The organism is Bradyrhizobium sp. T-1 (assembly GCF_053592855.1).
Genome location: NZ_CM132115.1, coordinates 787324 through 1008828, shown reverse-complemented (window position 1 = coordinate 1008828; position 221505 = coordinate 787324). Strand labels below are relative to the sequence as shown.

222 protein-coding genes, 3 tRNA genes, 1 other RNA gene and 2 pseudogenes (2 of these 228 cut by a window edge) are annotated in these 221505 nt (G+C 64.2%); 108 read left to right on the top strand and 120 right to left on the bottom strand.

Annotated features, from left to right (window positions below; genetic code table 11):
* Positions 1–1068, bottom strand: partial view of an oleate hydratase gene (locus ACWAT4_RS04865; RefSeq protein ID WP_449729947.1) — the 5' portion only. 492 nt of this gene lie to the left of the window's left edge; only the first 1068 of its 1560 coding nucleotides appear in the window; the start codon lies at positions 1066–1068; the stop codon falls past the left edge of the window.
* Between the two features lie 136 nt (positions 1069–1204).
* Entirely contained in the window at positions 1205–3037 is a 1833-nt protein-coding gene (locus ACWAT4_RS04860) for an AMP-dependent synthetase/ligase (RefSeq protein WP_449729946.1), read from the bottom strand.
* Positions 3038–3148: 111 nt separating this feature from the next.
* Here ACWAT4_RS04860 and ACWAT4_RS04855 point away from each other — a divergent pair, with 111 nt between their 5' ends.
* From ACWAT4_RS04855 to ACWAT4_RS04845, 3 genes are all read left to right on the top strand, one after another.
* Positions 3149–3496 (top strand): DUF3088 domain-containing protein, encoded by a 348-nt coding sequence (locus ACWAT4_RS04855; RefSeq protein WP_212298505.1) that lies wholly within the window; start codon positions 3149–3151, stop codon positions 3494–3496.
* An 88-nt stretch (positions 3497–3584) separates the two neighbouring features.
* Positions 3585–4160 (top strand): cysteine hydrolase family protein, encoded by a 576-nt coding sequence (locus ACWAT4_RS04850; protein WP_212426374.1) that lies wholly within the window; start codon positions 3585–3587, stop codon positions 4158–4160.
* Between the two features lie 111 nt (positions 4161–4271).
* Positions 4272–4589 (top strand): hypothetical protein, encoded by a 318-nt coding sequence (locus ACWAT4_RS04845; protein ID WP_212298507.1) that lies wholly within the window; start codon positions 4272–4274, stop codon positions 4587–4589.
* Positions 4590–4623: 34 nt separating this feature from the next.
* Here ACWAT4_RS04845 and ACWAT4_RS04840 read toward each other — a convergent pair whose 3' ends face one another.
* The 3 genes from ACWAT4_RS04840 to ACWAT4_RS04830 are packed head-to-tail and all read right to left on the bottom strand — an operon-like array spanning position 4624 to position 7313.
* Positions 4624–5895 (bottom strand): flavin monoamine oxidase family protein, encoded by a 1272-nt coding sequence (locus ACWAT4_RS04840; protein WP_449729945.1) that lies wholly within the window; start codon positions 5893–5895, stop codon positions 4624–4626.
* A 4-nt stretch (positions 5896–5899) separates the two neighbouring features.
* Entirely contained in the window at positions 5900–6616 is a 717-nt protein-coding gene (locus ACWAT4_RS04835; protein WP_212426376.1) for a RibD family protein, read from the bottom strand.
* A 22-nt stretch (positions 6617–6638) separates the two neighbouring features.
* A complete protein-coding gene (locus ACWAT4_RS04830; protein WP_212426377.1) occupies positions 6639–7313 on the bottom strand; it encodes an FABP family protein in 675 nt (224 codons plus the stop codon).
* Positions 7314–7516: 203 nt separating this feature from the next.
* On the opposite strand from ACWAT4_RS04830, the gene ACWAT4_RS04825 reads away from it, so the two are divergent.
* The 4 genes from ACWAT4_RS04825 to ACWAT4_RS04810 all read left to right on the top strand — a co-directional run bounded on the left by ACWAT4_RS04825 (position 7517) and on the right by ACWAT4_RS04810 (position 13825).
* Positions 7517–9577: a hybrid sensor histidine kinase/response regulator gene (locus ACWAT4_RS04825; protein ID WP_449731164.1), complete on the top strand. Its 2061-nt coding sequence runs from the start codon at positions 7517–7519 to the stop codon at positions 9575–9577.
* A gap of 341 nt (positions 9578–9918) precedes the next feature.
* Positions 9919–11148: a pepsin-like aspartic protease gene (locus ACWAT4_RS04820; RefSeq protein ID WP_449729944.1), complete on the top strand. Its 1230-nt coding sequence runs from the start codon at positions 9919–9921 to the stop codon at positions 11146–11148.
* A gap of 367 nt (positions 11149–11515) precedes the next feature.
* A complete protein-coding gene (locus ACWAT4_RS04815) occupies positions 11516–12661 on the top strand; it encodes a helix-turn-helix transcriptional regulator (protein WP_449729943.1) in 1146 nt (381 codons plus the stop codon).
* A 21-nt stretch (positions 12662–12682) separates the two neighbouring features.
* Positions 12683–13825, top strand: a complete 1143-nt coding sequence (locus tag ACWAT4_RS04810) for a helix-turn-helix transcriptional regulator (RefSeq protein WP_449729942.1) — start codon at positions 12683–12685, stop codon at positions 13823–13825.
* Positions 13826–13848: 23 nt separating this feature from the next.
* Here ACWAT4_RS04810 and ACWAT4_RS04805 read toward each other — a convergent pair whose 3' ends face one another.
* Genes ACWAT4_RS04805 through madL form a run of 3 tightly spaced genes read right to left on the bottom strand, consistent with a single transcriptional unit; the run spans position 13849 to position 15761 of the window.
* Positions 13849–14565, bottom strand: a complete 717-nt coding sequence (locus ACWAT4_RS04805) for a GntR family transcriptional regulator (RefSeq protein ID WP_212298515.1) — start codon at positions 14563–14565, stop codon at positions 13849–13851.
* A complete protein-coding gene (gene madM / locus ACWAT4_RS04800) occupies positions 14566–15330 on the bottom strand; it encodes a malonate transporter subunit MadM (protein WP_212298516.1) in 765 nt (254 codons plus the stop codon). It lies immediately after the preceding gene.
* A complete protein-coding gene (madL, locus tag ACWAT4_RS04795; protein WP_212298517.1) occupies positions 15327–15761 on the bottom strand; it encodes a malonate transporter subunit MadL in 435 nt (144 codons plus the stop codon). Before madL ends, madM begins: the two co-directional genes overlap by 4 nt.
* A gap of 194 nt (positions 15762–15955) precedes the next feature.
* Here madL and mdcA point away from each other — a divergent pair, with 194 nt between their 5' ends.
* Genes mdcA through ACWAT4_RS04755 form a run of 8 tightly spaced genes read left to right on the top strand, consistent with a single transcriptional unit; the run spans position 15956 to position 22507 of the window.
* Complete coding sequence (gene mdcA, locus ACWAT4_RS04790) at positions 15956–17602, top strand: malonate decarboxylase subunit alpha (protein WP_449729941.1); 1647 nt, start codon at positions 15956–15958, stop codon at positions 17600–17602.
* A gap of 11 nt (positions 17603–17613) precedes the next feature.
* Complete coding sequence (gene mdcC, locus ACWAT4_RS04785; RefSeq protein WP_449729940.1) at positions 17614–17931, top strand: malonate decarboxylase acyl carrier protein; 318 nt, start codon at positions 17614–17616, stop codon at positions 17929–17931.
* Complete coding sequence (locus tag ACWAT4_RS04780) at positions 17928–18842, top strand: biotin-independent malonate decarboxylase subunit beta (protein WP_449729939.1); 915 nt, start codon at positions 17928–17930, stop codon at positions 18840–18842. Before mdcC ends, ACWAT4_RS04780 begins: the two co-directional genes overlap by 4 nt.
* Complete coding sequence (gene mdcE / locus ACWAT4_RS04775; protein ID WP_449729938.1) at positions 18829–19569, top strand: biotin-independent malonate decarboxylase subunit gamma; 741 nt, start codon at positions 18829–18831, stop codon at positions 19567–19569. Before ACWAT4_RS04780 ends, mdcE begins: the two co-directional genes overlap by 14 nt.
* Complete coding sequence (gene mdcG / locus ACWAT4_RS04770) at positions 19562–20209, top strand: malonate decarboxylase holo-[acyl-carrier-protein] synthase (protein WP_449729937.1); 648 nt, start codon at positions 19562–19564, stop codon at positions 20207–20209. Before mdcE ends, mdcG begins: the two co-directional genes overlap by 8 nt.
* Positions 20206–21060: a triphosphoribosyl-dephospho-CoA synthase MdcB gene (mdcB, locus tag ACWAT4_RS04765; protein WP_449729936.1), complete on the top strand. Its 855-nt coding sequence runs from the start codon at positions 20206–20208 to the stop codon at positions 21058–21060. The genes mdcG and mdcB overlap by 4 nt, the downstream gene beginning before the upstream one ends.
* Positions 21054–21974 (top strand): acyltransferase domain-containing protein, encoded by a 921-nt coding sequence (locus ACWAT4_RS04760; RefSeq protein WP_212426389.1) that lies wholly within the window; start codon positions 21054–21056, stop codon positions 21972–21974. The genes mdcB and ACWAT4_RS04760 overlap by 7 nt, the downstream gene beginning before the upstream one ends.
* Before the next feature lie 59 nt (positions 21975–22033).
* Entirely contained in the window at positions 22034–22507 is a 474-nt protein-coding gene (locus tag ACWAT4_RS04755; protein ID WP_212426390.1) for a hypothetical protein, read from the top strand.
* On the opposite strand, the gene ACWAT4_RS04750 is transcribed toward ACWAT4_RS04755, so the two are convergent.
* From ACWAT4_RS04750 to ACWAT4_RS04740, 3 genes are read right to left on the bottom strand one after another with little or no spacing between them, the layout of a single operon-like run.
* Positions 22504–23343: a bifunctional allantoicase/(S)-ureidoglycine aminohydrolase gene (locus ACWAT4_RS04750; RefSeq protein ID WP_449729935.1), complete on the bottom strand. Its 840-nt coding sequence runs from the start codon at positions 23341–23343 to the stop codon at positions 22504–22506. The genes ACWAT4_RS04755 and ACWAT4_RS04750 overlap by 4 nt on opposite strands.
* Before the next feature lie 51 nt (positions 23344–23394).
* Entirely contained in the window at positions 23395–23904 is a 510-nt protein-coding gene (locus tag ACWAT4_RS04745) for an ureidoglycolate lyase (RefSeq protein WP_449729934.1), read from the bottom strand.
* A 24-nt stretch (positions 23905–23928) separates the two neighbouring features.
* The gene (locus ACWAT4_RS04740; RefSeq protein ID WP_212298528.1) at positions 23929–25263 is read right to left on the bottom strand and encodes a C4-dicarboxylate transporter DctA; all 1335 of its coding nucleotides are present in this window, start codon (positions 25261–25263) and stop codon (positions 23929–23931) included.
* A gap of 242 nt (positions 25264–25505) precedes the next feature.
* On the opposite strand from ACWAT4_RS04740, the gene ACWAT4_RS04735 reads away from it, so the two are divergent.
* Complete coding sequence (locus ACWAT4_RS04735; protein ID WP_449729933.1) at positions 25506–26369, top strand: LysR family transcriptional regulator; 864 nt, start codon at positions 25506–25508, stop codon at positions 26367–26369.
* Between the two features lie 22 nt (positions 26370–26391).
* Here the strand turns inward: ACWAT4_RS04735 and ACWAT4_RS04730 are convergent, their stop codons facing one another.
* From ACWAT4_RS04730 to ACWAT4_RS04705, 6 genes are all read right to left on the bottom strand, one after another.
* A complete protein-coding gene (locus ACWAT4_RS04730; RefSeq protein ID WP_449729932.1) occupies positions 26392–28191 on the bottom strand; it encodes a hypothetical protein in 1800 nt (599 codons plus the stop codon).
* Positions 28192–28491: 300 nt separating this feature from the next.
* Positions 28492–29679, bottom strand: a complete 1188-nt coding sequence (locus tag ACWAT4_RS04725; RefSeq protein WP_449729931.1) for an ABC transporter permease — start codon at positions 29677–29679, stop codon at positions 28492–28494.
* Positions 29680–29683: 4 nt separating this feature from the next.
* Positions 29684–30844, bottom strand: a complete 1161-nt coding sequence (locus tag ACWAT4_RS04720) for an ABC transporter permease (RefSeq protein ID WP_449729930.1) — start codon at positions 30842–30844, stop codon at positions 29684–29686.
* Positions 30841–31542 (bottom strand): ABC transporter ATP-binding protein, encoded by a 702-nt coding sequence (locus ACWAT4_RS04715; RefSeq protein ID WP_212298533.1) that lies wholly within the window; start codon positions 31540–31542, stop codon positions 30841–30843. Before ACWAT4_RS04715 ends, ACWAT4_RS04720 begins: the two co-directional genes overlap by 4 nt.
* 19 nt (positions 31543–31561) lie before the next feature.
* Positions 31562–32629: an efflux RND transporter periplasmic adaptor subunit gene (locus ACWAT4_RS04710; protein ID WP_449729929.1), complete on the bottom strand. Its 1068-nt coding sequence runs from the start codon at positions 32627–32629 to the stop codon at positions 31562–31564.
* A gap of 64 nt (positions 32630–32693) precedes the next feature.
* Positions 32694–33830, bottom strand: coding sequence for a helix-turn-helix domain-containing protein (locus tag ACWAT4_RS04705; protein ID WP_212298535.1), 1137 nt, complete (start codon positions 33828–33830; stop codon positions 32694–32696).
* Between the two features lie 421 nt (positions 33831–34251).
* On the opposite strand from ACWAT4_RS04705, the gene ACWAT4_RS04700 reads away from it, so the two are divergent.
* The 3 genes from ACWAT4_RS04700 (at position 34252) to ACWAT4_RS04690 (ending at position 39343) form a co-directional block, all read left to right on the top strand.
* A complete protein-coding gene (locus tag ACWAT4_RS04700) occupies positions 34252–34698 on the top strand; it encodes a hypothetical protein (RefSeq protein ID WP_212298536.1) in 447 nt (148 codons plus the stop codon).
* Between the two features lie 5 nt (positions 34699–34703).
* On the top strand, positions 34704–35795 hold the full coding sequence (locus tag ACWAT4_RS04695) for a hypothetical protein (protein ID WP_449729928.1): 1092 nt from the start codon (positions 34704–34706) through the stop codon (positions 35793–35795).
* Positions 35796–35869: 74 nt separating this feature from the next.
* A complete protein-coding gene (locus ACWAT4_RS04690) occupies positions 35870–39343 on the top strand; it encodes a DUF4132 domain-containing protein (protein WP_449729927.1) in 3474 nt (1157 codons plus the stop codon).
* Positions 39344–39568: 225 nt separating this feature from the next.
* Here the strand turns inward: ACWAT4_RS04690 and ACWAT4_RS04685 are convergent, their stop codons facing one another.
* The 12 genes from ACWAT4_RS04685 to ACWAT4_RS04630 form a co-directional block, all read right to left on the bottom strand.
* The gene (locus ACWAT4_RS04685) at positions 39569–40603 is read right to left on the bottom strand and encodes a Gfo/Idh/MocA family protein (RefSeq protein ID WP_449729926.1); all 1035 of its coding nucleotides are present in this window, start codon (positions 40601–40603) and stop codon (positions 39569–39571) included.
* A 6-nt stretch (positions 40604–40609) separates the two neighbouring features.
* Positions 40610–41059 (bottom strand): type II 3-dehydroquinate dehydratase, encoded by a 450-nt coding sequence (gene aroQ / locus ACWAT4_RS04680; RefSeq protein WP_449729925.1) that lies wholly within the window; start codon positions 41057–41059, stop codon positions 40610–40612.
* Between the two features lie 13 nt (positions 41060–41072).
* Entirely contained in the window at positions 41073–41819 is a 747-nt protein-coding gene (locus tag ACWAT4_RS04675) for an amino acid ABC transporter ATP-binding protein (RefSeq protein WP_449729924.1), read from the bottom strand.
* A gap of 61 nt (positions 41820–41880) precedes the next feature.
* Complete coding sequence (locus ACWAT4_RS04670; protein ID WP_212298542.1) at positions 41881–42708, bottom strand: transporter substrate-binding domain-containing protein; 828 nt, start codon at positions 42706–42708, stop codon at positions 41881–41883.
* A gap of 51 nt (positions 42709–42759) precedes the next feature.
* Positions 42760–43416, bottom strand: coding sequence for an amino acid ABC transporter permease (locus ACWAT4_RS04665; RefSeq protein WP_011089129.1), 657 nt, complete (start codon positions 43414–43416; stop codon positions 42760–42762).
* 9 nt (positions 43417–43425) lie between these two features.
* Positions 43426–44094 (bottom strand): amino acid ABC transporter permease, encoded by a 669-nt coding sequence (locus ACWAT4_RS04660; RefSeq protein WP_038958362.1) that lies wholly within the window; start codon positions 44092–44094, stop codon positions 43426–43428.
* Between the two features lie 51 nt (positions 44095–44145).
* Positions 44146–45000, bottom strand: a complete 855-nt coding sequence (locus ACWAT4_RS04655) for a shikimate dehydrogenase (RefSeq protein WP_433995240.1) — start codon at positions 44998–45000, stop codon at positions 44146–44148.
* Positions 45001–45015: 15 nt separating this feature from the next.
* Complete coding sequence (aroE, locus tag ACWAT4_RS04650; protein ID WP_449729923.1) at positions 45016–45843, bottom strand: shikimate dehydrogenase; 828 nt, start codon at positions 45841–45843, stop codon at positions 45016–45018.
* A 3-nt stretch (positions 45844–45846) separates the two neighbouring features.
* On the bottom strand, positions 45847–47088 hold the full coding sequence (locus ACWAT4_RS04645) for a CaiB/BaiF CoA transferase family protein (protein WP_449729922.1): 1242 nt from the start codon (positions 47086–47088) through the stop codon (positions 45847–45849).
* Positions 47085–47555 (bottom strand): MaoC family dehydratase, encoded by a 471-nt coding sequence (locus ACWAT4_RS04640; RefSeq protein WP_449729921.1) that lies wholly within the window; start codon positions 47553–47555, stop codon positions 47085–47087. Before ACWAT4_RS04640 ends, ACWAT4_RS04645 begins: the two co-directional genes overlap by 4 nt.
* A gap of 12 nt (positions 47556–47567) precedes the next feature.
* Positions 47568–47954 (bottom strand): VOC family protein, encoded by a 387-nt coding sequence (locus ACWAT4_RS04635; RefSeq protein WP_449729920.1) that lies wholly within the window; start codon positions 47952–47954, stop codon positions 47568–47570.
* 4 nt (positions 47955–47958) lie between these two features.
* Complete coding sequence (locus ACWAT4_RS04630) at positions 47959–48903, bottom strand: ketopantoate reductase family protein (protein ID WP_449729919.1); 945 nt, start codon at positions 48901–48903, stop codon at positions 47959–47961.
* A 102-nt stretch (positions 48904–49005) separates the two neighbouring features.
* Between ACWAT4_RS04630 and ACWAT4_RS04625 the strand changes: the two genes are divergently transcribed.
* Entirely contained in the window at positions 49006–49986 is a 981-nt protein-coding gene (locus tag ACWAT4_RS04625; RefSeq protein WP_212298549.1) for a LysR family transcriptional regulator, read from the top strand.
* A gap of 141 nt (positions 49987–50127) precedes the next feature.
* On the opposite strand, the gene ACWAT4_RS04620 is transcribed toward ACWAT4_RS04625, so the two are convergent.
* The 9 genes from ACWAT4_RS04620 to ACWAT4_RS04580 form a co-directional block, all read right to left on the bottom strand.
* Positions 50128–50203 (bottom strand) — tRNA-Phe (locus tag ACWAT4_RS04620).
* Positions 50204–50388: 185 nt separating this feature from the next.
* Positions 50389–50571 carry a DNA gyrase inhibitor YacG gene (gene yacG / locus ACWAT4_RS04615; protein ID WP_212298550.1) on the bottom strand — a complete coding sequence of 61 codons (183 nt, stop codon included), beginning with the start codon at positions 50569–50571 and terminating at the stop codon, positions 50389–50391.
* Between the two features lie 136 nt (positions 50572–50707).
* Positions 50708–51337 carry a Maf-like protein gene (locus ACWAT4_RS04610; protein WP_188098821.1) on the bottom strand — a complete coding sequence of 210 codons (630 nt, stop codon included), beginning with the start codon at positions 51335–51337 and terminating at the stop codon, positions 50708–50710.
* 158 nt (positions 51338–51495) lie between these two features.
* Positions 51496–51963 (bottom strand): arsenate-mycothiol transferase ArsC, encoded by a 468-nt coding sequence (locus ACWAT4_RS04605; RefSeq protein WP_212298551.1) that lies wholly within the window; start codon positions 51961–51963, stop codon positions 51496–51498.
* Positions 51964–51969: 6 nt separating this feature from the next.
* A complete protein-coding gene (locus ACWAT4_RS04600; protein WP_212298552.1) occupies positions 51970–52467 on the bottom strand; it encodes a UPF0262 family protein in 498 nt (165 codons plus the stop codon).
* Positions 52464–53759, bottom strand: coding sequence for a histidinol dehydrogenase (gene hisD, locus ACWAT4_RS04595; protein ID WP_212426407.1), 1296 nt, complete (start codon positions 53757–53759; stop codon positions 52464–52466). The genes ACWAT4_RS04600 and hisD overlap by 4 nt, the downstream gene beginning before the upstream one ends.
* A 145-nt stretch (positions 53760–53904) precedes the next feature.
* Entirely contained in the window at positions 53905–54354 is a 450-nt protein-coding gene (locus tag ACWAT4_RS04590; protein ID WP_212298554.1) for a DUF2948 family protein, read from the bottom strand.
* Positions 54355–54443: 89 nt separating this feature from the next.
* Positions 54444–55103 (bottom strand): NAD-dependent epimerase/dehydratase family protein, encoded by a 660-nt coding sequence (locus ACWAT4_RS04585; protein WP_212426408.1) that lies wholly within the window; start codon positions 55101–55103, stop codon positions 54444–54446.
* Positions 55104–55129: 26 nt separating this feature from the next.
* Entirely contained in the window at positions 55130–56068 is a 939-nt protein-coding gene (locus ACWAT4_RS04580) for an SDR family oxidoreductase (protein ID WP_449729918.1), read from the bottom strand.
* An 83-nt stretch (positions 56069–56151) separates the two neighbouring features.
* Here ACWAT4_RS04580 and ACWAT4_RS04575 point away from each other — a divergent pair, with 83 nt between their 5' ends.
* The gene (locus ACWAT4_RS04575) at positions 56152–56805 is read left to right on the top strand and encodes a TetR/AcrR family transcriptional regulator (RefSeq protein WP_449729917.1); all 654 of its coding nucleotides are present in this window, start codon (positions 56152–56154) and stop codon (positions 56803–56805) included.
* 9 nt (positions 56806–56814) lie between these two features.
* Here ACWAT4_RS04575 and ACWAT4_RS04570 read toward each other — a convergent pair whose 3' ends face one another.
* The 5 genes from ACWAT4_RS04570 to ACWAT4_RS04550 all read right to left on the bottom strand — a co-directional run bounded on the left by ACWAT4_RS04570 (position 56815) and on the right by ACWAT4_RS04550 (position 60935).
* Positions 56815–57639, bottom strand: coding sequence for an alpha/beta fold hydrolase (locus ACWAT4_RS04570; protein ID WP_449729916.1), 825 nt, complete (start codon positions 57637–57639; stop codon positions 56815–56817).
* A gap of 147 nt (positions 57640–57786) precedes the next feature.
* Complete coding sequence (locus ACWAT4_RS04565; RefSeq protein WP_449729915.1) at positions 57787–58296, bottom strand: hypothetical protein; 510 nt, start codon at positions 58294–58296, stop codon at positions 57787–57789.
* Between the two features lie 197 nt (positions 58297–58493).
* Positions 58494–58802: an EthD family reductase gene (locus tag ACWAT4_RS04560; protein ID WP_063200138.1), complete on the bottom strand. Its 309-nt coding sequence runs from the start codon at positions 58800–58802 to the stop codon at positions 58494–58496.
* A gap of 212 nt (positions 58803–59014) precedes the next feature.
* Positions 59015–60721, bottom strand: coding sequence for an FAD-dependent oxidoreductase (locus ACWAT4_RS04555; protein ID WP_449731163.1), 1707 nt, complete (start codon positions 60719–60721; stop codon positions 59015–59017).
* 28 nt (positions 60722–60749) lie between these two features.
* The gene (locus ACWAT4_RS04550; RefSeq protein ID WP_212298560.1) at positions 60750–60935 is read right to left on the bottom strand and encodes a hypothetical protein; all 186 of its coding nucleotides are present in this window, start codon (positions 60933–60935) and stop codon (positions 60750–60752) included.
* A 314-nt stretch (positions 60936–61249) separates the two neighbouring features.
* On the opposite strand from ACWAT4_RS04550, the gene ACWAT4_RS04545 reads away from it, so the two are divergent.
* Positions 61250–61324: transfer RNA gene (locus ACWAT4_RS04545), tRNA-Thr, on the top strand.
* A gap of 1330 nt (positions 61325–62654) precedes the next feature.
* Here the strand turns inward: ACWAT4_RS04545 and ACWAT4_RS04540 are convergent.
* Complete coding sequence (locus ACWAT4_RS04540) at positions 62655–63002, bottom strand: hypothetical protein (RefSeq protein WP_449729914.1); 348 nt, start codon at positions 63000–63002, stop codon at positions 62655–62657.
* A gap of 330 nt (positions 63003–63332) precedes the next feature.
* Between ACWAT4_RS04540 and ACWAT4_RS04535 the strand changes: the two genes are divergently transcribed.
* Positions 63333–63590, top strand: a complete 258-nt coding sequence (locus tag ACWAT4_RS04535) for a hypothetical protein (RefSeq protein ID WP_449729913.1) — start codon at positions 63333–63335, stop codon at positions 63588–63590.
* Between the two features lie 82 nt (positions 63591–63672).
* Positions 63673–64128, top strand: coding sequence for a DUF3551 domain-containing protein (locus tag ACWAT4_RS04530; RefSeq protein WP_449729912.1), 456 nt, complete (start codon positions 63673–63675; stop codon positions 64126–64128).
* A gap of 83 nt (positions 64129–64211) precedes the next feature.
* On the opposite strand, the gene ACWAT4_RS04525 is transcribed toward ACWAT4_RS04530, so the two are convergent.
* From ACWAT4_RS04525 to ACWAT4_RS04510, 4 genes are all read right to left on the bottom strand, one after another.
* Positions 64212–64862, bottom strand: coding sequence for an HAD family hydrolase (locus ACWAT4_RS04525; RefSeq protein ID WP_212426413.1), 651 nt, complete (start codon positions 64860–64862; stop codon positions 64212–64214).
* Positions 64859–65347 (bottom strand): Crp/Fnr family transcriptional regulator, encoded by a 489-nt coding sequence (locus tag ACWAT4_RS04520; protein ID WP_212426414.1) that lies wholly within the window; start codon positions 65345–65347, stop codon positions 64859–64861. Before ACWAT4_RS04520 ends, ACWAT4_RS04525 begins: the two co-directional genes overlap by 4 nt.
* Before the next feature lie 94 nt (positions 65348–65441).
* Positions 65442–66047 carry a ferric reductase-like transmembrane domain-containing protein gene (locus tag ACWAT4_RS04515; protein WP_449729911.1) on the bottom strand — a complete coding sequence of 202 codons (606 nt, stop codon included), beginning with the start codon at positions 66045–66047 and terminating at the stop codon, positions 65442–65444.
* A gap of 35 nt (positions 66048–66082) precedes the next feature.
* Positions 66083–66586: a peptidase associated/transthyretin-like domain-containing protein gene (locus ACWAT4_RS04510; protein ID WP_449729910.1), complete on the bottom strand. Its 504-nt coding sequence runs from the start codon at positions 66584–66586 to the stop codon at positions 66083–66085.
* A 183-nt stretch (positions 66587–66769) separates the two neighbouring features.
* On the opposite strand from ACWAT4_RS04510, the gene ACWAT4_RS04505 reads away from it, so the two are divergent.
* Complete coding sequence (locus ACWAT4_RS04505) at positions 66770–67777, top strand: LLM class flavin-dependent oxidoreductase (protein WP_449729909.1); 1008 nt, start codon at positions 66770–66772, stop codon at positions 67775–67777.
* 52 nt (positions 67778–67829) lie between these two features.
* Here ACWAT4_RS04505 and ACWAT4_RS04500 read toward each other — a convergent pair whose 3' ends face one another.
* Genes ACWAT4_RS04500 through ACWAT4_RS04475 form a run of 6 tightly spaced genes read right to left on the bottom strand, consistent with a single transcriptional unit; the run spans position 67830 to position 72443 of the window.
* Complete coding sequence (locus tag ACWAT4_RS04500; RefSeq protein WP_212298567.1) at positions 67830–68705, bottom strand: amidohydrolase family protein; 876 nt, start codon at positions 68703–68705, stop codon at positions 67830–67832.
* 12 nt (positions 68706–68717) lie between these two features.
* Positions 68718–69110 carry a RidA family protein gene (locus ACWAT4_RS04495; protein WP_449729908.1) on the bottom strand — a complete coding sequence of 131 codons (393 nt, stop codon included), beginning with the start codon at positions 69108–69110 and terminating at the stop codon, positions 68718–68720.
* 24 nt (positions 69111–69134) lie between these two features.
* On the bottom strand, positions 69135–69938 hold the full coding sequence (hpaH, locus tag ACWAT4_RS04490; RefSeq protein ID WP_449729907.1) for a 2-oxo-hept-4-ene-1,7-dioate hydratase: 804 nt from the start codon (positions 69936–69938) through the stop codon (positions 69135–69137).
* 2 nt (positions 69939–69940) lie between these two features.
* Positions 69941–70801: a fumarylacetoacetate hydrolase family protein gene (locus ACWAT4_RS04485; protein WP_212446143.1), complete on the bottom strand. Its 861-nt coding sequence runs from the start codon at positions 70799–70801 to the stop codon at positions 69941–69943.
* Between the two features lie 55 nt (positions 70802–70856).
* Positions 70857–71474 carry a flavin reductase family protein gene (locus ACWAT4_RS04480; RefSeq protein ID WP_212298571.1) on the bottom strand — a complete coding sequence of 206 codons (618 nt, stop codon included), beginning with the start codon at positions 71472–71474 and terminating at the stop codon, positions 70857–70859.
* A gap of 3 nt (positions 71475–71477) precedes the next feature.
* Complete coding sequence (locus ACWAT4_RS04475; RefSeq protein WP_449729906.1) at positions 71478–72443, bottom strand: Bug family tripartite tricarboxylate transporter substrate binding protein; 966 nt, start codon at positions 72441–72443, stop codon at positions 71478–71480.
* A 129-nt stretch (positions 72444–72572) separates the two neighbouring features.
* On the opposite strand from ACWAT4_RS04475, the gene ACWAT4_RS04470 reads away from it, so the two are divergent.
* The 3 genes from ACWAT4_RS04470 (at position 72573) to ACWAT4_RS04460 (ending at position 75704) form a co-directional block, all read left to right on the top strand.
* On the top strand, positions 72573–73373 hold the full coding sequence (locus ACWAT4_RS04470) for an IclR family transcriptional regulator (RefSeq protein WP_449729905.1): 801 nt from the start codon (positions 72573–72575) through the stop codon (positions 73371–73373).
* 248 nt (positions 73374–73621) lie between these two features.
* Positions 73622–74917 carry an O-acetylhomoserine aminocarboxypropyltransferase gene (locus tag ACWAT4_RS04465; RefSeq protein WP_449729904.1) on the top strand — a complete coding sequence of 432 codons (1296 nt, stop codon included), beginning with the start codon at positions 73622–73624 and terminating at the stop codon, positions 74915–74917.
* Positions 74918–74921: 4 nt separating this feature from the next.
* The gene (locus ACWAT4_RS04460; RefSeq protein WP_212298575.1) at positions 74922–75704 is read left to right on the top strand and encodes an alpha/beta fold hydrolase; all 783 of its coding nucleotides are present in this window, start codon (positions 74922–74924) and stop codon (positions 75702–75704) included.
* Positions 75705–75710: 6 nt separating this feature from the next.
* Here the strand turns inward: ACWAT4_RS04460 and ACWAT4_RS04455 are convergent, their stop codons facing one another.
* The 11 genes from ACWAT4_RS04455 to phnG all read right to left on the bottom strand — a co-directional run bounded on the left by ACWAT4_RS04455 (position 75711) and on the right by phnG (position 84259).
* Positions 75711–76664, bottom strand: a complete 954-nt coding sequence (locus tag ACWAT4_RS04455; RefSeq protein WP_212298576.1) for an aliphatic sulfonate ABC transporter substrate-binding protein — start codon at positions 76662–76664, stop codon at positions 75711–75713.
* Entirely contained in the window at positions 76661–76897 is a 237-nt protein-coding gene (locus ACWAT4_RS04450) for a hypothetical protein (RefSeq protein ID WP_212298577.1), read from the bottom strand. The genes ACWAT4_RS04455 and ACWAT4_RS04450 overlap by 4 nt, the downstream gene beginning before the upstream one ends.
* Before the next feature lie 373 nt (positions 76898–77270).
* Positions 77271–77882: a pyridoxamine 5'-phosphate oxidase family protein gene (locus ACWAT4_RS04445; RefSeq protein ID WP_212298578.1), complete on the bottom strand. Its 612-nt coding sequence runs from the start codon at positions 77880–77882 to the stop codon at positions 77271–77273.
* Between the two features lie 26 nt (positions 77883–77908).
* Complete coding sequence (gene phnN, locus ACWAT4_RS04440) at positions 77909–78505, bottom strand: phosphonate metabolism protein/1,5-bisphosphokinase (PRPP-forming) PhnN (RefSeq protein WP_449729903.1); 597 nt, start codon at positions 78503–78505, stop codon at positions 77909–77911.
* Positions 78502–79659, bottom strand: a complete 1158-nt coding sequence (locus ACWAT4_RS04435; RefSeq protein ID WP_449729902.1) for an alpha-D-ribose 1-methylphosphonate 5-triphosphate diphosphatase — start codon at positions 79657–79659, stop codon at positions 78502–78504. The genes phnN and ACWAT4_RS04435 overlap by 4 nt, the downstream gene beginning before the upstream one ends.
* 12 nt (positions 79660–79671) lie before the next feature.
* Positions 79672–80370, bottom strand: a complete 699-nt coding sequence (phnL, locus tag ACWAT4_RS04430; RefSeq protein WP_449731162.1) for a phosphonate C-P lyase system protein PhnL — start codon at positions 80368–80370, stop codon at positions 79672–79674.
* A gap of 8 nt (positions 80371–80378) precedes the next feature.
* Positions 80379–81176, bottom strand: a complete 798-nt coding sequence (gene phnK, locus ACWAT4_RS04425) for a phosphonate C-P lyase system protein PhnK (protein ID WP_212298581.1) — start codon at positions 81174–81176, stop codon at positions 80379–80381.
* A complete protein-coding gene (locus ACWAT4_RS04420) occupies positions 81169–82065 on the bottom strand; it encodes an alpha-D-ribose 1-methylphosphonate 5-phosphate C-P-lyase PhnJ (protein ID WP_449729901.1) in 897 nt (298 codons plus the stop codon). The genes phnK and ACWAT4_RS04420 overlap by 8 nt, the downstream gene beginning before the upstream one ends.
* Entirely contained in the window at positions 82062–83177 is a 1116-nt protein-coding gene (locus tag ACWAT4_RS04415; protein WP_449729900.1) for a carbon-phosphorus lyase complex subunit, read from the bottom strand. Before ACWAT4_RS04415 ends, ACWAT4_RS04420 begins: the two co-directional genes overlap by 4 nt.
* Positions 83178–83181: 4 nt before the next feature.
* A complete protein-coding gene (gene phnH / locus ACWAT4_RS04410; protein ID WP_449729899.1) occupies positions 83182–83790 on the bottom strand; it encodes a phosphonate C-P lyase system protein PhnH in 609 nt (202 codons plus the stop codon).
* A gap of 4 nt (positions 83791–83794) precedes the next feature.
* Positions 83795–84259 (bottom strand): phosphonate C-P lyase system protein PhnG, encoded by a 465-nt coding sequence (gene phnG, locus ACWAT4_RS04405; RefSeq protein ID WP_212298585.1) that lies wholly within the window; start codon positions 84257–84259, stop codon positions 83795–83797.
* A gap of 119 nt (positions 84260–84378) precedes the next feature.
* Between phnG and phnF the strand changes: the two genes are divergently transcribed.
* Entirely contained in the window at positions 84379–85107 is a 729-nt protein-coding gene (gene phnF, locus ACWAT4_RS04400; protein ID WP_212298586.1) for a phosphonate metabolism transcriptional regulator PhnF, read from the top strand.
* Positions 85108–85146: 39 nt separating this feature from the next.
* Here phnF and phnE (ACWAT4_RS04395) read toward each other — a convergent pair whose 3' ends face one another.
* The 4 genes from phnE (ACWAT4_RS04395) to phnC all read right to left on the bottom strand — a co-directional run bounded on the left by phnE (ACWAT4_RS04395) (position 85147) and on the right by phnC (position 88762).
* Positions 85147–85992 carry a phosphonate ABC transporter, permease protein PhnE gene (gene phnE, locus ACWAT4_RS04395; protein ID WP_212426432.1) on the bottom strand — a complete coding sequence of 282 codons (846 nt, stop codon included), beginning with the start codon at positions 85990–85992 and terminating at the stop codon, positions 85147–85149.
* Positions 85989–86873 carry a phosphonate ABC transporter, permease protein PhnE gene (gene phnE, locus ACWAT4_RS04390; protein WP_449729898.1) on the bottom strand — a complete coding sequence of 295 codons (885 nt, stop codon included), beginning with the start codon at positions 86871–86873 and terminating at the stop codon, positions 85989–85991. Before phnE (ACWAT4_RS04390) ends, phnE (ACWAT4_RS04395) begins: the two co-directional genes overlap by 4 nt.
* A gap of 90 nt (positions 86874–86963) precedes the next feature.
* Positions 86964–87893, bottom strand: a complete 930-nt coding sequence (gene phnD / locus ACWAT4_RS04385) for a phosphonate ABC transporter substrate-binding protein (RefSeq protein ID WP_449729897.1) — start codon at positions 87891–87893, stop codon at positions 86964–86966.
* 59 nt (positions 87894–87952) lie between these two features.
* Positions 87953–88762: a phosphonate ABC transporter ATP-binding protein gene (gene phnC, locus ACWAT4_RS04380; protein ID WP_449729896.1), complete on the bottom strand. Its 810-nt coding sequence runs from the start codon at positions 88760–88762 to the stop codon at positions 87953–87955.
* Between the two features lie 174 nt (positions 88763–88936).
* Between phnC and ACWAT4_RS04375 the strand changes: the two genes are divergently transcribed.
* The 3 genes from ACWAT4_RS04375 to ACWAT4_RS04365 are packed head-to-tail and all read left to right on the top strand — an operon-like array spanning position 88937 to position 91500.
* Positions 88937–89593: an LbetaH domain-containing protein gene (locus ACWAT4_RS04375; protein ID WP_449729895.1), complete on the top strand. Its 657-nt coding sequence runs from the start codon at positions 88937–88939 to the stop codon at positions 89591–89593.
* Entirely contained in the window at positions 89590–90783 is a 1194-nt protein-coding gene (locus tag ACWAT4_RS04370) for an alpha-D-ribose 1-methylphosphonate 5-triphosphate diphosphatase (RefSeq protein WP_449729894.1), read from the top strand. The genes ACWAT4_RS04375 and ACWAT4_RS04370 overlap by 4 nt, the downstream gene beginning before the upstream one ends.
* 18 nt (positions 90784–90801) lie before the next feature.
* Complete coding sequence (locus ACWAT4_RS04365) at positions 90802–91500, top strand: DUF1045 domain-containing protein (RefSeq protein WP_449729893.1); 699 nt, start codon at positions 90802–90804, stop codon at positions 91498–91500.
* A gap of 78 nt (positions 91501–91578) precedes the next feature.
* On the opposite strand, the gene ACWAT4_RS04360 is transcribed toward ACWAT4_RS04365, so the two are convergent.
* The 5 genes from ACWAT4_RS04360 to ACWAT4_RS04340 form a co-directional block, all read right to left on the bottom strand.
* Positions 91579–92517 (bottom strand): dihydrodipicolinate synthase family protein, encoded by a 939-nt coding sequence (locus ACWAT4_RS04360; protein ID WP_449729892.1) that lies wholly within the window; start codon positions 92515–92517, stop codon positions 91579–91581.
* Between the two features lie 127 nt (positions 92518–92644).
* The gene (locus ACWAT4_RS04355) at positions 92645–94726 is read right to left on the bottom strand and encodes a methyl-accepting chemotaxis protein (RefSeq protein ID WP_449729891.1); all 2082 of its coding nucleotides are present in this window, start codon (positions 94724–94726) and stop codon (positions 92645–92647) included.
* 120 nt (positions 94727–94846) lie between these two features.
* A complete protein-coding gene (locus ACWAT4_RS04350; protein ID WP_212298596.1) occupies positions 94847–95617 on the bottom strand; it encodes an enoyl-CoA hydratase in 771 nt (256 codons plus the stop codon).
* A gap of 12 nt (positions 95618–95629) precedes the next feature.
* Complete coding sequence (locus ACWAT4_RS04345; protein WP_449729890.1) at positions 95630–96091, bottom strand: MarR family winged helix-turn-helix transcriptional regulator; 462 nt, start codon at positions 96089–96091, stop codon at positions 95630–95632.
* A gap of 42 nt (positions 96092–96133) precedes the next feature.
* The gene (locus ACWAT4_RS04340) at positions 96134–96793 is read right to left on the bottom strand and encodes a TetR/AcrR family transcriptional regulator (protein WP_449729889.1); all 660 of its coding nucleotides are present in this window, start codon (positions 96791–96793) and stop codon (positions 96134–96136) included.
* 91 nt (positions 96794–96884) lie between these two features.
* Between ACWAT4_RS04340 and ACWAT4_RS04335 the strand changes: the two genes are divergently transcribed.
* From ACWAT4_RS04335 to ACWAT4_RS04325, 3 genes are all read left to right on the top strand, one after another.
* Complete coding sequence (locus ACWAT4_RS04335; RefSeq protein WP_212298599.1) at positions 96885–98132, top strand: HlyD family secretion protein; 1248 nt, start codon at positions 96885–96887, stop codon at positions 98130–98132.
* The gene (locus ACWAT4_RS04330; RefSeq protein WP_449729888.1) at positions 98080–99690 is read left to right on the top strand and encodes an MDR family MFS transporter; all 1611 of its coding nucleotides are present in this window, start codon (positions 98080–98082) and stop codon (positions 99688–99690) included. Before ACWAT4_RS04335 ends, ACWAT4_RS04330 begins: the two co-directional genes overlap by 53 nt.
* 108 nt (positions 99691–99798) lie before the next feature.
* Positions 99799–101526, top strand: coding sequence for an ATP-dependent Clp protease adaptor ClpS (locus ACWAT4_RS04325; protein ID WP_212426494.1), 1728 nt, complete (start codon positions 99799–99801; stop codon positions 101524–101526).
* A gap of 36 nt (positions 101527–101562) precedes the next feature.
* Here ACWAT4_RS04325 and ACWAT4_RS04320 read toward each other — a convergent pair whose 3' ends face one another.
* Both ACWAT4_RS04320 and serA read right to left on the bottom strand, forming a co-directional pair.
* Positions 101563–103233, bottom strand: a complete 1671-nt coding sequence (locus ACWAT4_RS04320; RefSeq protein ID WP_449729887.1) for a tannase/feruloyl esterase family alpha/beta hydrolase — start codon at positions 103231–103233, stop codon at positions 101563–101565.
* A gap of 77 nt (positions 103234–103310) precedes the next feature.
* Positions 103311–104555 carry a phosphoglycerate dehydrogenase gene (gene serA, locus ACWAT4_RS04315; protein WP_212298603.1) on the bottom strand — a complete coding sequence of 415 codons (1245 nt, stop codon included), beginning with the start codon at positions 104553–104555 and terminating at the stop codon, positions 103311–103313.
* Positions 104556–104693: 138 nt separating this feature from the next.
* On the opposite strand from serA, the gene ACWAT4_RS04310 reads away from it, so the two are divergent.
* From ACWAT4_RS04310 to ACWAT4_RS04300, 3 genes are all read left to right on the top strand, one after another.
* Positions 104694–105281, top strand: a complete 588-nt coding sequence (locus ACWAT4_RS04310; protein ID WP_449729886.1) for a D-glycero-alpha-D-manno-heptose-1,7-bisphosphate 7-phosphatase — start codon at positions 104694–104696, stop codon at positions 105279–105281.
* 95 nt (positions 105282–105376) lie between these two features.
* Positions 105377–106528, top strand: coding sequence for an FAD-dependent oxidoreductase (locus ACWAT4_RS04305; protein ID WP_449729885.1), 1152 nt, complete (start codon positions 105377–105379; stop codon positions 106526–106528).
* Positions 106529–107737 (top strand): methyltransferase domain-containing protein, encoded by a 1209-nt coding sequence (locus ACWAT4_RS04300; protein ID WP_449729884.1) that lies wholly within the window; start codon positions 106529–106531, stop codon positions 107735–107737.
* Between the two features lie 6 nt (positions 107738–107743).
* Here ACWAT4_RS04300 and ACWAT4_RS04295 read toward each other — a convergent pair whose 3' ends face one another.
* Entirely contained in the window at positions 107744–108526 is a 783-nt protein-coding gene (locus ACWAT4_RS04295) for a TylF/MycF/NovP-related O-methyltransferase (protein WP_449729883.1), read from the bottom strand.
* Between the two features lie 278 nt (positions 108527–108804).
* Here ACWAT4_RS04295 and ACWAT4_RS04290 point away from each other — a divergent pair, with 278 nt between their 5' ends.
* The 11 genes from ACWAT4_RS04290 to ACWAT4_RS04240 all read left to right on the top strand — a co-directional run bounded on the left by ACWAT4_RS04290 (position 108805) and on the right by ACWAT4_RS04240 (position 119500).
* On the top strand, positions 108805–109488 hold the full coding sequence (locus tag ACWAT4_RS04290; protein WP_349629518.1) for an SIS domain-containing protein: 684 nt from the start codon (positions 108805–108807) through the stop codon (positions 109486–109488).
* 162 nt (positions 109489–109650) lie between these two features.
* Positions 109651–110421, top strand: coding sequence for a transaldolase (locus ACWAT4_RS04285; RefSeq protein WP_449729882.1), 771 nt, complete (start codon positions 109651–109653; stop codon positions 110419–110421).
* A 15-nt stretch (positions 110422–110436) separates the two neighbouring features.
* Positions 110437–111429: an NAD-dependent epimerase/dehydratase family protein gene (locus tag ACWAT4_RS04280; protein WP_449729881.1), complete on the top strand. Its 993-nt coding sequence runs from the start codon at positions 110437–110439 to the stop codon at positions 111427–111429.
* Positions 111426–112436 carry an NAD-dependent epimerase/dehydratase family protein gene (locus ACWAT4_RS04275; RefSeq protein ID WP_449729880.1) on the top strand — a complete coding sequence of 337 codons (1011 nt, stop codon included), beginning with the start codon at positions 111426–111428 and terminating at the stop codon, positions 112434–112436. The genes ACWAT4_RS04280 and ACWAT4_RS04275 overlap by 4 nt, the downstream gene beginning before the upstream one ends.
* Entirely contained in the window at positions 112433–113992 is a 1560-nt protein-coding gene (locus ACWAT4_RS04270) for a PfkB family carbohydrate kinase (RefSeq protein WP_449729879.1), read from the top strand. The genes ACWAT4_RS04275 and ACWAT4_RS04270 overlap by 4 nt, the downstream gene beginning before the upstream one ends.
* A gap of 7 nt (positions 113993–113999) precedes the next feature.
* Entirely contained in the window at positions 114000–114929 is a 930-nt protein-coding gene (locus tag ACWAT4_RS04265) for a Gfo/Idh/MocA family protein (RefSeq protein ID WP_212446179.1), read from the top strand.
* Complete coding sequence (locus tag ACWAT4_RS04260; protein ID WP_449729878.1) at positions 114926–116200, top strand: nucleotide sugar dehydrogenase; 1275 nt, start codon at positions 114926–114928, stop codon at positions 116198–116200. Before ACWAT4_RS04265 ends, ACWAT4_RS04260 begins: the two co-directional genes overlap by 4 nt.
* Before the next feature lie 20 nt (positions 116201–116220).
* A complete protein-coding gene (locus tag ACWAT4_RS04255) occupies positions 116221–116877 on the top strand; it encodes a class I SAM-dependent methyltransferase (protein ID WP_212446181.1) in 657 nt (218 codons plus the stop codon).
* A 15-nt stretch (positions 116878–116892) separates the two neighbouring features.
* Entirely contained in the window at positions 116893–117708 is an 816-nt protein-coding gene (locus ACWAT4_RS04250; protein WP_449729877.1) for a transketolase, read from the top strand.
* A complete protein-coding gene (locus ACWAT4_RS04245) occupies positions 117705–118616 on the top strand; it encodes a transketolase family protein (protein WP_449729876.1) in 912 nt (303 codons plus the stop codon). Before ACWAT4_RS04250 ends, ACWAT4_RS04245 begins: the two co-directional genes overlap by 4 nt.
* Positions 118617–118624: 8 nt before the next feature.
* Positions 118625–119500 (top strand): NAD-dependent epimerase/dehydratase family protein, encoded by an 876-nt coding sequence (locus tag ACWAT4_RS04240; protein WP_449729875.1) that lies wholly within the window; start codon positions 118625–118627, stop codon positions 119498–119500.
* On the opposite strand, the gene ACWAT4_RS04235 is transcribed toward ACWAT4_RS04240, so the two are convergent.
* The 5 genes from ACWAT4_RS04235 to ACWAT4_RS04215 all read right to left on the bottom strand — a co-directional run bounded on the left by ACWAT4_RS04235 (position 119497) and on the right by ACWAT4_RS04215 (position 126779).
* Positions 119497–120654, bottom strand: a complete 1158-nt coding sequence (locus ACWAT4_RS04235) for a radical SAM protein (protein ID WP_449729874.1) — start codon at positions 120652–120654, stop codon at positions 119497–119499. The genes ACWAT4_RS04240 and ACWAT4_RS04235 overlap by 4 nt on opposite strands.
* A 148-nt stretch (positions 120655–120802) precedes the next feature.
* Positions 120803–122038 (bottom strand): rhodanese-like domain-containing protein, encoded by a 1236-nt coding sequence (locus tag ACWAT4_RS04230; RefSeq protein WP_449729873.1) that lies wholly within the window; start codon positions 122036–122038, stop codon positions 120803–120805.
* 74 nt (positions 122039–122112) lie between these two features.
* Positions 122113–123288 (bottom strand): PepSY-associated TM helix domain-containing protein, encoded by a 1176-nt coding sequence (locus ACWAT4_RS04225; RefSeq protein WP_449729872.1) that lies wholly within the window; start codon positions 123286–123288, stop codon positions 122113–122115.
* Between the two features lie 63 nt (positions 123289–123351).
* The gene (locus ACWAT4_RS04220; protein ID WP_449729871.1) at positions 123352–125685 is read right to left on the bottom strand and encodes a TonB-dependent siderophore receptor; all 2334 of its coding nucleotides are present in this window, start codon (positions 125683–125685) and stop codon (positions 123352–123354) included.
* A gap of 209 nt (positions 125686–125894) precedes the next feature.
* A complete protein-coding gene (locus ACWAT4_RS04215; RefSeq protein ID WP_449729870.1) occupies positions 125895–126779 on the bottom strand; it encodes a dihydrodipicolinate synthase family protein in 885 nt (294 codons plus the stop codon).
* Positions 126780–126956: 177 nt separating this feature from the next.
* Here ACWAT4_RS04215 and ACWAT4_RS04210 point away from each other — a divergent pair, with 177 nt between their 5' ends.
* Positions 126957–128369: an FAD-binding oxidoreductase gene (locus tag ACWAT4_RS04210; protein WP_212426463.1), complete on the top strand. Its 1413-nt coding sequence runs from the start codon at positions 126957–126959 to the stop codon at positions 128367–128369.
* An 8-nt stretch (positions 128370–128377) separates the two neighbouring features.
* Positions 128378–129043, top strand: a complete 666-nt coding sequence (locus tag ACWAT4_RS04205) for a GntR family transcriptional regulator (protein ID WP_212298610.1) — start codon at positions 128378–128380, stop codon at positions 129041–129043.
* A 6-nt stretch (positions 129044–129049) separates the two neighbouring features.
* On the opposite strand, the gene ACWAT4_RS04200 is transcribed toward ACWAT4_RS04205, so the two are convergent.
* Both ACWAT4_RS04200 and ACWAT4_RS04195 read right to left on the bottom strand, forming a co-directional pair.
* Positions 129050–129214 (bottom strand): hypothetical protein, encoded by a 165-nt coding sequence (locus ACWAT4_RS04200; RefSeq protein WP_212298611.1) that lies wholly within the window; start codon positions 129212–129214, stop codon positions 129050–129052.
* A 176-nt stretch (positions 129215–129390) separates the two neighbouring features.
* Complete coding sequence (locus tag ACWAT4_RS04195; protein WP_212298612.1) at positions 129391–129657, bottom strand: hypothetical protein; 267 nt, start codon at positions 129655–129657, stop codon at positions 129391–129393.
* Positions 129658–129840: 183 nt separating this feature from the next.
* On the opposite strand from ACWAT4_RS04195, the gene ACWAT4_RS04190 reads away from it, so the two are divergent.
* From ACWAT4_RS04190 to ACWAT4_RS04155, 8 genes are all read left to right on the top strand, one after another.
* Positions 129841–131862: a YgiQ family radical SAM protein gene (locus tag ACWAT4_RS04190; protein ID WP_449729869.1), complete on the top strand. Its 2022-nt coding sequence runs from the start codon at positions 129841–129843 to the stop codon at positions 131860–131862.
* A 306-nt stretch (positions 131863–132168) separates the two neighbouring features.
* Entirely contained in the window at positions 132169–133191 is a 1023-nt protein-coding gene (locus tag ACWAT4_RS04185; protein ID WP_449729868.1) for an LLM class flavin-dependent oxidoreductase, read from the top strand.
* 24 nt (positions 133192–133215) lie between these two features.
* The gene (locus tag ACWAT4_RS04180; protein ID WP_449729867.1) at positions 133216–133662 is read left to right on the top strand and encodes a carboxymuconolactone decarboxylase family protein; all 447 of its coding nucleotides are present in this window, start codon (positions 133216–133218) and stop codon (positions 133660–133662) included.
* 91 nt (positions 133663–133753) lie between these two features.
* Complete coding sequence (locus tag ACWAT4_RS04175) at positions 133754–134551, top strand: ricin-type beta-trefoil lectin domain protein (protein ID WP_449729866.1); 798 nt, start codon at positions 133754–133756, stop codon at positions 134549–134551.
* Positions 134552–135182: 631 nt separating this feature from the next.
* A complete protein-coding gene (locus ACWAT4_RS04170) occupies positions 135183–135407 on the top strand; it encodes an RNA-binding protein (protein WP_212298617.1) in 225 nt (74 codons plus the stop codon).
* 283 nt (positions 135408–135690) lie between these two features.
* The gene (locus tag ACWAT4_RS04165) at positions 135691–136125 is read left to right on the top strand and encodes a hypothetical protein (protein ID WP_212298618.1); all 435 of its coding nucleotides are present in this window, start codon (positions 135691–135693) and stop codon (positions 136123–136125) included.
* Complete coding sequence (locus ACWAT4_RS04160) at positions 136112–137302, top strand: ImmA/IrrE family metallo-endopeptidase (RefSeq protein ID WP_449729865.1); 1191 nt, start codon at positions 136112–136114, stop codon at positions 137300–137302. The genes ACWAT4_RS04165 and ACWAT4_RS04160 overlap by 14 nt, the downstream gene beginning before the upstream one ends.
* Before the next feature lie 135 nt (positions 137303–137437).
* Positions 137438–137560, top strand: a complete 123-nt coding sequence (locus ACWAT4_RS04155) for a VOC family protein (protein ID WP_433995242.1) — start codon at positions 137438–137440, stop codon at positions 137558–137560.
* Positions 137561–137760: 200 nt separating this feature from the next.
* On the opposite strand, the gene ACWAT4_RS04150 is transcribed toward ACWAT4_RS04155, so the two are convergent.
* Both ACWAT4_RS04150 and ACWAT4_RS04145 read right to left on the bottom strand, forming a co-directional pair.
* The gene (locus ACWAT4_RS04150; RefSeq protein WP_449729864.1) at positions 137761–139080 is read right to left on the bottom strand and encodes an aminotransferase class V-fold PLP-dependent enzyme; all 1320 of its coding nucleotides are present in this window, start codon (positions 139078–139080) and stop codon (positions 137761–137763) included.
* 94 nt (positions 139081–139174) lie between these two features.
* Positions 139175–139354: a hypothetical protein gene (locus ACWAT4_RS04145; RefSeq protein ID WP_449729863.1), complete on the bottom strand. Its 180-nt coding sequence runs from the start codon at positions 139352–139354 to the stop codon at positions 139175–139177.
* A gap of 85 nt (positions 139355–139439) precedes the next feature.
* On the opposite strand from ACWAT4_RS04145, the gene ACWAT4_RS04140 reads away from it, so the two are divergent.
* Positions 139440–140537, top strand: a complete 1098-nt coding sequence (locus ACWAT4_RS04140) for a glycoside hydrolase family 3 N-terminal domain-containing protein (RefSeq protein ID WP_449729862.1) — start codon at positions 139440–139442, stop codon at positions 140535–140537.
* Positions 140538–140557: 20 nt separating this feature from the next.
* Here ACWAT4_RS04140 and ACWAT4_RS04135 read toward each other — a convergent pair whose 3' ends face one another.
* Both ACWAT4_RS04135 and ACWAT4_RS04130 read right to left on the bottom strand, forming a co-directional pair.
* On the bottom strand, positions 140558–141151 hold the full coding sequence (locus tag ACWAT4_RS04135; protein ID WP_449729861.1) for a DUF2478 domain-containing protein: 594 nt from the start codon (positions 141149–141151) through the stop codon (positions 140558–140560).
* A 20-nt stretch (positions 141152–141171) separates the two neighbouring features.
* Entirely contained in the window at positions 141172–142035 is an 864-nt protein-coding gene (locus ACWAT4_RS04130) for a copper chaperone PCu(A)C (protein ID WP_449729860.1), read from the bottom strand.
* 333 nt (positions 142036–142368) lie between these two features.
* Here ACWAT4_RS04130 and ACWAT4_RS04125 point away from each other — a divergent pair, with 333 nt between their 5' ends.
* Complete coding sequence (locus ACWAT4_RS04125; RefSeq protein ID WP_212426472.1) at positions 142369–142608, top strand: hypothetical protein; 240 nt, start codon at positions 142369–142371, stop codon at positions 142606–142608.
* Positions 142609–142741: 133 nt separating this feature from the next.
* On the opposite strand, the gene ACWAT4_RS04120 is transcribed toward ACWAT4_RS04125, so the two are convergent.
* Together ACWAT4_RS04120 and ACWAT4_RS04115 are read right to left on the bottom strand one after the other, a co-directional pair.
* Entirely contained in the window at positions 142742–143206 is a 465-nt protein-coding gene (locus tag ACWAT4_RS04120; protein WP_449729859.1) for a hypothetical protein, read from the bottom strand.
* 286 nt (positions 143207–143492) lie between these two features.
* Positions 143493–144395 (bottom strand): hypothetical protein, encoded by a 903-nt coding sequence (locus ACWAT4_RS04115; RefSeq protein WP_449729858.1) that lies wholly within the window; start codon positions 144393–144395, stop codon positions 143493–143495.
* A gap of 173 nt (positions 144396–144568) precedes the next feature.
* Between ACWAT4_RS04115 and ACWAT4_RS04110 the strand changes: the two genes are divergently transcribed.
* Both ACWAT4_RS04110 and ACWAT4_RS04105 read left to right on the top strand, forming a co-directional pair.
* Entirely contained in the window at positions 144569–145078 is a 510-nt protein-coding gene (locus ACWAT4_RS04110; protein WP_212298626.1) for a DUF2867 domain-containing protein, read from the top strand.
* Between the two features lie 280 nt (positions 145079–145358).
* Positions 145359–146300, top strand: coding sequence for a diguanylate cyclase domain-containing protein (locus tag ACWAT4_RS04105; RefSeq protein WP_449729857.1), 942 nt, complete (start codon positions 145359–145361; stop codon positions 146298–146300).
* 94 nt (positions 146301–146394) lie between these two features.
* On the opposite strand, the gene ACWAT4_RS04100 is transcribed toward ACWAT4_RS04105, so the two are convergent.
* Positions 146395–146471, bottom strand: a tRNA-Arg gene (locus ACWAT4_RS04100).
* 263 nt (positions 146472–146734) lie between these two features.
* Entirely contained in the window at positions 146735–148276 is a 1542-nt protein-coding gene (locus ACWAT4_RS04095; RefSeq protein WP_212446202.1) for a sensor histidine kinase, read from the bottom strand.
* Between the two features lie 361 nt (positions 148277–148637).
* On the opposite strand from ACWAT4_RS04095, the gene rpmH reads away from it, so the two are divergent.
* From rpmH to dapE, 11 genes are all read left to right on the top strand, one after another.
* The gene (gene rpmH / locus ACWAT4_RS04090) at positions 148638–148772 is read left to right on the top strand and encodes a 50S ribosomal protein L34 (protein ID WP_008542748.1); all 135 of its coding nucleotides are present in this window, start codon (positions 148638–148640) and stop codon (positions 148770–148772) included.
* A 28-nt stretch (positions 148773–148800) separates the two neighbouring features.
* A complete protein-coding gene (rnpA, locus tag ACWAT4_RS04085) occupies positions 148801–149184 on the top strand; it encodes a ribonuclease P protein component (RefSeq protein WP_449729856.1) in 384 nt (127 codons plus the stop codon).
* A 16-nt stretch (positions 149185–149200) separates the two neighbouring features.
* On the top strand, positions 149201–151072 hold the full coding sequence (gene yidC / locus ACWAT4_RS04080) for a membrane protein insertase YidC (RefSeq protein WP_449729855.1): 1872 nt from the start codon (positions 149201–149203) through the stop codon (positions 151070–151072).
* Positions 151073–151213: 141 nt separating this feature from the next.
* On the top strand, positions 151214–151876 hold the full coding sequence (gene yihA, locus ACWAT4_RS04075) for a ribosome biogenesis GTP-binding protein YihA/YsxC (RefSeq protein WP_449729854.1): 663 nt from the start codon (positions 151214–151216) through the stop codon (positions 151874–151876).
* Positions 151876–152235 (top strand): DUF423 domain-containing protein, encoded by a 360-nt coding sequence (locus tag ACWAT4_RS04070; RefSeq protein ID WP_449731161.1) that lies wholly within the window; start codon positions 151876–151878, stop codon positions 152233–152235. The genes yihA and ACWAT4_RS04070 overlap by 1 nt, the downstream gene beginning before the upstream one ends.
* 93 nt (positions 152236–152328) lie before the next feature.
* Positions 152329–153216 carry an acetylglutamate kinase gene (gene argB / locus ACWAT4_RS04065; RefSeq protein WP_449729853.1) on the top strand — a complete coding sequence of 296 codons (888 nt, stop codon included), beginning with the start codon at positions 152329–152331 and terminating at the stop codon, positions 153214–153216.
* An 80-nt stretch (positions 153217–153296) separates the two neighbouring features.
* Positions 153297–154283 carry a DUF1036 domain-containing protein gene (locus ACWAT4_RS04060; protein WP_212426496.1) on the top strand — a complete coding sequence of 329 codons (987 nt, stop codon included), beginning with the start codon at positions 153297–153299 and terminating at the stop codon, positions 154281–154283.
* A gap of 168 nt (positions 154284–154451) precedes the next feature.
* Entirely contained in the window at positions 154452–155144 is a 693-nt protein-coding gene (locus ACWAT4_RS04055) for a pyrimidine 5'-nucleotidase (RefSeq protein WP_212298633.1), read from the top strand.
* 126 nt (positions 155145–155270) lie between these two features.
* The gene (gene dapD / locus ACWAT4_RS04050) at positions 155271–156116 is read left to right on the top strand and encodes a 2,3,4,5-tetrahydropyridine-2,6-dicarboxylate N-succinyltransferase (protein ID WP_212446205.1); all 846 of its coding nucleotides are present in this window, start codon (positions 155271–155273) and stop codon (positions 156114–156116) included.
* 257 nt (positions 156117–156373) lie between these two features.
* Positions 156374–157024, top strand: coding sequence for a DUF805 domain-containing protein (locus tag ACWAT4_RS04045; RefSeq protein ID WP_212426479.1), 651 nt, complete (start codon positions 156374–156376; stop codon positions 157022–157024).
* Complete coding sequence (gene dapE, locus ACWAT4_RS04040; protein ID WP_449729852.1) at positions 157021–158199, top strand: succinyl-diaminopimelate desuccinylase; 1179 nt, start codon at positions 157021–157023, stop codon at positions 158197–158199. Before ACWAT4_RS04045 ends, dapE begins: the two co-directional genes overlap by 4 nt.
* A gap of 45 nt (positions 158200–158244) precedes the next feature.
* Here dapE and truA read toward each other — a convergent pair whose 3' ends face one another.
* The 3 genes from truA to def are packed head-to-tail and all read right to left on the bottom strand — an operon-like array spanning position 158245 to position 160454.
* Positions 158245–158982, bottom strand: coding sequence for a tRNA pseudouridine(38-40) synthase TruA (gene truA / locus ACWAT4_RS04035; protein ID WP_449729851.1), 738 nt, complete (start codon positions 158980–158982; stop codon positions 158245–158247).
* On the bottom strand, positions 158982–159917 hold the full coding sequence (gene fmt / locus ACWAT4_RS04030; RefSeq protein WP_449729850.1) for a methionyl-tRNA formyltransferase: 936 nt from the start codon (positions 159915–159917) through the stop codon (positions 158982–158984). Before fmt ends, truA begins: the two co-directional genes overlap by 1 nt.
* A gap of 12 nt (positions 159918–159929) precedes the next feature.
* On the bottom strand, positions 159930–160454 hold the full coding sequence (gene def / locus ACWAT4_RS04025) for a peptide deformylase (RefSeq protein WP_212303940.1): 525 nt from the start codon (positions 160452–160454) through the stop codon (positions 159930–159932).
* Positions 160455–160625: 171 nt separating this feature from the next.
* Here def and ACWAT4_RS04020 point away from each other — a divergent pair, with 171 nt between their 5' ends.
* The 3 genes from ACWAT4_RS04020 (at position 160626) to ACWAT4_RS04010 (ending at position 164861) form a co-directional block, all read left to right on the top strand.
* The gene (locus tag ACWAT4_RS04020; RefSeq protein ID WP_449729849.1) at positions 160626–161822 is read left to right on the top strand and encodes a DNA recombination protein RmuC; all 1197 of its coding nucleotides are present in this window, start codon (positions 160626–160628) and stop codon (positions 161820–161822) included.
* Positions 161823–162148: 326 nt separating this feature from the next.
* Entirely contained in the window at positions 162149–163438 is a 1290-nt protein-coding gene (locus tag ACWAT4_RS04015; RefSeq protein ID WP_449729792.1) for an IS4 family transposase, read from the top strand.
* Positions 163439–163496: 58 nt separating this feature from the next.
* Entirely contained in the window at positions 163497–164861 is a 1365-nt protein-coding gene (locus ACWAT4_RS04010) for an AmpG family muropeptide MFS transporter (protein WP_212303942.1), read from the top strand.
* Between the two features lie 75 nt (positions 164862–164936).
* On the opposite strand, the gene ACWAT4_RS04005 is transcribed toward ACWAT4_RS04010, so the two are convergent.
* From ACWAT4_RS04005 to ffs, 5 genes are all read right to left on the bottom strand, one after another.
* Positions 164937–165374, bottom strand: coding sequence for a hypothetical protein (locus tag ACWAT4_RS04005; RefSeq protein ID WP_212303943.1), 438 nt, complete (start codon positions 165372–165374; stop codon positions 164937–164939).
* Positions 165375–165402: 28 nt separating this feature from the next.
* Positions 165403–166005, bottom strand: a complete 603-nt coding sequence (gene recR / locus ACWAT4_RS04000; RefSeq protein ID WP_212303944.1) for a recombination mediator RecR — start codon at positions 166003–166005, stop codon at positions 165403–165405.
* A 1-nt stretch (position 166006) separates the two neighbouring features.
* Complete coding sequence (locus ACWAT4_RS03995) at positions 166007–166327, bottom strand: YbaB/EbfC family nucleoid-associated protein (RefSeq protein ID WP_212303945.1); 321 nt, start codon at positions 166325–166327, stop codon at positions 166007–166009.
* A gap of 27 nt (positions 166328–166354) precedes the next feature.
* Positions 166355–168196 carry a DNA polymerase III subunit gamma/tau gene (locus ACWAT4_RS03990; RefSeq protein ID WP_212446214.1) on the bottom strand — a complete coding sequence of 614 codons (1842 nt, stop codon included), beginning with the start codon at positions 168194–168196 and terminating at the stop codon, positions 166355–166357.
* Between the two features lie 94 nt (positions 168197–168290).
* An RNA gene (ffs, locus tag ACWAT4_RS03985) (signal recognition particle sRNA small type) lies at positions 168291–168387 on the bottom strand.
* Positions 168388–168570: 183 nt separating this feature from the next.
* On the opposite strand from ffs, the gene ACWAT4_RS03980 reads away from it, so the two are divergent.
* The 9 genes from ACWAT4_RS03980 to ACWAT4_RS03940 all read left to right on the top strand — a co-directional run bounded on the left by ACWAT4_RS03980 (position 168571) and on the right by ACWAT4_RS03940 (position 176114).
* Positions 168571–169419, top strand: coding sequence for a transporter substrate-binding domain-containing protein (locus tag ACWAT4_RS03980; protein ID WP_212303947.1), 849 nt, complete (start codon positions 168571–168573; stop codon positions 169417–169419).
* A 192-nt stretch (positions 169420–169611) separates the two neighbouring features.
* Positions 169612–170274: an amino acid ABC transporter permease gene (locus ACWAT4_RS03975; protein ID WP_212446215.1), complete on the top strand. Its 663-nt coding sequence runs from the start codon at positions 169612–169614 to the stop codon at positions 170272–170274.
* On the top strand, positions 170271–171065 hold the full coding sequence (locus ACWAT4_RS03970) for an amino acid ABC transporter ATP-binding protein (protein WP_449729848.1): 795 nt from the start codon (positions 170271–170273) through the stop codon (positions 171063–171065). The genes ACWAT4_RS03975 and ACWAT4_RS03970 overlap by 4 nt, the downstream gene beginning before the upstream one ends.
* Complete coding sequence (locus ACWAT4_RS03965) at positions 171065–171820, top strand: SDR family NAD(P)-dependent oxidoreductase (protein WP_212426486.1); 756 nt, start codon at positions 171065–171067, stop codon at positions 171818–171820. Before ACWAT4_RS03970 ends, ACWAT4_RS03965 begins: the two co-directional genes overlap by 1 nt.
* On the top strand, positions 171817–172944 hold the full coding sequence (locus ACWAT4_RS03960; RefSeq protein ID WP_212303951.1) for a muconate cycloisomerase family protein: 1128 nt from the start codon (positions 171817–171819) through the stop codon (positions 172942–172944). The genes ACWAT4_RS03965 and ACWAT4_RS03960 overlap by 4 nt, the downstream gene beginning before the upstream one ends.
* A gap of 262 nt (positions 172945–173206) precedes the next feature.
* Complete coding sequence (locus ACWAT4_RS03955; RefSeq protein ID WP_212303952.1) at positions 173207–173626, top strand: HIT domain-containing protein; 420 nt, start codon at positions 173207–173209, stop codon at positions 173624–173626.
* An 11-nt stretch (positions 173627–173637) separates the two neighbouring features.
* The gene (nudC, locus tag ACWAT4_RS03950; RefSeq protein ID WP_212303953.1) at positions 173638–174576 is read left to right on the top strand and encodes an NAD(+) diphosphatase; all 939 of its coding nucleotides are present in this window, start codon (positions 173638–173640) and stop codon (positions 174574–174576) included.
* A gap of 7 nt (positions 174577–174583) precedes the next feature.
* Entirely contained in the window at positions 174584–175537 is a 954-nt protein-coding gene (locus tag ACWAT4_RS03945; protein WP_449729847.1) for a sugar kinase, read from the top strand.
* Between the two features lie 67 nt (positions 175538–175604).
* Positions 175605–176114, top strand: coding sequence for an Lrp/AsnC family transcriptional regulator (locus ACWAT4_RS03940; RefSeq protein WP_212303955.1), 510 nt, complete (start codon positions 175605–175607; stop codon positions 176112–176114).
* A gap of 110 nt (positions 176115–176224) precedes the next feature.
* On the opposite strand, the gene ACWAT4_RS03935 is transcribed toward ACWAT4_RS03940, so the two are convergent.
* From ACWAT4_RS03935 to ACWAT4_RS03920, 4 genes are all read right to left on the bottom strand, one after another.
* Positions 176225–177724 carry a phosphomannomutase/phosphoglucomutase gene (locus ACWAT4_RS03935; RefSeq protein ID WP_212303956.1) on the bottom strand — a complete coding sequence of 500 codons (1500 nt, stop codon included), beginning with the start codon at positions 177722–177724 and terminating at the stop codon, positions 176225–176227.
* A 181-nt stretch (positions 177725–177905) separates the two neighbouring features.
* On the bottom strand, positions 177906–178418 hold the full coding sequence (locus ACWAT4_RS03930; RefSeq protein WP_212446220.1) for a TIGR02281 family clan AA aspartic protease: 513 nt from the start codon (positions 178416–178418) through the stop codon (positions 177906–177908).
* Positions 178419–178544: 126 nt separating this feature from the next.
* Positions 178545–181019, bottom strand: coding sequence for an ATP-dependent helicase HrpB (gene hrpB, locus ACWAT4_RS03925; RefSeq protein ID WP_449729846.1), 2475 nt, complete (start codon positions 181017–181019; stop codon positions 178545–178547).
* A gap of 128 nt (positions 181020–181147) precedes the next feature.
* Positions 181148–182464: a UDP-glucose dehydrogenase family protein gene (locus ACWAT4_RS03920; RefSeq protein ID WP_449729845.1), complete on the bottom strand. Its 1317-nt coding sequence runs from the start codon at positions 182462–182464 to the stop codon at positions 181148–181150.
* A gap of 196 nt (positions 182465–182660) precedes the next feature.
* Between ACWAT4_RS03920 and ACWAT4_RS03915 the strand changes: the two genes are divergently transcribed.
* Positions 182661–183731 carry an acyltransferase family protein gene (locus ACWAT4_RS03915; RefSeq protein WP_449729844.1) on the top strand — a complete coding sequence of 357 codons (1071 nt, stop codon included), beginning with the start codon at positions 182661–182663 and terminating at the stop codon, positions 183729–183731.
* Between the two features lie 5 nt (positions 183732–183736).
* Here ACWAT4_RS03915 and ACWAT4_RS03910 read toward each other — a convergent pair whose 3' ends face one another.
* Entirely contained in the window at positions 183737–184708 is a 972-nt protein-coding gene (locus tag ACWAT4_RS03910; protein WP_449729843.1) for a quinone oxidoreductase family protein, read from the bottom strand.
* 98 nt (positions 184709–184806) lie between these two features.
* Here ACWAT4_RS03910 and ACWAT4_RS03905 point away from each other — a divergent pair, with 98 nt between their 5' ends.
* From ACWAT4_RS03905 to ACWAT4_RS03890, 4 genes are all read left to right on the top strand, one after another.
* Complete coding sequence (locus tag ACWAT4_RS03905; protein WP_449729842.1) at positions 184807–185649, top strand: LysR family transcriptional regulator; 843 nt, start codon at positions 184807–184809, stop codon at positions 185647–185649.
* Between the two features lie 102 nt (positions 185650–185751).
* Positions 185752–188790 carry a DNA polymerase I gene (gene polA, locus ACWAT4_RS03900; protein ID WP_449729841.1) on the top strand — a complete coding sequence of 1013 codons (3039 nt, stop codon included), beginning with the start codon at positions 185752–185754 and terminating at the stop codon, positions 188788–188790.
* Between the two features lie 11 nt (positions 188791–188801).
* A complete protein-coding gene (locus ACWAT4_RS03895) occupies positions 188802–189341 on the top strand; it encodes an NADPH-dependent FMN reductase (RefSeq protein ID WP_449729840.1) in 540 nt (179 codons plus the stop codon).
* A 91-nt stretch (positions 189342–189432) separates the two neighbouring features.
* Positions 189433–190068, top strand: coding sequence for a LysE family translocator (locus ACWAT4_RS03890; protein WP_212445783.1), 636 nt, complete (start codon positions 189433–189435; stop codon positions 190066–190068).
* A gap of 214 nt (positions 190069–190282) precedes the next feature.
* Here the strand turns inward: ACWAT4_RS03890 and ACWAT4_RS03885 are convergent, their stop codons facing one another.
* Complete coding sequence (locus ACWAT4_RS03885) at positions 190283–190909, bottom strand: glutathione S-transferase family protein (protein ID WP_449729839.1); 627 nt, start codon at positions 190907–190909, stop codon at positions 190283–190285.
* A gap of 172 nt (positions 190910–191081) precedes the next feature.
* Here ACWAT4_RS03885 and pyrE point away from each other — a divergent pair, with 172 nt between their 5' ends.
* Both pyrE and ACWAT4_RS03875 read left to right on the top strand, forming a co-directional pair.
* Entirely contained in the window at positions 191082–191645 is a 564-nt protein-coding gene (gene pyrE / locus ACWAT4_RS03880; RefSeq protein ID WP_212427928.1) for an orotate phosphoribosyltransferase, read from the top strand.
* 292 nt (positions 191646–191937) lie between these two features.
* Complete coding sequence (locus ACWAT4_RS03875) at positions 191938–192717, top strand: DUF2865 domain-containing protein (protein WP_449731333.1); 780 nt, start codon at positions 191938–191940, stop codon at positions 192715–192717.
* 90 nt (positions 192718–192807) lie between these two features.
* Here the strand turns inward: ACWAT4_RS03875 and ACWAT4_RS03870 are convergent, their stop codons facing one another.
* A complete protein-coding gene (locus ACWAT4_RS03870) occupies positions 192808–193239 on the bottom strand; it encodes a hypothetical protein (RefSeq protein WP_212303426.1) in 432 nt (143 codons plus the stop codon).
* A gap of 194 nt (positions 193240–193433) precedes the next feature.
* Here ACWAT4_RS03870 and ACWAT4_RS03865 point away from each other — a divergent pair.
* Positions 193434–193721: pseudogene (locus tag ACWAT4_RS03865) on the top strand (GIY-YIG nuclease family protein); the annotation flags it as partial.
* Positions 193722–193786: 65 nt separating this feature from the next.
* Here the strand turns inward: ACWAT4_RS03865 and ACWAT4_RS03860 are convergent.
* A complete protein-coding gene (locus ACWAT4_RS03860; protein ID WP_449729838.1) occupies positions 193787–194011 on the bottom strand; it encodes a hypothetical protein in 225 nt (74 codons plus the stop codon).
* 207 nt (positions 194012–194218) lie between these two features.
* Here ACWAT4_RS03860 and ACWAT4_RS03855 point away from each other — a divergent pair, with 207 nt between their 5' ends.
* Together ACWAT4_RS03855 and ACWAT4_RS03850 are read left to right on the top strand one after the other, a co-directional pair.
* Positions 194219–196744, top strand: coding sequence for a glycogen/starch/alpha-glucan phosphorylase (locus ACWAT4_RS03855; RefSeq protein WP_449729837.1), 2526 nt, complete (start codon positions 194219–194221; stop codon positions 196742–196744).
* 95 nt (positions 196745–196839) lie between these two features.
* Complete coding sequence (locus ACWAT4_RS03850) at positions 196840–197655, top strand: acyl-CoA thioesterase (RefSeq protein ID WP_212445787.1); 816 nt, start codon at positions 196840–196842, stop codon at positions 197653–197655.
* Between the two features lie 256 nt (positions 197656–197911).
* Here ACWAT4_RS03850 and ACWAT4_RS03845 read toward each other — a convergent pair whose 3' ends face one another.
* The 3 genes from ACWAT4_RS03845 to ACWAT4_RS03835 form a co-directional block, all read right to left on the bottom strand.
* A complete protein-coding gene (locus tag ACWAT4_RS03845; protein WP_212303431.1) occupies positions 197912–199528 on the bottom strand; it encodes a phosphoenolpyruvate carboxykinase in 1617 nt (538 codons plus the stop codon).
* A 282-nt stretch (positions 199529–199810) separates the two neighbouring features.
* Complete coding sequence (locus ACWAT4_RS03840) at positions 199811–202417, bottom strand: CHAT domain-containing tetratricopeptide repeat protein (protein WP_449729836.1); 2607 nt, start codon at positions 202415–202417, stop codon at positions 199811–199813.
* 67 nt (positions 202418–202484) lie between these two features.
* Positions 202485–203231: a HugZ family pyridoxamine 5'-phosphate oxidase gene (locus tag ACWAT4_RS03835; RefSeq protein ID WP_449729835.1), complete on the bottom strand. Its 747-nt coding sequence runs from the start codon at positions 203229–203231 to the stop codon at positions 202485–202487.
* A 240-nt stretch (positions 203232–203471) separates the two neighbouring features.
* Here ACWAT4_RS03835 and ACWAT4_RS03830 point away from each other — a divergent pair, with 240 nt between their 5' ends.
* The 5 genes and pseudogenes from ACWAT4_RS03830 (at position 203472) to ACWAT4_RS03810 (ending at position 207529) form a co-directional block, all read left to right on the top strand.
* On the top strand, positions 203472–204173 hold the full coding sequence (locus ACWAT4_RS03830) for a response regulator transcription factor (RefSeq protein ID WP_027535781.1): 702 nt from the start codon (positions 203472–203474) through the stop codon (positions 204171–204173).
* Between the two features lie 196 nt (positions 204174–204369).
* A complete protein-coding gene (locus tag ACWAT4_RS03825) occupies positions 204370–206160 on the top strand; it encodes a sensor histidine kinase (RefSeq protein ID WP_212427923.1) in 1791 nt (596 codons plus the stop codon).
* Positions 206157–206681 (top strand): annotated as a pseudogene (locus tag ACWAT4_RS03820) (HPr kinase/phosphorylase). The gene ACWAT4_RS03825 and the pseudogene ACWAT4_RS03820 overlap by 4 nt, the downstream one beginning before the upstream one ends.
* 132 nt (positions 206682–206813) lie before the next feature.
* Positions 206814–207215, top strand: a complete 402-nt coding sequence (locus ACWAT4_RS03815; RefSeq protein WP_007597752.1) for a PTS sugar transporter subunit IIA — start codon at positions 206814–206816, stop codon at positions 207213–207215.
* Complete coding sequence (locus ACWAT4_RS03810; protein WP_212303437.1) at positions 207212–207529, top strand: HPr family phosphocarrier protein; 318 nt, start codon at positions 207212–207214, stop codon at positions 207527–207529. Before ACWAT4_RS03815 ends, ACWAT4_RS03810 begins: the two co-directional genes overlap by 4 nt.
* Positions 207530–207646: 117 nt before the next feature.
* Here the strand turns inward: ACWAT4_RS03810 and ACWAT4_RS03805 are convergent, their stop codons facing one another.
* Positions 207647–209272: a glycosyltransferase family 39 protein gene (locus tag ACWAT4_RS03805; RefSeq protein WP_449729834.1), complete on the bottom strand. Its 1626-nt coding sequence runs from the start codon at positions 209270–209272 to the stop codon at positions 207647–207649.
* 113 nt (positions 209273–209385) lie between these two features.
* On the opposite strand from ACWAT4_RS03805, the gene lepA reads away from it, so the two are divergent.
* On the top strand, positions 209386–211197 hold the full coding sequence (gene lepA / locus ACWAT4_RS03800; protein WP_212445792.1) for a translation elongation factor 4: 1812 nt from the start codon (positions 209386–209388) through the stop codon (positions 211195–211197).
* Between the two features lie 460 nt (positions 211198–211657).
* Complete coding sequence (locus ACWAT4_RS03795; RefSeq protein ID WP_449729833.1) at positions 211658–212695, top strand: alpha/beta hydrolase; 1038 nt, start codon at positions 211658–211660, stop codon at positions 212693–212695.
* Between the two features lie 26 nt (positions 212696–212721).
* Here the strand turns inward: ACWAT4_RS03795 and ACWAT4_RS03790 are convergent, their stop codons facing one another.
* Together ACWAT4_RS03790 and ACWAT4_RS03785 are read right to left on the bottom strand one after the other, a co-directional pair.
* Entirely contained in the window at positions 212722–212925 is a 204-nt protein-coding gene (locus ACWAT4_RS03790) for a hypothetical protein (RefSeq protein WP_449729832.1), read from the bottom strand.
* A 131-nt stretch (positions 212926–213056) separates the two neighbouring features.
* Positions 213057–214052 (bottom strand): helix-turn-helix transcriptional regulator, encoded by a 996-nt coding sequence (locus ACWAT4_RS03785; protein WP_449729831.1) that lies wholly within the window; start codon positions 214050–214052, stop codon positions 213057–213059.
* Positions 214053–214055: 3 nt separating this feature from the next.
* Between ACWAT4_RS03785 and ACWAT4_RS03780 the strand changes: the two genes are divergently transcribed.
* Entirely contained in the window at positions 214056–214226 is a 171-nt protein-coding gene (locus ACWAT4_RS03780; RefSeq protein WP_449729830.1) for a hypothetical protein, read from the top strand.
* 344 nt (positions 214227–214570) lie between these two features.
* Here the strand turns inward: ACWAT4_RS03780 and ACWAT4_RS03775 are convergent, their stop codons facing one another.
* Together ACWAT4_RS03775 and ACWAT4_RS03770 are read right to left on the bottom strand one after the other, a co-directional pair.
* Positions 214571–215872 (bottom strand): serine hydrolase domain-containing protein, encoded by a 1302-nt coding sequence (locus tag ACWAT4_RS03775; RefSeq protein ID WP_449729829.1) that lies wholly within the window; start codon positions 215870–215872, stop codon positions 214571–214573.
* A gap of 169 nt (positions 215873–216041) precedes the next feature.
* Positions 216042–216731 carry an aspartate/glutamate racemase family protein gene (locus ACWAT4_RS03770; protein WP_449729828.1) on the bottom strand — a complete coding sequence of 230 codons (690 nt, stop codon included), beginning with the start codon at positions 216729–216731 and terminating at the stop codon, positions 216042–216044.
* 190 nt (positions 216732–216921) lie between these two features.
* On the opposite strand from ACWAT4_RS03770, the gene ACWAT4_RS03765 reads away from it, so the two are divergent.
* Together ACWAT4_RS03765 and ACWAT4_RS03760 are read left to right on the top strand one after the other, a co-directional pair.
* On the top strand, positions 216922–217131 hold the full coding sequence (locus ACWAT4_RS03765) for a hypothetical protein (RefSeq protein WP_449729827.1): 210 nt from the start codon (positions 216922–216924) through the stop codon (positions 217129–217131).
* A 129-nt stretch (positions 217132–217260) separates the two neighbouring features.
* Positions 217261–217506 carry a hypothetical protein gene (locus ACWAT4_RS03760; RefSeq protein ID WP_449729826.1) on the top strand — a complete coding sequence of 82 codons (246 nt, stop codon included), beginning with the start codon at positions 217261–217263 and terminating at the stop codon, positions 217504–217506.
* A gap of 94 nt (positions 217507–217600) precedes the next feature.
* Here ACWAT4_RS03760 and ACWAT4_RS03755 read toward each other — a convergent pair whose 3' ends face one another.
* From ACWAT4_RS03755 to ACWAT4_RS03745, 3 genes are all read right to left on the bottom strand, one after another.
* Positions 217601–218017, bottom strand: a complete 417-nt coding sequence (locus ACWAT4_RS03755) for an SRPBCC family protein (protein ID WP_449729825.1) — start codon at positions 218015–218017, stop codon at positions 217601–217603.
* A gap of 201 nt (positions 218018–218218) precedes the next feature.
* A complete protein-coding gene (locus tag ACWAT4_RS03750) occupies positions 218219–218749 on the bottom strand; it encodes a hypothetical protein (RefSeq protein ID WP_449729824.1) in 531 nt (176 codons plus the stop codon).
* A gap of 69 nt (positions 218750–218818) precedes the next feature.
* Positions 218819–219781, bottom strand: a complete 963-nt coding sequence (locus ACWAT4_RS03745) for a tetratricopeptide repeat protein (RefSeq protein WP_449729823.1) — start codon at positions 219779–219781, stop codon at positions 218819–218821.
* 213 nt (positions 219782–219994) lie between these two features.
* On the opposite strand from ACWAT4_RS03745, the gene ACWAT4_RS03740 reads away from it, so the two are divergent.
* Together ACWAT4_RS03740 and plsY are read left to right on the top strand one after the other, a co-directional pair.
* On the top strand, positions 219995–220357 hold the full coding sequence (locus tag ACWAT4_RS03740; RefSeq protein ID WP_449729822.1) for a hypothetical protein: 363 nt from the start codon (positions 219995–219997) through the stop codon (positions 220355–220357).
* 182 nt (positions 220358–220539) lie between these two features.
* On the top strand, positions 220540–221226 hold the full coding sequence (gene plsY / locus ACWAT4_RS03735) for a glycerol-3-phosphate 1-O-acyltransferase PlsY (RefSeq protein ID WP_449729821.1): 687 nt from the start codon (positions 220540–220542) through the stop codon (positions 221224–221226).
* 14 nt (positions 221227–221240) lie between these two features.
* Here the strand turns inward: plsY and ACWAT4_RS03730 are convergent, their stop codons facing one another.
* Positions 221241–221505, bottom strand: partial view of a hypothetical protein gene (locus tag ACWAT4_RS03730; protein WP_449729820.1) — the 3' portion only. The gene runs 482 nt beyond the window's last position; 265 of the gene's 747 nt are visible here — the last part of the coding sequence; its start codon lies beyond the right edge, outside the window — the gene reads right to left on this strand; its stop codon occupies positions 221241–221243.

The following is a 221505-nucleotide window of genomic DNA, read 5'->3' as shown; positions in this document are numbered from 1 at the left end:
CCTGAAGGTCACGAGGCCGCCGGTGCCCGCCTTGTTGCCGGAGAGCGCTTCCATCTGGTCGAAGAAGCGCGGATCGCGGCAGGTCACCGTGAAGGACTGCCAGTAGGATTCGGGAATCGAGGCATTGAACGCCGACGGATTGCCGAATTCGGGACGCCCCCTGGCGATCGTCTCCCAGAGCGTCCAGCCCTGGCTGTCTTCCTTGGTCAGGCACGGCGCGGGCTCGGTCATGGAGCCGAGGCTCGAAGCATCCGTCATCGAGCCGTTCTGGAAGAACGCGAGGTCGCCGTCCTCGAGGCGGACATTGGCAGTGCGGCCATCGCGGTCGAGCACGAGCTGGCGCACCCGCAGCTTCTCGCCCTCTTGCTCGAACGCCATGTCGGTGACGCGCGTCCCGCGCACGAATTGCACGCCCTGCCGCTTCAGCCAGTCCTCGAGCGGCCGCACGATCGCGTCATACTGATTGTAGACCGTGCGCTTGACGCCGCCGAGCGTCTCGATGCGGGGGAATTCGTTCATGAAGCGGTGCAGATAGCGCTTCAGCTCGACCGCGCTGTGCCAGGGCTGGAAGGCAAAGGTGGTCTGCCACATGTACCAGAAATTGGATTCGAAGAATCCCGGTGACAGCCAGTCGGTGATGCGACTATTCCCCAGCGTCTCCTCCGACGCCTCGGTGAGCCGCAACAACTCGAGGCGGTCGCGCGCGGTAAAGCCCATATGCGAGACGTCGATCTTGAAGCGGTTGCGGTCGACCAGCCGCGCCCGGGAATGCGCCGGGTTCTCCAGATTGAACGCGACGGTCTCCTCGCGCACGCTGAGGCCGGGGCGTTCGAGCGAGGGGATCCCCGAGAGCAGGTCCCAGGTGCATTCGTAGTGGTCGGTGGTGAGCATGCGTCCACCGCGAAGCGAATAGGCTCCGTTCGCAAGCTGCGCTCCGTCGAGGCTGCCGCCGAGCAGCGGCTGCGCCTCGTAGATCATGATGTCGCGCCCCGAAAGCCTCGCGTCACGAATCAGGAACGCCGCGCCTGCGAGCGATCCGATGCCGCCGCCGATGAAATATGCCTTCATAACCTGCCTCGATTGCAGTCCAACTTCCGGCGCGACATTGCATCGACGGGCGGCGGCTGAAGTTGCGCTGGATCAAGCGGCCCCGGCGTGGGCATCACGTTGATTTGAGGCCAAATTTTCGAGAGGTCGCTGCCCCCTATCGGCGAGGCAGGTCGGACGTCACCGGAGGCTTCTTCGCGTAGATCTGCTCGATCTCGGCGGCGAAGCGGCGTTCGAGCACGGGGCGCTTGTTCTTCAGCGTCGGCGTGAGCAGCCCCGCACCAATGGTCCAGGGATCCAGCGTCCACCATACCGCGCGCGGCGTCGCGTAGGACGGATAGGCCTTCACCGCCGCTGCGATCCGCGCGAGCAATGCGGCGCGCTCAGCCGCCCCGCCTTGCTGGCCGCTGGCCGCGAGCCTCTCCTTCTCCTGGACCCAGGCTTTTGTGTCGAGCACGACCAGCGCGGCGAGAAAGGGACGCTGCTCGCCGATCACCAGCGCCTGCTCGAACAAGGGATCGGCGAGGATCGCCGTCTCAAGGTCGACCGGCGCGATCTTTTCGCCCGTCGAAGTGACCAGGATGTCCTTGAGGCGGCCGGTGACGGTGATGCGTCCGTTCTCGATGCGCGCCTGGTCGCCGGTGTGCAACCAGCCGTCGGCCTCCTTCACGCGCCGCGTCTCTTCAGGCTTGTGCCAATAGCCCAGCATGACGCTTGGTCCGCGTACGAGCAGCTCGTCGTTCTCGCCCAGCCTGACTTCGACGCCGTCAAGGACATGACCGACCGAACGCGGATCGTTGTCGTCGATGGTGTTGACGGAGACCACGGGCGAGGTCTCGGTCATGCCGTAGCCCTGGAGGATGTCGAGCCCAAGCGCGAGAAACAGGCGGATGACCGGCTCTGCGATCGGCGCACCGCCGGAGACGGCGACGCGCAATCGGCCGCCGAGCTGCGCCAGCACCTTGTCGGCGACGAGCCGCTTCAGCAGCGGCCAGGCCAGGCGATCGAGCACAGACCATGTTCCGCGTCCCTGTCGCGCCTCGAAGCGCCGGCCGCCGACCGCAAGCGTAAGATCGAGCAGCGTTCGCTCCATGGTCCCGGCTGCGGCGCGGTGCTGCATGATCAGCGCGGAGATGCGCTCATAAATCCGCGGCACCGAAACCAGCACCGTCGGCCGGACATGCTTCAAATCCTCCGACAACAGGGGCACCGAGCGCGCATAGGCAACGCAGGCGCCTGCCGCGATCGGATAGTAGTAGCCGCCGGTGCGCTCGAACGTGTGCGAGAGCGGCAGGAAGGACAGAAAGACATCATCCGGCGCGGCCGCGATGCGCTGCGCGACCGCTTTCACATTGGCGAGGACGTTGCCATGCGACAGCATCACGCCCTTCGGCCGCCCCGTCGTCCCGGAGGTGTAGACGATCGCGGCGAGATCGTCCGGTTTCACCGCTACGTCCACCATCGGCGCATTCGCGCCGGGTGCGGCGGCGAGCCAGCGGTCGAGCGCGACGACGCGCGCATCCGCCGCCGGTCCGCTCGCATCCGCACAGATGATGCGCCTGAGATGGTCGAGCGGCTGGCCGGTCGCAACGATGGCCTGCCAGCGCTCCAGCGTATCGACCAGCAGGAATTGGGCGCCGGAATCGGCGAGGATGTAGGCGATGCTGTCGGGATTGTCGACCGCATGCATCGGCACCGGCACGAGGCCGCGCGACAACGCCGCCTGGTCCATCGCGATATGCGCCGTGCCGTTCGGCATCAGGATCGCGACGCGCTCGCCGGGCGCGAAACCTTCCGCCGCGAGCGCCCGTCGCCAGATCTCGAATTCGGCGTTGATCTCCTGCCAGGACTGGCTGATCCAGCGCCCGACCGACGCTTGGAAATGCCGATAGGCTTCCGCTGCCGGGGTCGCGCCGACGCGCCAGCGCAGGAGCTCCGGCAACGTTCTTACCGCGGCGAGCGTCTGCGGTTGACTGATCGGCTCCGGCATGGCGTCCTTTCGCAACGTCCCGATTCCCAATCGATCTGGGGATCGGACATTAGGCTGGCCAGTCCTTGCCGCTTTGATCCGCAGCAAAGCGGCCATGCTTCGGAGCGACCCATGACGCGCGACCGCCTTTTTCTCCTGCGCCCCGGCTTCGAGGACCCAGCCTACCCCGGCCAACGCTTCTATTGCTGGCATTGCGCGCTGATCGAAGGCGTGCTCGCCTCGTTTCCGGCGCTGGCCGAACAGCTCGACGTCGAACGCATCGCCTGGCCGAAGCCGCGGGAGGCCGTGATCGCGCTTGTCGGCGAAGAGAACCAATGGCTGCCGCTGCTGGTTCTGGCGGATGGGACGACATCGCCGCACCAGACCGGCAGTCATCAGGGGCGCGCCTTCATTGCCGACAAGGACGCCATCCTCGCCGCGCTGTCGGACCGCCACGGCTTTCCCGGTCCACATCCGTGAGGCGCGCCGTCCCGAAACGAGGGAAAATCGCCATTGCCTGGCTCCGCAATCGCCTCGCATACTCGACCAAATTGCGGAAACCCTCGTCATGCCTCATCGCCTCCCCGCCCTCATCGTCGTCGACGTCCAGCGCGCGTTCGATGAATGGGAGGCGGCGGGCAAGCGGCGCAACAACCCGGATGCGTTGGCGCGCATCGTCGATCTGCTCACAGCGTTCCGAGCGAGCGCCGCACCGATCTTCCATATCCGCCACGAAGGCACCAAGCCGAACTCGACGTTCCTGCCGACGCGCACCGGCTACGCGGTCAAGGACGAGGCGCGCGAGCAGGCCGGTGAGGCGGTGATCGTCAAGCGCGTCAACAGCGCCTTCATCGGCACCGATCTCGAGATGCGCTTGCGCGCGAGTGACATCGCCACGCTCGTGATCTGCGGCGCGACCACGAATCATTGCGTGGAGACGACGACGCGGATGGCCGGCAATCTCGGCTTCGACGCAAGACTCGTGCGCGACGCGACATGGACATTCGACCGCACCGGTCCCGACGGCGACACACATTCGGCCGAGGAGATTCACGCGATGACGCTGTCGAATCTAAACGGCGAATTTGCCCGCATCGTGACCACGAGCGAAGTGATCACCTCGCTGACGGCGATGCGACAATAGACCTCAGTGCGCTTTCCGCGCTGATGGTCTGCGTCGTTTCGACGCCCGCTCTCGCCGGAACGCGGGGAACGCCCATCTGTTGTCACTCGACATCTCAACTGGAGTGATGACATGAAGTATCTCTTTGTCGCGATGGCTATCGGCGCTGCAGCGCTGGCCGGCGGATCCGCAGCCAACGCGGCCGGTGACGGAAAGGCCAAGCCGAACGCACAGACGCGCCAATCGACCGATATCAGCGCGCAGCACCGGCATCATCATGGCCATCGCCATCACGGCTGGCGTCCGCACCACCACGGCTATTACCGGCCGCACTATCGCAGCTATGGCTATTACCCGCGGCATCAGGGCTATTACGGCGGCGGACCCTACGGCTATTATGGCGGTGGCGGCCCCGGCGTGAGCTTCAGCTTCGGCGGCAATCGCTGGTGAGACCAAAGGCCCGCAGAGATGCGGGCCTTCTTTCCTATCCGCGCAGGATCAGCCCCGCCGTCTCCGCTCCGCTCGCGAGCGCTGCCTCGACCGTCCCCATGTCGCGACCGCGATAGAGCGCTTCACCCGAGAACAGCACCGGGCCATCGGCGCGCGCGAGACGCTCTTGCGCTGCGCGCGTCCGCAGCGTTGCCCAGGAATAGGCCCCGCGGGCAAAGGGATCATGCGCCCAATTGGGGGCTGCGGCCACCATGAGCTCCCGCGCAATCTCCTGGCGCGGAATGCGGAAGATTGCGGCGAGCGAGGAGATCCCGGCGTCGATCAATCCTTGCGGATCGAGATGCGACAGCTCCGCCGTTCGCGGACCGCCAAGCCATCCCGTGAGCACGGGATGCCGATCCGGCTGCCGCGTCCACCACACGGGGATGGTTTCATCCGACAGCAGGAACAGCATGTCCGAAAACTCTGCGCGCCGCTCGCGCCACCATGGCCGCGCAAACCGCAGCAGGATTTTGATGACGCTGCCGAAGCCGATGTCGTCGGCGGCTGCGGCCTTTGCGCGCGCGGTCGCGGGCAGCGTAATCTCGCGCAGCAACGGCAGCGGCACCGTGAGGACCACGCGATCGCAGCTTTGTGCCGCGCCGCCGGCAGAGCGGATGGCGAGCTTGCCATCGCTCTCCTCGATCGCCGTGACCACGGCACCGAAGTGAATGGCAACGCCAGACTTGCGGCACCCGGTTTCCAGGAAATCGATCAGGCCGCTATAGCCGCCGTCAATGCGCGCCTGCATGGCGTGTCCGTCGTTCATCCATTCGTCGCGTAGCGCCAGTGTCGAGGCGCGCTCGGGGTCGGCCGCATCGTAGCCCTCGACCATGCGTTCGACGGCATGGCGCAGGCGCGCGTCGTCCGGTCCGCCAAAATGCTGGCGCAGGAAATCGGCGACGGTGAGATCGTCGGCCAGATCCTTCACCGCGGCATGAAGCCTTGCGTCATGGAGATCGCGCGGGTTCTCCCGCGAGAAGTCCGTGCCGTCAAAGCTCCATTGCGCGCCGCCGATGGTCCGCACCGTCAGTCCGGCCTCGCGTGCGAGGCCGCGCGTGACCGGCGCCTCGCCGTGGACGAACTCGGCACCGGCATCAGCGGGATAACCGAACTCCGAGGCCGGCAGCGGATGGATACGCCCGCCGCAGCGGTCGCGCGCCTCCAGGATCGTGACTTGTTTGCCGCCGCGCGCAAGCTCGCGGGCAGCCATCAGGCCGGCGGCGCCCGCGCCGACGATGACGATATGCTCTGACGTGTCCGACATGCTGTTATTGGCGCGCGGCCTCGTTCTGGATCAGATAGCGCAGCAGCAGGACGCCGCCGCCGAGATCCCGCGTGCTCTCCAACGTCATCGCGGTGAGCGGCGCGCGCTTGTCGCTGTCCGCCTCGACCGAATCGAACACGAAAGGTGCGCCCCGGGCACCGTCGATCGCGGGGCTGAGGATCAGGTTGAATTCGTCGATCAGGCCGGCGCGCAGGAACGCGCCGTTTGCGACGCCACCACCCTCCACCAGCAGGCGCTTCACACCAAGCTCGCGATTGAGGATCTCGACCGTCAAGGCGAGGTCGATCTCGGATTTTCCGGCAAAGATGTAGGACACGCCCTCGCCGCGCAGACCGGCGAGATGAGAGTCCGGCACGCCCTCGGTCAGCACCACGACGATCGGATCGCCGCCAATGTCGGAGCGGCCCCAACCGATCTTGCCGTGCGCGTCCAGCACCACGCCGTAGGTCTTCACATTGTTCTTGGCATCGCGCCGCGCGAACCAGTTCTGGCGGGGAAATGTCGCGCTGGACGTCTCGGGATAAGGCTTGCCCTTGGCGAATTCGGAGCCGGTGACACGACCGATCACCCAGGCATCGCCGCCGAGCTCGTCATGGATCTTCTCGAACCAGTCGGTGCCGGCTCCCTTCGGACGCCAACGGCTGGGATGCGTACGGCCGTCGAGGCTCGCATGCATCAGGCAGACGACATAAGGCTTCATATGCATTCTCCGTAGCAGCGCGTCACGCCGGGTTGCTGCCTTTCTCGCCATCGTTCTTGGCGCGGGCGCTCACGATCACCGCCAGCGGGTTGAGCTTGGGCGGCGCGACCAGCTTCAGCGTGTTGCTGTCGTGATGATTGAACGGCGCCCCGCGGACGAACAACTCGGTCTGGATCAGATAGCTCCAGCTGCCATCGTCGTTGAACGTGATGTCGCAGCGATAAGCGTCGGTGCGAAAAGCTTGTTCCAGGAAGTCGGTCGAGCAGATCCCGTAAGCGGTATCGCCGCGCTTCGCCGTAACGGAGATCTTCTTATCATCCGGCTTGGCTTGACCCGAGGCGAGCAGCACCTGCCCGCGCGGGATCGCCAGCGTCTGCATGATCAGCCCGGTCGCGGGCTCCCAGAGCCAGTAGCCGACCTGGTCGTGAAAGGTGATGTCTTCCTCGGGCGTGTTGATGTGAATGTGATAGCGCAAGCCATAGAACAGTTGCGGCCCGTTGGCCTGCGGATCGATTGGGTCCATCCGGACGTGCTCGATGAAGGTCCGCCGCTCCGGCCCCTCCGCTTTCGGATTGATGTCGATGCCCTTGTCCGCCTGCCAGGTGCCGGCGAGCCGGCGGAGTGGCCCGAGATTGGCGAGGCTGTCGGGCGAGACGTCTTCGGGCTCGGTGAAGATGTCGGCGGGAAGGGGGAGCATGGCGTCCTCGCATCGTTGCGCGCAGCAGCAATAGCACAAGGGCGCCGCGAAACTAGCGCGACGGAACCGCAGGGCTGCCCATGCGTTATGACAGCTTGTGCACGAGTCCTCGAAAATCCGGGCTCGAGTGGGCAGGACGCCCATGTCATGCGTTGCGAGGGGGTCCCGTGCTGTCTGAGAACACTGCTCGGCAGTCAAGTGACATGGACTTCCTCGCCGGCGGAGGCGAGCTGGGTGCGATGATGCACGCCCTCGACTGGTCGGATTCGCCGCTCGGCCCTCCCCTGCAATGGTCCCAAGCGCTCAAGACCACGGTCCGCATGCTGCTGCCCGCACAGGCCCAGATCGTTCTGTTCTGGGGTCGTGATTTCGTCGCACTTTACAATGACGCCTACGCGCCCGGCATCGGCGCCAATCATCCCCGCGCCCTCGGCCGGCCCGCGATCGAAAACTGGGGAGAGTTGTGGGACGATCTCGAACCGTTGCTGGCTGGCGTCCGCAACACGAGAAAGACATTCGCGGCGAAGGATCGTCCCTTCTACGTCGAGCGTCACGGTTACGGCGAGACGAGTTACTGGGACGTCTCCTACTCGGCCGTACCGGATGACGATGGCTCGGTCGGCGGCGTCCTCTGCATCGTCTCCGAGACGACCGAACGCGTTCTCGGTGAGACGCAGCTGCGGGCGAGCGAAGCGCGCTACAGGGAGCTCAATGCCACGCTCGAGCAGCGCGTCGCCGAACGCACCGCCGAGCGTCATTTGCTCGCCACCATCGTCGAAACCACCGACGGGCAGATTGAGGCGCTCGATCTCGGCTATCGCTGGCTTGCCATCAACGCGTCCAGCGCCGACGCCTATGAGCGCATCTACGGCAAGCGCCCGAATGTCGGCGATTCCCTGCAAGAATTCCTGGCCGACCGGCCCGAACATCTCGCTGCGGCAACCGCGATCTGGGGGCGCGCACTTGAAGGCGAAGCTTTCACCGGCATCGAGGAGCTCGGCGATCCCCGTTTTGACCGTCGCGTCTACGAAATGAAGTTCGAGGCACTGCGCGCGGCCGACGGCACGCGGATCGGCGCGTTCCTGACGGGGGTGGACGCGACGGATCGCCTCGAGGAGCAGGCGCGGCTTGCGCGGGCCGAGGAGGCGCTGCGTCAGGCGCAGAAGATGGAGGCGATGGGCCAGCTCACCGGCGGCGTCGCGCACGACTTCAACAATCTGCTGACGCCGATCGTCGGCCTGCTCGACCTGTTTCAGCGCAAGGGTATCGGCGGCGAGCGCGAGCGTCGCCTGATCGCCGGCGCCGCGCAGGCAGCCGAGCGCGCCAAGACGCTGGTGCAGCGCCTGCTCGCTTTCGCGCGCAGGCAACCGCTTCAGGCCATTCCAGTCAATATCGGCCGGCTCGTCGCCGACATGGGCGAGCTGATCTCCAGCACCACCGGCCCGCAGATCCAGGTGACCGTGGACACGCCGGAAGGCTTGCCGGAAGCCATGGCCGATCCCAACCAGATCGAGATGGCAATCCTGAATCTCAGCGTGAACGCGCGTGACGCCATGCCCGACGGCGGCAAGTTGCGTATCTCGGCCAAGGCCCGGACGATCGAGCACGCGCACGGCTCCGAGCTCGTGCCGGGCACTTATGTCTGCATCTCGGTTGCGGATACCGGCATCGGCATGGACGAAGAGACGCTGGCTCACGCGGTTGAGCCGTTTTTCTCGACCAAGGGCATCGGACAAGGGACCGGCCTTGGTCTGTCAATGGTCCACGGCCTGGCATCGCAGCTCGGTGGGGCGCTGACGATCAAGAGCACTGTGGGAGCGGGCACTACAGTCGAATTGTGGCTGCCGGTCAGTCACGCGGCCGCGGGCGCGATCGATACGGCGCCCCGGGCAAGACTGCGACCGCTGCCCGCCGGCACGGCACTGCTGGTGGACGACGAACCGCTGGTGCGCATGAGCACCGCCGAGATGCTGAGCGAGCTCGGCTACAGGGTCGTCGAAACAGGATCGGCGGAGGATGCGCTTCAGCGCGTCAAGGACGGCCTGCGGCCGAACCTGCTGGTCACGGACCATCTGATGCCCGGCATGAACGGAACAGACCTCGGCCTCGCCCTGCGCAATCAATATCCCGAGCTCCAGGTTCTCATCGTATCAGGCTACGCCAACAACGAAGGCATCACGCCGGACCTGTCGCGGCTGACAAAACCCTTCCGAAGCGACGAGCTCGCGGCGAGCCTGGCGAACCTGACGAAGGCCGCCCGGTAGCGGTGAGATGCCCGCATGGTCATTTCCGAACCATGCCATCCCGCACTGCAATCTGAACAATAGGCCGGCGATCAAATCGCGCTGACGTTGCGTCACGAAAGTTCTCGCCCTATGCTGAATTTTGCGTCGGGATGGGGCATGTGCGGCATGCCCGTCTTCCAGCGGGGCGCAATCCCCATCCTGACGGCACGACCGATTTTGATCCGGCAATTCATACGAACCAGCTGACGCTCTGCAGCGCCCTTTTCTCGACTGCGGAGCGATCATCGGCAACCACTCTGGAATTTCGCCACGACCTGATCGCGCGGCAACGCCGCAACATGCCAATGGAGAGGTGCGTGATGGCCAAAGCCACGACGAACGCGTATCTGCCAAAGGCCCTGGTCGCTCCGCAATTGACGCACACCATCCACAGCGCCGCAGCGGCTCTTGGCGGAAAAATTTCGACGACCACCGTGCGGATGCCCATCACCAACGTCCTCAACGACGGCGACTACAGCGGCAAGATCTTTGTCGGCAACAAGAAGGTTGAGGTCGACGTGCTTCTCGATACCGGCAGCAGCACGTTGGCGGTGGACGGCCATATCTACGACCCGACCAAGGACAGCGCAGCCGAGCTCACCAATATCGGCCAGGAGATCGGCTATGAGGATGGCAGCCGCTGGGTCGGCGGCATTGTGCTGACCGACATCAGCGTCAACTCCGCCCACCCCCTCACCCTGCCCAAGGTCCATACTGCCGTCGCCTATCACGCGACCAAGGAGATGTTCGGGCGGGCGCACGGCATCCTCGGCCTCGCCTACGCCAGGCTCAACGAGGCCTACAGAATGCCGGGCCCGACCACTCCACCTCACTACACCTACAACCAGATTCAGCACGGCCACCGCACCTATATCGAACCGTACTTCTCGCAACTCGAGGGCGCGGGCCCGGTGGCCAACAAGTTCGCCTTCTACACGCTGCGATCTTCGGTCAGCATGGCGACGGCGAAACCAGCGACCGATCCGCAGAACAGCGGATTTCTCATCCTCGGAGGCGGCGAGGAGCAAATCGATCTCTACGACGGCGCCTTCCAGGTCGCGCGCGTGGTTCACGACACCTACTACAATGTCAATCTGAGGTCCGTCACGGTCGGCAATACCGTGCCCGTGGAGGCCTTTCCGCCGACCAAGGCCAGCGGCGACGCGTCCAATGCGGTCGTGGACAGCGGCACCACCGGGATCTATCTCGACAGGCCGGTGTTCAAGGAGGTCCTCGCGCGGTTCAAGTCTCTCGGCTTCGAGGATGAAATCCACGCCGGGTACCTGCCGATGAGCAAGCTCAAGCTGGCCGACTGGCCGGTGCTGACCTTCGTCCTGGAAGGCGCGCTCGGCAGCGACGTCACCCTGGAGGTCACCCCGCAAACCTATTGGCAGACCGACGCACCGAAAGCCGGCCATGCCTCGCTGGCTTTCGGCAGCGAAAACGGCCCGTCGATTCTCGGGCTGCCGCTGATGAACAACTACTTCACCGTGTTCGACCGCTCGATCAACAAGGGGCTCGGGGTCGTCAGCTTTGCCCGGATCAAATAGGCCGGCATCCCGAACCGCAGTTCGGCCGGGAACTCCCCGCCGTAGCGCACGCCAAGCGGCGTTGCATCGGGATAATCCTGCAACTTGATACAGGCTGCATACAAGGCGGCGCGCCTGCCAGAAACTTAGTCAGGCCAAGCACCGGACGCACGGCCACACAGGCGCAAGGCGCGTCATCAGCAAAAATTCATCGGGCGACCCATGCGCTTGTGTGAAGTGCTCCCATTGCGTCGCGGACTCACAATGCTAAGACCTTGAGGTGAGACTTGCCTCACGGACCGGGACACCCGCCAGCGGCGGATGCTGCGGTTCCCCAAGTGACTTTGAAGTGACTTTCAAGCGACATTTTTCGAGTGAGTGGTTCGGAATGCAGCAGGCCTCGGTCGAGAAATTCTCCGACCTCATCGGCGCGATCTACGATTGTGTGATTGCGCCCGAGCACTGGACGGATGTTCTGAACGATATTCGCCTGGAGCTCGGCTTCGCGACCGCCCTGCTCTCGGCCTACAGCTTCACCAATGTGACGATCGGCGTCAATGCGGCCTCCGGAACCGACCCTGTCCCGACGCTGGCCCAGACCAGCAAGGAGTATGCGGCCGACATCGTCGAACTCTGGGGCGGCTTTGAGCGCATTCGGCGATATCCGCTTGGAGAACCGATCATTCGATCCCAGGCCGTTCCGGAGGAGGTCATTCTCGGCAATCGGTATTATCGGGAATGGTCCCGGCCCAGGGGCTTGTCTGACGCCGTCGGCGTCGCCCTTGTTCGCGAGAAAACAATAATCGGAAATGCCATGTTCGCTCAGCATGAGTCTGACGGGGCCATTGAAGAGATACAGATCAGCGGTTTGCGCGTCCTCGCACCTCACATCCGCCGCGCCGTGACGATCAGCAATCTCTTCGACATGAAGACCGTGGAGGCCGCGACATTCGCCGCGACCGTCGAGGCCCTGACGGTCGGCGTCGTCCTCGTCGACGAGGATGCGAAGATCGTTCACGCCAATGCCGCAGCCGATGCCATGCTCACGGCAAACGATCCCATCCTGGCGCGACAGGGCCGGATCGCGGTTCAGTCGACGGCGACGACCACCTCGTTGCATCAGGCCATCGCGCAGGCCGCGAAGGACGAGGCGGCGCTCGGCCAGAAGGGCATCGGCATCCCGATCCTTCGCCCGAGCGGTGATCCGCTCGTCATCCACGTTCTGCCGCTTCGACGCGGCTCCGTGCGGGCCCGCCTCGCCCAGCGCGCCACCGCCGCCCTCTTCGTGGCATCAGCCTCCGGCCCGCCGCAGATGTCTCATGTCGCGCTCAATCAGCTCTATGACCTGACGCCGGCCGAGATCCGCATCTTCGAGCTCATCTGCGAAGGACACACACGCGACGCGATCTCGGACTTGCTCGGCGTGTCCGTCGCCACCGTGAAAACGCACCTGCTTCATGTGTTCGAGAAGACGGGATGCCGCCGCCAGGTCGATCTGGTCAGGCTCGCGAAGTCGCTGACGTTTCCGGTATAATTTTGAAGTGAGTGGTTTGGAATGCAGCAGGCTTCGGTCGAAAGGTTTTCGTACCTCATCGGCGGCATCTATGATTGCGTGATCGCACCTGAACGCTGGGCCGACATCCTGAACGAGATATGCGCGGAGTTCGGCTTTGCCACCGGCGCGCTTTCGGTGGCCAGCCTCACCAACATGAAAGCCGTCGTCAATGCGGTCTCCGGCTCCGACCTGACCGAGATGACCCGGAATGCGATCGGCTATGGGGCCGACATCATCGAGCTCTGGGGCGGTGCCGAGCGTATCCGGCAATACCCGCTCGGCGAACCCATCGTTCAATCCCAGGCGGTCCGGCAGGAGATCATTTCCGGCAATCGCTATTATCGCGAATGGGCCCTGCCCAAGGGCCTGTTCGACGCCGTTGCCGTCGGTCTCGTGCGCGACAGAATGATGGTCGGAAATGCGATCTTCAGCCAGCACGAATCCGCCGGCGCCATCGACGATGCGCAGGTCAACGGATTGCGCCTTCTCGCGCCCCACATCCGCCGCGCCGTGACCATCAGCAACCTGTTCGACATGAAGACGGTGGAAGCCACGACATTCGCCGCGACCATGGAGGCTCTGACCGTCGGCGTCGTCCTCGCGGACGAGGAGTCGAGGATCGTTCACAGCAACGCCGCCGCCACCGCGATGCTCGCAGCCGGCGATCCGATCACGACCCGACATGGCCGGATCGCGGTTGAGTCCGCGACGACGAGCGCCACATTGCAGTCGGCCGTCGCACAAGCCGCAAGGGACGAGGCCGCACTCGGCCAGAAAGGCATTGGCATCGCGGTCCCTCGCCCGAACGGCGCCCCTCTCGTCATCCACGTCCTGCCGCTGCGACGCGGCCACATGCGAGCCCGCCTGGCCCAGCGCGCCGCCGCGGCGCTGTTCGTGGCGTCGGCCTCGGGACCGCCGCAGATGTCTCACGTCGCCCTCAACCAGCTCTACGATTTGACGCCGGCCGAGATCCGCATCTTCGAGCTCATCTGCGAGGGACATACACGCGACGCGATCTCAGGGCTGCTCGGCGTGTCCGTCGCCACCGTGAAAACCCATCTGCTTCATGTGTTCGAGAAGACGGGATGCCGCCGCCAGGTCGATCTGGTCAGGCTGGCGAAATCGCTGACGTTCCCGCTATGACGCACGGGTCGGACGGCGCGGCATCAAACGTCGTCGGGCTCAGGCGACTGAACCGGCCTGACGCGGTCTTCGATGTAACGCCGCAGCGCCGCCGCAGCGTTCAGCATATGTGCACGCATCCGGCGTGAGGCGGTCTCGCCGTCGCCCTCGGCGATCGCCTGCATGATGGCATCATGCTCGTCGCGGGACTTGCGAATGCGATCGCCCTGCCGCAATTGCGTGCGGCGGAAGGCACTCAACCGCGCACGCACGTCCTGGGCCTGCTCGGCCATGAACGAGTTGTGCGTCGCGCTGTAGATGCATTCGTGGAACACCCGGTTGAAGGCATCGTAGGCATCGACGTCACTGGCCTCGACCATCGCCCGCGAACCTTCGTGCAGCTCGATCAGGCGGCTGCGCTCGAGCGGCGTCATGCGATAGGTCGCGAGGCGGACGCACATGGCTTCCACCTCTGCGCTGGTCTCGAACATGTCCATGATCCGCTCGGGCGTCATCCGCGCCACCACGACCCCGCGACGCCCACGCACCTCGACCAGTCCGCTGACGACGAGCTGCCGCAGCGCCTCCCGCACCGGCGTGCGGGAAGCCCCGAAGCGATCGGCAAGCTGCTGCTCTTCCAGAGCCGAACCGGCGACGAGCGCACCGGACGCGATCTCGTCCGTGAGCGCATTGCGGATGCGATCGGAGAGGAGGCCGCCATCTTCTTCTGCTTCGGCTGCGACTTTGAACAGACCCGCCATTCAGCTTCCTATGATTGCGCGCACCGTGAAGTAGAGAATGGACGGTGCGGCCAGGCATCCCAACCCGGTATGAAACGTCGCGGTCAATGCGCCGTAAGGCACCAGACGCCGATCGGTTGCCGCAAGACCTCCGGAAACGCCACTGACCGTCCCCATCAAGCCGCCGAACACCATTGCGCTGCGCGGATTGTCGAGGCCGATCATCTTCGCGACGAAGGGCGTACCGATCATCACGATCACCGCCTTGAATACACCGGTCGCGATCGAGAGCGCAATGACCGGCGACGACGCGCCGATCGCTGCCCCCGTGACCGGACCGACGATGTAGGTGACCGCACCCGCGCCGATCGTCGTGAGCGATTCGGCATCAGTGTAGCCAAAGGCTGCGGCAACGAGAACGCCCAGAATGAACGGAACGACCGTTCCCAGTCCGAGCGCGACCGCACCGATCAATCCGGCCTTGCGCGCATGGATGACATCGACCTCGAAGGCGGTGGCGACGATGGCGAAATCCCGCAGCATCGCGCCGCCCATCAGGCCGATCCCGGTCAGCGCCGGCAGGTCGGCGACGCCCTTTTCGCCGCCGGTGGCAAGCCCGCCGAAAAAGGCCAGCACGAGACCCAGCATGATCGCGATCGCCGAGCCGTGGATGCGCCCGAAGGTGAGGTATTTCGAGATCGCACCCGAGATCCACATCAGGATCCCGACGGCGGCGAACGCCGTGATCAGCGCATTGGCGGCGAGAACGTGAGAGATCATGGTCATCCAACCCTCCCGGATTTGAAGTGGGGCACATTCGCCTCGATCGCCTCTCGGGCCTCGATCTCGTCCATGGTCTCGACGCGGCCACTGAGCCGGCCGATCAAGGCCACCATCGTGAAACACACCGCGACCGCGCCTAGCCCCGCAATGACGACAATCGGACCGCCTTTCGCCGCGGCGACGACGTTCTGCTGCGCGGCCATGGCGACCACGATCGGAATGTAGAAGCTGCCCCAGAACTCGACGCCGGTGTTGAGCCCGCGGCTGAGCAGGCCGTGCCGCACCAGCCAGAGCCGGGCGGCGATCAAGAACATCATCGCAATGCCGACGCCGCCGACATTGGCCTTCACACCGAGGGCAACGCCGAGCAGGTCCCCAAGCAGGCCCCCCAGCAGCGTGCAGATCGCAAGCAGAGCTACGCCTGAAATGGTCACGGGCGCCTCCCCTCTGTGAGCGGGGCGCGAGTCCCCGGATACGGGCCTTCTGCATGCATTCGCATCATAAATTCCCTCCTGTGTATGCGAATATCCATCGCTTATGGGTTTACGTATACACTAATTGACATTCGAAGGCAATACGCATACATTCGACGTCATCGAAGACCAACCTCGCATGCCAGGGAGCCGAAATGAGCGATTGGGGTATGCAAAAGGCCGCCCTAGGCGAACGCCTCGCGGCCGGCCGACAGCACGCCAGGGGGAAGGTCGTCCCGATTCCCGACCTCCCCGCATTTCTGAAGGGGGTGATCCGGTCAGGCGACCGGGTGTGCCTGGAGGGCGATAATCAAAAGCAGGCCGACATCTTCGCCTCGGCGCTCGCGAACCTCGACCCCCGGGATGTCCATGACCTGCACATGGTGCAATCAGGCGTGGTCCTGCCCTCCCACCTCGACATCTTCGAGAAGGGCATCGCGCGGCGGCTCGACTTCTCCTATTCCGGCCCGCAATCGGCGCGCATCGCGCGCATGCTGTTCGGCGGCAAGATCGAGCTCGGCGCCGTCCATACCTATCTCGAGCTATTCGCCCGCTACTTCATCGACCTCACGCCGAACGTCGCGCTGATCGCGGCGGTGAGCGCCGACAAGGACGGCAATCTCTATACGGGGCCGAACACCGAGGACACGCCGACGGTGGTCGAGGCGACGAGCTACAAGAACGGTCTCGTCGTGGCGCAGGTCACCGAGATCGTCGACAAGGTGCCACGCGTGGATATCCCTGGCGACCTCGTGCATTTCGTGGTCGAGGCTGGCCGTCCCTTCTATGTCGAGCCGCTGTTTACCCGCGACCCCGCCGCCATCACCGAGACCCAGATCCTGACGGCGATGCTCGCCATCAAAGGCATCTACGCGCCCTACGGTGTGCGCCGGCTCAATCACGGCATCGGCTTCAATACTGCCGCGATCGAGCTGCTGCTGCCGACCTATGGCGAGAAGCTCGGCCTCAAGGGCAAGGTCTGCACCCATTTCGCGCTCAATCCACATCCGACGATGATTCCGGCGATCGAAGCCGGCTGGGTCGAGCAGATCCATTGCTTCGGATCGGAAGTCGGCATGGAGCATTACGTCGCCGCGCGCTCCGACATCTTCTTCACCGGACCCGATGGCTCGCTGCGCTCCAACCGCGCCTTCTGCCAGACCGCGGGCCTCTATGCCTGCGACATGTTCATCGGATCGACGCTGCAGATCGACCTCGAGGGCCACAGCTCGACGGTGACGACCAGCCGCATCGCCGGCTTCGGCGGCGCGCCAAACATGGGCTCCGATCCGCGTGGCCGCCGTCACCCGAGCGAGCCCTGGCTCAAGGCTGGTGCCGAAGCCGACCCCGATTCCAGCGCCGCGCTGCGCCGGGGCCGCAAGCTCGTGGTGCAGATCGGCGAGACCTTTGGCGAGCGCAACACGCCGCTGTTCGTCGAGCGGCTGGATGCGCTCGATCTGGCGCAGGAGCTCAAGCTCGATCTCGCGCCGGTGATGGTCTACTCGGACGACGTCACCCACATCGTCACCGAGGAAGGCATCGCCAACCTCCTGATGTGCCGCAGCAAGGACGAGCGCGAGCAGGCGATCCGTGGCGTCGCCGGCTACACCGATATCGGCCGTGCGCGGGATGCAAAGCTCGTCGAGCAGCTCAGGCAGCGCGGCGTGATCCGGCGCCCCGAAGATCTCGGCATCGATCCGCTCGACGCCGACCGCAATCTGCTCGCGGCCCGTTCGATCAAGGATCTCATGCTGGCCTCCGGCGGCCTCTACCGCCCGCCCAGCCGTTTCCGCAACTGGTGAGGAGTCTTTGCATGGAAAAGCTCAGCTTCAGACTGTCTGCACCCAGATCCGCCAGCGGCACCCGCGCGCAGGCGATCGTCGGCGTGGTTGCCTCCGGCAATCTCGAAGTGCTGCTGGAACGGTCCCCGCCGGCCGACACCTGCACAATCGACATCGCCACCGCCGCGCACGGGTTCGGCGCGGTGTGGGACGCCGTGGTCCGCGACTTCGTCACACGTCGCCCTGCCGGCGGCTTGCGCATCTCCATCAATGACGGCGGCGCGCGGCCTGACACGGTCGCGCTGCGGCTTGCCCAGGGCGTTCGCAAGATCGAGGAGCCGGAACGATGACAGCTGCGACCTGCAATGACGTCTCGCTGAGCTGGTACGAGGCCAGCGCCCGGCAGCGCATCGACGCGCTGGTCGATGCCGGCAGCTTCTGCGAATTCATCGGACCGGAGTTGCGCGAGATCAGCCCGCATCTGGCGATCTTCGACCTACCCGAGCAGTTCGACGACGGCATCGTCGTCGGCCGCGGCCGGCTGGACGGCAAAGCCGTTCTCCTCGCCGCGCAGGAGGGGCGCTTCATGGGCGGCGCCTTCGGTGAAGTCCACGGCGCCAAGCTCACCGGGCTCTTGCGAGCGGCGCGCGCGCTCAGCCAGGACGTGCTGATCCTGTTCGACACCGGCGGCGTGCGGCTGCAGGAGGCCAATGCCGGCGAGCTCGCGATCGCGGAGATCATGCGCGCGGTGATCGAGGCGCGCCGCGCCGGCGTCAACGTCGTCGGCCTGATTGGGGGCCGCGCCGGCTGCTATGGCGGCGGCAGCCTGATCGCCGGCACCTGCTCGAAGGTGATTATCTCCGAACAGGGCCGGCTCAGCGTCAGCGGCCCCGAAGTGATCGAGACCAACAGGGGCATCGAGGAATTCGACTCGCGCGACCGCGCGCTGGTCTGGCGCACGATGGGCGGCAAGCACCGCTTCCTGATCGGCGGCGCCGATGCGTTCGTCGACGACGAGGCACTGGCGTTTCGACAAGCCGCGATCGTCGCGCTCAAGATCAGCGCAGGATGTGACGTCGCGGTTCTCGCAGCAGAACAGGCGCGTCTGGAGCGACGGTTGCAGCGCTTTGGCGAGGTCAAGGATGCCGTCGAGATCTGGCAGACGCTCGGCATCGACCAGCCGACCGAAATCCCCGCACGTCCGACCGGCGCGTTCCTTCTCGCGGCCGATAACAGGGAGAACGCCGATGACGCTCGCTGACATCCTGGCCGGCCTTTTCCCGAACGGCAGTAGCATCGAAACCTCGGGCGCGATGATCTCCGGGCAGGCGGTGCTGTCCGGCGGCGGACCAATCCACGTGCTCGGCATCACGCAAGGCCAGCCGCTCGGCGTGGACGAAGCCATCGTGCTCGCGGGACGCATCATCGAGATCGTCAAATCGGGCAATCGCGCGCCGATCCTGATCCTGGTGGATTCTGCCAGCCAGCGCATGAGCAAGCGCGACGAGCTGCTCGGCCTCAGCGAGTATTTGTCGCATCTCGCCAAGACGCTGCTGCTGGCCGAAGCCGAGGGGCATCACACCATCAGCCTGCTCTATGGCGGCAGCGCCGCCGGCGCATTCATCGCTACTGCGCTCGCCACCGGCACGCTGGTCGCGCTGCCCGGCGCCCATCCTGCGGTGATGGATCTGCCATCGATGGCGCGGGTCACCAAGCTGCCGATCGATGTGCTGAAGGCGAAGGCCGAAGTAACGCCGGTGTTCGCGCCCGGGCTCGACAACATGGTGCGGACAGGCGGCATTGATGTCGTCTGGGACGCAGGCGCGCCCCTCGCGCCGCAGCTTGCCGCCGTGCTGCAACGACCGCAAGGACAGGACGATCGCGGCCGGCTCGGCGCTGCGCGCGGCGGACGGCGCAAGGCCGCCGAGATCGCCGATCGCGTTGTCGCGCTCGCGGCGGCTCCGCATCAGGAGGCGCGACATGGCTGAGCCGCTCGCGCGCCACAGCATGGTGAAGGCGTCGGCGTCCGGATGGAGCGCCGTGATGAACCGCTATCCCGAGCTCGCCAGCGAGCCGATCGTCGCAGGCTGGGTCGGTGCCGGCCATCCGCTCATCGTTCGCCGGCCAGCTTGCAGCGACGTCGCTGGAATGATTCCGCTCGGCCTGCCGCTGCCGGCCAGCCACGGCAAACGGCGCATTGCGATCTCGCTCGCCGCCGCCGATATCATCGCATTCGCCCTGCCCCCCTTGCTGGCCGACGCCGCCGCAGCAGCGCCTGCGCATTGGCGCACGACGATAGACCTGCTGCTTCAACTTCTGCCGGAGACCCGCACGTTCGGCAGCTTGGCCTGGCAGCATCTCACCGGCCTTCCCTACCTTACCGAGGGTTCGGACCTCGATCTGCTCTGGCCGCTGTCGGCAGCAACGCAAACGGAGACCCTGCCGTCCGCCATCGCCGCGATTGCCAGGCAAGCGCCAATGCGGTTGGACGGCGAGATCACGGGTCCCGCCGGCGGCGCGCAATGGCGTGAGCTGATCGGCAATGACGAGGACGAAGTTCTCGTGAAAGGTCCGACCGGTGTCGCGAGCACGACGCGCGCGGCCTTTCTGTCCCGAGCCGCGTCATGAACCTTGCCCTGAGATGGCAAGCGGCGCCGCAACGCGCATTCGATGCTGAGCAGCTCGGCCGTCTCGCATCGCTCTCCCTGACGCTCGAGGTCGAGACCTATCCTAAGCCGGGGTTGGTCAGCCATGTCGACAACGGTGCGCATCGCGACATGGATGCCGCGCTGCTGCGCCGGAGCGCCGACACGCTGGCGCCGTTCTTCAGTAAACTCGCCGCCGCAGGCGCCGAGGGCGCCGGCATGGGCCGGTTGCGCGCGATCGGAGTTGCGGCGGAAGTTGCGATGCTGGCGGCGACCTCGGGCGTGAATACGCATCGCGGCGCGATCTTCGGACTGGGCCTGCTCTGCGCCGCGGCCGGCTATCGCAGCGCACTCGGCATCCGCAAGCCGCTCGGCGAACTGGTGTCGCAACGTTGGGGCGAGGCTATCCTCGACGGCCCGATATCCTTGCGCAGCCATGGCGCCGTGGCATCACGGCGCTACGGCACCGGCGGCGCCCGAGCGGAAGCCGCTTGCGGCTTTCCCTCCGTCTATAATGTCGCCGTTCCCGCGCTGCATGCGGCGCGGCAGCTCGCGCCTCATGATGAGGAGGCGGTCCGGGTCCAGACCTGCATGGCGCTGATCGCCGAGGTCGCCGACACCAATCTGCTGCACCGGGGTGGAGCCGATGGATTGCACTTCGCACAAGCCAGCGCATCCGCATTTCTTGCCGCGGGCGGAATCGGCCGCCCAGGCTGGCATGATCGCGCAACCGGCATTCACCGGGCTTTCGTCGCGCGCAATCTCAGTCCGGGCGGCTCGGCAGATCTGCTTGCCATGGCCCTGTTCGTCGATCGGTTTGAATCCGGATGCTAGCACTGCTCTGCGGCGGTCAGGGGACCCTCTCGGACAAGATCCTTGATCTGGTCTCGGAGAACCCTGTCGCGGAGCCGATCTTCATGGCGGCAACAGCTTGTCTCGGTGAAGACCCGCGCGAGCTCGTTAGGACGCGCGGCACGGACGAGCTGGCCGCCAACCGTGTCAGCCAGATCCTGACCGTCACATCGGCCCTCGCGATCCACGCCTGCATTGCCGATCTGCTGACCGGACCAACCGTTGTCACTGGCTACAGCGTCGGCGAAATGGCAGCCTGGAGCGTTGCGGGAATATGGACTGCCGACGAAGCCTTGCGGCTAACAGCTATTCGCGCGCGATTGATGGATAGCGTGCCCGGTCCGGACGGACGGCTCGGCTATGTCCGCGGGCTCGAACGGCCAACACTCGAAACGCTGCTTGCAAAGCATAGCTGCGAGATCGCGATCAGGAACCCCGATCTCCTTTACGTGGTTGGCGGCACGGAGCGGGACGTGATCAATCTCTGCCACGAGGCATCAACGCAGCGCGCCGCGCGCGCCGGCCTTCTCGCCGTCAAGATCGCCTCTCACACGTCGCGGCTCGCGCCCGCCTGTGAGCCCCTGCAGCAGGCGCTCGCGGCAAGCACATTCGCCCCTGTCGCAGACCGGAAAATCCTCCTCGCCGGAGATGGCGGCGAACGCATCTTCTCCGTGCCGGATGCGATGGCAAGGCTCGCAAGCCAGGTCGCACGCGAGATCGGCTGGGCGGCGACACTGGAGGCTCTTGCGGAGCAAGGCGTCGATCGTGTCCTGGACCTCGGTCCAGGACACGCGCTGGCCGAGATGATGCAAGGCGCCGCTCCGTCGATCCACTGCTACGCCGCCGACGGATTCCGCAGCGTCGAGGGCTTGCGCAACTGGATTGCGTCCGGATAAGGCGCCAGGTGAACCTCGCGGTCACCGACCGACACCAACGCAGCATGATTTCTCACCTGATGATCATCGCCCTCGGCTTCCGGCTAACCGGAGCCTTGCTTGGCGTCGCAGCCGTCGCCGCGCTGATCGATTTTGCCGACACCGCAATGACGCTGCGCCGATTGCCGGCGGATACCAGCGCGCCGGTGGATGTCGGCACCTATGGCCTTGCCGGACTGCTGCACAACGGCGCGCGCGGCGCCGGCAAGGTCCTGTCCGCGCTGCTCACCGGCCCCGGTTTCTGGGTCGTCGTCATCCTGGCGATTGCGGCGGTCGCGGCGCTGTTGTTCGCCATCCTGCTCTACCTCGTCGGGCGCGGAATCGGTCACCACGCCAATTGGGCCCGCATCATCGCCATCATGATGAGCATCGGCCTCGCGACCGCGTCCTGTGCGATCCTCGCCGCACTGCGCGGCGATCAGGCGCCGGTGGCGATCGCGCCGATCGCGCTGTCGCTCTACACGTTATGGGCCCTGATCTGGCGCTTTGACTAGACCAGCGGCGCGCCCTGCCGCAGATTCATGTGCCGGTTGACGTCCTTGTAGAGAAGATAGCGGAACCGGCCGGGGCCGCCTGCGTAGCAGGCCTGCGGGCAGAACGCGCGCAGCCACATATAATCTCCGGCCTCGACCTCCACCCAATCGCGATTGAGACGGTAGACCGCCTTGCCCTCGAGCACATACAGCCCGTGCTCCATGACGTGCGTCTCCATAAAGGGGATCGTTCCCCCCGGTTCGAGCGTCACGATGTTGACGTGCATGTCATGGCGCATGTCGGCGGGATCGACAAAGCGCGTGGTGGCCCACCGCCCCTCGGTATCAGGCATCGGCACCGGCGCAATCGAACCTTCGTGGGCCACGATCGGCTCGGGATCGGCCAAACCCGGCACACGCTGGTACAGCTTGCGGATCCAGTGAAGCTGGGTCGGCGCCGCCCCGCGATTGCGAAGGCTCCACTCGCAACCCGGCGGCACATAGGCAAAGCTGCCGGCCTTCAGCTCCGTTTCCTTGCCCGCCAGCTTGAGAGTGACCTGCCCGCCCACGACGAACAGCACACCCTCGGCGTTCTCATCGGGCTCGGGCTTTTCACTTCCCCCGGCCGGCGCGATGTCCATCAGATAGTGAGAGAACGTCTCGGCAAAGCCGGAGAGCGGGCGTGCCAGCACCCAGACGCGCGTATTGTCCCAATGCGGCAGGTAACTCGTGACGATATCGCGCTGCACGTTGCCCGGAATGACGGCGTATGCGGTCGTGAAGACCGCCCGGCCGCTCAGAAGATCCGTCTGCGGCGGAAGGCCGCCCTGCGGCACGTGATAAGTTCGCGATGACATCTTTGCGCCTCGTGAGGTTACCGGTGCGATGGGTCAGCAGTAGCCCACGGATTACGCTCCGGAACGGTGATCCGGCATCAGATCGAGCTGCATCGTCTCGTCCAGCCAATATTCTTCGAGATTATTCCCCTCGCCCTTGCGGTCGACCACAAGAAACGGGCTTGCCTCCTTGCGAACCAGAAGCGGGTGATGCCAGCAGTTGCGGGCATAGTTGACCCCCTGATGCCCCGCCGCCGCGAACGCCCGATAGCTAGCAGCATTGCGCGGGTCCATGCAAACCACGACCAGCCAGTCCACGCCATTGAGCGGCATGAACAGCTGGCTTCCGAGCGGATGGCGCTCCATCAGGCGGATTGCGACCGGCGCAGGACGCACCGAGGCGACAAACCAGCTGATGTTGACCTGTCCGCCCTCCGCGGCGACGTCGATATTGGCAAGCTCGTTAAAGCGGCTGGCATAGCCCTGGTTGATCGACAGGGGTATTGCCCCTTCCGTTTCGACGACGTCCCCGAACGGTGCGAACGCCTGCTTCGTCAGGGGTTCGATCGAAAGTGTCGCCATCGCCAACCTCACACGCGTCCGCGTTCAAAGCGTCTGCAAACCCGCGACGGGAGCATCCGCACCCGCGGCATCGGCCTGCAGAGGTTCGCCTGAAGGAACCATCTCGCCATCCAGGATACGACGGGCCTTCGCGCGATCAAGGTCGCCTTCCCATGAGGCGACGACGACCGTCGCAACGCAGTTTCCGACATAATTGCCGAGCGCGCGAGCGATACCAATGAACCAGTCCACCGACAAGATCAGCACCAGCCCGATCGCCGGGATGGCCGGTATAGCCGACAGCGTCGCGGCGAGGACGACAATGGCCGAGCCCGGGACGCCGTGAGCCCCCTTGGAGGTGAGCAGCGCGACGCCGAGGATCGCCAGCAGGTCTCCCATGGCAAGCGGGGTATTGGTCGCCTGTGCAATGAAGACCGCCGCCAGGGTCAGGTAGATCGAGAACGCATCCAGGTTGAACGAATACCCGGTCGGGATGACGAGGCCGACCGTCGATCGCTTGATCCCGAGCAGTTCGAGCTTGCGCATGGTCTGCGGCAGCACGCTGTCGCCCGCGGCCGTGCCGAGCACGATCATCAGCTCCTCGCGCAGATAGGCCAGCAGCTTGAACAGGCTGAAGCCGGACAGGCGCATGATCGCGCCGAGAACGACCACCACGAAGAGGATGACGGCCAGGTAGAACAGGCCGACGAGGCCGCCGAGCTGCTTGAGCGAACCGATGCCGTACTTCCCGACGGTGAACGCGATCGCACCGAAGACGCCGATCGGGGCGAGCCGGACCACGAAATTCATCATCTTGAAGATGATCTCGTTGACGCGCTCGATGAAATCGACGACCGGCTTTGCGCGCTCGCCGCACAATGACACGGCACAGCCGAACATGATCGAGACGATCAGCACCTGCAGGACGTCGCCGGAGCTGAAGGCGCCCACGATCGTGCCGGGAATCAGCTTCATCAGGAACTCGGAGACGCCGCCGCCGGCGACCTGGGCCGCGGTCTGGCTGAATCCGCTGAGCGCCTTGGCATCCAGCGTGCTGGGATCGATGTTCATGCCGGCGCCGGGCTGGAAATAATAGGCCAGCGCAATGCCGAACATCAGGGCGACGGTGGTGACGATCTCGAAATAGAGCAGCGCGCGGATGCCGACCCTTCCGACCTTCGACAGGTCCCCGGCCGCTGAAATTCCCTGCACCACGACGCAGAACACGATGACGGGCACCAGCATCTTGATGAGCTTGATGAAGCCGTCACCGAGCGGCTTCATCTGCAATGCCGTGCCCGGATAGGCCATGCCGAGGGCAATGCCGAGCGCGAGTGCGACGACGACCTGGAAGAAGAGTGACTTGAAGATCCTGGGCATGGTTTTCCTCGCTCGCTGGGGCTTGTGTCTGTCTGGCTTGGTCGGCTTTGAGCCTTTCGCCATTTCTTGTCGTTGGCGGCGACATGGCGCCGCTGCGTCCGGAGCCATCCGCCGCTTGCACGACGGAAGAAGGGCTCCATCGGTCATTCGTTGACTAGGTGCGACATCAAGTCCAATATATAGAACGACACGATTGATAGGTTTTCCCTATGGACCTTCGCCAGGTCAGATACTTCATTGCGGTGGCCGAGGAGCGCAGCTTCACCCTCGCCGCCCGGCGACTGAACCTTTCGCAGCCGCCGCTCAGCCAGCATATCCAGGCCCTCGAGGCGGAGCTGGGCACCCAGCTGCTCTACCGAACGAGCCGCAAGGTCGAGCTGACGCAGGCCGGTGAAGCGATGCTGCTGCGGGGGCGTGCGATCCTGCAACAGGTCAAGTCCGCGGAAGACGAGGTACGGTCGATCGGCGCCGGCCTGATCGGAACGTTGGACCTTGGCGCGACCGGCTCCATTCTGCGCGGTCGTCTGGCGGAGTTGCTTGCGGCCTACCGGCAGGTCGCGCCCCTGGTCAGGATGACGGTACATGAGCAGGCGCCGGCGCTGCAGATCGCGGCCCTGCTCAACCGCACGACCAACATCTCGCTCATTCGCGGCATTCCCGGTGAACGCGACCTGACCAGCAAGCTGGCATGGCGGGAAGAGGTCGTCCTCGCGGTGTCCCGCTCGCACCGGCTGGCGCAACGCAAGCGCATCACCCTCGGTGAGTTGGCGTCGGAGGATCACGTCATCCTGGACCCCAACAGCTCCGATTTCGCGCGCTATGTGCAGACCTGCTGCGTCGATGCCGGCTTCCTGCCGAAGGTGTCCCAGCAAGTCGTGGACGCGCAGTCGATCCCGAGCTTGATCGCGGCCGGCTTCGGCGTCGCGCTCGTGCCGCAGTCGATCGCGCGTTTTACGACGGCCGATATCGTGTTTCGTCCGATCCGGCCCTCACCGCCCGCGGCCGACGTGTTCCTGGTGTTCAGGGAGGACGAGACGTCGATGGTGGTCCACAATTTCATCAAGCTCGCGCTGCGGTATCTGAGCCAGCGGAAAAGGCTGGGGTAGGACTTCGCGGCCACGGGACTGCTCACCTCACGCACTTGTCGCTGTCCCGGTCCCATTCGGGACGATTGCGAGCGCGCTCCGCGGCCTGCACGATGAAGGACCGGCCTTGGGCGATGTCCTGAGGGGTAGACTTCGGCGGAAACGGTACCTCGTCGATCGCGCGGCCCATGCGAACCATGGCGACGCCCCACCAGGTCATGTGACTCACGTCGCCGCCGAGCGGCCGACGCGGTTGATCGAACAATGCGATGACATCAGGCAGCGCACCGGCGGCATCAGGCCCAAGCCGAATGAACGCACGGCACACGGCCTCGACGACGTGTCGCCGCCTTTGCCACGGCTCGACCTGCACATCCGCCTGAAGGATACGCACCAGCTCCGGTACGCCTGCCTGGCCCTGATCGGACAGGCGCTCGATCAGATGGGGCAGATTCAGTCGCATCGACTGGTCGCGCAACAGCGCAATCTCGTCGGCTGTGGGCACCGCAAACGTTCCAGGGGCCATCTTGCGCACCAGACCATCGAGACTGCTGCGCAGCTCAGGAGGCGTCGCGGGATTGATCAATCGCGCGATGATGGCGCCGCGAAGCTGCGGCCGCACGGGAGCGCGGACGTTGTCGAACAGCGGCCGCAGATCGGTCACCCTGGTGTCGGCAATCACCTTGCCAAGCAGTTCGTAATCGCCGTCTTTCATGGAAAACCAGTCGAGCGTCGCAAGCCAGCGGGGCGCGAGCGCGAGGTCCACCTGAGGATCGGGTTGCAGCAGGGCCGCGGCGACCCGGTCGCGCATGTCGGTCACGCCATCGCGGCGGTGGACGGCCGGGGCATCTTGCGGTTCGGGCGGCCGCGCCAGCGTCGTTTGATCGAACAGCACCTTGATCGGCTGGACGCCGGCGAAGCCGTTACCGGCTTGCAGCGTGGTCCGCGCCAGTTCCCAGCCTGAGCGGGTGAGCATGTCGGAAGGCGTTAGAAGCAGCGGCGCCACGACGACGTCGGCCGTCGCGTATTCACGGCGCAGCAGCACGCGTCCACCGCGGTCGCGCAAATCCAGTTGCTTGAGGCCGACCCCATGGGCGTCCCGGCCGATCGCAGACGTCATCTTGATCGTCAGATCGTGATGCGGAGGCGACGGAACGATGGACAGCGTGACGTCGCTTGCAAGCCGCAGAGCCCAGTGGGAGATGACTGCATTCTCCCGCGCCTTGCGCGCCGCGATGATGACCTCGGGAGCACCAATGACCTGCTTCTCCGGCAGGTATTGCAGGATCAGCTCGGGCTTTTTCGGAGCCACATCATTGGAGCCGGCTTCGCTCTTGGGCACCAGGCGATAGCTGATCGGCTTCACCGCATCGCCGCGCTCATTCGTGCCGGTGAGCGTGACCGAGGTCACGCCGGGCGTATCCAGCAATGAGGCGCACAGCGCATAGCACGGCACGCGCCAATTGAGCTCGCTGCCTTCGGTCGGTGTCCTGTCGCTGTCGAGGAGAACGTCCCCGGCAATGACGACGCGATCGGACGGGACCACGTCCCCCTGTGTCGCCTGATGGAAGGCGTGCCGCCCGGACAGTGCCATCGGCAACGTTACGACGACGCCGAGGCCGAGCGTCATGACGCCCGCAATGAGATTGGCAGCGCGCGGGTGAGATACGGGCAGATAGCGGCGCACGATCGCAAACGTCGCCGTATAGAGGAACACGGTGGGCGCGGCCCAGAGAACGAGGCCGGGAATGATCAGAAGCGCCAGGCCGAAAACTATCAACTGCGGTATCGCGACAGCGATCAGCGCCAGAAGCCCGCTAACCCCTAAGACGATCCAGACCATGACGTCCTCCGCGCCATGAGCCGGCGACAACAGCTGCACGATCCGGCTGCGTCGAACCCTGCGCCGCCAAACCTAGGCTCGGACGCTTAAGGCTCGGCTATTGAAGATCGTTAACTGTTCCTCTCGCGGGGCGGGCGAGATTGAATGAAGGAATTTCGGTGGGGGCTGGAGGGAGGCTGGGATCGCTTCACACGCGGCGCCCGCTGCGCTCAACTTACGCCAGATGCGAACAAGCCAGCGCAGTTCAGCGAGGGGCAAACGATGCAAGTCACCTGCGCCCGCAGCAAACGCCGCGGGCGATCAGCCGTAGAGCCCGGCGACAATCGGCATGCGGGCGGCGCGGAGAGCGGGAAACAGTCCGCCGAACAGGCCGACCGCAAGCGCGAGCAACAGGCCCTGGCCGATGAGGCGTGGGCTGAGCTGGAAGTTGAACACGACCTGGCTGAAGCTTCCGCCCATGGTCGAGGCGGTGAAGCCGTCAAAAATCAAGAAGGTGGCCGCGGCCCCGATCACGCCCCCGATCGCAGCGAGGATCAGCGACTCGACCAGCGTGCCGACGAACGCCGAAAAGCCGCCGAACCCGATGGCGCGCAAGGTCGCGATCTCGGTCGCGCGCGCCGCGACCGAAGAGTACATCGTGTTGAGCGCGCCGGCGAGCGAGCCGAACGCCATCGCGATCGCCAGGGGCCAGCCGAGCTTCTGAATCAGGTCCGAAGTATTCGACGCCTGCTGGGCGAAGTAGGCGGCCTCCGACATCACGTCGAGCTTGAGCCGCGGATCGTTGTCGCTGTACGCACGCAGCGTCTCGATCGCCGCGGGGCTCGATAGCCGCGCGCGGACGGTCTGGACGGCGCCGGCGCGCTTGAACAGGCTCTGCAACACCGGCAGATCGGCCCAGATCTCCGATTCGAACACGCTGCCGTCAGCGGCGAAGATTCCGACCACCGTCCACCGCGTATTGTTGAAGGTCACCGTCTGGTCGAGCTCGAAGCCCTCGAATTCCTTGCCCAGCGCCCGGCCGACGATGATCTCGTTGCTGCCCGGATTGAACATCCGGCCGGCGGTCATGACGACGCCACGACGCAGCGCCGGGCCCTGCGGCCCAAGACCCCGCAGCGGCAGGCTCGCCTTGGTCATCGTGCTGCGCTTGATTCCATTGACCGTCAGATAGAGCTCGCCCGAGGTCTGCGGCTTGCCGTCGACGGCTTTGGCGATGCCCGGACCGTCCTCGATCAACCGGACCTGATCGCGCAGGACGACGCTGTTGATCTCCGAAACCGCGCCGCTGCGCAACACAACGGCGATATCCTCCGCGCCGGAATCCGCGATGGTGCGCCGGAATCCATTGGCCATGGAGAGAAACGCCAAGAGCACGGTGACGACGAGACCGACCGCGATCACCGTCGCCAGCGACAGCCACAGGCGCTGCGGCAGGCTCTTGAGATTGATGGTGGTGACCGCCAGGATCTGCAGGATAATCGAGCGCATCGGGTCAGCTCCGTCCGAGCGCAGTGACGATATTGAGGCGCATCGCATTGAGCGCCGGTACCAGACCGGTGATGATACCGAACACGACCATCAGTCCCACCGCCACCGCTGCGATATCCGGATATAGCGACAACGTGGGAACGAAGCTCATCAGGCTGTCTCGCACCCTGGTGATCAGAAGCAGCGCGACGCAGAGGCCGGGCAGCCCGCCGAGCAGCGCCAGCAGGATCGATTCGCCGAGCACCAGGCGCAGGATACGGCCACCGGGAAAGCCCAGCGTCTTCAGCACCCCGATCTCGCGTGTGCGCTCGCGCACCGTCATCACCATGGTGTTGCCGACGATCATCAGGATCGTCACGAAGGCCGCCCCGACCACCAGCTCGACGATCAGCGCGACGTTCCCGAGCTGGGCGGCGAACGCCTTGTTGAAGGCCTTCTCGCTGTCGGTCGTCGTCTCATAGGGAGAATTGGCAAACATCCCGTCGATGGCGTCGGTCACGCGCTCGTTCGCGGCCACCGACGTGGTGCGCAGCGCCAGCCAGTTGATCAGGTCCTTGCCAAACGAGCGGGTCTCGTTGAAATAATCGTAGCCCATCAGCATGACGTTGGTGTCGGCCTGCGGAATGCGGGCGGTGAAGCTGCCGACGATGATGAAGTCCCAGGCGTGCGAGCCGTTCTTTTGGGACCAGATGCTGCTCGAGATCGGAATGTGATCACCGATCTTCCAGCCCCATTTCTCCATCATACGCGCCCCGACCAGCACGCCGGTGCGCTCGCGGATGAAGGCCGCGCGGACCTCGGGTGGAAACACGAAGTCGCTGTCGCGAAGCTTCATCCAGTTCTCCGGATCGACAGCAAAGGCAGCGATGAAGTTCCTGGGCTCCTGATAATAGCCTCCGAACCAGCTGAAGTGGGTGATCTGGGCGACGCCGTCGATGGCCGCGACGCGATTGTAGTAGGAGATCGGCAGGGGCTGGGTGAAGTTGATCTTGTTGAGGACCACCAGGCGGTCGGGCGTGGCGCGGTCCTGGCCGGCGTTGAAGGCGCGCTCGAAGCTCGCCAGCACGGCGAAGATTGCAAACGCGATCAGGATCGAGACCATCATCAGGACGGCTCGCAATTTCCGGCGGAACAGATTCTTGCGGATCAGGACCAAATCGTTCACGCCGCGAGCTCCTTCTCGATGAAGTGGCCCTTGTCGAGATGCAGCGATCGCTTGGCGTATTGCGCCGCCGCCGGGTCGTGGGTCACCATCACGATGGTCTTGCCGAGATCGCGGTTGAGCACTTGCAGGATCGACAGCACCTCGTCGGCGGTGGTGCGGTCGAGATCTCCGGTCGGCTCGTCGCACAACAGCAGCGCCGGATCGGAGACGATGGCGCGCGCGATGGCGACGCGCTGCTGCTGCCCGCCAGACATCTCCTTGGGATAGTGCTTGACCCGATCGGCGAGCCCGACCACGCCGAGCGCCGTCTCGACCCGCTCGCGCCGCTCCTTGCGGCCGAGCCGGGTCAGCAGCAGCGGCAATTCGACATTCTGCGCCGCGGTCAGCATCGGCATCAGATTGTAGAACTGGAAGATGAAGCCGATATGGGACGCCCGCCAGCGCGAAAGCTCGCTCTCGGACAGGCGGTCAAGGCGCTCACCGGCGACCTCGATCCCGCCTGTGTCGGAGCGGTCGATGCCGCCAAGCAGGTTGAGCAGGGTGGTCTTGCCGGATCCCGACGGTCCCATCACGGCGACGAAATCGCCGCGTGGAATGGCAAGGTTGAGACCATCGAAGATGGTGATCGTCTCCTTCCCCTTGGTGAACCGCTTGCACAGATCGACGATGTCGATCATCGGGTCGGTTGGCGATAACATGGGTCTTGCTCCCGCGTGCTTAGGGGGGATCGGACCGCGCCGCCGCGGGCGCGCCGTCTTCCTGGAATGTCACCTTGATCGCCATGTCCGGCAGAATGCGCGCATCTTTCACATCCATGCCGACGCGGACCTTGACGGTCGCCTTCTCGCGATTGGCGGTTGGCACGATTGCGATGACGGCGCCCGGGATGCGCCAGTCCGGATAAGCATCGAGCACGGCTTCGACGCGGGTGCCGGCATGCAGGCGGCCGATCGAGGCCTCGTTGACGTCAACCTCGATCTCGATCGAATCCATGTCGACAATGGTGCAGATGCCGGTGCGGGTGAAGCCGCCACCGGCCGACAGTGGCGAGATCATCTCGCCGGGTTGCGCGCTGCGGTCGACCACGACGCCGGCGAACGGTGCGCGGATCCGGTGCTTGCCGAGCACCTCGCCGGAGCGCTGGGCTTCGAGTCGCGCCGCTGCGAGTTGGGCCTCCGCCTGGTGGAGCTGGGCCCGCAGCACGCCGGCTCTCGCCTGCGCCTTGGTCAGATCGGCTTCGGTGGCATAATTCTTCCCCGACAGCGTCTGGGTTCGATTGAGGATTCGCTCGGCATCGACCAGGTCGGCGGCAATCGCGGCCATGGCCGCTTCGGAAGCCTCGGCGCGCGCCTGCGCCAGCGCGTAGTCCTTGTCGGCCAAGACATCGTCGAGCCTGGCGAGAACCTGGCCTGCCTGCACCACCATGCCCTCGTCGACCAGGAGATCGACCACCTTGCCGGTAACCTCGGCCGCGATGGTGGCCTTGCGGCGCGCGACGACATAGCCGGACGCGATCAGGCTGCTCGTGCTGCTCGGCGCAAGCGCCACGCTCTTCTGAAGCGCATTATCGGATCGCACGACCTGAGGAGACGGCCCCTCGACGGACGGTGTCTGCGCCGACTGGATCGGGCCGCCGAGCCAAAGCACCGCACCGCCTCCCAGGGCGACCAGGACGATCAGCCCGCCGATGGCCGGAAGCAGCCATCGTTGCGGCCGTGACGAATGCCCGGTCGACGGGGACCGTTCGATCGTGAGCGAGCGTAGCGATCGCGTCCTGTCATCCATCGTTAGAGCTTGCCCGGTCCGGCACGCTCTCTCTCGCCCGATACAGAATTCGGCTAGCCGATTTTCAACGGGATTGGCCGATTCTGAAGTTTCCGTCGTTTTCCAATGCGATGGCTGCCGACCGGGCAAGTGCGTCGCGACGGAATTCGGTCGGTGTCAGTCCGCTTTCGGCCTTGAACGCACGATTGAACGGTCCGATCGACTGGAAACCGGCATCCATGGCGATCGTCAGCACGGCGACATCCCGTTGGCTCGGATCGGATAATGCCGCCTTGGCCTCATCGAGGCGATAACGATTGAGAAAGGCATTGAAGTTGCGATAGCCGAGGCCCTCGTTGATGGCCTGGCGGAGACGGTATTCCGGCAAGTCGAGCTTGGCCGCGAGCGCGCCGATGGTGAGGCCTTCCTGCCGATAGACTCGTTCGACCGTCATCAAATTGTCGAGCCGGCGCAACAGCAGCGACGCCGTGGCATCCCGGCCGCCATCGGCCGTTTTGACCGGAGCCGCGCGATTTGCGTTTTCGGACGCGGTGGCCGCTGCCAGCGCGACCACGGCGGGAATAGCCGGCGGCGGATGGAACAGTCCCCATCCGGCCAGTGCCGCGATCGCCAGCAGGCCGGCGGCGGTGGCCAAGCTGCCGGACATGCCGAAGCTCTTGGCCGAGATCGACGTCAGTTCCGGGACCGAGAGCAAGACCACAATGAGAAGCGACAGAATCAGAACCGCGAGCCGCAGCCGGCGCCGGCCGGCGACAAGGTCGGTTTTCCACGTCCTCACCGTCTGCACGGCCGCGGAGAGTGCCAAAATAATCGCCAGGATCGACATCGATCGAACGCCTGCCTTGGCGAACATCGGCCATGTCGTCCATGTGTAGATCACCGAGAACCAGACGCCGACGACGGCCAGCCACAGGGCGCCATGCCAGCGCCGCACCACGAAATCGTCGTCGAAACTCGCACGCGCCCATAACCAGACAAGCACCGGATTGGCGCCGAGGACCGGCATGATCCACAAGACCGCCAGCTTCGGCACGAACGGTGCGGTCACGATTGCATAGAGCGCGCCCGAGGCGGCCATGGCCACACTGAGCCATTTGATCGTATCCAGCGGGCGAACACGCCCCAGGGTAACGACCACGATCATCAGGAAAAGGCCCGCAACTGCGCCGCGCAGGCCGAGGTCAAGTGCGGTGGCTTCCATCCTGTCCGCGATTCATGTGCTGGCGAACCATTTGCCGTCGAAGAGCCGCTCGGCAACTCAAGTGCAGACGCTACAACCTAAGGATAATCGGGTGAGTGTCAGGTGGCAAACTAGCGCTGCGGGAGGCGATCCAGGGCAGCCCGTCCCCGCCAAAGTGACTTCGCCGGGCAAGCTTCTCTGCTTCGCTATGAGGAGAACTTGCCGCACCAAGCGCAGCTGAGAGGGTCATGGACCCATTCAGCATAAAATTGCGGACATGTATCTCATTGAAATTACGATCGGAATCCACACGCTGACACGCCAATGGAGAGCCGCCCCTGCAAATAGTTGCAATGCTACCGCAATTGCTACGAGCCGTATTTTCAGAATCGTAATCCCCGCGGGGCATCCTCCCGGCGTAGGCTCGCAGGGAGTGTGACGCATGACTGCGGTGTTGGAAGTTTATGACGAGCGGCGGCCGGGCGCCGAGCCCGAGTTGCGCCACCGGCTTGAGTTGCCGACCGAACGGATGACCGCGCGCGAGCTGATCCGCTGCCGCATCGAGGCGGACGTGGCCTTGCACAATGCGGTCGAACGCGCGCGCCTTGACGGGAAAATCGCCGAGCGTGATGCTCCCAACGGATGGCTGGTCACGCCGGGTCCGGTCGAGCGAGCCCTGAACGGGCCTCGCGACGTCTATGGTCCGGGCACCTATCTCGACCTGATCGAGAGCGAGCCCTTGATCGCGGTCGCACTCGAGGCGTTTGCGCGCAATGGTTTCTTCATGATCCTCGACGGCCACCAGATCGTCGACCTCGATGAAGTCTTGACGGTCGGGCACGATAGCACCGTGACTTTCCTCCGCCTCGTGCCGCTGGTCGGCGGCTGATACGGATGTCGCAATATCCCTACGACCGCTTCGTCTATTTCGCGCCGGCGCGGGGGGTCGTTGCGCGCGTGCAAAGCGCATGGTTTTCGACGCAACATTCTTTTTCGAACAGGATTCGGCAGCTCAGAACGCGCCTGAGTGCGTGGTGGCATCGCGGAAAGCACCAACCCCTGGCAGCTTTCGATCCACGCACCGGACAGCCCGTTCTCGCTGGCATTCCCGACGGCGCCAATTTTTGCCGGACACGACATGGCCGCGCGACGATCCTCTGGTCGACTTACGGGTCGGGCGGGACTTGCCATCTCTGCCTGGCCCAGAACGTTCTGACCGCCACGGGCAAGCGTATCGAGACTTCCCAGCCGAGACGCCCCCACGATTCCGGAGACGGCTGGATCTGGGGACGCTTCGAGATCAAGGCTGACGATGTCGCGCTCATCGACGATCCCCGGGCAAAACCGAAATACGATCCCGACGCGGACCCAGAAGCGACCCGGCAGGAGAAGCTCCTGGCGACGTCGCCGCGATTCCGTGCGGCGGTCGCAGACCCGGATTGCGCGCGCGTCGCATTCCTCCTGCTGAGCCAACTCGAATGGTTCAATGTCGGGGATCGCGACGAGCTCCCGGCGTTGAGCGGCAGCATCGCGGCGATGATCGCGGGCGTCCGCGATCGCGGTGAAATATATACGGATTACAAATTCGGCGCGACCACGGTTGGCATTCCGGAGGCCGACATCCGCCGTCACACGCGCGAAATTCACGACATCATGGGCGAGTTGGGTTGGCGAACCCACACGGCGGAAGAGCTTCGATTGAAGGCACGAGCCGACTTCAATAGCCGGGTCGACGAGAGGATCGCGAATTGGAACAGCCTGGCTGAGCTCGAGGCACGCGCCGCCGACTCTTGCAAGCCGACCGGCGGCCGATATGCCGAAATCCCGATGCTGATCTACGAGGGCGAAGAAGCGTGGGCCGAGCAACTCCCTCAGGCCACCAAGCTCATGATGTCCGAGGAATATGCCCGGCGTGTCCGCCATCTGATCGCGACCAACCGCATTTCAAACGACGAATATCGCATTCTGACGGGTTCGATTTGGTAGCCGCGAACGATGCGCACGCCTCAATCGTTCAAGGGCGTGACAGTCTCCCGACATGTATTTAAGGATGATCATTCATGGCCCTGCTGGATTTGCTGAAGCCGATCGTGCGGACGCTCGCGGATTGGTCTCCGGACACACCTCGCTCGCGCATCGACATGGACGCGCTCCTCGCAGATTTGCGCAAGTCGGGCGTGGCAGCGCTCGACAGCTTCCTGGACGAGTGCCTCGACGGGGAGCGACCGCCCTTTATGATCGACTTCCCCCGGGCGTCGCGGATCGCCCGCGAGCTCTCCGAGGCCGACAGGTTGCAGTTGCTCGGGCGCGCGGCGCAGATCTCGGCGACCGTCACCCATCTCGACCTGACATGGCCCGAAACGCTTCAAACGAACAAAGCCCAGTTGTGGGACAATTTGCTTGGTTATGCCGTGGCTGCGATCGAGGACATGAAACCGCAACTCGACGATCGGACGGCCGCCGCTCTGGCGCGCGCCGCCCGCATCAGCGCGCCGGTGCCCGCGACCAGATCCGCCCGAATGGACCCCCTGTACGTTGCCAGGATGCTTGCCCGCTTGACGCCGGAGCCGATGAGCGAGGCCCAGCGACGAGCGCTCGCCGACGTCGCCGACTTGATCGATGGCTTTGCATGGGAGCCCCATCGCTATGGAAACGCGATCCGCGACCTTGAGCCCTTATGTCTGCGGCTCGGTCGCACTTTCTCTGAGAGCGCTTTGGCGACGCGCCGGGAGCGGGCCAAAGATACTGCGCGTTTGGCCGTCGCCTATATTTGCGAGGGGACAAATCCACCGCTCAAGGCCCTGATCGAGGCGCTCTGTCAGAGGAGCCCCGAAGAGGTGCGGAGTTCTCTCGCAGCGGAGATATCGGCTCTTTCTCCACTCGCAAAGGGAGAAGTCCTCGGCATGATGGCCGAGGCGCACCGCCGGAGGGTGATGCTGGAGGCAGGTCAAGTTGCCCAATTCCCTGCTTATGGCGAGTATCAGGACTTCGCGAGCATTGGCTTCGTTAGCTGCGACGGTTTTGGTCCATTTTCCGACTTGGCGCGTCAGCTTCTGAAAACCAAGATCGCGGCGAGCGATGCGGCAGCGGCCACACTGCTCAAGGTCATGCCAAGTGCGAAGGTCCTGGCGGACCTGCGCGTCATCAACATTGCGATTGCGACGATGAATGCCGAAGCCTCGCCGCAAACCAGAGAGGCCGCCCGCGCATGTCTTGCCTGGGCCGCGACCGATTTCTGGGCTTTTGGCGGTAAGGCATCTATATCCGCCCAGGCCGCACGCCGCCTCACGGCCGCACTGGACAACACTGACGCCGAACAGGCTGGGGAAGAACCGTCGCCTCCGCGCCCGACCTTCGCGCCCGACACGCGCAAGTCCGGCGTGTTGAGGGGCCTCTGGAGCCATTACGGCGATCTGTCCGACTTCCGAAAATTCTCGCTGGAAGACATCGCCTATGCGGAGCGTTGCCTTCAGGGACCGCAACCTCAGCCCGCGGCCGAAGGAAAATCATCGGCGGCTCAAGCCATGGCGGCCGTGATCAATGCTCTCAATCCGTTCGATGACCTCGCCCGGTGGTTTGTCGGCGACGCCGAGATCGGAGCATTGCTCGAACGCATGCGCAGGATGATGGAAATTCCGCAGGAGCTGCGCGCGCCGTGGAAGGCGCTGCATGTCCGCGCATTCGAGCTGGAGGGAAAGAGCAGCCCGTCGGGCAAATGGCTGCAGACGGCTCACCCGACGCTTGCAGGCCTTTCGTCGCAACAGAAGCTCGATCTTCTCAACGCGGTGCTGGAGATGCCGGGGTCGTCGGGCGTGCTGGCGCGCGCCGCGGTCTACCTGTCGGCCAGCTGGCCGGCCGAGGCCGTCGGACCGATCCTGACGTGGCACGCCCAAAATGTGTGCTTCCAAAGCAATCCCGGTGTCGGCATGCGCGATGAGCGCCTCGGCAACGCCTGCCTGTGGGCTCTGATCCATCTGCCGGAGGGCGGCGGCGTGCGCTATCTCGCCCGTCTGCTCTCACGCGTAAAATATCCCAAGGTGAAGAAGCGCATCGAGGTGGCGCTGAACGAGGCGGCGGCCAAGGCGGGCATCACCCGCGGCGAGCTCGACGAGCTGTCGATTCCGACGCATGACCTTGATGCGCACGGCACCACGGAGATCGCCGTCGGCGACGGCGCCGCGCTTGTGTCAATCTCTGGGACGGCCTCCGTCGACGTGACGTGGCGCGCGGCCAACGGGAAGATATCCAAATCGGTTCCGGCCGCACTCAAGACGCACAAGGACGCTATCAAGTCGGTCAAGGCGCTGGTCAAGGAGATCGAGGCCGATCTATCGGTGCAGCCGCAACGCCTGCAACGCCTCTGGCTCGATGACCGCCGCTGGCCCGCCGAGATCTGGCGACAACGCTACGCGCAGCATCCGCTGGTCGGCGCGCTGAGCCGCCGGCTGATCTGGAACGTGCATCATGGCGCGGAGCGCGTCGCCGCCCTTTGGTCAGACGGCGGCATGAGCGACCTCAGCAACAACCCGGTTTCGCTCGACGGCGCCGAAATCACGCTCTGGCATCCGATCGGTTGCACGGTCGACGAGGTGATGTCCTGGCGGACAAGGCTCAGCGCGCTCGACACCGTGCAGCCGTTCAAGCAGGCGCACCGGGAAGTCTATCTCGTCACCGACGCCGAACGGCGCACCGGCGCCTATTCGAACCGTTTTGCCGGGCACATCGTCAAGCAGCACCAGCTGATGGCGCTGGCGCGCCTCAACGGCTGGATGGTGACGCACCGGATCTGGGCCGACACGCCCAATGACCAGCCAACCCATATCGTGCTGCCGCGGCAGGGCCTTGTCGCCGAATTCTGGACCGAGGGTGCCGGCGGCGATGATCCCGAGGTCACGGATTCGCAGGCCTATCTCTATCTGACGACCGATCAGCTTCGCTTCTATCGGATCGCCAACCCCGCGGAAGCCGCGGTCGCCTCCGCTCGCGGACCGCAGCGCGGAGCAGTCGTCGACATCGCCGACGTCCCGCCGCTCGCGCTATCGGAGGTGATGCGCCATTGCGACCTGTTCGTCGGCGTGGCTTCGGTCGCGAACGATCCCAACTGGGCCGATGGCGGCCGAGATGCCGAACATCCCAACCAATGGCGCCGCACGATCGGCGCCGACTATTGGCGGACACAGGCTTTCGGCGATCTCAACACGATGGCGGAGACGCGTCTTGCATTACTGGCGGCGCTTCTGCCGAGCCTGGCGCTCGGCAAGGTCTCACGCATCATCGACGGCAAGTTCCTGCGCGTCGAGGGCAAGCTGCACGCCTACAAGATCCATCTCGGCTCCGGCAATATCCTGATGGAGCCGGTCGACCGCTATCTCTGCATCGTTCCGACGTCCACGGGCGCGGTTGATGTGCGCCTGCCGTTCGAGGGCGACAATATGCTGTCGATCATCCTGTCAAAGGCCGCGATGCTGGCCAACGACGACAAGATCACCGACACCAGCATCCTGAGCCAATTCGAACGGTTAACGCGGGGGTGAATTTCGAGGCTGCGATGCTGAAGACAAAGACGCTGCTGCGTCCTAAACAAGGGCGCGTTGAGAGAGTGCCATCGGGGGAAATGGTGCCCAGGGAGGGAGTCATACGCAACCACCGACATAGTGAACCGCTGTTTGTCCTCAGTATGGTGGCGTGACGACATTCGCAGATTTCGCATGTTCAGAACACCCCAACCAGGGAGGACGTACAGAGGATGCTTCCCGGTATCAAACCGACACGAGATCTCCGGTTTCCGCGGCGCGCTTGATCGCATCGATCACGCGAAGGGTTTTCAGCCCTTCACGCCCGCTCACCACAGGCTCGGTCGTACCGCGGATGACGCCGCAGAAATTGGCAATTTGTAGGCCGAGCGGGTCTGCTTTCTCGTAGCTCAGCCGCTCGCGCTCGATCGGCGCCCACCAGCTGGCCTTGCTTGGGTGATGCCATAGATCCAGCTGCGGCATGGCTAGCGATGCCTTCGTGCCGCCGATCTGGTAGCAGGTCTCCTGCGTATGAGTGTAGGCTTGGTTCTCACCGGCGGTGAATTCCCAGCTCCAGGGCGACTGGATGATGTCGGAGACATTGACAGTTCCCAACGCGCCCGAGGCGAAGTGCAGGATGATCACCGCGGTCTCTTCGACCGCATTTCCACGCAGCCGATTGGATTGAGCGGCTTGCACCGCGACGATATCCCCACACAGGTACCGCAGCAGGTCGACATCGTGGATGAGATTCAGGAAGACAGGCCCCGCCCCTTTCTCGCGGCGCCAGGCCACGTCGAAATAGTCGTCCGGCTTGATCAGCCAGAACATGCCGTGCACCGACACGATCGGGCCGAGCCGGCCGCTGTCGATCTCGGCCTTGGCGCGTTGGATCATCGGGTTAAGCCGGCGATGATGGCCCGTGAGCAGCGGCACACCCGCCCGCTCCGAGGCTTCGACCAGGGCCTCTGCAGCGACGACGTCATCCGCCAATGGCTTCTCGATCAACGCTGGGATCCCCGCTGCGATACAATCCATTCCGTTGGCCACATGCATCTGGTTAGGGGTGGCGACAACCACCCCTTCCGGTCGATTTCCGGAGAGCATATCCTGAAAGGACGAAAACCAGTCCACCTTCAGCGAAACCGCCAACTCTCGAGCCGCCGGCATCGGATCGATGATCGACGACAGCATCGCCTCCGGCCGCGTGAGAATATGTTCGATATGTCGCTTGCCGATGAGACCCGCTCCCATCACCGAGAGACGGACGGGTGCGCTCATACGATGCTACTCCTTCTTCTCATCAAGCAGCTTGGCCACACAACGCAAGCCGAGCAGATAACCCTGGGTGCCGAAGCCTGCGATGACTCCATCAGCCCGTTTGGAGACAAACGAGTGGTGGCGGAATTCCTCGCGTTTGTGCACGTTGGAAATGTGCACCTCGATCACCGTCCCCTCGAACGTGTTCAAGGCATCAAGGATGGCGACTGACGTATGGGTGAAAGCTGCGGGATTCATCACAATCCCGGCAGCCGTCTCGCGCGCCTGGTGGATCCAGTCGATCAGCTCGTATTCCCGGTTGGATTGATGGAAGCGAATCTCCAGGCCAAGCTCTTTAGCCAGTGCTAGACAGTCCCGCTCCACATCCGCAAGCGTCTCGTAGCCATAGATGTGGGGCTGGCGCTTGCCGAGCAGATTGAGATTCGGCCCGTTCAAGACGTAGACAAGACGACTCATGAGAGAACTCCGTTCAGTGATGGGCGAGGATTTCGCCAAGGAACTGCCTGCTGCGGGCGTGCTGAGGATTGCCGAAGAAAGCGTCGGGCGCGCCTTCTTCGATGATCTGGCCTTCAGCCATGAAGATGACGCGATCGGCAACCTGGCGGGCAAAGCCCATCTCGTGGGTGACGCAAATCATGGTCATGCCGTCGTTGGCGAGGCCTATCATCGTGTCGAGCACCTCCTTGACCATCTCGGGATCGAGAGCTGAGGTCGGCTCGTCAAACAGCATCACCTTGGGCTGCATGCAGAGCGCACGCGCGATCGCGACGCGCTGTTGCTGGCCGCCCGAAAGCTGAGCCGGATACTTCCCGGCCTGGTCGCCGATGCGCACGCGCTCGAGGTATTTTCGCGCAATCGTCTCCGCCTCGGTCTTTCCAATGCGGCGCGCGCGGATGGGCGCGAGCATGCAGTTCTGCAAGACCGTCATGTGCGGAAAGAGATTGAAGCTCTGAAAGACCATGCCGACATCCTGACGTACGACATCGATCGCCTTGATGCTGTCGTCAAGCCGATGACCGTTCACCACGATGCTGCCCTGCTGGATCGCCTCGAGACGGTTGATACAGCGGATCAGCGTCGATTTGCCCGATCCGGACGGACCGCACAGCACGATCTTCTCGCCCCTGCGCACGGTGAGATCGACGTCACGGAGAGCTTGGTATCCGCCGTACCACTTCTGCACGCCCTTCATTTCGATCAGGATATCGTCCTGCATGGATTCGGCTCCGCTATCGGACGGCGGCCAACGCGGATCGTGCGTCGGCCGCGCGCAGTGGCTACTGAACTGTGAATGGAACGCCGGCGACCGCTTCCGGGAAGATCGGCACGGGCGCCTTCATCCACTTGGCGTAGAAGCTGGCCAACTTGCCGTTCGACTTGATCTGGTCGATGAATTTATTGGCGGTCTCGTTCCACTCCTTGTCGCCGAGGCGGGTGCAGGCCCCGTTGTACAGCGCAGTGAAGTGAAGCTTGGGCTCGAACCCAAGTTCGGGCTTTGCGGCGTTCAGGCGCTGCGGATAGAAGCTGTTTGCGCCGACAGCCTGAACCTGCCCCGAGAGTAGCGCCTGGATCGTGGCCGCATCATCGTCAAATCTGCGGATTTCGGTGCCCGCGGGAGCGCTGTTGGTGACCTGAGTGTCCTGCGTGGACGATCTCGGAACGCCGATCACGAACTTGCCCATATCTGCATTGCTGTTGATCGCCGTCGCCTGGGCCGCGACAAGCGTGATCTCGTTGGCGACATACGGCTTGGAATACTGGACCGCCTTTGCTCGCTCGGGAAGCATGGCCATGGTCGCGAACAGAATGTCCACGCGACCTGTGGTCAGCGCGGGAATACGATTGGCCACCGCCAGCGGGACGAACTCGGCCTTCACGCCGAGATAGTCAGCGAAGGCGCGCCCCATGTCGGCATCGATGCCGTCCTGCTTTCCCGAGCTGTCGACATAGCCCCACGGGGGATTGTCGCCCTGAATGCCGATGACGACGACGCCCTTCTTCTTCACGTCTTCCAACGTGCCGGCCTGCGCTTTGCCTGCGACGGCGATAGCCGCCAATGCCAGCAGTGCGACCCCGAGCTGGCGACGGTTGGGCGAAAACAACATGAATATCTCCTCCTAGTGATGGCTGTTTGTGATTGAGTAGGTGCGCCGCTCCTACCTTTGACTGGCCAGGGCGAGCCTGGCCTCCATCCGGCTGCCCCACCACGACAGTGGCCAGCAGAGGATGAAATACATCGCGCCGACCACGCCGAAGACGAGCAACGGCTGGAAGGTCTGGTTCGATACGATTTGACCGGCGCGGGCGAGTTCGATGAAGCCGACGATCGCGGCGAGCGACGTGCCCTTGATGAGTTGCACGAGATAGCCGATGGTCGCGGGCAGCGAGATGCGGATTGCCTGCGGCAGCACGATGTCGCGCATGCGGGACGAATAGTGCAGTCCAAGCGCCATCGCCGCCTCGGTCTGGCCGCGCGGCACGGCCTGGATCGCGCCGCGCCAAATCTCACCCAGGAAGGCGGAGGCATTCACGGTGAAGCCGATCGCCACCGCCACGAAGGCGTCGAGCTTCAGCCCGGTGAGCGCCAATCCGTAATACACGACGAAAAGCTGCAGCAGCAGCGGAGTGCCCTGGAATATCCCGATGTAGATGCGGGTGATCCATTCCACGCTCCTGTGACCACAGGTGCGCAGCAATGCAACCGCCAGCCCCGCCGTGCAGCCGCCGACAAATGCGACCAGCGTCAGCAGCACCGTCCATTGCAGTCCGCGCAACAGAAAACCAAATTCTGGAAGGCCAAAATGCGGTGTCATGATCGCCCCTCAGCGCGTCGGATATGAGAAGAAGCGGTGAGAGATGACCGCAAAACCGAGCATCAGCAGCCAGGAGATCGCGAGATAGAGGAAGGTGACGGAGAAATAGACCTCGAAACTACGGAATGTGTCGCTTTCGATGCGCTGCGCCACCGACGTCAATTCGTAGGCCGATACCGCCGAACAGATCGACGAGGTCAGCGTCAGCATGATGAACTGACCCGTGAGCGAGGGATAAATCGCGCGAAGCGCTGGCTTGAGCACGATGAACCGGAACACCTGCCCTTTGTGCAGTCCGAGCGCGTAGCCGGCTTCCACCTGTCCTTTATGAATGGACTGCACCCCGCCGCGGATGATCTCGATGGCATAGGCGCCGCCATTGACACCGAGCGCGATAATGGCCGTGGCTGTCGGATTGAGCTTCAACCCAATGAGCGGCAGCGCGAAGAACAGGAAAAATATCTGCACCAGGAAAGGCGTATTGCGGACGATCTCGACGAATCCGATCACGAGAGCACGCAACCAGGCCGCCTTCGCATCGCGTGCCGCGACGCCGGCGACACCGATCACCATCGCAAGCGTCATGCCTGCAAGCGCCAGACCCAATGTCCCCACGCACCCCCACAGCAGCGCGGGCATCGCATGCCAAACCACCGAGAAATCGAGCGTGTAGCCCATCTTGCGTTTCCTCTCGGGCGTTGTGCGTACCGCTCGCCCATCGGCCTGATGTCACCCTCCCAGGGATGCAAAAGTGGCGAAGAAGACGCCTGGATCAGGTGAGATGCCCGTGAACAGGCGAAATGCTTCGGTCCCCTGGAAGATCGCCATGCCTCCGCCATCGACGGTGCGGCAGCCGAGGGCACGCGCCGCGCGCAGCAGCGCGGTTTCAAGCGGGAAGTAGACGATCTCGGCGACCCAGAGATCGGGACGCAGCAAGGCCGTCGGCAGCGGCGTGCCTGGATATTTGTCCATGCCGATCGGCGTTGCGTTGACAATTCCGTCTGCGGCAGCAACAGCGGCCGCGACATCCTGGCCGACCCTCAAGCGCCCTTCCGCAAATCGGGGGGACAAGCTATCCACCAAACGCTGCGCTTTGGCCAAGTCGACGTCGGTGATGGTCAGTTCTTGCACGCCGAGCTTCATGAGCGCGAAAGCGACTGCCGCGCCTGCGCCACCGGCGCCGAATTGGATAACACGCCCCAGCGACGCACCCTGCATGTTGCGGCGAAAATTCTCTGCGAATCCAAACCAGTCCGTGTTGTGGCCGGTCATTCGACCGTTCCTGATGACCACGGTGTTCACGGCGCCAAGCGCCTCCGCGTCGGGCGAAAGCTCGTCCAGGAGCGGAAGAATCGCCTGCTTGCAGGGATGGGTCACGTTCAGCCCGTCAAAGCCCATCCGCCTTGCCGCCGTCAGCAATTCCGGCAGCGCTTCGGCACCAAGTTTCAACTCAGTCAGGTCGATCTTCTTGTAGAGATAGCGGATGCCCGCGGCGTCGGCGGCCGCTTCATGCATAGGCGGAGTGCGTGACGCAGCGATGCCGCTGCCGATCAGGCCGACGAGAAAGCTGGACTTCGGATGCATGCTCGGCATCGCCCGTCAGCTCAAGGGGACAGTCAGCTCGGCGATGACCTGAGCCGTGCTCGGTCGAACGCCGCGCCACCAGGCAAAAGCTTCTGCCGCCTGCTCGACCAGCATGCCGACGCCGTCGGCCAGCTTGGCTACGCCTTCGGCGCGGGCGGCTCGCAGAAAGGGAGTGAGCCCCTTGCCATAGGCAAGCTCGTACGCCAGCTCCGCACCGCGGAAGACATTGCCGGGAAGTGGCGGCATCTCACCCCGCAGGCTGGCCGATGTCGCGTTGACGACGACGTCATAGCCCTCGGCAAGATCGGCAAGTTCAGCATAGCCGCTGACGATCAGGGGACCACAACCGGCAAACTCTTCGGCCAATGCCACAGCCTTCGATAAGGTACGATTGACGAGAACCAGCTCAGACGGCTCCTGACGCAGGAACGGCAGCAGCGCGCCACGCGTTGCGCCCCCGGCACCGAGCATCAGGACGCGCCGGCCGGCCATCTTGACGCCGAGATTGATGGTGATGTCTCGCACGAGGCCGATCCCGTCGAAATTCTCGGCAATGATCCGATCGCCCTCGAACTTCAGGCAGTTTGCGGCGCCCGCTCGGTCGGCGCTCTCTGAAAGCTCGTTTGCGTAGGCGAAGGCATCGAGCTTGAACGGAGCGGTGATGTTCAGCCCCTTGGCACCCTCTGTCCGGAATTGATCAACCCGTTCGCTGAAGCCATTGAGGGGACCCTCGATCGCCTCATAGACAAGGTCCTGTCCTGTCATTCTGGCGAAAGTGCCATGAATGAGGGGTGATTTGCTGAAGCCGATCGGATTGCCAATCACCGCATAACGATCGCTCATGGCTCACTCCTGCACCGCGGCTTCGTTGTAGAGGACGCCGTCGCGCACCATCGCCTCGACGAACTCGGCCGAAAGTCCCAGCGACTCTGCAATGCGGCGATTGTCCTGGCCGAGCAGCGGGGCCGGCGTCCGCACCGTGGTGTCGCAATCGGAGAACCGGAACGGCAGGTTCGGCAATGTCACCTTGCCGAGGACAGGATGCTCCTGCTCGACCAGCATGCCGCGCGCGTGGATCTGCGGATCCTTCACGACCTCTTCAATGGTCTGCACGGGAGCGGACGGCACACCTGCTTCGTCGAGTGCCGCAAGACAGGCGTCACGAGACGATTGCGACAGCGTCCAGGTGCGCACAATCTCCATCGCTTCAGCATAATGGGCGTTGCGCGCGGCAGGCGTGGCGAAGCGTTCGTCGGATGACAACGCGTTGCCACCGATCAGCATCGCCAGGCGCCGCCACGCGTCATCGACTTGCGCGGCAATGACGAGATTGCCATCCTTGGCAGGAAACACACCGTAGACGGTCGACTCCGGCTGACCGCTGCCGGTTTGCCTCGGCAGGTCGGCCCCGCCGGAGAGGAAGTAGCGCTGAACCGCATAGTCGTGCATCGAGACCATGCAGTCGTAGAGCGCGAGATCGATATGCTGGCCGCGCCCCGACGACGCGCGGCCGACCAACGCGGCATTGATGGCCGCCACGCCGTGAATGCCGGTATACATGTCGGCGAGCGGCATCCGGAGCAGCGGCGGTGCTTCGCCGGGGGAGCCCAGCTGCGCCAGGGCGCCCGACATCGCCTCTGCGATCAGGCCGAAGCCCGGACGGTCGGCATAGGGACCGGTGTGGCCATAGGCGGAGACCGAGCAGTAGATCAGCCTGGGATTCCGCGCCGACAGCGCCTTGTAACCCAGCCCGAGACGCTCCAGCGCGCCAGGGCGGTAGTTCTCGATGAAGACGTCGGCCGTATCGATCAGCCTCATCATCATGTCGAGACCGCGATTATCGCGCAGATCGATGCACAGGCCCTGCTTTCCCATGTTCTGCTGCAGGAAGTAGCCGGATTGTCCGTCCTTGAAATAGCCGTGGGCGCGGCCCGCATCGCCTTGCTTCGGACGCTCCACCTTGATGACTTCAGCGCCCATCGCGGCGAGGCAGCGGCCCATGAACGGGCCTGCCAGGAAATGGCTGTAGTCGATGACGCGAATGCCCTTGAGCGGTGGATCTTTGAGAGGCAGATCTTGCGCGGTCATGCCTGCTCTCCCGCGGAGTTGGTCTTCGGGCGCATCGGAATCATCAGCCTATGCTCGCCGAGCTGAACCACTTCACCGCGCTGATTGATCAGCTCCGAAGGCAGCACCACGATGCCCCACCCTTCGCGCTTCGTGGCGCGCATCGAGCCGACACGGAACTTCACATGAACGGTGTCGCCGAGCTTGATCGGCAGCTTGAAATCCCATGTCCAGCCCAGCGACATTCCCGGAAGGAAGCGGTAGTCGGCACGGGTCTTCAAACCATCGGCCAGCGACAGGCCGAACAGCCCGTGCGCGACGCGCGTGCCGAAGGGTGTGGTCTTGGCGTATTCCTCGTCGACATGAACCGGCGTGAAATCACCCGTCAGTTCGGCATAGGCATTCACCATTGCTTCGGTGACCGTCACCGGGGGGGTGACGCATTCGTCACCGACCTTGGCATCGTCCCAGTAGCGCTCATCGATCATGTCGCGTGTTCCCTAGGCCCGTGGATTGATCGCCAGCGCCGCTTCCACGGCACCCGCACTGGACTGCAAGATTTCGATGTTCAGGCCGCCGGGCAGCTCGAGCCAGTTCGGGCCGGCGGGCAACGCCTTGGCACCCCACGCGGCGGCGCGGGCGAGGACGCCTTCGTAGTCGTCGACCATGATGCCGAGATGGGCGAGACGCCCCTCCGGTCCGACAAAATGCGGATCCTCGATGAGTTGCACGCTTCCGAGCACCCATACCTGACGCGGGCGCGCGCCGTCGGCGGGCTGCTCGTCGCGAATGGCAAGACCAAGCACCTCACGAAAGAAGCCGACGTGACGATCAACGTCCGGCACCCGGATCGCGACGTGCTCGACATAAGCGCGGGGCAACGACATCGTCTCAGGCCTTTCCCGGATAATCGCTGCGGGCGTACTCAAGCCCTTTGACCAGCGCGACGAGGGTCGCGTTGACAGGGGTCGGCACGTTGAGCTTGGCGCCCCAACGCACGACCGAGCCGTGAATGTAATCGACCTCGGTCAGATTGCCGGACTGCAAGCTCTGCAACATCGACGTCTTGAATTCGGGCGGCAGTCCAGCTGACGCCATCGTCCAGGCCCGGCGCGGATCGGCAATCGAGATCTTCACGCCGGCCGCTTGCGCCACCGCGATGCCTTCCGAGATTGCCGCCAGCGCGCAATCTTCCAGGATCGGCAGCGAATAGAGGCCGCCATAAGTCAGGCCGGTAACGGCGGTGATTCCGCCGCCGGCAACGTTGATGAAGAGCTTGTCCCACATCGTGCCCAGGATGTTGTCGCTGAGCAGCGTGAGAATGCCGGCACGATTGAACGTCTCGGAAATTCGCCGTGCGCGTTCGGTCAAGCGTCCATCGAGTTCGCCGATGATGGTTTCCTTGCCGACGACCCCGGAGCGAACATGACCGGGTCCGAGCAGCACGCCGCCAACATAGGTCTTGCCTGCCATGACCCTGTCACCACCGACTTCCTCCGAAAGGATGTCTTCGTGGCCAAGGCCGTTTTGCAGCGACATCACGACCGTCTGCGGTCCAATGACCGGCGCCGCCGCCCGGATCGCGTCCCGCGTGTGGTAGGATTTGACGAGGATGATGACCAGGTCCGCCGTGTTGCCGACCTGGTCCGCGGAGGTGCAGGCAGAGACCTTCACGACGGTCTCAGCGCCACCTTCGAGCATCCGCAGACCACCGGCGTTGATCGCGTCGACATGAGCCTGAAACGGATCGATCAACCAGACCTCGGCACCGCCGCGCGCCAGCGTGCCGCCGATGGTCGAGCCCAAGGCTCCCGCTCCGACAAAGCAGATCCTCATCCGAACGCTTCTCCCTCGCCGATTTTGGCGTTGGAAGCGTGCTAGCAGGCTGCCTAGTATTTGGATATGCTATGATACTTATAACTATTATTGCAGATCGCAATGAAGCAACGGGACCCGTCCGAGACGAACCTTTTGGAGCCGCGCCTGCTCCGGCTGTTTGACGCGTTGTTCTCCACGAGCAGCGTCACCAAAGCCGCCGAGAAGCTCGGTCAAAGCCAGCCGACCATTTCAATTTGGCTGGCGCGCCTGCGAAAGGAATTGGACGATCCGCTCTTCATTCGGTCGGCCGAGGGAATGCTGCCGACGCCGCGCGCCGAGGCGCTCATCGGCACAGCGAGGCAGGCGCTGGAAGTGCTGCGTCGTCTGGCCGAGCTTCGTTCTGAGTTTGATCCGGCGACCGCAAAGCGCCGCTTCGTTATCTGCATGACGGACGCGAGCCACATCACGCTCCTTCCCGCCATACTCGCCCACGTTCGCAGCGTTGCACCAGGCATCCGCATTGAGGCCGCGCAGATCGGCGGCGATACACCACGAATGCTGCAGTCTGCCGAGGCCGATCTGGCGCTCGGCTACATCTCGGATCTCGACACCGGGCACTTCCAGCAGGCACTGTTTCCGCAGGATTGGGTCTGCTTGGCGAATGCAAAACATGCCCGGATCCGCGACCGCATCACCGCAAGGGATTTCCGGCGGGAGGCGCACGTCCTCATTCGTTCCGGCACCGGACATCAGTTGCTCGCCGACGCGCTGAAGGAGCAGCAGATAGTCCTTGATGTCGCGCTTGAGCTACCGGGCTTCTTGGGGCTACCCGCAATCGTCGGGACGACGGACCTGATCGCTACCCTGCCAAGGCACATTGGCGAAACGTTGGCTCATTATTACGGACTGCGCGTGCTCGACTGCCCGCTGGCGATCGCCGGCTTTACGGTGAAGCAATATTGGCACGCCCGCTTCCATCACGACCCGGCAAACCAGTGGCTGCGTGACGTCTGTGGGGAGCTTTTTCAACAGCAGGAAGTGCGGGGTCTATATCGCTCCGGCCGGCCAAAGAAGCGAAGGCCACGCGCTTTGCCGTCGTAATGGGCGCTTATTGGTCGCGGTATTGCTGGAAGCGTGGTTGCCGGCCTACTACGGAGAGAAATCCGCGAGCGCCCTTCCCGCCGATCCATTTAGCGAACGCGATCGAACAACATCGCGCTCCAGGGCGGAAAAGCGTGGAAATGGTGCCCAGGGGCGGAATCGAACCACCGACACTGCGATTTTCAGTCGCATGCTCTACCAACTGAGCTACCTGGGCGTGCTCCACGAGAGGGGCCAAAGCCCATCGAGCGGGCGGTTTATAGTGGGCTCACAGCGGCCTGTCTACCCACGCTTCGCCATCGGCTTCGCCGGGCGCGGCCCGGCTGTGCACAAGGTGGAGCAGGGGTGCCGCGGCGGACGCGGGGGCCCCGGCCGCGCAAACAAGCATTTGATATTACTTGATTATTCGACGTCATCCACGTCGTCATCCCGACCGGGAATGACGTAGGAGCCTTTCAGCCAGCGGTTCAGATCGACATCGCGGCAGCGCGACGAGCAGAACGGACGGGTGGCCTGCGCCTGCGGCTTGCCGCAGATCGGGCAGGTTTTCAGGGGCGCGGCGGGCTTTTTGACTTGGTCGTCCATGATGGCGGCAGTCTACACCAGGTGACGAGGCTCAAGCGCCTCTCGGCAAACGGGTTCCTGCGACAGACGCGCATGCGTCGCACCGGCCGATTCTACTGTGCATGGGGTTGTTTTCGAGATTTTTGTCGGGCCGCGCTTATACGGCCGTGGCGTTGAGCCAGCCGAAGCGGATCGGGAAGCCCTCGCCGCCGAGCAGCGTCGTGGTCTCGTAGAGCGGCAGGCCGACCACGTTGGTGTAGGACCCCACCATCTTCACCACGAACGACCCGGCGATGCCCTGCACGGCGTAGCCGCCGGCTTTGCCGCGCCATTCGCCGGAGCCGATATAGGCCTGGATGTCGTCCTCCGAGAGGCGCTTGAAACGGACACGCGTCTCGACCAGGCGCTGCCGGAATGCCTCGCGCGGCGTCACCAGGCAGATCGCAGTGTAGACGCGGTGGTTGCGGCCCGACAGCAGCCGCAGGCACTGCGCGGCCTCGTCCACGAGATTGGCCTTGGGCAGGATACGGCGGCCGACCGCCACCACGGTATCGGCCGACAGGATGAAGGCGCCGCGCAGCTCGTCGTCGAGCTGCACCGATTTCAACGCAGCGTCTGCCTTGGCCCTTGCGAGGCGATTGGCACAGGCCCGCGGCAGCTCACCCCGTCTCGGCGTCTCGTCGACGTCAGCCGGCCGGAGCGCGTCCGGGTCGATGCCGGCCTGGTTGAGCAGCGACAGGCGCCGCGGCGAACCGGAGGCAAGAACGAATTTGGGGCGGCCGAGCATCAGGTGATTTTTGGGAGACGAGGCAGGGGGTGAATTGCGCGCGGAACCTATCGGAAGGGGGCTGATTTCACAACCCGGGAACCCGGACTTTGCTGATTCGAGGTGTCCGACATGCGTGTGCCCTCAGTCTGTGACGCGGGTGTTACGCCCACCCGATGCTACCCGCTCGCAGCCCCGACCTTGGCGAAACGCCGGCGGATCCGCATCAGGAGCTGGTCGCAGACTTCGCGATAGGCTGCGAGCTTCTGGTCTCGGCTGCCTTCGATGGTGGTGGGATCCTGCGTCGGCCAGTATTCGACGTCGGCCGCAAGCGTGCGGGTCAGCTCCAGCGCCTTGTGGTGCGCCTCCGGCGAGAGCGTGATGATGAGGTCGAAATTCAGCCCCTCCCAATCCTCGAGTTCCTCGAAGGTCTGAGGCTTGTGGGCGGAGATGTCCTGGCCGAGCTCGGCCATCACGGCGACTGCGAACGGATCGACCTCGCCTTTCCTGGCGCCGGCCGATTTCACGTAGAGGCCTTGCGGAAACATGTGCTGCAGCAGGCTCTCGGCCATCGGCGAGCGCACGCTGTTCATCGCGCAGGCGAACAGCACCGATTGCGGATCGCGTGCGCGTGGGGGCGCAGCCATCCGGGATCAGCCCTTCCAATGAAGGACGGTAATGAGCGTGAACAGGCGGCGCGACGTCTCGAAATCGACCCGCACCTTGCCCTTCAGCCGCTCCTGCAGCGTGCGCGATCCCTCGTCATGGATGCCGCGGCGCCCCATGTCGATGGCTTCGATCTTGTCCGGGGTCGCGGTGCGGATCGCCTGGTAGTAGCTGTCGCAGATCATGAAATAGTCCTTCACGATTCTGCGGAACGGCGTCAGCGACAACAGATGCGCGACCACGGGCGTGCCGTCCTCGCGGCGGATGTCGAACATCAGCCGGTTGCCGCTGATGCCGATATGCAGCGTGAACGGCCCCTTCCCGTCGGCGCCATCGGGCGCGAACAGATTCTGCTCGATCAGATCGTAGATCGCGATCGCGCGCTCATGCTCGATGTCGGGTCCGGAACGGCCGATCGAGTCCTCGTCGAGGGTGACCGCGACGATGCGATTGGTCGAGTCGTCCTGTTCGGGCGGCTGGGTCATGACAGATTGAGGCGCAATCCAATCGAGCGCGAATGGGCATCCAGCCCCTCCGCTTGTCCGAGCGTCATCGCGGCCGGGCCCAGCGCACGCAACTGGTCCGGGCCGCATTTCAGGATCGAGGTCCGCTTCATGAAGTCGGCGACCCCGAGGCCCGAGGAGAATCGCGCCGAGCGTGCGGTCGGCAGCACATGGTTGGAGCCGCCGACATAATCGCCGATTGCTTCGGGCGTATGAGCGCCGAGGAAGACAGCGCCGGCGTTGCGGATTTTTGCGGCGAGCGCATCGGGATCGCTGGTCATGATCTCGAGATGCTCGGCGGCGATCGCATCGGCTAGCGGAATGGCATCAGTGAGGTTCTTCACCATGATGACGGCACCGAAATCGGCCCAGGAGCGGCCCGCGATGTCGGCACGCGGCAGGGTCTTCAGTTGCGCCTCGACGGACTTCTCGACATCGGCGGCAAGCCGCGCGGAGTCCGTGATCAGGATCGACTGCGCGCTGGCATCGTGCTCGGCCTGCGCGAGCAGATCTGCGGCGATCCAGTCGGCATTGCCGGTGTCGTCGGCGATCACCAGCACCTCGGAGGGACCGGCGATCATGTCGATGCCGACCTTGCCGAACACCAGCCGTTTTGCGGCGGCGACATAGGCATTGCCGGGGCCGACGATCTTTGCGACCGGCGAGATCGTCGCGGTGCCATAGGCGAGCGCAGCGACAGCCTGCGCGCCGCCGACGCGGTAGATCTCGGTGACACCACCGAGCGAGGCGGCCGCCAGCACCAGCGGATTGAGCTTGCCGTCGGGCGAAGGCACCACCATCACGAGGCGCGACACGCCCGCGACCTTGGCCGGCACCGCATTCATCAGCACCGAGGATGGATAGGCCGCGGTGCCACCGGGGACGTAGAGGCCGGCGGATTCGATCGCGGTATGGCGCCAGCCGAGCTCGACGCCGAGCGGGTCAGTAAAGCGCTCATCCTTCGGCAGCTGACGGCGATGATAGGTCTCGATGCGATCGCCCGCGAGTTTCAACGCATCCAGTGTCGCGGCATCGCAGGCCTTTTTTGCGGCTTCGATCTCGGCGGCCGAGACGCGAAGGCCGGATGCATCCAGCGTCAGCCGGTCGAACTTCGCCGTAGCCTCGAGCAGGGCGGCATCGCCGCGCTTGGCCACGTCGTCGACGATGGCGCGCGCGGCCGCCTCGACATCGGCCGAGACCTCGCGCTTGGCGGCGAGGAAGGCCGCGAATCGCTGGTCAAAATCGGCGCTGCTGCGGTCGAGGCGAACGGGCATTTTTGGTTTGGCTTCTGCTAATTTGGGTGGCGCGGTCTGGCTTACAGCCCCCTGCTCAATGGCGCGGCGGGGAAGCTGCGTCAACCCTTGGAAGCTACCGTTCGAGCGAGGGTCTGAGACGGTGAAGCTGGTATACAGGCCCGCCTCACCCCTCCCCCTCGATCCCAGGCCCCGTTCCCAGCTCGTCCGTCCCGAGATCGGTCAGCTGGCATTCCAGGCATTCAACATCGAGGCGGATGGCGCCGCCCTGGGCAAACAGCAATAGCGCGCTGCCGCCGGGCTCCTCGTCACGGCCGTCCTGGGGGTGAAACTCAATGCCGACGAGGTCCAGAATCTTGTCCGGCGCCCCCAAGTCGATGTTGCGCGATTTGCAGGCGAGCACGCGGTCGAAGCGGAGCGCCGCGACCAGCCGACGCGGCTCGGCCTCACCATCCAGCGTCTGCTCCCAGTCCAGCCGGCTCATGCCAACCACCAGGCGCTTCTCGCCCTGCCGCCAGATGATGTCGGAAGGCTGGACGCGCGCATCCTGCACATGAGTCGAGATCACGGCGAGATCGTCGGCATCGAGCGCGATCAGTTTGAGCTGCGGAGACATCACCGACACTTCTCCTCGGGGGCCGATCCGGCTCAACGCGCGGGGCGGCCAAAATTTCCTCGCAAACTAGCGGCCCGGCAGACCAAGGACTAGAGGCTATTGATATCCCTCATCTCCAGTACCTTCTTGGGATAACCGACCCGCGCGACGTGAATCATGGCGCGGCCCATCTGCTCGGTCGAGGTGACGAGCGCGGGCGAGATCCGGCGCAGCACTGACCACAGCGGCCAGGTCACATCGTAGACCGCCTGCACCCAGGCCGTCTTTGAGCGGGTGCCATGCAAAGGCTGGATCGCGCCGGGCCGAAACATATAGGCGGCCTTGAACGGCAGCTTGAGCAGATCGTTCTCGGTCTTGCCCTTGACCCGCGCCCACATCCGCGAGCCCTGCTCGGTGGAGTCAGTGCCCGCGCCGGTAACATAGGTGAAAGTCATCTGCGGATTGAGCCGCGCCAGCGTCGTCGCAGCAGCGAGCGTGATGTCGTAAGTGAGATGGCGGTAACGCTCTTCGCTCATACCGATGGAGGAGACGCCGAGACAGAAGAAGCAGGCATCGAATCCGGTGAGCTGCCCCTCGATCGCCGAATAGTCTGTGAAATCGTTGTGGATGATCTCGGTCAGCTTCGCGTTTTGCACGCCGGTCGGGCTGCGTCCGACCACCAGCACGCGCTCGACACCGGCATCGACCAGGCACTCGCGCAAAACGCCCTGCCCGACCATGCCAGTCGCGCCGAAAATGATGACACGCATCGGAACGTCCCCACCGAAGTCGTGGCTCATGCGGCGGCCGCGATCTCGTCGAAGGATACACCTGTTAGTGTCGCCGAGACATCCCACAGCATGGCGGAGGAAGTGAAATCCTTTGCCTGCGGCATGATCCGCGCAGGCCGAGGTGCCCCCTTCAACTCGTAAAACCCGTTCGGACCATAATAGCCGCCGGGCTCCGCGGTCGGCGAGGTCGCCGCGAACAGGGTCGGCAGCGCGCCTTCCCCGGCGGACTGGCTCATCAACGGCTGGAGCAACCGGCCCACTCGCCATTGCAAGGTGTTGGCGCCCGGACCGTTCGAAATGAGATCGGTGCGCGCGTAGCCGGGATGGGCGGCAACGCTCCTCAAACCCCAACCGGCCGCGTCGCTGCGCCGCTGCAATTCGAGCGAGAACATCAGCATCGCGAGCTTGGACTGGCAGTAAGCGCGCCAGGGACGATAGGACCGCTTGCCCTGCAGGTCGTCGAAATTGATCGCGCCGGAGCGGTGCGCGAGGCTCGATAGATTGACGATCCGAGGCGCCTTGGCGCGGCGAAGCTGCGGCAACAGGCGCGCCGTCAGCGCGTAATGGCCGAGATAATTGGTGCCGAGCTGCATCTCGAAACCATCCTCGGTCTGCTGTCGCTTCGGCAGCGCCATCACGCCGGCATTGTTGATCAGGAGGTCGAGCTGGTCGTTGCTTGCGGCAAAGCGCCTGGCGAAATCGGCGACCGAGGACAGGCTGGCGAGGTCGAGATGCTCATAGGCGATCAGAGCATTGGGAAACTTCGCGCAAATGCCCTCGATCGCCCGCAGGCCCTTTGCGTCGTTGCGCCCGGTGAGTATGACGATGGCTCCGGCGCCCGCCAACGCCAGTGCCGTCTCGTAACCAAGGCCGCCGGTGGCGCCGGTCACCACGGCGGTCTTGCCGCTGAGCGATGGGATGTCTGCCGTGGTCCAGTCGGTCATGCCACATCTCCGTTCGGGGCTGGAACGAGGTCCGCGACGGGTCTAAATGTGCACTGAGTGCAAGTTTGCAAGAGGTGGAATCATTGAAGGCTTCGAAGCCCGTCAGGGCATCGGTCAGGATAGGCGCCAAGCCATTGCCGGCAGGAGAAAAATCCCCTGATGGCCCTGGCCTGCGCCAGCGCAAGCAGCAGGAAACCCGCGGGCGGCTGAAGCGTGCCGCGATGGCGCTATTCCTGGCGCGCGGCTTCGAGGCCACCACCATCGAGGACATCGCCGATGCGGCCGACATGTCACGGCGGAGCTTCTTCCACTACTTCGCGTCCAAGGAGGACGTGGTCGCCGCCTGGCAGGAGGATGCCGCGGCCGCGCTGGTCACCGAGATCCTGGCGCGGCCGGCGGATGAATCCATGCTGACGGCGGCGGAGAACGCGATCGCCACGGCGATCAAGCGGATCGATCCGGCCGAGGCGGCGGCGATGTCGCAGCTCAAGCGGGACAACCCGGCGCTTCAGGCTCGCGACCAGCTCAAATACGAAAAGCTCGAGCGCGCGCTGGCGGACGGGCTTGCGCAACGCTCGCCCCGCAAATCGGACCAGCTGAAGGCCCGGCTCGTCGCCATGATCGCCACCGGCGCGATGCGCGTCGGCGGCGAGAGCTGGCTCAGCGAAGGCACGCGCGACAAGCCGGAGGCTTTCGTCAAGCGAACCTTTGATACGATCCGGGCGATCCTCGAATGAGCGTTCGGCTCAGCCCTTGAAGAACGCGAGCAGGTCCGCGTTGATGGTTTCGGCTTCCGTGGTCGGCATGCCGTGCGGAAAGCCCTTGTAGGTTTTCAACGTACCGTTCTTGAGTAGCTTGGCCGACAGCGGCGCGGAATCGGCGTAGGGTACGACCTGATCGTCGTCGCCGTGCATCACCAGCACCGGCACGTTGATCTTCTTGAGGTCCTCGGTGAAGTCCGTCTGCGAGAACGCGACGATGCCGTCGTAATGCGCCTTCGCGCCGCCCATCATGCCCTGGCGCCACCAGTTCTGGATCACCGCTTCCGACGGTTTGGCGCCGGGACGGTTGTAGCCATAGAACGGCCCGGCGGCGATGTCGCGATAGAAGGCCGAGCGGCCGGCCGCGAGCGCGGCCTGGAAGCCGTCGAACACACTCTTCGGCAGGCCACCGGGATTGGCCTCGGTCTTCACCATCAGCGGCGGCACCGCGGAGAGGATAGCGGCCTTTGCGACCCGGCTCTCGCCATGGCGCGCGATGTAGTGCACGACCTCGCCGCCGCCGGTGGAATGGCCGACATGGAGGGCGCTCTTGAGATCGAGATGCGCAGTCAGCGCCGCGAGATCGTCGGCATAGTGATCCATGTCGTGGCCATCGGCGACCTGCGCCGAGCGGCCATGGCCGCGGCGGTCATGGGCGATGACGCGATAGCCGCGGGTGACGAAGAACATCATCTGCGCGTCCCAGTCGTCTGACGACAGCGGCCAGCCATGACTGAACACGACCGGCTGGCCCGAGCCCCAATCCTTGTAGAAGATCTCGACGCCGTCTTTGGTGGTGATGGTAGGCATTGGGGACTCCTTGTTGCCTCGAGTCATTCCGGGGCGCGCACAGCGCGAACCCGGAATCCAGAGATTGTGGCGCGAGATTCTCAGGTGCGTAATTGCGCACCATAGTTCATCGCTGCGCGATGCCTTGGAATGACGACCGGCCGACGATCAGGCGAACGTCATCGGCTTGTAGCGGCGCCAGGCGCCGATGGTCACGAGCACGAAGAACACCAGCACGATGCCCTGCACCACGGCGAAGACAGGGCCGGACGGCGGCGCGGGTGGCACGGCCGGCGCGAGCGCGGCCAGCGCGGGCACTTTCAGGAACGACTGGATGATCAGCACGAAGACGTTGAAGTAGAGCGAGATCATCGCGGTCACGACATAGACAGGACGCCAGACGCCTTTGAGCTTCATGCCGTACAGCGCGATGCAGGCGATCGCGAGCAGCACCAGCGAGATCGCGGCGATGATATAGGAGGGCAGCAGCTCCTTGAACGGAAACAGGAAGCCGGTGGCGCTGGTGAGGATCGTGAACAGCAGGAAGATCGCAGTGAGACCCGGCATCGGCTTCGAGCCGAGCAGGCCGAACATCACGATCACGCCCGCGACGATGCCGATCAGGCTGATGATGACATGGACCAGTGTGAAGGCTTGCAGGCTCATCCCGAGAACCATGGCATCTCTCCTACTCTCTGAAATTGAGATCGGGAGATTGATATTACGGTCCTCATCGGATTGCCACATGCGGCACGATCACACATGTGCGTGCAGCCATGCATCATCGTGCGAATCGAAAAACGCATGGCTGAAGTTTTTTGCAGCGCTGTCACAAACAACAGCAGCTTCGACGAAAGTTTAATCGATCATCTCGATCAGACTTCCTTGGTGTCGAAGATCAGCAGATCAGCGCCGCCGCTGGCGAATTTCGGTACGTCGCCTGCGGCTGCCTTGCCGGCTTCGCTGCCGAACGCCTTCTGGATGTCACCCACGCTGTCGAAGGTGAGAATGGCGACGAGGTGCACGCCTGACGGTCCGGCGGGCGAGCCGACTGCGCCGGTGCTGACGGCATATTTCTTCAGGCCGGGAAGCTTCTTGGCGAGCGGGATGTGGGTCTCGGCATAATGCTTGTCGAAGGCAGCAGCGTCTTTGGGCGTTTTGTAGAGCACGACGAGTTCGGCCATTTAGTCCTCCCGTTAGGCGGTTTGTTTGTAGCTCCTCATGGTGAGGAGGCGCGCAAGCGCCGCCTCGAACCATAAAAGGCCCGGCTTTGGCAGTCGGGCCTCGATCCTTCGAGACGCCGCTATCGCGGCTCCTCAGGATGGGGAGATAGTCTGTAGTTGCCGGCAAAACTGCAAGTCACATTCGACTTGCCGTTCCCTTGTCTTATCCTTGACTAAAGCGCCGGTTTTGCGGCGTCGCCGAGATAGCCGTGCAGGGAGGCCACGACCTGCGCGCCTTCGCCGATGGCGCCGCCGACGCGCTTGACCGAGCCGGAGCGGACGTCGCCGACGGCGTAGACGCCGGGCACTGAGGTCTCGAGCGGCGCCACCAGCTTGCCCTGGTTCAGCTCGGACTGCGCGCCCGTCACGACGAAGCCACCGCGATCGAGCGTCACACCGCAGCCGTCGAGCCAGGTGGTTGCGGGATCGGCGCCGACGAACAAAAAGAGATTCTTGATGTCGACGGACTCTTCGTCATTCGACAAGCGGCTCTTTAGGCGGATGCGCCGCAGCAGCGAGGCCTCATCGCCCTCGAGCGCCGAGATCTCGGTGTTGAACAGCAGCTCGATGTTCGGCGTCGCTTCGATGCGCTCGATGAGATAGCGCGACATGCTGGCCCCCAAGCCGCCGCCGCGGATGATCATGAGCACGCGTTTGGCGTGCCCCGACAGGAACACGGCCGCCTGCCCCGCCGAATTGCCGGCGCCGACCAGTGCCACCTCCTCGCCGGCACAGAGCTTCGCCTCGACCGGCGAGGCCCAGTACCAGACGCCGCGGCCCTCGAACTTGTCGAGGTTCTCGATGTCAGGCCGGCGATAGCGCGCGCCGCTCGCGACCACCACGGCACGCGAACGCAAGGGATCGCTGCCGTCGAGCGCAACCGCAAACGCGCCGTCCTTGCGCGTGCAGTCGAGCGACTTCACCGTGACGGGAATCATGATGTCGGCGCCGAACTTTTGTGCCTGGTTGAAGGCGCGCGCCGTCAGCGCCTGTCCGGAAATGCCGGTCGGAAAGCCCAGATAGTTCTCGATGCGTGCGCTGGCGCCGGCCTGGCCGCCAAAGGCGCGGGTGTCGAGCACGGCGACCGACAGCCCTTCGGACGCCGCATACACCGCGGTAGCGAGCCCCGCCGGCCCGCAGCCGACGATCGCGACGTCGTAGATGCGGTCATTGCGCGGGCCGCCGATCATGCCGATGGCGCGCGCAAGCTCGGTCTCGCCGGGGTTGCGCAGCACCGCACCGTTCGACGTGACGACCAGCGGCCAGTCCTCCGGCTTTAGCGAATAGCGCGCGATCACCTCAGCGGCGTCGCGATCACGGTCGGGATCGAGGAGGTGATGCGGCTGGCCGTTGCGGGTCAGAAACCCCTGCAAGCGTACCACGCCGACGGAATGCGAGGGACCGATCAGCACGATGCCGCCGACGCCGGCCTGGAGCAGATTGACCCGGCGCAGGATCAGCGCGCGCATGATGCGTTCACCGAGCTCTGCCTCAGCCACCAGCAGCGCGCGCAGGCGCTCGGGCGGCAACAGCAGCGTCTCGACATCGCCTTCGGCGCGGCCGTCGACCAGCGCCGGGCGGCCGGATAGCTGGCTGAGCTCGGCCAGGAACTGCCCCGGCCCCTGCTCGATCAGCGGGGTGACATGACCGAGACCGTCGCGCTGGGTGATCGCGACGTGGCCTTTCAGCACGACGAACATGCCTGGCCCCGGCTTGCCGGTCTCGAACAGCAGCTCGCCGTCCTTGTACGTCCGGAGCTCGCCGAAATTCCTGATCCGCTCGATCTCGGCAGATGTGAGCGCCGGGAACGTCTGCTCGGGGCGGGTGAAACGCGACATCATCGCGTCTCGGTCGGCTCTGTCCTGCTCGTTCTGCCCCATGGCCACGTCCACGCACTCCAATTGCGAATTACCCGGCTTTGCCGGCGGCCCCCTCGTCTAGGGAAGCATCATCGTTCTGCGAGGGGTCGGCGCTTGCGGCGCGTTCGCGCGCCTGCGCCTTGCGCCGCTTCAGATTCTCCCGCAGCGCCGATTTCAGGCGGTCGTCCCGCGATCCCCTCGCCTGTTTCGTGGTCCTGTCGTTCTCGTCAGCCATCTCGGATCCATGCATCCCCTGGCGTTAACATGCCCAGAGAATGCGGCAGCTCAAGAGGCCAGCGCGATCCCGATCGTGCGAAACTCAAAATGGGCCGAATCTGCCACACCGGCCAACTGGCCACTTGGCCGGGGAACAGGAACCAAAATCGACGGAAAGTCGGCCGTTTCGGACCAAAACAGCCGTATTATCCCCGATATCGGCCCGATTTTCTCATTTTGGCCGTCCCTGCAAGCTTGCACAGCGGGGAGGCCTGTGGCAGATATCGGCCCGCTTGGTAGGCCCCTGTGGCGGCCGATTCTTATCCCAGCATTGCTGCCGTAGCTCAGTGGTAGAGCACTCCATTGGTAATGGAGAGGTCGACAGTTCAATCCTGTCTGGCAGCACCATTTCATCTTCTTCAAATGAGCATGAACAGGCAGTCTCGCGGCACTGAACGCCCGAGTTTTGCTCGTTTCCGTTGCCCTCCTCTTCCGAAGAGGGCGCAGGGAAGACCGGGTACCGACGGGCACCCGCGGTCCGCTGCGCGAAAGTGTAGCGCAAGGAAACCGCACAGCAGCATACAGGTGACGCCGAACACTCGGCCTTCCCTGCGCGATGGTTGGACGGCTTATGCCGTGCTCTCCCCGGAGACGAATTCCTTTTGCCTCCGTCGCCTCACGGAATTCACCGACACCGCGCCGGTTGACGCCAGTGCCGCCTCCGCAAGTGCTTGACCGTAGCGACGACGGCCAGGACCACACGGTTTTGCCGTACGCATAGGCGCCGTTCGTACGACACGGCTTGTGCCGGGCTCACGGGGTTCGGCTCAATCCTCTGCCCGCCCTGCCCTCACATCCGCGCCGGCGCTGCCGCGTCCACCGCTTCCCCAACCCACGCTCGTGACGACGTACGATCGCCCCTCTCCATCGGGCCGGGATGCGAGAAGAATGCCGTAATTCCGAATTTCGGTAAAGTGGAATATTTTTGTGAGAAGGGATTGACGCGTTTCGCGGCAGCCGGGGTGTTTTGCCCGAGGGGGCTCCTCTGCCCCGCAGGTAAGGTTAATTCTTCCTTTCGATTGTCGGTAAAATTTTATCTATTATCGTCCTTCTCATTCAAGACCAACAAGAGGCTCCGATAGTGATTGCGTTTGGCCTGATCGTGACTGGGACTGCACTGCTTCTGTCCGGCATCGTTGCCTTCGGCTTTCACAGAAACTCGCTGCACTCGATGGCGTTGCTATAGCGTACCGGCCTTCCCTGAACGTCAGGGTATCCCTCGCCAGGACCTGAACGCGCGTGGCAGTGTGACGAGGTCAGGCTCGCTTTAACGGAAGTGAACCTTTGTCGTCCCGAGGCCAATGTGCGGAAACTGCGCGGTTCTTACCGTGGCCCTCTCAGCTGCCATTCGCCCTTCCGGCGTTCAATAAAGCCTGAAACGCCTCGTTGGGGCCCTGTCATCGACGACGCAAGAAGCTTGATGCGAGCGTTTCCCTCGAAGCCGGCGAATTCATAGAGCCATTGGCCATCGTCCGGGACCCGATAATGCCACTCCTTGAGAGAGGGATCGGGCGTCGCCGGAACGACGTCCATTCCGTTGGGAAGGCCAGCGGGACCTACAGACGAGGCGACAGATGCGAGCCAGCGCCTGTCCGGCGAGTAGTGCGGAGGCGCAACGATTTCCACAACGTCACCCGTAGCGATCCTCACGAGGAGCCAACTCGCACCTTCCCAATAATCAACCTCGATCAAGACAAGGTCGTGCTCGGGAAAACCCCGTCAGTTGATACTTGAGGCAGCCGTCAGCGTCGCCGGACCGACACTTCGCTTCCTCGTTGAGATAAATCCTCGTCTTCCCGTTCCTGAACTTCAGTTGCAAACCAGGGCCAACGCGCTTGGCGAATTCGCCGACCTGTTCCAGACAGGCCCGCTCCGACCGATCAATGTCGCCGACGCCATGGTCGTCGATGCAGCGGCCATCCTGCGACGGATGATCAGAAAAAGAATAGGGAGTGACCGCAAAGGCGTTCGCATCAAACCATGCAGCCGCGATGACCATTGCAAGCCGTATCAGGGAGACCTTCATCGGGGAACCTGCGTTAGTCAAAGTACCGCCAACGTAGTGGCAGAAAGACCTTGCTGGCCGAGTTAACTGCTCAGGTCAAAATGACCAGGTCTTCGATCTCGGCTATGGGAGACGAGCGCTGGCTCATTCAGCGCAACAGTCCGTTTACCAGCACCTAGATGTCGCCTGCAGAGCAAACCAACGAAAGTCGCAAGTTGCTCTCGACCCTGGTACTCTCGGTGGATGGCGACGTCGAGAATGCTCCGTATTCTCCGAGTTGTGAGCCTGCTTTGCCTATGCATCGTGGGAGCGGCCGTCGTTGTAATCCCCTTGGAGCTTGCGGCTTATCCTATGCTGAAATCCATCGGATGCAGTTGGACTGACGGGGAACAAAGCTTTACCTGCGCAGAGGGCTGGGTCGGTCGCTTCATCTCGACCGCGCTCAATCTGCCAATACGGTTCTCTGACGCGAGAGAGTTTACGTTCTGGGTCAGTGCACCGGCTGGTCGAGGATTCGCGGTTTACCTGTTTGACGCGATCTTCACTCTCGCACTGATCTATCCCCTGCTGATACTCTTTGCGCGGAAAGGCGGTCGGCAGGGCAGTTGACGTCTGCAACGGGTCACTTCCGAGCATCGCGCGATGCGAGCTCCTGCGTCCGAAGGACTACAACGCCGATTCCCCGACCGTAATGTTGTTTAACTGCCGTTCGATACAAGACTGCGGTCTGCTCTTGCTGATGCGGAAGTGTCTGAGAGGCAGTTGCCGGAAGGACCGCAGCGACCTTTGCTCCGCGCGGGCGGCTTGGTATTGTTGCTGTGCTGGAGGACCGGACTCTCTGTGTCCGCAGTCCCCTGAAGCAGGATCCGCAAATCCTGGGAGTCACATCATGCGCGCGCTTCCCTTTCTCCTCATCCTTTGGATCACAATGTCGGCGTCCGCTCCGGCCGCAGCTCAACGGTTCAACGGCAACTATCCGGTCTGCCTTCAGAAGTGGGAGTGGGGCGGCGCCAGCTATATTTCGTGCCACTATAGCTCGTGGGAAGAGTGCAAGGCGACGGCAGCAGGCCTTTCCGCCATGTGCTTGCTGAACCCTTACGTGCAGCGGCCAGTTCCCCCAGAGCGCGGTCCGCGCCCCTATAGGTGAGATTGCGGCGGCAGCCGCGTTCGATGACGCGCGCGATGGGATTCAGAAGTGCGCTACCCATCCCGCACCTGCCGCATGGAGAGTTACAGCAGCGTCGGCAGGTCGCCCATCCGATGGAAGACGGCGTCGCAAATCGGCGTCAGCTCCAGTTCGGCGTGCGCATCGCCTCCGGCAAAACCCAGGACTTTCATTCCTGCAGCCTTTGCGGCGCGGACTCCCGACAACGAATCCTCGACAACGACGCAATTTGAGGGGTGCGCACCCATCGTTTGCGCGGCATGCAGAAACAGGCCGGGATCCGGCTTCCACGAACCAACCTCGTACGCGCTGAAGATGCGGCCCTGGAAATGCTCAAGAAGTTTCGTCAATCCGAGCGCATGCGTGAGCTTCGACATCGGTCCGTTCGACGCCACGCAAACGGGAATGGTGATTTCGGCGAGCGCGGCATGAATTCCTTCGATGGGCTGCAGCTCGGCGTCAAACGCCAGCGCCGTTGCCTGTCGAACGTCCGCGACAAAACTGTCCCGGACGCTACGGCCCAGCCGGCGTTCGATGTCGCGGACGCAATCCGCCATCTTGACCCCTCTGAAGGAACGCACGGCATCGTCCACGCCGATCGCCACGCCTTCCTCGGCGGCTTTCCGGGCAAGGACGGTCAGCGCGATGATCTCACTATCAACCAGAACGCCGTCAGAATCGAAGATAACGAGCTCGGGAACGAGGCGCGTATTCATCTCTCGGGGGTTTCCTCGTCGCCCGGCCGATGCGCCGTGACGCGATCGTCGGCACGCCGCAGCCGCCGGCACAGTTCGCGATTGATGTTCTGCAGCACGATCACATAGGCGCGGATATCGGCCTTGTAACAGGCGTAGAGCTTTTGGGCGGTCAGCTCATACAGCACGGTCTCGCTCTCCGCGACCACCGTAGCCGAGCGGTTTTGCATTTCGATCAGCGTCATCTCGCCGAAGAAATCGCCCGCCTCCAGAACGGAAATCGGGACGAGCGTCCCCGCATGCGCCCGTTTGCTCACGGCCAGCCGGCCGGATTTGACGATGAACATCGAGCGGCCCGGCTCGCCTTCCGCCACGATCGTCGCGCCAACATCGAAGCGGCACTCGACCAGCATCGAGATCAGGAGGTCGAGACTGGAGTCGGATAGGCCGCCGAAGAACGGCGTCGCGAGCAGGAAGGCTTTCAGGTCGGGAGCGCTGACGGTCATTGCGCGAGGATACGTCCCATCATCATTTGCGGCAAGCTGCGCACGCATTGGCACTGACGGCGCCCAAGATGTTTGAAGAGCGGCGTCGCCCGGTTTACTGCCGCGCGACGGTCTCGCTCCGCACCATCCGCTTTCGCCAGAGGTCAGCCATGACCTTGACGGTGGCCGCCAGCACAGCTGCGCAGAGCACTGCCTTCGAGACCGTCTCCATCGTCCCCTCGATCAGCAGGCAATGGACCACGCTGCATGCGACGATGACGAGCGCGAGGGGAATATGGACGAAGCGCCAGGTTCGCAGCCGCAATCCCAATCGCCGGCGCAGCGCTGCCAGAACCGCGACCGCGAAGATCGCCCACATGGCGACCACGCCAAAGGGGGAAAATGGCGTCGGCGACGAGAAGGTCAGCGCGTCGATCATATCCGGCGGACTGGTGAACCAGAGGCCGCCGACGTGGATCACCACCGCCAGGGCAAGCGCACCGCCGATCCAGTGATGGGCGCGCCGTGCGCGATAAGCCGACAAGCCCGGCAAAACTCCGCCAATCAGCAGCGGTTGAACCAGCACCAGGCCGAGTGCAACAATCCCGGCGAATCCGGCGAGGATGTAGACCGGACCGCGCCATGCGAGCTGCTCGCTTGCGGCTGCGAGCGCGATCGGCACGCCGATGGCCACGGCAAGGGCGGCCCAGATCAGGGGCATCCGGGCCGATCTCCACCCCTGCACCTGCAACGCAGTCAGGCCGGCTGAAGCACGAAGTGCGCCTCGAGGCTGGTGTCCTTGGCGCTGCGCATGATCGGCCGCAGGAAGACGGTTTTGAACTCACCGCTGTCATAGGCGAGGTGACCATGCGGCTGGCCGAAGATCGGAATGATCTGCGGCATCTCGAGCCGAAACGCGCCGTCCTTGCCGGTGAGCGTGGCGCCGTGACTCTGCGGCTCGTGCTCCTGGCCTTCGACCGTGTGCGCCCAGATCTGGATGCGTTGACCCGCCAGCGGCGCCCCGTCGCCGGCGCGGCGCACGGTACCGCTCATCCAGAAGCCGCCCTTTCCGATCCGGTCCACGACCGGCGCGCCCTTGCGGTAGTTGTTCGCCCCGCCCATCATCGATTCAGTCGGCGCGAGGCCGTCCGCGCGCGCCGGCAGCAGCAGCCCGGACGCGCCGGCTGCCAAGATCCCTGTTGCGAGGACGGAGCCGCCGGCGGCGAGGAGGTTGCGGCGGCTGAGTACGACGATGGTCATGTCAGGTCCTCCCGGCGACGGTGGCGCTGATTGGAGGATACAACAACACGCGTCAGACGCCCAGTTGAGACGACGGGCGAGACGCGGCGGAATAACAGGGTTGTGAACGGCGCTCTACCCATCGTGCGCGCTGACACTACATGTGACTGCCTCGGACGCAGATCCCCCACTCCGGTAGCCGCCATGATCCCTTTCTCCGTGCTCGACCTCGCTCCCATCCGGCAGGGTTCCGACGCCGCGCAGGCATTTCGCAATTCACTCGATCTCGCACAGCACGCGGAACGGTGGGGCTTCAAACGGTTCTGGCTCGCCGAGCACCACAACATGACGGGCATTGCGAGTGCGGCGACATCGGTGGTGATCGGGCATATCGCGGGCGGCACCAGGACGATCCGCGTCGGCTCGGGCGGCGTGATGCTGCCGAACCATTCGCCGCTGGTGATCGCCGAGCAGTTCGGCACGCTGGAATCGCTTTATCCCGGGCGGATCGATCTCGGGCTCGGGCGCGCGCCGGGCACCGACCAACTGACCGCACGGGCGATGCGGCGCGACCTTGCGACCGCTGCCGAAAACTTTCCGCACGACGTGCTGGAACTGCAGGCGCTGCTCGGTGATGTGCAGCCGAACCAGGCCATCCGCGCCGTGCCCGGCATGGGGACCAAGGTGCCGTTGTGGATCCTCGGCTCCAGCATGTTCGGCGCGCAGCTCGCGGCCATGCTCGGGTTGCCTTTCGCCTTCGCCTCGCACTTCGCGCCGCAAATGATGATGCCGGCGCTGCGCGAGTATCGCGCGCGGTTCGAGCCCTCGGCACAGCTCGACAAGCCCTATGCGATGATCGGCGTCAATGTGTTCGCCGCCGACAGCGATATCGAAGCGCAGCGCATGTTCTCCTCGCTGCAGCAGCAGTTCATCAATTTGCGCCGAGGCACGCCGGGCCAGCTGCCGCCGCCGGTCGCGGACATGGACGCGCTGTGGTCGCCGGCCGAGAAGGCCGGCGTCGCGCAGTCGCTGGCCTGCTCCGCCGTCGGCTCGCCGGCGGTCGTCGAAGAGAAGCTGAAGGCGCTAATCGCCGACACCGCCGCGGACGAGCTGATGACCACGGGGCAGATCTACGATCACGCGGCACGCCTGCGCTCGTTCGAGATCGCGGCCGAGGTGCGGGACAGGTTGGCGAAACAGCCGGCAGTGTGAAGGGCGATGTGCGCGCCCCGATGACGGCGCGCTCTTGGCGACCTCCGAGCCTCTAATCCGGAAACCCGAACAGCTTTGCCGGATTGTGCACCAGGATCTTCTCCAACTCCGCCTGGTCCGGCGCATAGCGGTACATCAGTTCGAGCAGATCGGCGTCGTTCGGCGGCTGCTTGACGGAGACCGGATGCGGCCAGTCGCTGGCCCAGACGCAGCGGTCGATGGCGGCCTCGATATAGGCGCGCGCGATCGGGATGACGTCGTCGTAGGGAGGGCCGGCCTGCGAGGTCTTCTCGCCAAGCGAGAGCATGACCCAGAAATTGCCCTTCTTGAGCAGCTCCAGCATCTTGCGCAGGTTCGGATCGTCCTTGCCGCGCGACGGCTCCGGCCGCGCCATGTGGTCGATCAGCACGGGGACGTCGAGGTTTTCGTATTTGGCGACGCTGGAGACGATGCCATCCTTCTCCGGCTGGATCTTGACGTACCAGCCGAGCTCGCGGATGCGCGCGACGGCGCGAGCGAAATCGGCATCCGACAGCACCGCGCCGAGCTCCTGGCGGAAGCTGAAGCGCGCGCCGCGCACGCCGGCATCATGCAGCTTGGCAAGGTAGGAGTCGTTGGCTTCCGCAAAGACCAGCGCGTTGGCGCAGCCGCGATAGTTCGGCCCCATTGCGGCGAGGCCGTCGAGCACGACGGAATGGTCGGCGCCGTAGGTCGTGGTCTGCACGATGATGCCGCGCTCGATGCCGAGCGTCTTGTGCACGCGCAGCGCCGCTTCCCAGGTCGCGGTCGGCATCCGATAGGCCGCACCGGGACGCTCCGGATATTTGTCGATCGGACCCAGCACGTGGAACTGGCTGTCGACGGTCTTCGGCGGCGGCGCCTTGATCGGGCGGCGCGGATTGGGATCGAACGGCAGATAGGCCGGCATGCAAGTGCTCCCTTAGTCGATCACGGCGGTGAAGTCGCACTGCACCAGCGCGCCGCCGTCCATATTGTCCATCGGCAGCGCGTGGCGCGCCGGGCGCGAATGCTCGTCCGGAAACATCTTGAGCCATTCGACATTGACGGGGCCGCGCTGCGCGCGGTCCTTCAGCCACACCGTCATCTTGATGATGTCGGAGGTCGAGCCGCCCGCGGCCTCCACCGTCGCCTTCATGTGAGCGAACATGTTGACGCATTGCGCGTCGAGACTCTCTGGCATCACGCCGGCCGCATCGCGGCCGAGAATGACGCCGGACATCACGAGATTACCAATGCGGCAGGCGTTCGGAATCGGATTGGCGTGCTTGAAGCCGCCGATATGGATGCTCTTGCGCCGCGATTGACCGGTCATGGTGCGCTTCCTCTTGTTGTTGGTTCAGACGAACTGGCAGGACACCGAGCCGAACGGGCCATAGTCGGCATGGAAAGTGTCGCCGCGGCGGATATCGACCGGGCGCGTGAACGATCCCGCCAGCACAACTTCGCCGGCGGCGAGATGCTCGTCATGCGGCGCGAGGCGGTTGGCGAGCCAGGCGATACCGTTGGCGGGATGGTTGAGCACGCCGGCGGCAAGCCCGGTCTCCTCGACCTCGCCGTTGCGGAACAGCAGTGCACCGATCCAGCGCATATCCGCATCCAGCGGACGGAACGGCCGGCCGCCCAGCACCAGCGCGGCGTTGGCCGCGTTGTCCGAGATCGTGTCCACGACTTTTCGGGTCTTGCCGGTCTCGGGATCGACGCGATGCATGCGCGTCTCCAGAATCTCGAGCGCGGGCGTGACGTAGTCGGTGGCGTTGAGCACGTCGAAGATGGTGCAGTCCGGTCCGCGCAGCGGCGCCTTCAGCACGAAGGCGAGCTCGACCTCGATCCGCGGCGCGTGGAAACGATCGAACGGGATCGGCGTGGCGTCGGCATAGAACATGTCGGCGAACAGCACACCGTAATCGGGCTCGGAGATGCCGACCGCATTCTGCATCGCCTTCGAGGTCAGGCCGATCTTGTGGCCCTTGACGACGCGGCCGCGGCCGAGCTGGAGTTTCGTCCATGTACGCTGGACGGCGTAGGCGTCTTCGATGCTGAACTCGGGAAACTCTTTCGAGAACATCGGGATCAGCGCCTTGGTGCGCTCGGCCTCATCCAGGCGCGCGGCAAGGCGTTCGATCGTGGCGGCGTCCAGCATATCTATTGCTCCGCAGCCACCGTGTTGCGCAGAGTGCCGATGCGGCTCGACTCGATTTCGACGACGTCGCCGGCCTTGAGCCAGCGCGGCGGATCGAAGCGCGCGCCTGCCCCGGTTGGAGTGCCCGTCACGATCATGTCGCCGGGCTTGAGGGTGGCGAAGGTGGAGAGATAGGAGATCAGGAAGTCGAACGGGAACATCAGCCGCTCGGTCGTGTCCTGCTGCCGGACCTCGCCATTCACGCGCGTGACGATGTCATGGGGCCCGCGCGGATCGAGCTCGTCCGCGGTGACGATCCAGGGGCCGATGCTGCCGGAGCGATCAAAATTCTTGCCTTGCGTGACGTTGAACTTGCCATGGCGCAGCCAGTCGCGGATGGTGCCCTCGTTGCACAGTGTCATGCCGAAGATGTGCGACCAGGCTTTCTCGCGGCGGATATGACGGCCGCCCTGGCCGATCACGATGACGAGCTCGCCTTCATAGTCGAGCTGCTCCGACACCTTGGGCTTCTCGAGCGGCTGGCCGGAGCCGGTCATCGACGACATGCTGCGCACGAACAGGCTCGGATATTTGGGCAGGTCCGAATTGTCTTTGTATTCTGCATTGCGCTCGGCGTAGTTGACGCCGATGCACCAGAGCTTTTCGGGCGCCAGCACCGGTGGCAATAGCGTGAGGGCCTCCAGCGCGAAGTCCGGTTTTTGTCCGGCCACTGCCTCCTGCGCGTCGGCGAGCGCGTTGGCCGCGATCAGCGCCTTCACGTCGGAGAAGTCGCGGCCGATCCGCCTGGTCAGATCGACCACACCGCCTTCGACCACCGCGCCGTAGCGCGGCTCTCCGTCCACCAGATAGCTTACGAGTCGCATAGTCGTTCTCTCCAATGGTGTTCGGACGGTCCGCCGGTGGACGCGGCGCGTACGTTCACTCGGCCGATTTCGGGGTCTGGAAGACGGTGTTCAACGTCACGATCTCGCCGAGCCGGGCGTAACGCGGTCCGCCAATGCGCGCGATCGGGTCGAGCGCCTTGGTCTCGACCTTGCCGTCGTTCACGAGACCGTCGCGGATGTGGAACATCACGACTTCGCCGACGATCAACCGGCTGCGGGCATCGCCGAATTCGAGGCACTGCCGGAACACGCATTCCATCGCGACCGGAGCGGCTGCGAGCCTGCGCACCTTGATGCGTTCGCACGGCAGCGTCTCCAGCCCGAGATGCTCGACCTCGCTGATCTCAGGCGGATGCTCGACCGAGCTGTCGTGCACCGCAGACATCAGCGGCGTATCGGCGATGTGGATGACATATTCCTCGGTGTCGAGAATGTTGTGCGCGGTGTCCTTGTACTCGGCGCCCTTGCGGCCGACACTGATGGCGAGCATCGGCGGCTTCTGCGAGACGAAGGTGAAGGCGCTGAACGGCGCGAGGTTGAGCACGCCTGAGCGCGACAGGCTGGTCACCCAGGCGATCGGACGCGGCACGACGATGCCGGTCATCAGCCGATAGATGCGTTCCGCGCCGAGCTCGGTGGGGTCGATCCGCATCGCTCAGTCAGCCTTGATGTTGGCCTTGCGCACGATCGGGATCCATTTGGCGTCCTCGCGCTCTAGATAGGCCCTGAACTCGTCCGGCGTCATCGCGACGGCTTCGCCGCCGAGCTTGTCGAACTTGTCGACCACGCCGGGGTCTTTCAGGATCGCGACCAGCGTCTCCTGCAGCTTGTCCACGATCGGCGCCGGCGTGCCCGCGGGCGCGAACAGGCCGGTAAAAGTCTGGCCGTCGAAATCCTTGTAGCCGAGTTCGGCGAAGGTCGGGACATCCGGCAGCGACTTCAGCCGATGTGGGCTGGTCACCGCGAGCGCCCGGAACAGGCCGGCATTGATGTGCTGGAGGCTGACCGTGAGCTGGTCGAAGGCGAACTGCACCTGCCCGCCCAGAAGGTCGTTGATGGCAGGCGCATTGCCGCGGTAGTGCGCCGTGACCCATTGCAGGTCGAGGTTCGACTGCATCAACTCGCTGAGCAGATGGTTGGTCGTTCCCGGGCCGGGTGAGGCCATGGTCAGCTTGCCGGGTTCGCGCTTGGCGAGATCGATGAATTCCTTGAAATTGTTCGCCTGCACGGAGGGGTGAACCTCGAGCACCAGCGGCGTCATCGAGATGGTCGAGATCGGCAGGAAGTCTTTCTTCCAATTATAAGCGTCGCGCTTGTTGATCTCGGTCGCGAACAGAACCGGACCGTTGGCGCCGACGAACAGCGTGTAGCCGTCGGGCGCCGATTTCGCGAAGGCCTCGCCCGCGATCATGCCGCCTGCACCGGCCTTGTTCTCGATGATGAAGGGCTGGCCGAGCTTTTCCTGGAGCTTGTCGGCGATGATGCGCGCGGCGCTATCGACATTGCCGCCGGCGGGATAGGGCACGATCAGCTTGACGCTGCGGGCCGGCCATTGCTGAGCCGACACCGGCCCCGCCAGCATCGCGGTCACGGCGGCGATGGCAATCGCGATTAGTCTCATGTTGACCTCCCGGCGGCGCTTCCAATTCCACGGCGAATGCCCCGACGTCGTACGTGGCACCCGATTGCCGCGCAATCTCCAGACGAGCACTTTACCTGTCGAGTGAATTATGGCGTTCTTGTCCATATTATGGACAGAGCCCATTCCAGGATATCGGCCCGGACCGCACTGGAGCCGCGACAAGGCGCCCAGGCGATCCGCCGCGCGTTGTCGGTGTTGCGTATTCTTGCCGCAGGCCGCGAGGACGGTGTGCCTTTGGCCGAGGTCGTGCAGGCAACGGGCCTGACGCGCCCGACCGTGCATCGCATCGTTCACGTGCTGATCGAGGAAGGTATCGTCGAGCGGCACGGCAAAACCGGCCGCTACGCGATCGGCAACCAGGTGCCGGAGCTGGCGCTCGCGCGTCCCCAACCTTCGCCGCTCCTGGTCGCCGCGGGTCCGTCGTTGCGGCGCGCCTCCATGGAGATCGGCGACACGCTGTTCCTGACGATGCGCACCGGCAACGACACACTGTGCGTCGACCGCAGGATCGGCGCCTATCCAATCCAGGTGTTGTCGATCGAGGTCGGCGCGCGCCGCCCGCTCGGCGTTTCCAGCGCCGGCGTCGCCATCCTCGCTGCACTGCCGGCGCCGGACGCGCGAAAAATCGTCGCGGCGAACGAGAAGAGGTTCGAGGCCTATCGAACCGACGTCGCAACCGTGATGGGCGAGATCACCGCAGCGAGGCGTCTGGGATACGGCATGAGGGAGATTGGCCTTGTGCAAGGAACGAAATCGATCTCGACCTGGATCAAGACCCTGGACGGACGCCCCGCGGCTGCAATGACCGTCTCCGCCGTTCGAACGAGGCTCGGCCCGCGGCGCGAGCAGGAAGTCGCGGAAATTCTGCTGCGCGAAACCCGCGTGATCGAGCAGGCCATTCGCGTGTAGCTTCGCTCCCCCCGCGTGCGGCCGCGTGCGGGGAAAGGCCGGAACTTGCGCGGCAAATTCCGGGGGAGAGGGAGTCTCCGCAAACTCCACTGTCAGCATCCTCGCGGAGAGTCCCCTCACCCCAACCCTCTCCTCGTAAGAACGGGGCGAGGGCGCGCACCACCGATGTGACGCTGTCAATGGGCTGACTTCGTGCGCCGTTTTGTGGCACAAGGGCCGCCATCGCTGACCGACCAACGAGGCCACGCATGCCCGCGCCGAAACCGCCTGCCTTCGAGACCCTGAGCCTGCATGCGGGCCAGCATCCGGATCCCGCGACCGGGGCCCGCGCGGTGCCGATCTACCAGACCACCTCCTACGTATTCCAGGATTCCGACCACGCGGCGGCGCTGTTCAACCTGGAGCGCGCCGGCCACATCTATACGCGCATCTCCAACCCCACCACCGGCGTGCTGGAGGAACGACTCGCGGCACTCGAAGGCGGCGTCGGCGCGATCTGCACGGCGAGCGGCATGGCCGCGCTGCATCTCGCCATCGCGACGCTCTTGAATGGCGGCGATCACATCGTGGCGTCGAGCTCGCTCTATGGCGGCACCATCAATCTGCTGGCGCATACGCTGCCGCGCTTCGGCATCACCACGACCTTCGTGAAACCGCGCGATCTCGACGCGTTCCGCGCGGCGATCAAGCCGAACACGAAGCTCGTGATCGGCGAGACCATCGGCAATCCCGGGCTCGAGGTGCTCGACATTCCCAAGGTCGCGGCGATCGCGCATGAGGCGAAGATCCCGCTGCTGATCGACAACACTTTTGCGACGCCCTATCTCAGCCGCCCGATCGAGCTCGGCGCCGACATCGTCATGCATTCGGCGACCAAATGGATCGGCGGCCACGGCATCGCGATCGGCGGCGCCATCGTCGACGGCGGCCGCTTCGACTGGCGCGACTCCGGAAAATTCGGCGTGCTGACCGAGCCCTATGGCGGCTATCACGGTATCGTCTTCGACGAGCAGTTCGGCACGGCGGCCTTCATCATGCGCGCCCGCACCGAGGGCTTGCGCGATTTCGGCGCCTGCCTGTCGCCGACCAATGCGTTCCAGCTGTTGCAGGGCGTCGAGACGCTGGGCGTACGCATGGACCGGCATATGCAGAATACGCTTCTCGTGCTGGAGGCGCTGAAGTCCAACAAGGCGGTCGACTGGGTGCTGCACCCCTCGCTGGAACATCACCCCGACTACCAGCTCGCCAAGACGCTGCTGCCGCGCGGCGCGGGCTCGATCGTCTCCTTCGGCATCAAGGGCGGCCGGCCTGCAGGACGCAAGTTCATCGAATCGCTGCGCATGATCAGCCATCTCGCCAATGTCGGTGACGCCAAGACGCTGGTGATCCACCCCGCCTCGACCACGCATCAGCAGATGGATGCCGAGCAGCTCAAGGCCGCCGGCATCGGCGAGGAGCTGGTACGGCTGTCGGTCGGCATCGAGACCGCCCCTGACATCATCGACGATCTCGCGCAGGCGCTGCGCCTCTCGCAAAAGGTCTGAAGTCATGAAGCTCACCGTCAACGGCACTGATGTGTTCCTCGCAACCGGCGGCCGCGACTTCGACAAGTCCCTGCCCACGGTCGTCTTCATTCACGGCGCCGGCTTTGATCATTCGACCTGGGCGCTGCATACGCGCTGGTTCGCCCATCACGGCTTTGGCGTGCTGGCGCCCGATCTGCCCGGCCACGGCCGCTCAGCCGGACCGTCACTGTCGAGCATTGCCGAGATGGCAGACTGGACCGCGGCGCTGCTCGGTGCGGCCGGAGTTGCCAAGGCGCAACTGATTGGCCACTCCATGGGTTCTCTGATCTCGCTGGAGACCGCCGCGCGTCACCCAGACAAGGTCTCGGCGCTGAGCCTGATCGGAACGGCTGCAACGATGACCGTCGGTCCGGATCTGCTGAAGGCTGCCGAAGCCAACGAGCAGGACGCGCTCGACATGGTCTCGATCTGGGGCCTCGGCTTCAAGGCCGAGCTCGGCGGCAGCCTCGCGCCGGGCCTGTGGATGCATGGCGGTGCGCAGGCTGTGCTGAAGCATTGCGAGCCGGGCGTGTTGTTCAGGGATCTGTCGGCCTGCAATGCTTATGCGAATGCGCTTCAAGCGGCCGCGAGTGTGACGGTGCCGACGACCCTCATCCTCGGCGAGCGGGACATGATGACGCCGGCGAAGGCCGGCAAGACGCTTGCGGCAGCGATCCCGCATGCAAAGACTGTCGTGGTACCGGGCGCGGGTCACATGATCATGGCCGAGCGCCCGGATGAACTGCTGGCGGCGCTGAAGGGCTAGCGCCGCTCAGGAGCCCGGCGTCCACTTCCAGACGATGTCGGACACGTTGACCGGCTTCGGGATCAGGCCGAGCTTTGCAAAGCGATCGGCCACCGCCTGCTGGCTCCTGATCACCTCGGTATCCAGCGGCACGACGCTGTAGGTCGAGCGATTCACGAAGCGACGGACAGCCTCGATGTCCACACCGGTCGCTTCAGCCTGCGCTTTGGCAACCTCATCGTGATGGGAGTTCGCCCACGCGCCTTCGGAGGCGAAGATCGTGTTGAGACGTGCGACCAACGAGGGATACTTCTCCACGAAATCCGTATTGGCGATGTAAAAGGCATTCGGCTTGTGCACATCCTTGTCGAAGACGAGGACGCGAGCATTCTCCTTCAGCTCGGCGAGCGCGAAATAAGGATCCCAGATCGACCAGGCGTCGACCGAGCCCTTGACGAAGGCCGCGGTCGCATCGGCCGGCGCGAGCGGCGCCGGCGTGATGTCGGACCAGGACAGGCCGGCCTTTTCGAGTGACGCGACGAGAAGATTGTGCGCGCTCGAACCCTTGCCGAAGGCGACGCGCTTGCCCTTGAGACCAGCCAGCGTCTTAATCGGCGAGTCCTTCGGTACGACGATGGCCTGGTTGTCGCCGTCGGACTTCACGGCCGCGACATAGCGGATCTTGGCGCCGCCGGCTTGCGCGAAGATCGGCGGCGTGTCGCCGACGAAGCCGAAATCGACGCTGCCGACATTGATGGCTTCCAGCAGCGGCGGACCGAACTGGAAGTCAATCCACTTGATCTCGATACCGAGTGGTTTGAAGGCATTTTCGATCGTCTGGCGCTGCCGCACCGCCGGAAAGAAGCCGCCCTTCTGCGTGCCGATGCGGATCTCCTTCGGCTTGTCCTCTGCGTGCGCGGGCGCGGCCATGCATGTTGCCAGCAGCAGCGCAGCCGTCAGGAGTTGTCGTCGTGCAATCATGGTGCGGTCCTTTCAGTTGCGAACAGTGAAGAGTTCAAACGGTGGCTTCGCTCGGAGAACACGGCGAGGGCCGCGCGCTCGGCGTCGCGCACCGAGCGAAACTGGCGGCCTTCGAGGCTGTCGAACAGGCGCTCGGAGGAGAAGAAGCGGAAGCCGCGCTCGTTGCGGGTGATGATGCCGGCGGCGCGGTCCTGGATCTCGATGATGTAGGCGTTGGGTTGGGCTTGAGACATGACTGCTCGTTCGCCGAAGTCTCGGCGTTCCTGTCTTGGGGATTTGCGGTGTGGATGCTGCTAGAAGGTGGTCAGCAACAACAACAGGCGCCCGTTGCCGCCGCGAGGCAGCGCCGCGTCATGCACGCATGCATGTCGCCTTGGTTACGCTGGTGATCGGTTCTCATATCGCGGCATCAAGCTCGATGAGCAGTTTCGATGCTGTGAATATCCAGCGATTGCCGCGATTGGTCAATGAAATGGCTATCCATATTTGCGGGGCGCGTGATCGCCCGCTTCTCCCGCCGCAAGCAGCGGCAGGTGGAATCGTCTTGTTCAAGGAAACATGGATCGCCTCGTCCCCCCTCCCTTTGCGGGAAAAAGGCAGGAAAGCTCACCACATCGTCGCGGCAGCCCGCTCGGGCCAGATCCGGTCGTACTCGGTACCGCCGACCTTGTTCTCGCTCATCTCGGCGAGGATCTGGCCTGGCGTCGGCAGCGTCTTGGGGTCGACGCGCTTGTCGGGATTCCAGAGGTCGGAGCGGACGATGGCGCGGGCGCATTGGAAGTAGATCTCTTCCAGGTTCATCACCATGACGCTGCGCGGGGCCTTGCCCTGGACTTTGAACGAGGCCAGCAGTTCGGGATCGACCGAGAGATGCGCTCGGCCGTTGGCGCGGACCGCGTTGCCGGAGCCCGGGATCAGGAACATCAGCGACACCCTGGGGTCACGCACGATGTTGCGCAGCGAATCGATCCGGTTGTTGCCGCGGCGATCCGGCAGCATCAGCGTCTTGGGATCGTGGATGCGGACAAAACCAGGGAGATCGCCGCGCGGCGAGCAGTCGATGCCCTCAGGCCCGATGGTGGCGAGAGCGGCGAACGGCGCCTTTTCGATGAAGACACGGTAGAGCGGCGTGACGTAGTCGGCGACTTTCACGGTCGAGGCGTCATTGGTGGCGCCGTAGATGGCTTCGAGCTCCTCGACCGTCCTGATCACCGTCATTCCGTTCTCTCCTGCTCTGCCGGCTGTTACTCGCGCCAGCCTTCATTCCTGATCACGCGCACCAGCTGGCGGCCATGATAGTCCGCGCTACCGGCGTTGAGAATGGTGACATCGGCGTTGGCCGAGGCGTCGTCGACGCTACGCGCCAGCCGATCCGCGATATTGCCGTCGCTATGCCGTGCCCGTGCGGCGAGACGCTGCGCCAGCACATCCGGCGGCGCGGTGATCGCAACCACGACCACGTCGGCATAGGCCTGGCGCAGCGCGGCGATCACCGTGCGCGAGACGTTGGCAACGACGGCGCGCCCGGCGCGAATGGCGTCGTTGATCTCCAGCGGCAGGGCATAAGAATGCCCATGCGCCTCCCAATGCACGGCGAAATCGCCGTGATCGCGTGCGCGGACGAAGTCATCGGCGCTCACCGCGACGTTGTCCTCGTCAGCGGACGAGGCACGCGTCACGACACGGCGCGGAAAGACGACGTCGGGATCATCGGCGCAGGCTGACTGCGCGAGCCGCAACAGCGTATCCTTGCCGGCACCGCTCGGGCCGACCACGAGCACGAGCCGGCCGGGGCCGATCGCACCCGCCTTGTCCTGTGCCATGGCCTCAGTCTCGCTCATGCGACGCGGTGCCCTTCGCGCCAGACGCTGCGAACCACGGGAACGCTGCCGGCGACATGCACGCGGATCAGATCGGCGCGCTTGCCGATCGCGACTTCGCCGCGGTCGGTGAGGCCGACCGCATCGGCAGGTGCCTTCGTCACGGTACGAACGGCCGCCGGCAGGCTGATCGACGGCGCATGCTCGGGCAATTGCAGCGCGCCCATCAGCAGGCTGGACGGGATATAGTCCGACGACAGGATGTCGAGCAGCCCTTCACGGGCGAGGTCGACCGCGGCAATATTGCCGGAATGCGAGCCACCGCGCACGACGTTGGGCGCGCCCATCAGAATATCGATGCCGGCCTGATGCAGGGCCCGCGCGGCCTCCAGCGTGGTCGGAAATTCCGCCACTGCGACGCCATCCCGCACGGCGTCCGCAACGTTCTCCTCGGTAGTGTCGTCATGGCTCGCCAGCGGAATCCTGTGCTCATGCGCCAGCGACACGATTTCGCGCATGTTGGCCGCAGCGTATTTCTTCTGGTATTCAAAGCGCTTTGCAAAGAGCTCGTCGAGCTCGGCGTCGGTCTTTCCGCCGCCCTTGCCGCGATAATAGTCACGCAGCTTGACCTCGTCACGGAACTGACGCTGACCGGGCGTGTGATCCATCAGCGACATCAGCTTGACGTCGGGGCGGTCGATCAGCTCCTTGGCCTCCTCGACCACGCTCGGCATCGGGATTTCGCAGCGCAGGTGCAGGAAGTGGTCAGCGCGCAGCAGATTGGAATCGCGCGCAGTCGTGATCGCGGCGGCGAGCACGCCGGCACGGCCATCGACCTCCTCGGCGCCGTCCTCGCGCCAGACCCGAAGCGAGTCGAACACGGTGGTAATTCCCGAGGTCGCGAGCTGGCCGTCATAGGAGATCACAGCCGCGACCGGATTCCAGAACACCTTTGGGCGCGGCACGTAATGGGCTTCGAGGTGATCGGTGTGCAGCTCGATCAGGCCGGGCATGATGAGATCGCCGCCGGCATCCTCCGCCCCCGTTGGCGGCCTGCCATCGCCGATCTCGGCAATGCGTCCATCGGCAAAGGCAAGCCAGCCCTGCTCGAGCAGCCGGTCAGCCAGCACGATCCTGGCGTTGGCGATCACGATGTCCTTCGGCTTGGCGTTCATGTCCCTCTTCCTTCAGGCCGCGGCGGCAAAGCTGGTGACGTCGACGATGCGGTCGGCAATCAAATGGCGGATTTCGTCGTCATGGACAATCGCAACCATGGCAACGCCCTGGCGTTTCTTCTCGGCGACCAGCTCGACCACGACGGCGCGGTTGGCGGCATCGAGCGAGGCGGTCGGCTCGTCCAGCAACAGGATCGGCAGATCCGAGATGAAGCCACGCGCGATGTTGACGCGCTGCTGCTCGCCGCCAGAGAAGGTCGCGGGCGGAAGCTGCCAGAGCCTCTGGGGAATGTTGAGGCGATGCAGCAGCTCGCCGGCGCGCGCCTGCGCATCGGCGCGGCCAATGCCGCCAGCGATCAACGGCTCGGCGACGACGTCGATAGTCGCAACGCGCGGCACCGCCCGCAGGAACTGGCTGACATATCCGATGGTGGCGCGGCGAACGTTAAGGACCTGCCGCGGCTCAGCGGTGGCGAGGTCGATCGGCGCACCGCGATGGCGGATGCCGATCCGGCCGGAATCGCAACGATAATTGCCGAAGATCATCTTCAGGATCGACGATTTTCCGGCACCTGATGGTCCGGACAGCACGACGCACTCGCTCGGCTGGACCTGAAAGGTCACGCCGCGCACGACAGGCAATTCGATGCCGCCTTGCAGGTGCATCGTAAACGTCTTGTTGGCGTCGGCGATGTCGATCATGGCGGGCATAGGAATGCTCATGGCGGGAGAATCGAGGAGACGAGAAGCTGGGTGTATGGCTCGCGAGGATCGTCGAGCACCTGGTCAGTGAGACCGGTCTCGATGACACGGCCGCCCTTCATCACCATCACGCGATGCGACAGCAGGCGTGCGACCGCGAGATCGTGTGTGACGATGACGACCGCAAGATGCAGTTCGGCGACGAGATTACGCAGGAGATCGAGCAGGCGGGCCTGGACTGACACATCAAGTCCGCCGGTCGGCTCGTCCATAAAGACCAGCCGCGGCCCAGTGACGAGGTTGCGCGCAATCTGGAGGCGCTGGCGCATGCCGCCGGAATAGGTGCGCGGCGCGTCGTCGATTCGCGCAACGTCGATCTCGACGCGCGTCAGCCAGTCGGAGGCGGACTCGCGAATGCGGCCGTAGTGATTCCAGCCCACGGCCATCAGCCGCTCACCGACATTGGCGCCGGCCGAAACGGCCATGCGCAGGCCCTGCGCCGGATCCTGGTGCACAAAACCCCAGTCGGTGCGGAACAGGAGCCGCCGCTCCGCTTCGCCAAGCGCGGCGAGATCGCGGGTGATGCCGTCGCGCATGCGATAGGACACCTGCCCGCCGCTCGCGGCGAGCTGGCCCGACAAGAGTTGCAGCAGCGTCGACTTACCCGAGCCGGATTCGCCGACGATCGCCAGCACCTCGCCGGGATAGAGCGAGAACGACACGTCACGGCAGGCGGCAATGCGACCGTAGGACTTGCTGAGGGAATCAGCGATCAGCAACGGCTGACCGGTTTCGAGCAGATCCTGCTCAGCCATTGGAGACCTCCTGCGCCTTGTCCTTATACGGCGCAGCACTCAGGGCACCGTGATGGCCGGCGGCTTGACGTCCCTCGCAATAGTCGGTGTCCGAGCAGACGAACATGCGGCTGCCCTTGTCGTCGGTGACGATCTCGTCGAGGTAGGAGTTTTCGGCGCCGCACAGCGCACAAGGCGCGTTGAAGCGGTACGGCTCGAACGGGTGATCCTCGAAATCGAGGGATACCACCTGGGTATAGGGCGGGATCGCATAGATGCGCTTCTCGCGGCCGGCACCGAACAATTGCAACGCCGGGCAATTGTCCATCTTGGGATTGTCGAATTTCGGCGTCGGCGACGGATCCATCACGTAGCGCCCATTTACCTTGACCGGATAGGCGTAGGCGGTTGCGATATGGCCGAAGCGGGCGATGTCCTCGTAGAGCTTCACATGCATCAGGCCGTATTCGGCGAGCGCATGCATGCGCCGCGTCTCGGTCTCGCGCGGCTCGAGGAAGCGCAGCGGCTCCGGAATCGGCACCTGATAGACCAGCACCTGCTTTTCGTGCAGCGCGGCCTCCGGAATGCGGTGACGGGTCTGGATTACGGTCGCCTCGCCGGTCGACGTCGTCGTGGCGACGCCGGCGGTCTTGGCGAAGAACTTGCGGATCGAGATCGCATTGGTGGTGTCGTCGGAACCCTGGTCGATCACCTTCAGCACGTCCTGCGGCCCCAGGATCGCGGCGGTCACCTGCACGCCGCCGGTGCCCCAGCCATAGGGCATCGGCATTTCGCGGCTGGCGAACGGCACCTGATAGCCCGGGATCGCGATCGCCTTCAGGATCGCGCGGCGGATCATCCGCTTGGTCTGCTCGTCCAGATAAGCAAAGTTGTAGGCGGGCGGGTTCATTCCGCGGCCTCCTTCATGGCATCGGGCGCATCGGCCTCAGTAGAGGCTTCAGCGAATTCCTTACGCAGCTTGCGCAGCAGGCCGAGCTCGGACTGGAAGTCGACATAGTGCGGCAGCTTCAGATGCTCGACGAAGCCGGTCGCCTGGACGTTGTCCGAATGCGACAATACGAACTCTTCGTCCTGCGCGGGGGCCCCAACCTCTTCGCCGAGCTCGCGGGCACGCAGCGCGCGGTCGACCAGCGCCATCGACATGGTCTTGCGCTCGCTCTGGCCGAAGGCGAGACCATAGCCGCGGGTGAAGCACGGCGCTTCCGTCGCCGAGCCCTTGAACTGGTTGACCATCTGGCATTCGGTCAGCTCGATCGAGCCGAGCGGCACCGCAAAGCCGACGTCTTCGGCGGCGAACTCAACCTCGACCTCGCCGAAGCGGATCTCGCCGGCGAAGGGATGGTTGCGGCCGTAACCGCGCTGGGTGGAGTAGCCCATCGCCAGCAGAAAGCCTTCGTCGCCGCGCGCGAGATTCTGCAGGCGCAAATCGCGGTTCGCCGGAAAGTTCAGCGGCTCGCGGGTGAGATCGCCGACGCTGGCGCCGTCTTCGGCCTGCGGCGAGGTCTCGATCAGCCCGTCGCGGCCGAGAATGTCGGTCGCGCGCGGCGTCGGCGCGGTCGAGGCCTCGGCGACGGCGGGCGCTTCCGGCACAAAACCCTGGTTGAGTGAGGGATCGAGCAGGCGGTGCGTATAGTCAAAGGTGGGGCCGAGGATCTGACCACCGGGAATATCCTTGAAGGTCGAGGACACCCGCCGCTGCACCCGCATGGCGCCGGTATCGACCGGCTCGCTGGCGCCGAAGCGCGGCAAGGTGGCGCGGAAGGCGCGGACCAGAAAGATCGCCTCGATCAGATCGCCGCGCGCCTGCTTGATCGCAAGCGCCGCGAGCTCGCGATCATAGAGCGAGCCCTCGCTCATGACACGGTCGACCGCCAGCCCAAGCTGTTCCGAGATCTGGTCGAGCGAGACTTCCGCGACGCTTTGATCGCCGCGCCGCGCATTGGCGAGCAGGAGATGAGCGTTCTCGATGGCGCGCTCGCCGCCTTTGACTGCAACGTACATGCCTCTAGCCTCCCTTGCTCACGATGCGCGTGGTGCGCGGGATCGCAACCACGGCATCGTCGGCGACCAGAACCACATCGATGCCACGCGGAAACAGGGTCTCGTTGCAACGCAGGCGCTCGAACAGGTCGAACGGCTTGATCGATGCCTGCAGCACCGCGACGCCGTCAATGCCGGGGCCTAGCAACTCGAAGTCGCGCCCTGAGCTCAGGCTGTCGACCTGAATGATGACAGTGGTCGAACGATCCGGATATTCGTTGGTGCCGAGCGCGAAACGCTCGATCGAGGGCAGCGCACCGCCATCGCTGATCAGCGCGAAAGCCGCGATGGAGGAATCCTCGATCACCGGCGCGCCGGTGTGAAACTTCAGCCACTTCAGGACATCGGAGCTTTCCGACATCCGCGCGTCGAGCCAGAGCGGCGTGTCGTGATCGAACAGCGTCAGCGCGATCGCAGCGGTGCCGCGCATCATGGGTCCAGCCGTCCCGGCCATCGGCACGATGCGCTGGACCGAGCCCGGCCGCGCCATCGCGTCCATGACCGAGCGGAAGGTCGATTGCGCCGACAACACCTTGTCGGCGAATCCCGGCGGCAATTCCGCAATCGTGGTCATGGTCTCACCCCTCACCACGCACCATGGTGTAGAAATCAACCTTCGTCGCGGCAGTCTCTTCGGCCTCGCGGCTGCGTTTGACCATAAGCTGCTCACGCAACGGGGCGACAATTTCGCGCTCGACCGCCGCGGCGAAATCGCGCGACTGCACCAGCGCATCACACAGCGCGATCAGCCGCGCCTTCTCGCCATCGCGCCCGAGCGTGTAGCCGAAGCCGACCTCGCCGCTCGCAAGACGCACCGCTGCGCGCGACACCGTGGCTTCGCCGAGATTGAACGGCGCGCCGTCGCCGCCGACCCGGCCGCGCAGCATCACCAGTCCACTCTCCGGTTCGCGCAGATCCTGATGGCCGGGCAAGGGAACGTTGCGGAGGCGAGCGGCGATCTCGCCCGCCTCCGCGTGCGCCAGCACGGCCATGGCGGCCTGGCGCTGGGCTTGCTGGGTGTTGTGCTGGGTCACCGAATCCATCGACCTTTTGACAGAACTTGCCGAACTCAAGTTGTCTATGATAATAGACAACTTGATACGGAAGCGCCATGACTGTTTCGTGACAAAGGTGTGATTTTCGAGCTAGGCTGACCTCCGACATGAGCATGCAGGACACCGCCTCCTCGGGCGTCGCGCTGTGGCGCCTCGTTGCCGACGGCATCGAGCGCGGCATCGCCGACGGCCGCTTCGCCGCCGGCGACAAATTGCCGGGCGAGATGGAAATCGCCGAAACCTATCGGGTCAATCGCCACACCGTGCGGCGTGCGCTGGCCGCACTGGCCGAGCGCGGCATCGTGCGCGCCGAGCGCGGCAGCGGAACCTATGTCGAGGCGCAGAAGCTTGCTTATCCCTTGCGCTCGCGCACGCGCTTCTCGGAGATCGTTGGCGCCGACGGCCGCGAGCCGCAGGGACGGATGATCGAGGCGAATGAGGATGTCGCAACCCGCGAACTCGCGCGGGAGCTGGGATTAAAGACCGGCGCCCCGCTGGTGCGGATCGAGGCCATCCGCCTCGCCGACCGCACCCCGATCTGTGTTTCCACCACCTGGTTGTCGGCGGAGCGGTTTCCCGGCGCGGGCAGCGTGTTTGCCGCGACGCGCTCGATGACGAAGATGCTCGAGCATTACGGGATCCGCGACTACCGCCGCGGCGCCACAAGGATCACCGCCGGCATCGTCGACGCCACCGACGCCGCGCGGTTGGACTTGCCGCTCGGGCGGCCGATCCTGGTGGTCGACGCAACGGACCTCGATCTCGGCGGCAAGCCCCTGGTGACGAAGCACTCGCGTTTTGCCGCGGAGCGGGTCGAGTTTTTGGTGGAGCCGTAAGGGAGGGATCACCCTCGCTCCACCCTACGGCAGCTGTGCTTAGGCGACAGCGCGCCTTCCAATGATCGCAAAGCGCAGCTTGCCCGAGATGAAGTCGATCGCGGCGACCGCGACCAGAATCATCAGGATTAGGAACGACACCTTCTGCCATTCCAGCACGCGGATCTGCTCGGCGAGTTGCAGACCGATACCGCCGGCACCGACGATACCGATGATGGTGGCGGAGCGCGTGTTGGACTCGATGAAATAGAGCACTTGGCCCGCGATCACGGGCAGCACCTGCGGCATCAAGCCGAAACGGATCTCATGCAGCGCGCTGCCGCCGGAGGCGCGGATACCCTCGACCTGCTTCTGGTCAGCGCCTTCGATCGCCTCCGAAAACAACTTTCCGAACGCGCCGAAATCCGACACGGCAATCGCCAGCACACCGGCGAACGGGCCGAGGCCGACGACGTTGATCCAGACCAGCGCCCAGATCAGCGTATCGACGCCGCGGATCGAATCCAGGAAGCGCCGCACCGGGAAGCGGACGATTTCAGGCACGATGTTGCGCGCGGCAAACAGACTGACCGGCAACGCCAGCACCGCGGCGAGCGTGGTGCCGAGCAGCGCGATCGACAGCGTCTCACCCAGCGCCTTCAGATAAAGCGGCAGCGACGAGCCGGGATCGGGCGGCATCATCATCATGCTGATCCAGCCGAGCTGGCTCAGCCCCGAGATGAAGCGCGACGGGGAGAAATCGAGATCGACCAGGCCGAACACGAAGATCGCAAGCGCCGCGACCAGCATCGCCGGCGTCGCCAGGCGCGACGACGCCGGGCGGTCGAAGACCTCAGGATAGCGTGCGCGGAGCTCCGCGGTGTTGACGTCCTGCGGTTTGCTCAATTCCGCGCCTCCTTGCCGAACAGGCGGCCACGCACCCAGCCGGTCGTGATGTCGATCAGGAAGACCGTGACGATGATGGTCACGAGGATCGCGCTGACGTCGGAGTAGTAAAACTTCCGGATCGCGACGATCAGCTCCTGGCCGATGCCGCCGGCGCCGACAAAGCCCATGACGGATGCTTCACGCACATTGATCTCGAAGCGCAGCAGCGCGTAGCTGGCGTAGCCCGCCGAGACCTGCGGCAGGATCGCAAAGCGCATGCAGGAGAGCCAGCTTGCTCCGGTGGAGCGGATGCCCTCGACCGGCTTCATATCGGCGTTCTCGACGATCTCCGAGAACAGCTTTCCGAGCGCGCCGGTGGAGTGGATCGCGATCGCGAGCACACCCGCCACCGGACCGAGGCCGAAGGCCATGACGAAGATCAGCGCGAAGACGATGCCGGGCACCGTGCGGGCGAATTCGAGCAGCCGCCTCACCGTGAAGCGCAGCCAGGGCGCGGGCGAGGTGTTCTCAGCCGCGAAGAAATTCAGCGCGAAGGCGAGGACGGCGCCGATCAGGGTACCGACATAGGAGATCAGCAGCGTCTCGCCGAGCAGCTCCAGCCATTTGTGCAGACCCCAGAACCACTCGCCAAAATCGGTCCAGACCCGCTGGCCATTGTCGAGGGTGAGGATGCGGTCGAAATAGCTGATGAAATTGCCAAAGTAAGCAAAGAATGTGCGCAGGTTCACCTCGGCCCCGATCGAGGCCACGATCAGCGCGGCGACGAAGACAGCGAAGCCCGCCAGCAGGCGCAGGCGCTTGCGCGCCACCGCCTTACGATAGGCAGCGTTGAGGACAGCAAGTTGTTGCTCGGGGAGAATCGAAACCGCAATCGTCATGGGTTCAGCGGCATGGGTTCAGCGGGAGGGATCCGTCAAGAAAAAGAGCCGGGTCCATCGACCCGGCTCCAGTACATCGTCCCGACGAGCTCAGGACGCCTTCTTACGCAGATTGTCGACAAACTTGATCAGCTCGATGGTCTTGTTGTAATCGTCGTTGGCGATCGGCTCCCACGGCTTGTTCTTGCCGTCGGAGAGCTTCTTGAACGCCTCGGGATCCTTCTGCGCCGCATCGATGAAGGCTTTCTTGATGGCGGCCTTCATGTCCTCGGGCAGATCGCTCAGATGGGCGTAGGGCGAGTTGATGATGAGGTCGGACTTCACGATGATGCGGAAGTCCTCCTTCTTCATCGGCGTGCCATCGGCCGACTTCACCATGCCCTTGTTGAGCATGCGGGTCAGGTTGGAATCGTCGTCCGCGTTCCACCAGTTGGCGGCAACGTCGACAGTGCCCTGGGCGAGTGCGAGAACGGCGTTCTCGTGGCTGCCGGTGAAGACCACCTTAGAGAAATAGGCATCGGGATCGATGCCCAGCGCGTTCAGCTTGAAGCGGGGCATATTGTTGCCAGAAGTGGAATTCGGATCAACAAGCCCGAGATTCTTGCCCTTGAGGTCCTCGATCTTCTGGTACGGCGATTTCGCCAGCACATAAAAGACGGAGTAGTAACCCTTCGAGCCGTCGGAGTTGACGTCGATGACGAAGGCATCGGTCTTGACGCCGGTGAGACGGGCACGCGCAAAAGAAGCCGGACCGTAATAGCCGATGTGGATGTTGCCGGCACGCTGGCCTTCGATGAGGGCGGCGTAGTCATTGGCGACACGCAGGGTCACCTTGATGCCGAGCTCCTTCGACAAATAGTTGATGAAGGGACCGTACCGCTCGGTGACGCCCGAACCATTCTCGGCCGGAATCGCGGCGAAGGTGATCTCCGGATATTTCGTCTTCCAGTCTTCGGCAGACGCGGATCCGGCAAAGGTCAGCGCGGCAGCGCCGGCGAGAATTAGTCTGCGAGTGATCATGATGCCCTCTTCATCTGATGGATCGGTTGACGCAAGAAACTGGCGATGACGGCTGCGGCTTAGGCTGCCGCGGCCGTTCCGAGTGCCGGAACGCCCTCGGGCACCGGCGCAGGCGTGCCGCCCATGACGTCGGCGGCTTCGAGATCGTAGAGCTCACGCGCGACAAGGTCGGTCAGCGCGGACGGCGCGCCGTCGAACACCACGCGGCCTGCCGCCATGCCGATCAGGCGATCGCAATAGCTGCGCGCCAGATCGAGCGAGTGCAGATTGCAGAGCACGGTGATGCCGAAATGCTTGTTGATGCGCAGCAGCGCATCCATCACGATCTTGGTATTGCGCGGATCGAGCGAGGCGATCGGCTCGTCGGCGAGGATGATGTCGGGCTGCTGCACCAGGGCCCGCGCAATTGCGACGCGCTGCTGCTGGCCGCCGGAGAGCTGGTCGGCGCGCTGGGCGGCGACCGCGGCGATATCGAACTGTTCGAGCGCGGACATCGCCAGCGCCCTGTCTTGCTCGGGCCAGATCTGCGAAAGCGAGCGCCAGGCCGGCATGGTGGCGAGGCGTCCCATCAGCACATTGGTCAGTACATCCAGCCGGCCGACCAAGTTGAATTGCTGGAAGATCATCGCGGATCGCGCCCGCCACTGTCGCAGCTCCTTGCCGCGCAGCGCGGTGACGTCGAGGCCGCCGAACAGGATGCGCCCCTGCGTCGGCGTCGCCAGACGATTGATGGTTCGCAGCAAGGTCGACTTGCCGGCGCCGGAGCGCCCGATCACCCCGACGAAGCCGCCGGGGGAGATTTGAAACGAGGCGTCGTCCACCGCGGCTTTTGCGCCAAAGCGGCACGTCAGACCTTCGACCACCAGCATGCAGGGCTCCTGAGTAGCTGGAGCCCACCGCTATCGCCGGCGGTTGACACTTGTGTGACATCCGCGACACGCTGCGGCGATCCAACACACCTCATCCCCTGTCATTGCACCGTCATGACATCGTCATCGAGCCGCTCGAAGACGAGCACCTGCCCTCAAGCTCTCGGATGCAACATGGCCAAGGTGCTTTCGGTACAGCCGACCATCGATGCTTCGGCAATGCTGCACGAGGTCAAGCTCGGCGCCTATACTGAAGTCGGCGCGCGCACCATCCTGCACGAAGTGGCGATGGGCGATTACTCCTACGTCGTCAACGACGCCCAGATCACCTACACCACCATCGGAAAATTCTGCTCGATCGCGGCGATGACGCGGATCAATCCGGGCAATCATCCGATGCATCGCACGACGCAGGCGCATTTCACTTACCGTTCGAGTGCCTACTTTCCGGGCGAGAGCGACGACGCTGACTTCTTCGACTGGCGGCGCCGGCATCACGTCCATATCGGCCACGACGTCTGGATCGGCCATGGCGCGATCGTGCTGCCGGGCCGCAACATCGGCACCGGCGCGGTGATCGCGGCCGGTGCCATCGTCACCAAGGACGTGCCCGCCTATACCATCGTCGCCGGCAATCCCGCCCGCGTCGTGCGGCGCCGCTTCTCGGAAGAGGTTGCCGAGCGGCTCGCGAAGCTGGCATGGTGGGACTGGGATCACGACAAATTGCGTGAAGCGCTGCCCAATTTCCGCAAGCTCGCAATTGAAGATTTCCTGACGGCATACGAAGCAGAGGCAAGCTCTTCTTCCAGCAAACAAAGCGCGGTCGCGTGACAGACATTTTCATCGAGGGTGGCCGGACCCTGATCGGTTCCGAGTTCGCCGAAACCTCGCTCTCCGTTTCCGGAGCGGACATCGCGCAGATCGATGCGCCTCGCGGCCGCGCGCGGCTGGCGATCGATGCGTGCAACCTGCTGGTGCTGCCCGGCATCGTCGATCTTCACGGTGATGCCTTCGAGCGACAGATGATGCCGCGCGCCGGCGTCGATTTCCCGATCGACGTTGCGCTCGCCGATACCGACCGCCAGGTCATCAGCAACGGCATCACCACGGTGTTTCACGCCACGACCTGGTCGTGGGAGCCCGGCTTGCGCAGCGGCGACAATGCGCGGCGCCTGCTCGAGGCGATCGAGCGGCAGCGTCCGCACTTTGCCGCCGACACCCGCTTCCATTTGCGGCACGAGACCTACAATCTCGATGCCGAGGCCGAGATCTGCCAGTGGCTCGCCGAGGGCCGCGTCGACCTGTTCGCCTTCAACGACCACATGGATGGCACCATCGGTGACATGGCGACCCCCCGCAAGCGCAACCGCATGGTTGAGCGCACCGGCCTATCTAGCGAGGATTTCGACAAGCTCGTTGCGCATGTCGTCTCGCGCACCGCCGGCGTTCCGGCATCGATCACCCGGCTCGCCGCCGCCGCACGCGCGGCCGAGGTGCGGATGCTCTCGCATGACGACGCAACGCCGGCGATGCGCCGGGCGTTTCGCGATATGGGCGTGACGCTTGCCGAGTTTCCGATCAACGAGGAGACGGCGCGCGAGGCCGCAGCTGCCGGCGACGCGATCGTCTACGGCGCACCGAACGTCGTCCGCGGCGGCAGCCATACCGGCTGGACCAGGGCCTCCGACATGATCGCCAAGGGGCTGTGCTCGGTGCTGGCCTCCGACTATTACTACCCCGCGCCGCTGCTCGCCGCCTTCCGCCTCGCCGCCGACGGCATGCTGCCGCTCAACGAGGCCTGGAAGCTGATCTCGTCGGCGCCGGCGCAAGCCACCGGCCTGACCGATCGCGGCACGCTCGCCGCAGGCCATCGCGCCGACATTCTGCTTGTCGACGACAGCGCGCCGCTGCGGCCGCGGCTGGTCGCGGTGATCGCTGCCGGCAAGCTCGTGCATTTCACCGATGCGACGCGGCTGCAAACGGCGGTGGCGCTTCCGCGCGAGACTGTCGTTGCGGCGTAAATTGATTATGCTCCGGCCATGACAGGTTTTCCCCGCTACGCGATCTATTTTGCCGCCGGCGCCGACAATGCGCTGTCGCGCTTCGGCGCCGAGTTGCTCGGCTATGATGCCTATAGCGGCGATGAGATTTCGTTTCCGCAGGATGCGCTACGTATCGCTTCGGACTGGCGCGACATCACCGCCGATCCCCGCAAATACGGTTATCACGCCACGCTGAAAGCGCCGATGGCGCTCGCGCCCGGGAAGACCGAGGCCGAACTCGTGGCAGCCTGCGCGACATTCGCCGGGAAGCCGCGCCCGGTGCCAGTGATCCGTCCGGTCGTCGATTCCATCAGCGGTTTTATCGCCGTCATTCCGGCTGAGCCCGTCGACGCACTCCAACAACTCGCCGCCGATTGCGTCCGCGACTTCGATTCCTTCCGTTCGCCGCTGACGGCGGAAGACCGCGCGAGGCGAACGCCGGAAAAACTCAGCGAGCCCCAGCGCGAGTATCTCGATCGCTGGGGCTATCCGTATGTGATGGAGGAATTTCGTTTCCACATGACGCTGACGGGACGGCTGGATGCGAACCGCCGCGGGCCGATTCTGGAGATGCTGCGTGAAAGGTTCGCGACGCTGAAGCTCGATGCGCTGGCGGTTGATCGTATCGCGCTGTTCAAGCAGGATGATGCCAAAGCGCGATTTCGCATCATCGGCGAGTGGACGCTGGGGCGATAAGCCGGGATTTCGCAACATCCAAGGTGTCGCCCCGGCGAAGGCCGGGACGACGGCGGAGATTTTGGTTGGCAGCAGGCTTTACTTCCCCCACCGCAATGCCAGTGCGTCGCGCTCCTTGGCCAGTTCCAGCAATCCCGCGCGCGTCGCCGGATGCAGCGGTTGCAACGGATGGCGGACCGCATCCGACTTGATGATCCCGCCGGCCTGCATCATCGCCTTGCAGGCGATCAGACCGCATTGACGGTTCTCGTAATTGATCAGCGGCAGCCAGCGTTCATAGGCGGCCTTCGCCTTCTCCCGATCGCCCGCGAAATAGGGATCGATGATCTGCCTGATACCGTCGGGATAGCCGCCGCCGGTCATCGCGCCGGTGGCGCCGGCATCGAGATCGGCCATCAGCGTGATCGCCTCCTCGCCGTCCCAGGGGCCCTCGATATCCTTGCCGCCCGCTTCGATCAGGCTGCGGAGCTTCGAGGCCGCGCCTGCTACCTCGATCTTGAAATAGCGGATGTTGGCGAAGTCGTGCGCCAGTCGTGCCAGCAACTCGACCGACAGCGGCGTGCCCGCGACCGGCGCGTCCTGGATCATGATGGGAATGTTGATCGCGCCCGAGAGCACCTTGAAGAATTCGACGATGCCTTTTTCAGGCACCCGGAAGGTCGCGCCGTGATAGGGCGGCATGACCATCACCATGGCCGCACCGGCGGCCTCGGCCTGCTGGCTCCGCGCCGCGCACACCGCCGAACTGAAATGTGTGGTGGTGACGATCACGGGCACGCGGCCCGCGACCTGCTCCAGCACCGCATGCATCACGGCCTCGCGCTCGGCATCGGTCAGCACGAATTGCTCGGAGAAATTGGCGAGGATGCAGATGCCGTTTGAGCCGGCATCGATCATGAAATCGATGCAGCGGCGCTGGCCCTCGAGGTCGAGTTCGCCACGTTCGTCGAAGATGGTAGGCGCGACCGGGAACACACCGCGATAGGGGCGCTGGGCCTTGTGGGGGATGACCGGCATCGAAATTTCTCCCTGTGTTCCTGGCGCTAGCTTGATGCGCCTGCGGGGCATGGTACCGCTACCATTTACAGGGCGCACGCACGCGCGGCAATGCCCATCCGCGCGCGATTGAACAGGGAATGGAGGCTTAAGCGGTTTTCACCGCCCCGAGGAACCCCTCGACCGCGACGCGGAGGCGATCGGCGTCCGCCGACATCTTGGTCACGGACTGGGACAGCACCGTGCCGGCATTACCGGTCTCCTGATTGAGTTTGGCGACGCTGCCGATGGTGTCGGTGACCTCACGGGTGCCTTGCGCAGCCTGCTGGAAATTGCGCGAGATCTCGGTGGTTGCCGCGCGCTGCTGCTCGACCGCGGCTGCAATCGCGGTCATCTTCTCGTCGATTCCGCTGATAGCGCCACCGATCGAGCGGATGGCGGCGACCGCCCGGCCTGTCGCACCCTGGATCTCCTCGACCTGGCGCGAGATCTCTTCAGTCGCGGTTGCGGTCTGCGAGGCGAGGCTCTTGACCTCACCCGCGACCACGGCAAAGCCGCGGCCGGCCTCGCCGGCGCGGGCTGCCTCGATGGTGGCGTTCAGCGCGAGCAGATTGGTCTGGCCGGCGATGGCGTGGATCATTTTCACGACTTCGCTGATGCGGCTTGCGGTCTGGTCGAGGATCTCGACGGTGGAGTTGGTCTGCGCCGCCTGCGACACCGCTTCGCGGGCCTCGCGCGCGCTGGCCTGCACCTGCGCGGAGATTTCGCCGACCGAGGCCGAGAGCTCTTCCGTCGCGGCCGCGATGGTCTCGAGATTGTTGGTGGCCTGCTCGGCAGCGGAAGAGACCGCAGCCGTCTGGCTGCTCGATTCCGACACCAGCGTACGCACATCGGTCGCGGTGGCATCGAGCTCCTTGGCCGACGCAGCCACGCTGTGGATCACAGCCTGCACGGTGTCGTCGAAACTGCGGCACGCATCGTCGACGGTGCCGGAACGGGCGAGTTGCAGCGCCTGCTGCGATTCCCGTTCCCGGCCCAGCCGTTCCGCGGTGGCTGCACTCTCGCGCAGGCTTTCCAGCGCGGCGGCCATGGTGCCGAACTCGTCGGGATATCTGGATTGCGGAACCGGCGTCGCATAGTCGCGGGCGCTGATGCGGGCGATCGCGTCCAGGATCGCGCGCACCGGACGCATGAGGCGATTGCGCACGACATAGACGCCAGCAAGCGTCACAGCGAGGGCCAGCAGGAAAGCGAGAGACTGCACCAAGAGGTTGGTCAGCGCCTTCGCCTGAACTGCTTCCGCCCGTGCGATCGACTGGTCCAGCGCCTTGGTCGCGACCGCGACGATCAGCGGGAACGGCGACTGGCACAGCGTGTTCCATTCCGAAGCGGCCATCGCCGGCTTGCCGCTGGCGTCAAAATTCTTGGTGAGATCGCCGATCTGCTTGAGGACACCGTCAGTCTTGGCGCGCGCCTCCTTGGCCGCGGTGACGAGCTCCGCGGGCACGTCAGACGCGGCCAAAAGCTCGTTCATGCCGGACCAGCCCGAAGCGATGGTGCCATCCCATTGCGCCAGTGTCCGCTTCTGGGTGTCATCGAGCGGCTTGTTGCTGTTGACGTTCGAGCGCAGCGCCGAACAATGAATCCCATAGCGGTCGCGCACCTGCCAGGCGAGACGGCGGACCTGAATCATGCGGGCGATGAAGGGATCGTCCATCCAGGCGCGGTTCGACACTGCTGTGGAGGCGAGGTTCGCCGTGTCGATGACCTTGGTGACGGCATCGTACCAGGAGTTGGTCCGCTCGATCTTGCGCTCGGCGCGCGGACGCTTGGCTTCGTCGTAGAACAGCTGGAACTGCGGCGCGGCCTCATCCCAGCGTTGCTTCAGCGTGCTCGCGAGTTCGTCGCGGCGGCCGAAGTTGACGCTGGCCATCGCGGCGCTGACGCCATCATAGCCGCCCTGCTCCGCCTTCTCGGCCTCGGCAAGCTTTGGGCGGGCGTCGTCGTCGCCGAGCAGCGCACTCTGGGCGTCGCCGCGATTGTTGCGCAGGGACAGCACGCCATGGAAGATCGCCTTGTCGGCTGCGGCGAGCCGCGCGGTCTCGAGACTGTCGCTGTAGCGGCCGAAGGCCCCGACCATCTGGATCGCCGTGCTGGCGAGCGCACCTGCCGCCAGCAGGGCCATCAACACCAGGAGAAGCGAGCTTACCGATTTCTTAAACATTGCCATGAGGGTCAGGGGCCTACTCTTCCAAGAGAGGCCACCTTGCACCTCGACATGCCAATGTTCCGTTAAGGTTTTAATCAAATGCCGGGAACTACCTGCCAAACCGTTAGGCAGGCCCCCGCATCACGAAACCTTCGTAAAATCCGGCGGACGCCGCTCGGCGAACGCCGTAAACGCCTCGCGCGCCTCGGCTGTCCGCAGGCGCTGCGCGAACTGCTCCCCCTCCACCTGCATCTGTGCGACCAGCGCCTCGCCATTGCGCATCAGCTTCTTGGTTGCGGTGAGCGCGCCGGCCGGCTGGCGGGCCAGGCGCTGGGCGAGCGCAAGCGCCTCGGCATCGAGCTTGTCGAGCGGCACCACGCGGTTGGCCAGGCCCCATTCCAGCGCGGCCTTCGCCGGCACGGTCTCGCCGAGCGCAAACATTTCATAGGCGCGGGCATAGCCGATGCGTGCCGGCATCAGCAGGCTCGAGGCTGCTTCAGGCACCAGCGCGAGACTGACGAAGGGCGTCGACAATTGGGTGTTTTCGGCGAGCACGACGAGATCGCAATGCAAGAGCATCGTGGTCCCGACGCCGACCGCGCGGCCCTGCACCGCCGCGACCAGCGGACGGGTGCAACGCGCCAGCGACTGGATGAAGCGACCGACATTGCGGCTGCCTTCGGACTTGCCGCTCGCCACGGCTGCGAACTCGCCGACGTCGTTGCCGGCGGTGAACATGTCGCCCTCGCCGCGGATCAGCAGCACGCGCACTGACGGATCAGACTCGGCGGACTCGATGGTGTCGGCGAGCTTGCGATACATCGCGTCCGTCAGCGCGTTCTTCTTGTCGGGGCGCGCCAGCGTCAGCGTGAGAACGCCGCCGGTGTTCTCGATCCGGACATGCTCGGTCATGGGTCACTCCTGTTATTTCCCGGGTTCTCTCGTAGGGTCTCTTGGAAATTTGTCTTGAATGCTGGTCAGCCAGCGCGCGACGATGTCGATTTCCGCACCGGTGAATCCCTCGGTCAGCGTGGCATTGATCGCGGCGGCATCGCTCTTCGCCTGCGCCAGCACGGTGCGGCCCTTCTGCGTCAGCCAGACGCGAAAGGCGCGGCCGTCTTCGCGATCCGCCCGCCGCTCGACCAACCTCGCCGCAGCGCTGCGATCGACCAGGCCGGAAATGCCGGCCGGCCCCATATCGAGCGCCGTCCCCGCTTCGCCCATGAGGACGCCGTCCTGCTTGCCGAGAATGAACAGCAGTCCCGCCTGCGCCGGCGTCACCTCGCTCTCGGGCTGCGCCGCCATCCAACGCTGCAGGCGCCGTTGCGCGACGCTCAGCAGATAGATCAGCCGATGATGACGCGTTGCGGCTCCTTTATTTCGCATACGAAATAGATAGCCGAGCTGGATTGGATTGTCAAAGAGCCGCTAGGACGATCCGGCGCGGCAGCCGTCGAGGAACAGGCTTGCGCAAATCTCCACCCGGCGGTCGATCTGCCAGCGCGACGGCAGCGGCTTGCCGCCATAGATCGCTGCGCGCTGCGGTGCCGATGCGACCATGCCGATCAGCATGCCGGCAACCTCCTCGGCATCATCGATGACGATCCGCTTGCGCTTAACCTGGAGGCGAAGCCAGCCGGCGAGCGCCTTGACGGTGCGGGCAATGCCGTTGTTGTAGAAATTTGCAGCGAGCTCCGGAAACGTGGCGGATTGCTGCAGCACCATGCGCTGTAGCGCCACGACTTCCGGATCGAGCGCGAGATCGGCGCACGCCGTCAGCGCGGCGCGTAAGCCGGTTTCGACATCGACGTCATCGCTGGCCTGGAGGTCGACGGCCGAGAGCAGCCGCTCGAGCCGGTCCGCGCACATCGCCTCGAACAACGCAGCTTTGCCCGGAAACAGACGATAGAGCGTCTTGGTCGAGATGCCGGCACGGCGCGCGAGCTCTTCGGTGCTGGTCGCAGCATAACCCTCGACCGCGAACGTGTGGCGCGCGGCTTCGAGGACGATTCTCGTCGTCTCCGCGTCGCTGCGCACCGGCGGCCGTCCGCGCGGACGGGATTCGCTGTCGGATTTTGCCTGAGCCATGCCGTTACATGATGCCTGTCATTCCATTGACAATTCCAAAGCTAGCCTCATTTTGGAAATCGTCAAGTTTCCTAATTCAGGGGAGCCGGCCATGACCGTCCACACCACCCCGTCTGCTGTCGCCCAAACGGCCCTCGCTGCGACCGCGCTGGAGGGCGTCCTGCCCGGCGCACCAGCTGACGCCGTTCGCAAAAAGCTCAATCTTCGCAAACTGTTGCTGATGGGAGCGGCAGCTGTCGCCCTCGCCGGCGCGAGCTGGTACGGCTACGATTACTGGACCGTCGGCCAGTACCTCGTCTCCACCGATGACGCCTATGTGAAGGCCGACAACACCACCATCGCCCCGAAGGTCAGCGGCTATCTCAACGGGGTCCTGGTCGCGGATAACGAGCATGTGAAAGCGGGCCAGGTGCTGGCCAGGATCGATGATCGCGACTTCAAGGTCGCGTTCGACCAGGCTCGCGCCGATGTGCAGGCGACGAATGCCACCATCGCCGGCAAGGAAGCACAGATCGAGGTGCAGCAGGCAGCGATCAAGGCCGCGCGCGCCACGCTCGACGTCGATCAGGCCAACCTCACTTTCGCCGCGCAAGACAACAAGCGCTACACCGATCTCGCCGCAACCGGCTCCGGCAGCGTGCAGAATGCACAGCAGGCGCAATCGCGCATTGCCTCCGCACAGGCGGCGCTCGAACGCGACACCGCCAATCTCACCTCGGCTCTCAAGCAGGTCGACCTGCTCAAGGCCGAGATCACACAGGCCAAGGCCGCCGCGGCGCGCGCGGAAGCCGTGCAGCACCAGACCGAGCTGAACCTCAGCTACACAACAATCGTCTCGCCGATCGACGGCGTCGTCGGCAATCGTTCGTTGCGCGTCGGCCAGTTCGTGCAGGCGGGCACGCAGCTGATGTCGATCGTGCCGGCCGAGGGCGCTTATGTCGTCGCCAATTTCAAGGAAACGCAGCTCACCCACGTGAAATCCGGTCAGACCGTCGATATCGAGGTCGATATGTTCCCGGGCCAGGTGGTGCACGGCCACGTCGATTCCATCGCGCCCGCGAGCGGCCAGGAATTCGCGCTGCTGCCGCCCGACAATGCCACGGGCAATTTCACCAAGGTGGTGCAGCGCATCCCCGTCAAGATCGCGCTCGATGACGAGCACGGGCCCGCCATCGCGCTCAGGCCCGGCATGTCCGTGATCCCGACCATTGCGACGCGTTCGAATGCGCCGGCTGTGAAGGCGGCCGATGCATCAAAGGCAAAACTCGTTTCCGGAGGGTCGTGCCATGTCAAACAGCCTCTCACTTTCGACGCCAGCAACATCGGCCGCGACGTCTAATCACGTCGCTGTCGATCCCAACCGTGCCAGCGCCGCAACCTGGATCGCCGTGCTCGCCGCCATGATCGGCTCGTTCATGGCGATCCTGAACATCCAGATCACCAACGCCTCGCTCGCCAATATCGAGGGCGGCATTGGCACCGGCGCCGACAACGGCTCCTGGATCTCGACGTCGTACCTGATCGGCGAGATCATCGTGATCCCGTTGACCGACTATTTGAGCCGCGTGTTCACGTTCCGCCGCTACATGATCACAAGCGCAGCGCTGTTCGCGGCGTTCTCGGTCGCCTGTGCCTTCACACATGACCTGCCGTCGATGATCGCGATGCGCGGCCTGCAGGGCTTTGCCGGCGGCGTATTGATCCCGATGGCGTTCACGCTGGTACTGACCAAGCTGCCGAAACCGCACCAGCCGGTGGGGCTCGCGATCTTCGCACTGTCCGTCACCTTCGCCCCCGCGATCGGCCCGACCATCGGCGGCTATCTCACCGAGACCTATGGCTGGCGCACCATCTTCTTCGTCAACGTGATTCCGACCGCCGTGATGGTGGCCGCGCTCTATCTGACGCTGGAGCGGCAGAAGATGCAGCTCGGCCTGTTGAGGGACGGCGACTGGGCCGGCATCGTCACCATGGCGATCGGGCTGTCAGCCTTGCAGGCCGTGCTAGAAGAGGGCAACAAGGACGACTGGTTCTCCTCGCCCTTCATCGTCAAGCTCGCGATCATCGCAGCCGTCAGCCTCACGCTGTTCGTCGCGATCGAGCTCTCGATCGAGAAGCCGCTGATCCGGCTGCGCCTGCTGACGCAGCGCAATTTCGGCTTCGGCACCATCGCGATGACCATGGTCGGCTTCGCATTGTTCGGCTCGGTTTACATCCTGCCGGCCTATCTCGGTCAGGCACAGGGCTACAATGCCGAGCAGATCGGCAACGTGCTGGCCTGGACCGGCCTGCCGCAGCTCGTGCTAATCCCGCTGATCCCGAAGCTGATGCAACGCTTCGACACGCGCTACATCGCCATCACCGGTCTCCTGATCTTCGCTTATAGCTGCTTCATGAACACGGCGATGTCGCCGGACTATGCCGGCGACCAGCTCTGGATCCCGAACATCGTGCGCGCGGTGGGCCAGGCCATGGTGCTGACGCCGCTGACCTCGGTGCTGACGGGCGGCATCGCGCCACAGGACGCGGCGGCGGCCTCCGGCATCAGCAACATGTTCCGCAATCTCGGCGGTGCGATCGGAACAGCGACGCTTGCGACCATCATCACCAAGCGCGAACAATTACATTCGAACATCATCGGCCAGTCGGTCACGCTCGGCCGCGAGGAAGTCCGCACCCGCCTCGCGCAGATGACGGATTACTTCATGGCCCATGGCGTGCCCGACCCCAACGCCGCACGCGAACAGGCCATCATCGCGCTCGGCAAGACGGTGAAGCGCCAGGCGCTGGTGATGGGCTATTCCGACGCCTTTGCGGTGATCGGCGCGGTGCTGGTGCTCGCGGCGATCGCGGTGCTGCTGACGCGACGAGTGAAGGCGGGTGGACCGGCCCACTAAGGCCTCGCCCATTGATTGCAGTTGGTCGCGTCGGAGAGCTTGACGACTGCTTCTTTTTATGTTCCCTTTTCGTTCTGTTCTAGTGCCGGTTGTAGCGGAGTTCATTTCATGACGGATAAGGCGCGCGGCGAGCGTGAACCGGCTCAGCTCGTAATTTACAACGATGACGATACGCCGGATGAATTTGTCATCCGTCTCTTCCGTCAGGTTTTCGGCAAGACAGACCGCGAAGCCGCCGCGATGATGACGCTGATCGAGCGCGAAGAGAAAGTCGCCTGCGGTCCCTACCCACAATCGGTCGCGGAAGCGCTGTTCAAATCGGCCAAGCAATATGTCTGGCTCGGCCAACATCCGCTGAAGATCACGCTTGAAGAGATCAAGACTCCCTGCGAACTCTGCGGCAAGCCGGAGGGACAAACGGACGTTCGCGTCGGCAACCGCACGGTCTGGCTGTGCAGCGAGTGCATTCGCGCAGCGGATACTGTGAGCACGCCGGCAGAGCCGGAAAGGGAGTTCGAACACGCTTACGAGGTGCTGGACTGGCACTTTACCGGCGTCCCACGCAGCAAGCTCGTGACCACGATCCGCCAGTTTCCTGGACATATGCGGGTAGATGTCCAGGTGGCGATCGACCGGCTGTTCGCCAAGGCTATCCGGTTGTTTGGGCTAAACGAGGAACAGCGCTATGAGACGCTATCGATTTCGCAGCTCCTCCGGGAAGGCCGCCAGGCACTGGCGATTGCACCACGGCAATATTCCGACATCGATGCCGGCGAGACGACTCCCGTCAAATGCCTCGATAACGGCTTGTGGCTGTGCGAGCAGGATGGCCTGCGTTATGCGGTATTGCTCAGTGCACATCGCGAATACAGCCGCGAGCCGGGGATCCGTCTCGAGATCATGGTGCCCGTGGGCACCGCAGGCGCAATCCTTGTCCAGCAATGTTTCGGCGAACTGGAACAGGCCGTGCAAGCCGCACGCAGCTATCGCGGCAAGATCCTCTCGCTTGATGCCGATTCCGACTATCGCGGCTACTCGCGAGGCATCACCGTACATCGATTGCCGCAGGTCGCCCGCAACGACGTGATCCTGCCGGAGCAGACCTTGCGGCTGCTCGATCGCAACGTGCTGACTTTCGTCAACACGCGCGATCAATTGCGCCGGCTTGGTCAGTCGACGCGCAAGGGCATCCTGCTGTACGGCCCGCCCGGCACCGGCAAGACCCATACGATCCGCTATCTCGCAACGCATCTGCCTGAGCATACGACGCTGATCATTACCGCCGAGCAGATCGGCCTGCTCGGCGCCTATATGAACCTGGCACGGCTGCTGCAGCCATCAATGGTCGTGATCGAGGATGTCGATCTGATCGCCCGCGACCGCGACGACATGGGGCCGTGTGAGGAATCCATGCTGAACAAGCTGCTCAACGAGATGGATGGGCTGAAAGAAGATGCGGACATCCTGTTCGTCCTGACCACCAACCGGCCGGAGGATCTCGAAGGCGCCCTCGCCGGACGCCCGGGCCGCATCGATCAGGCGATCGAGGTGCCGCTCCCCGACGAAATCGGCCGCGGCAAGCTGGTCCGGCTCTACGGCAAGGGATTGCCGCTCGACGACGCAGTCATCGCCGAAGCTGCCCGACGCAGCGAAGGCACGAGTTGCGCATTCATCAAGGAATTGATGCGGCGGCTGGCACAGGCGAGCCTGGCGCGCGATGGCGGCAACTCGGTGACGTCAGCCGATATCGACGAGGCGCTCGACGACATGCTGTTCTCCGGCGGGCGGCTCAACGCGCAATTGCTCGGCGGCGCACAGGCCATGGCGGCGGGATGACCCCTGCCGCCACCGCGCTTTACGCGGGCTCACCTGTTACGGCGCGCAGGCAAAGCTCGACGCCTGCGTCACCGGGCCCGACTTGTAATGCGGCCAGGCCGGCCAGCGGCACAGCGGCATCGCACGCAACACCGAAAATGACGGTGCTTCGACCTTCTGCTCGGTGACTTCGAGGTCACCGGGCGCGGTTCCCTTCTCGACCCAGTCGACCAGCACGCTCAGCATATCGACATTGGCAGGCGCGCCGGAGCCGACATGGTCGACGCCGGGGGCGGTGTAGAGCCGCGCGAATTCCGCCGTCTCGGCCTTGCCGAGCTTGCGCTCGACGCTCTCGAAATAACGGATGCCAGCATACGGATTTTGCGCATAATCGGCCATGTGCTCGAGCATGATCAGCCGGCCGCCGCGAGCGCGGAAGCGGCTGAGATCGGGATCGGTCGAATCCATCAGGCTCGAGACCTCGAGCAGCCGCGCCTTGTGCTCCTCCACCTTGTAGGTGGTGACGTCGAGATTGGGATCGCGCGCGAACACATATCGAATTCCGCCCGCCCCATAGATCCAGGCGATGCCGTTGTTGGGCGCAGGCGGCTGCACCGGCGGCGCCGCACCAAGCCACCATGCCATCCAGCCGCCGGTCGGCCCGGCCGCCGGCGTATCCTCGCCCGAGACGCCCCAGCCCGGATAATCGTCGAGCCCGTTGGCGAGCGCGAACGGGAATTTGTAGGTGGCGTGCAGTGTGTCGACCGCCTTGATCTGAGCGTCGGTGAGGCACTGATCGCCACTCTTGCCGTCGGCACAACGCAGTGTCTCGACCTTGAACGCAGCCTTGCAGCCCACGGGGTCCTGCACCAGCGCATCGTCGGATCCGTCCGCCTTGTCGCAGGCCGCCCGTACGGCGTCGCCCACGAGCCTGACCTGCGCCGGATTGATCCAGCCCTCGCCCATGGTGACGAGGCCGGAGCGGGTACCGGCATGCTGCAAGCCGACCCAATTGATGACGGGCACGCGGGCAAAGATCCCATCGAAATCGTCGGGATAGCGCTGCGCCATGGTCAGGGCCTCGCGGCCGCCTTCGGACGAGCCCATGAAGTACATCTTGTCCGGCTTCTTGCCGTAGGCGCGCTGCATCAGTGCGACTGCGGTGTCGCGCACCTTCTTGTAGGCGCGGTGGGCGAAATTCTCGAACGCCTCGTCATTCAAGGCGAACAGTTGCGGCGGCTCGCCCGGCTTGGACTCATGGCCGGAATCGGTGCCGTAGGTGACGAAGCCGCGCGCGAGCGGCGACGGCTTGTCGAAGGGATAGGCCGGCGGCAGCGCCAGTCCGGTGATCAGCACGCCATTGAAGCCGCCGCCGCCATATTGCACCGAGCGCCCGTTCCATTCGACCGGCAGATTGACTTGGAACTTGACCGGGGGCGCCTTGGGATCGACCGGCTCGATCTGGCCGAGCACCTTGCAGAAGACGGGGTTGGCCGGCGTGATGCGCCCCGACGGCGTCGGTCCGCGCTCGGCGACCGCGAGCTGAGACGCGGTCTGCAACGTCGCGGCGTCGATCTTGACGGCGTCGGCGCTGCCGACGAGGCCCTTGCAGACGGTGTCCGCATCCTCCGCCAGTGTCGCCGCAAACGCGCCGGTCGCACCCAGCGCAGTCGCCGTCCCCACGAGCCATGCGCAAAGCTTCGCGCTCGATAGCGTCATCGTTTCCATCCCGGGATTTTCTGTTGTAGTTCAATCCGTCAGCAGGCCGCATTCAATGCGACCTTCTGCCGGCCGTCAACAGAGCGCTAGTGCTCGAACACCAGCCGCGCGCCGATGGTGCCTTCGAGCCCGCGGATCTGCGCCAGCAGCGCGCCTGAATCCTGGCCGCCGAGATCGGCGTCGAGCACGACGTAGCCGAGGTCACCGGCGGTCTCCAGATATTGCGCGGCAATGTTGATATCGCGCTGGAGGAAGACCTCGTTCAACCGGCGCAGCATGCCCGGCACGTTGCGATGGACGTGGCTGAAGCGCACGCCGGAGGGGCGCAAATGCAGCTGCACCTCCGGGAAATTCACTGCGCCCATGGTCGATCCCGTGATGAAATAGTCGACCAGCTTGCGCGCCACCTCGCCGCCGATGCGCTCCTGCGCCTCTTCGGTCGAGCCGCCGACATGCGGCGTGAGGATGACGTTGCCGAGGCCCTGCACCGGGCTCTTGAAGCGCTCCGAGTTCGAGGAGGGCTCGACGGGAAAGACGTCGATCGCGGCACCGGCAATGTGGCCGTCGCGCAGTGCGCCTGCGAGCGCATCGAGATCGACGACCGTGCCGCGGCTGTTGTTGATCAGGAACGAGCCTGGCTTCATCGCCCGCAGCTCCTTCTCGCCGATCATGCCTGATGTCTCCGGCGTTTCCGGCACGTGCAGGCTGACCACGTCACTCTGCACCAGCAGCTCTTCCAGCTTCTCGACCGGCTCGGTGTTGCCGTGGCGGAGCTTGTCGGTGCGATCGTAGTAGATCACCCGCATGCCCATGGCTTCGGCCAATGTCGAGAGCTGCGAGCCGATATTGCCGTAGCCGATGATGCCGAGGGTGCGGCCCCGCACCTCGCGGCTGCCGGCCGCGGACTTGTCCCAGCCGCCCCCATGGGCCGATACCGAGCGCGGAAAGATCTGCCGCAGCAGCATCACGATCTCGCCGATCACGAGCTCGGCGACGCTGCGCGTGTTGGAGAACGGCGCGTTGAACACGGGAATGCCGCGCTTGCGCGCCGCGAGCAGATCGACCTGGTTGGTGCCAACGCTGAAACAGCCGACTGCGAGCAGCCCGTCGGTGGCCGCCAACACCTCGTCGGTGATCTGGGTACGGGAGCGGATGCCGAGCAGCGAGACGCCCTTGAGCGCCTGGCGCAGCGCCTCGCCGTCCAACGCCTTGGTCAGGCGCTCGACATTGGTGAAACCCGCGCTCCTGAACAGATCCACAGCGCTGTCGTTGACACCTTCAAGCAGCAGCGCCTTAGCGCTCCGCTCAGGGCTTTGGCCTGGGGCTGGCATAGTATCTCCATGAATGGCGGCTTTGGCGCAGCACATAGACCGCGGACGACGCACAGCACAATAGGCATGAAACCCGGATTTCGCTTTCACTCCATCCGGGCGCCGCACTACAAGCATACCGAACCCACTGGAACACCCATGCGCCCAGCCATCTTCTTCGACTGCGACGGCGTGCTGAACGAGGAGCCCGGCGGCCATGGTGTGCTGGGGCCGGACGACATCCGGCTGATCCCGGGCGCAGGCACGGCCGTGCGGGCCGCGCGAGAGGGCGGTTACCTCGCGATCATCGTCACCAACCGCGCCCAGGTGGCAAAGGGCTTTGTCACACTCGCCGGCCTGGAGACGATTTTTGCGCGGCTTCGCGCTTTGCTGACCGAAGACGGTGGCATCGTGGATGCCATCTATTTCTGCCCGCATCATCCGGAGCGGGGAACGCCGGGCGGCGCGACGGATTTCCAGATCACCTGCGATTGCCGCAAGCCCGGAACACTGCTCCTGCGGAGGGCCGTTGACGATTTCGGCATCGATGTCAGCCGCTCCATGCTGATCGGCGACAGCCTGCGCGACATCGGTGCCGGGCACGCGATGGGGTTGAAGAGCTATGGCGTGCGGACCGGCTTTGCCTGCCGCGACGTCGAGCGCTATCCGGATCGCACGTTGCCGGCGCCCGACCGGATGTTTTCAGACGTCGGCGAGGCCGTCGCCTTCTGCGTGGCGCATCCTTAGGGAATACCGGACAAGCCGGCCGGCCCGATTGACGCGGTCCGGCCGTTCGCCGATACCGGCATGATCTCGATTCGCGTGGGGACTGGACCGGACCGATGAAGACAGCTCTGGTGATCGGCGGCGGCATTGCCGGCTGCGCGGCGACCCATCAGCTCATGAAGCTGGGTGGATGGGATGTTACGATCGTGGAAGCCGCGCCGTTTCTCGGCGCCGGCGTGCGTACCTTCTGGTATGGCGGCCATCCCTACACCTTCGGCCCGCGCCACTTCCTGACTCAGAACCGCGCCGTGTACGACTACATGGACGCGATCGTTCCCTTGCGCTCCTGTGCCGACCACCAGTTCATCACCTATGTCGAGCGCGACAACGCCTTCTACAATTATCCGATCCACGAGGACGACATCGCGCGGATGCCGGACAGCGCCAAGATCGCTGCGGAGCGCCAGTCGGCGCTCGGCGTCGCGGAAGCCAAGAATCTCGAGGAATATTGGGTCGGCTCGGTCGGCCAGACGCTCTATGACAAGCTGATCGACAAGTACAACAAGAAGATGTGGCTGGTCGACGACAACAAGCGCATCGACACGTTCAACTGGTCGCCGAAGGGCGTCACCATCAAGAGCGGCTCGCGTGCGGCGTGGGACACCGCATGGTCGGCCTACCCGCATGCAGAGGACGGTTACGACCGCTATTTTGACGTCGCGACCGAAGGCGCGCGCGTGCTGCTGTCGACCCGCATCGAGCGCTACGATCTGCCGGCCCGCGCGGTCTGGTTCGGCGGCGAGAAGCATAGCTACGACGTCATCATCTCGACCATCTCACCGGACGAGCCGTTCGGCCGTTGCCATGGCGAACTCGCCTTCATCGGCCGCGACTTCCACAAGATCGTGCTGCCGACCGAGCACGTCTTCCCCGAGCACGTCTACTTCCTCTATTACGCCAACGACGAGGCGTTCACACGGCTCGTCGAGTACAAGAAGTTCACGCACCACAAATCGCCGACGAGCCTCGTCGGCATGGAGATCCCCTCGCACAACGGCAAGCACTATCCGCTGCCTTTCAAGTCCGAGCAGGAACTTGCGCGCAAATATTACGCGCTGATGCCCGACCACGTCTATTCGATCGGCCGCGCCGGCAGCTATCGCTACGGCCTCGACATCGACGACTGCCTCGAGCAGGCGATGGTGATGGCGCGCCAGATCGCCGAAGGCGGCCGCGACCATCCGGTGCCGATCGAGGCCTGGCGCTAGATGAGTACGCCCGCCGCCACGCCGCATCGCTGCGTCGTCTGCGGATCGGGCGACGCGGCAACGATATGGTCGGTGGCGCGCGCACCGACGCATGCGGTGCGTCCGGCCGGAATGGATGCCGCAAGCGGCTTCGGCCAACTCGACATCGCCGCCTGCAGCCACTGCGGACATCTCTCCAACCGCGCCTTCGACACTGACGCGGCCGACGAGCTCTATGGCGCGCTGGTATTGACCAACGAGCCCGTGAGCCCCGGCATGATTGCCGCTGTGGACGAGACCGCGGGGCTGATCATGCGGCACCTGAAGCAGGCTCCCGCCGTGCTCGAGGTCGGTGGCGGGGGCGGTGCGCTGTCGCTGGCGCTGGCGCGCCGATCAGCGCGCGTCGATCTGGTCGAACCCAGCCGCGCGCTCGGGCCGGAGCGCTTTGCCGGCACCGGCGTAACGCTGCACCGCGCGATGTTCCCGGTCACCGCGCTGGCCGGACGCCGATTTGATGCTGTCGTGTGCCGACAGGTCATCGAGCATGTGCCGGAGCCCGCGCCGTTCCTGGCCGCGCTTCGCGTAAGCCTTGCCGACGACGGCATCGCCTATATCGAGCTCCCGAGCGCCGACGACATCCTGCGCCGGCATTCGATCGTCGATTTCCATTATCCGCACGTGCACTACTATCGCCGCGCCAAGATGGAGCTGCTGCTTGCGCGCGCCGGCTTTGCAATTGCTGAGGTCTTCGACATCAAGCAGGGGCACGACATGGGCTTCCTGCTGCGTGCGGCGAAGCCGCTCGTACACGAGGCCCAGGCATCTTCCGATGTTTCGCCCTCGAAATTTGCAGCGGCCTTGGCCGAACGGCGCGCGCGGGGAGCGCAGCGCCTCGCCGCGATCGACGGTCCGATTGTGCTTTACGGCGCCAATGCCTACGCGCAGGCGCTGCTCGGCCTCTATCAGGAGACCACTCCGTTCGCCGCCATGTTCGACGACACCGCCTCCTATGCAGGACGCTGCGTTTACGGCCCGGCCGGCGAGATCACGATCGAGCCGCCGCGTAGCGAACGCCTTGCCGGCATGGCGGCCGTCGTCATCGCGGCCTATTTGCATGATGCCGAGATCGCGCGCAAAATCGCGGCGATGGGATTTCGCGGACCCGTCTACACGCTCCGCGCACATGGCGTGAACACACCCGGCCCCATCGCCAGCCTGTTCGATCCCTAGAGCAGATCAGATCAGATCCGATTCGGTGTCTGACGCGATATAGGACCGCCCCCACCAGCCGATGTCGAGATGGCGCACGAAGCGCCAGCGTGAGCGCTGACGGTATTCGACGAAGGCTTTTGCCAGGCCGCGGCCGGGATTGCCGCGGTTCCCGACGAAGAGATCGTCGATATAGAGCACCGACCCGGCCTGAAGCAGCGGCTCGATGAAATCGAACACGGGGACGGCGGATTCATAGAGATCGCAGTCGATGTTCGCGAGTGCGATTCTGCGCCCGCTGCTTTCGAACTGCTGTTTCAGCGCGGACGTGAGCGAATCGCCATAGAGACCCTTCACCGTGCGCACCTTGTCCGTGTAGATGCCGTGCTCGCCGATCAGGCGCAGAAACTCCTGTTCCGAGGTGGCGAGCGCGCCTTGCGTCCATTTGCCGACGCTGGTCTCGGTCTCCGGCGCAGGCAGGCCGGCAAAGCTGTCGAACGCCCAGAACGCCATGTCGTCGAGGTTCTTGCGCCGCGCCTCCGTCAGCGCCATGCGGAAGGTACGCGCACGGTGGCAGCCAAATTCGTGATAATCGCCGGCGATCTCGTTCTCCTTCAGGAAGTCGAAGACCTGGCGGAAGAATCTCAGCTTCTCGCTCTGCCGGTTCTGCTGGTTGTAGCGGATCTCGTCTTCCGCCGACCAGCTCGCGAGTGCGGCGCCATCGGCGATTTCGACCCAGGGCTCACGGTTGAGCGGCCTGATCCCGGTCGCGGACTCCGGGGGGACGTCGTCGGCACGATCGCTGCTCATGGCGCTTCACCGGCTGGAGATGTGTTTCGTGTTCCACGCCGCCGGTATCTGGCCGCGGGATGGAATCAGCGCGTGATAGCTTAAGCGAGCCGTCGATCAAGGCCAGCGGCCGTTCGCAGCCCTCTTCGCGCCCTGCGGGAGCCATCCAGGCATACGACCTGTTGATAACTATCTCCGGCCTATCGTCGGCAGCCCCGAATCGACTCAGAACACGACATGGATCAGCAATACGCGGACACAGTAAGACTACGGTGGCGCGGGTTGCAGCGGTTTTGAACGTGCGTCGGGATTCGCAGCGGGATAACCAGATCAGCGGCGATTCGCCGGCTGGCCCGCACGCCAGGCTCGACGAAGCACAAACGAGCCCGGTTGCGAAGGTGGAACACGTCGCCGAATATTTGCGAGAGGTCTGCGACATCGCGCAGGCCTTGCCGCCAGGCGAGATCGAGGCGCTCTGCGGCGAGCTCGTGGCCTTGCGGGAGCGGGGCGGCCGGCTGTTCATTCTCGGCGTCGGCGGCAGTGCCGCGAATGCGAGCCACGCCGTCAACGACTTCCGCAAGCTGTGCGGCATCGAGGCATACGCTCCGACCGACAACGTCTCGGAACTCTCCGCCCGCATCAATGACGAGGGTTGGCCGAGCGTGTTTGTGGAATGGCTGAAGGTCAGCCGTATCGGATCGCGCGACGCCATCCTGGTTCTCTCGGTCGGTGGCGGCAATCTCGAGCGCAATGTCAGCCCCAACATCGTCGCGGCGGTGAAGGAGGCAAAGGCGAAAGGCGCACGCGTGCTCGGCATCGTCGGCCGCGACGGTGGCTATGCGAAACAGGCCGGCGACGTCGTCGTCGTGATTCCCACTGCGTCAGAGCAGCGTGTCACGCCGCATGCCGAAGCGTTCCAGGCCGTGGTTTGGCATTGCCTGGTCTCGCATCCGAAGTTGCAGCGCAACGCCACCAAATGGTGAAGCGCTGGCTTGGTGACTCCTGGAGAGGTAATGTTGTGTCGTGCGTGAGTCGTCTTGTTTGCGCGGAATGCGTCCGGCGCAAACGCAGATGGGTGTGATTTGGCCACGCTGGGCCTCGGGCGATGGATCCAGCGGGCGACAGGCTGAAGGGGCTTACGCAACATGAATGCACCGAGCATCGAGGCGCTCAACATCAAGATCTTCGGTGACGGCGCGGATCTCGCAACGATCCAGCGCACGTCGCTCGATCCGCGGATCAAGGGTTTCACCACCAACCCGTCGCTGATGCGCGCGGCAGGCGTCGGCGACTATCGCACCTTCGGCTGCGCGGCGCTGCAGATGGTGCGCGACCGGCCGATCTGTTTCGAGGTGCTGGGCGACGACCTCGCCACCATCACCCATGAAGCCCGCGAGATCGCTTCGTGGGGGCAGAATGTTTACGTGAAGCTCCCGGTGACGACCACCCGCGGCGAGTTCTGCGGCCCTGCGATAGCGGAACTGGCGCGCAAGGGCGTGAAGGTCAACGTCACTGCCATTCTTACACTAAGCCAAGTGGAGCGCGTCCGTGACGTCCTCGACGCCAACACGCCGGCCATTGTTTCGGTCTTCGCCGGGCGCATCGCAGACACCGGTCGCGATCCTGTCGCGATGATGTCGGCGGCGCTGGACATCCTGGCTGATCGTCCGGCCGCGCAACTGCTCTGGGCCAGCCCGCGCGAGCTGCTCAACCTGTTCCAGGCCGACGCCATCGGCTGCCACATCATCACGCTCTCCGCCGACCTGCTGAAGAAATTCGATCTGGTCGGCAAGGATCTCGACGTCTACTCGCGCGAGACCGTCGCCATGTTCCGCAATGACGCGCTGGCGGCAGGCTACGAGCTGTCACCGCGCAAGCCGGCCCGCAAGCGCGTGGTCGGCCGTATCGATCGTTAACGACACCGGATTGCAATGCTCAAGAACGTCCTCGTCACCGGCGGCGCCGGATATGTCGGCCATGTCCTGGTCCCCCGCCTGCTCGCCGACGGCTACAACGTCACCGTCTACGATCTCCTGTTCTTCGGTTCGCGGCTGCCGAACCATCCGAACTTGCGCGTCGAGCAGGGTGACATCCGCGACACCGCCAAGCTCGCCACGCATCTCAAAGGCCAGGATGCGGTGCTGCATCTCGCCTGTATCTCCAACGATGCAAGCTTCGAGCTCGACGAGAACCTCTCCAAGACCATCAACTATGACTGTTTCGAGCCGATGGTGGTCGCGGCGCGCAAGGCGGGCGTGAAGCGTTTCGTCTATTGCTCGACGAGCTCCGTTTACGGTGTCAGCGACGCGCCTGACGTCACTGAAGAGCATCCTCTGGTGCCGCTGACGCTCTACAACAAGTTCAAGGGCATGTGCGAGCCCCTGCTGTGGAAGCACAAGACCGACGACTTCACCTGCGTGACGGTGCGTCCCGCGACGATCTGCGGCTACAGCCCGCGCACGCGGCTCGACCTCTCCGTCAACATCCTTACCAACCACGCCGTGAACAAGGGCCTCATCACCGTGTTCGGCGGCAAGCAGATGCGGCCCAACCTCCATATCGAGGACATGGTCGACGCCTACCGGCTGATGCTGACCGCGCCACACGACAAGATCCACGGCGAGACCTTCAATATCGGCTTCGAGAACCACTCGATCGCCGATCTCGCCACCATGGTGAAATCCGTGGTGGAGGCGAACGGCCGCCGCGACATCGGCATCGTCACCACGCCTTCGGACGACAACCGCTCATATCACGTCAATTCCGACAAGATTCGCCGCGTGCTCGGCTACGCTCCTGCGCGGACGATCGAGGACGCGATGCGCGACCTTACTCGCGCCTTCGTCAACCATCTGCTGCCGAACAGCTTTGACAACGACTGGTATTACAACGTCCGCACCATGAAGAAGCTCGGGGCCAGGTGAGTGCGCGTCCGACCGCGCTGGTGACAGGTGGCGCCGGCTTCATCGGCAGCCACATGGTCGAGCTGTTGCTGGCGCGGGGCTACCGGGCGCGCGTGATCGACAATCTCGTCGGCGGCCGCGAGGCCAATCTCGCCGCGCATGCCAACAATAGCGATCTCACCTTCGAACGCGGCGACATTCGCGATGTGCAGCCAGGCGGCACGCTGTTCCGCGACGTCACCCGCGTGTTCCACTTCGCAGGCATCGGCGACATCGTACCCTCGATCGAATCCCCGCTCGACTACATGTCGGTGAACGTGCAGGGCACCGCGCAGGTGCTGGAATGCGCACGACAGGCCCATGTTCGCAAGCTCGTCTATGCGGCGTCGTCCTCCTGCTACGGATTGGCCGCAACGCCGACCCGCGAGGACCACCCGATCTCGCCGCAATATCCCTACGCGCTGAGCAAGTATCAGGGTGAGCAGGCCGTGCTGCACTGGCATGCCGTGTACAAGCTCCCGGTCAACGTCATCCGCATCTTCAACGCCTATGGCACGCGCTCGCGCACCTCGGGCGCCTATGGCGCGGTGTTCGGCGTGTTCCTGCGGCAGAAGCTCGCCGGCAAGCCTTTCACGGTGGTCGGCGACGGAACCCAGAGGCGCGATTTCGTCTATGCCAGCGACGTCGCCGATGCGTTCCTCCGTGCCGGCGAGACCGAGCTCACGGGCCAAATCTGGAACCTCGGCGCTGGCAATCCGCAATCGGTCAACCATTTGGTGGCCCTGCTCGGCGGGCCCGTGATCCACATTCCGAAACGGCCGGGCGAACCGGACTGCACCTTTGCCGACATCGCAAAGATCCGTCGCGAGCTCGGCTGGGAACCGAAAGTCAGCTTCGAGGAAGGCGTCCGCCGCATCCTCGCCGAGATCGACTATTGGCGCGATGCGCCGCTGTGGAACCCCGACTCCATTGCCGCAGCGACCTCGGCATGGTTCAACGCGCTTGCGACCAAGGGAACGCCGGCATGATGGACGATGCGACGCATCGGATGGTGAGCCACAAGCTGAAGAGCGCGGCCGAGATCGCCGCGATGATCGGCCGCCGTCCGCGCGTCCGCAAGGTCATCATGTGCCACGGCACGTTCGACGTCGTGCATCCCGGCCATGTCCGCCATCTGCTCTACGCCAAGAGCAAAGGCGACATTTTGATCGCTAGCCTCACGGCGGATGCACATATCCTGAAGGCGAACTTCCGGCCCTTCGTGCCGCAAGAGCTACGCGCCTTCAACCTCGCCGCACTCGAGGCGGTCGATTACGTGATGATCGACCCGAAGCCGACGCCGATCGACAACATCCGCCTGATCGAGCCCGACATCTTCGCCAAGGGCTACGAATACACCGCGGCCGGGCTGCATCCGCGCACTGCCGAGGAGAAGGAAGCGGTCGAAGCCTATGGCGGCGAGCTGATCTTCACGCCCGGCGATATCGTGTTCTCGTCCTCGCACATCATCGAGACGTCGCCGCCTTCGATCGCGACCGAGAAGCTCCTCACCCTGCTCTATGCCGAGCACCTCGATTTCGACAGCCTGCGCGACGTGCTCGACCGGTTTCACGATCTGCGCGTTCACGTCATCGGCGACACCATCGTCGACACCTATACGCGCTGCGCCGTGATCGGCGGCGGCACCAAGACGCCGACCATGAGCGTGCGCTTCGAGGAGAAGCAGGATTTCGTCGGCGGCGCGGGCATCGTGGCGAAACATCTCGCCAGTGCGGGCACACGGGTGACTTTCTCCACCGTGCTCGGTGAAGATGCCACTGCGGAATTCGTCAAGCAGGACCTCGGCGCCACCGGCATCGATTTCCACGCGGTGATTGATCCGAACCGACCGACGACCAACAAGGATGTCATCGTCGCCGCGGGCCACCATCTGCTCAAGGTCGACCGCGTCGACAACCGGCCGATCCCCGAGCGCATTCGCCGCACGCTGATCGATCGCATCGCGTCGGTACCGGCCGACATCGTCGTGTTCACGGATTTCCGCCACGGGATCTTCAATCGCGAGACCATTCCGCATCTGGTCAAGGCGATCCCGAAGACCGCCTTCCGCGTTGCCGATTCGCAGGTCGCCAGCCGCTGGGGCAACATCCTCGAATTCCAGGGTTTTGATCTGATCACGCCGAACGAGCGCGAGGCGCGCTTCGCGCTCGGGGACCAGGACTCGGTGGTGCGCCCCCTTGGCACCGAGCTGTACCGCCAGACGCATTGCAAGACGCTGCTGCTCAAGCTCGGTCCGCGCGGCCTGATGGCTTTCCGCGGCGAGCCGAAGAGCGACGAGGACGTCCGTTCGTTCTTCGCCGTCGACAGCTTTGCCGACAACGTCGTCGATGCCGTCGGCTCCGGCGACGCCCTGCTCGCCTATGCTGCACCGGCGATGTATCTTACCGGCAATGCCGTGATCGCCGCCGTGCTCGGCTCGCTCTCCGCTGCGGTCGCCTGCGAGCACCAGGGCAACGTGCCGACCGCCCCGAACGACATCCTCAACAAGATCGACCGTCTCGAGCGGCAGGCGCAGTACCGCTGAGGCCGCGATGAAAGTCATCATCGTCGGGTACGGAGTTCAGGGCCACAAGCGTCTCAAGGTCGCGAGCGAGGACGCGGTCGGCATCGTCGATCCGGTGGCGCCTGAGGCCGACTGGCGCCGTCTCGAAGATGCGCCTCTCGATCGCTTCGATGCGGCCATTGTCTGCACACCTGATACCCCTAAGATCGAGTTGCTGCGTTACTTGCTCGAGCGCGGCAAGCATGTGCTGGTGGAGAAGCCGCTATTTGCCGTAAACGGCGACGACCTTCGCGCGCTCGAAGCGCTCGCACGCCGCACGGGCGCGTTCTGCGTGACCGCCTATAACCATCGCTTCGAGCCCCATTTCGTGCGGATGCGCGACCTGCTGCAATCCGGCAAGCTCGGCGCCATCTACCGCTGCCGCATGTTTTACGGCAACGGCACCGCCCGGCTGGTGCGCAGCTCGGCCTGGCGCGATACCGGCGATGGTGTGCTCGGCGATCTCGGTTCGCATTTGCTCGACACCGCGCGCTTCTGGTTCGGCGACCTCGCCGACAAGTTCCGCATCGTGTCGGCCGAGCGGTTCGAGAATCGCGCGCCGGATCACGTGGTGATCGCCACACAGGGGCGCCCGCAGATCGAGCTCGAGATGACGCTGTTGTCCTGGCGCAACCATTTTACCTGCGACGTCTTCGCCGAACACGGTTCGGCGCATATCGAGTCGCTGTGTAAATGGGGGCCGAGCAGCTTCATCCACCGCACCCGCGTGTTGCCGAGCGGCCGTCCGCCGGAAGAGAGCCAGATCCTGGTGCAGGACGATCCGACCTGGGCACTCGAGTATGCTCAATTCAAGCAGCTCTGCGAAGCACGCGCGGAGACCGACCTTTCCAATGACATCTGGCTGCATCGCGCGCTGACGCGGCTCGGTCAGGAAATTCAGGCGGGAAGCGCCGCATGACCCGGCCCCGCATCGCCTATGCCGGCATGACCCATCTCGGCCTCTGCTCGGCGATCGCCGCAGCCGCCCAGGGTTTTGCGACGCTCGGCTTCGATGCCGATGCATCCCTGACTCGCCGCATCTCTGCGGGCGACCTACCGGTGCGCGAGCCTGCGCTCGACGATCTCCTGCGCGCGCACCGCGACCGCATCGACTTCTCTGCGGATGCAACGACGCTGCACGCCTGCGACCTCGTCTATGTCGCCCCCGACGTGCCCACCGATGGCGCCGGCGTCAGCGACCTCGGCGGCATCGACGCCCTGCTCGACATTGTGCTTACGAACACACGCGATGATGCTGTTATCGTCATCCTCAGCCAGGTGCCGCCGGGATTTACCCGCGCGCGGCAGCGTCCCGGCCGCACCATCCTCTATCAGGTCGAGACGCTGGTGTTCGGCCGCGCAGTTGAGCGCGCGACCAAGCCTGAACGCTTTATTCTCGGTTGCGTCGATCCGGATGCACCATTGCCTTCGGCGTGGCGGAGCTTCCTCGAATCCTTCGGCTGCCCGCTGCTGCCGATGCGGCTGGAGAGCGCCGAGCTGGCAAAGATCTCCATCAATTGCGCGCTGGCGGCGTCGGTCACCACCGCCAACACACTTGCCGAGCTCTGCGAGCGTGTCGGCGCCGACTGGTCCGAGATCGCGCCCGCGCTGAAGCTCGACGCGCGCATTGGCCCCCATGCTTATCTCGCGCCGGGGCTGGGGCTTGCCGGTGGCAATATCGAGCGCGACCTCGCCACAGTGATGCGGCTGTCGGAGCAGCACGGCACCGATGCCGGGATGATCCGTGCCATCGTCGCCAACAGCGCCCATCGCAAGGACTGGGCGCTGCGCGAGTTGCACGAGGCGTTGCTGGCAACAGCGCCGCAAGCGCAGATCGGCGTGCTCGGCCTCGCCTACAAGGAAAATACGCATTCGGTGAAGAACTCGGCGGCACTGGCGCTGATCGCGCAGCTCGCGGCATGGCCGGTGCGTGCGTTCGATCCGGCCGTGCCCGCCTCCGCCGCGCGGCATCCGAAGCTGACAGCCGCATCGAATGCGCTCGACGCCGCGCGCGAGGTCGATGCGCTCGCGATCATGACGCCCTGGCCGGAATTCCGCGAGCTCGCCCCCGCCGAACTCGCGCGCCTCATGCGCGGGCGGCTGATTCTCGATCCCTATCGCGTGCTCAACGCTGCCGCCGCGCATGCGGCCGGCCTCGATTATCGCACGCTCGGCGCGCGCACGTCGTGACCACGAACCGGATGATGGCTATGACTGAGGTAAACCTCCTCTCCAAGCTGCCGCGCGGCAAGCGCAATCTCTCCGCGCGCGCCACCGCCAAGACCGAGGAACACATCCGCATCTCCCGCGAATATGGCGAGACCTATTTCGACGGCCCGCGCGAATACGGCTATGGCGGCTATCGCTATGACGGGCGTTGGCTGCCGGTGGCGCGGGATTTCATCGAACACTTCTCCTTGAAGCCTGGCGACCGCGTGCTCGATATCGGCTGCGCCAAGGGCTTTCTGGTCAAGGACTTCATGATCGCCTGTCCGGGGATCGAAGCATTTGGCCTCGATATCTCCCGCTACGCGCTGATGCATTGCGAGGCGGAGACGATCGGCCGCCTGCATCTCGGCAACGCGCTGGAGCTGCCGTTTCCGGACAACAGCTTCAAGTGCGCGATCTCGCTCAACACCATTCACAATCTCGGCCGCGCCGGCTGCATCCAGGCGCTGAAGGAAATCCAGCGTGTCTCGGGCGGGCGCGCCTTCGTGCAAGTGGACTCCTATCGCACGCCGGAGCAGAAGGCGGTTTTCGAGGAATGGGTGCTGACTGCCCGTTTCCACGACTATCCGCAAGGCTGGATCGCGCTCTTCCAAGAGGCCGGCTATACCGGCGATTATTTCTGGACGATCATCGAGTAGGATGAGGACGCTTTCATGACCCAAGCCAGCTTCGATGCAAGAGCGGCGCGGACGCGCTGCCAGCGCTATCGCCGGCGCATCCTCGACATCTCGCAGCGCGTCTCGGCCCTGCACATCGGCGGCGCCTTCTCCTGCACCGAGATCGTCGATGGCATCTACAATGAGCTGATGCGCAAGCCGGGCCTGTCCTCGCCCGATACTTTCCTGATGTCAAAGGGCCATGGCTGCATGATTCAGTACGTCGTGCTGGAAGAGCTCGGCGTGCTCACGCGGGCCGACCTCGACGCCTATTGCACGCCGCACGGCCGCCTTGGCGTGCATCCTGACTATGGCAATCCCGGCATCGAGGCCTCGACCGGCTCGCTCGGCCACGGCCTGTCGATGGTGGTGGGCATGGCGCTGGCCGAGCGCGGCAAGCGCCGGGACGGGATGATCTATACCGTGCTCAGCGACGGCGAGACCCAGGAGGGATCGACCTGGGAGGCCGTGCTGATGGCCTCTTCGCTGAAGCTGACCAACATCGTCGCCTTCATCGACAACAACGACTTTCAAAGCCTTGGACGCACCTCCGAAACCCATCCCTCGCTCTATCCGCTGGCTGCGAAGTTCGACGCTTTCGGCTGGGAGACTGCCGAAATCGACGGCCACGATTCCGCGGCGATCCATCGGGTAGTGTCGGCGCGCAAGGGCGACCGGCCGCTGATGGTGGTGGCGCGCACCACCAAGGGCAAGGGCGTCAGCTACATGGAGAACGCGCCGATCTGGCATTACCGCGCGCCGAACAAGGACGAGTATGCCCAGGCGATCCGCGAGTTGGAGACACAGGCGTGAGAAACACCTTTTCCGAGACGCTGTACCAGGAAGCGACCGCCAATCCGGACGTCTACATCGTCGTCGCCGATATCTCGCCAGCCGGCAGCATGGGAAAATTTTCGAGTGAGTATCCCGAGCGCTTCATCAATGTCGGCGTCGCCGAGCAGACCATGATCGGCATCGCAGCCGGCCTCGCGCTGAAGGGCTGCCAGCCCTTCGCCTACACCATCGCGACCTTCAGCCTTTATCGTCCGTTCGAGATGATCCGCGACGATCTCTGCTACCAGAACCTGCCCGTCACCGTGGTCGGCATGGGCGCGGGCGTGATCTATTCGACCCTGGGCGGTACGCATCACACGCAGGAAGACATCGCGGTCGCCTCGGCGCTGCCCAACATGCAGGTGCTCGCACCTTGCGATCCCCTCGAATGCGTTGAAGCCACGCGCTGGTGCGCGCGGCAGAAGAATGGCCCGGTATACCTGCGCATCGGCAAGGCCGGCGAGCCCGTGCTGACGGCGCAGGCCGAGGCCTGGCAGTTCGGCAAGCTGCGTTACCTGCGGCGCGGCAGCGACATCTGCATCCTCACCTATGGCGTGATCACGGCGATGGCGACCGAGATCGCCGACAGGCTCGCGGCCCAGGGGCGCTCGGTCTCGCTGGTCTCGGCGCACACGCTAAAACCGCTCGACCGCGACGGCATCGCGGCCGCCCTGCAACAGCACCGCCACGTCGTCGTGATCGAAGAGCACGCGCCACAGGGCGGGCTCGCCTCGCAGGTGAAGCAGATCGCGTGGGACGTTCGCGCCACCTGCCGGCTCGATACCTTCACGCTGCAGGACGCCTTCATCCACAATTACGGCTCGACCAACGATCTGCTCGCGGCACACGGCCTGTCGCCCGGGCGGATCCTGGCCACGATCGGCTGAGGGCGACGATGCGCGTGCTCGTGACCGGCGTCTCCGGCTTCTCGGGCAGCACGGTGGCGCGCCGGCTCGCGAGCGGCGGCCATGATGTCGTCGGCACTTATCGCCGCGACACGGATTTTCTTGCGCCTCTGCGCGGCGGCGCGCGGCTTGAGCTGCTGCGGATAGACCTAGCCGACGCAAGCAAGCTTGCCGGCCCGTTCGATGCCATCGTGCACATTGCAGCGACATCGCCGGCTCCGGGCGTCGATGTCGCGACGCTGGTTCGCGACAACATCGATGCGAGTTTCGCGTTGATCAAGGCGGCCGGTCGCTGGGGTGTCGGCCGCTTCATCTTCTTCTCCTCGCTCTCCTACTACGGCCGGATCGAGCATGACGTGGTCGACGAGGCAACGCCGGTGCGCGATCCCGACGCGTATGGCGCATCCAAACTCATCGCCGAGCAGCGGCTCGCCGAACTCTCTGCCGAGTTTTCTTCGCTGGCACTGCGCCTGCCGGGAATCGTTGGCCCGGGCGCGCACCGGAATTGGCTCGCAGGCGTCGCGTCTCGGCTGCGGGCGGGCGAACCGATACACGCCTTCCATCTCGACCGGCTCTACAACAACGCAGCTCATATCGACGACATCGCCGCACTGGTCCACGCCGTTCTGACCTGCGAGCCCTGGGGTGGCTTCGACGCAGCGGTGCTCGGCGCCGCGGGATCGCTGACGGTGCGCGAAATCATTGAACGCCTGGCACGGGCGCTTGGCGCATCAGCCAAAATCGAAGAGATCGCTCCGGCCAACACGTCGTTCACGCTATCAAGCGCGCACGCGATCGCGCGCTACGGCTACCAGCCGTCGGAGATCGGGGCGCTGATCGATCGTTACGGCCGCGAAACCAGTTAGGTGCGATCGCCTTCGCGATAGCAGCCGCGGCACACCTCGGGAATGCGTCCCTCGCGGTGATCCCGGCGAAACGTCTCGTAGGCCTCGCCATGCCAGATCGCGACGAGATCCTCGGCATTGCCGAGATCGACAACTTCAGGATTGGCGATGGTGCAGCAGGGAACGGTGCGCATGTCGGAGGAGACATAGAGCCGCTCGAACGGCCACGGGCAAAGCTTGTCGGTCTTGCGCCAGCTATATTTGTCGGTGACGTTCCAGAACGCCACGCGCACGCCAAGCTCGCGCCCGCGCGCCATCAGCCGGTCGCAGAGCTCCTCGGTGAAGGCATCCTCCGCGACGATGTCGCGCAGCGCCTCCTCCCATTTGTCCTGGCCCCAATTGGTGAGATCGAGCGAGAAGGCCAGGCTGGTGAAGCCGGCTTCCGCGGCAAGCTCGACGAAGGCCGGCAGCTGGTGCCGGTTGGATTGCTGCACCACGACCCACATCTTGGTGCGGTCGACGCCGATCTCGCGGGAATAGGCGTTGATCAGCTTGCAATTGGCGATGACGCGCGAGAACACCGAGCCGCGGCGGATGCTCTCGAACGTCGCCTCGTCGGCGCCATCGATCGAGATCTGCACCTCGTTCGGATCGGCGTCGATCAGCCGGCGATAGTTGTCGCGCAGATGCAGCAGCGAGGCATTGGTGGTGGTGCGCACCCAGATCTCGCGCTCGCGCGCATGGCGCAGCATGGCGAGATATGCGTCACCATGCATCAGCGGCTCGCCCATGCCCTGGAGCTTGATCTCGATCAGGCCGTACTGCTGGTCGAGCAGTGCCTTGAAACTGTCGAGCGGCATGTCGCCGGCACGCTGGCCTTTGTGCCAGTCACTGACCTGGCACATGGTGCAGCGGAAGTTGCAACGGCTGACATTCTCGATGTCGAGCTTGATCGGCAGATAGTCGACGATTCTGCGATCAGTCCGCGCGCGCAGATATTTGTCGTAGTTGGCGCGGCGACGCGGATCGAAGGCCAGCGCGCGCTCACGTTGGTCGGCATAGGCGGCCGAGCCCATCGACGGTTCCGGCGCCGGCAAGTTGCGCAGGAATGCGGCGCTTGCGGTGGTGTCTTGAGTCGAGGCTGGTCGTTCGATCGTATCGGCGTCGTGGGCCATTTGCGTCCGTCGCGGCGGGATCCCGGAACCCGGGATGTCTGGGCAGAACGCAAAACTGATTCGGGTTAAAATCGACCATCATTCGCACGGCGAGGCAAGGCCTGGTCCGTCCGATCCGTACGACTCCGGTGGATCAAGGCGCCCACGCTCAGATCACATAGAACCCATGCGTGCCGTCGCGGCGGAGCTGGTCGACGAGACCGTATTCCCAGTCGAGATAGGCCTGCATGGCGCGCTCGGCGATGTCCGTTCCCTCGTAGGGGCGGCGGTAGCGATGGGCGGGGTCGGGCTTCGGCAGCACGAGCGGCGGACCGACCTCGAGCGTGCCGGCATCATAGCCGCCTTCGAGCACATAGACCTCCCAGCCCATCTGCGCGAGCCAGGACGCCGTCATGTCGGCGCGCACGCCCTTGTCGTCGGTCAGGACGATGCGCGCACCGCGCACCGGCGCGGCCATGTCGGTCTCCTGGACGAGCTGGCCGCCGGGATAGTGGCGGAAGCCCGGGAGATGACCGGCCGCATAGTCCTCCGCGTCGCGGACGTCGAACCGATAGAGAGTGCGACAGGTCTCGGCGACCAACGCCGACATCTCGTTCGCGCCGATATGGCGGACGCCGGCACGATAGGCCACGTCGCGGGCGTTGGCCGGGCCGTTCTCGAATGAGCCGATCGCACCGCGCCGGTCGGCCCCATGCGCGAGCGTGTGTCGCGCCAGCGTCCAGCCGATTGTGCCGTTGCGCAGCGCCCGCACCTTGTTGGGCACGCCGGCATTGATCAGCGACTGGGTGCCGATGATTGACCGGGTGCGGCCGGCGCAATTGACAATGATGGTGGTGTCGGGATCGGGCGCGGCCTGGCCGGCCCGCAGCACCAGCTCCGCTCCGGGCACGCTGACCGAGCCCGGAATGTTCATGGTCGCGTATTCGTCGAAGCGGCGAACGTCGAGGATGGCGATATTGGCCTTGTCAGCGATCAGTTTTGCCACTTCGTCGGCACTGAACGACGGCGTGTGGCGACGTGCCTCAACCAGCTCGCCGAACGCCTTTGAGTAGGAGTTGACGTCCTCGAACACCTCATAGCCCGCCGCCCGCCACGCTTTCAGACCACCATCGAGCGCACGGACTTTGCTGTAGCCAAGCGCAGCCAGCCGTTCGGCGCCGGCTGCGATCAGTCCCTCACCGTCATCAAAGAGGACGACCGGCGCATCCTTACGCGGCAGCCGCACCGTGGCCTCGATCTCGATCCGGTCCACAGCCATGTTGGCCGCGAACAGCGGATGACCAGTGGCGAAGGCGGCCTCGTGCCTGAGATCGAGCAGCGCGATTTCCTCGCGCAACAGCAGCGCACGGCGGATATCGGCGGGGGTAACGGTCGAAAGCTTCATGGAGCGAACCCGGGTAAGGACAGGCCGTGGGCTTTTGGACCATTGCGACGGCCTTGGCTAGCCTTCGCGTCCGATCACTCGCCCGGAACCAGCCGCCCGAGCGGCGGCTGCGCCGGACGCCGCAACTTGCGGCGCGACAGGTACAAGAGCACGCCGGTGATCGCAAACAGAGGCATCATCGCCGCAGCCACCATGAACGCAAGCTTGCCGGGCCAGCCCAGCACAGTGCCGCGGTGGATGTCGAGCACGCTCGTAATGGCCTTCTCGCCAAGTGTCTTGTCGGCATAGCGCTCCACGGAGATGACCTGGCCGGTGACCGCATCGATGCGGAACTCATCCCGCATGGATTCAAGCGTGGAGTCCTTCGGCCACGACCGGACCCGCATCACCGTGCCTGGGCCGGGCGGGAGCATCAGCTGAGCCTTGGCGAAACCACCGCTCTCCTCGCGCAGGAGGGTCGACCAAGTGCGATCGAACCCGACCGGCTGAGCCGGCTCAGCGCGACCGGAGGACTGCTTCGGCTGTACCTTCGCCGCTGCCACATGCGGTCGCGACAGCAGCCAGATCACGCCGTCCTTGTACCAGTCAAAGGAGTACCAGAGCCCGGTGAGCGTCATGACGAGATAGATCGGCAGAACCCAGGTGCCGATGACAGCGTGCAACGAACGATGCAGGCCGCGGCCGCTGAGCCCGAGATTCGGCTTCAGCCACATCTTCACGCTGCTCGCCCGGCGCGGCCAGCGCAGCACGAGACCCGAAATCAGCATCACGATCAGGCCCATCGCGGCAACGCCCGTAATCTGACGGCCCCAACCCTTGGCATCGCCGGGAATGAGCAGCCAGCGATGCAGTCTGCGTACCGTCGCGAAGAAGTCCTCACCGCGCGGGACACCCAGCACGCGGCCATCATAGGGATCGAGATAGAACGATGACGGCCGCGTGCCCTGCCCGTCACGCGCGAAGCGGATATAAGCGGCGGCTGACGGATCGCTCGACAGTGTGATGCCCGCGACCTTGCCGGCATTCGGCACAGCGTTCAGGCGCGTGACCAGTTCATCCGGCAGTAGCGCCGGCGTCGTCCGTGGCGCGACCTGCATGATGCCGGCATTCAGATGGTCAACGATCTCGTCCTCAAAGCTCATGATCACGCCGGTCAGCGCGATCAGAGAAAGCAGCAGCGCGAGCACCAGGCCCGCGATGGAATGGACCTGGAGCAGTACGGCTTTAATTATGGACCCGAACCTATGCATCGGCGCAGGCCCGCGTGATCGACAGGACAGAGCCATCACCGCCTTGGTGCCGCATTCCCGTTATCAAAACTTCACCGTTGCCGACAGTGAGATGCGTCGACCGTCACCCATTGCGACGTTCAAGGCGTTCCCGGTGGTGGAAGTGTAGTAGACCTTGTCGAAGAGGTTCTTGACGTTGAACTGATAGGTCACCGGAACCTTGTCGATCCTGGTGTCGTAGGTCGCGAAGATGTCAGCGACGGTGTAGGCCGGCAGGAAGAACGAGTTGAGGGAGTCGCCCGGCCGGTCGCCAACATAATGTGCGCCGCCGCCGAGCCGCAGACGTCCGGGCAGCCGATCGCCGAAATCATAGACGAGGTAGAGCGACGCCGTGTTCATCGCGGCGTTCAGCAATTTTGCATTGCCGACCTGGGGATCGTTGATCAGCCGGGCATCGGTATATCCATAGCTGCCGATCATGGCCCATTCATCGGTCAGCCTGCCGGTGACATCCAATTCGACACCGCGCGACCGGGCCGCACCAGAGGTGCGCGCCGCCGACTTGCCGCCACCGATGTCATCGATCACCAGCACGTTCTTCTTCTGGATGTCATAGACGGCCAGGGTGCCCGACAGACGCTTGCTGACGTCGAATTTCAGCCCGGTTTCCCACTGCGTTCCCTCTTCGGGCGCAAAGCTGGAGTCGACGACGAAGCCAGTAGGAGCACCGGAGAAAAGCGCGATGGTCGAGGTCGGCTTCAGCGACTGCGTATAGCTCACATAGTAGGAGAGCTCTTCGCTAAGCTTGACGATGACACCGCCGAGCGGCAGCACCTTGTCGCCCGCCAGATTTGTATTGGTGACGAACAGAGGCCGGCCCTTTCCGGCGAGCTGCTCGTATTGCATCCAGCGTACGCCGCCGACCACGGACAGCCAGTTGGTCAGATGGAACGTATCCTGGGCGAACAAACCGCGGGTGCCGAGCTTGTCGGTCTGCTCACTGTCCGTCGCCGAGACGGTCGTGCCCGGTGTGACCAGTCCATAGATCGGGTTGTAGAAATTGAAGCTCGGAGTCGCCTGGCGGATCAGGTCGCGGCGATCAATCGTCCGATACAGCGCCTCGCCGCCAAACAGGATCTCATTGCGGAAGCCGCCCGCCCAAACATCACCCTGCAGATAGGAGGTGCCATAGCTGGCGTTGCTCAGCGAGTTCTGGGTGCCGTCGTTGCTGCGCGTTTCCACGCCGGTCGCGGCGTTGACGCTGGTGATGCGAAGCTGGTTGGCGCTGTAGGTCTCGGTGTTGTAGCTGTAGGCCGCCGTAACCTTCCAATTGTCGTCGAGCTTCTGCTCGACTGAGCCCTGGACCAGGTCGGACGTGCCCCACATGTTGTTGAAGGGCTCGTCGAGCCGGCGCGTCGCCGGGATCGGCAGCGGGGCGCCGTTGACGAAGGCGGTGCCTCGGTCGAACGGAGTGATGAACTCGCGATGCTCGTAGGTGAGTTGGACCGTCGTGGTCTCACCGTACCAGGCGAGGGACGGGTTCACGAGCATTTCCCGATGGCGGCCGAAATTGCGCCAATAATCCTCGCTGACGCCGTAGCCGATGAAACGGTAGGCGAGACCGCCGTCGCCGATCGGTCCGGTGACGTCGAGGGTGCCGTCAGCGCCGTTACGGTGGTTGGCGTAGGTCGAGCCGAGCAGCGTGACCGAACCGTGCTGATAGAGCTCCGGGCGCTTGCTGATGGTGTTGACGACGCCGCCCGGATCCATGATGCCGTAGAGCAGCGACGCCGGCCCCTTCAGCACTTCGACGCTGTCGACGGCGGCGTTCAGGCTGCGGCCCTGCACCAGCGGCATACCGTTGCGCATGATCGAGCCGTCGCGATTGTCGCCAAAGCCGCGGCGGATGACCGCGTCCTGTGTACCGGCGAGCGTATTGGTCTGGGTGATTCCGCTGATGTTGACCAGTGCATCGTCGATATTGCGCGGGAGTTGATCCTTGAGCACTTGCGCGGGCACGACGTTGACGGATTGTGAGGTGTCGAGCGGCGATGCGCCCGAGCGCAGCGTGGATGCGTTCGGCATTGCGCGATAGCCGAGCTTTGCGGCTTGTTGTGCGACAGCCTCAGTCGCGGCACGTTCGGACGGCGTCGGCGCGGCCAGTGCAGCTGCAGTTTGGTTCCGGCGCGCAACCGCCTGTGTACGCCGTTGCGACTGCTCCGAAGCCCGCGCCGGCTTCGGCCGCTGCGCCGGCGCATCCACATTCACCGGCGGCAGCGCCGTTTGCGCCTGCGCGACGGTGGCGCTGGAGGGATATTCGGCGAGCAGCACAGCCGCTCCGATGAGAAGACCAGCGCGGCTCTTGCCGGCGCGATTTCGATGACCTCTGACGCGAGGACCATCCACCAAGGCACGCACTTTCGATTCACTTCCAAGTCACAGCATTGAAGCTGGCGCATCTACCAGCCGCTGCGAATGAAGAGAACCGTAAACGGGCTTGAATCTCTCTAGTATGGAATCGTTCTAGGCGCGAATGCGCCTGCAGCGGCAATCAGAGATGTCCTGTCTGATTGACCGCGACATGCAGAACGCGAAATCGCGGCAGCATGTCGCAGTGTCACGCGATCTCAGGCGATCGCAGGACTGGTCAGTTCGTCGAGCTTCGCCTTGAGCGCGGTCCCGTCCGACAGCGCGCGCAGCGGCGGTCGCACACGCAACCAGCCGGCGTCGCCGGTTTGCGCAGCCAGGATCGCTTTCAGCGTCGTGAGGAAGGATGGTGACTTCACCACGATATCGACCGCGGCCTGCATGCGCGCTTCGACGTCCTTGCCGTCAATCATCGCCTTGACCAGTTCCGGCGTAATGTTGGCCATGCCGCAGATGGTGCCGGCGCCGCCGCCGGCGATCGCACGCGCAATATCGGTTTCGTTGCCGACGGTGATGGCCAGTTCAGGAGCAGCAGCGCGGAACGCCTGGAACTGCTTGAAGTCGCCGCTGGAGTCTTTCAGTCCCGCAACCACCTTACCGTAGCGCTTGCGCAAGTTCGCGGCGACCGTCGTCGGGATCGCGACACCCGAGACCTGCGGGATATGATAGAGATAGGCGAGCAGACGATCGTCGGCGACACCGTCGAAGATCGCCGCGAATGCATCCTCGATGCCTTCAGGCGTGGCGCTGCGATCGAAGTAAGGCGGTAGATACAGCACGTGGCGCAGGCCTAGGCCGAGCACCGCGCGCGTCAACGCAATGCCGTCGCTGATGGCGGGAAAGCCGCCGCCGATGCCGATGCGCTCCGCCGGCACACCGGCCTTGAGCGCGGCTTCGGTGGTCGCGACGCGTTCGTTGACATTGAAGGATGTGCCCTCGCCGGTGGTGCCGAACAGTACGACGCCATCGACGCCTTTGCTAAAAAGGTGCTTGGCATGAGCGGCAAGCTTGGCGGGGTCCACATTGCCGTCCGCCGTCAGCGGCGTTGCCGACGCCACCCAGAACCCGCGAATTGCCTCCGTCATAGCACCACCCATTGTTGCGGCTCCAAATAAGCCCCTGATCTTCAATGATCTTTGGGGGTCTATCGAGCCTTGTTTTTGCTTTACTTTTTAGCTTGTACCTTACATACAAGATCCACGCAAACCCTTTCCGCCCTCACGGCGCGCATGAGGCGCAGCCAAATTGAGAGGAGGTCTCGCATGAACATGGTGACCCCCGTCGGTCAGCCCGAGCCATTGCTCGCTGCGTTGCGCGACAAGCTTGGCGCCGCAGCCGTTCTGACCGGCAGCGACGTGCCCGCGCGCAATTGCAACGACTGGAGCGCGAGCCTGCCGCAAACGCCGCTGGCGGTGATCCGCCCGCTCGATGCGCAGGGCGTTGCCGATGCGATCCTGACCTGCCGGCAGGCGCGCCTGCCATTCGTGCCGCAAGGCGGCCTGACTGGCCTCTGCCGCGGCGCCGCGCCTGAAGCGGGCTGGGTTGCGATCTCGCTGGAGCGCATGGCCGGCATCGAGGAGATCGACCGCGCTTCGATGACGATGACGGTGAAATCAGGCACGCCGCTGGAGACGATCCAGAAGGCCGCGGACGAAGCCGGCTTCTTCTTTCCGCTCGATCTCGGCTCGCGTGGCTCCTGCGCGATCGGCGGCAATCTCTCCACCAACGCCGGCGGCAACCGCGTGATCCGCTACGGCATGACGCGCGAGCTGGTGCTCGGTCTCGAGGTGGTGCTGCCCGACGGCACCGTCATCACCAGCCTCAACAAGCTGATGAAGAACAACGCCGGCTATGACCTGAAGCATCTCTTCATCGGCTCGGAAGGCACGCTCGGCATCATCACCCGCGTGGTGCTTCGGCTATTTCCAAAGCCGCGCTCGACCATGGCCGCGCTCTGTGCGCTGAAGGACTATGCCGCCGTGATTGCGCTGCTCGATGCCGCACGCAGCGGGCTCGGCCCGCTGCTGTCGGCGTTCGAGGTGATGTGGCCCGATTATTGGGACGTGATCACGACCCGCGCCGGCGTCAAGCCGCCAGTCGCCGCCGGCCTCGGCCTTTACGTGCTGGTCGAGGCGCAAGGCACCGACGAGAGCGTCGATGCGCCGCGCTTCCAGGCCTGGCTCGAAGAGTTGATGGAGCGCGGGCTGCTCACTGATGCCGCCGTGGCGCAATCGCTGGCGCAGACGCAGGCGTTCTGGCGCGTGCGCGACATCTGCGCCGAGTTCGGCCAGGTGCTGGGCCCGCACATCTCCTATGACATCGGCCTTGCGGTGGCGCGGATGGACGAGTTCGCCGCGCGCTGCAAGGCGGCGCTGGCTTCCGGCATCAAGGGCTGCGAGAGCGTCTATTACGGCCATATCGGCGACGGCAATCTGCACCTCGTCTCCTGGGTCACGGGCCTTCCCGTCGAGCAGCAGCCAAAGGAAGCGATGGACACGATCATCTACGGCCTCGTCCGCGACATGGGCGGCAGTGTCTCCGCCGAGCACGGCATCGGCACGCTGAAGAAGAAGTGGCTGGGCCACGCCCGCAGCGAGCCCGAGATCGCCTTGATGCGGACGCTGAAGGCCGCACTCGATCCCGATCATCTGCTCAACCCCGGCAAGGTGATCTGAGAGCGCCGATGCGATCGCTCAAGCTCGATGCGCCGAAATCGCTGTCGCAACGGGTGATGCTGCGATTGCGGCAGGCGATCATCGACGGCGAGTTTGCGCTCGGCGCTGCCATCTCCGAGGAGATGGTGGCCAATTCTTTCGGCGTCAGCCGCACGCCGGTGCGCGAGGCGATGGGCCAGTTGCAGGCGCAGGGGCTCGTGGTGATCAGGCCGCAGGTCGGCAGCTTTGTGTTCACGCCGAGCGCCGAGGACATTGCCGCGCTCTGCACCTTCCGCATCGCGCTCGAACCGAAGGCCGCGGAGCTTGCCTTTCGCCACGACCGCTATGGCGCGATCGCGACCATGAGCGATGCGATCGCGGCGATGGAGCCGGCGGTCGAGGCCAGGGACAACGTTGCCTATGGACGTGCCGACGCCGCCTTTCACGAGGGCTTGTTCGCACATTGCGGCAACCGCTATCTCGCCGAATCCTACCAACTCGTCTCGGGCCGGGTCGCCGCGCTCCGCACCAATCTGACCTCGCCGATCGACGTGCGCACCCGCTCGTCATTCGACGAGCACCGCAAGCTGCTCGATCTGTTCGCACGTGGCGAGTTTTCGGCGTTCGAAGCGGCAATGACGACGCATATCACCAATTCGGGTCTGGTCTACGCCAAAGCCCTGAAAGTGGATTGAGCGGTTCTATCGCGCGCCTGCCGATCCCGGTCTGTCCAAGAAATCCAGCGCGGTGTTGATCTGTTCGAGCTGATGCTCGATCTTGTCGCGATCCTCGACCGATTCCGCCTTCTCGAGCTGTTCCACGAGCTTCTGCTTCCGTGACAGCAAATTCTCTATGACTGTACTCACAGCTCCCCCATCGCCCGAGGCGAATATCGAAGCAGTCCGGATCCCGGACACGGGCGCACGCGAGCACGGCTCGCGCCGATCCCTTAAGCCAGAATGTTCGCGATGGTGGATGGTTCCTATGGATGAACCGCGGCGCACGAGGATGGAACTGTTTGGGCAGGCCGTCGCCGGCTCGATCAGTGTCCCCAAAATGCCGGCCGCGGTGAGGAGCCGGAAGACGGATCGCTGACATGCATCTGCGGCAAGCGCACTGCTCCGGGAGGCGAGGCGAGGCTCGCGAGCAGCACCGGCGCGACCGGGGTGCGCGCAACCGAGACCGAGAACACCGCCAGCAGCGCGCAGACCATGCAGAGCCGCATCTGCACCGTCCTGCGATCGCAGATCGGCAGAAACAGGAAAAACAACATCGCCAGGATCAGCAGCGCGTCGATCAGAAATAACATGGATACCTCCCTTGAAACGGGTGAGAGGGTGCCGAAGTGCGGCCGGCCGGTATGTGGACGGCATCACACAGCTCCGGGCGCTGGCGAACGGTCAACGCACCCGCCCCGCAACCTCACGGAACCGCGATCTTTCACGCCCCCGTCGGTTGTATTCGCGGGCCCGGAGTCCTATGCCTGTGCGCCATGGACACCCAGATCATCGCCGCCCCACAGCCCCTGATGGCCCAGGCGCGCCCGCGCAAGCCGGCGCCGTTCCTCCCCATGAGCCGCGCCGAGATGGACGCGCTCGGCTGGGATGCCTGCGACATCGTGCTGGTGACTGGGGACGCCTATGTCGACCATCCGAGCTTTGGCATGGCCATCATCGGCCGGCTGCTCGAGGCGCAAGGTTTCCGGGTCGGCATCATCGCGCAGCCGGACTGGCAGTCGGCCGAGCCGTTCAAGGCGTTAGGCAAGCCAAAAGTGTTCTTCGGCGTCACCGGCGGCAACATGGACTCCATGGTGAACCGCTACACCGCGGATCGCCGCCTGCGCAGCGACGACGCCTACACGGCCGGCGGCGAAGGCGGCAAGCGGCCCGACCGCTGCACCATCGTCTATGCCCAGCGCTGCCGCGAGGCTTTCAAGGACACCCCGATCGTACTCGGCGGCATCGAGGCCTCGCTGCGCCGGATCGCGCATTACGATTACTGGTCGGACAAGGTGCGCCGCTCGGTGCTGGCTGACGCCAAGGCCGACCTCCTGCTTTACGGCAATGCCGAGCGCGCCGTCGTCGAAGTCGCGCAGCGGCTCGCCGCCGGTGAAGCGCCGCGCGCGCTCGACGACATCCGCGGCGTCGCGCTGTTCCGCCGCGTGCCCGAAGACTATAGCGAGCTGCACGCCGACGATCTCGATTCCGCCGACGAGGGCGCGACGCGCCAGAAAGGCGCGACCGTGATCCGGCTGCCGGCGCTGGAGCAGGTCGAGCAGGACAAGGATGCCTATGCCCGCGCCTCACGCGTGCTGCACCGTGAGAGCAATCCCGGCAATGCGCGGCCGCTGGTGCAGCGTCACGGCGATCGCGATCTCTGGCTCAACCCGCCGCCGATCCCGCTCACCAGCGAAGAGATGGACGCGGTCTACGACCTTCCCTACGCCCGCGCGCCGCATCCGTCCTATGGCGAGGCGAAGATTCCGGCGTGGGACATGATCAAGTTCTCGGTGACGATCATGCGCGGCTGCTTTGGCGGCTGCACCTTCTGCTCGATCACCGAGCACGAGGGCCGCATCATCCAGAACCGGTCGGAAGGCTCGATCCTGCGCGAGATCGAGAAGATCCGCGACAAGACGCCGGGCTTCACCGGCGTGATCTCCGACATCGGCGGCCCCACCGCCAACATGTACCGGATGGCGTGCAAGGACCCGAAGGTCGAGGCCGCGTGCCGGCGGCCGTCCTGCGTCTTCCCCGAGATCTGCCCGAACCTCAACACCTCGCATGACGATCTCATCCGGCTCTATCGCAAGGTGCGCGAGACCAAGGGCATCAAGAAGGTGATGGTCGCCTCGGGCGTGCGCTACGACCTCGCGGTCGAGAGCCCCGAATACATCAAGGAGCTCGTCACCCATCACGTCGGCGGTTACCTGAAGATCGCACCCGAGCACACCGAGCGCGGTCCGCTCGACAAGATGATGAAGCCGGGCATCGGCGCCTACAACAAGTTCAAGCGGATGTTCGACGAAGCCGCCGAGCGGGCCGGCAAGAAATATTACCTGATCCCTTATTTCATCGCGGCGCATCCGGGCACGACCGACGAGGACATGATGAACCTCGCGCTCTGGCTCAAGAAGAACCGCTATCGCGCGGACCAGGTGCAGACCTTCCTGCCCTCACCGATGGCGACGGCAACCGCGATGTACCACACCGGCGTCAATCCGCTGCGCGGCGTGCGCCACGGCGGCAGCGACAAGGTCGAGGCGATCAAGGGCCTGCGCCAGCGCCGCCTGCACAAGGCATTCCTGCGCTATCACGACCCCGACAATTGGCCGGTGCTGCGCGAGGCCTTGATCGAGATGGGCCGCCGCGACCTGATCGGATCGCAGCCGCATCAGTTGGTCCCAGCGCACCAGCCGCCCGGCACCGGCAAGGCCGCCGGCACCAAGCGTCCCGTTCGTCCCGGCGGCAAGACGCAGAAGTTCACGACCAAGGGCGTGCGGTTGATGAAGTAGCGGGCGAGAGCGATCAGGCTCGGCTTGACGCCCCATCCCCGGCAAAATCTCGAAAACAACCCCATGCACAGTAACCGGGATTAGCGAAATCGAAGGCTTGAAGCGCAATGAGATCGGGATGAATCGCCGTCGCGCCCGAGCTTGCTGCTCGATCATAATTTTTCCGAAAATCCGTAAATCACTTGACCCGTCGGGCAAAACAGGCGCATGATGACATCATCGGGGCTCGCGCGCTTTCCCGTCCGCATCGTCCGTCTCACCTGAATGTCAGCAGACGAACCGCTCCACAGCATCCATAGATAACCCATGAAGAAAATCGGATTCCTGTCCTTCGGACACTGGACACCCTCGCCGCAATCGCAGACGCGTTCGGCCGGGGACACGCTGCTGCAATCGATCGAGCTGGCGATCGCGGCCGAGCAGCTCGGCGCGGATGGCGCCTATTTCCGTGTGCACCATTTCGCGCGGCAGCTGGCCTCGCCCTTCCCGTTGCTTGCCGCCGTCGGCGCGAGGACCAGCACGATCGAGATCGGCACGGCCGTGATCGACATGCGCTACGAGAACCCGCTCTACATGGTGGAGGACGCGGGAAGCGCCGACCTCATCGCCCGCGGACGGCTCCAGCTCGGCATCAGCCGCGGCTCGCCCGAGCAGGTGATCGATGGCTGGCGCTATTTTGGCTACCGGCCGGCCGAGGGCCAGAGCGATGCCGACATGGGCCGGCGCCATGCCGAGGTGTTTCTCGACCTGCTGCGCGGCGAAGGCTTTGCCGAGCCCAATCCGCAGCCGATGTTTCCGAATCCGCCGGGCATGTTGCGGCTCGAACCCCATTCGGCGGGCTTGCGCGAACGGATCTGGTGGGGCGCCGGTTCGAACGCCACCGCGGTGTGGGCGGCAAAGCTCGGCATGAATTTGCAGAGTTCGACGCTGAAGAACGACGAGACCGGCGAGGCCTTTCACGTGCAACAGGCCGCGCAGATCCGCGCCTATCGTGCCGCTTGGAAGGAGGCCGGCCATAGCCGCGAACCCCGCGTCTCCGTCAGCCGCAGCATCTTTGCCCTGATGAACGATCGCGACCGCGCCTATTTCGGCGGCGAGCGGGGCGGCGAGGACCAGATCGGCTTCATCGATCCGCGCACCCGCGCGATCTTCGGCCGCTCCTATGCTGCCGAGCCGGATGTGCTGATCGAGCAGCTCAGGCAGGACGAGGCGATCGCCGAGGCCGATACGCTGCTGCTGACCATCCCGAACCAGCTCGGCGTGGACTATTGCGCGCATGCGATCGAAGCGATCCTGAAGAACGTCGCGCCGGCGCTGGGATGGCGCTAAGCCGGCGTTCAAGAGGACAGAGATATGCATGCCGACCGACTGTTACCCGCGCAGATCGCCCCCGAGGGCTACGCAGCGCTGCGCGCGGTAGAGGCCTACATCCACAAATGCGGGCTGCCGAGAGGCTTGATCGAGCTCGTGAAGATGCGCGCCTCTCAGATCAACGGCTGTGCTTATTGCCTTGACGTCCACAGCAAGGATGCGCGCAAGCATGGCGAAAGCGAGCAGCGGCTCTACCTTCTCGATGCCTGGCGTGAATCGCCGCTCTATTCGCTGGCCGAACGCGCCGCACTGGCCTGGACCGAGGCGCTCACCAACGTCGCAGACACGCGCGCCCCGGACGCAAACTACGACGAACTGAAAAAGCAGTTCTCCGACAAGGAGATCGCCGATCTCACTATCCTCATCGGCATGATCAATGTCTGGAATCGGCTCGCGATCGGCATGCGCTACGTTCACGATGCAAACTGACGCGCCTCTCGTCTCGGGACGCCGACGGCACGAGTGACCCTTGCCATCCGGAGCGGATGCGGGAGTCAACATCGGACAGGATGGGCGGCAAATGTTCGTCAGATTCGCAATTGGTGTCGTCGCGTTCATCCTGTTGACGTCGATGCCCGGATTCGCGGCAACGATACCCGTCGACTGCAAGCTGATCGTGGACGGCAAGACCTACATCGATGGCGTTTGCGAATTTGCACGTACCGACGCGGATGGCTCGTTTTCAATCTATGGCGACAAATATTGGGCTTCGATCGGAAATATTGAGAACGACAAGGGACTCGCCTACTGGAACGAGTCACCTGGCGCAACCCACGCCCAATCCCGGCTGGGTGACGTCAATCGTAGTGGCGGATGTTGGGAAAATCGAAGGGTTCGTATCTGCGCACTTGCCATCGAGCCGGTGAGACGGGACAAGCTCCTGGCGCAGCGCCCGAAGGGGTTACGAATTACCCCTTCTTATGCCGATTATCTCTGCCTTTCCGCGCCCAATTATCAATTCGTGGCAGGAGCGCCCCTGTCGATCGATCGGTGCGACGCCTTTTGGGGCGTACGCCAGCGCGTGTTCCGCCTTTCCGGAGACAAGATTTCGCTGGAAGGCAAGCCGGAGCTTTGCATCGATGCAAGAGTACCGACCGGGACAGAGGATGCGGCACTTGTCCTCGCTGATTGTGCGCACGTTGCAATCCGGTGGGCTTATGACGCGACCACGAACCTGATCCGCTCCGATAACAATCTGTGTTGGAGCATTCGCTTCTCCGGCGATCGGAAGATTGACAATTGGTCGCCGCCGATCGGTGCGCGCCCCTGTGACGTTGCTCCTGCGGAGACAAGCCAGTTTGCGATTGGCGGCGATTGACGACGACGAATTTGCAGCGACGCCAGTCCCGCGACCGTGGGCCGATGTCGTGCTATCCTCGTTGTCCTGACGGCGAACTTGCCGCCATTCGCCGGGTTGCGCGATGAATCAGCATCTGTCCCTCGTCAATCTCGTGGTCGCGGATTATGACGAAGCGATCGCCTGCTAGTGTCTCAGTTTGAATTTTGCTGCATTTGAACGAGCGGGAAACAGTTCATTGCCCCGCAATACCAGCCATTTCCGGTGAACCGATTTACAACAATCGCGCCGCCCGTCCCCTGTCCCGTCGCGGTGTAGAGGTCGCCACTCAGGAATCCTGCAAGCACAAGCGCCCCAGCGAGTATTACAAGCCTATCCATGCCCCCTCCCTTGCGAAGCTTACCGCTAAGCATTAGCATGGGCGGCTATGACCTTCTATGTTTTCTACGGGAAACCTAGACGAAGAGCCCGCGTTCATGACGCGGACTGCAAGCACTGTCGCCGTGGTCAGGGACAGGAAAATCAAGACAAGAATGGCTCTGGGGCGACTGGGTGGAAGGGGCCATTCCCAACAATCAAGCAGGCCGAGAAGGTGATGGACGCGTTCGGTTATGCCGACAGCGGTCTTTGCCAGACCTGTTTAGGAGGCTGAATGCCAAGAGGCCCTAAGGGCGAGAAGCGCCCCATCGGCGCCGCCGTCGTGGTCAGCAAGATCGCTACTGGCGAGATCGACGACTTGACCACGGAGGACGGCAAGAATGCCGCCGCTGTGGCGCTGGGGCGCATGGGTGGCAAGGCGCGGGCTGAGGGAATGTCGGCTAGGCGCCGGAAGGAAATAGCCAGAAAGGCTGCAAAAACCCGCTGGGAGCAGAAATAGAATCTGGTTGACAAAAATGCCATTTTTTCGGATAAGGTTGCCTACGGGCCGAGGCAACCAGATTCGAGGCAAACGTGGACTGCGCAGAAGCCTTTCTCAAAGATCAGATATCGGTGGCTTTGCGGTCGCATATCCCCGCGACCCTGAAAACCGCCTATGACGCGGCCGCCCTGCTCATCAAGGACGAGCCTATCCTGAATGTTAGGAGCGCACTGGATAACCGGGGCCGGATCATTCAGTGGGCAGTCGATCTGGGTTTCGAGCGCCTTTGCCAAAGCGGCCAATGGCCCTTCGATTTTCGGTGGCGCTTTTTCGTCCGACCGGACGCTATCTTGAAATCCTTCCTTCACATTCGGTCGTGACAATCAGCCAGGTTTCGGACCCGGCCAAGCAACCGCGGGATGTCGCTTTCAGAGCGAATAAACGCGTCAACGGCCAAGCGTGGTTGCGAGGTTTGCCGAAACCGGAAGAGGAGGAACCAACCGGTGGTGAGCCTCATATCCTGCTCCTTCACGGCTATCAGGATTTGAATTTTGCCCACCTCGGGCTTCCCAGAGAGGATCAACAGAAGGGCTATCACTACCGGACGTCGAACCTGATGCTGATGCCGCACGTCGTGGCGTCGCCTGAGCCGCCGCCGGAAGATACCGACATTGAAGCCGTAATCACGCTAAAGCAAGAAATCGATAAGTGGCGCAGAGACCATGGCGACGAATAAAATAGTTCAGTTTCCCGGTGCCGCCGCCCGCGCAAATATTGCCGGGCGGCTTTTGATTCCATCGAAACTCCGGGACGCTCGTAAGGTTAGGCGACTTTCGCAGGGCGATCTTGGCGATCTGATTGGCGTTACCCGTCAGGCAGTATCAGCCTATGAGCGAGGGGATAAATCGCCTGAACCTGCGACGTTCGAAAAAATCTCTGACGTTCTAGGTCAACCGGTCAATTTTTTCACGACGGCAGATGGCCCAGCCTTTGGTGCAGCTAGCGCAAAGTTTTATCGCAAATTCGGCCCCGAAACCCTGCGTCGTAATGAGGCTGCCGCAGTGCTTGGTGATTGGTTTGTGCAAACCGCAAAATACCTTGATGGGTTGGTGAATTACCCGACACCAACTTTGCCAGAGTTTGCTCCCAAAAATCCAAATGGGAGGTACGAGTTCGACGAGATAAACGAAATCGCACTCAATCTACGAAAGAGCTGGGGACTAGGCCCCGGGCCTATTTCGAACGTGCTGGCATTGCTGGAAAGCAAAGGCATCGTCGTTTGCAGATACGAGATGCAGGGCGAAAACGTTGAGGCCTTTTCGTTCTGGAACGGCGCGCGTCCGTTTATTTTTATGGCGTCTGAAAAAGAGGCCGGCGTTCGATTGCGCTACGACTTAGCCCACGAACTTGGGCACTTGATCCTTCATCGATGGATTGAGCAATCAGATCTAGAGAACAAGGCGACCTTAAAGGCGGTTGAAAGCGAGGCAGACAAATTCGCCGGAGCGTTTCTGTTGCCAAGCAATTCTTTCCCAAATGAGGTCTACACGACACGCCTTGATGCGTTTGTCCCGTTGAAGGAGCGCTGGAAGGTTTCAATTCAAGCAATGGTCTACCGATGTCGAGACCTTGATCTGATTGATGGCGATCAGGCGCTGAACCTCTACAAGCAGATTTCTTTCCGGCGGTGGCGCAAGAAAGAACCTCTAGACGACCCACGCAAGATACCGATTGAGCAACCTCGGTTGTTGCGTCGGGCAGTCGAACTCGTTCTTGAGCACGGGAGGAAGCATCCAGAAGAAATTCTGAACGAGTTGGCTTTGAGCGCCGATTGGATTGAGACGTTCTGCGCATTGCCGCAAGGCACCCTGCGACGCGCTGGCCCTCCTATTTTTGAGCCAACTCTCAAGTAGCTGAAATTTATGCTTAACGCTAAGCATAAAAGAAGTTCAGATATCGGGCATGAACAAATTGCCCTTGGAAACCCGCGTTCAAGTCCTATCCATGCTCTGCGAGGGACGGATGATTTCGCGCGCGATCATGAGCGCATGATCGCCGCCGGCGTGCGTTTCATCGAGGCGCCACGGCATGAGGCCTATGGCGTCGTGGCGGTTTTCGAGGATCTCTGCGGCAACCGCTGGGACCTGATCCAATCCATCAAGCGCAGTTGACGCACGCCGCGCCTGCCTCCCCTCACCCCTGGACCATCGCATTTGAACATTCACAAGAGGTCGTCCTGCCCGGGCTTGTCCCGGGCATTCACGTTCATTGTGCTGTGTGACAAGGCGTGGATGGCCGGGACAAGCCCGGCCATGACGCCGCGGGGCTGTCGGTCCCCCCAGCGCGCACCCATAAGCGATTGCGCCGCCACTCACCCCGTCTTCGTCCCGGTGACGACGGCGAGCGCCTCGACGAGGCGGTCGAGATCGGCCTCGTCGGTGAAGAGGGCCGGCGTTACGCGGATGCATTGGCCCTTGGCGACACCGGCCCGGCGCACCGTCATGATCTTGTGGCTGTCGCGGAGCTTCGCGACGATCGCCTCGTTGTCGGCCTTGCTGGTCTTGCCGGCGAGGCGGAAGGACGTGATCGCGCCATAGGAGCCTGTCTCATCTGGCGTCAGGATCTCGAGGTCCTTGAAGCCGCGGGCGCGGCTCACCCAATAGTCGCGCAAATATCGCAGGCGGGCCTGCTTGGCCGCGGCGCCGACCTGCTGATGCAGCGCAAGCGCCGTGGGCACCGTCAACACCGTGGCGAAATTGACCGTGCCGGTGTGAACCCGCGAGCGGATATCGGTCTCGGCAAAGTCCTCGTCCCCCATGTCGCGGTCGATGGCCGCGAGGCGGTCCTTCCTGATGTAGAGGAAGCCCACGCCCAGCGGCGCACCGATCCATTTGTGCAAATTGAAGCCGACGAAATCGGACTCGAGCTCATTGACGCGGAAGTCGATCTGTCCCCAGGAATGCGCGGCATCGACGATGGTGTCGATGCCCTTGGCCCTCGCCATGCGCGCGATCTCTGCGACCGGCATGACGAGGCCGGTGCGGTGGCTGACATGGGTCAGCAGGAGCAGTCGCGTCTTCGGGTTCGCCTCGATGGCGCGGGCATAGGCGTCCAGCACGGCCTGGCGGCTGGCCGGCTCCGGCACGTCGAACTTGACCACATCGACGCCGCGGCGCGCCTTCAGCGCGTTCATCGCATACTGCATCGAATCATAGTCGAGGTCGGCATAGAGCACGCCGTCGCCGGGCTTCAGCCTGTTGTAGCCGCCGATGAGGAGCTGCAACGCTTCGGTCGCGCCGCGGGTGAGCGCGATCTCGTCGGGCGCAGCGCCGACCGCCTCCGCCACTTTTACGCGCACAGCCTCGAAGTCGGCGCCCGCGCGCTGTCGCGCGTAAAACGTGTTCTGATAATTGATCATGTCGGACTGGCGGATGAACTCCCGCCTCACGGGCTCGGGCATGATGCCCCAATAGCCGTTCTCGAAATTGACGACGTCAGGCGTCACGGCATAGAGCCCCTTCACGGCGGCCCAATAGGACTTGTCCGTGGCGATGGCGGCGGCCGAACCGGTCGGCGCCGCCGGGAGGCTTTCGGCGGCAAACGCCGGTGCTGCAAACGGGGCTACCGCTCCGGCCACAAGACCCTTCAGGAGCGACCGGCGGCCGGACGACATTGTCTCAGTCAGATGCATTTCAATCTCCACGATGCGCGGCGAAGGGAGCAGCGATCAGTAGAGCGGGAATGACGGGACGATGACAGTAAGATGATCGGCACGCCGCCGGGGCTCATGCAGCAAAGGACGCCCCCAACCGCCTCGATGCGGAATGGCGGAAGAAGGCGCAGGCCTGGGTGACGGTCGGCAAATGATCTGTCGCGCCCGCAGCAACGGCCCGCCACAGCGACCGGATTTTGACGATTGATTCCGTTGAGGAAATTTGAAATATTACGATGACGAAGCGGGCCACGCGACGGCTCGAGCAGGGGCTGATTGTTCGCGTTGCGTCCAGCTCCATCTCACTCAACCGAAACGATCTGTGGCGGCACTGGCGGATGAGCGATTCCCTTCTTGCAACGGTCGGCGACCATTTCTTCCTCGGGCTTCGGCCGACCAGCGTCCTCGACGACCGCGATCGCGCGCTGCTGCGCGATCTCAAGCCGGCGGGCGTCATCCTCTACAAGAGCAATTTTCGTCACGATCTGCCCTATCGGGACTGGCTGGCGATCCACCGGGACCTGATCGCCGCGATCCGCGATGCCTCGCAGCGCGACAAGCAGTTCATCGCCATCGATCATGAAGGCGGCCGCGTGTGCCGCACGCCGCCGCCGATCACGCGCTTTTCCTATGCGGCGCGCTGGGCCGGAACCGCGGAGCAGGTCGGCGACGCCATGGGCGTCGAGCTCGCCTCGCTCGGCTGCAACCTGAATTTTGCGCCGGTGCTCGACATTCACAGCAACCCCGCCAATCCCGTGATCGGCGAGCGTGCCTTTGGCCGCACGGCCGACGACGTCATCAAGTCGATGCTTCCGTTCACCAGGGCGATGGAGCGCCAGGGCGTGCGGGCCTGCGGCAAGCACTTTCCGGGGCACGGCGACACGCAGGTGGATTCGCATCACGAACTGCCGGTGCTCGATCTCGACCTCGACCAGATCAAAGCGCGCGAGCTAAAGCCGTTTGCCGCCGCAATCGAGAGCGGCATCGGGATGATGATGACGTCCCACATTCTCTACAGGAAGCTCGACCCCAACGATCCCGTCACGCTGTCGCGCGCGATCACGCAAGGGCTGTTGCGCGAGGCGATGGATTTCCGCGGCGTGATCGTGTCCGACGACGTCGGCATGCGCGCGATGGCGGGCCGGCTGGACGCGCCGGATTCCGGCGCGCGCTTCATGGCGGCCGGCAACGACATGCTGATGATCTGCTCGCATCTGACCGACACCGAACGCGCCCGCTTCCTCGCCCGATCGATCATCGACGGCGTCGATTCCGGCAGGCTCGATCCGGCCGTGCTGGCGGCATCGCGCCAGCGCGTTCACGCGATGCTGGACAGCACCGCGCAAAACGAGGTCGTGGAGCTGCCCGCCGAGGTGCTCGCCCGCCATCGTAGCGCCGGCACCCAGTTCGAGGCGACGACCGTCGAAGTCGTGTAGGGCCGGCACGGCCACATCCATCAGCAAGACAGGACGTTCGTCGACGCCGGCGCCGTTGAGCGGCGTATCCCCTGCGCCCATCGTTCGACCTCGGCGAGGTCGGCGCCAAGCTCGGTTGCGAGATCGCCGGCAAAACTGCGCCATGCCGGCAGATTGCCCTGGGGCACACCGATCACGACCACGATGTTCCGCTCGATGGCTGCGGCAATGAGATCGAGCAGTCCTTCTCCCTCGCACTCGGCCTTGCCGAACTTGTTGAGAACCAGGACGTCCGGTGATGCCTCGAGACTCTTTTCGATGCGGACCGCGACGTCCGCGAGGGCTCCCTCGTCGAGCCGGCAGCCGGCGGCGCCCGCGCCGCGATCTTCGAAGATCGGCGTCCGGCGACCGGTGGCAAGGTCCTCGAGCACCACGTCGCAGCGCCGCTCCGGTGTTGCGTCGATGACGTGCTGCAGCACGCCGGCCAGCGAGAGCCCGCGTCCTCGGCAGGCCGCCACGAGCGCCGCGAACGTGGCAGCGGGATACTGGTTCTGGGGATAGACGAGTGCGGTCAGCAGCGACGCTCGCTGGTTGGCCGGCTCGGAACTGGGAACGGAGAGCGAAACAGGCATCATGTGGTTTCCAAAAGTCTGCATTACTCGATGAGGATCGGCGCGGCGATATCGATGCGGTCGTCTTTCTTCATGTCGATGCCGAACGCCAGCGACCACTTCCCGCTTGCCGCGGTCGTCATGCTGACGCGCCATTTGTCGGCTGCGATCCGCGTCGCGGATGCGGTCACTGGCGCGATGTTCTTGTCGGGATTGGCCAACGTCACCGACAGCGCATCGACGGTCAGCGGCTGTTCATCACCGTCGTAGAGCTGAACCGAAACCTCCACAGGACCGGTCCGACCGGGCGTGACGGTCACATCGGCCATCACGCGCGTGCCGCAGATATGCGTGAAGAAGGGTTCGTCGGTCGATGGAGCAGCGTTCGTCTTCTGCGCCGGAGGCAATGCCGGCGACGCGGCTTCGGTCGAGGCGATCTGGAGCCTGGGGCCCTTGGCGCCGACACTGCCGACATCAAAGGTGGTTTCGATCTTTCCCGAACGCTGAAAGTTCAACGTGACCGGGATCCGCTGCCCCTCCTCGAAGGGCGCGGTCAGCCCGATGAACATGATGTGGTTGCCACCCGGCGCGAGCGTGACGATCTCGTCCGGCGGAATCGTCAGACCCTGCTCGAGCGGACGCATCGTCATGATGCCATCCTGCATCGTCATCTGATGGACCTCGACGCTGGTGGCGGCCGGGCTGGCGGCGGACAGAAGACGGTCGGCCGCGGCGCCGCGATTCTCGATGGTGAGGTAGCCGCCCGCAACCTTCGCGCCCTTCGGCGTGGCGCGGCTCCAGGCCTGACTGACGACGATGTCGGCATGATCGGCGAGTGTCGGCGCGGAGCCGATGAACGCCAAAGCAGCCGCAAGGACCACGGCGATGCTTCCAAACTTCTCGAACATGACGATCTCCGTCTCAGAGGAACGAGAGCCGCGACCGGGCGTCCCCGGCGCGATGTGCAGCGCCCTGGACGACGTTGCCGCTCGACACTCCCTACGCCGTGACGATCGACAGCTCTTTGTCTGGACACAAACTACGGCGCCATTCGCCCGTGGGCTTGATCTCCGACAAAGATTCCGCCGCACGCAGCGACCATTGTTGCGATGTGAGGCCACCGGAGAGCCTTACCCATTCGTTAACCGGCATCTCCCGTGTTTTTCCGGCTGGGAACATCACCGAATTGCGTTTCGGTGCCCATGAACGAAGCTTGTGAATGCGACCGGCAGGAGAGACCGATGATCAGGGCGATCGAGTTGTTTCGGATGAAGGCCGACGAGTGCGAGCGGCGCGCGAAGCGCACCCTTGATAAATCAGAGCAAGCCGAATTGGTGGATATGTCCGCCGAGCTTCACTGGCTGTCCGGAGAAGCCGCACGGCTGCAGAGCCGGATCACGCAACTCGAAGCGTGCGAGACATCCATCACCGATCGCCGGATCGCGCCGGCTTCCGCAGCCCCGGAAGCGCCAGTCCTCTGAACCGCGATGGTGCGTGCCGGACCGAACCGCGCCTCGAAGAACCACAAATGTGCGCTCGTCCCCGACCGGCAACGCGCAACGGCAGCCGGGAACTACTGTGACGGTCCGGTGCTGTCACCGTAACTCAGGCGGTTCACTGGATGGGATCAATCAGGTCCCCTCGCAGGGTGCATGACGCATTTATGGTGCTTGCATTCGTGAAGGTGCTGACCACGACGAACGGAAATCTGGATTGTCCGACGAGCCAATCCGCTTGGGACTCGACGCTCGTCGTAAAGGTTCCCCCGGTGACTTGCGCCTGCGGCATTGGCAAGGCCAAAAATCGCTGGATGGGCGCACCGTGAAATTGCGTGGCGATCTCCAAAACAGCCTGCTGCGCGGCGACCGAGCCGCCGAAGACACAGTTGATTTTCCTGATCATCAACAGCTTGTCCGCCGGCGTCTGGCTGAAATACACGTTGCAGGTGCTCGCGAAGCACGAACCCGACGACGCAGTCTCATCGTAATAGGTGCCATATGTAAGCGGCGCCGCGGAAGAATTGACCGCCGGCACAAGGGTGAAGCCAGCGAGCGCGATCAACAAAGCACGTCCTTTCATTCCAACCTCCAAATCGATTTTCAATGGCAGGGGTTGGTCGTTCTGCGGTGCAGCCGGTTCAATGCAACGAGTCCAGCGATCCAAAAGAATTCACGAGGCTATTGAACGGCCGTCGGGCGCAACGGGCTGCCGCAGCCGCGACGAAACCATTTTCCTGAGGGTACGAAACCGTCCTGAAACAGCGGAGTCGTTCTCCTGGCCGCAATCAGATCGAGACGCGCACGGGCTTTCATGCCTGCAAGATGTGGCAAGCCGCAGCTCTCGCCGGCAATGTCACGCGGCGTCGTTACAGCTTTCCATAGACTCGCGCGGCAACCGCCTTCAGGTGCACGACCGAACCAGACTCAGGATGCGGCTTGACCGGCGCGAACAGGATCGAAGCCTGCCTGCCGTTCTTCCAGACAAAGACGTTGACGGCGTTGCCGTTGCCCTTGGTGCAGGAGTGCTCGCCGAATGCTTCACTGCCGAGCTCGGGTATCGCCACATGCTGGCACGGGCCCGGGCGCTTCATCATGCTGATGACCGTGGCGCGCGAGATCGCGATCACCGCGACGGTCATGGTGTTGGCCTCGCGGTCGAACATCATGCAGCTGCCGGCGCCGGTCCGCTGGAGCGTCAGCGTGCTCTTGTCGAGAAAACCGTCGGCATCCGCAGCCGTGAGCCATTCGCAATCGCCAAACCGCTCGCTGCTCTTGCCTACATTCCCGATGGCGGCGCGCGCGGCTTCGGTGACCGGTCCGAGCAGTGCGTCGTCGGCACGCCGGCCGATCGGATAGACGCTGATCTGCAGAATGTAGTCGCCGGACAGGGCGACGACCGAGGCCTCCTGGCGCTCTGCGCCGGCGGCGCTCGTTCCGCCCTGACCTTCGTCGCCGATCCCGGACACCGCGTTGAGCGGCATGCGCTCGCCAAGAGTCTTGACGAAGGTCGCGTACAATTCCCTGGCGCGGTCCTTGTCGGGATTGCGGAAGACGGACAGCATCATCGTGTCGCCGCGCCCGCCCTGATAGATGCAGCCGCGGCCGTCCTGATTTGAGATCAGAGACCATTTGAGCGCCGGCATCGCACCGGCGAGTTGCTGGGCGCTGATGAACGGGCAGGTTTCGGCCGCGTGCACGGGAGGCACCGGGACGACTGCAATTACGAGCAACACAGCGAGGCAGGAGAACAGGCGATCGATCATGCGCATTGGAAAATTGACTATCACTATTGGCGCGCCGCGACCGGCGAAGATGACAGTCCTGCTTCGCCGTGGCGCTATGACACCGGAGCCTATCACATGCTAAAGAATATGCGGCCCCGCTCGATCTAGCGCTGCGGCTCGGGCGGTGGCAATCCCGGCGCGCTCAATGGACAACGTGCATGTTCAAAGCCCACGCGGTACCCGTGCCGTCCGACAGCCTGCTGGCGCCGCGTTATGCGGGCGCGGATCTGCTGGATGCGTTCGCGGTTCACCTGCCGGCGGGAGCGAATGACGATCTCGAAGCGCTGGCGCGCGCCGGGTTCGAGCGGCCGGCGTGGTGGATTCGCGCGCTGACGCGACTGCGCGATGCGATGATGGCGACGGTCGGCGTCAAATCGTCTCGCGCGATCGGTGCTGCTGCGGCGGCGCGGGGGCCGGTGATCGGCTTCTTTCCCCTGCTGTCGAGGAGTGCGGACGAGTTGGTGGTGGGCGCGGACGACCGGCATCTCGACTTCCGGGCCGCCATCCTGCTGCGCCCGGGCACGGCGGGCGGCCGGGAGCTCGTCGTGGTGACGGTGGTGCATTGCCATAACCGGCTGGGGCGGACCTACCTGGCGGTGATCGCGCCGTTCCACCGCGTGATTGCGCGGGCGAACTTGGAGCAGGCGGCAAGGGCGATGGAGGGCTAGATCGCGTCGCAGGTGACACTCCTGCGCACGCTCTCGTCGCAGCGTCCGGCACAAAAGCGGCAGCGCCCTTCAGAACAACGCCGCGAACGCATATGCCATTGAAGTGACTATATGATTCTGGACAAGGCGCTTGTCGTTCTGGGCGGACTTCAACCTGGCGGCAGTCGCCGCTGCGGTCCGTTCAGCCGCCGGATGCAGGCCGGCATACAGGGTTCGTTAACGCAGCAGCCCTAGCTTTTGGGGGCCTGGGCCAAATCACCCAAATGCTGCCGGATCGTCGATGAGAGAAGATCATGCTGCCTCGACTTTGTCGGACGAGGTTCGCGTACGACTCTATGATCAGGCTCTGAATGCCGCACGCATCGGCGCTTGGGAATGCGAACTCGAGACGGAGCGCCTGAGCTGGACCCAGGGCGTCTACGACATCTTCGGCTATCCAGTGAGCAACCCGCTGCGCCGCACGAGCATCGTTGATCTCTACATCGACGAATCCCGGCGCAGCATGGAGCTCGCTCGTGCCGAGGTCATCCGGAGCGGTCGCCCGGTCACGCTCGATGCCGAGATCAGAACCTGGCGCGGTGAGGCGCGCTGGATGCGCCTTTCGATCAACGCGTTGCGGGAGGGCGGAAGGCCGGTTCGGATCTTCGGCTCCAAACAGGACATCACCTCCGACCGACAGGCGCTCGAGAGCCTGCGACAGCAAGCCGAAACCGATCCGCTGACCGGGCTCGCCAATCGCGCAAAATTTCAGGCCCATTACCGCGAGGTCGTCAACGACAGCCTGAATCATGGCTCCGCGTCGGCACTCGTCCTGCTCGACCTCGATGGCTTCAAGGAGCTCAACGATAGATTCGGCCATCTGGCCGGAGACGCCTGCCTATGCGAGGTCGCGCAGCGTTTGCTGCGCGCCTTCCACGATGCCGGCTTGGTCTGCCGGCTCGGTGGCGACGAATTCGCGATCATCCTGCGCGCTCCGACCAACCCTGCGCGAATCGGGCACGTGTTGCAGCAGACCGTGATGATGTTGAGCCGCCCGCTTTTCTGGAACGGTCTTCGCCTAGGAGTCAGCGCCTCGATCGGCGCTGCTCTGATTGGCCGCCCGCACCGCCGGCGGATCGTCGAATTGTTCGCGGAAGCCGACATCGCGCTCTATGACGCCAAGGCCGCCGGCCGCAACCGGGTCCGTCTCATCGGCGACGAAGGGCAAAGCCAGGCGGCTTAGAATAGATTGCGCAGACCACTGGACGAGCATGGCTCGCGTGCGCCCCATCCGTCGATGGTTCAGTCCGCAGCTTTGTTGTGCAACGGGGGAAAACTGGCGCGCCCGGAACGATTCGAACGTCCGACCCTCAGATTCGTAGTCTGATGCTCTATCCAGCTGAGCTACGGGCGCGTTTTTCGCAAACAGCGCGGGCGTGGCCCGCAAGCAGCCCCCGGCAAAACCGGAGGGGGTGCGAAAGAGCGCTCTGACTAACCGCTCTTGGTTCGGTTGGCAAGGTCCGGGATGGGGAGATTTTGCACGGAGATGACGGTCTCTCCCCCGTCATTCCGGGGCTCGCAAAGCGAGAACCCGGAATCTCGCGCCAAAACCTCTGGATTCCGGGTTCGGCGCGCAACGCCGCCCCGGAATGACGGGCAGCTCGGCCTTTGGCCGAGTTACGCCCGCTGCCGCTCGTTGCGGATGGAGAGGAGTTCCACGGGGCGGTCGGGGATGACGATCCGGAAGGTGGCGCCGATGGTGCCCTCGACCAGATGGATGTCGCCGCCATGGGCACGGACGAGCTCGGCCGCGATGGCGAGGCCCAGCCCGCTGCCGCCGGGGCGGCCGGAGGTCTGGAACGCCTCGAACAGATGCTCCCGGGTCTTCTGGGGCACGCCGGGGCCGGTATCGGAGACCTCGAGGATGGCGACCGCCCCCTCGCGCTTTCCGGTGATCCGGATCTGCTGCGGGCCGCCGTCGCCGGAGGCATGGCTCTCCAGCGCCTGCGCGGCGTTCCGCACGAGGTTAAGGAGCACGCGGAACAGCTGATCGGGGTCGGCATCGACCGAAAGCCCGCGCTCGATCGCGGCGACCCAGGCGATCGAGACGTCGTTGGCAAGACCCGCGGTCTCGCGCACCTCCAGGACGACCGGCTCGATCAGCATCATGCGGCGGTCCGGCGCAGCCTCCTGGGCACGGCCGTAGGACAGCGTCGACTGGCAGAAGGCGATGGCGCGCTCGAGCGAGCGCACCAGCTTCGGCGCAAAGCGCTGCACTCGCGGATCGGGCACGCTGGCGAGCTGATCCGACAGCAACTGCGCCGAGGCCAGCAGATTGCGCAAATCATGGTTGATCTTGGAGACGGCAAGGCCGAGCGCGGCGAGCCGGCTCTTCTGATTCAGCATCGACATCAGGTCGCGCTGCATGTCGGACAATTCGCGCTCGGCCACGCCGATTTCGTCGCTGCGCTGGCTCGGCACGATGATCCGCGCCGAGCTTTCGGGGTTTTCGTGGAAGCCGACCAGGCTCGCAGTCAGCCGCCGCATCGGCCGGACAAAGAGATAATGGAGCGCGAGATAGACGAGGCCGGCGGTCAAAACGCCGATGATCAGCGCGACCACCACGACGTTGCGGGAGAAGCGGTACATCGACTGCCGCAGCGGCAATTCGTCGGTCACGATCTCGACGAACTGGGCGTTGCCGACGCCGGGGCCGACGATGCGGATCGGCTGGTTGCCGGTCTCCAGCATCATCTGGAACGAGCCGGTGATGGCCTGCCACACCGTCATGTCGCGCAAATCGACATCGTGCTCGATCGTGGCAGGCAGATTGTCGCTGGCGAGAAGACGGCGCTGCTGGCCCATCTTGATCGCGACCGCGCGCGCATTGATGCTCTTCAGGATCTCGCGCGACAGCGAATCGGGCACCATGCCGAGCGGCGCCGCATCGAGCACCAGCGCCGCCGTGTTGGCCGCCGCGACACGGTCGTTGAGCCGGTTGACCCAGAAGTTGGCGATGGCGGGCACATAGAGCAGGACGGCCGCGATCATCACCAGGGGGACCGTCAGCAGCAGCAGCTTGCCGGACAGGCCGAGCCCTCCCGGCCCGCGCGTCCGGGTCGCCGGCTGGTCCAAATCGCGATCCAGCGCCTGATCCAAGACCTGACCCAGGTCCTGATCCGCGTTCTGGGTCGGCTGCTGGAGGTCCGTCGCTGCCACGAAATTCGCCCCTGCTGCCTTCTGGTAGAGCTTGGCTCTTGGAGGATGCGACCCGCCCCTGGGGGTGGTCAAATTACGGATCGCTAATCTGCCGAGGTGGGATGTAAGCGCTGATTTCGCTATCCGCCACCTCAAGGGTTAAAAACCCCAAGGAAACAGCGATATTCACCGGAACTGGGCGGTCTTGCGGCGTTGACGAAAACAAGGCGCTCGCTTATAAGCCGCGCAAATTGTCCGCGATGACCCGGTGCGACACCGGGAGCGGCTCTTCTGGGGCCGGAAATGGCTCATTTGGGGCCGCATCTTCCGGACTTTACCATCAATTCTACAGGCAAATTGCCCGGTCAGCGGAGAAAAACCCGTGAAGCGGACTTATCAACCCAGCAAACTGGTGCGCAAGCGCCGTCACGGTTTCCGTGCTCGTCTCGCCACTGCCGGCGGCCGCAAGGTCCTCGCCGCCCGCCGCGCCCGCGGCCGCAAGCGTCTGAGCGCCTGAGCCGGACCCCCTTTTCCGGGATTTCATCATGGATCGGCTGAGGCAGCGAGCGGATTTCCTCGCCGTTGCCAATGGCGCGCGGGCGAATAGTCCCGCGTTCGTCCTGCAAAGCCGTCGCCGCGACGACGCTGGCCCGATCCGGATAGGCTTCACCGTTACCAAAAAGAACGGCAACGCCCCCGAGCGCAATCGCATCCGGCGCCGGCTTCGCGAATTGGTGAAGCGGCTCGATCCGGTATCGATGCAACCCCATCATGATTACGTGCTGGTCGGCCGCAGGGACGCGCTTTCGCGCGACTTCGCGACCATGCTCGACGATCTGCGCATAGCGTTCACGAAGCCCGCGCGGCATACGGCTCCCAAGGGACGCGGGCCAAAGCCCGCACCCGCCGCCAGCCGCAAACCGGATTGATGACGAGACCATAGTGATGACTGACAATCGCAATACCATCCTCGCCGTCATTCTATCCGGCCTGGTGCTGATCGCCTGGCAGTACTTCTACAATGTCCCGGCGATGGAGAAGCAGCGCGCCCAGCAGCAGGCGCAGGCCGAGCTCCAGAAGGCCAATCCACAGCCGACCGCGTCCGCGACGCCGGGCGCCACGCCGCAACCCGGCGCGACTGCGCCGACCACCGTGCCGGGCGCAAACCAGCAGGCCCAGGCGGTCGTTACTCGCGACGCCGCGATTGCAGCCTCGCCGCGCGTGAAGATCGATACGCCGCGCCTTGCCGGCAGCATCGCACTGAAGGGCGGCCGCATCGACGACCTCGCGCTGGTGCAGTACCGCGAGACTGTCGATTCGAAGTCGCCGCCGATCATCCTTTATTCGCCCTCAGGCACCGCAGAGCCCTATTACGCCGAGTTCGGCTGGGTGGGGACGGGCAAACTGCCCAACGAGACCACGATGTGGCAGCAGGAGGGCTCTAACAGCCTTACTCCGACGACGCCCGTGATGCTGAAGTACGAAAACGGGGAAGGTCTTTCCTTTCGTCGAACCATCTCGGTCGACGAGCGCTATCTCTTTTCGGTGAAGGACGAGGTCAATAACGTCGGCAACGCTCCGGTCACGCTCTATCCCTATGCGTTGATGTCGCGCGGTGGCAAGCCACCGGTTTCCGGGTACGCGATCCTGCACGAAGGCTTCATCGGCTATCTCGGCGACGAGAAGCTGCAAGAGCTCACCTACAAGAACATTGATGACGGCAAGGTGCTGCCCGGAACGACGTCGAAGGGATATTCGTTCGAGGGCGTCACCAATGCGTGGCTCGGCATCACCGACAAGTACTGGGCATCGGCGCTCCTGCCGGACACGAATCAGAAGTTGCTCAACGCGCATTTCTCAGTAAACGGCGCGGACAAGCGCTACCAGGCGGATTACATGCTGCCGGGGCAAACGATCAACATCGGCGGCTCCGGCACGGCCAACGCACGCCTGTTCGCCGGCGCCAAGGAAGCCGGCGTCGTCGGCATCAACTTCCCCCTGGCAGGTCTTGGCGGCTACAACAGTGCGCTGGAGCTAAATCATTTCGACCTGCTGATCGACTGGGGGCACTTCTACTTCATCACCAAGCCAATGTTCCTGGCGCTGGACTTCTTCTATCACTTGGTGGGCAATTTCGGCATCTCGATCCTGCTCGTCACGGTGATCGTGAAGCTGTTGTTCTTCCCCTTAGCGAACAAGTCCTACGCCTCGATGGCGAAGATGAAGTCGGTCCAGCCGCAGCTTCAGGCGCTGAAGGAACGCTATCCCGACGACAAGGTGAAGCAGCAGCAGGAGATGATGGAGATCTACCGCAAGGAGAAGATCAATCCGGTCGCCGGCTGTCTTCCCGTGGTGATCCAGATCCCGGTGTTCTTCTCGCTCTACAAGGTGCTGTTCGTCACCATCGAGATGCGGCACGCGCCGTTCTTCGGCTGGATCAAGGACCTCTCGGCGCCCGATCCGACCAACCTGTTCACGCTGTTCGGCCTCATTCCGTTCGACCCTATTGCGATCTTCGGACCTCACATCGGATCCTACCTGATGCTCGGCATCTGGCCGATCATCATGGGCATCACGATGTGGTTCCAGATGAAGCTGAACCCGACGCCGCCGGATCCGACGCAGCAGATGATCTTCAACTGGATGCCGCTGATCTTCACCTTCATGCTGGGGGGCTTCCCGGCGGGTCTCGTGATCTACTGGGCCTGGAACAACACGCTCTCGGTGCTCCAGCAAAGCTTCATCATGCGCCGCAACGGCGTGAAGGTGGAGCTGTTCGATAATCTCAAGGCGACGTTCGCGAGGAAGGCGACGTAGCTCTCCGACACTGCCAGGCGAACGGCCTCCACATCGTCATGCCCGGGCTTGTCCCGGGCATCCACGTTTGGGAGGGTCTCCGGCGGACAGGCGTGGATGGCCGGGACGAGCCCGGCCATGACGAGAGGATAGACCAGTCGGATGAACGACAAGACCGACGACAAAGATGCGAAGCTGATCGAGGCCGGGCGAAAGCTGTTCGCCCGCGACTGGCAGTTCATCTGGGCATCGCCCTCGATCCAGACACTGCCGCCGATGGCGGGGCTGGAGATTGCCTTTGCCGGGCGCTCCAATGTCGGCAAGTCCAGCCTGATCAACGCGCTTACCGGCCGTAACGCGCTGGCGCGGACCTCTCATACGCCGGGCCGCACCCAGGAGCTGATCTTCTTCGAGGTTCCGGGCAAGACCGACCTCCGCCTCGTCGACATGCCCGGCTATGGCTATGCCAAGGCGCCGAAGAGCCAGGTCGCATCCTGGACCGAGCTGATTCACACATTCCTGCTCGGACGCGCCTCGCTCGCGCGCGTCTACGTGCTGATCGACGCGCGGCATGGGCTGAAGGACGTCGATCTCGAAGTCCTCAAGACGCTCGACCGCTCCGCAGTCAGCTACCAGATCGTGCTGACCAAGGCCGACCAGGTGAAGGCCACCGCGCTGCAGTCCTGCATCGCCGAGACGGAAGCTGCGCTCGCGAAACATCCGGCCGCATTCCCGAACGTGATCGCGACCTCGTCGCGCTCATCGACCGGCATGGCCGAACTGCGCGCCGCCATGGCCAAGCTGCTGGAAGAGCGTAGCGCGTGATGGCGCGCCTGCTGATCGCCCTCGCCGGCCTGATGGGCGCCGCCGGCGTTGCGCTGGCGGCCGCCTCCGCCCACGGCGCTGATGCCAGCCGGCTTGCCTCCGCGAGCGCCATGCTGCTGTTTCATGCAACTGCCATATTGGCCTCCGTCGCCCTGCTCGCGCGCGGGCTTCTGCATGGCGGAATTGGCCTGATCGCCGCACTCGGCTTCGCGATCGGCGCCGCGCTGTTCGCGGGCGACCTCACCTTGCGGCAATATGCCGGGCATTCGCTGTTTCCGTTCGCGGCACCGACGGGCGGAACGGTGATGATTTTGGGCTGGCTGGCGGTGACGTTGGCCGCGGTGGTGGCGAAACGCTGATCCGTAGTGGCAGCATGCCAGCCACACTTTGCGCCTCGCCCGCCAATCAGATAGAACGCTGGCCGCGTTAGTCCCGCCAGCGAGATCCGCCTCATGACCGAAATCTCTCCGCTCGACCAGGCCCGCATCCTGTCCGAAGCGCTGCCGCACATGCAGCAATACGACGAAGAAACCATCGTCATCAAATATGGCGGCCATGCCATGGGCGACGAGGAGACCGCGAAGAATTTTGCCCGCGACATCGTGCTCTTGGAGCAGACCGCGATCAATCCTGTCGTGGTGCATGGCGGTGGGCCGCAGATCGCGACCATGCTCAAGCGCCTCGGCATCGTCTCGGAATTCGCAGCTGGTCTGCGTATCACCGACGCCGCGACCATCGAAGTTGTTGAGATGGTGCTCGCCGGCTCCGTCAACAAGCAGATCGTCGGCTACATCAATGATGCCGGCGGCAAGGCTGTCGGTCTCTGCGGCAAGGACGGCAATATGGTGAAGGCGTCGAAGACGACGCGCACCATGGTCGATCCGGACTCGCATATCGAGAAGGTGGTCGATCTCGGCTTCGTCGGCGACCCCGAAAAGGTCGATCTCACGCTGCTCAACCAGCTGATCGGCTACGAGCTGATCCCGGTGCTGGCGCCGCTTGCCACTTCGCATGACGGCCAGACGCTGAACGTCAACGGCGACACCTTTGCGGGAGCGATCGCGGGCGCGCTGAAAGCCAAGCGCCTGCTTTTGCTCACCGACGTGCCGGGCGTGCTCGACAAGTCGAAGAAGCTCATCCCCGAGATGTCGATCAAGGACGCTCGCAAGCTGATCGCCGACGGCACCATTTCGGGCGGCATGATCCCGAAGGTCGAGACCTGCATCTACGCGCTCGAGCAGGGGGTCGAGGGTGTCGTCATCATCGACGGCAAGATGCAGCACGCGGTGCTGCTCGAGCTCTTCACCAACACGGGCACGGGCACGCTGATCCACAAGTGAGAAGCGAGAAGACGAGAGGCGCCGTCATGGCCGGGCTGAGAGTTCAGAGGCACCGCCGCTCGACCCTGACGCGCTTCCTGATGACGCTGCCCGCCGCAGCCGTCTCGTTCGTCTTCTCCTCGGCGCCCGCCTTCGCGGATCTCAAGATCTGCAATCGCATGTCCTATGTCGTCGAGGCCGCGATCGGCATCGACGACAAGGCCGCGACCGCGACGCGGGGCTGGTTCAGGATCGATCCCGCCACCTGCCGCGTGGTGGTGCAGGGCACGCTCACCGCCGACCGCATCCTGCTCAATGCCCGCGCGCTCGGCGTCTATGGTGCGTCCCCGATCCCGCAGAACGGCAGCGACATGTTGTGCGTGGCGCAGGACAATTTCGTCATCGCAGCGGCGCGGCAGTGCCGCAGCGGTCAGACCCAGGCTCCCTTCACCCAGATCACGCCGACGCAGGGCGATGACGGCAATCTCGTCGCCTATCTCGCCGAAGATTCCGAATACGACGACGAGCAGGCCCGGCTCGCCGGCATCCAGCGGCTCCTGGTGATCGCCGGCTATGACATCGGCGCGATCGACGGTGTCGACGGACCGAAGACGCAAGCCGCACTCGCCGCATTCCTGAAAAGCCGCGGGCTGTCCTCCGACGTGGTCTCATCGCCCAACCTCTTCAAGACCATGGTCGATGCGGCGCAGACGCCGTCCCCGAGTGGGCTGACCTGGTGCAACGACACGCCGCACAAGGTGATGGCGGCGGTCGCGACCGACGACGGCAAATCGGTGACCAGCCGCGGCTGGTACCGCATCGATCCCAAGACCTGTCTGCATCCCGATGTCGCCGGCCAACCCAGGCAGATCTTCAGCTTCGCTGAAGCCGTCGACAGCGACAACCGCGCCATCAAGCTGAAGGACAAGCCGCTGAACTGGGGCGGCGACAAGCAGCTCTGCACCCGCGAGACCAAGTTCGAAACCAATGAGCAGACCGATTGCGGCGCGCGCGGCTTCGCCGCGACGGGTTTTGGTGTGGTGGACATGTCGAGCGGCGGCAAGACGCTGCGCTTTGCCGTGCCGTGATGGGTGTGACGACTGCGGCGCTACACCCTCCGCCGTCGTCCTGGCGAAAGCCAGGACCCATTACCACAGGGTCCGGTTTGGCGAAGAACGATGACCAGTGTGCCTCATTGATGGGCCGCGGAGTATGGGTCCTGGCTTTCGCCAGGACGACGAGTTGAGAGAACTGTGATGAACCCACCCCGCGCCTTCACCCACGTCGACACCTGGGTGTTCGATCTCGACAACACGCTCTATCCGCATCACGTCAATCTGTGGCAGCAGGTCGATGCCAAAATCGGCGAGTTCGTGTGCAACTGGCTGAACGTGGGCCCGGAGGAAGCGCGCAAGATCCAGAAGGACTATTATCAGCGCTTCGGCACCACCATGCGCGGCATGATGACCCTGCATGGCGTGCGCGCCGACGATTACCTCGCCTACGTGCACAGGATCGACCATTCGCCGCTGGAGCCGAACCCGGCGCTGGGCGCAGCCATCGCAAAGCTGCCGGGGCGCAAGCTGATCCTGACCAACGGCTCGGTCGACCATGTCGATGCGGTGCTGGCGCGGCTTGGCCTCGCCACGCATTTCGACGGCGTCTTCGACATCATCGCCGCCGAATTCGAACCCAAGCCGGCGGCGCAGACCTACCGGAAATTCCTCGATCTGCACGCGGTCGACCCGGCCAAATCAGCCATGTTCGAGGACCTCGCCCGTAACCTCACCGTCCCGCATGAACTCGGCATGACTACCGTGCTGGTGGTGCCTGACGGCACCAGGGAAGTGGTGCGCGAGGATTGGGAACTTGAAGGGCGCGATGCCGCCCATGTCGACCACGTCACGGATGATCTCGCGGGGTTTTTGGCCAGGCTGTCGCCCAAATAATCGCTGTCATGCCGGCGCGCTTCGCGCGCCCCGGGACGACGACCGAGTATGCCTTGACTCCGTCCCCCCAAATCCCGAAAAAGCGCCTCAATCCGTCAAAATTCCCGTTCCAAAGAGGAAATCCCGATGTCCCTGTCCGCCCTGGAATCCACCATCAACAGCGCCTTCGACGCCCGCGAAGGCATCTCGACCTCGACCAAGGGCGAGGTCCGCGAGGCCGTGAACCAGTCGCTGGAGATTCTGGACAAGGGCGAGGCGCGCGTTGCCGAACGCGGCACCGATGGCAAGTGGAAGGTCAATCAGTGGCTGAAGAAGGCCGTGCTGCTCTCCTTCCGCCTCAACGACATGGACGTCATTCCCGGCGGCCCGGGCCAGGCGAACTGGTGGGACAAGGTGCCCTCGAAGTTCGAAGGCTGGGGCCCGAACCGTTTTCGCGACGCCGGTTTTCGCGCGGTGCCCGGTGCGGTGGTGCGCCGCTCGGCCTTCATCGCCAAGAACGTCGTGCTGATGCCGTCCTTCGTCAACCTCGGCGCTTACGTCGATGAGAGCACGATGGTCGACACCTGGGCGACCGTCGGCTCCTGCGCACAGATCGGCAAGCGCGTGCATATCTCCGGCGGCGCCGGCATCGGCGGCGTGCTCGAGCCGCTGCAGGCCGAGCCCGTGATCATCGAGGACGACTGCTTCATCGGCGCGCGCTCCGAGGTCGCCGAGGGCGTGATCGTCCGCAAGGGCGCCGTGCTGTCGATGGGCGTGTTCCTGGGCGCCTCGACCAAGATCGTCGATCGCGAGACCGGCGAGATCTTCATGGGCGAGGTGCCCGAATATGCGGTGGTGGTGCCCGGCGCGCTGCCCGGCAAGCCCATGAAGAACGGCCAGATCGGCCCGAGCACCGCCTGCGCCGTGATCGTCAAGCGCGTCGACGAGCGCACGCGCTCCAAGACCAGCATCAACGAGTTGCTGCGGGATTGATGCTCTCTCCTCTCCCCGTTCCTACGGGGCCGCGACGAGCTTCGCTCACGCTGAGAGGGTTGGGGTGAGAGGCCTCTCTCCACGGATGAGGTGGCCATAGGACCTGTACCCCCTCACCCGGATTGCATCTTCGATGCAATCCGACCTCTCCCCGCAAGCGGGGCGAGGTAGCGACCGCGCCAGCCACCCTCATCGAACCCCCTCTCCATCCATCGCGACCAACAACCGGGCGGCTCCTTCCGCCCGGAGCCTCGGCCATGGACTGGAGCTGGTATCTCTTTCGCTTCGACGGCCGCATCAACCGCGCCCTGTTGTGGCAGGCGCTGCTGATCGTCGCGCTGCTGGCGGGCTTGCTGGAGGTCGTCGGTCAGGTCGTGCGGGCCGTCGAAGGCGGCACATCCCTCGCCCTCAGGTTCGGCTTCGACATCGACTTTGATTTCGCCCTCGACGACGTCTTCAGCGCTGTCGATCCCCGGACTTACCGTTCGCTGGCCTCGACCGATCGTGCGACCCTGATCCTCAAGGCGTTCGGCACGGCGCTGTTCTTCTGGATCTTCCTCGCGACCGCGATCAAGCGGCTGCACGATCGGGACAGGAGCGGCTGGTGGATCGTTCCCTTCGTCTTCGTCCCCCGACTGCTGTTTCACTTCTCGGACCTGCTTCCGACCTCCAACTGGTTCGTTCCGTTCAACTGGGCAATTGACGCGCTGTGGCTGTGGGGCCTTGTCGAACTGTTCATTGTGCCCGGCACTTCGGGCCACAACCGGTTCGGTCCCGATCCGCTCGCCAAGGCCGAAGAGAGCCCTGCCGCATCGCTTGCGCAAGACTGGGACCAGAGCCGGGAGATCGAAATTGTCCCGCCCAGCGCTAGCCCACCCGGCGGCATGCATGTTAAGCGGGGCGCATGACCGATGCCCTTTCCATTGCCCGCGACCTCATCCGCTGCCCCTCGGTAACCCCGGCCGATGCCGGTGCGCTCGGGGTGCTTGAAACAGCACTCAATGCCGCCGGCTTCACCTGCCACCGCGTGACCTTCAGCGAGGAAGGCACCGCCGACGTCGACAACCTCTATGCGCGGATCGGCACCGACGGGCCGCACATCACCTTTGCCGGCCACACCGACGTGGTGCCGCCCGGCGACGAGAGCGCCTGGAGCGTCGGCGCGTTTTCCGGCGAGGTGAAGGACGGCTTTCTGCACGGCCGCGGCGCGGTCGACATGAAGGGCGGTATCGCCTGCTCGGTCGCCGCAGTGCTGGAGCATCTCGCCGCGAACGGCGGCAAGCCGCGCGCCGACGGCCAAAAATCGGGCTCGGGCTCGATCTCGTTCCTGATCACCGGCGATGAGGAAGACGTCTCCATCAACGGCACCATCAAGCTGTTGAAGTGGGCCGCGGAGCGCGGCGAAAAATTCGATCATTGCGTGCTGGGCGAGCCTTCCAACGTCGAGACGCTCGGCGACACCATCAAGGTCGGCCGCCGCGGCTCGCAATCGGGCACGCTTTATGTCGACGGCGTGCAGGGCCACGTCGCCTATCCGCACCGCGCCGCCAATCCGGTGCCGGATATTTCGCGCCTGATCGTGGCCATCAGCGACGAGCCGCTCGACCATGGCAGCGCGCAATTCCAGGCCTCCAATCTCGAATTCACCTCGGTCGATGTCGGCAACAAGGCGAGCAACGTCATCCCCGGCGAGGCCCGCGCCAAGTTCAACATCCGCTACAACGACAACCATACGCAGGCATCCTTGCGCGAGCTGGTCGAGACGCGCCTCGCCAAGGCCTGCGGCAACCGCATCAAGGCCCGCATCGTCTGGGAGCCCTCGAACTCCAACGTGTTCGTGACCAAGCCCGGTCCGTTCACCGATCTCGCGGTGTCCGCGATCGAGGAAGTCACGGGACGCAAGCCGGAGCTGTCGACGTCAGGCGGCACCTCGGATGCGCGCTTCATTTCCAACTATTGCCCGGTGATCGAGTTCGGCCTGGTCGGGCAGACCATGCACCAGGTCAACGAGCGCGTGCCGGTTAAGGACCTGGAGAAGCTGACGCAGGTGTATCGCGGGATTTTGACGCGGTATTTTGGGTAGGCTTTTCTCCCTCGCCCCGTTCTTACGGGGAGAGGCGAAGAAGGGTCAATAATCCACCTTCATCAGATACAGGCCTTCCGGCGGCGCGACGATGCCGCAGGCGGCGCGGTTGCGCGCCGCAAGCGCTGCGGAGAGATCGTCGGCGGTCCAGCGGCCTTCGCCGACCCAGACCAGTGATCCCACCATCGAGCGCACCTGGCTGTGCAGGAACGAGCGCGCCGAGGTGACGATGATGATCTCGCGGCCGTCGCGCATCACATCGAGTTGGTCGAGCGTCTTCTCCGGCGATTTGGCCTGGCACTCGGTGTCGCGAAAGGTCGTGAAATCGTGCTTGCCGAGCAGGCGTTGGGCTGCCGCATGCATCGCGTCGGCATCGAGCTTCCGCGGCACGCGCCAGGCATGGCCGACGTCGAGCGCGAGATTGGCGCGGGTGTTGACGACGCGATAGCGATAGTGGCGTTTCACCGCCGAGAAGCGCGCCTCGAACGTATCGGGCACAATGTCGGCTTCGAGCACCGCAATCGGATGCGGACGCAGATGCGCATTCAAGCCGTCGCGAAAACGGCCCTGCGGAAACTGCTTCTCGATGTCGACATGCGCGACCTGGCCGCGCGCGTGCACGCCGGCATCGGTGCGGCCGGCGCCATGCACCCGCAGATCCGCGCCGGTCATCGCCTTTACGGCCGCTTCCAGCGCGCCCTGCACCGAGGGCAGCGTGTCCTGCACCTGCCAGCCGAAGAACGGCGCGCCGTCATATTCGATGGTGAGCTTGTAGCGCGGCATCAGGAGAGCCGCATCGGCGGCTCGACCTTCACGCCGCGCAAAAAGTCTGCCGCTTGCATCCGACCTTTGCCTTCACGCTGAAGCTCGAGGATGCGGATGGCGCCCTCGCCGCAGGCGATGGCCAGCTGGTTGTCGAGCACCTCGCCCGGCGCGCCAGACCCCTTGGCAAGCTCGCAGCGCAGAATCTTGATGCGCGCATTTTCCGTCACGCCGGCAAGCTCAGCCCAGGCGCCGGGGAACGGCGACAGGCCGTGGATGTGGCGCAGCACCGCGTGCGCGGGCTTGCTCCAATCGATCCGCGCCTCGGCCTTGTCGATCTTGGCGGCGTAAGTGACGCCGTCCTCGCTTTGCTTCTTGAGCTGGAGCCCGCCACGATCGAGCGCGGCCATCGCGCGCACCATCAGATCGGCGCCGAGGCGGGAGAGCCGATCGTGCAGATCGACCGCGGTCATGCTGTCTGATATCGCAAGACGCTCGGCCATGGCGACGTCGCCGGTGTCGAGGCCGACATCCATCTTCATCACCATCACGCCGCTCTCGGCATCGCCGGCCATGATCGCGCGGTTGATGGGAGCGGCGCCACGCCAGCGCGGCAAGAGCGAAGCATGCAGATTGTAACAGCCGAGCTTCGGCGCATCGAGAATCGCTTGCGGCAGGATCATGCCGTAGGCCACGACGACGGCGGCATCGGCCTCAAACGCCCCGAACTCGTCGAGCGCTTCCTGCGTCTTCAACGTCTTTGGCGTCAGCACGGGCACGCCGAGTTTTCGCGCGGCTTCCTCCACCGGGGTCGGCTGCAATTGCAGCCCGCGCCGCCCGCCCGGCTTCGGCGCGCGGGTATAGACGGCCACGATCTCGTGGCCGTGCGCGACCAGCTCGAGCAGTGTCGGCACGGAGAAATCGGGCGTGCCCATGAAGATGAGGCGGAGGGGCATCGACGGAGAACCTTACTCCGCGCGCTTGGCGGCTTTCTCGAACTTCTTGATCACGCGATCGCGCTTGAGCTTCGACAGGTAGTCGACGAACAGCACGCCGTTGAGATGGTCGATCTCGTGCTGGATGCAGGTGGCGTAGAGGCCTTCGGCGTCCTCCTCGTGCACCTTGCCGTCCAGATCGGTGAAGCGAACCCGCACCTTCGCCGGGCGCTCGACCTCCTCGTAATATTCGGGGATCGACAGGCAGCCTTCCTCGTAGACCGACTTATCCTCGGAAAACGCGAGGATCTCCGGGTTGATGAAGACGCGCGGCTCCGGCTTGGTTTCGCCGTCCTGGTTGGGCTTGGCGAGATCCATGGTGATCAGCCGCAGCGGCTGCGCGATCTGGATCGCAGCGAGGCCGATGCCCGGCGCATCGTACATGGTCTCGAACATGTCGTCGGCAAGCTTGCGGATCTCCGGCGTGACCTTCTCGATCGGCTTGGAGACCAGACGCAGCTGCTTGTCGGGCAGGATGATGATTTCTCTGAGGGCCATGGCGGGCGATTTAAGCTGCGCGCGACAAGCGGTCAATGCGGCCGGGAACGCGTTAACGGTCTGCTAACCATAAAACTTCAGCTTTCGTTAACCAAAAATATTAACGGGCCATTCACCCGAAATGTTCGCTATTCGTTCGTGCCACCAGGCGAATCGGGTAGAAGGGCTGGCATGAACGAGATCATTTTCATGCTGGGCGACTGGCCGGTGCGCACCATCGATGCGCTGATCGGCTTCGGCGCCCTCGTCCTCATCCTGCTGGTCGTGATTGCCGTGGTGATCGCGCGATCCGGGCGGCGCGGCGCGGAACTCGCGATGGCGAGCGCGATCCGGGCCGACGAGCTCGAGGAACGGCTCGCCCAGGTGCTGCATGCCCAGAGCGAGGCCTCGGGTCGGGTCGATGCCATGAGCCAGGCGCTGGCCGGACGCCATGCCGAGATGGCACGCGCGGTCAACGAGCGGTTGGATTCGGTGACCCATCGGGTCGGCCAGTCCATGGAACACTCGACCCGCAACACCATGGAGAGCCTGCGCGCGCTGCACGAGCGGCTCGGCATCATCGACAGCGCGCACAAGAACCTCACCGACCTCACCACGCAGGTGACGACGCTGCGCGACGTGCTCGCCAACAAGCAGTCGCGCGGCGCCTTCGGCCAGGCCCGGATGGAGGCGATCGTCCAGGACGGACTGCCGAAGGGGGCCTACGAATTCCAGTTCACGCTCTCGACGGGAAAGCGGCCGGACTGCGTCGTGTTCCTGCCTGACCAGCGCCCGCTCTGCATCGACGCAAAGTTTCCGCTGGAGGCGATGACTGCGCTGCACGACGCGCGCACCGACGAGGAGCGGCGCATTGCCACGCAGCGGCTGCGCAGTGACGTGATGAAGCATGTCAGCGACATCGCGGAAAAATACCTCGTCACCGGCGAGACCCAGGAGATGGCGCTGATGTTCGTGCCGTCGGAATCGGTCTATGCCGAGATCCATGACGGTTTCGACGACGTGATCCAGAAGGCCTACCGCGCCCGCGTGGTGCTGGTGTCGCCCTCGCTGCTGATGCTCGCGATCCAGGTGATGCAGCAGATCATGAAGGACGCGCGCATGCGCGACGCCGCCGACCAGATCCAGACCGAAGTGATCAAGCTCGGCGACGATTTGGGACGCCTGCGCGACCGCGTGCTGAAACTGCAGAAGCACTTTGCCGACGCGAACGAAGACGTCCGCCAGATCCTGATCTCCGCCGACAAGATCGAAAAGCGCGCAGGCCGGATCGAGGAGCTCGATTTCAGCAAGAGCGATGCACCCGAGGGCCCGCGGCTGGTCGCGGGCGCGGGCGAGCTGTTTCCAAGGAAGCTCCAGGCGGGGGAGTGAGTCTTTCTTACCTCACCCCGCTTGCGGGGAGAGGTCGAATTCGATCGCAGATCGAATTCGGGTGAGGGGGTACAGGTCTCTCATCGACCTCCCGTGCGGAGAGAGGCCCCTCACCCCGCCCTCTCCCCGTAAGAACGCTAGGGCATGCACACATCTTTCTTGGCAGGAAGTTGCCTTGGGGGATTCCCGAATCGGCACTTTGTGTGATTCCTATTGCGACACTTCGGCTTTGGCGGAGGTGTTGGCATGCTGTCAGGCATCGATTGGACCTTGGGCCGGTTCGGGGATTGTCGTCTCGATAAAGGGGGGCGGCTCTCGTCGAACGCATGGTTGCGGGCAATACGGTCTGCCTGCGTCGGCTTTCCAAGGGAGATCGCGCGCTGGAAGTGCGGTTCAACCGCTTTCTCGGCCACGACAAGGTGACGGCGGAGCGGATTATCGAAAGCTGGAGCGAACGCACGATCACCGCGGTGGAAGGCCGCCACGTGCTGGCCATCCAGGACACCAGCGAGATCCACTTCAACACGACGCCACAACGACGGCGCGGGCTCGGAGAAATCGGCAAAGGCAATAATTATGGCGTGCTGTTGCACCCGCTGCTGGCGGTGGATGCCGACGATGGCACCTGTCTTGGGCTTTTGAGCGGACAGATATGGACGCGCCAAGGCCGCCGCACGACCTCGCACGACAATCGGGAATTATCGGACAAGGAATCGCAGCGCTGGATATCCACCGCCGTTGCGGCCAGGCCGCTGCTCACCAAGGCCTCGGCGGTGACAGTGCTGGGGGATCGCGAGAGCGATATCTTTGCCCTTTATGCCAGTTCGGCCGAGCAGCACTTCCACGTCATCGCGCGCAGTATGCATGACCGCAAGCTTGCAGACCGCAACGCTTTATATGAGGTCAGCGATGCCATGGCCGCGGCGGATCGGCGTGCGGTCCAACTGCCTGCGCGCGCCGCACGGCCGGCACGTCTGGTCCAGCTCGAACTTCGCTTTGGCACGATCGAGCTTGCCCGCCCACAGAGCAAGTTCCTGCGCCATCTGCCGAAAAGCTTGCCGCTGGCGGTGGTCGACGTGCGCGAGATCAATGCCAAAACCGGCGTCGAGCCGCTGCACTGGCGGCTTCTCACCTCTCACGACGTCGCCGGCATTGAAGACGCCTGGCGTATCGTCCAATGGTACAAGCAGCGCTGGATTATCGAGCAGTTCTTCCGCGCCCTGAAGACGCAAGGCCTTAAGCTCGAAGACAGCCAGATCGGAACCGCCGATCGCCTTCTCAAGCTGGTCGCTATAGCCGCCAAGGCCGCCGTCATCACGATCCAGCTTCTGCAAGCGCGCGGTGGCGGTCAGCAGCTCCATCGCGTTGCCTTCAACGACGGCGAAATCGGTGCGCTTGCTGCTCTCAACAAGCAACTCGAAGCCAAGAGCAAACGACTCAAGAACCCGCATCCGCCCGACAGCCTCGCCTGGGCCGCCTGGATCATCGGCCGCCTCGGCGGTTGGGATGGCTATCCATCGTCCAAACCGCCGGGCCCGATCACCTTCAAAAACGGCCTCGAATACTTCAAAGCCGCCGCAGCCGGATGGAGCCTCAGAGATACGTGCATGCCCTAGCGTAAGAACGGGGAGAGGGAGACGAGGCATCACGGCCAGAATCTGCTAACACCTCCCCATGACCGCACCCGACGCGACCTCGCCCGCCGGCTCTGACGCCGCTCCGACCTCCTGGCGCGACAGTCTGGCCGTATACCTGCAACCGCGGGTGCTGATCGTGCTGTTCCTGGGCTTTTCGTCCGGGCTGCCGCTGGCGCTGTCGGGGTCGACGCTCTTGGTGTGGATGCGCGAGGCCGGGGTCGATCTCAAGACCATCGGGCTGTTTGCGCTGGTCGGCACGCCCTACACGCTGAAATTCTTGTGGGCGCCGCTGGTGGATGCGTTGCATGTGCCGCTGTTCACGCGCGCCTTCGGGCGGCGGCGCGGCTGGCTGCTGTTCTCGCAACTGCTGCTGATCGTCGCGATCCTGCTGCTGGCGATGACCGATCCGGCACGCTCACCGTTCTACGTTGCGCTCGGCGCGCTGCTGGTCGCGACGACGTCGTCGACGCAGGACATCGTGGTCGACGCCTTCCGCGTCGAGAGCCTGCCCGAGAGCGAGCAGGCCGCCGGCATGGCGGCCTATGTCGCGGCCTATCGCATCGGCATGCTGGTCTCGACTGCGGGCGCGCTGTTCATCGTGTCCGGCTTCGAGGGCACCGGCATTCCGCGCGCGTCGGCCTGGATGTGGGGCTATGTGGTGATGGCGGCGATGGTGCTGATTGGAACGATCACGGCGCTCGTTGCGACCGAGCCCGAGCAGTCGGTGCGGGCGGAAGCTGCGACCCAAACGGAGACGGCGTTCACGCGCGTGCTGCACGCGGCGATCGGCGCGTTCTCGGAATTCCTGTCGCGCAAGGACGCGCTCGTCGCGCTCGCCTTCGTCGTGCTGTTCAAGTTCACCGACGCGTTCTCGGGAACGATGACCGCGCCGTTCGTGATCGACCTCGGCTTCACCCGCAACGACTACGCGGCGATCGTGAAGGGCGTCGGTCTCGCTGCGACGCTGATCGGCGGCTTTGCCGGCGGCTTCGTTGCCCGGCGCTATTCGCTGGCGGCCTCGCTCTGGATCGGCGGCGTGGTGCAGGCGCTGGCGAACCTCACCTTCTCGTGGCTTGCCGTGGTCGGCACCAACCAATGGGCGCTGGCGCTAGCGATCTGCGCCGAGAATTTCACCAGCGCCATCGGCACCGTGATCTTCGTCGCCTATCTTTCGGCGCTGTGCCAGAACCCGCTGCACACGGCGACGCAATATGCGCTGCTCACCGCGCTTGCAGCGGTGGGGCGGACATATCTGTCATCGAGCGCGGGCTACGTCGCGAGCGCGACCGGCTGGCCGCTGTTCTTCGTGATCTGCGTGCTGGTGGCAATCCCGAGCCTGGTGCTGCTGACCTGGCTGCAGAAGCGCGGGCATTTCGAATCGCTGGGGCCGGTAAGGGTGTAGACTGACGCTCTCTCATTCGTCATTGCTTCGTCGCAAGAGCTCCTCGCAATGACGGGGAGAGAAGGCCTCGCCCCTCTACTTCTTCACCAAGCTCCACTTTGTCACCACGGCCTCGCTCATCTGACCGGGATCGCTGGCGCAGGCGATCTCGTCGACCTTCACCGAGATCTCCTTGCCGACGAAGGATTTCAGCTGCGTGGCCTGCGCGTCGCTGGAGGTGACGAGCTGGAAGGTCTCAGGTCCCGTCTCGAGATCGCACAGTCCGTTCGGCGCCGGCAGGCGGCGCGGCTCGGAGGTGATCTGGTACATCGCAATCCGCTTGCCGGCATTCTTGGCGTCGCGCACCTTCATGGCGTTCAGCTCGCCCGAGAGCACCTCGCCAGCGCTGATCGGCTTGCCGGGCTTCGACGGCGGCGGAGCCCCGTCATCCTCCTGCTGCGCAGCGATGGCCGGTGTCACCAGCAGCAGCATCGTCGCGACCAAAGCCGATCGTGTGGCGAAAAGTTTCGTCATGTCGTCCGTTCCGTCAAAGTCTGGATGGCTAGAACAAGGTCCGCTGCCGCATCGCGGCCGATAGCGTGCCCTCATCGAGATAATCAAGCTCGCCACCGACGGGCACACCATGGGCCAGCCGGGTTACTTTTACGTTGGCGTCCTGAAGCAGGTCGGTGATGTAATGCGCCGTGGTCTGGCCGTCGACCGTCGCATTCAGCGCCAGGATGATCTCGTGCACTTCGGCGGCGTGGGCACGCGCGACCAGCGCGTCGATGGTGAGGTCCTGCGGGCCGACGCCGTCGAGCGGCGACAATGTCGCGCCCAGCACGTGGTAGCGCCCCTGCGTTGCGTTCGCCCGCTCCAGCGCCCAGAGATCGGCGACGTCGGCGACGACCACGATGATGGCGGGATCACGTTTCGGATCGATGCAGACGGTGCAGGGATTTTGCGTGTCGATGTTGCCGCAGGTCTTGCAGACCTGGACCTTGTCGAGCGCGACCTGCAGGGCGGAGGACAGCGGCATCATCAGCGCTTCGCGCTTCTTGATCAGATGCAGCGCAGCGCGCCGCGCGGAGCGCGGACCGAGGCCCGGCAGCCGTGCGAGAAGCTGGACCAGCCGCTCGATTTCAGGACCCGCAACCGCGCCCATCTTACTGGCCGAACAGCCCCGGCGGCAGGCCGAGCCCGCCGGTGAGCGACTGCATCTTTTCCTGCATCGCCGTCTCCGCCTTGCGGCGGGCATCGCCGAGTGCGGTGACGAGCAGGTCTTCCAGCACCTCGCGCTCCTCCGCCTTCATCAGCGACGGATCGATCTTGATGCCCTTGACGTCCATCTTCGCGGTCATGCGTACGGCAACGAGACCGCCGCCGGAGATGCCCTCGACCTCCACATTGGCGAGCTGCTCCTGCATCTCCTGCATCTTGGATTGCAGCTGCGCCGCCTGCTTCATCATGCCGAGAAAATCAGCCATGGGTGTTCGTCCTTGGAAAGATCAGCTCTAGAAATCGTCGTCGGCGTCGGAACCGTCGGGCGGATCGTCAGAGCCATAGTCGGCGTTAATATTGGATTCCGGCGTCTCGGGGGCAAGCCTGCGGACCTCGACGACCTTTGCACCGGGGAAGCGCGACAGCACCTCCTGCACGCGCGGATCGGCCTCGGCGTTGCGCGCATGTTCCTGCTTCGCCGCCTGGTTCACCGAACGCAGCGTCGGCTGGCCCTGCTCGTTGGACACGATGATGGTCCAGCGCCGGCCGGTCCAGAGCTCGAACTTTTTCGCGAGTTCGGTGATCATGGTCTTGGAGGCGTTCGGCTCGAGCGCGATTTCGAGCCGGCCCTCCTCGAAACGAACGAGGCGCATGTCGCCTTCGAGCGCGGCCTTGGTCATGACGTCGCGCTTCTGACTGGCAAGCGCGACGAGCTGGGTGAAGCTGGTGATGCGCAACTGGGGCGCCGCACCTTGCGGATCCGGCGCGGGCGCGGCCATCTGCGGCCGGGCGGCGCCGCCACCAAAGCCCGACGGCGCGCTTGGCGCGCGCACGGGCGCCGCAGAGACAGCAGGCGCTGCGGAACCCATCGGCGCAGCCGGCGCATTGCTGCGCGCGGCACTACCGCCGGTGACGACCGGCGAGCCGCCGCCGTTCTGCTCCAGCATCCTGATCGCTTCATCGGGCGTCGGCAGGTCGGCGACATAGGCGATCCGCACCAGCACCATCTCGGCGGCCGCGGCCGGCCGCGTCGCGCCCTGCACCTCGGTGATGCCTTTGAGCAGCATCTGCCACATCCGCGACAGCACGCGCATCGAGATCTTCGAGGCGAATTCCTTCGCGCGCACGCGCTCGGTCTCGCCATAGGCGACGTTGTCGGCGGTCGCCGGCACGATCTTCACGCGGGTGACGAAATTGACGAACTCGGCAAGGTCCGAGAGCACGACGATGGGATCGGCGCCGACGTCGTACTGGTCGCGGAACTCCTTGAACGCGGCCGCGATGTCACCGCGGGCCAGCGAATCGAAGAGATCGATGACGCGGGTACGGTCGGCGAGGCCCAGCATCTGCCTGACCGCATCCGCCCTCACCTGGCCTGCCGCATGCGCGATCGCCTGGTCGAGCAGCGACAGCGAATCGCGAACCGAGCCTTCTGCCGCGCGCGCGATGATGCCGAGCGCTTCCGGCTCGATTTCGACGTTCTCCTTGGCGGCAATGTTGGCGAGGTGCTTCATCAGCACGTCGGCCTCGACGCGGCGCAGGTCAAAGCGCTGGCAGCGCGACAGCACCGTGACAGGAACCTTGCGGATCTCGGTCGTGGCGAACACGAACTTGGCGTGCTCCGGCGGTTCCTCCAGCGTCTTCAGGAAGGCGTTGAACGCCGCCGTCGACAGCATGTGGACTTCGTCGATGATGTAGACCTTGTAGCGGGCGCTGGCCGGCGCGTAGCGCACGCTGTCGTTGATCTGGCGGACGTCATCGACGCCGGTGTGCGAGGCCGCGTCCATCTCCAGCACATCCATGTGCCGGCTTTCCATGATCGCCTGACAATGCACGCCCAGCGTCGGCATGTGGATGGTCGGCCCCTTCACCGAGCCATCCGGCATCTCGTAGTTGAGTGCACGGGCCAGGATGCGCGCGGTGGTGGTCTTGCCGACGCCGCGGACACCGGTGAGGATCCAGGCCTGCGGAATGCGCCCGGTCTCGAACGCATTGGAGACGGTACGAACCACCGCCTCCTGGCCGATCAGATCATCGAAGCTCGAGGGGCGGTATTTGCGCGCGAGGACCCGGTAGGGTGCATTGCCGGCCTGGCCGGCGCTAACGGGATCGGGAGGGGCGCCAGCGTCGGTCATCGGTCGATCCGCAATGAAATGTCTCTCGGCCGGCTTTTGCGGAAAGGAGCGCGCGGGCGGCAGGGCCGCCTGCGCAATTCGCTCGGAAAAACAGGTAGGAGACTGACGAGCGACCCGATCCGGACCTCGTTAGGGCTGCTTCCTTCCGGACCTGACCCGGTTGGCGAGTGGCTCGTCCACCGCCAATCTCCCGGTCCCTATTTGGGGCTAAAAGGTCGGGAAAGCAAGCGGGTATCGGTTCGAACCGCTTGATCTTGCCCAGCATCCGAGCAATTCCCGGTCTGCCCAGCCGATAGGCTGTGCTTTCGCTAGCATGGCCGCCTTGGTAAGAACGCTGCCGGAACTCCACCCAACCAGAAAAGCGATTGATCCCAATGGTTACACGTCGTGATGTTGCATCGATTGTCGGGCTTGGCGCGGTAGCCGCAGCCACGCTGGCCGCCCCGGCCGTAGCCCAGACCGCGGCCGATCCGAACGAATCGACCTTCGCCCGCATCCGCCGCACCAAGAAGATGCGGATCGGCGCGGTCGGCGGCGGTGCGCCCTATTACATGAAGGATCTTTCCAGCGGCCAGTGGAAAGGCTTCTACATCGACATCGCCAAGGGGCTGGCCGACGATCTGGAGGCCGAGCTCGAGATCACCGAAACCACCTGGGGCAATTCGGTGCTCGACCTGCAGTCCAACAAGATCGACATCTTCTTCGGCCTCAACCCGACGCCGAAGCGCGCGCTGGTGATCGACTTCTCGGTGCCCGTCTTCAACAACGCCTTCGGCATTCTCTGCAAGAAGGACTTCAAGCCGAAGAGCTGGGCCGAGCTGAACTCGCCCGACATCAAGATCGCGGTCGACCAGGGCTCCTCGCACGACCAGGTCGTCAGCCGCCTGACGCCGAAGGCGCAGATCTCGCGTCTCAAGACCGCCGACGACGCCACTGCTGCGCTGCAGACCGGCCGCGTCGACGCGCAGTGCCTAATCACCATGCTGTCGCTGACCGTGCTGAAGAAGAATCCCTCGCTCGGCCAGTTCGTGCTGCCGACGCCGATCTTCGCGACGACGTCCAATGCCGGCTTCCGCCGCGAGAACGACAAGACGTTCCGCGACTACGTCAACACCTGGATCGACTTCAACAAGGGCCTCGGCTTCATCCGCAATGCGATCATCACCAACATGGAGCTGGTGGGCGTGACCGAAGCGGACATTCCGCCGGGCGTTTCGTTGTAAGGTATCGCAAACTTGGGGCAGTCTCGATCCGCACGCACCGCTCCACTCCCTCTCCCGCTTGCGGGAGAGGGTTGGGGTGAGGGTGTCTCCGCTGGGGAGACTCCCCAAGAGGATAGAGCCCTCACCCGCATCGCATCTTCGATACGACGCGACCTCTCCCGCAAGCGGGAGAAGTGAAGCAAGAGAACACGCATGTATCAGTGGGACTTCGGCATCCTCTGGAGCTATCGCTGGCTCTTTCTCAACGGGCTCGGCGTCACCGTCGGCTTCACCGTGGTGATCGTGCTGCTTGGCCTCGTGTTCGGCCTGTTCGGCGCGTTCGGCAGCCTGTCGCGCCTCAAGCCGGTGCGGCTTCTCGCCCTCACCTTCATCGAAGCGTTCCGCTGCACGCCGATCCTGGTGCAGCTGATCTGGTTCTATTACGCGCTGCCGATCCTCGCCGGCGTCGAGATGACGCCGATCACGGCCTCAGCGCTGGCGCTTTCGCTCTATGGCGGCTCGTTCTATTCCGAGATCATCCGCGGCGGCATCATCTCGATCGACAAGGGCCAGTCGGAAGCCGGCGCCGCGCTCGGCATGACGCCGGGCCAGAGCATGCGCCGCATCGTGCTGCCGCAGGCGATCAAGCGCATGATCCCGGCACTGATGAACCAGTCGATCATCCAGTTCAAGAACACCTCGCTGGTGTCGGTGCTGGCCGTGCCGGATCTGGTCTATCAAAGCCAGGTCGCTGCCCATGACAGCTACCGGCCGCTGGAAACCTACACCGCGGTTGCGGTCGCCTACGCCGCGATCCTGATCCCGCTCACCATCATCGTCCGCCGTGGCGAGAAGCGACTGGCGGTCGGCGAATGAGCGAGACGTCGAAAATCGAGATCCGTGGCCTGCGCAAGAGCTTCGGCAGCAACGAGGTCTTGACGAACATCAATCTCGACGTCGCCAAAGGCGGCGTGGTCGCGCTGATCGGCCCGTCAGGCTCCGGCAAGTCGACGCTGCTCCGCTGCGTCAATCTGCTGGTCGTGCCCGATGGCGGCAGCGTCCGTGTCGGCGACACGCGCTTTGCGTTCGGCGACGGTTCGAAACTTCCTGATGTGAAGACGCTGGCAAAATTCCGCGCCACCACCGGCATGGTGTTCCAGCACTTCAATCTGTTCCCGCACATGACGACGCTCGAGAATGTGATGGAAGGGCCGGTTACGGTACGCCGCATGGCCAAGGCCGATGCCGAGAAGCTCGCGCGCGCCCAGCTCGCCAAGGTCGGCCTTGCCGAGAAGGCCGATCAATATCCGGCGACGCTGTCCGGCGGCCAGAAGCAACGCGTCGCGATCGCACGTGCGCTGGCGATGGAGCCCGACGTCATGCTGTTTGACGAGGCAACGTCGGCGCTCGATCCTGAACTCGTCGGCGAGGTGCTGAACGTGATCCAGCAGCTTGCGTCCGAAGGCATGACCATGGTGATCGTGACCCACGAGATCGCGTTTGCCCGCGAAGTCGCCGACCGCCTGATCTTCATGCGTGACGGAATCGTGGTCGAGGAAGGTCCGGCGCGTCAGGTGATCGACAATCCGCAGGAGACCGCGACGCGCGCCTTCCTCAGCCATTTCCACCGCACCGGCGCACTGCCGCCTTCCAACGCGGCACCGTGATGCCTGAGATCGACCGCGCCTACCTCGTCACCGGTGCCGCCAGCGGCATCGGCCGCGCCACCGCAAAGCTGCTCGCTGCGCCCGGCACCGCCCTTGTGCTGCACACGCGCGCGAACGCAGAAGGCCTCGACGCCACCGCGACCGATGCCGAAGCGAAAGGCGCGGTTGTCGCAAAGTGCCTCGGCGATCTCGCGGAGGAAGCGGCCGTCGCCGACGCCATCGCCGCCGCGCGAGCCGCGTTCAGCCGGCTGGACGGATTGATCCTCGTCGGCGGCCACGCTCGTCGTGGCAGCGCCATCGGCACGCCGGCGGATCAGTTCCGGCAGGCGATGGACGAGTCCGCGCTGGCGTTCACGCGAATGGTCGAGGCTGCGCTACCGCTGCTGCGCGCTGGGTGTGACGCGCGGATCGTGGCGGTATCATCCTTCGTCGCGCACGCGATCCGGCCTGAATTCGCACCTTTCGCCGCCACCGCCGCGAGCCGCTCGGCGCTCGAAGCTTTGGTGCGGCTCACCGCGATCGAGCTCGCCAAGGACGGCATCACCGTGAATGCGGTTTCGCCCGGCCTCATCGTCAAGGACAGGCCGGGCGAGAGCCGGCTGTCGCCCGAGCAGATCGCCGCGACCGAGGCGCTGATCCCGATGCGCCGCCGTGGACGGCCGGACGAAGTCGCTGAGATCATCGCCTTCCTGGCGTCCCCAAAAGCATCTTACGTCACGGGCCAGGTCTGGCACGTCAATGGAGGCCTGACATGACCGAAGCGACCATCGAACGTCTCAGGCTGTTCCTGATCGAAAGCCCGATCAAGATGGCGCGCCTGCAGGGCGTCGGCAACGTCAAGGGCACGGTGAAGCGCGTGCTGATCGAGCTGACATCGAGCGACGGCGTGATCGGCTGGGGCGAAGCGGCGCCGTGGGAAGTGTTCACGGGGACGGCCGAAGCTGCATTCTCCGCGCTCGACATCTACTTGAAGCCGATCCTGCTCGGCAAATCCGTGCGCCGCATCCGCGCGTTGATGGCGGAGCTCGACCGTGCGCTGGTTGGCCACGCGGAAGCAAAAGTCGCGATTGAGATGGCGCTGCTCGATATCGTCGGCAAATCGTCAGGGCTCTCGGTTGCCGACCTGCTCGGCGGCCGCGTGCGCGACACGATCCCGCTTTCTTTCTCGATTGCCGATCCGGATTTCGCGGCCGATCTCGAGCGTATGCGAAAGATGGTTCCGGACGGCAACGTGATCTACAAGGTCAAGACCGGCGTGAAGCCGCATCGCGAGGATCTCGACCATCTCGAAGCGATCCGCAAGGAGTTCGGCGACAAGGTCGATCTGCGCGTCGACTACAACCAGGCGCTGGCGCCGTTCGGAGCCATCAAGATCCTGCGCGATGTCGAGGAGTTTGCGCCGACCTTCATCGAGCAGCCGGTGCCGCGAAAATTTCTCGACGTGATGGCGCAGCTCACCGCAGCGCTGGAAACACCCGTGCTCGCCGATGAGAGCTGTTTCGATCGGCGCGACATGATGGAGGTGGTGCGCCGCGAGGCGGCCGATGCGGTCTCGATCAAGCTGATGAAGGCCGGCGGCCTGTTCGAGGCACAGGCGATCATGGCGATCGCCGACATCGCCGGCCTGCCCGGCTATGGCGGCACGCTGTGGGAGGGCGGCATTGGGCTCGCCGCAGGCACGCAGCTGATCGCGGCAACCCCGGGCATCTCGCTCGGCTGCGAATTTTACATGCCGCATCACGTGCTGACCGAGGACGTGCTCGAAGAGCGCGTTGCCAACCGCGAAGGTCACGTCGTCGTGCCCGACGGGCCGGGCTTGGGCATCCGTGTCAGCGAAGCCTCCATCCGCGCCAATGCGCGGGTGTTGGCGGAGGCGTAGACCTCAGGCGCAGCCACAAACGTGGACGTCGTCCCGGCGAAGGCCGGGACCCATTACCCCAAAGAGAGGTTGTCGGGCGAAGCTGGTCACCACGAGTCGTCGCCAAATCCCATCTGTGGTGGGCCCTGGATCGGCGCTCCGCTTCGCTACGCTTGTCCAGGACGACGATCGAGTATGCAGTTGCCATCCTTCCCCTGACTGACCTCGTATCGTATGGTCGGCGCCAACGCGCCCGACCACGCCGGGCAATTTGGAAACACATATGTCCGATCCCGCCTGGTCGCTGCACTCCCGCCTGAAAGAAGACACCATCGACATCGGCGATCTGCCGCTGTCGAAAGTGCTGGTCATCAAGGACGCCCATTATCCCTGGCTGCTGCTGGTGCCGCGGCGTGCCGATGCAGTCGAGATCATCGATCTCGACGAGGTGCAGCAGGCGCAATTGATGACCGAGATCTCCCGCGTCTCGCGCGCGCTGAAGGAGATCACCAAATGCGACAAGCTCAACATCGCAGCACTCGGCAATCTCGTGCCGCAGCTTCACGTTCACATCATCGCGCGCCGCACCAGTGATGCCGCCTGGCCGCGGCCGGTCTGGGGCGTGATGCCGCCGCTGGCGCACGACGCCGCCGAGGTGCAGAATTTCATCAGCGCGCTTCGCCGAAAAATCTGGTTGGGTTGAAAGAACAAGAAATGTCAGCATTCGACTCGTTTCCGCTGGGGCAGCCGGCCTTCGTCACCAACATCCTGGATCGCGCTGCGCACCTGCGCCGCGATGACCAAAAACTGTTCGCACTGGAGCAGAAATCGTCGTCGCGCGCCTATGTCGTCTATCGTGACTCGCTTCTTGTGAAGCGCGAGGGCGACAAGGCGCGCGCGCTGCTGTCGATCGATGAAGCGACAAAGTGCGGCGCCAATCCCGGCACGATCTTCCTGGGCCTGCGCGACGGAGCGGCGATCTTCGGCATGGGAATGTCGCAGGCTGCTGCCGAGAAGCTTGTGGGCCGTGAGGACTACACCGTCACCGAACTGCGCGGCATGGCGATGCAGGGCGCGATCCCGCCCGAGGAACTGTCGGCGATCGCGATGGCGAAGTCGATGGTCAGCTGGCATCAGCGCCACGGCTATTGCGCCAATTGCGGCACGCGCAGCGCGATGAAGGAAGGCGGCTGGAAGCGCGACTGCCCGGCCTGCAAGGCCGAGCATTTCCCGCGCACCGATCCGGTCGTGATCATGCTGGTGGCGTCAGGCGAGAAATGCCTGCTCGGCCGCCAGAAGCAGTTTCCGCCCGGCATGTATTCCTGCCTCGCCGGCTTCGTCGAGGCCGCCGAGACCATCGAGGACGCGGTCCGCCGCGAGATTCTGGAAGAGTCCGGCATTCGCTGCACCGACGTGCACTATTACATGACGCAGCCATGGCCCTATCCGTCGTCGCTGATGATCGGCTGCAGCGCGCGGGCGCTGAACGAGGACATCGTCGTCGATCACTCCGAGCTGGAGGATGCGCGCTGGTTCACGCGCGAAGAAGCGGCGCTGATGCTGACGCGGACGCATCCCGACGGGTTCGCCGGTCCGCACCCGTTCGCCATCGCACATCATTTGCTCGGCCGCTGGGTGCACGACAAGAGCTAGATCCGCGATGGTCGCATCCGGGATCGCACCGCGCATCCTCTGTATCGGCATTCCCGTGCGCGACCTCACCTTCCGGGTCGAGGCCGTGCCGGAACGCGGGAGCAAGGCGAATGCCACGCATCTCGCCGAGATCTGCGGCGGCAACGCGCTCAATGCCGCGATCGCGATGGCACGGCTTGGCGGCCGCGTCGCCTTTGCAGGTCCCATGGGCGATGCGCGGGAGACATCGAGCGGCTTCATTCTCGAACGGATGGCCGCCGAGGGCATCGATACCACGCACGTCTTGCGCATGCCGGGTGCGGCGACGCCCGTCTCCGCGATCATCATCGACGGATCAGGCGAGCGAACGCTGACCATCTATCGCGATCCAGCACTGTGGACCGTGAAGCTGCCGGATGCAGACGAACTGCTCGCCGATTGTCAGGCCGTCCTCGTCGAGAGCCGCTGCGGTACGTTTTGCATCGATCTCTGCGTTGAGGCGCGCCGGCGCGGCATCCCCGTCATCGTCGGCGTCGACCGCGCTATGGCGCTGACCGACGGCCTACTCACGGCCGCCTCGCGTCTGCTGTTTGCCAGCGAGCAGGTCCAGGAGACGGCGGGCGTTACCGAGGACGGCGAGGCGTTGAAACGGCTCGCCAGGCTGACACCCGCCTTCCTCGCAGCGACCCGTGGTCCGCGCGGCACGATCTGGCTGAACGAGACCGGCGCGCTGGAGGAGACGCCGGCCTTCCCGGTCGAGGCGGTCGATACGCTCGGGGCCGGCGACGTCTTCCACGGCGCCTTCACGCTTCGGCTCGCCGAAGGCGAGACGGTGCGGGAGGCGCTGCGATTCGCCGCGGCCACCGCGGCACTGAAATGCACCCGCCATGGCGGAGGGTTGGCCGCCCCACAACGCATTGAAGTTGAAGAGTTTTTGGGCGAGGCGCGCGGAGCGACACCCTGGAGGTCGCCGAGATTATAGACTTGATATAGAAGGATTTTCTCTATATCAGGGAAATCAGCCCCTGAAATGGAACAAAGTTCTTCAAATGACTGATGTCGCTGTCCAGATCCCCGAGACCAGCCGCCGCCTCGACGCCATCGATCGCAAGATCCTGATGGTGCTCCAGGACGATGCTTCCCTGTCCGTCGCCGAAATCGGCGATCGCGTCGGGCTGTCCTCGACCCCCTGCTGGAAGCGCATCCAGCGGCTGGAAGCCGACGGCGTGATCCTGAAGCGGGTGGCGCTGGTCGATCAGAACAAGATCGGGCTCGGCATCTCCGTGTTCGTGTCGGTGGAGAGCTCCGACCATTCCGACGCCTGGCTGAAGAAATTCGCCGAAGCCGTCAGCGCCATGCCCGAGGTGATGGAATTCTACCGCATGGCCGGCGACGTCGACTACATGCTGCGCGTCGTGGTCGCCGACATGCAGGCCTATGATGTCTTCTACAAGAAGCTGATCGCCGCCGTGCCGCTGAAGAACGTCACCTCGCGCTTCGCGATGGAGAAGATCAAGTCGGTCACCGCGCTGCCGATCCCGGCCGTGGTGGCGGCTTAGAGCTCGACCGAGACTGCTAACCGCTTGCGCGGGAGAGGCCCCTCACCCCAACCCTCTCCCCGTAAGAACGGGGCGAGGGAGTAGACCGCCGTCGGAGCGGTCGCCACACATCAGATCGTCTGGTTGTATTGCCCGACTTCGGGATGCGTGCGCAGCACGCTGTTCACCATCTCGAACATGTCGTGCATGCGCTGCTCCGAGACCGGGCTCTCAACGACAACCACGAGCTCGGGCTTGTTGGAGGACGCGCGCACCAGGCCCCAGCTGCCGTCTTCGACCGTAACCCGCACGCCGTTGACGGTAACGAGATCGCGGATCGCCTGATCGCCGATCTTGGCGCCCTTGGCCTGTAAGCCTTCAAAATGCTTCACCACCTTGTCGATGACGCCATACTTGGTCTCGTCGGCGCAATGCGGCGACATGGTCGGCGACGACCAGGTCTTCGGCAACGCATCCTTCAGGTCCGCCATCGACTTGCCGGGGGCGCGGTCGAGCATGTCGCAGATCGCGATCGCCGAGACCAGGCCGTCGTCATAGCCGCGGCCATACGGCTTGTTGAAGAAGAAGTGGCCGGACTTCTCGAAGCCCGCGAGCGCGCCGGTCTCGTTGGTGCGGCGCTTCATGTAGGAATGGCCGGTCTTCCAATAAGCGGTCCTGGCGCCCTGCTTTTGCAAGACGGGATCGGTGATGAAGAGACCGGTCGACTTCACGTCGACGATGAACTGCGCCTCCTTGTGGATCGCCGACATGTCGCGCGCCAGCATCACGCCGACCTTGTCGGCAAAGATCTCCTCGCCGGTGTTGTCGACGACGCCGCAACGATCGCCGTCGCCGTCGAAACCGAGGCCGACATCGGCCTTGTGATGCAGCACCGCGTCGCGGATCGCGTGCAGCATCTCCATGTCTTCAGGGTTCGGATTGTATTTCGGGAAGGTGTGATCGAGCTCGGTGTCGAGCGGAATCACCTCGCAGCCGATCGCCTCCAGCACCTGCGGTGCGAACGCGCCGGCGGTGCCGTTGCCGCAGGCCGCAACGACCTTGAGCTTGCGCTTGAGCTTCGGGCGGCCCGTGAGATCGGCGATGTAGCGCGCCGGATAGTTCTCGTGGAACTGGTAGGCGCCGCCGGCCTTGTTCTTGAACTCGGCGTTGAGCACGATCTCCTTCAGCCGCGTCATCTCGTCGGGACCGAAAGTCAGCGGGCGGTTGGCGCCCATCTTCACGCCGGTCCAGCCATTGTCGTTGTGCGAGGCCGTGACCATGGCGACGCAGGGCACATCGAGATCGAACTGCGCGAAATAGGCCATCGGCGTCACCGCAAGCCCGATGTCGTGCACCTTGCAGCCCGCCGCCATCAGGCCGGAAATCAGCGCATATTTGATCGAGGCGGAATAGCCGCGGAAATCATGCCCGGTGACGATCTCCTGTTTCACGCCGAGTTCCGCAATCAGTGCGCCCAGCCCCATGCCGAGCGCCTGCACGCCCATCAGGTTGATTTCCTTCTGGAACAGCCAGCGCGCGTCGTATTCGCGAAAACCGGTGGGCTTGACCATCGGCTCGGATTCGAAGGCGTAGGTGTTGGGCAGAAGCACGGATTTCGGCTTGGGAAACATTGAGACGGTCTCGTGAAAAGGGCGGGAATTGGTGCAGCCTTAGCGAATGCCGGGCCGCAGCGGAAGGCGGGAATGAGGGCTTATGGCCGATAATTGCGGCAGTTTGGTAACGGAAAAACGTTACCTGCCGCGGGCTCGGTTCAGTGCAATATCGAATGATCCGGCAGCAATCCGTCTGGATTTACTGCTCCAGCACCATCTGGCCGTTGGCGTACTCGAAGCGCTTCAGACGGGACAGGAAGGAGAGGCCGAGCAGGTTCTCGGACAACGCTGCATCCGGCAGCACCATGGCATCGACATCGCGCACGATGAGGCCGCCGACATCCAGCATGGCGATGCGGGTGCGCGCGGCTTTGATGGTGCCGTTCGCGGTGGTGACGGTCGCGTTGTATTCGCTGCGCGAGGGACGCAGGCCGAAGCGGGCCGCCGAGGTCTCGTTCAGCGCCACCACGGAGGCGCCGGTGTCGACCATGAAGCCGATACGCTGACCGTCGATGCGGCCATCGGTCTGAAAATGGCCGCGGACATCGCGGGAGATGGCGAGGCTGCGGCTTCCGGCCGGGGCCGCGGTTGCGACGGCGACTGTCGTGCGCGGCACTGATGTGGCGGAGGCCGAGCTCATCCGGTCCGCCATCTGCGCCATGAAGGTGCCGAGGCCGATCATGATGGCCGCGAAGATCATAATGTTACGCATCACACCACTTCCGAGCCGGAAAGCTCGATTTCACCACGCAACCTGCCCACCCGCGAGCGGAGCCACGGCAGAACTTCGCCATTTTGGCGAAAAGGATGAGCGGACGGTTAATGCCGGCCTAAAATCTCACGTCCCGCGCGGCTTGGCTCGCCGGGTCGGCAGCGCGCTGGCGGGATCATCCGGCCAGGGATGGCGCGGATAGCGGCCGCGCAGATCGGAGCGCACCGCGGCGTAACTGCCGCGCCAAAAACCGGGGAGATCGCGCGTGACCTGCACCGGGCGCTGCGCCGGCGACAGCAATTCCAGCACCAGCGGGACCTTGCCCGCCGCGACCGACGGATGGGTGTTGAGGCCGAACAATTCCTGCAGCCGCACCGCAATGGTCGGGCCCTGCTCGGCCTCGTAATCGATCGCGAGCACGCTTCCCGTAGGCGCCTCGAAATGCGTCGGCGCCTCGCGGTCGAGCCGCGCGCGCATCTCCCACGGCAGCAGCGCCATCAGCGCATCGGAGAGATCGCCGGGCGAAATGTCCTTCAGTGCGATCTTGTCGTAGAGCGCGGGCACCAGCCAGTCGTCGCGTCGCGCGATCAGCCCGTCGTCGGAAAGATCGGGCCAGCTGTCGCCCTCGGCCTTGCGTAGAAACATCACGCGGTCGCGCCATTGTTTTGCGGCCTTCGACCAGGGCAGCCGGTCGAGGCCGGCGGCGATCAGACCATCCGCGAAGATGCGTGCAGTGTCCTCCGAGGGTGACACCGCAAGCGTGGCCTCGGACAGCGTGATCGCATGCAGCACGCGCTTGCGCCGCGCGCGCAGCGCCATCGCACCACGGTCGAACGAGATCTCGTCGAGAGTTTCGATATGCTCGGCGAAATGGAGCTCGATCTCGTCCTCAGTGATCTGCGCTGCGAGCAGGATGCGGCCGCTCGCGGCCGTGCCCGTCATCTCGCCGATCGCGATATAGGGTGCGCGGGCGAGCGAGGACGTCTGCTCCACCGCGGCGCCGCGGCCATTGGCGAGCACGAAGCTGCCGTTGCCGCGATTGCGCGCGACACGATCCGGGAAGGCGTAGGCGAGCATCAGGCCGGTCGAGAGATCCTCCTGTAGCCCCGGCTTCTCGGATGCTGCGACCTGCGAGGCCCAGCGTCGGGCGAGATCCCGCGCGCTCGCCGCCCGCGGCGAACGGTCGCGGCGGAACTGGTCGCGCCGGTGCTCGAGGTCGGCGCTGTCGCCGCCGAGCCCGCGCTCGGTGAGGATGGCCGCGATCTCGGCCGCCTCTTCGCCGCTACCCGCACGATGCGAATCCACGATCATGCGCGCCAGCCGCGGCGGCAGCGCCAGTGCACGCAGGCTTTTTCCCTCTGCCGTGATACGACCGTCGCCATCGAGCGCATTGAGCTCGGAGAGCAGGCTCTTGGCTTCCTTCCAAGCCGGTTGCGGCGGCGGATCGAGGAACGACAGCGCAGCGGGATCGGCCACACCCCATTGCGCGAGGTCGAGCACCAGCGAGGACAGATCGGCGCTCAAAATTTCCGGCTGGGTGTAGGGCGCAAGCGACGCGGTCTGCGGCTCGTCCCAGAGCCGATAGCAGACCCCCGGCTCGGTACGGCCGGCGCGGCCGCGGCGCTGATCTGCCGCCGCGCGCGAAACACGCACGGTCTCGAGCCGGGTCAGTCCAATGTCCGGCTCGTAGCGCGGCACGCGGGCGAGACCGGAATCGACCACGATGCGCACGCCTTCGATCGTGAGCGAGGTCTCCGCGATCGAGGTCGCCAGCACCACCTTGCGCGTGCCCTTCGGCGCCGGCGCGATGGCGCGGTCCTGCACAGCGGCATCGAGCGCGCCGAACAGCGGCACGATCTCGATGCTGGCGTCCTGCACGCGCTCAGCCAGGAAATTCTGGGTGCGGCGGATTTCGGCGGCGCCGGGCAGGAAGGCGAGCACCGAGCCGCTGTCAGCGCGGAGCGCGGACGCGATCGCATCGGCCATTTGCCGCTCGATCGGCGCATCGGCCTTGCGGCCGAGATAGTGGGTCTCGACCGGAAAGGCGCGGCCCTCGCTCTCGACCACAGGCGCCTCGCCAAGCAGCTTTGCGACACGCGCGCCGTCGAGCGTCGCCGACATCACGAGGATACGCAGATCCTCGCGCAGGCCGAGTTGGGCATCGCGTGCCAGCGCAAGACCCATGTCGGCATCGAGCGAGCGCTCGTGGAATTCGTCGAACAGGATGGCGGCGACGCCGGAGAGTTCGGGATCGTCGAGGATCTGGCGGGTGAAGATGCCCTCGGTCACCACCTCGATGCGGGTTGCGCGCGATATCTTCGAACCGAAACGGACGCGGTAGCCGACGGTTTCGCCAGCACGCTCGCCGAGCGACTTGGCCATGCGGTCGGCGCTGGCGCGCGCCGCAATGCGCCGCGGCTCCAGCACGATGATCTTTTTGCCCTTGGCCCAGGGCGCATCGAGCAGCGCCAACGGCACCCGCGTGGTCTTGCCGGCGCCCGGAGGGGCGACCAGCACGGCCGCGTTGTTCGCCTCCAGCGTGCGCGCGAGGTCGTCGAGCACGGCATCGATCGGCAGGGGCGTGTCGAAGGTACGGGGCAAGAAATCATCCGGTCGTCATGCCCGGGCTTGTCCCGGGCATCCACGTTCTTTCACCTGGCAGTGAACAAGACGTGGATGGCCGGGACAAGCCCGGCCATGACGGTTTTCGGTCAACAACAATATGGAGATCAGCCCTGCACGGATGGCCGGCCCACGCTCTCGTAAGTGAAACCGGCCGCAGCCATCTCTTCGGGACGATAGATGTTGCGGAGGTCGACGACGACGGGCTGCGCCATGGTCGCCTTCAGCCGGTCGAGATCGAGCGCACGGAACTGCACCCATTCGGTGACGATGACGAGCGCATCGGCGCCCTGCGCGCAGGAATAGGCATCCTCGCAATAGGTGATGTTCGGCAGCTCGCTCCTGGCCTGCTCCATGCCAACGGGATCGAAGGCCTTTACCTTCGCGCCCATGTCGAGAAGGCCGGTGACCAGCGGGATCGACGGCGCATCGCGCATGTCGTCGGTGTCGGGCTTGAAGGTCAGGCCGAGCACCGCGATGGTCTTGCCGCGCAAGCTACCGCCGAGCGCCTGGCTGACCTTGCGCGCCATCGCGCGCTTGCGGTTCTCGTTGACCGCCAGCACGGATTCGACGATGCGCAAGGAGACATCATAGTCCTGCGCGATCTTGATCAGCGCCTTGGTGTCCTTCGGGAAGCAGGAGCCGCCGAAACCGGGACCGGCGTGCAGGAATTTGGTGCCGATGCGGTTGTCCAGACCAATGCCGCGCGCGACCTCCTGCACGTTGGCGCCGACCTTTTCGGAGAGGTCCGCGATCTCGTTGATGAAGGTGATCTTGGTCGCGAGGAAGGCGTTCGCGGCGTATTTGATCATCTCGGCGGTGCGGCGCGCGGTGAACATCAGCGGCGCCTGATTCAAGGATAGCGGGCGATAGATGTCGCCCATCACCTTGCGGCCACGCTCGTCGGAGATGCCGACGACGACGCGATCGGGGAATTTGAAGTCGCGGATCGCTGCGCCTTCGCGCAGGAATTCGGGGTTGGAGGCCACGACGACGTCGGCCTTTGGATTGGCCTCGCGGATGATGCGCTCGACCTCATCGCCGGTGCCGACCGGCACGGTCGACTTCGTCACCACGACGGTGAAGCCGGTGAGCGACTGCGCGATCTCCTTCGCGGCAGCGTAGACATAAGAGAGATCGGCATGGCCGTCGCCGCGGCGCGAGGGGGTTCCGACCGCGATGAACACGGCATCGGCATCCGCAACCGGCTTGGCCAGATCGGTGGTGAAGTCGAGCCGCTTGGCCTTGACGTTGGTCGCGACCAGCTCGTCCAGACCCGGCTCGTAGATCGGAATCTCGCCGCGATGAAGCGCCGCGATCTTCTTCTCATCCTTGTCGACACAGGTGACGTCGTGGCCGAAATCCGCAAAGCAGGCTCCGGACACCAGTCCCACGTAGCCCGTGCCGATCATCGCGATGCGCATGAAAATCCCTGTTCCAGCTTGGTTAACGAAACCCCAATCCGAGGGGCGGTTTAGCATTTTCCCGTCGGGAAGGAAGAGCCCGCGCCGAGAAACCGGCACGCGATTTGTACCGGTAAAGAAGTCGGAAACCACTGGGCGCCACACTGCCCCACACCCACACAGGGACCGGGCGGAACACGCCTCGAAACGGGACACCATGGCATCATCAGGCACATCAGCTGCGAGCGGGGAGCTTCTCAAAGCCTCGGCTGCCGCGCGTGTCGACTGGGTCGATTACGCCAAGGGTATCTGCATCGTCATGGTGGTGATGATGCACTCGGTGCTGGGCGTCGAGCTCGCCGCTGGCGAGACCGGTTTCATGCATGTCCTGGTGGCCTTCGCAAAGCCGTTCCGGATGCCGGACTTCTTCCTGATTTCGGGCCTGTTCCTGCCACTGGTGATCAATCGGGACTGGCGAACCTATCTCGACCGCAAGGTGGTGCATTTCGCCTATTTTTATGTCGTCTGGGTGACAATCCAGTTCGGCTTCAAGGCCCCTGCTTTCGCCGCCGAAACCGGCTGGCGCGACGTGGGCCTGCTGTATCTCGAATCCTTCATCGAGCCCTTCGGCACGCTCTGGTTCATCTACCTGCTGCCGGTCTTCTTCATCGTCACAAAACTGACACGCAAATTCCCGCCGCTCGCGATTTGGCTGGCGGCGGCCGCGCTCGAGACCGCGCGGATCACGACCGGCTGGACCGCGATCGACGAGTTCTGCGCGCGCTTCGTCTACTTCTATTCGGGCTATCTGTTCGCGCCTTACGTCTTCGCGCTGTCGGATCGCGCACGCAATCATCCAGCGCGGGCAGTCGCCGCGCTCGCGACCTGGGCGCTGGTGAATGCCGGCCTCGTCGCATTCGGCGCAAGCGAGTGGAAGATCGTCTCGCTGATGCTCGGCTTCGCCGGCGCATGCGCGATCATCACGTCAGGCACGCTGCTGGCGCGTGCGCATTGGTGCAATTTCCTGCGCTTCTGCGGTGAGCATTCGATCGTGATCTATCTCGCCTTCTTCCTGCCGATGGCCTCGACGCGCACGCTGCTGCTGCGCACCGGCATCATTCCGGATATCGGCACCGTGTCGCTGATCGTCACCATCGTCGGCGTGATCGGATCGCTCGCGATCTGGCAGGCTGCGCTGCGGCTGCAGGCCGACTTCCTGTTCGAACGGCCCGACGCATTCTGGATCGCGCCGAAGAAGGCCGGCCCAGTGCTGCAGCCGGCGGAATAGACCGCTCAGGGCCGCAGATAGAGGGCTCCCGTCGTATGCCCGGATTCCAGATCGGCCTGCGCTAGCGCCGCATCGCGCAGATCGTAGGCTTTGCCGGTCACCTCGAGAACACCGCCGGCCATCGCAGCAAGCACCCGCTCGGCCGAACCGCGATACGCATCGGCATCGTTCATGTGGGCCATCACGCTCGGCCGCGCCAACATCAGGCTGCGCCGCGGTCCGAGATCATTCACATCGACCGGCGGAATTGGCCCGGCCGACTGGCCGACGCTCGCGACCACGCCGAACGGCCGCACGCAGCCCAGCGTCTTCTGCAACGTCGTCCCACCGACGCCGTCATAGGCGGCATCGACGCCGGCTCCGGCGGTGAAATCGGCGACGGCCGCGGCGAAATCGGCGTCGCGCCCGACGATCACATGGTGCGCACCGGCTGCACGGGCGATTTCGACTTTCGCCGGCGAACCGACAGTTCCGATCACGACCGCCCCGCGCGCACTGGCCCAGCGTGTCAGCAGCTGACCAAGTCCTCCCGCAGCGCTATGGACGAGCACCGTCGTGCCTCGGCCGACCGGAAATACGCGACTGAGCAGCATGTCGGCTGTAATGCCCTTGACGAACGCGGCGGCGACCGCCTCATCCGGCAGGCCGGCCGGAATCTTCACGCCGCGCCAGGCTGGCATGTTGCGTTCGGACGCATAGGCGCCGACCGGCACGCCCGCATAAGCGATGCGGTCCCCGACCTCGAGGCCTGTGACCTCGATGCCGAGCGCCGCAACGACGCCCACGGCCTCGACGCCGGGAATGCGTTCGGGCGCGAGCGCGTAGAGACCGAGGCGCTGATAGATATCGATGAAATTGACGCCGATGGCGGTCTGCCGCAACCGGACTTCGCCGCGGCCCGGCGGCGGCAGATCGGCGCTTGCCAGCTCGAGCTGCTCGACGCCACCGGGCGCCTTTAACCTCACGATCACGGCCATATCGAGTTTCTCCAGTCAATGATGGAAGAAACTATGGATCGCCGCGGATATCTGCGAAACTGCTCATAATCGAAAACCTATTGTGAGATTTCGCGCATATGGACTGGACCGACCTGCAGCATTTCCTGGCGCTGGCGCGCGAAGGCAGCCTGTCGGCCGCGGCGCGGAGCCTCAATGTCGACCACGTCACCGTGGCCCGCCGCGTCGCCGCCCTGGAAGCATCCGTGTCGCTCAAGCTCGTGGACCGCAGACCGCGCAGCTACGAGCTCACCGGGGACGGCAGGCGCATCGCCAAGATCGGAGCGCCGATGATGGAAGCGGCTTTTGCGGTGGAGCGCGCCGCACAGGCCTCAAAATCCGAGATCGGTGGTGAGATCACGATCAGCGCCCCACCTTCGCTCGCCAGCCTCCTGATCGCGCCGAAGCTGATCCGGCTGCGACAGCAGCATCCCGGCATCAGGATCAAGCTGATCGGCGAGAAGCGCACGGCCTCGCTTACGCGCCGCGAGGCCGATCTGGCGCTGCGCCTGTCCCGCCCGACGGAGCCCGGGCTGATCGCCCGCAAGATCGGCTATTTCGAGTTTGGCCTCTACGGCTCGCCCGACTATCTCAAGGCGACACCCCCGCATGCATTCGCCTTCATCGCCTACGAGGCCAGCATGGATGAGGTTCCCCAGCAGCGATGGCTGAGGCGCTTCGCCGGCACGCGCGAGATCGTGCTTCGCACCAATGATCTGGAGAACCAGGCGGCAGCCGCCCGAACCGGAATTGGGCTGGCCGCCTTGCCAAGATTTCTTGGCGAGGCTGACGCGAGGCTGCAGCGGCATGACATCGGTGGACGCCCGGTCGGACGCGAGGTCTGGCTGGTTCTCCATCGCGACCTGCGCCGCGCGCCCGCGGTGCGCGCGGTAGCGAGCTTCATCGAAGGCTGCCTGGCCTGACCTCGCTGCGGCTGTGCCGATGCCATGATTTGCCTGTGCGAGTCGGCAAAATTGCGACCTGTCGAGGCTGTCTTTTGCCGCAAAAATTCATACATTGCGGCCATGCCCAAGACATCTCCGAAGACCTCCGCCAAAGCCGACACCAAACCCGCCGCGGCGACAGCTGCTGCCAAACCGGTCGCGGCGAAGGCCGCCGGCAAGGGCGACCACATCTTCCTGGTCGACGGTTCCGGCTACATCTTCCGCGCCTATCACGCGCTGCCGCCATTGAACCGCAAGTCCGACGGGCTTCAGGTCAATGCTGTGCTGGGCTTCTGCAACATGCTGTGGAAGCTCTTGCGCGACATGCCCGCCGACAACCGGCCGACGCATCTGGCGATCGTGTTCGACAAGTCGGAAGTCACCTTCCGCAACAAGATCTATCCCGACTACAAGGCGCACCGTCCGCCTGCGCCTGATGATCTGATCCCGCAATTCGCGCTCATCCGCGAAGCCGTGCGCGCCTTTGACCTGCCCTGCCTGGAGCAAGGCGGCTTCGAGGCCGACGACCTCATCGCGACCTATGCGCGACAGGCCAGCGAACGCGGCGCCACCACGACCATCGTGTCCTCCGACAAGGATCTGATGCAGCTCGTGAACGACAAGATCGTGATGTACGACACCATGAAGGATCGCCGCATCGGCATCCCCGAGGTGATCGAGAAATTCGGCGTGCCGCCGGAGAAGGTGGTCGAAGTGCAGGCACTGGCCGGCGACTCCACCGACAACGTGCCCGGCGTGCCCGGCATCGGCATCAAGACCGCGGCGCAGCTGATCGTCGAATATGGCGATCTTGAACAGCTTCTATTCCGCGCCACCGAGATCAAGCAGCCGAAGCGCCGCGAGGCTTTGCTTGAGAACGCCGAGAAGGCGCGCGTCTCGCGCCAGCTCGTGCTGCTCGACGACAAGGTCGATCTGGAGGTACCGCTCGACGACCTCGCCGTCCACGAGCCCGACGCGCGCAAGCTGATCGCCTTCCTCAAGGCGATGGAATTCACCACGCTGACGCGCCGCGTCGCCGACTATTCGCAGATCGACCCATCCAATGTCGATGCCGATGCAAGCAACAGCAGCGGGGCGAGAGGCGGCGACAGCGCGAAAGCAAAGCCGTCCGAGAGCTCAGGCGATCTCTTCGCAGCGCCTGCCGCAGCCGCAAAGGACGCCGACAAGGGCGACAAGTCGGCAAGCATCAAGGGCGCACCGATCTCGCTCGCCGCCGCGCGCGAGGAGGCGCTGCGCAAGCTCCCGGTCGATCGCGCCAAATATCAGACGATCAAGTCGATCAAGGAGCTCAACGCCTTCATCGCCCGCATCCATGATACCGGTCATGTCGCGATCGAGATCAAAGCCAACTCCATTGATCCCATGCAGGCCGATCTCTGCGGCATTGCGCTGGCGCTGGCACCGAACGAGGCCTGCTATGTGCCGCTGGCTCACAAGCAGTCCGGCGGCGACGGCGGGCTGTTCGACGCCGGCCTCGCGCCGGATCAGGTCAAGCCTACCGAGGCGATCGATGCGCTGCGGCCGGTGCTGGAATCCGCGGGCATTCTCAAGATCGGCTTCGACGTCAAGTTCGCCGCCGTGATGCTGGCACAGCACGGCATCACCTTGTGCAACGCCGACGATGCGAAGCTGATCTCCTACGTGCTCGACGCCGGGCGCGGCTCGCATGAGCTGGACTCGCTGTCCGAGCGTTGGTTCGGCCACGCCATGCTGAAGGAGAGCGAGCTGCTCGGCAGCGGCAAGGGCAAGATCACCTTTGACCAGGTGCCGATCGACAAGGCTGTGCCGTTGTCTGCCGAGGGCGCCGACATCGCGTTGCGCGCCTGGCGCGTGCTGAAGCCGCGCCTCATCGCCGAGCACATGACCACCGTCTACGAGACGCTGGAGCGGCCGCTGGTGCCGGTGCTCGCGCGCATGGAGCGACGCGGCATCTCGATCGACCGTCAGGTGCTGTCGCGTCTCTCCGGCGACTTCGCGCAGACCGCGGCGCGCGTCGAAGCCGAGATCCAGGAGATCGCGGGCGAGCCGGTCAATGTCGGCAGCCCCAAGCAGATCGGCGACATCCTGTTCGGCAAGATGGGACTGAGCGGCGGCACGAAGACAAAAACCGGCGCATGGTCCACCACCGCGCAGGTGCTGGATGATCTTGCCGAGCAAGGCCACGATTTTCCGCGGAAGATCCTGGAGTGGCGCCAGGTCTCGAAACTGAAATCGACCTACACCGACGCGCTGCCGACCTACGTCAATCCGCAGACCCACCGCGTCCACACGACCTACGCGCTGGCCGCGACCACGACGGGCCGGCTGTCGTCGAACGAGCCGAACTTGCAGAACATCCCGGTGCGCACCGAGGACGGCCGAAAAATCCGCCGCGCCTTCGTCGCCACGCCCGGGCACAAGCTCGTCTCCGCCGACTATTCGCAGATCGAGCTGCGCCTGCTGGCCGAGATCGCCGACATTCCCGTGCTGAAGCAGGCATTCAAGGACGGGCTCGACATTCACGCCATGACGGCGTCCGAAATGTTCGGCGTGCCGATCGAGGGCATGCCAAGCGAAATCCGCCGCCGCGCCAAGGCGATCAATTTCGGCATCATCTACGGCATCTCCGCGTTCGGCCTCGCCAACCAGCTCGGCATCGCCCGCGAGGAAGCGTCGGCCTACATCAAGAAGTACTTTGAGCGCTTCCCGGGCATTCGCGCCTACATGGACGAGACGCGCGATTTCTGCCGGAGCCACGGCTACGTCACCACGCTGTTCGGCCGCAAGTGCCACTATCCCGATATCAAGGCCTCCAATGCCTCGGTGCGCGCCTTCAACGAGCGTGCCGCGATCAACGCCCGGCTTCAGGGCACCGCCGCCGACATCATCCGCCGCGCCATGACGCGGGTGGAGGATGCGCTGGCGCAGAAGAAGCTCTCGGCGCAGATGCTGCTCCAGGTTCATGACGAGCTGATCTTCGAAGTGCCCGACGCGGAGGTCGAGGCGACTCTTCCCGTCGTGCAGCACGTGATGCAGGATGCGCCGTTCCCGGCCGTGCTGCTGTCGGTGCCGCTGCACGTCGACGCGCGCGCGGCGAACAATTGGGACGAGGCGCATTAAGGGCCGTTCCAATGAAGATCGCCGCCATCTCCGGCAGCCTGCGCGCGGGTTCTGGCAACACCGCAGTGTTGCGCGCAGCGGCGCGGCTCGCGCCTGCTGGTGTCGAGGTCATCCTGTTCGAGGGCATTGCGGAGCTGCCTTTTTTCAATCCGGACCTGGACGGCGATGACGTACCCGCGCCGGTCGGCGCGATGCGCCACCTCATCGGCAGCGTCGACGGGCTCCTGATTTCCAGCCCCGAATATGCCCGCGGCGTCGCCGGCGTGCTGAAGAACGCGCTCGACTGGCTGGTCGGCAGCCACGAATTTCCCGACAAGCCCGTCGCACTGATCAACACGTCGCCGCGCGCGACCCACGCGCTGGCCGCTCTGACGCTGACGCTGGAAACAATGTCCGCCCGGCTCGCCACGGAGGCCTGCGTGACGCTGCCCTTGCTTGGCGGCGCCTGGGACGAACACAGCATTGCCGCCGATCCGGCACTCGCAGAGCCGTTACGATTGGCGATGGAGCGTTTCGCGGCGTTCATCGCCACCAAGCAGGCCGAGGCGTAGGACCAGATTGAATTGTCCTCCGTGCAATTGCGCGATGGCCCCACGGCGCCGCGCATATTAGAACCAGCACATCTCCCGCATCGGTTCATCCATGCCCCACACCTCCGCCCTGCTCGGCTTCGCTCTCGTCTGCCTTGGGCTCGTGCTCACGCCCGGGCCAAACATGATCTACCTGATCTCGCGCTCGATCACGCAGGGCCCGGCAGCGGGCATCGTCTCGCTCGGCGGCGTCGCGCTGGGCTTCGTGTTCTACATGCTGTGCGCGGCGTTCGGCATCACGGCGCTGCTGCTCGCCGTTCCCTTTGCCTATGACGCACTGCGCTTTGCCGGTGCCGGCTACATGCTGTGGCTCGCCTGGCAGGCGGTGAAGCCGGGCGGACGCTCGCCATTTCAGGTGAAGCAGCTCGCCATCGACAGCCCGCCTAAATTGTTCGCGATGGGGCTCGTCACCAATTTGCTCAACCCGAAGATCGCGATGCTGTATCTGGCGCTGCTGCCGCAGTTCATCGATCCCGCGGCGGGCAGCGTGCTGACGCAGTCGGTGGTGCTGGGGGCGATCCAGATCGCGATCAGCGTCAGCGTGAACGCGATGATCGCACTGGCCGCGGGATCGATCGCGCTATTCCTGGCAAGCCGGCCAAGCTGGATGCTGGTGCAGCGCTGGCTGATGGGCACGGTGCTGGCCGGCCTTGCCGTACGGATGGCGGTGGAAGCGAAGAAGGTGTGAGGCTTGGTCACCTCTCCTCGCTTGCAGCCGCTTGCAGGGAGAGGCGTAGGCCGCCTATGGCGGCCGTTCCGAAGAACGCCGAAGCATAGCTTCGGCTATGTCGCTCTTGCGATCCGGGTGAGGGGGTACAGGCATCTCGGCCATCTCGCGTGTGGAGAGAGGCCCCTCACCCCAACCCTCTCCCCGTAAGAACGGGGCGAGGGAGGAAGAAAGCTCAATCCAGCTTCGCCTCCATGCCACGCTTCACCGCCGGGCGCGCCATCAGGGCGTCGTACCAGCGCTTGACGTTGGGAAAATCGGCAAGCTCAACCTTGTGGCGCGGATGGCGCCAGGCCCACCCCAGGATGGCAAAATCGGCGACCGAGAGATCGCCGGCGACGAAGTCGCGGGCCTCAAGGCGGCGGTCCAGCACGCCGTAAAGCCGCCGCGTCTCCGCCATGAAGCGCTTCAGGCCGTAGGCGCGATCCTGCTCGTTCTCGAGCGCGATGAAATGATGCACCTGTCCCGGCATCGGGCCAAAGCCGCCCATCTGCCACATCAGCCATTCGTAGACGGGAATGCGTGCGCCAAGCGATTTCGGCAGGAATTTGCCGGTCTTTTCACCGAGATAGAGCAGGATCGCACCGGATTCGAAGATGCTGACAGGCTTGCCGTCCGGGCCTTCCGGGTCGAGGATCGCGGGGATCTTGTTGTTGGGGGAGACCTTGAGGAACTCCGGCGCCATCTGCTCGCCCTTGGTGATGTTCACCGGGACCACCTTGTAGGGCAGCCCCATCTCCTCCAGGGCGACCGAGATTTTGCGGCCGTTCGGCGTGTTCCAGGTGTGCAGCTCGATGGTCATTGGTCCGTGTCCTTCCCGGGAATTCGGGCCATCACCTACTCCGGAACGTTGCACCCCCACAACCGGCGGACCGGGATGGCCGATCCCTGTTGACGGGGGACGCCCCCTCTGGAATGTCGCGGCCGTCGCGGATAAATTCCGCCACCTCCAAAAACGCTCCCGAGGGACCGCCGTGTCGAAATCCGCCTCCCGCGCCCGCCTGTTCGAAATCATCCGCCGCCGCTCCTTCGGGCGCGGCGAGGTGACGCTCGCCTCGGGCCGCAAGAGCGATTTCTATTTCAACCTCAAGCCGACCATGCTGGACCCCGAGGGCGCGACGCTGCTCGCCGAGCTCACCTATGAGACGCTGAAGGACGACAATCTCGATTTCATCGGCGGCCTCGAGATGGGCGCGGTGCCGCTGGCCGGTGCTCTGGCGCAGATCTCCTGGATCAAGGGCCACCCGATCGCGGCGTTCTTCGTGCGCAAGAAGCCGAAGGAGCACGGCGCCAGGCTCGCGATCGAGGGCTTGCCCAGAGGCGAGACGCTTGCCGGCAAGCGCGTCGTGATCGTCGAGGACGTCACCACGACCGGCGGCTCGGCGATGAAGGCCGTGGAATCCGTGCGCGAGACCGGTGCGGAAGTCGTGCTGGTGCTGACCATGGTCGACCGCGAGGAGGGCGCCACCGACACGTTTGGTGCAGCCGGCCTGCCGTTCCGCTCGCTGTACAAGGCGTCGGAATTTTTGAAGGCTTGACGCCTCTTCTCCCTAGCCCCGTTCTTACGGGGAGAGGGTTGGGGTAAGGGGCCTCTCTCCACACATGAGATCGTCAAGAGGCCTGTACCCCCTCACCCGGAATCCGCGCTTTCAGCGCGAATTCCGACCTCTCCCCGCAAGCGGGGCGAGGTGAAGCAACCCCTCATTTACCATCGCGCTTTATGGTGAATCATGTGCTGAGACCCCTCAAGGGTTGCGGCCGGTTCAGTAGCGTCGGGTGGAGTAAGCGTTGCGTACGATCGTGTCCCATGCGCGCCGGCGGCGTCGCGCGATGCTCGTGGCCGCCACCCTCGCAGCACCGCTGCTTGCAGCTCCGGCCCCGGTTTCGGCCGAAGGCCTGTTCGACTTCCTCTTCGGCGGAGCCCAGCAGCGCCCGCAGCGCGACGTGCCGCAACAGGCGAATTCCTTCGTCGATCCCTTCGCCAGCCAGCAGAACCCGGCCGGCCAGCCGCAATATGCGCCCCCGGCCCGCGCGGCGGCGGCCGGCGGCTCCGGCCCGGCCTTTTGCGTACGCAGCTGCGACGGCAAATATTTTCCGCTGATGCGCGGCCTCGCCTCGCCGGCGCAGATGTGTCAGGCCTTCTGTCCCGCCAGCGCCACGAAGGTCTTTTTCGGATCCTCGATCGACAGCGCCTATAGCCAGACCGGCGAGCGCTACGCCGACAGCGAGAACGCGTTCGCTTACCGCAAGGCGCTGCGCGCCGACTGCACCTGCAACGGCCGCGAGCCGGCCGGGCTCGCGCCGGTCGATCTGACGCTGGACAGTTCGCTGAAGGCCGGTGACGTCATCGCCACCACCGACGGTCTCGTCGCCTATACCGGCGTCCGTCTCGGCAACGACCAGACCGCGGAGTTCACCCCGGTCGCCTCATATCCCGGCCTCACCGCGCAGGTCCGCGCCCGGCTCGGCGAGATGAAGGTCGCGCCGGTGCGCGCGGAGACGGTCGCAGCAGATGCGCCGGCCGCCGAGATCGTGCGCGAGACGCTGCCGGATGTGACGGCCGTGCCGAAGCCGACGGCGAAATCGGCAAAGCGGGCGGGATTGGATTAGGCCCCCACTCTATCCGAGCCGTCATTGCGAGCGAAGCGAAGCAATCCAGCCTGCCTCTCTGGAGGCACTCCAATGACGGAGGATGCTGCGTCACCGCCCGATAATCACCCCGATCACGTTCGGCGCCGCCAGATATTTCTCCTCGATCGCCGCGCGCGCAGCAGCACGATTCTCGGCCGTCAGCAGGCCGCGCTTCTCGGCCAAAATCATCCAGCAAAAACCCCACCAGTCGGTCAGCATGCCCGTCTCGCTGACGAGGTCGTAGCCCTGCTCGGCCGCGAAGATGCGCGCATGCGCTTCGTCCAGCGTATCGAGGAAGTGATGGTCCTCGGGCGCGAACAGATCGTCGCTGATGTCGTCGATGGTGTAGCCCCAGATCGACTGGCACACCGCGTTGAACTCGCGGTCGAACTGGTCGTCATCGACGGCATAGCGCCGCGCCGCCTGGTGCAGCCGCGACAGCGACCGCGCGAAATCGGCGATCCGGGTGAGGGCAAATTGATCGAAGGCAATGGTGGACATGTAGTCCTCGCGACGGCTGTCAGACCCTAGATATTGTGTCGGCGATGTGCCGAATCACAATGATATATCAAAGACTTGCTAAAGTGTTCTTAATTTGTTCTGATGATGAGCGGCTGGTTATTGAGATCGTCGTCCTGGCGAAAGCCAGGACCCATTACCCCGGTCAGTGTTGGTTTTGCGAGCTCGAGCCACCGATGAGCACAGGCAGCTATTTCGTCTACATCCTCGCGAGTCGTCATCACGGGACGATCTATATTGGAATCACCAATGATCTTCGCGCGCGACTTGAGCTGCACCTCGCGGGACGTGGTTCGAAGTTCGTCACAAAGTATGGTGTGACGCGCCTCGTCTACGTAGAGACCTACGCCTCGCCATCCGAAGCAATCGCACGGGAGAAAGCACTGAAGGAGTGGCGGCGCGATTGGAAGATTCGCTTGATCGAGCGGGAGAATCCGGATTGGCGCGATCTCTCGCATCTCCTCGGACAGTCGTGGTTATGGGTCCCGGCCTTCGCCGGGACGACACCGAATATGAGGCGCGATGTCCCTCAATTCGCCGCCGACATCAACCGATCCCCACACGCGCTCGCGTAAAACTTGCCGCCGCATTGGCGCTTGATGGCGGCGCAGCGCTGCGCGGGTGTTGCGTTTTGCGGGAGGGAGACGGCGCAGCTAACGCCGTCGGCGCTGCGGCCGGTCTTGCCGGCGGCGCTGGAGGCGGTGATGCAGATGACGAGCAGCGCGGCCGTGGCGATTTCGATCAGCAGTCTCATGGCACATCCCTCCACAGTGATGGCGGAATCCGGCCTCAATGTAGCACGAAATCGGCGTTCCTCCGTGCTGCCCCGGGTTCCCAAACCGGCCCGTTCCTTGCATAATTTTACGCCAGTGCAGTGCATGGCCGCGCCAGCGATGGTTCCGGTGCAGGGGCAAGGCGCGTAGGGTTTAGTGGTGTTTCTGTCGACCAGGAAGTGACGGCCTTGCAAGATCAATCGTTCCAGCCAAATTTCTCCGCCTCGGGTCAGCCCATCGACGAACTTGCGTTGTCGGAGATCAAGGGCGCTATCCTGGCGAAGCTGCGCCTTGCCATCGGCAAGGATGCGGGCATGGCGACCAAGCACGACTGGTACCAGGCCGCGGCGCTGGCGCTGCGCGACCGCATCGTGCATCGCTGGCTCACGGCCGAGAAGCACAGCTACGATGCCGGGCGCAAGCGCGTCTATTATCTCTCGCTCGAATTCCTGATCGGCCGCCTCTTCACCGACGCGCTCAACAACATGGGGCTGCTCAAGATCTTCGAGGTCGCGCTCGGCGATCTCGGCGTCTCGCTGCCCGAGCTGCGCAAATGCGAGCCGGATGCAGCGCTCGGCAATGGCGGTCTTGGCCGTCTTGCGGCCTGCTTCATGGAGAGCATGGCGACGCTGTCGATCCCCGCGATCGGCTACGGCATCCGTTACGATTATGGCCTGTTCCGCCAGATCATCAATCAGGGCTGGCAGCAGGAATATCCGGACGAATGGCTCGGCTTCGGAAATCCCTGGGAATTGCAGCGGCCGGAGGTGATCTATGACGTCAATTTCGGCGGCGGCGTCGAGCATATCGACGACAAGGGCCGTGACCGCGCGATCTGGCACGCGAGCGAAACGGTGCAGGCGATCGCCTATGACACACCGATCGTCGGCTGGCGCGGCCAGCACGTCAATGCGCTGCGGCTGTGGTCGGCACGCTCGCCCGATCCCTTGAAGCTCGACGCCTTCAACAGCGGCGACTATGTCAGCGCCAGCGCCGAGCAGTCGCGCGCGGAGGCGATCTGCAAATTCCTCTATCCGAACGACGAGAGCCCTGCGGGCCGCGAGCTGCGCCTGCGCCAGGAATATTTCTTCGTCTCGGCATCGCTGCAGGATCTGATCAAGCGGCACCTCGCCTCCGATGGTCAGCTGCGCAGCCTGTCGTCCAAGGTCGCGGTGCAGCTGAACGACACCCATCCGAGCCTCGCCGTCACCGAGCTGATGCGCATCCTCGTTGACCTCCACAATTTCCGCTGGGACGAGGCCTGGAAGATCACGGTCGCGACGCTGTCCTACACCAACCACACGCTGCTGCCGGAAGCGCTGGAGACGTGGCCGGTCGAGCTGTTCGAGCGGCTCTTGCCGCGGCATCTCGAGATCATCTACCGCATCAACGTCCAGCATCTGGCGCTGGCCGAAGCGCGCGCCCCCGGCGACATCGATTTCCGCGCCTCCGTCTCGCTGATCGACGAGAAGAGCGGCCGCCGCGTGCGCATGGGCCAGCTCGCCTTCGTCGGCTCGCACCGCATCAACGGGGTCTCGGCGATGCATTCGGATCTGATGCGCGAGACCGTGTTCCACGATCTCAACCATCTCTATCCCGGCCGCATCACCAACAAGACCAACGGCATCACCTTCCGCCGCTGGCTGATGCTGGCGAACCCGAAGCTCACCGATCTCCTGCGCGAGACCTGCGGCGATGCCGTGCTCGACGACCCGACCCAGCTCTCGCTGATCGAGGCGCGCGCCAGCGACGTCGAATTCCAGAAGAAATTCCGCAGCGTCAAGCTTCACAACAAGACCGCGCTCGCGCGCCTGATCGGCGAACGGCTCGGCATCAAGGTCGATCCGACCGCGTTGTTCGACGTGCAGATCAAGCGCATCCACGAATACAAGCGCCAGTTGCTCAACATCATCGAGACCGTTGCGCTGTATCAGTCGATCAAGGACGACCCCAACGGCAACTGGGTGCCGCGGGTGAAGATCTTTGCAGGCAAGGCAGCGGCGAGTTATCGCTACGCGAAACTCATCATCAAGCTGATCAACGACGTCGCCGAAGTCGTCAACAACGATCCCACCATCGGCGGCAAGCTGAAGGTCGCTTTCTTGCCCGACTATAACGTCAGCCTTGCCGAGATCATCATCCCTGCGGCCGACCTCTCCGAGCAGATCTCGACCGCCGGCATGGAAGCCTCCGGCACCGGCAACATGAAGCTGGCGCTCAATGGCGCCATCACCATCGGCACGCTCGACGGCGCCAATATCGAAATCCGCGACCAGGTCGGCGCGGATAATATCGCAATCTTCGGCATGGAAGCGGGCGACGTGATGATCCGCCGCAAGCAGGGGCTGGATGCATCCGAGGTGATCCGCAGCTCGCCCAAGCTCCAGCGCGCCATCAATGCGATCGGCGCCGGCGAGTTCTCGCCCGGCGATCCAGGCCGCTTCGAATCCATCGCGCACGCGCTGCGTTATCTCGACCATTACATGGTCAGCGCCGATTTCGATTCCTATTACGAGGCGCAGCGCGCGGTCGATGCGCGCTGGCAGGTGGCGCCGGCCTGGACCCGTGCCTCCATCCTCAACGTCGCGCGCATGGCGTGGTTCTCCTCCGACCGCACCATCCGCGAATATGCCGAGGAGATCTGGAACGTGCCGGTCAATCCGGTCACGCCTCCATTCCAGGCGACAGAGGATCTGCGCGACGCGGCGAGCTGATTTTTCCGCAGCGTGAAATCAGCTGCTTCAGAGGTAATTGCACAAGCCGGCGCCGGACGTGATATGACGTCCGTCATTGAAAGCCGGACACGACAATGCACGCCAAGCTCCCGCACCCCTTCGACGACGCCACCCGCATCACCGCCGGTGACTCGAGCTGGCAGGGGCACACCAGCGACGATTACTGGGCCTTTGTCGGCCCGTTCGGCGGCGCCACCGCCGCGACCATCCTGCGCGCGCTGATCGAGCACCCGCAAGCGGCGGGCGATCCGCTGGCCCTCACCGTCAACTACTGCGCACCGATCGCCAAGGGCCCGTTCGATCTGGACATCCGCCTGGTGAAAGCCAACCGCTCCAGCCAGCACTGGAGCGTCGAACTGTCGCAGGGCGGCGGCGAGGTCGCGACGCTCGCCACCGCAGTGTTCGCCGAGCGGCGGCCGTCCTGGGAGCACAGGGTAGCGCAATATCCAGATACAAAACCGTTCGAAGAGACGTTGCCGTTCCCGAAGATCGCGGCATCCTGGGCCAACCAATATGAATTCCGCTTCGTCGAGGGCGAGATGCGGCTCGGCCCGCCGCAGGCCGAACTCGCCAGCACCTATTCAAAGCTCTGGATCACCGATCGCTTGCCGCGCAAGCTCGACATGCCGTCGCTGATGTCGATGTCGGACGCCTTTTTCGGCCGTATCTTCCACGCGCGCCGCGAGCTGGTACCGTTCGGGACGGTGTCGCTGACGACATATTTTCACACTGACAGCGAAGAACTCGCAGCCGAAGACATCACGCGCCTGCTCGCGACGGCCGATTCGAAGATCATGCACAAGAGCTACGCCGACCAGAACGCGGAGCTGTGGTCGCCGAACGGCAGGCTGCTCGCGACGACGACGCAGATTGCGTATTTCAAGGCGTAGCCACACTCGTCGTCCCGGACAAGCGCAGCCTTGGCAACGCGCAGCGTTGTCCTGAGCGGAGCGCAGATCCGGGACCCATACTCCGCAGCAACCGTTTTTGCGAAGACTCGGAGTTGCCAGCCCGCGCTCCAATGTCTTCCTGTGGTGATGGGTCCCGGCCTTCGCCGGGACGACGGCTGATATATGTGGCTGGCGCTCGCGACCGCAAATAAACAGGGCGGCCTCTCGGCCGCCCTTTGCATTGAAGACAGAGCAGTTACTCCGCCGCGAGCTTCACGTCCGGCGCGGCCGCGCGCACTTCGGCGTCGACCTGGGCTTCGAACTTGGCAAAGTTCTTCTGGAACATGCCGACCAGCGCACGCGCCGTCTTGTCGAACTCGTCCTTGTCCTTCCAGGTGTTGACCGGGTTGAGGATCTCGCTCGGCACGCCCGGCAGTGCGGTCGGGACCGCGAAGCCGAAATATTTGTCGGTGCGGAATTCGACGTTGCGCAAGCTGCCGTCGAGCGCGGCGGTCAGCAGCGCGCGCGTCACCTTGATCGGCATGCGTGAGCCCGTGCCGTACTTGCCGCCGGTCCAGCCGGTGTTGACCAGCCAGCAGTCGACATTGTGTTGCGCGATCAGATCGCGCAGCATGTTGCCGTAGACGGAGGGATCGAGCGGCAGGAAGGGCGAGCCGAAGCAGGTCGAGAATTCCGGTTGCGGCTCGTTGCCGAGACCGCGCTCGGTGCCGGCAACCTTCGCGGTGTAGCCGGAGAGGAAGTGATACATTGCCTGTGCCGGCGACAGCTTTGCGATCGGCGGCAGCACGCCGAAGGCGTCGGCCGCGAGCATCACCACGTTCTTCGGCTGCGGCGCGCGGCCGGTGCGAGAAGCGTTCGGGATGAAGTCGAGCGGGTAGGCCGAACGCGTGTTCTCGGTCTTGGAGCCATCGTCGAAGTCCACCACGCGGGTGTCTTCGTCGAGCACGCAGTTCTCGAGCACCGCGCCGAAGCGCGTCGACGCCGCATAGATCTGCGGCTCGGCTTCCTGCGAGAGCTTGATGCACTTGGCGTAGCAGCCGCCTTCGAAATTGAACACGCCGTTCGGGCCCCAGCCGTGCTCGTCATCGCCGATCAACGTGCGGTTGGGATCGGCCGACAACGTGGTCTTGCCGGTGCCTGACAGCCCGAAGAAAATCGCGGCGTCGCCCTTGGCGCCGACATTGGCAGAGCAGTGCATCGGCATCACGCCGCGCTCGGGCAGATAATAGTTCAGCGTGGTGAAGACCGACTTCTTCATCTCGCCGGCGTAGTAGGAGCCGCCGATCAGCACGATCTTGCGGGCGAAGTCGATCGCGACGACGTTCTCCGACTTGCAACCGTGGCGCTTCGGATCGGCGCGAAAGCTCGGCATGTCGATGATGGTGAGCTCGGGCGTGAACGTCGACAGCTCGATCGCCTCGGGGCGGATCAGCAGCGTGCGGATGAACAGCGAATGCCAGGCGAGCTCGGTGAAGACGCGGGTCTTGATCCGATAGGCTGGATCGGCGCCGCCATAGAGGTCCTGTGCGAACAGGCTCTTGCCCTCGGCGTGCTTGAGAAAGTCCTGGTACAGCGTCTCGAACTGCTCCGCGGTGATCGACTGATTGCCGGCCCACCACATCTTCTTGTCGGTGGTGGCGTCGCGCACCGTGAACTTGTCCTTCGGGCTGCGGCCCGTGAACTCGCCGGTGTCCGCGCACAATGCGCCGTCGGCGGAGAGCACCGCCTCGCCCGCTGCGAGCGAGTATTGATAGAGTTGCGGCGCACCCAGATTCCAGTGAACCTGCTTGAGATTCCTTAAGCCGAATTTGTCGGCGCCGAAGGCACCGTTGCGCACGCCCGTCTCTTGCACGAAAAATCCTCCTAGAACCCGCGACACTCAGCGCGACCAAGTTTTGGCACCATCGCGGTCACCGTGAATTATAGGCCGTCCGGCCTCGGCTGGACGACCTAATACTGATGAACGCTGGCGTTGCCAAGCTGATCCCGCAGGATTTGGTTTATTCAAGGAGCGCGCCAAACGTCGCGCATGTCAGCTCTGAGCAGGCTGACGCAAAAAACGCGAATGATCGCGCAACCAAACGGCTGTTTCGGCGTTATCGGAAGTTTTGCGACGCACAAATGCTGCGCCGTTCTATCGTACCGCACCTTCGCCAACGAGCGCGAACGGTCCCCACATTGCGGGGTAGGCATTGCGCGGCGACGAGGTGTCATCGACATACGCCAACATCGCGCGCCGCAGAGCTTCGGCTCTGCCGAGCTTTGGTTCGTTTTTGAGCAGGTCGAAGGTCGAAGTGGTCAAGCGGGTGGCAGCCTCCGAATCCACCGCCCAATGCGAAACCAAGAGCGCGCGTGCTCCGGCATAGAAGAAAGCGCGCGCCAATCCTGACAATGCCTCGGCGCCAGGCTTGTCGCCGGCGATCGTGTTGCAGGCCGACAGCACGACCCAATCTGCATTGAGCTTGAGCTGCGCAACCTCGCTCGCGGTCAGCAGACCGTCGTCGAGCTCGGAAGGCTGCTCCGGAATCGACAGCGCAAGCGACGGCTCGCCCACACCTTTGATGTCCCCGGCGACGAGGCCGTGGGTCGCAAAATAGATGATGCTGTATTGTGCAAGCGGCGCACGCTTGAGCGTTGCTTCACTGGCATCGCGGCCGAGATGGATGTCGGCATCAGTCGCACCGACATCTTTCGCCACAGCGTTCAGCTCGTCCGCAGTATCCGGGAGTTGCGGCAGCGCCTGCGCAAGCCGCGCACGATCGACGCCCGCGCCGCGCCAGAAGTCGGTATAGGCAATCGTCGCAATGCTGCGCGCTGCGACCTTGCCGCTTGCTGCACGACGGTCGGCAGGCCGGCCCTCGGCAGGATTGAACACGGGATCGCCAAAGCCCGTCATCGGCTTGATGCCCTCGTCCTTGCGCGCAAAGGCGCGCAGCGATTTCAGACTGACCACCGACGGCAGCACCGAGACGGCCTGACGCCGCAACAGCCAGGCTGCGCTGCGATACCCTTCGAGCGTGTCCGGGATCGCAGCTTTCGGGGTCTCCGTGACGAGCAGATGAAACGGCAGTGCCGTCAGCGCGCCTGACGGCACCGTCAGCAGGCTGCGCTTGTCCCTGGTCAGCGCCTCGACCGGACCGAGCAGCGTGACATAGAGCTCGTTGGCGAGCGCAAGATCGAACAAGCCGGATTTGCCCGAGCCGTCGCGCGCCTCATCGCTCGCCTTGCCGACATCGAGACCTCGGCGAAACGCCGTGACCTTCTGCGCCAATGCGTCGGCGCCGAGCGGAATCTCTTTCCAGTCAGCGCTCTCGCGCGTGATGGCGATGACATAGCTGCGCTTGTCGACGACGGAATGGAGCACCATGGCTTCGTCGGCCGACAGCAGCGGCTGGACGTCCTTGACCGTCAGCGGCAGCGGGTTGGGGAGCGAGGCGTAGTCGGGAAACTCGACGGCGAGCGTCTTCTGCAAGCCGGTGCGCTCGTTTGCAATTGTCGCGATCCGCGCGCGGCTGCGCTGCTCGGAGGCGACGTCGCGTTGCGCCGACGGCTTCGACACGGCCGCGATGATCGCCTTGTCGAGCGCCTCGGATTCGGCGGCAAGATCCTGGTCCTTGCGCACCAGCTCGGCGAGCCGGTCGCTGCCGGCGGCAAGCCGCACCGCGAGCTTGTTCACGGCCGATGCGGCGGAGGATTGCGTGCCACGCTGGATCGCGGCGAGCGCCTCGTCCAGTGCCTTGTCGCCCGGCACCAGCGATTGCTGGCGCGCCGCAAACAGGATCGGGAGCACGACGCGCAGCTGCGCGCGACCGTTCGCAAGCGTCTTTTCCGCGAGCGGCAACGCGTCTGCAATTCGGCCGGACACGTAGAGGAAATAGGCCAGATTGCCGGTGGAGGTCGCAACATCAGGGTGATCCGGACCGAGCGCACGCTCCCGTATCGCCAGCGCCCGGCGATACAGCGGCTCGGCATCGGCATAGCGCTGCTGATGCTCATAAAGGCCGGCAAGATTGTTGAGGGACCGCGCGACATCGGGATGGTCCGACCCCAGAACTTTTTCGCGGATCGCGAGCGAACGCTTGATCGGCGCTTCGGCGTCGGCATCGCGGCCGAGATCGCGATAGAGCTGCCCGAGATTGTTCAGGAGCGTCGCGACTGCTGGGTGCTCGGGACCGCCGACCTTCTGGAAGATCGCGAGCGCGCGCTGGAACAACGGCTCGGCGTCGGCGAAGTGCTCCTGCTTCACATAGAGCGTAGCGAGATTGTTGAGGGACTGGCCGACGTCGGGATGCTCGCGCGAAAGCGCCTTTTCGCGGATCGTCAGCGCGCGCCTGAACAGTGGCTCGGCGTCGGCGAAACGGCCCTGCCGCTGATCGAGCGCGGCGAGATTGTTCAGCACCGGCGCGATCTCGACGCTATCCAGGCCGGTCCCCTTCTCCATCAGCGCGATGGCGCGCTTGTAGATCGGCTCGGCCTGATCATCGCGCCCCTGATCGGCGTAGATCTGCGCGAGGTTGTTGAGCGCGGCGGCGAGATCGCGATTGTTGCTGGTCTTCTCGAGCGACGCCACCATGGCCTGCGCCAAAGGAAGCGCTTCCGCATATTTGCCAGCGGTTCTCAGCGCATTGATCCGCGCGCTTTGGCCTGAGAGATCGCTCTTCTGGGCAAGTCCAGGCGTGGCAAGCGATGCGGTCATCGCGAACGCGAGGCCTGCAACCCATGCCGAACGACGACGTGTCATGACCCCTCGCTGCCAACCTCAGACCGAACACGATCTTGGGTCGCAGCGACGGGAGGCGACGTTCAATTTACTGCGGCTGATCCGGACTCTTGGCGCGCGCTTCGCCCACTAGGCGGACCAGCATCTTGCGCAGCGCCGTGCTGCTGGTGACCCGCTCCGGAAAATCCAGCCGCAATCCGGTCTGGCCGTGCTGCATGTCGAGGCCTTCGGGGTCGCAGCCGACGCAACGCCAGTCGCCCGCAGCGGCGCCGAGAAGCTTCGTTGCATAAAGGCTCATGGCGTCGCGATGGTCGGCATTCATATGCTCGATCGCCCCTTCCTCCGCCGCCAGCAACTCCTCGGCCCCCGCAAGGTCGGTGAGGAATTGTTCCGGCTTGAGATCGACGATCCGGCCAAAACCAGCCACCAAATGGGTTCCCGCAGGGATGATCCGGAAGAACGCAAAATCTTTAAACGTGACAAAGGTTTCCGCTGACGGATGGGCATTGAGATACCGCCGCTGGAGCAGATCCTTCTCATCCTCAGCCTGTTCCGCCCGGCCTGACAGCATGATCCGGGCGCCTTCCAGCGGATCGCCGGCGGCGCGCTCGTCCAGCATCAGGGAGACCCGGCCGTCTGCGAGGATATTCTTGGTATGAAGGGCCAATCGGGAGATCAGCAGAATCGGCGAGCCATCGGGATGGCTCGCCAAATTGACCAGGGAACAATAGGGATCGCCGCTGCCGGCCATAAGCGTTGCCAGGGCACCCTGCCGGGACCGCCTCAGTAGCGATTTGGCGAGCTTTCCGGGATCGAAATCAGGGGTCGGTTGCATTGGCTTTCTCGGTTCAGGTGGTTGCAAGGCAGGCCTTTTTTCGGGTAAACCCGAGCCCGGTTATGGGTCGATATGCGGCGAATCCGCCGTGTTTCGTGGAACTTGGTCACACTTCAGCCCAGCTTGCATTGCTCGGTGACAAGGTTCGAACGCCAAATTCGGCACCCATGTATGCGGCGCATCACTGGATTGCTCGCCGTTTAAGCCACGACCCAAACGGAAAGCAGAAAGCAGAGGCTCATGCCCACAATCGCTTTGGTCGACGACGACCGCAACATTCTCACATCCGTCTCGATCGCGCTGGAAGCCGAAGGCTACCGCATCATGACCTACACCGACGGCGCCTCCGCGCTTGACGGTTTCCGCACCACCCAGCCCGATCTTGCCATCCTCGACATCAAGATGCCGCGCATGGACGGCATGGAGACGCTGCGCCGTCTCAGGCAGAAGTCCGACCTGCCGGTGATCTTCCTGACCTCCAAGGACGAAGAGATCGACGAGCTGTTCGGCCTCAAGATGGGCGCGGACGATTTCATCCGCAAACCGTTCTCGCAGCGCCTGCTGGTCGAACGCGTCAAGGCGGTGCTGCGCCGCTCGGCGCCGAAGGATCCGACCGTCGCGCCGAAGGAGAACGACGCCAAGGCGCTCGACCGCGGCCTGCTGCGCATGGATCCGGAACGGCATACCTGCACCTGGAAGAACGAGCCGGTGACGCTGACCGTCACCGAATTCCTGATCCTCCAGGCGCTGGCGACCCGCCCCGGCGTGGTCAAGAGCCGCAACGCGCTGATGGACGCCGCCTATGACGACCAGGTCTATGTCGACGACCGCACCATCGACAGCCACATCAAGCGGCTGCGCAAGAAGTTCAAGGTGGTCGACAACGATTTCGAGATGATCGAGACTCTCTACGGCGTCGGCTACCGCTTCAAGGAAGCCTGAGGCGTCACGCGCTTTCACAAAGAGCAGAGCTCAAGCCCGGTTCTGATTCCATCGGGACCGGGATGGCTCTGAAGCGCAATCGCGCTTCAGTTTGTTGTTTGAGCATGATCTTTCGGAAAACCGCTGCACACTTTTCCGGATCATGCTCTAGAATGCGGGGACCGTCGCACGAGCTGTCCTAACGCGGGCTTGAGCATTGCTTGACCGAACGCAGCCTGATCCGAGTTCGAACGCCGAGGACGTTGTCGCCCACGGCACCTCGGACCATGAGGACAAGCCTGTCGCGAAAGCCTGGGGGCCGCTGAACTGGCTCAAGCGCGCCGGGCAGTTCTTCTTCGCACTGTCCTTCTCCAGCCTGACCCGCCGCATCGTCTCGCTCAACCTCGCGGGCCTCGTCGCCCTGGTTGCGAGCATCCTGTATCTGTCGCAGTTCCGCGCCGGCCTGATCGACGCTCGCGCGCAGAGCCTGTTGGTTCAGGCCGAAATCATCGCCGGCGCCATCGGCGCGTCCGCGACGGTGCAGACCAACGCGATCACCGTCGACCCCGATCGGCTGCTCGACCTGAAGCTGGGCGAGAGCTATGGCGGAATGGATGATTCGCTGGATTTTCCGATCAATCCCGAGCGCGTTGCGCCGGTGCTCAGCACGCTGATTTCGCCGACCAAGACCCGTGCCCGGATTTTCGACCCCAATGGCAGCGTGCTGCTCGACAGCCGCGATCTCGATAGCGTGCGGGGGTTTCCGCTGCCGCCGTTGTCGCAGAAGCCGGGCCTCGTCGAACGCATGATGGTCCCGGTGCGAACCTATCTGAACCGCGGCGACCTGCCGCTCTATCGCGAACTCGGGCGCGAGAACGGCAAGGGTTATGTGGAGGTCGCTGACGCGCTTCAAGGCCAGAAGCGCTCGATGGTGCGGGTTGATGCGCGCGGCGAGGTGATCGTCTCGGTTGCCGTCCCCGTGCAGCGCGCGCGTGCCATCCATGGCGCGCTGATGCTGTCGACCCAGGGCGACGAAATCGATCAGATGGTCACGGCCGAGCGCTTGGCAATCCTGAAGGTCGGTGGGGTCGCGGCCGCGGTCATGATCATGCTGTCGCTGCTGCTTGCGAGCACGATCGCAGGCCCCGTCCGCCGGCTGGCCGACAGCGCCGAGCGGGTCCGCCGCCGCATCAAGACCCGCGTCGAGATCCCCGACTTCACCCGCCGCCGCGACGAGATCGGCCATCTCTCCGGCGCGCTACGCGACATGACCAGCGCGCTGTACAAGCGAATCGAGGCGATCGAGATGTTCGCCGCCGACGTCGCCCACGAACTGAAGAACCCGCTGACCTCGCTGCGCTCCGCGGTCGAGACAATGCCGCTGGCACGCAACGAGACCAGCCGCGCCCGCCTGCTCGAGGTGATCGAGCACGACGTCAAGCGGCTCGATCGGCTGATCTCTGATATCTCCGATGCAAGTCGGCTCGATGCCGAGTTGCAGCGGCAAGATGCGATCCCGGTCGATCTCAGGCGACTCCTGGGCACGCTGGTTGCGGTCGCCAATGAAACCAAGCTCGGTCACGACGTCGCCGTCGAGGCGCGCTTCGAGGGCCGCAGCCCGACCGATACATTCTCCGTCACGGGTCATGATTCGCGGCTCGGACAGGTGGTCTCCAACCTGCTCTCCAATGCGCAGTCCTTCTCGGAAGCCGGCAGCAAGGTGCGCCTGACCTGCCGCCGCGCGCGCGGCGAGATAGAGATCGTGGTCGACGACGACGGCCCCGGCATTCGCGACGACGCGCTGGAACGCATCTTCGAGCGCTTCTACACCGACCGGCCGCATCAGGGCTTTGGCCAGAATTCCGGCCTCGGGCTGTCGATCTCCAAGCAGATCGTCGACGCCCATGGCGGGCGCATCTGGGCGGAGAATCGCGCCGGTCCCGCTGACGAAGACGGGGCGCCGACAGTCGCGGGCGCGCGCTTCGTGGTGAGGCTGCCGGCGCTATGAGCGACGGCGGGCCGAGCATTCACGCCTCCGCGGTCAAGGTCGGGTCCCTGGCAGTGCTGATCCGCGGGCCCTCGGGCGCCGGCAAGTCGCGCCTTGCCTTCGATTTGATCATGGCTGGGCGCTCAGGCGTGGTCGATGGCGCCACCCTGGTCGGCGACGACCGTGTCCATCTGGCGACAGTCGGCCATGAAATTGAAGTTCGTCCCGCCCCGCTCCTGGCCGGCCTGATCGAGATCCGGGGGCTGGGAATCCGCCGCTGCGACTTCGTCGAGCATGCGACGGTCGGCCTCGTGGTCGATCTGGCCGCTGACGACGCCGAACGCCTGCCTCCGCCGGAAACGCTGAAAACCACCATTTTTGGTGTTGAAATACCGCGAATCCCGGTCGGGCGCGACTATTCGCCCCTCCCACTGGTTGTTGCGGCCTTGACCACTACCAAGAGTTAACCTTCTGCTAAGCCCTCGGGCAATTGTTTGAAGGGAAATGGTAACCATATGAGTCCCACACTCGCGACCGAGTAGACCGGCGCATTTCCCCTCATCCATCCGTCTAGATTCAGGGAGATACGCAACATCCCCTCTTGCGCGGGGGCTCTGGATGGTCAAAGTGGCGCGTTCGTGCGGTGCACCAAAAGCGCCCGCGGGAGTTTTCCGATGATTGGTCTAGTACTTGTGACCCACGGGCGCCTTGCCGACGAATTCAAGGCAGCGCTTGAACATGTCATGGGCCCACAAAAGCAAATCGAAGCGATTACGATCGGTGCCGAAGATGATTCCGATCTCTGCCGAAGCGACATCATCGAGGCGGTTAACCGCGTCGATTCCGGCGACGGCGTTGCGATCCTCACCGACATGTTCGGCGGCACGCCGTCGAACCTCGCGATTTCCTGCATGAGCCGGCCCAAGGTCGAAGTGCTCGCGGGCATCAACCTGCCCATGCTGGTGAAGCTCGCCAAGGTGCGCGAAGAGCGTCCGCTGCCCGATGCAATCGCGATGGCGCAGGAAGCCGGCCGCAAATACGTCACCATCGCCAGCCGGGTGCTTGCCGGCAAATGAGCGACGACGCGCCACAAGCCGGGACTGGCGTGCCCGCGGGCGCGATCTCCAAAGAGCTCCTGATCATCAACAAGCGCGGCCTGCATGCGCGCGCCTCGGCGAAATTCGTCCAGGCGGTCGAGCGCTTCAACGCGCAAGTGTGGGTGACGCGCGGCGGCGAGACCGTCGGCGGCACCTCGATCATGGGTCTGATGATGCTCGCGGCAGGCCCCGGCACGACGATCACGGTCGCCGCCGCCGGTGCAGACGCGGAAGCCGCGCTTGCGGCAATCGCCGAGCTCGTCGAAAGCAAGTTCAACGAGGAAGGCGTTTAGCCTTCTGCCGTCGGTCCGGGATGGTGCGACAGCACCAGACCCGGAATCTCGAGATTCTCGGGTGCGCAAGTGCGCACCATGGTTCGATGCTGCGCATCGCCCCGGAATGACCTTCGGTCACTTCGCCGGCGGAGCGATGTAGACGTTCCACGTCATCGACGAGCCGGCCTTGCCATGGGTGAAGCGGCGCGTCGTCATCACCATGCGCTCGGCGTTCGGCGCAATCTCCGACACCCATTTTTCGAATGCCGGCAAACGGCCGTCGGTCGGATCGAACACGCCGATGAAGCCGTCCTTCTTGACCTCATCGAGTGACGTCAGCCCGGAACTCCAAGCCTCGTTCGGGATGAACGCAACCGGATGATCGGGACTATAGAACACCAACGGCTGGATTGATTCCATCGTGCCGGCGACGATCGCCCAGCGCGAGGCGAAGCGCGAATGCCAGGCCTGCGTCAGCTCGCGCGCAAGCTCCGATCGCGCGCCATAGGTTGCCGTGTTGTCCGAATTCGCCGCCATCTCGCGCGCGGCGATCCAGGGCGAAGCGGCTAGCGTCGCGACGCTGAGCACGAGCCAGATCGCCACGATGTTGAACAGCACCGCACTCTGCACCCGCAGCGTCGGAATCGCCACCAGTGCGAGCGGCACCAGGAAGAACAGCGAGATCCCCCAGTCGGTCTTCATGTAGATGCTGAAGGCGAGCGCGCCGAGCGGTGGCCCGGCCGCGACGATGATCTGGATGATCCAGACGTTCAGCGCCTGGGAAACGTTGACGCCCAGATTGGCGCCGCGCGCCCATGCCCGCGTGACGATGCGTAAGGGAGCGCGCACAAGCAGCGTCAGCCAGGGCGGCACCAGCGCCATCGCGAGCGCGGCGAGCGCCACCGGCAGCGCCAGCAGCGCGGCATTGTGCAGGACATAACCGAACACAAGCTGCCGCACCTGGCCGGAGTTCTCGATGCTGTAGGTGTCGCCGGCATAGGTCAGCGGCACGAAATGCGCATCCGCCAGCCAGACGATGTGTGGAATCATCGCCGCCACCATCGTCGCGATCGCGACCCAGGGCGCCGGCGACAGCAAGAACTTCATGCGCTCGGGATGGATCAGCGCGGCAAGGCCGATGGCGCCGATCATGGTCAGCACCCAATATTTGGTCATCAGCGCCAGCGCGCCGGCAAGCCCGAGCCAAATTCCGGACTGCCAGCTCCGCTTCTCGAACGCGTTGAGATAGGCGAGCACGACGAGCGGCAGAGTGACGAGCTGAAGCAGATCGGGGTTGTACTTGAAGCCCTTGAAATTGAAGATCGGATAGAGCGCAACCATTACCACGACCAGGAACGCTCGGCGCGGGTCCACCACGCGCAGCGCCACCAGCCAGCAGATCACCATGCCGACGCTGACCGTTGCCATCGCCAACGCATAGGTCGCCCAGTCCGTCGCCGGGAAGATCCTGAACCAGAGCCCGGCGATCCAGCCCGACAACGGCGGATGCTTGCCGTAGCCCCACAGGAATTTCTGGCCCCAGCCCCAGGCTTCTGCGACGTCCATGTGAACGTCCTGCGCTGCCTTGAGATTGACCAGGATGAAGGTCCAGATCACCGCATGCACGATGGCGAGCTGAATCACCAGCCAGAGCCGGGCCGAGGGGTGGGTCGCGTAGGCAACCAGCCAGGTCCGGAAACGGTCAAAGCCGAGGCGGCTCTTGGCGCGTGCGCGGGCCGAGGGGATCGAGGTCGTTGACATGGCCGTTGCGTAGCGCGTTTTGGACCATCGTGGAATCAGCTTGGCGTGAAGAAAGGCCCTGAAAATACAGCAATATGGTTGCCGCACGGGGATGTGAGTGGTATCCCGCGCCCATGACGACCGTCCCCATTTCCAACATCCGCAATTTCTCCATCGTCGCCCATATCGACCATGGCAAATCGACGCTGGCCGACCGCCTGATCCAGATGACCGGCGGCCTCTCCGACCGCGAAATGGCGGGCAAGGAGCAGGTGCTCGATTCCATGGACATCGAGCGCGAGCGCGGCATCACCATCAAGGCGCAGACGGTGCGCCTCGCCTACCGCGCCAAGGACGGCAAGGATTACGTGTTCAACCTGATGGACACGCCCGGCCATGTCGACTTCGCCTACGAGGTGTCGCGGTCGCTGGCGGCGTGCGAGGGTTCCCTGCTAGTGGTCGACGCCAGCCAGGGCGTCGAGGCGCAGACGCTCGCCAACGTCTACCAGGCACTCGACAACAATCACGAGATCGTGCCGGTCCTGAACAAGGTCGACCTGCCGGCCGCCGAGCCGGAGAAGGTCAAGCAGCAGATCGAGGACGTCATCGGCATCGACGCCTCCGACGCCGTGATGATCTCGGCCAAGACCGGCCTCGGCATTCCCGACGTGCTGGAAGCCATCGTCACCCGCCTGCCGCCGCCGAAGGGCGATCGCGATGCGACGCTGAAGGCGCTGCTGGTCGACAGTTGGTACGACGTCTATCTCGGCGTCGTCGTGCTGATCCGCGTCGTCGACGGTGTCATGAAGAAGGGCAGCCGCGTGCGCATGATGGGCACCGGCGCGGCCTATGACGTCGAGCGCGTCGGCTTCTTCACGCCGAAGATGCAGCAGGTCGACGAGCTCGGTCCCGGCGAGATCGGCTTCATCACCGCCGCGATCAAGGAAGTCGCCGACACCCGCGTCGGCGACACCATCACCGACGACAGGAAGCCTGTGACGGAAATGCTGCCGGGCTTCAAGCCGGCGATCCCCGTCGTGTTCTGCGGCCTGTTCCCTGTCGACGCCGACGACTTCGAGACGCTGCGTGCCGCAATGGGCAAGCTGCGCCTCAACGACGCCAGCTTCTCCTTCGAGATGGAAACCTCGGCCGCGCTCGGCTTCGGCTTTCGCTGCGGCTTCCTCGGACTGTTGCATCTGGAGATCATCCAAGAGCGGCTGTCGCGCGAGTTCGACCTCAACCTGATCGCGACTGCGCCGAGCGTCATCTACAAGATGAAGCTGACCGACGGCACCGAGCTCGAGATCCACAATCCCGTCGACATGCCCGACGTGGTGAAGATCGAGGAGATCCAGGAGCCCTGGATCGAGGCCACGATCCTCACCCCCGACGAATATCTCGGCAGCGTGCTGAAGCTGTGTCAGGACCGCCGCGGCTCGCAGAAGGAGCTGACCTATGTCGGCGCCCGCGCGATGGTGAAATACGACCTGCCGCTCAACGAGGTCGTGTTCGACTTCTACGACCGCCTCAAGTCGGTCTCCAAGGGCTACGCCTCGTTCGACTATCACCTCACCGACTACAAGCCGGCCGATCTCGTCAAGATGCAGATCCTGGTCAACGCCGAGCCGGTCGACGCGCTCTCGATGCTGGTCCACCGCACCCGCGCCGAGGGGCGCGGCCGCGCCATGGTCGAGAAGATGAAGGAGCTGATCCCGCCGCACATGTTCCAGATCCCGATCCAGGCGGCGATCGGCGGCAAGGTGATCGCCCGCGAGACGGTGCGCGCGCTGCGCAAGGACGTCACCGCAAAGTGCTACGGCGGCGACATCACGCGTAAGCGAAAGCTGCTGGAGAAGCAGAAGGAAGGCAAGAAGAAGATGCGGCAGTTCGGCAAGGTCGACATCCCGCAGGAAGCCTTCATTGCCGCGCTGAAGGTGGACAGCTGAGGCCACCGGCGGAAGCCGCCTCAGGCGTGACGCGGCGGGTCCAGTCGAAGCATTTCGCGACCGGACAACAAAATCGCGAAAACAACCCCATGCACAGTAGCCAGTAGCCCGCCCCCTGTCGGCATTGCGCCTTTCCGATTTCACGAAATGCATTTGACCCGTCGGGCAAAACACTGGCATGATGGCACCATGGCAGCGCGTGTGATCGGCGGACCCGCGATCGGGCCTCGCCCGCCGGCCGCCTCGACACCCATGGCTTTGCAGGCCGAGCGAGCAGCAAGAGCGACGGGTGCAGGCTCTTGGTCGAACATGATCCGAAATCAACGTTGAGGACCGGCTGACCGTCGTGACGCCGAACCCGCTTTGACATTCAGGCTCGACTTGAAAGAGGCCTCCGAGACGGTATGCTCGCAGGTCCCACATCTGACAAACTGATCATTGAACCCCGGAGAGCCCGACTATGAGGATCTCAATTTTCGTGGGTCTTTTGACTTCGATGATTCTCGCTGCACCTGCATTTGCTCAGTCCGGTTCGCTCATCACCGAAGAGATCATGGTGAAGAGCGCCGATCCCGGCATCGAGATTTATGTCCGGAACAAGCGGCCCGCCGGGATGACAACATTCCGCCCGGAGCAGACGGTGCTCTACGTTCACGGCGCAACATATCCGTCGGAGACGGCTTTTGATCTCAAGCTCGATGGCACGTCGTGGATGGAGTACATCGCATCGCGCGGCTATGACGTCTGGTCGCTGGATGTGCGCGGATATGGCAAGTCGACGCGCCCCAAGGAGATGGACGACAAGGCAGAAGCCAATCCGCCGATCGTTACCGGCGAAGTCGCGGTACGGGATATCGGCACGGCCGTGGATTTCATCCTTGCGCGACGAGCCATCCGCCGCCTGAACCTCCTTGGCTGGTCGTGGGGAACGACCTTGATGGCGACATACACGACCCAGAATTCCGCCAAGGTGGAGAGATTGGTTCTGTATGCGCCTGTGTGGATCCGTCAGACGGCTTCCCTGGTCCAGGCAGGCCCTGGCAAACTCGGCGCTTACCGGATGGTGACGCGCGAGCAAGCCAAAGAACGCTGGTACACCGGCGTCCCGGAAGAGAAGAAGGCTTCGCTCATCCCGCAAGGCTGGTTCGAGGCTTGGGCCGATGCCACCTTTGCGACCGATCCGGTTGGAGCCCAGATGACCCCGGCGATGTTGCGCGCTCCCAACGGGGTCGTTCAGGACGGCGCACAATTTTTCGGCGCAGGCAAACCCTATTACGACCCGTCGAAAATTACGGTCCCAACGCTCTTGGTTGGAGCCGAGTGGGATCGCGATGCGCCCCCTTACATGGCCCAGGCGCTGTTTCCATTGCTGGTCAATTCGCCCGGCAAGCGGTACGTCGAATTGGCGGAAGGCACCCACACCATCATCATGGAAAAGAATCGGTTACGCCTGTTCGAAGCCGTTCAAGCGTTCCTCGATGAGGCGAAGCGCTCCTAGCCGATAAGCTCGGATGAGCGCCTCCGCTAGGCCGAAAGCCGGGAGCGATAGGGGGCGGTCAGCAGCAGCTGGAACAGCGCTCTTTCGGCCTGGTACTTTGCCGCAGGCCGACTTCGTTCCCGGCCCTGCATGACCACCACGCCCTGGCTGGTGCAGATGCTCCAGGCCCATGTTCGTCGCCTGCGCTGCGCCATGGTCACATCGAAAATTGGGAACTCCGGTCTCACCATCCCTGCGCTATCTCGTCAGACTCCCTGACGGAGTTGACCCCGGAGGGCGGACCCTGTCTTCACCCCTTTGGGTGAAGAGACCCTCACACATCGCCAAGGTTTAATCGTACCTGCCCGAATTCCTCAGGGCGTCACCCGAGGGGCAATTTGGGGATCCCACCGAAGAGCGCAGCTGCGCTCTTCTGGTTACGGGTTCCCGTCTTGGCAAGGACGGCCTTGATCTGGGTGCGGATTGTTTCGCGGCTCAATCCGTGATGCGCCGCGATGTCGCTGATCGTCTGGCCTTGCGCGATGCCACGCGCAACGCGCGCCTCGCTGGGGGTGAGATCGAACAGGCCACGAATGAGCGCCAGACTCGGCGCCTGGGAGGCAGTCACGGGCGTCACGATCAGAAGGCCGACGGCCCCATTGAACAGATCGCGCGCTTCGCCTGGCATCGAAACGAGATGAAAGACCACCCGATCCTGATCGTTCGTACGGCGCGCCGCGAAGGAACACACGGCCTTTTCAGCTGACCCGAGTTGAAGCAAGCCGGCGCGCAACAGCGCGTCGGCTGCGCCGTCCCTGATGGCAAGCCGGTCCTTCGGTAGCCACCGCAGGACATCCGTCATGCCTTCGATCAAGTCGTTCACGGCCACAACCCGTCCGGATCGCGCAATTGCGAGGGCCGGCAGACCGACAAGCGCCAACGCCTCGGTCGCCGCCCGCATCCGGGTGAGACGCCAGCGCGTCGACAGCAGGGCCGCCCGCGCAAGATGGGGACGAAAGCGATCGAGGAAATCGAGATCCTGCCGTGAAAAGGCAGGCCGGCCTGCCAATCTTTCCATGTGAAAGACAATGAGCTCACCGGAGGGACTATGGATTGCCGTCGCGCAAGCGTGCTCGAAGCCCCATACTTTATTCCACTCCGTCCGATATGGATCACGCTCCCATTCTTCCAGCGAAAAGACATCCTGCTCGCTCACGAAGCCGGGATGATCAAGTGCCAGAAGTCGGGGGGTCGTCTCCGTGCGACTTGAGAGGTCGTCACGCATGAACGCCGAGAATGCCTCACGGATCGACGGCGACGTCACGACACCATTCCAGACGCCAGCCCACGGATCGGTGTCCGAGGTAATCATGACCATGCCATGCGCGCCTGCGGCATGCGCGATGGCTTCCAGAACTTCCGGCCAGAGCTCCGGAACGGTCGCAGCCTCGTGGATGCGATCGATGATGTGCTCGATATCGATGCCCGTCATTGTCGCCGCGTTAGACCCAACAAAATCGACATCAGGCGCGCGCTGCGCATTTTCGCTTGAGCCTCAGTGCGTCGCCCGAATTTGGGGGACATGATACCAAGCCGCTTCCACGGAACTCAATCGCTGCCGGTGCCCGGAGCGGACCCGGGGCTATCGCATATGGGCAGACCTGTCATTCCGGGACGCCCGAAGGGCGGAACCGGAATCTCGAGATTCCCGGTTCGATACTTTGCATCGCCCCGGAATGAGGGGAATGGGTGGGTGCAAGGCGATATTGGGAAGAGCGCTGCCTGACATTGCGGGCGGCGCCATACGCGTTGCCCTCCGAACGGGCCGGAGGGGCTCGCCGGTATTATGGCGCCGTTTCGATTATTCGAGGGTTCATAGGCATCCGCGCAGTCGAATCATTGCCCGAGCTGTTGAAGCGCCGCGGACCACAGCGCGAGCGGTTCTCTGAGGGCTCCCGGCTCGGATGGCTTCTGGCGAACGGCGGTGTGCACCATGACGAGCTTCGAGGCTGGATCGACCAGGATGACCTGGCCGCGGATGCCGAGCAGGGCAAACCTGCGCTGCTCGCCAGGGAGGATCCAGACCTGATAGCCATAGCCGAAATAGGGTGTGGCCACTTTCGGAGCGAGATGGCCGTCGCCCGGCCTGACGGTCGTGGCATCCAGCAGCCACTGCCGGGGAATCAACTGACGACCCTCCCAGGCGCCGTCATGTGCGAGCAGCCGGGCCAAGCGCGCGTAATCGCGCAAGGTTGCGTTGAAGCAGCAAAAAGCAATCTCCTGCCCGCTCCCGTCGATCGCCCAGGAGGCATCCGCTTCGGTGCCGATCGCATTCCAGATCCGGTCGTGGAGATAGTCGGCAACCGGCGTGCCCGTGGCGGAGCGCAGGACCAGGCCCAGGATCTCGGTTTCCACGCTTGCATAGTGCCATCTGGTGCCGGGCGGCGCGATCCGGGTATTGAATTGCGCGACGACGGCGGCGGGATCCTTCGTCTGTTCAACGAACAGGGCCCGCCCAAGCCGGGCGATATCGTCATGCCCGTCATAGACTTCCGAGAAGTCGACGCCCGACGACATGTTCAGCAAGGCCCGGATGGATGTGTTGCCGTATTCCGTTCCTGCAAGACCGGCGACGTAGGTCGAGACGAGATCGTCGATCGACTTGATCCGTCCCTCCGAGACCGCGATCCCGACCAGCATGGACACCAGTGTCTTGGCCATCGATTGCGACAGAAAGCGGTCGTGATCGGTCCGCGAATATTGGTAGTGCTCGTACAGGATGGTGTCGTCCCTGGCGATCAGCAGGCCTGTCACAGGATTGCGCTTGAGGTAATCCGCGATGCTCAGCCGCTCCGTGCCGAAACTGTAAGTGATCGATGGCTCCGGCGCGCGTTTGAATTGCCACGGCGCCGCCGCGCGACCGATCGGGCGCGAGGGGTAGATCTCGCCGAAATGGCTGTAGACCCCGACGAGCTTGTCAAGCTGGGTGGTGGTCGCCCGCGTCCCGATCGGATAGCCGGAAGCAGCACCATAGGCATCGGCGTCGGGGCCGCTATCCGAAAAAACCGGTGCCGCCTCGCCAGGCGAGCTTCGGGCGTCCTGCGCGCAGGCCCAGGACGCCCAGAGCGCGGAGACGAGGATGACGGGCGAGAAAAGCCCGCGGCAACCGCGCGGCCTGCAGAGCGCTTTCCAATTCACTGGACTTGCCTCCCACGTTCTTGCGTGCACGCTTGTGAGAACGACTTCGCAGGCTCGTGACGGGAGGCATGTTATCATTCGGGGTCGACGGTGTCAGTATGCGGCCCCGCCGACATCGGCCGAACTTGCCGCGTCGGATGGCAGACGTCCAGTGCTACCGGCCTCACCATCATCCAATCGCGAAATCCGCCGCGGTCTCCGCGTGAATGGCCGTCGTGTCGAACGTCTCGACTGATGTATCGGCGGCGCCGACCAGCATCGTAATCTCGGTGCAGCCGAGGATGATGCACTCGGCGCCGCGCCCGACCAGGGCGGCCATCACGTCCTGATAGCGGCGGCGCGAGGACGCAGCCACGACGCCAAGGCACAGCTCGTCGTAGATGATGCGGTTCACGTCGGCGCGCGCGTCAGTGGGCGGAATGAGGACATCGAGATCATGCGCGCGCAGCCGGTCGATGTAGAAATCTTCCTCCATCGTGAACTTGGTGCCGAGCAGGCCGACGCGCCGATATCCCTTGGCCCGGATCCTCTGGGCCGTCGCGTCGCCGATGTGAATGAAGGGAATGGTCAGCTTCGGCGTGATGTCGGGTGCCAGCTTGTGCATGGTGTTCGTGCACAGCACGATCGCGCGCGCGCCGGCGTTTTCGAGACGCTGCGCCACATCCGCGAGGCTGGCCGCTGCCTCGGCCCAGCGGCCGGCGTATTGCATCTCCTTGATCTCCTGGAAATCGTAGGAGTACATCAGCAGCGGCGCCGAGTGCAGCTTGCCCATACGGTCACGGACGCGCTCATTGATGAGCTTGTAGTAGAGCGCCGTGCTCTCCCAGCTCATGCCGCCGATCAGCCCAATGGTTTGCATCGCCGTGCCTTTCGAAATCTGGTTCGCCCGGATCGTAGACGAAGACGGTGACGGCTGCCATCACGACACCGGCGGCCGACTCTCGGTCGGGGCCGTCCGCCATTCCGATTGAACCCGATCCACGCCCAACGACACTATCCCCTGCGTAGGGATCGGCTTGCCCGTCCATGGGCGATACGGGGTGTCTGTCATGCGACGACGAAACTGGCGATTGATTGCGGTGGGCACGGTGCTGCTGGTGCTGGCCGTGCTGTTTTTCCTGTCGATGCGCGACATGACGCTGTGGTCCAATGATCCTGTCGCCCTGATGCGCACGGTCGGCGAGGTCTCCGGCGTCGTCGGCGGCATCAGCCTCGTCATGATCGCGTTCGGCTTGATCGGCCGGAAAGCACCGGTCTGACGCGGCCTCGCTCCGGAAAGCCCGGTCACGGCGGCATCACGCCTCCGCTATGAGCGGAATAACGGGTCTTCGATGCAAATCAGAATGTCAGAGCCGCGCATCTCGCGCGGACGCGATTCGGAGGCATTCATGAGCACCTCGAAGCTGCTGGTTGTGGTCGCACTCGTCTCGAAAATGGGCATCGCGTCGGCGCAATCGTTCCGTGCGCCAGTGGCCGGAAAGGAAACCACCACAAAACCCTGGACGGCACCGGTCGGCCATCGCCAGCCGCACGCATCGGACGTTCCTGCAACGACGATGGGACCGCCGGATTTTCTCGATCAGGAGGATGCGAATGTCGACCGCAAGATCAGCGGGATTTGTCGGGGGTGCTGAATGACGATGGGGATTTCTGCAGGCTGGGCAATCAACGTCCGCTTCTAAGCCGAAGCGGACGCCAGCCCCAGCCTCCATCCCTTGCCCTACGCCCTTACGACGCCTTCTGCTTCGCCTCGACGTATCGCGCAAAACTGCCGAGAATCGCCTGCCAACCACCCTGCTGCTGCTCGACCGGGTGGGTCGTTTCGGCGTCGAAAACGACGCGGACGACGACGCCCTTTGCTCCGGGCACGAACTCGACCTCGGCCTTGCGATCGCCGAATGCATATTCGATCAGCTTGTGCTCGACGATCTTGGTGTAGGTGCCGGCGAAGTCAAAACCCATGCTGCCGTCCTTGGCCTCCATGCGCGACGAGAAGATGCCGCCTTCGCGCAGGTCGACTGTCGCCTTGGTGGTGTGCCAATCGTCCGACGCGGCGTTCCACTTCACGATGTCGGCGGGCGTCGTATAGGCGCGCCAGACCTGATCGATGGGGGCGGCGACGCTGGTTTCGACGGTGATCCTCATGGGGTCTTGCTCCAGTTCGATTATGACGGCTCGAGGTGACGACGTCGCGGCCCGTGTGCCGGGGTCGCCTACAACGGGTCCGCGACTGTCCACCCAAGGACGATCGAGACCGGCCCATGCCGACATGGTCGAGCCGTCAATACGATAAAAAAATGGATGCTGCCAAGGAGACGCGCGCCGCCGTTGCTTGCGACCGGCGCGTCAGCAGACCTTCTGGAAACGCGCGCGCCAGCGCGACGCCCTGGTCGGCGGCAGCACGTAGCTTTTGCCCTCGGCCGAGATCGTCAGGGGCTTCCCGGAGCCCAGAAGATCCAGGAGGCGGTTTTCCAGCGCGCTCCGTTTGTCGTCGGCGAATTCGGGATGCCCGAGGTCCGCCTGGTTGAACATCGAGGTGTTCGGCGGGAAGGATTCGGGGCCGGAGTAGGTGAAGCCGGCGAAGTCCATCCGGGTCTTGCCGTTGCCGATCGTGATCGTGGCCTCGGTGTGATCCTGCTTCGGCGCTTCGCCCGGATAGACCGCATCGAGCTCGTAATGCGTCCCACAGCCGAAGCGAAACACCGTCTTGTGGCTCGTGTCGTAAAAGGTGAGCCATGGCCGATCGTAGCGGTCCATATCGAGCCTCCATGCGCCGCTCCACATGTCCTTCGACGAGCCGCCGGCTGCCATTGCGGCTGACATTCCGAGCCACGACAGGGCGACGGCAATTCCGAGCAGTCTTGCAGGCGTCGTCATGGCAGGCTCCCAACGCGATCGCGCGATGATCCTCACGCGAAGGACCTATCGACCGGCCTCGCCGGCCGTTCAGATTGCCCCTGTCTTGCCACGAATGGCCATCGACCGCTTGATGACTTCCCGGGCATCGGCGTAGCGGCCCTCGTCCTTGTAGAGACCGGCCAGGTTCTCCAGGACATCGGCGAGATCCGGATGGTTGGGACCGAGCGTCTTCTCCATGGTGGCCACCGACAGCTTGAACAGCCGTTCGGCATCGGCGTTGTGCCCCTGACGCGCGTAGAGCGCGGCCAGATTGTTCAGCGCCTGCGCGACGTCGGGATGATCGGGTCCGTAGGCCTTCTCGGTCACCGCTATCGCGCGCTTGAGCAGCCGTTCGGCGTCGGCATAGCGATGCTGATTGATGTAGGTATCGGCCAGGTTGCTCATCAGCACCGTGGCTTCGGGATCGTCGGGGCCGTGCGCCTTCTCGAGAACGGCCAGCCCCCGCTTGAACAGCGGCACGGCCTCGTCGTACCGACGCTGACCGCTGTAGACGGCGGCAAGGTTGCTCAACGGCAGCACGATCGACGGATCGTCGGGACCGACCGTTGTCTCGTCAACGGCGATCGACCGTTTGAGCAGCGGCTCAGCGTCCGCGTAACGCCCTTCCGCGCGATAGAGATCGCCCAGATTGTTCAGCACCATCGCGACCTCGGGATGCTTCGGACCGAGCGTCCTCTCCCTGATGGCCAGCGCGCGCTTGTACAGCGGCTCCGCAACAGCGTATTGGCCGAGATTGTAGTGGATCGTGCCGAGATCATTCAGCGGCATCGCGACCTTGGCGTCATCGGGGCCAGACTCCGTCTCGCGAAGAGCGAGGGCTTTCTGGGCCAACGGCAGCGCTTCGGTGTACTTGCCGGCCCGATAGAGCTCCTTCATCTGCCGGGTGAGCGTGCCCGCCTCGTCCTCGCCTGCGTGGGACGGCGCGCCCAGCGGCAGGCTCAGCGCGAGTGCCGTGACCGCAATGCAGATCGACGCTTTCAGGGCCTTCATCGCGCGTTCCTTCGTCGCGTTTGTGCCAGACATACGCGGTTTTGGTGCGCCTGGAGGCCGGACAGGTTCAATGCAGGGGAAAGGCAGCGGCGCCGTAACCAGGCCAAGTCCCGCGCAAGCACACAAATTATCAACCAAAACGTGCAATCATCGGACGCGCGGTCAGTCGGACGAAAGCCGGCCGTGAGTCAGGACAGCGCCTTAGTAGCTCCCATGATGTTCGTGTTCGCCTCTCTCGGCAATCAACAGTCTGGCTGGCCGGTCCAATTGATGCACCAGACGGAAACGGCGCTCATCGCCGTCGCACTGGTTTGTTTCGTGCTCGCCCTATTCCTGAACAGGGTTGCAATCTGCGTCGTGGTGGCAGTCATTGGTGGAATTAGTGCGGGGTTCGGCGTCGTCATGCCGCTCGAACTGGCACCGTTTTTCTTCGGCGCCCGCGGCGAAGTCATGTTGGCATCGGTTCTGCTGATTTTCGCTTATCCTGTCGCGGTTGCGTTGTTCATCGTGCTCTTTCTGGTCATGATGGAACCCACGCGCGACAAGATCTTCAACTCCAAAGGCCGGCGCTCCTGAAGCTCACCGAGAGCATTCACGTCGGCCACGGCGCGTCCGCGCTCGGCTTGCACGATCGCGCTCGCGTCGCGCCTGAACTTGGGCGCCTTCTGCTACCGCGGGAAGACGGCTCCAAGATCTTGCCGATGGCGGTCAAGCGAAGTCGGCGATAAAATACGGGCGACGGTACACTGGACACAAACATGGCTTTCTGGATCGCGGGCGCAGTCGGATCGGTGATCGCCTATCTCCTGGGCTCGATCCCCACGGGCTATCTGGCAGGAAAGCTACTCAGAGGAATCGACATTCGCGAGCACGGCTCGAGGTCCACCGGCGCCACGAATGTGCTGCGGACGCTCGGCAGATGGCCTGCCTTGGCGGTGCTCGTCATCGACGTGCTGAAGGGCGTCGCTGCGATCTTGGTTGCGCGCTGGTTCTGGCCTTGGCTGACTGCGAAGCTAGCATCGACGCCGCCGACGGCCGCTGATCTGCAACTCTGGGTACCATGGGCGGTGTGCCTCGCAGGCATTGCCGCGCTGCTGGGCCATGGCCGCTCGATCTGGCTGAACTTTACCGGCGGCAAATCGGCCGCGACCGGGCTCGGCGTGGCACTGGCGATGTCGTGGCCGGTGGGACTGGGGACGGCAGTCGTCTTTGGCCTCGTGCTCGCGATATCCCGGATCGTCTCGCTCAGCTCGATGCTTGCGGCGGTGGCGGCCATCATTCTCGTCTGCGGCTTGCCGCACCCGTTGCCCTATCGGCTGCTGGTGATCGCGGGCGGCCTCTACGTTATCATCCGCCATCGCGCCAACATTCAGCGGCTGCTTGCGGGCTCGGAGCCCAGGCTCGGTCAAAGCAGCCCGGACGAGAAAGTGGAAGCGCAGGTTTAACGCAGGACGTTCGATCAGTTCACCGCCTGAAGCGCGGCCGTGAAGGTGGCAAGATCGGCGCGCGCCGTTTCGTCGGGCGCCCATTTCGGGAGGTCGGCAAGCTCTGCGATCACGCGGGCCCGATCTTGAGGGTACAGATAGTTCGCCCAGACTTCGCGCGTGTCGCGCAGCGCCGCCGCGACCAGGCGCGCATTGGCGGGCTTGCTCGCGCCTTGGATCGCCGCGCAGACCGTGGACAGAATGAAGAGGGCGCTGTTCTTGCGAAGGCCCGCAAATCCC

What these genes read in the sequence shown, in the direction of transcription:
- ACWAT4_RS03995 (WP_212303945.1), bottom strand. Translation starts at nt 166,327, where the DNA reads ATGGCTGATTTTCTCGGCATGATGAAGCAGGCGGCGCAGCTGCAATCC.
- serA (WP_212298603.1), bottom strand. Translation starts at nt 104,555, where the DNA reads ATGCCAGCCCCAGGCCAAAGCCCTGAGCGGAGCGCTAAGGCGCTGCTG.
- ACWAT4_RS04285 (WP_449729882.1), top strand. Translation starts at nt 109,651, where the DNA reads ATGAATGCACCGAGCATCGAGGCGCTCAACATCAAGATCTTCGGTGAC.
- ACWAT4_RS04685 (WP_449729926.1), bottom strand. Translation starts at nt 40,603, where the DNA reads ATGAGCGCACCCGTCCGTCTCTCGGTGATGGGAGCGGGTCTCATCGGC.
- ACWAT4_RS04345 (WP_449729890.1), bottom strand. Translation starts at nt 96,091, where the DNA reads ATGCGAAATAAAGGAGCCGCAACGCGTCATCATCGGCTGATCTATCTG.
- ACWAT4_RS04715 (WP_212298533.1), bottom strand. Translation starts at nt 31,542, where the DNA reads ATGTTATCGCCAACCGACCCGATGATCGACATCGTCGATCTGTGCAAG.
- ACWAT4_RS04375 (WP_449729895.1), top strand. Translation starts at nt 88,937, where the DNA reads ATGGCCAAGGTGCTTTCGGTACAGCCGACCATCGATGCTTCGGCAATG.
- ACWAT4_RS04600 (WP_212298552.1), bottom strand. Translation starts at nt 52,467, where the DNA reads ATGACCCAGCCGCCCGAACAGGACGACTCGACCAATCGCATCGTCGCG.
- ACWAT4_RS03920 (WP_449729845.1), bottom strand. Translation starts at nt 182,464, where the DNA reads ATGCGCATCGCGATGATCGGCACGGGCTACGTGGGACTGGTGTCCGGA.
- ACWAT4_RS04535 (WP_449729913.1), top strand. Translation starts at nt 63,333, where the DNA reads ATGCTGAAATCCATCGGATGCAGTTGGACTGACGGGGAACAAAGCTTT.
- ACWAT4_RS04755 (WP_212426390.1), top strand. Translation starts at nt 22,034, where the DNA reads ATGATCATCGCCCTCGGCTTCCGGCTAACCGGAGCCTTGCTTGGCGTC.
- ACWAT4_RS03840 (WP_449729836.1), bottom strand. Translation starts at nt 202,417, where the DNA reads ATGACACGTCGTCGTTCGGCATGGGTTGCAGGCCTCGCGTTCGCGATG.
- ACWAT4_RS03860 (WP_449729838.1), bottom strand. Translation starts at nt 194,011, where the DNA reads ATGAGACTGCTGATCGAAATCGCCACGGCCGCGCTGCTCGTCATCTGC.
- ACWAT4_RS04205 (WP_212298610.1), top strand. Translation starts at nt 128,378, where the DNA reads ATGCGATCGCTCAAGCTCGATGCGCCGAAATCGCTGTCGCAACGGGTG.
- ACWAT4_RS04460 (WP_212298575.1), top strand. Translation starts at nt 74,922, where the DNA reads ATGAAGCTCACCGTCAACGGCACTGATGTGTTCCTCGCAACCGGCGGC.
- ACWAT4_RS03765 (WP_449729827.1), top strand. Translation starts at nt 216,922, where the DNA reads ATGCGACGACGAAACTGGCGATTGATTGCGGTGGGCACGGTGCTGCTG.
- ACWAT4_RS04465 (WP_449729904.1), top strand. Translation starts at nt 73,622, where the DNA reads ATGCCCGCGCCGAAACCGCCTGCCTTCGAGACCCTGAGCCTGCATGCG.
- ACWAT4_RS04125 (WP_212426472.1), top strand. Translation starts at nt 142,369, where the DNA reads ATGATCAGGGCGATCGAGTTGTTTCGGATGAAGGCCGACGAGTGCGAG.
- ACWAT4_RS03780 (WP_449729830.1), top strand. Translation starts at nt 214,056, where the DNA reads ATGCGCGCCTGCGGCATGCGCGATGGCTTCCAGAACTTCCGGCCAGAG.
- ACWAT4_RS04420 (WP_449729901.1), bottom strand. Translation starts at nt 82,065, where the DNA reads ATGAACCCGCCCGCCTACAACTTTGCTTATCTGGACGAGCAGACCAAG.
- ACWAT4_RS04435 (WP_449729902.1), bottom strand. Translation starts at nt 79,659, where the DNA reads ATGAACGCCAAGCCGAAGGACATCGTGATCGCCAACGCCAGGATCGTG.
- ACWAT4_RS04805 (WP_212298515.1), bottom strand. Translation starts at nt 14,565, where the DNA reads ATGGCGGGTCTGTTCAAAGTCGCAGCCGAAGCAGAAGAAGATGGCGGC.
- argB (WP_449729853.1), top strand. Translation starts at nt 152,329, where the DNA reads ATGACCGAAATCTCTCCGCTCGACCAGGCCCGCATCCTGTCCGAAGCG.
- ACWAT4_RS04240 (WP_449729875.1), top strand. Translation starts at nt 118,625, where the DNA reads ATGCGCGTGCTCGTGACCGGCGTCTCCGGCTTCTCGGGCAGCACGGTG.
- ACWAT4_RS04140 (WP_449729862.1), top strand. Translation starts at nt 139,440, where the DNA reads ATGAGCGATTCCCTTCTTGCAACGGTCGGCGACCATTTCTTCCTCGGG.
- ACWAT4_RS04700 (WP_212298536.1), top strand. Translation starts at nt 34,252, where the DNA reads ATGACTGCGGTGTTGGAAGTTTATGACGAGCGGCGGCCGGGCGCCGAG.
- ACWAT4_RS03980 (WP_212303947.1), top strand. Translation starts at nt 168,571, where the DNA reads ATGGTTACACGTCGTGATGTTGCATCGATTGTCGGGCTTGGCGCGGTA.
- ACWAT4_RS04310 (WP_449729886.1), top strand. Translation starts at nt 104,694, where the DNA reads ATGCGCCCAGCCATCTTCTTCGACTGCGACGGCGTGCTGAACGAGGAG.
- mdcA (WP_449729941.1), top strand. Translation starts at nt 15,956, where the DNA reads ATGAGCGATTGGGGTATGCAAAAGGCCGCCCTAGGCGAACGCCTCGCG.
- ACWAT4_RS04820 (WP_449729944.1), top strand. Translation starts at nt 9,919, where the DNA reads ATGGCCAAAGCCACGACGAACGCGTATCTGCCAAAGGCCCTGGTCGCT.
- nudC (WP_212303953.1), top strand. Translation starts at nt 173,638, where the DNA reads ATGTCAGCATTCGACTCGTTTCCGCTGGGGCAGCCGGCCTTCGTCACC.
- aroE (WP_449729923.1), bottom strand. Translation starts at nt 45,843, where the DNA reads ATGAGCGATCGTTATGCGGTGATTGGCAATCCGATCGGCTTCAGCAAA.
- ACWAT4_RS04670 (WP_212298542.1), bottom strand. Translation starts at nt 42,708, where the DNA reads ATGTTGTTTTCGCCCAACCGTCGCCAGCTCGGGGTCGCACTGCTGGCA.
- ACWAT4_RS04250 (WP_449729877.1), top strand. Translation starts at nt 116,893, where the DNA reads ATGACCCAAGCCAGCTTCGATGCAAGAGCGGCGCGGACGCGCTGCCAG.
- ACWAT4_RS04445 (WP_212298578.1), bottom strand. Translation starts at nt 77,882, where the DNA reads ATGACGGTGATCAGGACGGTCGAGGAGCTCGAAGCCATCTACGGCGCC.
- ACWAT4_RS04475 (WP_449729906.1), bottom strand. Translation starts at nt 72,443, where the DNA reads ATGAGACTAATCGCGATTGCCATCGCCGCCGTGACCGCGATGCTGGCG.
- ACWAT4_RS04525 (WP_212426413.1), bottom strand. Translation starts at nt 64,862, where the DNA reads ATGAATACGCGCCTCGTTCCCGAGCTCGTTATCTTCGATTCTGACGGC.
- ACWAT4_RS04175 (WP_449729866.1), top strand. Translation starts at nt 133,754, where the DNA reads ATGTTCGTCAGATTCGCAATTGGTGTCGTCGCGTTCATCCTGTTGACG.
- ACWAT4_RS03760 (WP_449729826.1), top strand. Translation starts at nt 217,261, where the DNA reads ATGAGCACCTCGAAGCTGCTGGTTGTGGTCGCACTCGTCTCGAAAATG.
- ACWAT4_RS04625 (WP_212298549.1), top strand. Translation starts at nt 49,006, where the DNA reads ATGAAGCAACGGGACCCGTCCGAGACGAACCTTTTGGAGCCGCGCCTG.
- ACWAT4_RS04530 (WP_449729912.1), top strand. Translation starts at nt 63,673, where the DNA reads ATGTTGTTTAACTGCCGTTCGATACAAGACTGCGGTCTGCTCTTGCTG.
- ACWAT4_RS04665 (WP_011089129.1), bottom strand. Translation starts at nt 43,416, where the DNA reads ATGACACCGCATTTTGGCCTTCCAGAATTTGGTTTTCTGTTGCGCGGA.
- ACWAT4_RS03905 (WP_449729842.1), top strand. Translation starts at nt 184,807, where the DNA reads ATGGACTGGACCGACCTGCAGCATTTCCTGGCGCTGGCGCGCGAAGGC.
- ACWAT4_RS04270 (WP_449729879.1), top strand. Translation starts at nt 112,433, where the DNA reads ATGATGGACGATGCGACGCATCGGATGGTGAGCCACAAGCTGAAGAGC.
- ACWAT4_RS04810 (WP_449729942.1), top strand. Translation starts at nt 12,683, where the DNA reads ATGCAGCAGGCTTCGGTCGAAAGGTTTTCGTACCTCATCGGCGGCATC.
- ACWAT4_RS03795 (WP_449729833.1), top strand. Translation starts at nt 211,658, where the DNA reads ATGAGGATCTCAATTTTCGTGGGTCTTTTGACTTCGATGATTCTCGCT.
- ACWAT4_RS04320 (WP_449729887.1), bottom strand. Translation starts at nt 103,233, where the DNA reads ATGGAAACGATGACGCTATCGAGCGCGAAGCTTTGCGCATGGCTCGTG.
- ACWAT4_RS04480 (WP_212298571.1), bottom strand. Translation starts at nt 71,474, where the DNA reads ATGCGGATCGACCCCACCGAGCTCGGCGCGGAACGCATCTATCGGCTG.
- ACWAT4_RS04500 (WP_212298567.1), bottom strand. Translation starts at nt 68,705, where the DNA reads ATGCCGGCCTATCTGCCGTTCGATCCCAATCCGCGCCGCCCGATCAAG.
- ACWAT4_RS03740 (WP_449729822.1), top strand. Translation starts at nt 219,995, where the DNA reads ATGATGTTCGTGTTCGCCTCTCTCGGCAATCAACAGTCTGGCTGGCCG.
- phnK (WP_212298581.1), bottom strand. Translation starts at nt 81,176, where the DNA reads ATGGCTGAGCAGGATCTGCTCGAAACCGGTCAGCCGTTGCTGATCGCT.
- recR (WP_212303944.1), bottom strand. Translation starts at nt 166,005, where the DNA reads ATGGGCGCGGTTGCGGGTCCTGAAATCGAGCGGCTGGTCCAGCTTCTC.
- ACWAT4_RS04520 (WP_212426414.1), bottom strand. Translation starts at nt 65,347, where the DNA reads ATGACCGTCAGCGCTCCCGACCTGAAAGCCTTCCTGCTCGCGACGCCG.
- ACWAT4_RS04835 (WP_212426376.1), bottom strand. Translation starts at nt 6,616, where the DNA reads ATGAAGCCTTATGTCGTCTGCCTGATGCATGCGAGCCTCGACGGCCGT.
- ACWAT4_RS04120 (WP_449729859.1), bottom strand. Translation starts at nt 143,206, where the DNA reads ATGAAAGGACGTGCTTTGTTGATCGCGCTCGCTGGCTTCACCCTTGTG.
- phnC (WP_449729896.1), bottom strand. Translation starts at nt 88,762, where the DNA reads ATGCTGGTGGTCGAAGGTCTGACGTGCCGCTTTGGCGCAAAAGCCGCG.
- ACWAT4_RS04340 (WP_449729889.1), bottom strand. Translation starts at nt 96,793, where the DNA reads ATGGCTCAGGCAAAATCCGACAGCGAATCCCGTCCGCGCGGACGGCCG.
- ACWAT4_RS04360 (WP_449729892.1), bottom strand. Translation starts at nt 92,517, where the DNA reads ATGCCGGTCATCCCCCACAAGGCCCAGCGCCCCTATCGCGGTGTGTTC.
- ACWAT4_RS03785 (WP_449729831.1), bottom strand. Translation starts at nt 214,052, where the DNA reads ATGGTCATGATTACCTCGGACACCGATCCGTGGGCTGGCGTCTGGAAT.
- ACWAT4_RS04365 (WP_449729893.1), top strand. Translation starts at nt 90,802, where the DNA reads ATGACAGGTTTTCCCCGCTACGCGATCTATTTTGCCGCCGGCGCCGAC.
- ACWAT4_RS03940 (WP_212303955.1), top strand. Translation starts at nt 175,605, where the DNA reads ATGACTGATGTCGCTGTCCAGATCCCCGAGACCAGCCGCCGCCTCGAC.
- yidC (WP_449729855.1), top strand. Translation starts at nt 149,201, where the DNA reads ATGACTGACAATCGCAATACCATCCTCGCCGTCATTCTATCCGGCCTG.
- ACWAT4_RS03935 (WP_212303956.1), bottom strand. Translation starts at nt 177,724, where the DNA reads ATGTTTCCCAAGCCGAAATCCGTGCTTCTGCCCAACACCTACGCCTTC.
- ACWAT4_RS04850 (WP_212426374.1), top strand. Translation starts at nt 3,585, where the DNA reads ATGCCTCATCGCCTCCCCGCCCTCATCGTCGTCGACGTCCAGCGCGCG.
- yihA (WP_449729854.1), top strand. Translation starts at nt 151,214, where the DNA reads ATGAACGACAAGACCGACGACAAAGATGCGAAGCTGATCGAGGCCGGG.
- ACWAT4_RS03990 (WP_212446214.1), bottom strand. Translation starts at nt 168,196, where the DNA reads ATGACCGACGCTGGCGCCCCTCCCGATCCCGTTAGCGCCGGCCAGGCC.
- ACWAT4_RS04005 (WP_212303943.1), bottom strand. Translation starts at nt 165,374, where the DNA reads ATGACGAAACTTTTCGCCACACGATCGGCTTTGGTCGCGACGATGCTG.
- ACWAT4_RS04580 (WP_449729918.1), bottom strand. Translation starts at nt 56,068, where the DNA reads ATGACCGACTGGACCACGGCAGACATCCCATCGCTCAGCGGCAAGACC.
- phnF (WP_212298586.1), top strand. Translation starts at nt 84,379, where the DNA reads ATGAGCATGCAGGACACCGCCTCCTCGGGCGTCGCGCTGTGGCGCCTC.
- ACWAT4_RS04540 (WP_449729914.1), bottom strand. Translation starts at nt 63,002, where the DNA reads ATGAAGGTCTCCCTGATACGGCTTGCAATGGTCATCGCGGCTGCATGG.
- ACWAT4_RS04505 (WP_449729909.1), top strand. Translation starts at nt 66,770, where the DNA reads ATGATCCCTTTCTCCGTGCTCGACCTCGCTCCCATCCGGCAGGGTTCC.
- ACWAT4_RS04165 (WP_212298618.1), top strand. Translation starts at nt 135,691, where the DNA reads ATGGCCCTTCGATTTTCGGTGGCGCTTTTTCGTCCGACCGGACGCTAT.
- mdcB (WP_449729936.1), top strand. Translation starts at nt 20,206, where the DNA reads ATGAACCTTGCCCTGAGATGGCAAGCGGCGCCGCAACGCGCATTCGAT.
- ACWAT4_RS03890 (WP_212445783.1), top strand. Translation starts at nt 189,433, where the DNA reads ATGCCCCACACCTCCGCCCTGCTCGGCTTCGCTCTCGTCTGCCTTGGG.
- ACWAT4_RS04195 (WP_212298612.1), bottom strand. Translation starts at nt 129,657, where the DNA reads ATGTTATTTCTGATCGACGCGCTGCTGATCCTGGCGATGTTGTTTTTC.
- ACWAT4_RS03870 (WP_212303426.1), bottom strand. Translation starts at nt 193,239, where the DNA reads ATGTCCACCATTGCCTTCGATCAATTTGCCCTCACCCGGATCGCCGAT.
- ACWAT4_RS04705 (WP_212298535.1), bottom strand. Translation starts at nt 33,830, where the DNA reads ATGGAAGCCACCGCACTTGACCTCGGCCTGCGCGGCGCAGTTGCGGGC.
- ACWAT4_RS03755 (WP_449729825.1), bottom strand. Translation starts at nt 218,017, where the DNA reads ATGAGGATCACCGTCGAAACCAGCGTCGCCGCCCCCATCGATCAGGTC.
- ACWAT4_RS03955 (WP_212303952.1), top strand. Translation starts at nt 173,207, where the DNA reads ATGTCCGATCCCGCCTGGTCGCTGCACTCCCGCCTGAAAGAAGACACC.
- ACWAT4_RS04330 (WP_449729888.1), top strand. Translation starts at nt 98,080, where the DNA reads ATGTCAAACAGCCTCTCACTTTCGACGCCAGCAACATCGGCCGCGACG.
- ACWAT4_RS04605 (WP_212298551.1), bottom strand. Translation starts at nt 51,963, where the DNA reads ATGGCTGCGCCCCCACGCGCACGCGATCCGCAATCGGTGCTGTTCGCC.
- ACWAT4_RS03875 (WP_449731333.1), top strand. Translation starts at nt 191,938, where the DNA reads ATGCTCGTGGCCGCCACCCTCGCAGCACCGCTGCTTGCAGCTCCGGCC.
- ACWAT4_RS04070 (WP_449731161.1), top strand. Translation starts at nt 151,876, where the DNA reads ATGGCGCGCCTGCTGATCGCCCTCGCCGGCCTGATGGGCGCCGCCGGC.
- ACWAT4_RS04830 (WP_212426377.1), bottom strand. Translation starts at nt 7,313, where the DNA reads ATGCTCCCCCTTCCCGCCGACATCTTCACCGAGCCCGAAGACGTCTCG.
- ACWAT4_RS04265 (WP_212446179.1), top strand. Translation starts at nt 114,000, where the DNA reads ATGAAAGTCATCATCGTCGGGTACGGAGTTCAGGGCCACAAGCGTCTC.
- ACWAT4_RS04015 (WP_449729792.1), top strand. Translation starts at nt 162,149, where the DNA reads ATGGTTGCGGGCAATACGGTCTGCCTGCGTCGGCTTTCCAAGGGAGAT.
- ACWAT4_RS04170 (WP_212298617.1), top strand. Translation starts at nt 135,183, where the DNA reads ATGCCAAGAGGCCCTAAGGGCGAGAAGCGCCCCATCGGCGCCGCCGTC.
- phnD (WP_449729897.1), bottom strand. Translation starts at nt 87,893, where the DNA reads ATGATCACTCGCAGACTAATTCTCGCCGGCGCTGCCGCGCTGACCTTT.
- ACWAT4_RS04185 (WP_449729868.1), top strand. Translation starts at nt 132,169, where the DNA reads ATGAAGAAAATCGGATTCCTGTCCTTCGGACACTGGACACCCTCGCCG.
- mdcE (WP_449729938.1), top strand. Translation starts at nt 18,829, where the DNA reads ATGACGCTCGCTGACATCCTGGCCGGCCTTTTCCCGAACGGCAGTAGC.
- ACWAT4_RS04350 (WP_212298596.1), bottom strand. Translation starts at nt 95,617, where the DNA reads ATGACCGAGCATGTCCGGATCGAGAACACCGGCGGCGTTCTCACGCTG.
- dapE (WP_449729852.1), top strand. Translation starts at nt 157,021, where the DNA reads ATGACCGATGCCCTTTCCATTGCCCGCGACCTCATCCGCTGCCCCTCG.
- ACWAT4_RS04710 (WP_449729929.1), bottom strand. Translation starts at nt 32,629, where the DNA reads ATGGATGACAGGACGCGATCGCTACGCTCGCTCACGATCGAACGGTCC.
- ACWAT4_RS04745 (WP_449729934.1), bottom strand. Translation starts at nt 23,904, where the DNA reads ATGGCGACACTTTCGATCGAACCCCTGACGAAGCAGGCGTTCGCACCG.
- plsY (WP_449729821.1), top strand. Translation starts at nt 220,540, where the DNA reads ATGGCTTTCTGGATCGCGGGCGCAGTCGGATCGGTGATCGCCTATCTC.
- phnH (WP_449729899.1), bottom strand. Translation starts at nt 83,790, where the DNA reads ATGACCACGATTGCGGAATTGCCGCCGGGATTCGCCGACAAGGTGTTG.
- polA (WP_449729841.1), top strand. Translation starts at nt 185,752, where the DNA reads ATGCCCAAGACATCTCCGAAGACCTCCGCCAAAGCCGACACCAAACCC.
- ACWAT4_RS04255 (WP_212446181.1), top strand. Translation starts at nt 116,221, where the DNA reads ATGACTGAGGTAAACCTCCTCTCCAAGCTGCCGCGCGGCAAGCGCAAT.
- ACWAT4_RS03970 (WP_449729848.1), top strand. Translation starts at nt 170,271, where the DNA reads ATGAGCGAGACGTCGAAAATCGAGATCCGTGGCCTGCGCAAGAGCTTC.
- ACWAT4_RS04515 (WP_449729911.1), bottom strand. Translation starts at nt 66,047, where the DNA reads ATGCCCCTGATCTGGGCCGCCCTTGCCGTGGCCATCGGCGTGCCGATC.
- ACWAT4_RS04695 (WP_449729928.1), top strand. Translation starts at nt 34,704, where the DNA reads ATGTCGCAATATCCCTACGACCGCTTCGTCTATTTCGCGCCGGCGCGG.
- phnL (WP_449731162.1), bottom strand. Translation starts at nt 80,370, where the DNA reads ATGCCCGCCATGATCGACATCGCCGACGCCAACAAGACGTTTACGATG.
- ACWAT4_RS03745 (WP_449729823.1), bottom strand. Translation starts at nt 219,781, where the DNA reads ATGAAGGCCCTGAAAGCGTCGATCTGCATTGCGGTCACGGCACTCGCG.
- lepA (WP_212445792.1), top strand. Translation starts at nt 209,386, where the DNA reads ATGACGACCGTCCCCATTTCCAACATCCGCAATTTCTCCATCGTCGCC.
- ACWAT4_RS04860 (WP_449729946.1), bottom strand. Translation starts at nt 3,037, where the DNA reads ATGCCGGAGCCGATCAGTCAACCGCAGACGCTCGCCGCGGTAAGAACG.
- ACWAT4_RS04010 (WP_212303942.1), top strand. Translation starts at nt 163,497, where the DNA reads ATGACCGCACCCGACGCGACCTCGCCCGCCGGCTCTGACGCCGCTCCG.
- ACWAT4_RS03810 (WP_212303437.1), top strand. Translation starts at nt 207,212, where the DNA reads ATGAGCGACGACGCGCCACAAGCCGGGACTGGCGTGCCCGCGGGCGCG.
- ACWAT4_RS04305 (WP_449729885.1), top strand. Translation starts at nt 105,377, where the DNA reads ATGAAGACAGCTCTGGTGATCGGCGGCGGCATTGCCGGCTGCGCGGCG.
- ACWAT4_RS03830 (WP_027535781.1), top strand. Translation starts at nt 203,472, where the DNA reads ATGCCCACAATCGCTTTGGTCGACGACGACCGCAACATTCTCACATCC.
- ACWAT4_RS04235 (WP_449729874.1), bottom strand. Translation starts at nt 120,654, where the DNA reads ATGGCCCACGACGCCGATACGATCGAACGACCAGCCTCGACTCAAGAC.
- ACWAT4_RS04855 (WP_212298505.1), top strand. Translation starts at nt 3,149, where the DNA reads ATGACGCGCGACCGCCTTTTTCTCCTGCGCCCCGGCTTCGAGGACCCA.
- ACWAT4_RS04610 (WP_188098821.1), bottom strand. Translation starts at nt 51,337, where the DNA reads ATGCTCGGCCGCCCCAAATTCGTTCTTGCCTCCGGTTCGCCGCGGCGC.
- ACWAT4_RS04470 (WP_449729905.1), top strand. Translation starts at nt 72,573, where the DNA reads ATGGACAGAGCCCATTCCAGGATATCGGCCCGGACCGCACTGGAGCCG.
- ACWAT4_RS04590 (WP_212298554.1), bottom strand. Translation starts at nt 54,354, where the DNA reads ATGTCTCCGCAGCTCAAACTGATCGCGCTCGATGCCGACGATCTCGCC.
- mdcC (WP_449729940.1), top strand. Translation starts at nt 17,614, where the DNA reads ATGGAAAAGCTCAGCTTCAGACTGTCTGCACCCAGATCCGCCAGCGGC.
- ACWAT4_RS04355 (WP_449729891.1), bottom strand. Translation starts at nt 94,726, where the DNA reads ATGGCAATGTTTAAGAAATCGGTAAGCTCGCTTCTCCTGGTGTTGATG.
- rnpA (WP_449729856.1), top strand. Translation starts at nt 148,801, where the DNA reads ATGGATCGGCTGAGGCAGCGAGCGGATTTCCTCGCCGTTGCCAATGGC.
- phnE (WP_449729898.1), bottom strand. Translation starts at nt 86,873, where the DNA reads ATGACGATTGCGGTTTCGATTCTCCCCGAGCAACAACTTGCTGTCCTC.
- dapD (WP_212446205.1), top strand. Translation starts at nt 155,271, where the DNA reads ATGTCCCTGTCCGCCCTGGAATCCACCATCAACAGCGCCTTCGACGCC.
- ACWAT4_RS04335 (WP_212298599.1), top strand. Translation starts at nt 96,885, where the DNA reads ATGACCGTCCACACCACCCCGTCTGCTGTCGCCCAAACGGCCCTCGCT.
- ACWAT4_RS04110 (WP_212298626.1), top strand. Translation starts at nt 144,569, where the DNA reads ATGTTCAAAGCCCACGCGGTACCCGTGCCGTCCGACAGCCTGCTGGCG.
- ACWAT4_RS03895 (WP_449729840.1), top strand. Translation starts at nt 188,802, where the DNA reads ATGAAGATCGCCGCCATCTCCGGCAGCCTGCGCGCGGGTTCTGGCAAC.
- def (WP_212303940.1), bottom strand. Translation starts at nt 160,454, where the DNA reads ATGGCCCTCAGAGAAATCATCATCCTGCCCGACAAGCAGCTGCGTCTG.
- ACWAT4_RS04560 (WP_063200138.1), bottom strand. Translation starts at nt 58,802, where the DNA reads ATGGCCGAACTCGTCGTGCTCTACAAAACGCCCAAAGACGCTGCTGCC.
- phnN (WP_449729903.1), bottom strand. Translation starts at nt 78,505, where the DNA reads ATGAGCGAGACTGAGGCCATGGCACAGGACAAGGCGGGTGCGATCGGC.
- ACWAT4_RS04150 (WP_449729864.1), bottom strand. Translation starts at nt 139,080, where the DNA reads ATGCATCTGACTGAGACAATGTCGTCCGGCCGCCGGTCGCTCCTGAAG.
- ACWAT4_RS04635 (WP_449729920.1), bottom strand. Translation starts at nt 47,954, where the DNA reads ATGTCGTTGCCCCGCGCTTATGTCGAGCACGTCGCGATCCGGGTGCCG.
- ACWAT4_RS04325 (WP_212426494.1), top strand. Translation starts at nt 99,799, where the DNA reads ATGACGGATAAGGCGCGCGGCGAGCGTGAACCGGCTCAGCTCGTAATT.
- yacG (WP_212298550.1), bottom strand. Translation starts at nt 50,571, where the DNA reads ATGGACGACCAAGTCAAAAAGCCCGCCGCGCCCCTGAAAACCTGCCCG.
- ACWAT4_RS04300 (WP_449729884.1), top strand. Translation starts at nt 106,529, where the DNA reads ATGAGTACGCCCGCCGCCACGCCGCATCGCTGCGTCGTCTGCGGATCG.
- ACWAT4_RS03965 (WP_212426486.1), top strand. Translation starts at nt 171,065, where the DNA reads ATGCCTGAGATCGACCGCGCCTACCTCGTCACCGGTGCCGCCAGCGGC.
- ACWAT4_RS04655 (WP_433995240.1), bottom strand. Translation starts at nt 45,000, where the DNA reads ATGCATCCGAAGTCCAGCTTTCTCGTCGGCCTGATCGGCAGCGGCATC.
- ACWAT4_RS04455 (WP_212298576.1), bottom strand. Translation starts at nt 76,664, where the DNA reads ATGATTGCACGACGACAACTCCTGACGGCTGCGCTGCTGCTGGCAACA.
- ACWAT4_RS04415 (WP_449729900.1), bottom strand. Translation starts at nt 83,177, where the DNA reads ATGTACGTTGCAGTCAAAGGCGGCGAGCGCGCCATCGAGAACGCTCAT.
- ACWAT4_RS04645 (WP_449729922.1), bottom strand. Translation starts at nt 47,088, where the DNA reads ATGACCGCGCAAGATCTGCCTCTCAAAGATCCACCGCTCAAGGGCATT.
- ACWAT4_RS04750 (WP_449729935.1), bottom strand. Translation starts at nt 23,343, where the DNA reads ATGTCATCGCGAACTTATCACGTGCCGCAGGGCGGCCTTCCGCCGCAG.
- ACWAT4_RS04485 (WP_212446143.1), bottom strand. Translation starts at nt 70,801, where the DNA reads ATGCGACTCGTAAGCTATCTGGTGGACGGAGAGCCGCGCTACGGCGCG.
- ACWAT4_RS04555 (WP_449731163.1), bottom strand. Translation starts at nt 60,721, where the DNA reads ATGGGGCAGAACGAGCAGGACAGAGCCGACCGAGACGCGATGATGTCG.
- ACWAT4_RS04730 (WP_449729932.1), bottom strand. Translation starts at nt 28,191, where the DNA reads ATGGTCTGGATCGTCTTAGGGGTTAGCGGGCTTCTGGCGCTGATCGCT.
- ACWAT4_RS03945 (WP_449729847.1), top strand. Translation starts at nt 174,584, where the DNA reads ATGGTCGCATCCGGGATCGCACCGCGCATCCTCTGTATCGGCATTCCC.
- ACWAT4_RS04180 (WP_449729867.1), top strand. Translation starts at nt 133,216, where the DNA reads ATGCATGCCGACCGACTGTTACCCGCGCAGATCGCCCCCGAGGGCTAC.
- ACWAT4_RS04740 (WP_212298528.1), bottom strand. Translation starts at nt 25,263, where the DNA reads ATGCCCAGGATCTTCAAGTCACTCTTCTTCCAGGTCGTCGTCGCACTC.
- ACWAT4_RS04690 (WP_449729927.1), top strand. Translation starts at nt 35,870, where the DNA reads ATGGCCCTGCTGGATTTGCTGAAGCCGATCGTGCGGACGCTCGCGGAT.
- ACWAT4_RS03770 (WP_449729828.1), bottom strand. Translation starts at nt 216,731, where the DNA reads ATGCAAACCATTGGGCTGATCGGCGGCATGAGCTGGGAGAGCACGGCG.
- ACWAT4_RS03975 (WP_212446215.1), top strand. Translation starts at nt 169,612, where the DNA reads ATGTATCAGTGGGACTTCGGCATCCTCTGGAGCTATCGCTGGCTCTTT.
- aroQ (WP_449729925.1), bottom strand. Translation starts at nt 41,059, where the DNA reads ATGAGTCGTCTTGTCTACGTCTTGAACGGGCCGAATCTCAATCTGCTC.
- ACWAT4_RS04260 (WP_449729878.1), top strand. Translation starts at nt 114,926, where the DNA reads ATGACCCGGCCCCGCATCGCCTATGCCGGCATGACCCATCTCGGCCTC.
- mdcG (WP_449729937.1), top strand. Translation starts at nt 19,562, where the DNA reads ATGGCTGAGCCGCTCGCGCGCCACAGCATGGTGAAGGCGTCGGCGTCC.
- ACWAT4_RS04510 (WP_449729910.1), bottom strand. Translation starts at nt 66,586, where the DNA reads ATGACCATCGTCGTACTCAGCCGCCGCAACCTCCTCGCCGCCGGCGGC.
- ACWAT4_RS04280 (WP_449729881.1), top strand. Translation starts at nt 110,437, where the DNA reads ATGCTCAAGAACGTCCTCGTCACCGGCGGCGCCGGATATGTCGGCCAT.
- ACWAT4_RS03885 (WP_449729839.1), bottom strand. Translation starts at nt 190,909, where the DNA reads ATGACCATCGAGCTGCACACCTGGAACACGCCGAACGGCCGCAAAATC.
- ACWAT4_RS03910 (WP_449729843.1), bottom strand. Translation starts at nt 184,708, where the DNA reads ATGGCCGTGATCGTGAGGTTAAAGGCGCCCGGTGGCGTCGAGCAGCTC.
- phnG (WP_212298585.1), bottom strand. Translation starts at nt 84,259, where the DNA reads ATGGATTCGGTGACCCAGCACAACACCCAGCAAGCCCAGCGCCAGGCC.
- ACWAT4_RS04055 (WP_212298633.1), top strand. Translation starts at nt 154,452, where the DNA reads ATGAACCCACCCCGCGCCTTCACCCACGTCGACACCTGGGTGTTCGAT.
- ACWAT4_RS04230 (WP_449729873.1), bottom strand. Translation starts at nt 122,038, where the DNA reads ATGAAGCTTTCGACCGTTACCCCCGCCGATATCCGCCGTGCGCTGCTG.
- ACWAT4_RS04780 (WP_449729939.1), top strand. Translation starts at nt 17,928, where the DNA reads ATGACAGCTGCGACCTGCAATGACGTCTCGCTGAGCTGGTACGAGGCC.
- hpaH (WP_449729907.1), bottom strand. Translation starts at nt 69,938, where the DNA reads ATGCTGGACGCCGCCACGATCGAACGCCTTGCCGCGCGCCTGGATGAG.
- ACWAT4_RS04660 (WP_038958362.1), bottom strand. Translation starts at nt 44,094, where the DNA reads ATGGGCTACACGCTCGATTTCTCGGTGGTTTGGCATGCGATGCCCGCG.
- ACWAT4_RS04760 (WP_212426389.1), top strand. Translation starts at nt 21,054, where the DNA reads ATGCTAGCACTGCTCTGCGGCGGTCAGGGGACCCTCTCGGACAAGATC.
- ACWAT4_RS04550 (WP_212298560.1), bottom strand. Translation starts at nt 60,935, where the DNA reads ATGGCTGACGAGAACGACAGGACCACGAAACAGGCGAGGGGATCGCGG.
- ACWAT4_RS04845 (WP_212298507.1), top strand. Translation starts at nt 4,272, where the DNA reads ATGAAGTATCTCTTTGTCGCGATGGCTATCGGCGCTGCAGCGCTGGCC.
- ACWAT4_RS04295 (WP_449729883.1), bottom strand. Translation starts at nt 108,526, where the DNA reads ATGAGCAGCGATCGTGCCGACGACGTCCCCCCGGAGTCCGCGACCGGG.
- ACWAT4_RS03815 (WP_007597752.1), top strand. Translation starts at nt 206,814, where the DNA reads ATGATTGGTCTAGTACTTGTGACCCACGGGCGCCTTGCCGACGAATTC.
- ACWAT4_RS03915 (WP_449729844.1), top strand. Translation starts at nt 182,661, where the DNA reads ATGGCATCATCAGGCACATCAGCTGCGAGCGGGGAGCTTCTCAAAGCC.
- ACWAT4_RS03835 (WP_449729835.1), bottom strand. Translation starts at nt 203,231, where the DNA reads ATGCAACCGACCCCTGATTTCGATCCCGGAAAGCTCGCCAAATCGCTA.
- ACWAT4_RS04630 (WP_449729919.1), bottom strand. Translation starts at nt 48,903, where the DNA reads ATGAGGATCTGCTTTGTCGGAGCGGGAGCCTTGGGCTCGACCATCGGC.
- hisD (WP_212426407.1), bottom strand. Translation starts at nt 53,759, where the DNA reads ATGCCCGTTCGCCTCGACCGCAGCAGCGCCGATTTTGACCAGCGATTC.
- ACWAT4_RS04115 (WP_449729858.1), bottom strand. Translation starts at nt 144,395, where the DNA reads ATGCGCATGATCGATCGCCTGTTCTCCTGCCTCGCTGTGTTGCTCGTA.
- ACWAT4_RS04450 (WP_212298577.1), bottom strand. Translation starts at nt 76,897, where the DNA reads ATGTCTCAAGCCCAACCCAACGCCTACATCATCGAGATCCAGGACCGC.
- truA (WP_449729851.1), bottom strand. Translation starts at nt 158,982, where the DNA reads ATGCCGCGCTACAAGCTCACCATCGAATATGACGGCGCGCCGTTCTTC.
- ACWAT4_RS04135 (WP_449729861.1), bottom strand. Translation starts at nt 141,151, where the DNA reads ATGATGCCTGTTTCGCTCTCCGTTCCCAGTTCCGAGCCGGCCAACCAG.
- ACWAT4_RS04155 (WP_433995242.1), top strand. Translation starts at nt 137,438, where the DNA reads ATGATCGCCGCCGGCGTGCGTTTCATCGAGGCGCCACGGCATGAGGCC.
- ACWAT4_RS04210 (WP_212426463.1), top strand. Translation starts at nt 126,957, where the DNA reads ATGAACATGGTGACCCCCGTCGGTCAGCCCGAGCCATTGCTCGCTGCG.
- ACWAT4_RS04675 (WP_449729924.1), bottom strand. Translation starts at nt 41,819, where the DNA reads ATGCAGGACGATATCCTGATCGAAATGAAGGGCGTGCAGAAGTGGTAC.
- ACWAT4_RS04215 (WP_449729870.1), bottom strand. Translation starts at nt 126,779, where the DNA reads ATGACGGAGGCAATTCGCGGGTTCTGGGTGGCGTCGGCAACGCCGCTG.
- ACWAT4_RS04495 (WP_449729908.1), bottom strand. Translation starts at nt 69,110, where the DNA reads ATGACCGGTCAATCGCGGCGCAAGAGCATCCATATCGGCGGCTTCAAG.
- ACWAT4_RS03805 (WP_449729834.1), bottom strand. Translation starts at nt 209,272, where the DNA reads ATGTCAACGACCTCGATCCCCTCGGCCCGCGCACGCGCCAAGAGCCGC.
- fmt (WP_449729850.1), bottom strand. Translation starts at nt 159,917, where the DNA reads ATGCCCCTCCGCCTCATCTTCATGGGCACGCCCGATTTCTCCGTGCCG.
- ACWAT4_RS04190 (WP_449729869.1), top strand. Translation starts at nt 129,841, where the DNA reads ATGGACACCCAGATCATCGCCGCCCCACAGCCCCTGATGGCCCAGGCG.
- ACWAT4_RS03960 (WP_212303951.1), top strand. Translation starts at nt 171,817, where the DNA reads ATGACCGAAGCGACCATCGAACGTCTCAGGCTGTTCCTGATCGAAAGC.
- ACWAT4_RS03930 (WP_212446220.1), bottom strand. Translation starts at nt 178,418, where the DNA reads ATGCGTAACATTATGATCTTCGCGGCCATCATGATCGGCCTCGGCACC.
- ACWAT4_RS04060 (WP_212426496.1), top strand. Translation starts at nt 153,297, where the DNA reads ATGACGCTGCCCGCCGCAGCCGTCTCGTTCGTCTTCTCCTCGGCGCCC.
- ACWAT4_RS04825 (WP_449731164.1), top strand. Translation starts at nt 7,517, where the DNA reads ATGGACTTCCTCGCCGGCGGAGGCGAGCTGGGTGCGATGATGCACGCC.
- ACWAT4_RS04840 (WP_449729945.1), bottom strand. Translation starts at nt 5,895, where the DNA reads ATGTCGGACACGTCAGAGCATATCGTCATCGTCGGCGCGGGCGCCGCC.
- ACWAT4_RS04585 (WP_212426408.1), bottom strand. Translation starts at nt 55,103, where the DNA reads ATGCGTGTCATCATTTTCGGCGCGACTGGCATGGTCGGGCAGGGCGTT.
- ACWAT4_RS04160 (WP_449729865.1), top strand. Translation starts at nt 136,112, where the DNA reads ATGGCGACGAATAAAATAGTTCAGTTTCCCGGTGCCGCCGCCCGCGCA.
- ACWAT4_RS04640 (WP_449729921.1), bottom strand. Translation starts at nt 47,555, where the DNA reads ATGATCGATGAGCGCTACTGGGACGATGCCAAGGTCGGTGACGAATGC.
- ACWAT4_RS03790 (WP_449729832.1), bottom strand. Translation starts at nt 212,925, where the DNA reads ATGGTGAGACCGGAGTTCCCAATTTTCGATGTGACCATGGCGCAGCGC.
- ACWAT4_RS04225 (WP_449729872.1), bottom strand. Translation starts at nt 123,288, where the DNA reads ATGCATAGGTTCGGGTCCATAATTAAAGCCGTACTGCTCCAGGTCCAT.
- ACWAT4_RS04570 (WP_449729916.1), bottom strand. Translation starts at nt 57,639, where the DNA reads ATGCCTACCATCACCACCAAAGACGGCGTCGAGATCTTCTACAAGGAT.
- ACWAT4_RS04020 (WP_449729849.1), top strand. Translation starts at nt 160,626, where the DNA reads ATGAACGAGATCATTTTCATGCTGGGCGACTGGCCGGTGCGCACCATC.
- ACWAT4_RS04130 (WP_449729860.1), bottom strand. Translation starts at nt 142,035, where the DNA reads ATGTTCGAGAAGTTTGGAAGCATCGCCGTGGTCCTTGCGGCTGCTTTG.
- ACWAT4_RS03850 (WP_212445787.1), top strand. Translation starts at nt 196,840, where the DNA reads ATGCACGCCAAGCTCCCGCACCCCTTCGACGACGCCACCCGCATCACC.
- ACWAT4_RS04045 (WP_212426479.1), top strand. Translation starts at nt 156,374, where the DNA reads ATGGACTGGAGCTGGTATCTCTTTCGCTTCGACGGCCGCATCAACCGC.
- ACWAT4_RS04565 (WP_449729915.1), bottom strand. Translation starts at nt 58,296, where the DNA reads ATGGTTCTCGGGATGAGCCTGCAAGCCTTCACACTGGTCCATGTCATC.
- ACWAT4_RS04815 (WP_449729943.1), top strand. Translation starts at nt 11,516, where the DNA reads ATGCAGCAGGCCTCGGTCGAGAAATTCTCCGACCTCATCGGCGCGATC.
- ACWAT4_RS04725 (WP_449729931.1), bottom strand. Translation starts at nt 29,679, where the DNA reads ATGCGCTCGATTATCCTGCAGATCCTGGCGGTCACCACCATCAATCTC.
- ACWAT4_RS03750 (WP_449729824.1), bottom strand. Translation starts at nt 218,749, where the DNA reads ATGACGACGCCTGCAAGACTGCTCGGAATTGCCGTCGCCCTGTCGTGG.
- madM (WP_212298516.1), bottom strand. Translation starts at nt 15,330, where the DNA reads ATGACCATGATCTCTCACGTTCTCGCCGCCAATGCGCTGATCACGGCG.
- ACWAT4_RS04105 (WP_449729857.1), top strand. Translation starts at nt 145,359, where the DNA reads ATGAGAGAAGATCATGCTGCCTCGACTTTGTCGGACGAGGTTCGCGTA.